This window comes from Pontibacter rufus, from assembly GCF_015694705.1.
In the GTDB taxonomy this organism is placed as follows: Bacteria; Bacteroidota; Bacteroidia; order Cytophagales; family Hymenobacteraceae; genus Pontibacter; species Pontibacter rufus.
Window position 1 is genome coordinate 230,347 of sequence record NZ_JADQDR010000002.1, and the last position, 222,816, is coordinate 453,162.

Below are 222,816 nucleotides of genomic sequence, written 5' to 3' on the forward strand. Positions count from 1 at the left end.
TGACTCAGGATACTCTTTTTTGCTCAAGCTGGATGCTTCGAACCGCAACCTGCCTGATTTGCATATCCGGGATTTCGGATACCGGATAAGGATAGGAGACTCATTACTGATTACGGGGCAGGTAGATACGGCTTTTCAGCTGCAGAAAGGAGGAGAATTGCTGGAGATACCTTTGCAGTTAAAGACCTCTGATGCCGTAGCCCTGATCCGTAAAGTGCTGTCAGGAGAGGACCAGTGGCATTATACTGCGCAGGTAACCGCACAAATCAGGAGCAGCCGCAAGTTATTTGATAAGTTTGAGTTAGTGGTTGAAAAGGAAGGTATGCTGAACATGAGCACGATGAGTTCCCGCACCAATTACCTGCCATCTGTCAGGCAGGTAAAGCAACTCAAAATTGACTCCAAAGAAGAACAGACGCTGCTGCAGGCAGAAGTGGTGGTGCATAACCCCGCTCCGATACCTATCTACATCGACAGCGCCTCCTACTTTATCAGGCACCAGGGTAAAATAATAGCAAGCGGTACAAAAGACTTTGAAAAAGTTCTGAAAAAATCAGGTGACCAGACTTTAAACCTGGCGTTGCTGGTTGATGAAAGCGCCTATAAACAGTTTATGAAAAACAGGCAAGGGCAGCAAGAGGCAACACTCGCCATCGAACTTAACCTGCTCTATAACCTGCCCGGCGCGGAAAGACAAAGTATACGGCTGCAGCGGCAGGTACAGGTGCCCCTGCAAGGGCACACAAGTATAAAAGTTGCAGGTCTTTCTGTACGCGAACTCAGCCCGCAGAAGGGAGCCTCCCTTACCCTGCGGTTGCAGGTGCAGCGTACAAACATGCCCGACCTGAGCATCCGCAACCTTGACTATACCTTACAACTGGGAGAAGGCCTGGTGATAACAGGACATACACAGGAGCCGATAGAAGTTAGCAGTGAAGATGCCACAGTAGAAGTACCCATTCATCTGTCCGCAGAAGATGTAAATCAACTAATAGACAAGGCGCTCAAGGGCAGTAAAAACTGGAATTATGAGCTTAAGGCTTCGGCTGAACTGATAAGTAGCCATGACATTATTGGCCCCACCAAACTTAACTTTTCATTCAGTGGTGAGTTGGAGACGAGCAAAAGTATGAGTGGCAAACAGTTTGTTCCGCATATAAGCCGCATCGACACATTAAGCGTTTTCATCCATTATGATACCGCCTGGATAAAACTCAACATCAATGTGGAGAACCCGCTGCCGGTAGATTTAAAAGTAGACAGCCTGCTGCTAACGCTGAGTCATGCAAACGATACTTTCGCTATAAGCCGGGAAAGTGTCGGCAAGGTGCTTCCCGCACATGGCGCACAATCGGCCTGGATTACCCTGGCAGTAAACTATGAACTATGGCAACAGTATCTGCACCAATACCGGAGCCAGGATAGTTTACGTCTGAAAGAAACTGTGACACTTGCCTACCAGCTGGGAAACCTGCCCCAGCAACGCACCACGTTCTACAACATGCTCCGGATGGCCACACCTGATACGCCTTCAGTAAGCCTCAGCAAAGTAAAGCTGCGGGGTTTTAGCTTTAGCAAGGGTATACTGGTCAGCGGGCAGGTACAGGTTAAAAACCGGAATGCGAAAAAGCTTGTTGTGAGCGGCTTAACATACAGCGCTTGTGTAGAAAACCTGCTGGATGTCTGCGGCACCGTTGACAGCACTTATCATGTTTTTCAGGGAAGCAATGTGGTTAGTATACCTATGAGCCTGGGCGTGGGAGAAGTAGCCAGGGCCTTGTTTGCGCGGCTAACGGGTAACACCAAACGCAGGAGCATTTTCCTGAACGCAACCGCTACAGTAGATACGAGCAACCCGAAATTGCAGAATACTTTTGTCCGGCTGGAACTATGGCGGCGGGCGGTACTTTTTCAGAAAAAAGAAAAGAACCAGATTTCGCAAAACCGGCAAACCGCCTGTAGATAACTATAAATTGCATACAGCCTGACAGTTTAGCAAAGTATAGCAGGTACTATTTGAGCAGCTTTTTTAGCTAAAAGGGAAAAGTACCTTGCCGGTACGTTTCCCCTGAATTCCTTCTCTGGCTTTATCATTCAACAAGCGCCGGCACTACAAACACGCTTCTGATTGGATAAACTATTTTTCAGCATCATAGCTTAACTCTACCATTATCGGGAAGTGATCTGACGGGAATTTGCCGTGGTAGGTATCCGTGAGAATCCCCCACTTATCAACCTTAAAACCATCTGTAACGAAAATATGATCGATGATTTCGTTGCTGTCCGGCTGTTGTTTAAATCCATTAAAGGAGCCGTTGGGGGTATAGGGATGCGCCACGGCTTTATAGGTATCTTTTAACAGGCCGGAGTTTGCAAGTGCCTTGTACCAGTCACTTGTATGGCCGCCATTAAAATCGCCGGTTAATATTACAGGCTCCTTCCCTGCTATTTCCCTGATCTTGCGCAGCATTAGCTTGCTGCTTTCGTTGCGCGCCTGCACGCCTTGATGATCATAATGAACATTAAAGAAATAAAACTTCTTGTTGGTGTCCAGATCCTGTAAGTATACCCATGAAGCAATGCGGTTGCAGCAGGTAGCATCCCAACCAAGTGAGGGTTTATCGGGTGTTTCCGAGAGCCAGAAGTCTCCTTTATCCAGAAGCTTAAATTTGTCTTTCTTAAAGAAAATGGCAGCGTGTTCGCCTTTCTCTTTTCCGTCGTCTCTGCCCCTGCCATATCGTTCATACTCCGGCAGCGCTTTGCTGATGTCGTCTAACTGGTTTTTTAAAGCTTCCTGTGTGCCGAAAACATCAAAATCATGGAAACGCAGCAATGCGGCAATTACGGGTGCCCGGTCTGCCCACAGGTTACCGGTATCGCCGGGGTTGTCGTAGCGGATATTGTAGGTGCCAACTGTTAATTGCTGCGCATGGCTTAAAGTTGTAAGACCGCAAATCAGTACGAGCGAAAGAAAAAAGTGCTTAAATTCCATAAGTAGTTTGTTAATGTTATTGTAGATTCATTTACATCGGATATTCCTGTAAACAAGTTTGAGCAGCCCCGGCTGAATAGGCCTTCCCAACTAAGCTATTGGTAAGCCGGATAAATCGGTAAACAGCTTTACCCGGCTTATCTGCACCATAAACGGAAGTTGTTTTCACCTTCTCTTCTATGCCTTTTTACTTCCTTTCAGATTATCTGTATACCTGCTATAGTATATAATCTAGCTAATATAGAAATAAAATCATCGATTGTCAAGGTTACTGGCTTATGGTAACGCTCGGAACTTTGCAAAATCTCTGCAAAAGCAGCACGGAGAGCAGCAGGATTAAGGCCGGACATAGCATCTAAGCTCTTTAAGCAGTACCACCCGGATATAGTATAAACTGCTGCATAACGATACACCCGGAAAATCTCGCTACAAGCTCAATTTATAAGTATCTCCTTGTTCTATATAGATTTTCCATCTATATGTTTTGCTATATGCTTTTTATTTTTTAAAGTTGTAATATTCTTACCCGAACACAATAAGCTCTTATGCAAACCTGATAATCAGGGAGTAATAATACAGCAGTATAAGGCGCTTGCTTATACTTTCCCTTCACCGGGGCTGCAGTTCGAGCCCCTTAAGCTTTCCCTCTGAAGATATTTTTTAGAGCACACATGTGAAGAGCGTTTCGATGGATGATCTGTCTCAGCCGGCAAAAAGTAAACTCAGGTTTTTGTACCGCTTATATGCGGCACTCCTGCTGCTTCAGCTAATATGCCTCCCCGTAGCACAGGCACAGCTACTGCCGGAAGCAGGAACTTCTGCAGACGCCGTAAACGAAGATACTTTGCAGCGCTACCTTCAGCTTTCTTTTGACCTTTCCTTTAACCAACCAGACCAGGCGCTGCTTTATGGCCGGAAGGCACTGGCAATCTCCAGGTTGTTGCAGTTACCGGATGAGGAAGCGCAGGCACTGGAAAATGTAGGTTATGTATACTTTGATCGCTCTGCCCTTGATACTGCTGAGATTTATTTTAGCAAGGCTTTACGCATTAGTAAAAGTACCGGCAATGCAAAAGGGCAATCTGACGGGCTTAATGCGCTGGGGCAGGTATACTTCCGGTGGCAGGCGTATGCAAAAGCACTTAATCATTATATGCAGGCCCTCCGGATACTGCAGCAGGAGGGCATAATACCTGGCAGGGCCGGTGTGTACAACAATATAGCGCTTGTTTACAAAAATTTAGGTGATTACCCGAAAGCAACAGAAAACCTGCTTAAAGCGCTGGAGCTTAACGAAGAATCCGGAGACAAAAGAAAAGTATCGCTTAACCTGTCTAACCTGGGGCTTTTTTACAAAGAGATGAACAGCCTGCCTCAGGCGCTGGAAGCTCTTCAGAAAGCATTGGCCATAGCCAGAGAGATTGACAACAATCAAATGGCTGCCCTGGCCTTGCTTAACCTGGGCCTGGTGCATAAGATGATGGGAGATCAGCAGGATACGCTTTATTATACACAGGCATGGAGTGAACTGACGGAAGCAGCTAAGCTCAGCGAAAAAACAGGCAATAGCAGGTATAAAGCAACCGCATACAATAACTTATCGAACATTGCGCTGGCCCGGAAAAAGGTACTACTGAGCCGGGAGCTGATCAACCGCTCCATATCGCTGAAGAAAGAAGCAGAAGACAACCAAAGCCTCACGTATGGTTACATTCAGAAAGCAGCCATAGCCCAGGAAAGCGGAATGCTCCCGGAAGCATTGCTTTATGCACGTAAAGCGGTGCAGTACGCCAACAGGTATGGCCATCTGGTATCCCGTAAAGACGCCCTGGCACGATATGCCGCTATACTGGCAGAGAGCAAACAATATGCAAAGGCCTACCAGGTGCTGTTGCAGTTTAAGGCAGTTTCCGACAGTCTGCTTAATGAGCAGAAGGCCAGATCGGTAGCGCAGGCCGAAGTAGCTTATGAAACGGACAAGAAGCAGCATGAAATAGAACGTCTGGAACAGGAAAAGCAAGGCCAGCAACAACGGGCTATGTATTTTATGCTTGCCTGCTTGCTTATTGGTGCCGGAGGTGCCTTTTTTATACTGTTGCAACGTAAAAGGCTGCTCCTGAAACGCCAGGAAAATGCCCTGCAGCAACTTACACTGCAGAAAAATATTCTGGAACAGGTGCACCTGAAAGAAAAGCTGGAAAGCTATACCCGCCAACTGATAAAGAGCAATGAGGCTGTACTGCAGCTACAGGAGCAGCTTGCGCTAACAAACCATCCCGCAGCAGCGGATAACAATGCCTCAATTAACGAGCTTATCAGCCTGAAGGTGCTTCGGGAAGATGATTGGGAACATTTTAAGCACCTGTTCAATACCGTTTATCCATCGTTCTTCCTTTCCCTCAAAATAAAGCATCCCACTTTTTCTGCTAACGATATACGGCTGGCAGCCATGTTCCGGCTCGGACTAAACACCCGCGAAATGGCCGGGGCATTGGGTGTGGAAACAGAGAGCGTAAAAAAAGCCCGCTACCGTTTACGCAAAAAGCTGGTGCTGCACCCCGAACAGGACATGCACGCCTATTTCTCAGCACTTTAGTTTAGGTCAAAGCACCGGCGCAAAGTAGCTTAAGACCATTAAACGACCAACCCTTGCCTTTTACCCATAAGCTACATTTTATAAAATTCTGAATAACAGCAACTTATAAAATGTCTACCTAATTGTCCCCCCTTCATTATTTTAATTTGTCTTAGAAATTACCTGCTTCGCATTAGTATTTGTAACACCTCACAGACAGATTATGAAAAACCTTATACTGCTTCTATTTTTATGTTCCTTCTGTTCTCTTCCTTCCATAGCCCAGTCGCAGGAAGCGTCTGTGATTAGTGCGGCCGGCTCAAGTATGAAAGCCGCTGACATTCAGATAGACTGGAGTATCGGCGAAGTTGCCATCGAAGCCTATGAGAATCCCAAAGCAAGGCAGGCGCTGCTGGAAGGCTTTCACCGGAGCTACCTGAGTACAGTTAAATCAGATAAAATCGCTACTCCCCTGGATGGGATTCAGGTTTACCCTAACCCATTTCAGAAGGCAATTACAATAGCGCTTCCGGCTCCGAACGCCAACATTCAGCTGGAGGTTTTTGCCATGGATGGCAGAAATCTGGTGTCCAGAAAGATGTCTTTGGATGACAAGCTCCTGAAAATAAATCTCTCCAACCTGTCAGTGGGGAGCTACCTCCTGAGTTTTCTTAATCTTTCTACAGGCGAAAGAACATCACAGATCATCCAGAAATCAGAATAAAATATATCCTATACATCAAACCCATCCCACATGAAAAAATTACTACTCTTAGGATGTGCTTTCCTGCTAACTATTGCAGTTACAATGGCACAGGCTCCGCAGGCCATGAATTACCAGGGTATAGCCCGCGACCAGGCAGGAAACCTTATTGCCAACAAAGCAATTTCTTTGCGCATCAGTATAGTGGAAGGTGGCGCAGAAGGCCAAACCGTTTATACAGAAGTACACAGAACCACCACCAGCGCTTTTGGCTCCTTTTCCCTGCAAATCGGCAGAGGAACGGTGGAAAAAGGCAAATTTGAAAGTATAGCCTGGGGCAGCAGCAACCAATATTTAAGAATTGAGCTGGATGCCGGCGGAGGAACGAACTATAAGCTGATGGGCTCTTCTGAGTTGCTTTCTGTGCCTTACGCGTATCATGCCGGCACAGCATCCAAACTGCTTAACGGACTAAGCGCCTCAGATAGCAAGCACATATCTGCAAAGCCAGGAATACCCGCACAGGTGTGGTCATTATTCGGCAATTCCGAGACCGACCCCGCTGAAGACCGCCTGGGAACGACAGATTACGTGGATCTGATCCTGATAACGAACAACGAGGAGCGGTTGAAGATTACCAAAGACGGCGACATCAACATCAAAACCAACCTTAATGTAGGAAACAATGCAGATATAGGCAATGATTTGACCGTAAGAAAAAACGTTTACCTGAACACAGTAGGAGGAGAAACCACCAACAACGGACCGTTTACCGTTGCCAGGGCCAGTGCAACATACCTTACCGGAACATTGACAGTTGATAAGGCCACAGACCTGAACAGTACCCTGAATGCAGATGGCGCAACGACCTTAGGCAATACCCTGAACGTGGCTGGTGCTACTGCTCTGGCAAATACCTTAACAGTAGATAATGCAACAAATCTGAAAAGCACGCTGGGCGTTACCGGTTCAACAAGCCTGGGTAGCACATTGGGCGTTACAGGCGCCACCACTCTGGGCAGTACCCTGGGCGTAAATGGAGCCACCACGCTGAGAAGCAGCCTTGGTGTTTCGGGTGTTACCAACCTGGGCAGCTCACTGGGAGTAACGGGAGCAACATCACTCAATAACACACTAAGCGTGGGCGGTGCCACAACACTCAATAATACTTTGTCAGCCAATGGCATGGTTACGGTGAATGCTTCGTTGAGCGGAGGAGATATGAGCCCCGGCGCCTACCCGCTGCGGGTAATGGGAAGCGACCAGGGAATATTTATTAAAGTGAATGGCGAAAGCAACAACGACAAGAACTATATATCTTTTGTGAATGGCAATAATGTATTGGTAGGCAAAATAGAAGGGCAAACACTGAGTGAACTGAAGAACGGCGTAGATTACGGCTGGCAAATAGCGATGAATGCCGCCAATATAGCTTTTATTGCTGCAGAGGGAATTGCTACGGCTGCACAGCTGGATGCGGCTGAAGCCGTTGTAATGGCGGTAGATGGCATTGTAGCCACCGGTGAAATGGCGAAACATATTATAGAGATGGAGAATCAGGCCGGGGTCACTTACGAGTCGGGCAGTGGGGACTATGCCGAATGGCTCAGACGGGCAGACCAAAACGAGAAACTCACATTTGGTGATATCATTGGCGTAACAGGCGGAAAAATAACCAGGAACACATCTGCCGCCGACCATTTTATGGTGGTCTCTATGAGCCCGATTGTGTTGGGTAACTCGCCAAAGGCAGGTGAAGAAGAATCCTATGAAAAGGTGGCTTTTATGGGCCAGGTACCTGTAAAGGTAGTAGGCAATGTATCTGTTGGCGATTACATTGTGCCGTCTGGCAACAATGACGGATTTGGCGTAGCCATCCACCCGGCCGACATGATTTTAGAAAACTATAAGAAAATTGTAGGTGTGGCCTGGTCAGCAGCAAAAAGTAACGAGAGTTTCTCTCTGGTGAATGTTGCAGTAGGAATTAATGCAAATGATATGGCCCAGAAACTGGTGCAGCAACAGGCGGAACTGGAGCACATGCGCGGCAAAGTCAACAGCATTCTTACTTACCTCAACACCAAGGATGAGAATTTTAAGGAAACGCTGTTACCTGCCCCGGCAGAAAGCGGGTCAAGCCACAACAGCGCTGCTTTGGCCGCTGCTCCTGCAGATGCAGCCAGTCAAACCAACACCATGCTGACTGCTCCTACCCCATCAACTGCAAAAAACTACAAGGCTGCAGCCGAGATGTTTGAAGGCGAGGCTGGCGTGCTGACAGCAAGTATGGCCAAAATGAGAGCACAGTACGAGGAACGGGGCATAGACATTACGCAGTATCCGGAACTTAACAAGCTGCTCACGGATGAAAAATACTTTTTGGAAACCCTGAAGAAGCTGGAAGGCAAGAAGTAGATTTTCGTTAAAAGTTGACAACAGAAAAGGCCATCTGCAAAGGTGGCCTTTTTACATTTATACTTCAGGTAACCGGAGATACATTTGCCTGCGCCAGCTTCCGGGCTCCTGCTTATAATAACAGGCACTTGGCAGGGTGCTATTCAGGCTCGGCTTGTCAACCATGAGCCTTGAGACTAATGCTATACAAGCTCATATAAAAGAAAGAAGCAGCCCTACCATAAGTGCAATTGCTGTAGTGGCTCGTTGTCTCCAGAAGTCCTTTTATGTAGCCTGACAAGATGCTTTATGTTGCAGTTAAAGCCTGCCGATGGACAAATCATTTCGGCTCAAATCAGCAGTAATTCGTATACTAGTTGAAAATACCTACCTGATGATAAAATATTTATACTTTAGAATGCTATCATTACATTTATTCCACTATAAATGGCCACTTGCCTGTTTGATTGGGCTGCTGGTTAATTTTCAGTCCCTTGCAGGTCAAACAAGTTGGACAGGCACGATAAAGAGCGTAGCCGGCACAGTTATACAACCGGCTTTTGCCAAAGTGTTTGCAAAAAAAGTCCTACAATCTTCTTTTGAAAGCATCCGTTCAGCCGGATCTGATTTGGCTGATTTCAGCGTAATAAAATGGGGTACCGCAGCCAGTCAGCAATACAGTGTCAGCGAGGCCCAGGGCGAAGTGGTAAACGGCAAACTTTACAGCTTCGGCGGCTTTGATAGTCAGAAATCTGTTTTTACTCCAACAAGCCGGGCTTATGTGTATGATCCGGCTGCCAATACCTGGAAAGCCATTGCGCCTATGCCACCTATGAACGGCACCAGCTTTGGCGGTGTTACGCACGCTGGATTCGCTACCGACGGAACAGACATATATTTTGCTGGCGGCTATACTTCCAACGCTAAGGGATTGGGGCAGATTTTTGGGACCAAAGAGGTTTGGAAGTATAGTGTGGCAGAAAACAAGTATGAACGCCTGCCTGATTTGCCCATCGTTGTTGCAGCCGGGCAGCTGGAATATCTTAACGGCAAGCTCCACCACATAAGCGGCACCAACGCAGCACGCACCCGCGATCTGGGCAACCATTATGTATTGGACCTCCGGAATCCGGAGGCCGGCTGGAAAACCCTGGCGCCTCTACCTACGCCGCGCCAACACGCCGGCTCAGCTGTTTTTGGGGGTAAAATATACTACATTGGCGGCCAGACCGGGCATGATACCGAGCTAATCACCCGGAAAGATGTGCACAGGTATGATCCGGCTACCGACACCTGGGCAAAGATGGCCGATTTGCCGGCGCCCGGGGGCACAAACGGACGCGGACATATCTCTTCTTCCGTGGTTGTGGCAGATAATCGTCTGCTGGTATTAGGCGGAGAAACCAGCCATGGGCACACTACAAGTATGGTTTCTGCCTATACACCGGCTACAAACACCTGGGAAAACCTTACTCCCCTGCCGGCAGCGCGTTTTTCAGGTGTGGCCGGATTTTTAGCCGGGAACATCTATTACACGGGAGGGGCTAGTGCTACCACTTATAAAGGTGTGCCACAGACAGCCGCTACAGGCAATCCTTATCTGGTGGTAGAAAATCAGGATAAATTTCCTGCGCCGGATCATCTCGCTTTTTCAAACATACAGATACCCTGGCACCGTGACGGCACACCTTATAACGCTAACCACAACAGGGTAAAACTCAAAGTGAGCAACAAGGGCAATGATGCGCTTGTTATCAAGGATCTCTCATTATCTAATACCAGTGCCTGGAAGATCGACCAGTTGGGAAGTTCGGACTACAGCGCGGCGGCATTGCCAATTACGGTTAAAGCCGGTGGTGCCGTTACTCTGACAATAGAATTTATTGCCCGCGATCAGGCCGACCGTGTAAAAGTGCTGCACGATACTCTTTATATTTCATCCAACGACGTGGTAAGCCCTACTAAAAAGGTATACCTGCATGGCCTGTGGCAACGGCAGGGAGAAGATGTACGGGAGCCATGGGCGCAGGAGATTATCCATGCGTTTGGCTTTCAAACCAATACTGGCTATAACCACGACGACGGCTCCATTGACGGGAAAAGTATTGTACCAAATTCTGATGAAGTATTGTCCTCCCATTTCGTCAGGGTTGACGAGAGCAGGCCGGTTGAAGTGATACAGATGGCTGCCTATCATGGCTGTTGTAATGATATAGAAAACTTTGAGTGGTATTATCCGGATGGAACGCTTAAATCTCTGTTTACGCACGACAATTTAGACGGGCAATCGCTGCTGCCCAGAAAGAGCAATGATCTCACCAAATCTGCGCGGGGCACTTTTAATCCTACGGGCCCTTTCGGCTTCAGAGTAGGTAGAACCTATTCTGATAGAACAAAAAACTCGGAAGAGCGGATTGGCATGCGTATCTGGAAGGCGATTGACGCCAGTGGCAACATTATCCCGAACGCCTATATTATTGGGAGCGATTATTTAGGTAACCCTTATACAAATTATGATTATCAGGACAATACATACTTTATACGCAATATAAGGCCCAAAACGGGCACCGCATATTATTCTGAGCTCACAGCAAGTCCTTCAGCACTTTATTTCGACTCTGTAATGGTAAGCAGCAGCGAAAGACTGGAGGTAACGCTAAGCAGCCAGGGCAAGACCTACGAAGACGGCAGCAGCGATCCGGAGATTCAGATCAAAAGCGTTGAGATTGTTGGCCCTGACAAGAACGAGTTTAAAACGGCTATGCCGGCAACTGCCACGCTGGCGGTGCAGGCCTCTACCAATATTATGGTAGAATTTGCTCCCGATAACCGTGGCATCAAGAATGCCGCCTTGCTGGTACACTATAGTAGTTCGGATTCGCCGCTCCGGATACCGCTTTATGGCAAGGCCAGAGATGCTGATTCTACGGTAGTGCTTGTAAAACGCATCAAGGGGGCAGCTGATCAAAGTATAACGATTGGCGGCAAAGTATGGGAAGCCGACAAAAATTATCGCAAAGGCTCTGTAAAGCTGGACAAACAGGTTGTTACGACACCTGTTGCTGCTACAGACTACGATGTGCTGTACCAGTCATACTTATCTGCTGCCACAGACCTGGCCGAAACCAGATATGAAATTCCGGTTGCTGATGGCAAGTACATGTTGCGCATGCATTTTATAGAGAACTACTGGTCTGAAGAGGCAGCCAGGCTATTCGACATTACCATAGAGAACGAACTGCGGCTGGCAAACCTTGATATTTATAAGGAAGTCGGCTACAGAACAGCTTTGGTCAAGGATTTTGAGGTACGCGTAACAGACGGAGTGCTGAATATCAGGTTTAGCCCTGCCGCCAACCGGGTAGCCATAGCTGGCCTGGAGATATTTACAGATAGTGCCAGCGAAAACGTTACCGGCATTCCGCCCGGCGTTGAACCAAAAGCAAGGTTAGTGGAGGTATATCCAAACCCTACCACTGGCGATGAGGCTCGGGTAGTGGTGGAGCACTTCGCCAGCAAGGAAGAAGTAACCATCATCATGTATGATGTACTGGGAAGAAAAGTTTACACCAAAACTCTCGTAACCGATAACGATGGAGAAGCCTCTGCCAAGCTGACTGTTGCAGCTTACAAGAAGGGCCTGTATATTATTAAAGCAAGCGCTGCTTCCGGCGAAGCATTTTACAAGCTGCTGATTCAGTAAGAAGCTTGCTTGTAAAGTGTCATCAAAAAACTGTTTTAGCCATCTGCTTACAGCTCAAATCTGACCAGTAAATGATAAGTCCGGCTTTTGTTACAGGAGTTGCTGCTTCTGTAACAAAAGCCGGACTTATCATTTACTGTCTATAAAGTTTCTGCGTGCTGCGTCGGGTTTGCCTGTATATAGCGGCTCATCTCTTCTCCGATTTTCATCAAATCATCTGTTTCCTCTTCTGTAAAATCATAAGGAACAGGCTTTGCTATTCCGAGCGTGCCATATAGTTCGCCTTTGAGCAGCATTGGAACAGCAATAGAACCTTCTACCTTGGTTTCCTTAGCGGCAGGCCGCGCCACTCCCGATTCGTCTGTCTGCAGGTTACACATTTCCACAGGCTGCCTGCGTTCGGCTGCAATACCAGCCATCCCCTTGCCTATAGGTATAGCCGACATTTTAGGCAGCAGAAATGGTGGAATGCCCTGCTGCGCCTGTAGTTTAAGCAATTGTGTGTCCCTATCAAGGATATGAATGGTTCCGGTAGAACAATCAAAGGCTTCGATAATACGGGTAAGGAGTTGCTGCCAGTTTACAGCAGTTTGCCTGTTCCGGAGAGTAGTAAGAATAGAGGAGGTTGCAGAAAGTGTCATGTTACTTTAAAATGGATTTTAGTAGATAAAATTTGCTTCGTTTAACGATTTATACTTGCTACAAGTATAAACCAAGTCTAAAACAGTACATGCCGACAGCCGTGATCATCAGATACCAAAGTATAAAATGAAGTATAGCCGGACTTAGACAGCTATGAGTTTTTACATAATCTTATTGATCCTGTTACCAGGGGGGTATAAAGCGAAGATAGTATAAATAGCTGAATTCTGCCTTCAGGCAAGCTCGGAAGTTATACGAAGTATAGTATGTATACCCGGGTATAGCTGCTGCTATGCTCGCCTGTGCTCGTAGCCCATTACGGCACTACAGGTAAAAAACGCCAATGCAAAACGCGCATACTTCAGCAATTTATTCAGGCCTGCAGATTTCTAACCATTAGCATTAAACAATAAAAGCTCCCGTTTTACAGGAGCTTTTATCAGGTATAAATTTTTTGTGCTTACTGCTTTAACAGCTTACCAACCCGTAAACCATCACCTGTTTTCAGTTGATAGATATAAAGCCCTTTTTTAAGCGAATTTGCCTTAAATGTTATATTATGCTCACCGGCTTCCTGCATTTCATTTACCAAAACGCCTACTTTCTGGCCCTGCATGTTATATACAGTTAAATAAACCGGCATTTTAGCATTCAGCGCATAAGAAATAGTGGTGCTTTCTACAAAAGGATTCGGATAGGCCACGGAGCCCTCGTCAGCGATACTGTGCTGTCTGCCTTCGGCTTCAGTGGCCTCCAAACCGGCTACTGCCAGGTTTACCTCCACAGGAGCAGCAGCGTAGCTCAGGGTGAGGTAATCAAGGTTCGGGCCGCTTGCACCTGCGGCAGTGGCCTTAATTTTATGCATGCCTCTGGACAAGTATACACTCGGCCCGCTGTAAAAAGCCCAGCTTTTCCAGTTATAAGTGGCTGAAAAAGGGTAGGTTATAACCTGGTTTTTATCAACAGTTATACAGATAGGCCGGATGTCTCCGCGTCCGTTAGAAAAACTAATGCCCAGGCTGTAGTATCCCGGAACATCGGTTTTCACAGACCACTCAATGTAATCACCTGTTGGATTAATATAATCTACGAAACCGGAGCCGCTATATCCCTGATGGTCAGTTGCTACTACGGCGCCATGTAGGGTAGCATCCTCAGCCTCCAGCCTGCTATTTACAGGTTTTTCTACCACGGCCACGAGGTAGTTCATCTCCGATCCGGTAGCCGGGCTTTGTAGGTTTCCGCCCAGTATGTATGGGTGCGGATATGTCTCTCCGTATTCTACTACTTTGCTATATACTTCCAGGTAATTAGAGCTTGTGTCAGAAACGCCGATCACATCTTTTGTTTTTTTCCAGCCTTTTTTAAGCCATGCAGGTTTTCTATTTCCTCTCGGATCGTAAGCTACATACACTATGGCGTCTTTCTTGATGAACATTGTCAGCAAAGCACTAGAGGTATCGGCTTTGTCGTTCATGGCGGTTTGTACCAGGGAAGCACCCTGCAGGTAGTCAGGTACTGAAGTAATGGTGTAGGTTCTGTCAGTAAAGCCTGTTACACCAACATTTAGCTTTGTTACATGGTAAGCTGCTCCGCTGGCTGCAGATACTTGGGTAACTAAATCATCTTCTGCAGGCTTTTCTTCTGTAGCGGGTTTCTCAACTTCCGGATTCCATACCGTAATTCCTTCCACATAAAAGTGTTTTGCCCCTGTCTGGGTATCTTCCTGCCAACCGAAGTGCCCCAACTGCTGGTATGCTGAATCTATCGCTTCTAAAACCGGCACAGTACTGTAGCCCTCTCCTTTATCTATAAACACCTGGATTAAGCCGCTTTTATACTTTGCTATTTTAAATTTATACAGCTGAAGCGAATCCAAGTCAGGATAAATAATGCTTTCATCCAGCAGTTGCGGATAGTATAAATTGTCGGTAGCGCGTGCCAAGGCAAACTGCCCCCCCGCATCAGGGGTATAGCTTATTACATAAGCGCTGTCGCTTGTCAGGCTCGTCTGCCCAAAGACAATGCGGAACTGCCGCCAGTAGTCGTTTGAAAAGCCTTTGGCAGCGGTTTCAATCACATACGAATCTGCAGTAAAATAGCGCGAGGTTCTCAAAGTCCCGCCGATCCCGTCTATATAGTTAGCGGCCATGCCATCCGCTATGGACCACGTGGCATTTGCCACCCAGTCAGTACCTAAAGAATCCCGGTTAAAATCATCACTGAAAATAAGTGAATCAGACTGCGCAAAGAGCTTAGACGGTGCGAGCAGAACGAACAAGAGCAGCAGGGTAACACCTACCTTATTACTCATTGTTAAAGAGAGGAATAAACGTATTTTCATAATTCTATATATAAGTGTTAAGATGAAATCAACAGTAAAATTTTATAATAATCCAAGGTAAGCTTCTGACTTAACCTTACACGCGTCGGGCTTTTACCGGCCCTCAGGTTAAGCACTGATACTGTATCCTCCTCTCACACTCAGAACACGTACCCCCCGGCTGATATAAACTGCCTGACGAAGATAAGGGTGCTGCTTTTATGGCTTCCTCGCGCCTCAGTAAAATTGCAGCTGCCCGGATATCGTTTTCCCTAAAGTATGGCTACTGGTAATCTGCTGATAAAAACATCTCCTACCACACTAACTTGCTGATATTTAACAGCATCAGAACACATAACAGACATAACTTACAACTTCTCTCTTTCATCCGGAAACATGGCACCCGGTGATAAGTTTTGCGCCCTGATGCAATTCTTAGTTGTAGTAGCCTGCACCGCTGCCTGCTGCAGCCGTTGTTCCGGTAAAAATAGCTAAACTTTTCCTTCTAATATCAAACGTATCAGAGCATCTACTAAAATTAAAGGTAGTCCGCCGTATGTTTTTATTTAGTATACCAATTTCTACAATTATTTAAAGAATATCAATATAACTTTTGCAAATAATTTTTATATTTTAAATACGATTTTTATGAATAAAAGTAATCGAATTATCGTAGAAGAGGAGACAAATAAAGCTAAAACTTTACTGAATGTATAAAGGCAAAATTTTTAATGCAATAAGCCTCCCGTGAGGCAACACTTCATGCCTCTTGTAAACTGTTTAATACTAACTCTAAACTTCGGGAAATTGTGATGTAATAGTTTTCTACTGCTATTCTGATTTCATAAGGAAAATCCGATACTTCTGTTCCGCTGTACTTCAAGTCTGGTATGCCGGAGTTTCCTTATGCCTTAACTTGCCGGATTGCTTCTGCAAGTATACGCCCCATCAAAGAAAGACCTAAAGTCCCATGCTTTGATTTTCCATATCTAAGTCATCCGGCTGGCGCTGGTCAGGGATGATATACCCAAATACTCTGTAAATTCAACCAAGCTATTTATTCAAATGAAAAAAAATTACGCACGTTATCTTCAGTTACTAACTCCGATTGATAGCAAGCATTTTGTTCTGCTGTTTTTTGGTTTAATAACTGTTCTGCAGGCTTATGCCTTAAATAATACCTCCACATCTGTCCGATTACACCGGACAGCCAGTATGTTAAATACCAAAGTCAACGTGGCTGCCCTTGCGCAGCAGGTAACGAGTTTTACTTTGGTGAATGCTGATACAGACAAGGACATACAAACAATAGCGAGCGGCGCAACGCTCAACCTTGCTACCCTGCCCACAAAAAACCTGAGCATCCGGGTAAATACTAATCCGGCTATCGTAGGTAGTGTAAAGTTGGTTTTAAGCGGTACCCTAGCCAAGAGTGTAACCGAAAACGGAGCTCCTTACGCCTTATTCGGTGATAACACCGGCGACTACAATGGATGGGTGCCGGAAGTGGGCAGCTATACTTTAAAAGCTACACCTTACACTCTGCGGGCCGGCGGCGGCACAGCCGGTACTGCTCAGACCATCTCTTTTACAGTAGTAAATCAGAGCACAACTGTTAGCCAGCAGGTAACGAGTCTTACCTTATACAATGCTGATACAAAAAAGAGCATCCAGACGCTCACCAACGGCAGCACACTGGATCTGAATGCCTTGCCTACCCGGAATCTGAACATCAGGGCTACAACCAACCCTTCCATTGTTGGCAGCGTGACATTTACCCTGAGCGGCACCGAGAGCAAAAGTGCAACTGAGTCGCTGGCGCCATATGATATGATGGGCGATGCTGGTGCCTGGACGCCCGCTCCCGGCAGTTATACGCTGAAAGTTACTCCCTTTTCAGCTGCTAAAGGTACCGGCACAGCTGGTACAACCCTAAGTATCTCCTTTACAGTAGTGGATCAGCAGGAGATCCTGGTAAACTTTCAGGATCCGGCCACTGTGCCGCCCGCAGGCTGGGTGCGCGATTATGGCCAGCCCTTTGGGCTTCGTACCGGCTCTTATCAGGGCCGCAACCTGACGTACGGCTGGAAGAAACGCTCAGACGGCAGCTTGTTAAACTTATCAGTGGGAGGTACCACGCCCGGCAATGGCCGCGACCGCGGAATGCCCACCGATGTACTGCTGGCTACTTTGATGCACATGCAGGCTGATGTAATTACCGGCACTTTTAACGGAACCAAAGCAGAAGGATATTGGGAGGCAAAAGTGCCCAATGGCCTTTATGATGTAACAGTTACCGCCGGCGACGCGGGCATATATCCCTTTCCGGAAAGCCACAGCATCAACGTAGAAGGTGTAAAGGCAATTTCTAACTTCAACCCCAGCGGCTCCGCAGGCGCCTTAACCAGATTTAAGACCGCTACCGTGCGGGTTAATGTTGCCGATGGCTTGCTTACCATAAATGCAGATGGCGGCACCAATACCAAGATCAACTCAGCGAAAATTATACCTGTTACAGACGGGCCTTTTACGTACTGGTCGGCTAACTCGCAGGACCTTGCTTTTGAAGAAGGAAGCACGAGCACAGTGAATACTTTCTCTCTGGATCTGAGCAATTCCCTAAGCCGGACTGATGTACAGTATACTTTGTCGGCTGTTTACAGCAGTGGCGGCACAGGCTGGCTGAGTTTTGATGCTACCCATACCGGAACAGAACCGAATGTTACCTTTAACTATGCTGCTGCCCGAAACCTGCCGGCAGGAACCTATACTGCCACGGTTAGTGCTGCTGCACCAGGGTATACCAGCGGAAAAACAACTGTTAAAGTTACTGTCGCTGCTCCCCGGCCATACGTAATTTCCTCCACACCTGCCAATGGTGCCATAAATATCAGCATCAATACGTCCAGTATAGCTGCCAACAGCTTATATGTGCCTGAAGTTGCGGGTTACAAAGGTGGTGTAGATAATAGTACCATCACCAGCGCTACTGTTAAACTTCTCAAACTGGGCACCATCACCACAGAGGTACTGGGAGTAGTGCAGGGCACCGGCGGCGGCGATGCTATTTCTTTTTCTCCCACCTTTGCTTTGGAGGCAAACACTACCTACAAGTTTGTCGTAACAGATGGCGTAAAGTCTTTCAGTGGTGCTGCTTTTAAACCTTATGCAGCAACCTTTACCACCGGCGATATCATCGCTACAGCGGAACCACTTGCTGTAGAATTCACGAAAGTATCGATACCGGGTACTCAGAATAAAAAATATAGTTCGCTTTCCATCGGGCCAGACGGTAAACTGTATGCCCTGCGCCTCGATGGCGTGCTGGAGCGCTTTACCATTAATCATACCGATGGCACCCTTAGCGAACAGCAGTTTATAAACACTGTCGTCAGCAAGTATGGCAACCGCTCTGCTGTAGGCCTGGTTTTCGATCCGGCATCTACGGCCACCAACCTAATCGCCTATGTCTCTCACTGTTCTTCAGGCTTGCAGTCTGCACCGGAGTTTGACGGCAACATCTCGCGGCTGAGTGGCGCTAATCTGGAGAAGGAGCAACTGCTGGTAACCAAACTGCCGCGGTCGGCTAAAGACCACCTGGTCAACAGCATGGCCTTTGGCCCGGATGGGGCCTTATACTTCTGCCAGGGCAGTAACAGTTCTATGGGAGCATACGATGGATCATGGCAACGTAATGAGAGCCTGCTGTCAGGTGCAGTGCTGCGATTGGATATGAAGAAGCTCGGCACTGTAACACTCCCGCTAAACGTGCTTACCACGGCTGATCAGCAAATAATTAATAGTGCTTCGGGCAGCTCTATGCTAATGGCGGATGGTACCTACAACCCGTATAGCTCCAGTTCGCCACTCACTATTTATGCCTCGGGCGTACGTAATGCCTATGACCTGGTATGGCACAGCAACGGGCAGTTGTACGTGCCTGCCAATGGCTCAGCGGCAGGCGGTAATACACCCGCCTCGGTAGCAGGTACCCGCCGGCCCAATGGCACATTCTATAATGGTCCCGCTGTGGTAGCTACCTCAAGTGTACAGGTTCAGAACGACTGGCTGTTCCGCATCAACCCGCTTAAGCCGGTGGGCTACTATGGCCATCCAAATCCGACGCGGGGTGAGTTTGTGGTGAACCACGGATACGCGGATAACGCTAAATACCCATCTACGTTAGGCCCTGATCAGAACTACCGCGGAGATGCTTATAATTTTGAAACCAATAAATCGCCGAACGGCGCACTGGAATACAAGAGCAATGCCTTTAACGGCGCCCTGAAGGGTAAACTATTGGTATGCCGCTTTAGCGGCGGCGGCGATATCATTGTGCTGGAGCCAGGTTCGATAGTAAAAGACCCTGCTGTAACCTCTGCCAGCAGCAATGATGAAGTATACAACATTGTGCAGGCACAGACGGGCGCAGGTACCAGCGGGCTGGTAGGTATGTCGGGCTTTATTAATCCGCTGGATATTGTAGAGGATCAGCAAACAGGCAACCTGTACGTGATCGAGTTTAACTGGAATAACAATGCCACCAGGGAGGCGCAGATTACCCTGCTGCGGGTAAGCGAGCTCTCAGACGTAGAAGGCTTTGCGTCTGCTTATCCGGCTATGATTTCGGCGACCGAGGTAGTAGGCGCTACCGAAACTGAGACAACGTATCATGCCGTTACGATAGCAAACACTGGCAGAGGCACCCTGAATGTTAAAGGAATCGATATTGAAGGAGCAGATGCGGGCGATTTTAAAATGATAGGAGCGCCCGACGCGAAACCGAATAAGAAAATCAAAATACGTAAAAACAGTTCTATTACCTTTAACGTAGCTTTTACCCCTTCGTCTAAAGGAAGGAAAAAGGCCAAATTAAAGGTAGTCAGTCAGAAAAAGAAAAAGGATCAGCAGATAGAAGTCCAACTAGATGGTTTGGGTATTGTTTACGAGGAGGCAGTTGAAGCAGCAGCCAGTGACTCTGCGGCAATTACCGCATCAGCAAAGAATGCTTTGACTACAAAGGCAACCGAAGAAACAATACAAAATAATTCCCGCCTTAAGGTTTATCCCAACCCTAACGTACAGGGTAGTAAAGTATACATAGAGTTGGAACACTTCGGCGAAAAAGAGCCGGTGACCATTACCATGTACGATGCCTTGGGCCAGGTGGTGCAGGCTAAAACCATTACAACCGATGCGCACGGAATCGCAAACACCGAAATGCCGATAACGGAGCAAATGAGTGCGGGTATTTACATTATAAAAGCCCAGGCTGCATCCGGAGAAGAGCAAGCCAAACTGGTGATAGAATAGAACACCTGTTTAATATTTTGATGGTAAGTATAAACGCCCTGCAGATATAATATTTGCAGGGCGTTTATACTTTATGTTGTATCGGAACAAAGGGCCGGCCATTTGCTGCATAGCTGATAAGCAGGTGTATTCTCGCTTGCCTGTTATACATCTGCCAAACAAAAATAATAGCAAAGTAGTACGTGTAAATGCTTATATTGCTTTCTAAAACCTAAACCAAATTGTTATGGGCAAATCACAAGACGCAAAAAAAGAGGTGAAGAAAAAACCTGCTAAAACAGTAAAAGAGAAAAGGGCCGAAAAGCAGGAGAAAAAGAAGGGCAAAGAGTAGCCCGCCTGCACCTGGAGTAATTTAAACACAGATATATGGAATACAGAAGATTTGGGCGTACAGACTGGCAGGTGAGTGAAATCGGATATGGCATGTGGGGTATGGCAGGCTGGACAGGCTCTGACGAAACACAATCGGATCATTCATTGGATGTAGCAGTAGCTGGTGGCTGCAATTTTTTTGACACAGCCTGGGGTTACGGCGCCGGCCTGAGCGAACAGATTCTGGGCCGCCTGCTGAAGCGCCACCCGGACAAGCGACTGTATGCGGCTACTAAAATTCCGCCCAAAAATATGAAATGGCCCTCCAGGCCCGATTATAAATTAGAGGACTGCTTTCCGGCCGATCATATTATTGCCTACACGGAGAAAAGCCTGAAAAACCTGGGCGTTGAAACTATTGACCTGCAGCAGTTTCATGTATGGGAAGATAGCTGGGCAGATAACGAGGAGTGGCAGCAGGCCGTGGAAAAGCTGAAAGCTGATGGTAAAATCCAGCACATGGGCGTTAGCGTGAACCGTTGGGAACCCGAAAATGTTCTGAACACGCTTTGTACCGGCCACATCAGCGCCGTGCAGGTCATCTACAATATTTTTGATCAGGCGCCGGAAGACGAGCTGTTTCCGCTCTGTGAAAAGCTGGATGTTGGCATTATTGCCCGCGTTCCGTTTGATGAAGGCACACTGACGGGTAATTTCACCAAGTCAACTACTTTCCCGGATGATGATTGGCGCAGTACCTACTTTGTACCCGAAAACCTGAATGCCAGCGTGGATCATGCCGATCAGCTAAAGCCCCTGGTGCCGCCAGGTATGACGATGGCTGAAATGGCGCTGCGCTTTATCCTGAGCAACCCAGCTGTCAGCACCACTATACCAGGTATGCGCAAGGAGCACCATGTAGCATCTAACCTGGGCGCCAGCGATGGCAAGGGTTTACCGGCAGATCTGCTTACAAAACTGCAGCAGCACCGCTGGGACCGGGAGCCAACCGAATGGTCGCAGTAAGAAGCTCTGCGCTCGGAAATTACAAAAGCCTCCGGTTGCTGTACCGGAGGCTTTTTAGTGACCTAAACATACTTCCTGTACTTTACTCATAACCAGGATATTCCCAGAATTCTATACGGATTATACATGGCCCTGACAAACATATGCAAGGCGTTTGATGCCCTCACCCCCTATCAGGTATACGACATGCTGCGCCTCCGGAGTGAGGTGTTTGTAGTAGAGCAAACCTGCATTTTTCTGGACCAGGACAACAAAGATCAGCAATGCATACATGTGCTGCTTTACGACGAGCAAGAGCTTGTTGCTACTGCCCGGCTGGTACCCCGGGGCCTCTCTTACCCGGATGCCGTATCCATCGGGCGCATTGTAACCAGCCCTCGTGTGCGCGGCACTGGTGTAGGCAAAATATTGGTAAACATGGCCATAGCTGCGTGTTACCGCCTTTATGGTGCAGGCCCTATCAGGATTGGCGCTCAGGTTTATGCAAAAGGGTTCTATGAATCTTTTGGATTTGAGCAGTCCGGTGAGGTATACGACGAGGATGGCATCGACCACATAGAAATGACCAAAGTATAGATAGTCCGTTCATACCTGCTGCCACATATACCACCTGTTTACTAAGCTGACCTGCGCATTATAACTTTTATAAAAGCTGGTATTCGGCTTATTAGGTGCAAGACTTATACCAGATTAACGCTATCAATGAGCCTGGTAGCAACACTTTTCTTTAATTCACAAATATTCATCAAGTATGGCAGACCTGTCTCAACCAGACCCCGCAATCTTAACTGAGCTTGTAACGGTAAAAATGCCTTTTGGCAAGTATAAAGGCACCACTCTCTGCGATTTGCCTGTATCTTATCTGGAGTGGTTTCAGCGTGAAGGATTTCCGCAGGGCAAGCTGGGCATGCAGTTGGCTACTATTTATGAGATTAAAACCAACGGCCTGGCTTATCTGCTGGAGCCGTTAAAAAGGCGGCGTATCTGAAGTATAGACATGTTGCATAATACTTTGGCAGCAGTTACAAAAGCTCATGCTTGTTATATCATTCCTTTGCAGAACTGGTCCCAATAGTTTATCAGCAATTTGTCGCCAAAAGGCGTAAAGGCAGCTCCCAGGCCCGGAGTAGGCGTAAATTCTCCAAAAACAGCACCTTTATCTGTGGCATAAAAGTCTATCCTAACAAAAATTTCATACGTTTTGCTCAGGCTTACAGCATACGCATACATCTCATCAAAGCATCGGGGCTTTACCTGCAGGTCTGCCGCTTGCTTGTAAATAGAATTTACGTTTTCCAGCAGATTCCACGCTTTGTCATAAAAGCTCGTAAAGCCTTTTTTTCTGTTAAACCTGTTAATCACCTGCACAAAAGCGAGCTCTCCGTTAAACATGTAAAACTTATAATCGTTCGGAATTTTATACTCCGCCTCCTCAGTTCTTACAAACTCCTCTATCAAAAACTCTTGGTAGTGATCGTCTGCCAGCGCTTTATTCAGTGCTTTAATAATTTCTGCATCCGGGTAAGACCGTCCGTCCATCAGATTTCTGCCGTTCTTCATCAGAAAAACTGATTTGCAGGAGTGCCCGATAGTTGGCCGGATAACATAATGTGCAGGCAAGCTGCTAAAATCTATCTGGTTGCAGTCTCTTCCGCGCCAGTATAATTCCGGCACCCTGCAGCCGTGCATGCTGGCAAACTGCCTTGAGTTATACTTGTTGCTAAGCTTGCGTTGCCAGTTTTCTACATTTTTCCATTTTTCCGGTGCGTAAGAGGCGTCCATTATAGTATTCCTGATGATTTCAGCATCTGCGGGGCTCCAGAATTTATTATGCCTGTATTTAATGCGGCCGGAGAACACTGTATTATCCACCTTGCTTCTGCCTTTAAAGACTTTCCGAAGACTTAGGAGCTTACTCTTAATGAACTGCTTTATTGTATCTGACATCAGGGCATTGTAGGTTATGAGGGCTTCAGCACTTAAAAGTAAGAGGCTTTATAAACAGCAAAGCCCCGACGTAACCAAGGCTTTGCTGTTTATACATATAAATTAGTGCTTGTTATGGATGTACTAACTCTACCCGCACATCAAGTGGGCCGTCTTCATACGTAAAAGTAGTATTACCTATAAAGGAACTGTCATTTAACTCCACCAATTCCCAATCGTGCAGTTCCGCAGGGTTAGGACCAAACAATAAATGCGTTTCGTTGTCAGTAAATTTCCAGGTGCCGGTTTCGGTACCGCTGGTTCTTGTTTGCGTATAGGTGCCGTCTTTGTTAAAATCTATCCGGGTACTTTTTACATCGGCAACATCAGGATATTTGTTTTCGTCAGAAACATCAACGCCATTAAAGTCAAGTTTGGATATCTTCCATTCTCCAGTTGTCAGAAACTCTGTTTTGGCTGATATTGGTGTTGGTTCATCTTCGTCGTTATTACAGGACGAAAGGTTAAAAATAAGTGCTAATAATAGCAGGGTAAGCAGCTTCGCGTTCTTCATATTTATGAATTTTAAGTTAATCACACTATATACTATAAATAAAATATTTTGTTGCAGATTTTCAAGCTTTACGCTGGATTTAGTTATCCTCATACGGTTAACTTCCCTGTCCGGATGTGTGAGCCTGAACTTTCTTGTTTGGCTTCTGTGCCATAACCGTTCCGGGCTCTGGCAAATCTTTAACGCGCAGCAAGGTAATCTGGGCTGCTTTTTCGGGATCGTCCTGCCTGTTAAACTCACTTACATACAGGTTGCCGGTTTTTACATCCTCCACAATATCCAGCGGATTGGCAAAGCCTGACATGCCTGTCACCCCACTCGCTCCCATACCCGTAGTAGCCCGCACAATATCATACACACTGTCGTCGCTGCCGGCTGAAGTTACTTTCGGATTTTTCACCATTGATCCGGGTTCAAGTATAATAATATCACTGCCACCACTAAAGCGGGTTACCAGTAGTTTGCCCTTCAGTGCTCCGTTAAAGGCATTGCTCTTATACTCCAGCACGCCATCCGGCGACTTGTTTAAGCCAAAGTTATAGGCGCTGCCCCGATAGTTGGCATCCGGCATTACGGAGGCAGGATAATTTAGATTGTCGGTGTATCCTCTGTTCACCACATATTCGCCCCTGAGAGGATTCGGATGCCCGAAATAACCTACCGGCTTGAGCGGGTTTACACGAAACAGCCAATCGTTCTGCACTGTGGCACTTACAGACGGAAACAGGGCATTGACCAGATCATAACGAAACAACTTCCGAAGTATCCAGCGGCTCATTACTACCACGCTTGAGGTAGCCGGTATCTTTGGGCCATTATAAAATGTGCCGTTAGGCCGGCGGGTACCTGCTACCGAGGCGGGAGTATTACCGCCTGCCGCTGAGCCATTGGCTGGTATGTACAGTTGCCCGTTGCTGTGCCACACCAGGTCGTAGGCGTTACGTACGCCCGAGGCATAAATAGTGAGCGGCGAACTGGCGCTATACGGGTTGTAGGTACCATCTGCCATTAGCATCTTATCTTCCGGAGCATTGTTTATAATTTGCTGATCAGGTGAAGTCATCACGTTCAGTGGCAACGCTATTTTGCTCAGCTTTTTCATATCCAGGCGCAGCACTGCACCCGACAGCAGACTTTCCTCGCGCTGCCAGAAGCTGTCATAAGCTCCCATAGAAGTATTGCTGCCCTGCGAGAAGTATAAAGCGCTGTCGGGACCAAACACCAGGCTGTTTATCATGTGATCTTTGTTGGAGCGCGGCAGTTTGGTTACCAGCAGTTGTTCCTTCTCCAGTTCAGGGCCACTCAGGCGGGAGATTTTGCTGTCAAATTCAGGTGATTTCTCTAATCCTGCTGAGCTGTGAGAGACGTAAGCAACCAGGCTGTCAGCGGTAGATGCCGGATCGAAAGTAAGGCCAATGGCCGAGCGTTCACCATACTTATTTACCAGGGTTGCGATTTCTGCCTGCCTGCTTAGCATGCCATTGGCGTGGTTTACCTTAAACCGCTCTATTGTTCCGTCCAGCCGCAGGGCATACAGTTTCCCGTCCGGTCCGAAGGTGAGGGTGGTATATCTCCTGTTTTGTGTTCCGGGTATGGGTACTTTGGTAAACGCTACATGCAGATTTCCGGTATGTTCGGTTTTAGCAGCACCTGTCTCAAAAACGGCTTCATATGGCGCAAAAGAAGCACCACTGTATGATTTCACCCCGCTCGTTATCGTAAATTTATACTTGGTGCTTGGTTCCAGCGGGTATGTTGGTGAAAAGCTGATGGCGTCTCCTCCGCCGGTTCCCTGTACCACCCCCAGCACATCGATCTTTGCCCCCTTTACTATCTTTTGCAGCTTAACGGTTTTATGGTTTATCGTAGCATTATTTACCCCGCCCAAATAGTCCGACTCTTCCGGCACGTACAGGTTATTAGCCGCAATGCTGGTTACATTAACGCTAACGTGTGTGGCGCCATCCGGCGGGGTAGATGAAATAACGTAAGGCCCCGAACCTATGGCAGCAATTACAGTAACGACAAGCCCTGTAAATATGAGAAGCAGGACAACGGCCTTCTTTTTATAGAAGGTAAGTAAAAAACGAGGGCTAAAAGTTGATCTTTTTTTCAATGTATTCATTCACTTCTGCAATTGATAAACAATATCCTGATTAGCTTCCTGCAACAGGATCAACCTTGTTCATCTTTTCGGGCTTTGCTAACAGATCTGACGGAGAGGTAAAACCCCGGCGGCAAATATCCAATATTTTCCAGCAAAAACCCATGTTCATTATCCAATTAACTTATTTTTGATTACCTGTATATGACTTAGCGGATAAAAAGTTACAATTTTTTAAATAAATTAGTTCAGGCTACAGACCGGCTGGGGTAAGTTACCTTTAACGCAGATAATGCAAATCTCACATTTTTTATCCGAAATGTATCGTGTGCCGTTCTATAAGACACCTCTTCATAAATCATGAAATCACTTTTACATAGCTCCCGGGCATATAGATAAGTGCACTGTGTTGCCGTGTTTTTTTGTAGTTGTTGCATCAGCAGCTACACAGCGGCTTTTGGGTATCCTGAAAAACAGGGCATCGCAAATAGCCTGTGCTACAAAACAGAACGCTCAGATCAATACAGAAGTATCATCTTCCACAGCTTGTTTATCGGCTTTGTAGCGGATAGTTGTATTGCCAATATACAGTATAGCCAGGCCCGTTATCGCACAAAGCGCCATTACACCCACCATCGGCAAAATAGTATTGTTATGCAGCACGCTTACCGCAGCCGAAACCAGTCCGCCTATTGCCATCCGGAAACTACCCATCAGGGCAGAGGCGCTGCCAGCATGCCTGGTAAAAGGCGCCAGCGAAAGCGCCGAGGCATTGGGGTTGGTCAGTCCCTGCCCCGTCAGGAAAATAAAGAGCAGCGCAATAAGACTATACTTGCCGTACCAGCCATACCAGGCACCTACCACCAGCAGAATGCCCACCACCGTTTGGTAATACATGGTTACCTGTATGATTTGCTGGCTCCTGAATCTTTTCAGCAGTATATGGTTCAGCTGTGTGGAACCAATCATGGCGAAAGCCAGAAAAGCGAAAATCCAGCCATACTCCTGCTCGCTTACTTTGTAGATGTTCATGAATACATCGGGCGAACCTGCAATATAAGCGAACGGCGCAGCCGTGGCAATGCCGCCGGCCAAAGTATAAATCAGGAACTGGGGCTGCTTTATGACCGTGTAAAAATTACTCAGCACCGGTTTAGGCCGCAGCGATATACTTGCGTCGGCGCTTTTGCCTTCCGGCAACACAAAGAAAACGCCCAGCAAAATCAGGCCCGTAATAGCTGCCAGAATGATAAAGATGGAATGCCACCCAAAAGCCGCCGTTACGTAGCCGCCCACAGTAGGCGCCACCATCGGAGACACCGCTATCACTAGGGTCAGCAGCGAGAATGCCTGTGCTGTTTTGTTAACCGGAAACAGATCGCGCACCAACGCCTGCGCTGCCACCATACCCGCACAACCGCCGATAGCCTGTAAAAAGCGCATCATAATCAGGGCATCTGCCGATTGCGTGAGCGCACAGCCCAGAGAGGTAATGATATAAATAACCAGCCCTGCGTACAGCGGCGTTTTGCGGCCAAATCTGTCCAGCAGGGGCCCGTAAAAGAGCTGCCCCGCCGAGATACCAATCAGGTAGCTGGTAAGTGAGAGTTGTACCCGGGCAATGGTCGTATGCAAATCTCTGGCAATAGCCGGAAAGCCCGGCAGGTACATGTCAATAGAAAAGGGGCTAATGGTGGCGAGCGCCCCTAAAATCAGGATGATGGTAATATATTCTTTACGCGACATAATTTCTAAAAAGCTACAAAGGTAAGGCTTTCGCCGGTAACAAGTAGCGGACACAGAAACGATGTTGTTTCGTGAAGACCACCAATTAAGCCGAAGCGGTAAAAGACAGTATCTTATGCTTTACCCTATATAGGTCTGCTATCTTTATACCAATGCCCGGCTACACTTATACGTACTGCTTCCTGTTGTGCGGCGCTTTACCCGGAATTATAGTTGCGGCCAGATTATATCCTTAAACCAGAAAAATTATTATACCTGTATGCGGCCTGCAGGGGTGGTTTGCGTTAGATAAAAAGGGCTGCACAGCTGCATGGTAAGTGATGGCATAAAAGCAGCTCTGATAGAGAACAAAAGACTTTCGGGGCGTCAATCGTGTTGAGTGAAAAGATTATATCTTCCCCATATTTTGTATGTACTTTAAATTGAAACCGCCTTATACTTATACCCGAATTTTTCTCATCACCAATACCCTATAAACAAGTATGGAAACAGAAATCATACACGAGAAGAAATACCAGCAGTTTACAGCTGTATTGGGCGACGAAGAAGCCGAGTTGGCCTATGCCCTTCCGGCAGCGGGCGTATTGGATTTCACGCATACGTATGTACCCGAATCTGCCCGGGGAAAAGGGATAGCCACTAAGCTGATAGAAGCAGGCCTGCATTATGCCCGCCAGAACGGGTATAAAGTGCAGGCCTCTTGCCCGGTCGTAAAAAAGTACCTGCAGGCGCATCCTGAGCAGCAATAAGATTTATACTTCTGCCGGCGCAACACATTTGCCAGCTTTTTAAATGATCTGCTCCAGCAGCAGCACGCCCAGTAGCCCCATCACCGATATAATGGTTTCCATCACAGACCAGGTGGCGATTGTCTGCGGGAGCGTGAGGCCGAAGTATTCCTTAAACATCCAGAAACCGGGATCGTTTACATGCGAGAACATCAGGCTGCCTGCCCCCACCGACAGCACCATCAGTTCCGGGCTTACGCCCGTTCCTGCCAGCAGAGGCACCACGATTCCTGCACCAGTAATAGACGCTACCGTAGCAGAGCCCAGGCATACCCGAAGCAGGGCCGTTATCAGCCAGGCCAGAAACAACGGCGACAAGTTGGTGCCGCTTACGAGCGCCGTAATATCGGAGCCGACACCGGAATCTACCAGCACCTGCTTCAGCGCCCCGCCTGCTCCTATGATTAGTAAAATCATGGCGATACTAGCCACGGCATCCGTCATTACTTTCATGATATCAGCCATACTTCTGCCGCGCCTCAGTCCCAAAGTATAAATAGCCACCAGCACCGAAAGAAGCAGCGCCATCACCGGATCACCGATAAAATTAAAAAACTCTCTTAAGCCGGAGCCAACGGGCAAAAGCAGGCCAAGCACCGCCGCAATCGTCATCAGGGCAATGGGCACCAGGGCCGTAAACATACTTACGCCGTAACCGGGCATTTCGGCTTCGGTAAGTTCGCGCACTTTAAACAGGTTCTCGGGCGGAGCAGTTTTATACCTGCCAAGTGTGCGGCTGAACAACGGACCGGCCACCACAATGGCGGGCACTGCCAGCACAAGGCCATACAGCAGCGTAAGTGTAATATCTGCCCCAAATATCACCGCAATAGCCGTAGGCCCGGGATGAGGCGGCAGAAAACCATGCGTTACCGACAAGGCCGCCGCCATGGGTATGCCCACGTATAGCAGTGACAACCGGGCAGAGGCCGCCACGGCAAACACCAGCGGAACCAGGATAACGAAGCCGGCATTGTAAAACATGGGCAGGCCCACCACAAATCCCGTCAGCACCATGGCCCATTGCAAATTGCCGATGCCGAAGCGCCGGATCAGGCCATAAGTTATGCGTTGCGCCGCGCCGCTCTCTGATACCAGGTTACCCAGCATTGCCCCGAAACCAAGTATAAGCGCCAGCGAACCCAGTGTATCGCCCATGCCCTTCTGCACCGAAGCCAGCGCCTCGCTCACCGTCATTCCCTCTGCTACACCTATTCCGAGCGCCACCAGCACCAGCGCCATAAGAGCATTCAGCTTAAAAACCAGGATAAGCAGCAGCAGGGCAAGTACTCCCAGAATAACGATCAAGAGCGACATAGTGACGGCTTTTTGAGTGTTGCGTCCTCAATGTAAAAAACCTATGGGTTTATTCCTATATATGTAAATCAACAAAGAAAGGTATAGCCATGTTGAGTAGCTAAATTGTTGAAGGTTATTTGAAGTAAGTAGCTCTACAAAAATAGTTTGAAGTATAAACAGATCTGTTATTCCGGATGAATCTCGTTGGCGGGCGGTAGTTGCGCTTACTTAAAGGTTCTATAATATGCTAACAAGCTCCCCGCGATAAGTGCGGTATTTATACTTGCAGGAGGACAAAACAGCTTAACTTAATCCTGTTCAGATACTTAGTGGTCGTATAGCTGTGTATACTTTATCAGTTTCTGCTGATACCTAGAAGCATGCTATCCGGATCACTTCCAAATGAATCTTAATAGCCATAGATTTGGCTGAAGCTGTCTTTCAGTTTGGGGTAAAGGGTTTCGAAAACGGCGTAGCTTTGCATATAGTGCTGATGCTTAGCCGGATCGGGCACGAACGTTTTGCTGATGGTAGTCATCTTCTCCACATCTTCCAGCTTTTCTATTATCCCGGTAGCATACATGCCCATAATGGCCGCGCCCAGCGCAGAGCCTTCGGCGGTTTCGGTGAGATGCACCTGCTTGTTAAAAATATCGGCCAGCATCTGCACCCACGTACCGCAGCGCGAAAACCCGCCGTTGGCATAAATGGTAGTAACAGGCCCGGTGGTTTGCTCCAGCGCCCGGCCCACGCTATACACGCCAAAAATAACGCCTTCCATCAGGGCCCTGAGAAAATGCTCGCGTGTATGGGTGTAATGCACCCCGATAAAGCAGGCGCGGGCCGCGGCATCCCAGATGGGCGCACGTTCGCCCAGCAGGTAAGGCAGAAACAGCAGCCCGTCTGCGCCGGCAGGTATGGCCGCCGCTTTGGCACACAACGAGGCATAGGTATCAGTGCCGGAAGTTGTGTCTGCTGCATCCGGCTCATAAAAGTTATCGCGGAACCAGCGCAGCACTACGCCGCCATTGTTCACGGCACCGCCCAATACAAAATGATCAGGTGTAAGTATATAGCTGAAGATGCGCTCCTGCAGGTCGGTAGCGGGCTTGTGTGCCATTACGCGCACAGCGCCGCTGGTACCAATTGTAACCACTGCATCGCCGGGATGCACAGCATTGGCGCCCAGGTTAGCCAGGCAGCCGTCGCTTGCTCCAATCACGAAAGGCATGGTGGCAGGCATGTTCAGCAGTTTGGCATACGCATCCCGTAAATCCGTGAAAATACAGGTAGGCGGCACAGGATCCGGCAACTGGTCTGGCGTAATGCCGGCAATTTCCAGCGCTTCGATATGCCACTGCAAGGTAAAAATATCGAACAGGCCGGTGGCTGATGCTATAGAATAATCTACTTTGTACACCCCGAACAGCCGGAAGAACACATATTCTTTGATGCCGATAAATTTACAGGCCTGCCGGAAGATCTCCGGTTTATGCGTCCGCAGCCAGCATAGTTTGGGCAGCGGCGACATAGGGTGCAGCGGGGTGCCTGTCTGCAGGTAAATGGTATGGCCGGGGGCGCTTTGCTTTAGCCTGGTTGCTTCTTCCTGGCTCCGGGTATCAGCCCAGATAATGCTGTTGGTGAGCGGTTCGCCCGCAGCATTTACAGCCAGCAGGCTGTGCATGGCGCTGCTGAAGCTGACGCCTGCCAAAGTATAACTACTCACAGAAAGCTGCCCTGCAACAGACTGCAACGCAGTAAGCACCGCCTGAAAAACTTCGTCCGGATCCTGCTCGGCATATGCAGGCTGTGGGCTGAGGATGGGGTATTCTACGGCATCATAAAACAGGGTTTTGCCCCTGCCGTCAAAAGCCACCGCTTTAGTGCTGGTCGTTCCGATATCGATGCCTATAAAAGCCTGCTGTGCCATGTATTTTCTTTTTTTATGTATACCTACGCAAAACAGGCTTTTATTTGTTGTAGACGGGCTGCATCACAACAGCGGTTTTAAAGCCGGAAGAACGCCATCCATAATGCTTGATGCAGCTTTGCTCCGCTAAAATGCCTGTGTCGCACGCCATCTCCAACTTTAGTGCTGCATTTGCAGTATAATTTTTAGCTGCAGCAGCAGCCGCTCTGTGCCAGCCATATAGCTGTTGCCCCGCGTTTCGCCTGCATACAGCTTATCTTTTGCTCACCCCTAATGCATCTATATGGCGGATAATGTACAATACAACAGCTCTCCGGGCTCCGATACCAAAGAACCTTTTTACCGCAAAGTACTAAAAGCTGCCGGTATAACCCTGGCATTACTGCTGTTCGTTCTTTTCATTTATTATACTTTTAACAGTGTGCTGCTGCTGGTGTTTGCCAGTGTGCTGATTGCTATTTTTTTCAGGGGTACGGCCGATGCTTTAAGCAGCCGCACCGGCATCCCCACGGGCTGGTCACTTGCCCTGGTGATGGTGGTGTTTCTGGCATTGACGGGGCTTGCCTGGTGGCTGCTGGCGCCCCAGGTTACAGCGCAGATAAGCACCCTCAGCAAGGAGTTGCCCAGGTCCATTGCCGGTCTTGAGCAACAGGTACAGCAGTATGAATGGGGCCGTAAGCTGGTGGGCGAGATACCTACACTTGACAGCCTGATGGAAAGCAAAAACGGGTGGCTCCAGAAAAGTGTGGGTATACTATCAAGCACTTTAGGTATACTGGCCAACATCTATATCGTACTTTTTATCGCCATTTTTATAACCATCAACCCTAAAACATACCGGCAGGGTATTATCATGCTCTTCCCTTTACCAAAGCGCAACCGGGCCAGAGAGGTGCTCGACCACATCGGCTCCACGCTCTACAAATGGATACTGGGCAAGCTTTTCTCGATGACGGTGGTGGGGGTGATGACCTCCATCGGTCTGTCGTTGCTGGGCATACCAATGGCACTGGCACTTGGCTTTATTGCCGGCCTCGTGTCGTTTATACCTAACTTTGGCCCCATTATAGCCTTGGTGCCCGCTGTGCTGATTGCGCTGCTCCAGGGGCCTAACGATGCGCTGTATGTGGTACTGCTGTACACCGGCATCCAACTGGTGGAAAGCAACCTGCTCACGCCGATGGTGCAGAAAAGAATGATAGAAATGCCTCCTGCTCTTATTATTTCAGGACAGCTGCTGCTGGGCGTTTTCTCAGGCATACTCGGCCTCATCCTGGCCACTCCCCTTATTGCCATGCTGATTGTGATCGTGAAAATGCTCTATGTGCGCGATGTACTGGGCGATGATGATGTGCACGTAGGCTAACTAAACAGCTATACCTGGCTTACAACTCTTACGCGCCTGGTTTAGTAGCTTCGCATTTGTGCTATACTTTGTCTGTTTTGTCCCGTAAGCGGGGTATGATTATATGCTAACTTTGCCGTATAAACCTGTTAAAGATTAAAGCAAATGAGTTGGAAAGAGAGCAGACTGTACAGCGTTGTAAACATGAAGTGCCCGCGGTGCCACGAAGGCGATTTATTTCCGAAAGGCACGCTGTACAATGTGAGCAAATTTGCGGATATGAACGATGCCTGCCCTTGCTGCGGGCAGGTATTCGAGCCTGAGCCCGGCTACTATTATGGGGCTATGTTTGTCAGCTACGGCATTACCACGGCCCTGGTGCTGGCTATCTGGTTAGGACTTAGTTTGGTGATGGAGGAAGTTACCATGCTGGCACTGATTCTGTCGCTTACGGTAATGCTGATTGTTTTGCTGCCTGTCATATTCCGGTTGTCCAGGGCTATCTGGATAAACTTTTTTATCGGCTACAAAGGCCCGCCTCAAGTATAAACGCCTGTTCCCCGAAGATGTAAATAAAGAAGCATTCCTGTTCCGGCTTGAAGTTAGGCCGCTGTATTGTATATTGGCTGCCAAACAGCATATCAGGCATGCCGGACAAACATCTGCCCATTTTCAGGATACAGGATTTTGATGCGCAAACCCGGCGGGAGCAGTATTTTTATCTTAATAGTTTCGCAAATCATCTCCGCGAGCACCAGTTTATACAGAAGCCGCACAAGCATAATTTCTATATCGTGCTGCTGCTTACCAGCGGCTCAGGCACCCATACCATCGATTTTAATACCTACCCCGTACAACCCCGGACAGTATACTTCCTGCGTCCGGGGCAGGTGCACAGCTGGCAATTCACTGCGGACGCTGCTGGTTATATTATTTTCTTCACTTCAGAATTTTACCTGTGGGGACATCCGCAAAATAAGCTTTATGATTTTCCGTTTTTTAATGCGCTGCTCTCCCGGCCGCTGCTGCAGGTAACCGAGGCAGAAGAGGCACAGCTGTTAACGGTTATCAAAAGTATAGAGGGAGAGCATGCGGGCCGGCAATCCAAAAAGGAAGACATCATCCGGGATTACCTGGATATTCTGCTCATCCTGCTCTCGCGTATATACGAGGCGCAGCATCCCCGGGAGCAGGTATCTTCCGGGGAGTTCCTTCAGTTGCAAAACCTCGAAAACCTGATTGACCAGCACTACAAGGCACACCAGCCGGTTTCGTTTTATGCCGAACAACTGCACATGACAGCAAAGCAATTGAATGAAAGCAGCAAGCGCACCACTGGCAAAACAATTACGGAGCTGATACAGAACCGGGTGGTGCTGGAGGCGCAAAGGCTGCTGGTGCATTCTCCTCTCACGATTACGCAGGTGGCAGCCGAACTTGGCTACTTCGATAATTCTTATTTCTCCCGCTTTTTCAAAAAACATGCGGGGCAAACACCCGAACAGTTCCGGCTGCTCCACCAGTAAGCTACGAGTTCTAAACGGCTTTAGCCGCATCCTCAATCCCTGACATCCTCAGTTTATACTTTTACTTACCCGGCGGCTGCAGCACCAATTGCACATATATCGGGAAGTGGTCGGAGCCATACTTGGGTAATCTTTTCAACTCCAGCACACGAAAATGACCGGAAGCATAGATCTGATCCAGGGGCCAGCGCCGGATGAGGGAAGTGGCATCGAAAGAATTATAGAAACCCCTGCCCACCCGCACATCGTTTAGCTTGCTTTTTTGCCCAAACAACCGGGAAGTGTTCGACCAGGCTACATCATTAAAGTCGCCGGCAACGATGGTTGGCGCCGTATGTGCAGCCACCATCTCTCCTACTTTTAACAGCACCACTTCCTTCCGGCCCTCTTTTCCAACATTGTCAGGGTATGGGCTGGGTACGGGCGGCACCGGATGTACGGTATGCAGTATAAACCAGGAGCCACCGGGCAGCCTGGCCTCCACCTGAAAAGAGGGTACGCTGTCGTGCTGCAGAAACCGGATATGCGCATCGCGCAGCGGCAGCCTGGAGTATAGCAACATGCCGTAGGTGTTATCCAGCGGGTACAGAATAGTATAAGGGTAGCGCTCCTTCAGAGGCTGCAGCTGGTTGGCCCACCATTGGTTTGTTTCCATAGCCAGCACCAGATCGGGGTTGGCCTTGTGCACAATCTCCAGGAAACCGGCAGCGTTCCTGTTCTTCATCAGCACATTGGCTATCAGCAGGCCAACGGTATTTGCCCGGTTAGCTACTGCCGGACTAGCATCCGGCGCTGCTTTAGGCCAGATGGGCGTGTACGGCAGTATAATTATGGCCTGCAGCGCCGCTGCAGTCACCAGGCCGATCACCAGAAGCACCGCCGAAGTAGCCCAGCGGCGATTTACTGCAACAAACCCGGCCAAGCAGATCAAACAGGCAATCAATGTCTGCTCCCGTAGGAAATCGAGCACCTTCAGGAACCAGAATCGGGTATTATACGGCAGCGAGGCCATTGTTAGCAGCACGCACAGGGTGCCCGCCGCAATAATCAGATAAAATAAGATCCGCCTGCCCATACCTATTACTCACGAAAAAAAAGGCCAGTTGTTTTATCAACTGGCCTGCTTCTTATTTCAGATAAAAACTATGCTTGCTTGACGAGCTGGATTTCAGCATGAAGCTTTATCTCGTCACTCACCACTACACTGCCTGCCTCGGTTACAGCATTCCAGGTAAGGCCGAATTCCTTTCTGCTGATTTTACCATCAACAGTAAAACCCGCTTTCGTCTGACCGTAAGGGTCCACCACCATACCACCGAACTCTACATTTACCGTTACTGGTTTTGTAATGCCTCTGATCGTCAGATCGCCCTGCACCTTCGCCTCATCGTCGCTCACTTTCTTGTAGCTCTTGCCATCAAAGCGCAGCTCTGTATGGTTTTCAGCATCAAAGAAGTCAGCTGAGCGCAGGTGTGTGTCGCGCTGCTCGTTGTTTGTGTTAATAGAGTTTATATCGGCTGTAAAAGTGAGATTCGAGAATTTCTCAAAATCCTCGTCCTCTGTCTCAACCTCCAGGTTAAACTTCTGAAAATATCCTGTAACTGTTGTGATCATCAGGTGCTTCACTTTAAACTGAATCTCGCTGTGGGCAGGGTCAACTGTCCATTTTGTTGTAGCCATATCGTTTTATTTTATTGATGTATGATAAAAAATTAAAAACAGCCCGCTACCGTTTGCTCCTCCTGATTTACTAATCACTGGCGGAGCCGGTAAAAAAATCAATGTAAGTACATATATACGGCTCCACGCGCCAAAGTTACATATGCGCCTGCAGGCATGGCCGGCAGCAGCCCGAAAATTGTCCGGTTCAGGCACACAACTTTAATGTTTGCGTGTATATTTGGGACACAAGTATGAAGCGGAACATTCCGGACATCTTGGAAACATGAGACACAAGACTTTGAAAGTATACATCCTGATTCCGCAATTAATCCTGAATTAAGCATCAGCACATAAATAAACCAGCACCTTTACTTTCTCTGCATGAAAACTGTAAACCTCCTGCTTTGCCTGTGTTTTATACTTGTGGCGCAGCACGCCCTGCCCCAAACCCTGCAGGTAAATAAAAAAGTAGCCAAAGCCATTCGTAAAATAGCGCCGCAGGATATAGAAGCACACATCCGTTACCTGGCCGACGACAAGTTGCTGGGCCGCAAACCCGGTACCGCAGGCTACCAGACGGCCGTAGATTATGTGGTAAGCCAACTTCAGCAACTGGGCGTGCAGCCTGCCGGCGAAAACAACACGTACCTGCAAGACGTGAAGCTGCGCAAAGCCGTAACTGGTGCCAGTGCTACGATGCAGATCAAAGACAGCCTGGGCAGCAGCGCCAACCTGAGTTACGGGCAGGACTACGTTATCTACCCCAACCCACAGCAACCGGAAGTAGCCGTACAGGCGCCGCTTGTATTTGCCGGCTACGGCATCAGCGCTCCCGAACTGGGCTACGACGATTATGCAGGTATAAATACCAATGGTAAGATAGTAGTGATTTTGCGGGGCGCACCGGCAAAGTTCGAGTCTACAGTAGCGGCTTATAGTATGGATTTGCGCACTATTCTGAAAAATGCCGCTGCACATGGCGCGGTGGGCGTCATCATCGGCCAGCCTGATCCGAAAAGGGAACTGCCTAATCTGTCGCGTGGCGTGTACAGCGTGCTGTCGCCGGAGGGTGAGGTGGCAGTATCGCGGAATTATGTGTCGGAGCAGATAAAGCTACTGGCGCTTGTCAGTAACGAGGTGCTGCTCCGCTTTTTCGGCAATGCCGGATTGGATTATCAACAGGCAGAAGCCGCTATCAGTAAAGGTATACCCGCCTCTGCGCCGCTCCATACTTCGGTTAGCGCCGCCTATACTTCCGCTTACCAGGATGTGGACAGCTATAACGTAATCGGCAAAATTGAAGGCACAGATCCGGCGCTGAAAAATGAATATGTGGTGCACAGCGCCCATCTCGACCATGTGGGCATCGGCACACCCGTGCAAGGCGACTCTATCTACAACGGCGCCCACGACAATGCCTCGGGCGTGGCCAGCCTGCTGGAGATTGCCAAAGTATACGCGCGGTTAAAAGACAAGCCAAAACGTTCGGTGCTGCTGGTGATGGTAACAGGCGAAGAAATGGGTTTACTGGGCTCCGCCTATTTTGCCAGACACCCTACCGTGCCCGCTCAAAGCATTGTAGCCGATATCAACACCGACATGCCGACCATTATCGCGCCGCTGCTGTCGGTGGTGGCGCTAGGAGCGGAACATTCTTCGCTGGCAAAGCAGGTGGCGCAGGCCAGCCGCTACCTCGGCCTGGAAGTGGAAACGGACCCGGAGCCAGAACAAAACCGCTTTATCCGCAGCGATCAGTACAGCTTTGTAACGCAGGGCATCCCGGCACTCCACATCAAGTATGGCAACAAAACCCCAGACGGCCGCAACAACCTGGATGTGCAGGTAAAAGCCTGGCGCGAAAAATATTACCACAAACCGCAGGACGATATCAACGGCATCTTTGATTTTGATGCAGGCCGGAAATACGCGCAACTTAACTTCCTGATCGGCTACCTAGTAGCGCAAAATCCTGAAAAACCAACCTGGAACAAAGGCGACTTCTTTGGCAGGCGCTTCGATTAACAGAAGTATAAACCGCTGCAGCTCCGATTGCAGCTTTTATACTTATCTGTATAAATTTTACACGATGTACACACATTGTACATCACAATTACTTATTTTTGTAAAGTCAACCCTATTTTATCAGGCTTAATTACCGTGCGGAAGACAAAATGAAAGCACCTGTACACAGAGGAGAAGTGATCCGGGACGCCATTAAAACAAGTGGTGTAGCCGTGGGCGTAGTAGCCGACAAGCTCGGCGTCAGCAGAAAAACGCTTTACAACAAGTTTAAGGAAACCGGCATTCCGTACAGCTTTATACTCCGGCTGGGAGAGGTGATTCACCATGATTTTTCACAGGAGTTTCCGCACCTGGGCAAAAACGTAAAAAAAGACACCACGCCGCAACAGCCACAAAATGCCAACCTGCTCCTGCCCTTCGATGTGGAGCCACAGGAAATCTCCAGGCCCGGCAACTTAGAAGCCTGCGAAGCAGAACTGCTTAGCCTGCAGCGCAAATACATTGCCCTGCTTGAAAAATTTAATGAACTGCTGCTTAAAACATCGCAAGGCAAGTAAGCGGCTTTTGCCCGAATGAGGGTTTAGTGCAGTCCATCCTCCACTTCGTTGTCGATGCTGCGCTCTGTGCCCGCCATAAAGGTGGCTACAGCCTCGCCGCCGGCATATAGCGTGAGCACATCATCCGAAATACGATAGGAGTCTACATTTTCCAGCACGCGCATCAGCTTATTTTCCAGTTCAATGTTGGGGCACATCATTTTGGTAGCACCCAACTGGCTTAACTTCAGCGTCTGCTGTTCTTCATTTCCTTCATACTTCCCGAAAAACTTGTTGCAGCCTGTAAAGCCGTGCACATCGTTTTCGTTTTCCTCGAAGCGGATATAAGCGGTGTGGGTGTTATTCGGCGCCTGCGGGCTTTGTCCCTCAATGGACATCAACATCCAGTAAGCATCTTTAAAAGTATAAACTTCCGAAGACTTGTCCTTTGGCTTGATGGTGCAGGCACTCACGAAAAGGGCTAACAGCAGGCAGGCGCCAGCTATAAATTTTGAGATAGACATATCGGCTTTATTTTAATTTATTGTTTTGCAGCTATCAGCAACTGCGGCCTTATCCTGTACGGATGGTGCGGCTCTGAGTATAAAAACTGCCAACAGCAGGAAAATCATCATATAAAAAGCCCACAGTTTTTGGCTGTGGGCTTTCTGGAATGGATTTACTATCCGCGTAAACTTCCGCCTTTGCTATAACTGCTGGCGGCAGAATCGGCATTATAGTCCGGCCCTGACCGGTGGCGGCGATCGCTGCTGTTCCTGCTGTAACGGTTTTCGTGTTTCGAATAGTCCTGATCGCTTACGTACGAGCGGTTAGAGGCGTAAAGCCCCGTAGCATAGTTGTCGTCGCGGTTCCTGTGAGAGTCCCTGATTTCACCCTGCTGGTACTCGTCGCGGTTAGATACATCGTCGTAGAACTTGTTGCTACGGCCGCTGCCACGGAAGTCGTTGTCGGAACTGCTGTGGTTAAAATCGGAACGGTCGTTGTAAAAATCTGCTCCGCCCGGGTTGTAACTACGCTGCTCGTCACGGCCATAACTGCTGTACCTTCTGCCACTGCCGCCGCTCTGGTAGCTGTTATCCTGGCGGGCGTAGCGGCTGTTTTCGTCGCTGCTGAAGTTCCCCCGGTAAGCGCCTGAGCTGTCGCGCTCCCAGCCGGTTCCGCGGGTTTGTTCATAGCCGCCCATGTATGGGTTGGGGTCGCCGTAGCGGTAGTGATTGTCGCGGTTCTGGTAGTTTCCGGAGTTTTGCCGGTCATAAGAAGAGCCGGAGTTGTAGCTGCGGTTTCCGTCGTTCCGGTTGTTGTTCCTGTCGTACTTATCATAGTTGCTGCTGCTGCGCTGCATAGGTCCGGGACTGGTGTTGCCAAATGTAGCGCCACGTGTAGTTCTTACATCCTCATACTCGTGGTTGGTGTCCGGCATACCATAATAATTACCATGGTTTTCGTACCGGCTCTGGTAGTTAGATAATTTACGGCCGGCATTTCCGTCGCTGTTCCGGCTGTAGCTGTCGCTTCTATAATTTCCGCTGTTGTAATAATGATCGTCTCTTTCCATAGGTATAAAGTTTAAAGTTTGGTATCAGTTTATACTTATAAACGGACATCCGGCAACAGTGTTGGCTCATGCGCCCGGAAGGCATGCATTACACCCGCTGTAAAAGCCACCTGTTTGCCCGGCTGGGCCGGTAAACCTGCATTTTTCAGGCTAGCGGAAAAGGCAATACTTCGGGTAGCTGCGGCAATATGTCGGTGTGTTCGGGGAGTTCATCTAATTTGCAGGCAAAAGGTATTCTTATTTTATACTTTGTCTGAGCAATAGTATAATAGCCCGCGCCCGGGCGCGGGAGAGAAGAAACAGATAATGCCAGCCTTGCGCCACTGCGCATTGCAGCACCTGTAATAAAGAAATTGTTGTTTGTTGTTTGTTAATACCCTTACTGATTCCCCCGGCTTCTGGTCGGGGTTTTCTTTTTACGACAATTCCTTTTGTTTTTATAAAAATGCGGAAGGCCGGCCTGTTATACTTGCGTTCAGGATGGTAGCATTGAAAAAGCTATTACCTGGCTAAGCCCTCATAGGCACCGGTTTTATCCATCCACACGCAGCCATTACGAAAGACACCGGATGAGAAAGATACTATAAAACAAAGCAGGCTGCCAGTTTTCCGGCAGCCTGCTTTGTTTTATAGTAAGTATAAGTTTACTCGCCTGCTGATGTGGCAGGAGCATCTATAGCGGCAGCTTTCTGCTGTGCTTTATACTTGTTCTCAAACTTATGGTACAGGTATTTCTGCTTATTGTCGAGGCTGATTTTGCGGCCCTGGATGTACGCCAGCGTTACGTTGTTGGTACGCATGTCCAGCAAATCGCCTGAAGACACGACCAGGTTAGCATCTTTACCGGCCTCCACAGAACCTGTCTGTTTGTCGATACCCAGAATTTTAGCGGTGTTCAGGGTTACGCTGGACAACGCCTGCTCTTTATCCAAACCATAGGCAGCCGAGGTGCCTGCAATAAAAGGCAAATTGCGGATGCCGTGGATGCTCAGGTCATAGTCGAGGGCCACCAGCAGACCTGCCTGTTGCAACAGATAAGGCATTTTGTAGGGCATGTCCACATCTTCCCCGGGTCTGGAGGGCAGCGCATGTACCCCTGAGTAAATAACGGGAATGTTGTTGTCTTTCAGAAAATCGGCTACCACCAGCGCATCACCGCCACCTACCAGCACGATATCTTTTACGCCATACTTCTTTGCAAAATTGATGGCCTCCACTATCTCCTTGCCATAATCTGCATGAATGTACAGCTTTTTGGAGCCGTCGAACAAACCCGCCATCGCAGCCAGCTTCAGGTTTCTGTTGTCATGTGTGCCGGCCTTGTATACAGCCGCATCACGCATCAAAGCAGCCAGCTCTGTCAGCATCTCCTCCCGCTGTTCTTTCATGCGGGCCAGGCGCTTGGCGGCTTCCGGATCATTGTTGCCGGTTTCTATCAGCATGTTGGGCCAGTTCAGGTGTATGCCACCATCCGCTTTCACAATGGCATCTTCCCAGTTCCATGCGTCCAGCTGCACCACCGAAGACGTGCCAGAAATGGTACCTCCGATGGGCGTTACCTGCGACAGCAAAACGCCATTGGTGCGGATGGTCGGAATAATATCAGAATCCGTGTTATAGGCCACGACAGAACGGACGTTGGGATTGAACTGCCCTACCTCATCCCAGTCGATGGTAGCACGCACGCTTTCTATTTCGTTCAGGCCAAGGCCGGAGTTGGGCTGGATGAGGCCGGGATAAATATGCTGCCCTGTTACGTCCACCACTTCGTAGCCATTCAGGTTTGCCCCGCTCTGCGGCCCGGCATACGTAATTTTGCCATCGGCAAATCCTACCACAGCATTTTCCACTACTGTGCCGTTGCCTACGTGCAGTGTCGCGCCTTTCAGCAAAATCGGTTTGCTTTGTTTGGGCGCCGGCGCGGGCACCTGCGCAAAAGCAGGCACACTGAACAGCAAGGCAACCAGCGCTGAAATATATCTTTTAGTAATTTTCATTTTCTAATTTAACTATCCAACGATTAAAATTAATAAGCGAGAGACTGCTCCTCCTGACTGTACTCCACTTCGTCGCAGTCCAGTACGCGGACGCGCTTGCTGGCGGGTGCCTGTGTTTTGGCGCCGCCGGTTTTGGCGTTCAGCATCTCCTGCACCAGGCGCATGCGTTCTTTTTCCATATCCTGGCGCAGCTGCGCATCACGCTCCACGTCGTAGTAGGCAATGCCGTCCACAAAGGTCTTCAACGGTTTGGCATATACAGAAAGCGGGTGGTTGTTCCAGAGCACGATGTCGGCGTCTTTGCCTGCTTTTATACTTCCCATGCGGTCGTCCAGGTGCAGTAATTTGGCCGGGTTGAGCGTTACCATTTTCAGGGCATCTTCTTCGCTCATGCCGGCATACTTCACGCTTTTGGCTGCTTCCTGGTTCAGGCGGCGGGCCATTTCGGCATCATCCGAGTTGATGGCTGTTACCACGCCTACTTCGCTCATAATGCCGGCGTTCTGCGGAATCGCATCTTTTACCTCCATTTTATAAGCCCACCAGTCAGAAAAAGTACCAGCGCCTATACCGCGTGCCGCCATTTTATCAGCCACTTTGTAGCCTTCCAGAATGTGCGTGAAGGTGTTTACCTTGAACCCCATTTCATCGCCTACCTTCATCATCATGTTGATTTCGGACTGCACATAAGAGTGGCAGGTAATAAAGCGCTTGTCGTTGAGGATTTCTACCAGTGCGTCCAGTTCCAGGTCGCGGCGCGGCGCGGCGGTTTTAGCCTTCTGGCGCTTCGACAGGTTGTTGTAGTCCTTCCAGGCCTGCTCATACTCCTTAGCTCGCTGGAAAGCATCTACGTATACCTGCTCCACGCCCATGCGGGTCTGCGGAAAACGGATGCTGTGTACGCGGTCGCGGTTGGATTGCTTCACGTTTTCGCCCAGGGCAAACTTAATGAACGGATCTGCATTTTCTACCAGCAATTCCTGCGGGCTCTTGCCCCAGCGCATCTTAATAATGGCCGACTGCCCGCCGATGGGGTTGGCAGAACCGTGCAGCAGTTGTGTGGTGGTAACGCCGCCTGCCAGCTGGCGGTAAATATTCACATCCTCCGAGTTCAGCACATCCGACATACGCACTTCCGAGGTTACAGCCTGTGTGCCTTCGTTAATATCATCCAGGGCAATGTGCGAGTGCTCGTCTATAATACCGGCTGTTACGTGTTTGCCCGTGCCGTCTATCACTTTGGCGCCGGGCTCGCTCAGGTTTTTGCCTACCTGGGCAATTTTGCCATTTTTCAGCAGCACATCGGTGTTCTCCAGCTTGCCCTCTTTTTCACCTGTCCAGATGGTGGCATTCTTGATCAGTACTGTTTCCTGTTTTGGCAATTCGCTTTGGCCGAAGGCGGCAAAAGGATAAATCAGCTTGCCGAGCTGCACCGGCGCTGCTGTTTTCGTGCTGTCTTTTTTGGCTTTTGCGCTCATGGCCTCCGAAAACGTGGCTACCCATTTCACAGTGCTGGCATCCGGCAGTTTGCCCTCGCCCTGCATGTTTTTATCAGCCAGCCAGCCACTCAGCCTAATGGCTTCCTTGTTTGTTTTGCTCTTATCGAAGGACAGCGTTACCAGGTTGTTATCAAAGCTGATTTTACCTTTCACGGTGTCCTGCGCAATTACTTTAAGCTCCGGCTTTTCGGCTGTGCCCGCAATCAGCAGCCTGCGGACGGGCTCGTTGCCTACTTTTAAAGTATAAACCCCACGGTAATCGGTCGGCACTTCGGTTACTTTATACTGATGCCCCTGCACCCAGTTTTCCAGGATAAGGTTGTCTTCATCAAACAGGTTGCCGGAAGTGATAAGGAAGTTGGCCAGCTTGCCTTTGTCCAGGCTGCCGATTTTGTTTTCGGCGTGCAGCAGTGCCGCTGGTGTAGCAGTCAGCGCTTTTAAAGCTTCCTCCGCGGGCAGGCCATACTTGATTGCCTTGCGCACGTTGGGCAGAAAGTCTTTCTTATCTTTTAAATCTGATGCGGTGAAGGCAAACGTTATACCTGCCTTTTGCAGCATGGCAGCATTGGCAGGCGCCATCTCCCAGTGCTTCATATCGGCCAGCGACACACGGCGGGCATCAAACGGATCTTCCACGTTGTAGGCGTCCGGGTAATTTACCGTAAGTATAAGCGGCGCATTGGTGGCTTTCACCTCGTGCAGCATCTGGTATTCGTCGCCTGCTCCTTTGATGATGTACTGCTTTCCGAACTCATCGCCCACTTTGTCGGCACGAATCAGGTTTAGCTTGTTTTCCACTTCAAATACCTGCGGATACTTATTGGCTTCGGCAAAAGCTTTCAGGGATATGTTCTGCTCCTTGGCCGGGTTCTGCGTGTTCCATTGTGCATCCAGGTAGGTCTGGCGCAGCAGCGCCACGGCGCCCATCAGCGAATTAGGGTAATCCTGCTGCGAAGAGCCACGGTCCAGCGACAGCGCACCGGCCGCTTTATCCAGCACAATTACTTCATTTTCCCTGTCATCGGCCAGTGTTACAAGTGCCGCGGTGCCGCGGGCAATGCCATCCTGGTACACGGACAGCACCGCGCCAAAACCCAGTTTGCGCAATGCCTCTGCTTCTTCTTTGTCTGCTTTAAAGAGCTCCACCGCATTGGTTTCGGGTCGTATGGCCTGGTTCCAGGCGTAAGCGCCCTGCTTGTCGGATTCGGGATGCGGCGGCGAACCATAACCGACACGCGCCTCTTTCACTTCCGGCAGGCCGTAGTTGCTGAACATATCCACCAGGCCCGGATAGATGTGCTTGTCTTTCGCATCTATCACCACGGCACCGGCAGGCACTTTTACGCCGGCGCCTACGGCCTCTACCTTACCGTTGCGGATAAGGAGCGTTGCGTTCGGAATCGTGGTTTTGTAATCGGTGTGAATGGTGGCGTTGGTGAAAGCGACAAGGCCGGAGCGCTCGTCATACACGCCGTTGCGCGGAAAAGTATCCTGCGCCATTACGCTTCCTGCCCCTAAAGCCAGGAAAGCTGCAATGGTAAAGACTTTCTTCATTGATTAGTAAATTAGGGTAATATGTGGAATGGTTTATAAGTACAAGGCTCAGGTAAAAAACACAAGTATCAGGACATTTTATACCAGACTGCTTTATTTATACAGATCTAATAATCAGGGTATTATGCTTCATAATACAGTGCCCGGAAGGATATTTCAGGTTGTTCTGTTACTTGGTTATCCAAATATAGCCAGCGCTGATAAGAATATCTAGCAGGCAAACCGTTATTTTATCTGCTAAGGCCCGGCCATAGTGGTTCCGGACCGTACTGCTCGGTTTAAAAGACTCAGATTTCAATCCATACGGCAGGACAATACCACATACAAAAAGTTGAATTTCAGGTGTTTAAACATCATAAAGAAATAGCCGGAATGTATGGTTTATGTTGGCCTATTTCATATCTTTCGTCTGTATAGCGCCTGCTGTTCAGCCCCGGCACTGCCTTGGTTAGCTATAAGTTTTCAGCATGTATACTTCTTAGCCTTGCTTCTATGAAAAAGTCTCTGCTTCTTTCTGCGCTGTGCTGGCTGACAGTATGCTGCACCGCCCCTTTGCTCAGCAATGCCCAGACCGCTTCCCCGGATTCGGCAGCTGCGCCAGCCACAAGTATAAAAGGCCTTATTCCGATTCCGGTGATTTATTATACCCCCGATACCCGCCTGGGTGTTGGCGCTGCCGTCATCGGCTTTCTGCGCCTCAAGAGCAGGCACAACGACACCTATACCCGCCTGTCCACGGCACGCATTCTGGTAGATTATACCCTGAACAAACAGACGGACCAGCAAATGGAGTGGAACGTGTTTACGCGTGAGGAAAGATATTTGCTGCGCGGCGAGCTGCGTCACCGCGTATACACCGACCGGTTTTACGGCATTGGCAACAACACCCCCGAAACGGATGAGGGCAAGTATAAATACGCGCTTGTCGGCGCCAAGCTGGCCGCTTTAAAGAACATGGGCAGCCATACTTTCCTGGGGGTGGATTATCAACTGACAAACTATTATGATCTGCGGTTGGACTCGATAAGCGGCGACCGAGAAAGCCTGCTGCAAACGCATCATATTGCTGGCTACCAGGGCGGCCTGAACAGCGGTGTGGGCCTGGTGTTTCTGTTTGACACGCGCGACAATACCGCCTACGCCAGCAGCGGCATGTTGCTCGAAGCCTCTGCTTACCAGTTCGGAAAACTCTTTGGCGGCGATTTCAATTACAAAAATTTCAACTTGATTTTCAGTAAGTTCTTTGAACTACGGCCAGCCCATGTTCTTGCCACAAACACTGTAATCAACCTGAACAACGGTGCAGTGCCCGTTATGCGCCTGTCTGCCGCCGGCGGCGACAAGATTCTGCGCGGCTACGCCCGCAACCGTTTTGTGGACAACAACTTTGCCGGTACGCAGCTGGAGTATCGCTTCCCGCTGTACCGTAAACTGGGTATGGCTGTTTTTACAGGAATAGGTGATGTATTTAATAAACCTGCTGATGTAAACTTTTCAACTCTTAAATACTCGCTCGGCACCGGCCTGCGCTATGCTCTTAACCCCGAACAAAAACTGAACCTGCGCTTTGATCTGGGCTATGGCAGCGAAGGTGCTAATTTCTATATTGTAATTGGAGAAGCATTTTAATAAAGCACCCGGATAAATGCTGACAAGCAGCATAATTCATTAAAAACAGTTACTTTTGTTCATCCTTCCATCAGAAAACATACTTTATGAAATACTTTGCTATACTGTTGCTACTTGCCACCATGAGCTGCGCCACCACACAGCCGCAAACCACCGCAACAGCAGATGTACAGGTACTAACGCCAACCGAGTACAAAGCGCAGCAGCCCACCCGCAAAGACGTGTTGCTGGACGTACGCACGCCCGAAGAGTATGCGACCGGCCACTTGGAGAATGCCCGAAACGTGGATTACCGCGGCGGCGCCTTTGCCGAAGAGATGAAGAACTGGGACAAGAACAAAGTATACTACCTGTATTGTGCCTCCGGCAATCGCAGCGGCAAAGCGGCTGAATTACTCAAAGAGGCCGGCTTTAAGCACATTTACAACATAGGCGGATTTCCGGCGCTGCAGGAAGCGAATTTACCGGTAGAGAAAGAAACGCAGCAGTAAAAACCTGACCGCAGTTTATTTTCTACTCTTTTCCCGGCGCTGCTTGCAATATCGCCTGCGCCTGCTGTATCTTGAAGCGGAATAAGGGAAAGAAAGGACATGCGCGTATTACATACCTCCGACTGGCACCTGGGCCAGCGCCTCGTTAACCTCGAACGCACCGAAGAACACCAGCATTTCCTCGACTGGCTGCTGCAAACCATTGCGCAGGAGCAGGTAGAAGTGCTGCTGATGTCGGGAGATGTGTTCGACAACGGCGCGCCCTCTAATACCGCGCTCAAGCTATACTATGATTTCCTGCGTCGCATCTGCGCTACCTGCTGCCGCCACATCATCATCACAGGCGGCAACCACGATTCTGTTTCTACCCTCAACGCGCCTAAAGAGCTGCTGGAGTGCTTCAACATTTACGTAATAGGCGGCGCCTCGCAAAACCCGCTGGACGAGTTGCTGGAACTGCGCTGCGAACAGGGCAAATTACAACTGGTAGTCTGTGCCGTGCCGTTTCTCCGCGACCGCGATGTGCGTCTGTCGGTGCCCGGCGAAACGTTTGAGGAGCGCGAACAGCGCATCAAACAAGGTATAGCCGCGCATTACGAAGCTTTTGTACCGCACATCCAGCCGTATAAAACGCAACGTATACCCGTCATCGCCATGGGCCACCTGTTTGCTGCCGGCGGCACTGCCTCCGAGAGCGAGAAGGAAATACACGTGGGCAACCTCGGCCAGATTGGCGCCGACCAGTTCCCGAAGGAGTTTGATTACGTAGCCCTGGGCCACCTGCACCGTCCGCAGCAGGTCAACCAGACGCATCACATCCGCTACTCCGGCTCTCCTATTCCGCTTAGCTTCAGCGAAGTAACCGACAGGAAAGTAATATTTATACTTGATTTTGAAGCCGGCAAGCTGGCAAACCTGCGCGAGTTGGAAATACCCTGCCGCCGCAAACTGCTGCGCTTTAAAGGACCGCTCGACAAGGTGAAGCAACAACTGGCCGTGTACGACAACAGTGCCTATGCGTTAACTGCCTGGGCCGAGCTGCAACTGGAACTCGATGCGCCCCTCCCCGACCTGAACGAGCAACTGGAGGAAGTGCTGCGGCTAAAAAGCACAGAACTGCAACTGCTCATTCATCGCCCGCCCATCATTAAAGCAGCCGCGCAAACGCTGGCACAGCAGGTACAGCCCGAAGCCGACCTCCATACCTTACGCGAGCAGGACGTGTTCCTGAAACGCTGCCAAAGCGCCTTCCCCGACAACGACCATACTGAACTGGTGTCCACCTTTTCGGAGCTGCTGGAGTTGATGGAGCAGGGAGAGTTAGAGAGCTGAGAATTAAAAGGGAAGATTTAGTATGACCTCGCAGCGTGCGCAGCTCCTGCGAGCGTCTTGCCAGCCACGAAGTATAAATGTCTGAATCAGGATTTACAGGATGAAAGGATTTGCAGGATATAGAAGTATAAATTTAAAGATAACACAGATAAGCAATCCCTAATCCGGAGTATAGAAATTCTGTTCATCCTGGCGGTGGAGCCCTCGACAAATCCTGCTGATTCTGATTCTGACAAAAAGGAGCTGCGCACGCTGCGAGGTATGACTTTAAAATAAACACATTACCAACATGAAAATCCTTGCTGTCCGTTTCCAGAACCTGAACTCCCTGAAAGGAGAGCACGAAATCCGCTTCGACCAGAGCCCCCTGGCAGAGGCCGGGCTGTTTGCTATTACGGGCCAGACGGGAGCAGGCAAAACCACCATTCTGGATGCGATAACAGTTGGATTGTACGGCCTGGTGCACCGCCACAGCAACGACAAGCCGCTGGAACTGATGACGCGCCACACGGCCGAGAGCTTTGCAGAGGTTACATTTGAAGCCAATGGTAAGCGCTACCGTTCCAAGTGGCACATCCGCCGTAGCCGCGGCAAAGCAGGCGGCAACATGCAGCCGGTACACATGGAGTTGTACGACTTTGAGGAAGACGCGCTGTTTGACCTGAAACCCAGCCAGGTACCGGAAAAAGTGGCCGAACTATGCGGCCTGGACTACAACCAGTTTCTGCGCTCCGTCATGCTCTCGCAGGGCGATTTTGCACGCTTCCTGAAGGCCAACCCCAACGAGCGCAGCAGCCTGTTGGAAAAGATCACAGATACACACATCTATTCCGAAATATCAAAATCTGCTTTTAAGAAGGCCAAGGAAGAGCAACAGAAAAAGGAAGATTTAGAACGTCGTCTGCAGGACACGTCCCTGCTGCCTGAAGAGCAGCGCCAGGCTTATGAACAAAGTATAAACGAACTGGCAGCACAAGAGGCCATACTCCAACAGGACATCTCCGTACTACAGGCACAGGTACAATGGCTGCAGCAGGTAGCTGTCCTGCAGGCGAAAAAGCAGCAGCAACAAGCGGCTCTGCAGGTGCAGGAGCAGAAGCTGGAGAGCCTGAAGCCGGACTTCCGGAAGCTGCAGCAGCATGAACAGGCGCATCAGTTTGCAGGCGAACTAGCAGAAATCCGCAGCGCCAACGGCAGGCTGACGGAAGTACAGGAACAACTCCTGACACTGGAGCAACGGCTGCCGGTGCTGGAAACGGAACTGGAACTAGCCGGAAACATTGCTGCCGAAGCTGGTAAAGCCCATCAGCAGCAGGAAGAAGCGCTGCAAAAACTGGAGCCGCTGCTCGCGCAGGTCGTTAAACTGGATCACCAGTTGCACACCATCCGCGACAATTATAAGCAAGATAAAGAGGCCTATGTTGCTTTTGAGGAGCAACTGAAGCAGGAACAGATGCTGCTGCAAACCCGCCAACAGGAGCTGGACGAGCTGACACAGCAGGCGGCAAGTATAAAAAGCTGGCTGGAGCAGCATGCACGCCTGCAGGATTTACACGAGCATCTGCCGGAATTCAGGAGCACCCTGCGCGATATACAGGAAGTGGAGCAACGCATCAAACGCAACCAACAGGAGCAGCAGGAGTTGCAACAGCAGCTCCGCCAGGAAGCACAGCAGGCAGCACAACTGGAACTGGTACAGGCGCAGCAACAGGTACAGCAGCAACAGCTGAACATACAAAAACAGGAAAAGCTGGCCCGGCTGCAAAGCATGCTTTCTGATAAAAGTATGGAGGAGCTGGAACAGGCGGCGCAGGCACAGCCGGCAATGCTGGCCAGGTATGAGCGCCTGCAGGAACTCGCCCGGCAACATGCCATACTTCAGCAAAAGTTGCAAAGTATTGACAACCAATGGCAGGAGCACAGGCAGGAAGAAGCAACCAAAAAAACACAACTGCAGGCGGCACAGCAGCAGTATGAAGATGCCACAGCGCACCTGGCCACGCTCCAGAAACTGGTGCTTTTGCAACAGCAGATGCAGCAATACGAGGAGGCGCGCCATACCTTAAAACCGGACGAGCCCTGTCCACTTTGCGGCTCTGTGCACCATCCTTTTGCGGAAGACGGTTATACTTTCGATTTGCCGGAAGAAGTACAGAAACGCGACAAGCAGCAGGCATTGGCAAAAGAGCTGGAACAACAGGTAAATGCACTGCAACTGCAGTTGAGTGCGCTGGCGCAAAAGCAAAGTATGGCCGCCGCATCCAAAGCCGAAACAGAAACGGAGTTAAGCCGCCTGCACCATACATTCACGCAGCTGGCCGGGGGCATTTCTGAAAGTATAAGTATAAGCGATGGGGCCGGATTGGCGGAACTGATGCTGGCGCAGCAGGAATCGGCAGATGCGTTGCAGCAAAAACTAACACAGGCGCGCACGCTGAGCCGGGAACTGGAAAGTATAAACCAGGCGCTGCAACTGCTGCGCGAAGCACAGGTGCAGGCAACGGGCAAGTATAACCAGCTGCAGCAGTCGGACAGAATGCTGCAAACCCAGCTGCAGAAGCTCCAAACCATACTTGCCGATGAGCAGGAACAGCAGCAGGACCACACGCAAACTGCCGAATCATTTGCTGCCTCTTTCGGATTGGTTTATAAACCGGAAGAGCGGCAGCAACTGTTACAAACGTTGGAACAGCAGTCTGCCGCTTTTGCACAAAAGCAGCAGGCGCTGGAACAAAGGCGGGAGAAGTATGTAGAGTTGAAGGCAGAAGTTAACAACCGGAAAGCCAACGCGCAGCAGAAGGAAAAAGAATTGCAGGAGCGGCAGCAGGCTCTGAAGGAAGCACACGAGCACCTCACACAAATAAAAGCAGCGCGTCAGGAATTATTCGGGGAAAAAGACCCGGAGCAGGAGCGCCAGCAGGCCCGGCAGGCATTGCGCCTCCATGCCCTGCAAGCCGAAGAGGCGCGTACCAGGCAGCTGCAAAAGCAGCAGGAACTTCGCGAATCCCGCGCGCGCCAGGCAGAATGCCACGCCAAACAACAGCAAAATAAATCGGTGCTGAACGAGCTGAAAGAAGGATTGCTGCGCGTGCTCCGGCAAAAAGGCATCGAAACGATAGAGGCGCTCAGCCAGATGCTCCTTGACCGCGACGAAGCCGAACGCCTTGCCAACCTCAAAGCCCAGACCGAAAAACACCTGACGGAGCTGCGGAAGTCGCTGCGTGATGTGCAGCAGGAACTGGCGCAAACCCAGGCCCTGGAATTGACAACGGAAAATACAGACCTCTTACAAAACCAGTATCAGGAGAAAATAGCGCAGCAGCGCGACCTGATTGGGCAGCGCGCCCGCTGTCAGCAACTACTGGAGCAGGATGCACAGCAGCGCGAAAAAAACAGGGAACTGGCCGGGCAACTGCAAACGCAGCAGCAGGTATATCACCGCTGGGCACAGCTCTCAGATTTAATCGGATCGGCAGATGGCAACAAATTCAGCCGCTTTGCGCAGGGGCTTACGCTGGCACGGCTGGTGGAACTGGCCAACCGGCACCTGCAAAAGCTCAACGACCGCTACCGCATCCTTAAAAGCCAGGAGGAAGACCTCGAACTGCTGATTGTGGATACCTACCAGGCCGAGGCCGTGCGCCCGATGAACACGTTATCCGGGGGAGAGAGTTTTCTGGTGAGCCTCTCGCTGGCATTGGGCCTCTCTGACTTGGCCGGACGCCGTACGCAGATCAACTCTCTGTTCATAGATGAAGGCTTCGGCACACTGGACGCAGAAACGCTGGATGCCGCTATCTCGACACTGGAAAACCTGCAGGCCAGCGGCAAAATGATTGGTATTATTTCGCATGTGGAGGCGCTGAAGGAACGCATCGGCACCCAGATAAAAGTACAACGGCAGGCCGGTGGCATAAGTATAATAGAAGTGGTGGGTGGATAATTATCGTATTAGCACATTTACTGATGATGCTGCTGTGCGGCTGCCAAAATTCCAGTGACCTTATGTACGGCTTTCACCTGATGCTTATGCAATGAAGCTACCACTTTATCACTTATTCCTGATTTATACCCTGCTGGCCACCTCCTGCCAGCACGATCGGAGGGATGCACAGGAGCAGTTCCGCGAACGGCAACAGGCGATACTGGAGCGGGCACAGGAGCAACAACCTGCCACCTCGCCTACCACAGCTCCGACTGCTAACACCGCACCCGTCGACACAGAAAAATCCGCAGAAGTTTTGCCGGAGAAGGAGAAACCTTCGGCCATGGCCGGCGACCGGGTGGTCGCCATAAAAGACGGCGACACCATCGTGCTGCTTCGGAACGGAGAACAAATTACGGTGCGCCTGTATGGTGTGGACACACCCGAAAAAACGCAGGATTTCGGGCAAAAGGCCAAACAGTTTACTTCTGATCTGGTGTTTAACAAGTATGTGCGCCTCATCCCTAAAAACAAGGATCGCTATGGCCGCACGGTGGGCACTATTCTACTGGCAGACGGGCGCAGTCTGAACGAGGAGCTGGTGCGCAACGGCTTTGCCTGGCATTACAAAGCCTACTCCACCGATAAAAACCTGGCCAACCTGGAAGCAGACGCCCGCCGCTACAAGCGCGGCCTGTGGCAAAGCCCCAACCCCACTCCGCCTTGGGATTACCGCAAAGACAAGCGTTCGGGAGGAAGCAAAGCAAAGCAAAGCAGGCAACTACAACAAATTCACCTGTTCCGGCAGGCGCCACCCGGCGCACCGTTTACCTGTGCAGCAGCGCCGGCTCCAAAGTATACCATTACGATAGAAGCTGCGCCGCGCTCCGGCGTTGCAAACAGGACGTTATAACCCTGACTGAAGCAACTGCTATCCGGCAGTATGGCCGCCGCGCCGACAAATCCTGCAGCAAATAATTTAGATTATGCTATATTTACGTTTCGCCATTGATACATTCCATGAAACCCACCCTTAAAGCCAGACAAACCCGGTACTTTATTTTACAGATGGCCTTAGCTGTGATGTTGTTGGCCTCCTGTAACCAGGCTACCGAGCAGGAAGTGGCCACAACAGAACAGGCCACAGAAGCAGCTGCCGCTGATACCGTACAAAGAAGGCCTGCCCCTGCATTTTATCTTATTCCGCCCAACCTGGTGCGGGAGCGCGTATGGATCTGTGATGCCGCCACAGCAGACATTTTCCATACAAAAGCTGATTGCCCGGTGCTGCTGGAATGCAGGGGCAAAGGTAATTTCCGGAACGTAAGCCTGCAGCGCGCCATTGAAGAGTATGGCCGCTACAACTGCCAGACCTGCAGCAAAGACCTCGATCATATTTTTGACGAGGACATGGTGCGCTGACATCATACGTAAACCGGGCAAGGGCCGTATTGCCGGAACAATGACCGGCCTGCCTGGTTTAAGTATAGCTTTTGCTTACAGGTTGTTTTTACTGTGCAGCACCAGCAGAGGCATTTCGGCTTGGTAAGTCAGCTGCTCGGCCAGGCTTTGGGAAAACAGCTCCTGCAAAAACCCTTTTTCTTTCCGGAGAATGGCGAGCAAACTTCCATCTATACTTTCATAGTACCTTTTCAGCCCTTCATCGCGGTGTTTGCTGGTTATTTCCTGAAAGTACAGGGGTACATCGGCATAAGTGCTTTGCAGCTCGTTCCAGAACTGCTGCGGTTTAGCTTTCCCTTCGCTTGCCTCATCTTTCACCACGTGCACCACATGAATATCTGCTCCAAAAAGGCTGCCTACACCTACCACTTCCTCCAGCGCCCTGCTATCTTCCTCGCTGTAATCTGTGGCGTACACGATGCGCTCTATGTTTGGTTCAGAGGCAGTAGCAGGCACAGATAGCACCGGACAATGTACTTCTTCAATTACAGCCTCGGTGTTGCTCCCGATTAATAATTCTTCCAGGGCACTGCTGCGGCCGGTGGTGCCCATTACTATAAGATCGTAGCCCTCGGTTTTGGTCAGGTGCGCCGCCGTGTCGGTCAGCAACGCCTCCTTCAGAATATAATCGCAGGTAAAGTGGCCGGCCTGGTTGGCTCCGAATTGCTGCTCCAGAAACAGGCATTTGGCTCTCAGCTTTTCGCCGGCATCGCGCGTTTGTTCGCTCAGCAGCTCACCCGCTACGAGCGCTGTGTCAGAGGTGTCCGCAATAGGCAGGTGCAGTACGTGCACCAGCGAGAGATGCGCATTGGCATGCTGCGCAATGTAAACCGCGTATGCCAGCGCCTTATCAGAACTCGCGGAGAAGTCCGTCGGACATAGTATCTTTTTCATGGTTGTTGGTTGTGTGTTTGGTTGTGTATTAGTGAAATGAGAGCTCCCACTATATGCCAGTTTCACTATGTATAGCCTGTATACGTGATGCGGCAAAAGAGATAAGCAATAAAGCTTAAAACTTATAGCAACGTGTACCCTGCTATCCGTAAACACCTAATTTACAAGTACTAAACACACATAAAACATACTCTGCTGCCACCGGTTTTTTGCTTCCAGCCCTGTTAGGTGTTCAGTTCCTTTATTGCTTTCCAGCTCCAGTTATACTTCGGTTGCAGATGGGCGTAAGCCTGCCGGTAGTAATTCACCACCACCTGTTTCAGCTTGTCTACAGGTATAGCGGAAGAGAAGATTTCCCGCTCTGTCGGGTTGTCATAGGCTTCTTCGCGCTTTAGCTGGTCTCCGTCGAGGCGCAGCAGCGGCCCGGTTTCCGTTACGGCATCATAAGTCCAGCGGTGGCCGGAGGTTTCCATCTGATTCAGCTGTGCTGCCAGGGGCGCCATACTGATTCTTGGCAGCGTGGGCCGCGAGGCAATATCTACCCAGGTGGTATACTTGTACTCCAGCTCGTAGCGGTTCCGGTCGTAGCAGGTCAGCACCATGTCAAAGCCGGTGGTGCGGCTAAACAGCGCGTAATAATGCAGTGGGTGCGGTATCTCGATGATCACCAGGCCGATTTCGGGGTGGCGGGTGAGCTTTGTTTCCGGTTTATACATATCGCGGTAGCCCAGCAGCACGCTTCCTACCTCATCCTCCCAGGCAGCACGCTCCCAGTCCGGGTCCTGCAGCACACGCCCGAATGCCTGCAGGAAGTATGTAAATTTGCCGGCGCACTGCATCACTTCCTTCTCTTCCATCTCGTCGGCGGCGAAAGGCTTGTAAAACAGCTCCCGTTCTCTGGCATTTATCCAGCACACCAGCTTTAGCGCCTCGCCGGCCAGCGGGTGGTTCAGGTCCAGCTCCCGGAAATCGCCGATGAGCGCCATCTGCCGTAGCAGTTCCTCGTGTTCCAGTGCCTGTTCCGGATTCAGCAGAGCCCACACGCCTACAAAACCATCAATATCAAAATGGTTGGCTGTTACATAAGGCAGGTCCAGTTCCGGTAATTGCAGGCGCAGTGCACCCAGCACAATGCCGGCGCTGGTATCGTCCCGGATGGCGTCCGGCGTTGGCGCGCCCCGCCAGTGCGACAGCATAAACCCGTTGGCATGTGTGCTGTCTACCACAATGGCCTTATGATTTCTGAGTTCTGAAAAAGGAATAAATTGTCGTTGCATTATCATGGGCTAAAGGTAAAAAGAAGCCGGTACAGAAGCTATCCTATCTGTTATACTTATACGTGGCCAATGTTGGCGCCTGTTCCTCGTGCTGATGCTGTAGCCAGAGCGCATCTGTTGCTCTATTTACAAAGCGCTGCCTTATACATTAAATCATCATCCATAAAACACGGCAAAACCCGGGCACTTACTTTTCCGGATTTTATGCGTACTTCGCAGGGTATTATACTATGCCTTATGAAACTGAACGACATTTATGCTTCTTCTCTCGCCCTGCTCACGGATTTATACCAACTAACGATGGCTTATGGCTATTGGAAGCAGGGGATGGCAGAGCGGGAAGCCGTGTTCAATTTATACTTCCGGAAAAACCCTTTTGGCGGCGGTTATACGGTGGCGGCAGGTCTGGAGTACGTTGTAAACTATCTGCAGGAGCTACAATTCCGGGAGGATGATCTGGCTTATCTGGCTTCGCTGGAAGGAAATGCGGGCCGGCCGCTGTTTGAAACCGCTTTCCTGGATTACCTGCGCAACATGCGCTTTAGCTGCACCGTAGATGCCATACCCGAAGGCACAGCCGTTTTTCCGGGAGAGCCGCTGGTACGGGTACGCGGACCTTTGCTCCAGGCGCAACTAATCGAAACGCCCCTGCTCACCATTATCAACTTCCAGACGCTTATCGCTACCAAAGCAGCCCGCATAACCGATGCTGCCAAAGGCGATCAGGTAATGGAATTTGGCATGCGCCGGGCACAGGGCATCGACGGCGCGCTGGCTGCAACGCGTGCCGCTTACGTGGGCGGCGCCGACGCGACTTCTAACCTACTGGCCGGCAAGCTTTTCGATATTCCGGTACGCGGCACCCATGCGCACAGTTGGGTACAGGCCTTCGACTCAGAGCAGGAAGCCTTTGAAGCGTATGGAAAGGCTTTTCCTAAAGATTCTGTTTTTCTGGTAGATACCTATGATACACTGGAGGGCGTACGCCATGCCATCAAAACAGCCCAAAAACTACAGCCGCTGGGATTCGTATTCGGCGGCATCCGTCTCGACTCCGGCGATTTGACTTACCTGAGCGTGGAAGCGCGCAAACTGCTGGATGCAGCAGGTTTTACAGATGCCAGCATTGTGGCCAGCAACGATCTGGACGAGCACATCATCACCAGCCTGAAAAGCGAAGGAGCCAGAATAAACGCATGGGGCGTGGGCACCAGGATGGTAACGGCCTACGATCAGCCCGCGCTGGGCGGCGTGTACAAACTGGCCGCCATCCGGCAGGACAATGGCGACTGGGACTATAAAATTAAATTATCGGAGCAGCGGGCCAAAACGTCTACGCCCGGCATCCTGCAGGTGCGTCGCTTTTATGACGGCGACGGTTACCAGGCCGATATGATTTATAACCTGGCGGAGCCGCTCCCGCAAAAGCAAATAATTGTAGACCCGCTCGACAGCACCCGCCGAAAATCCGTTGCGCCCGGCACCAGGTATAAAGATCTGCTGGAACCCATTTTTGAACAGGGAAAACTCGTTTATACTTTGCCTGACCTAAAAGCTATCAAGGCGAAAACCAAAACGGAGCTGAACCTCCTGCACGAAAGTATACGCCGCTACCTGAATCCGCATAGCTACCCGGCCGGACTGGAAGAAAGCCTGCACCAGTATAAAATTAATCTTATCCTGAAACTGAGGGGCGAAAACACAAATGCCTGAGAGGAAAGTATGGCTGCTGCGCTGGCAGGCTTCAGCAGGCGCTTCCAGCAAACCTGATGTATGTTTTCAGGATCACAAAATGACTCCTGTGGATTGAAGTATAGATTGGGCTATTGCCGGAAGCCGCTACTTTCTTCCGTTTCGCCCGCGGCGGTTAGAGAGACGCTCCAGGCGCTTGTTGCTTACCCATTTCAGGTAGCGCTGCAGCGGTTCGGCCTGCCGCAGCGCCTCCACAGAATTATAAAGCACCGCCAGTTCGCGGTTGCTGAGGTGCAGGTGAATGGTGCTGTGGCAGGGCTGGCACAACTCAGCGGTGGCGCCGTAGCGGCCGCCCTCCTCGCGTGGCACCAGGTGGTGCCTGCTGAGGCTTTGCACTTCACGCCCGCATAGTTCACATACCAGCAACTGCTGCTTTTTGGCCATACTTCCCGCTAGCTTTATTCCTACTTTTATAACAACAAAGTAATTGGCAGAGTTTAAGATTTTCCCGTACCCGGTGCCGGCCTGGTAATTAAGCTAGCAAGACATAAACATTCTGTAACACCCGCCGCTGTTCCAGCCGTATCTATAGACAGAATTCAGCATTACAGATAAACTATGGCAAAGAAATCATTTCAGGAACTTATCAGCAGCCCGGGCATGCCGGTGCTGGTTGATTTTTACGCCGACTGGTGCGGGCCCTGCAAAAGTATGAGCCCGATTGTGCAGCAGGTAGCCGCCGAATACAACGGCAAACTTAAAGTTATAAAGGTAAATGTAGACAGCAACCAGGCTGCCGCCGCACAATACCGTGTGCAGGGCGTCCCCACGTTTATACTTTTCCGCGACGGTCAACAGGTATGGCGGCAATCGGGAGCCATGCCGGCGAATGTACTCTCGCAGGCAGTGCAGCAGGTTGTTTCCAGATGAGTTACGAGTTAAGAATTCCAGGTTCCGAGTGATGGTTTTATCTCGGAACCCGGAATTCTTAACTCGTAACTACTTTCAGCTGCAGGCTGAAAGTAGTAGGGCCGCCGGGTTTGCTGCGCACACGGATGCTGCCGCCATGCTGCTGCATAATTTGTTTGGATAAGCTCAACCCGATGCCGGAACCCTGCTTTTTGGTAGTATAAAAAGGGATGAAAATCTTGTCCAGTACGTCTTCAGATATGCCGGGCCCGTTGTCGGTTACGTCGATGCGCAGCTTTTCTTTGTCCTGTTCATCGATATAAGCTACTACTTCCACGCAGGGTGCTGTGGTTTGCTGGCAGGCTTCCATGCCATTTTTTACCAGGTTGATAAGTACCTGCTCCAGTTGTTCCGCATCAGCCAGCAGCGTTACGTTTTCATCGGGCAGGTACATACTCAGGTTTATTTTATGTGTCTGCAGTTCAGAGGCGAGCAGCGTGCGTACATTCTGCAGCAACTCGTTTACTTTTAAAAGGCGCAGTTCCGGGGCAGGCAGGCGCATCAGGCGGCGGTAGTTTTTTACGAAATGCAGCATACCCGTGCTCCGCTTCTCGATGGTGCGCAGGCCTGCCTGTATGTCTTCCAGTGTTTCATCCTCCAGGGGCTCCCCTGCCCTGTGCTTCTCTATGATTTCTGAATTCAGAAGCCCTGCGACCGTAGATGTAAGCGAGATAACGGGCGTGATGGAGTTCATAATTTCGTGCGTCAGCACCCGGATTACTTTTTGCCAGGTCTGCAGTTCCTGTTCCTCCAGCTCCGATTGAATGTTTTGCAACGAAACGATTTTCAGCCGCCGCCCCTGTACCACCAGTTCTGTGGCGTGGAGTGTCAGCAGCAGTTGCTCATGGCGGGGCTGTATGGTTATAAGCGTCTTTTCGTTGTTGCCGATGCGCATCAGCACCTGCACCAGTTCTTCGCTCACCCGCTCCAGTGCATAAATGCTGCGCAGGTGCGGCACATGCAATAGTTCTTTTGTAACCTGATTTATGAGGTTTATTTCGCCGGTTTCATCAAAAGAAAGCAGGCCGATGCCCACATGCTCTACAATGGCCTGCAAGTATAAATGATGTGCCTGCTTTTCTGTTTTTACGCGCTGAAAAGCCTCCGTAATCGCATTAAAGGACTTATAGAGTTCCTGATAAGACCGGTTAGACTTACCAGTTGCAAAGCGTTGCGTAAAATCGGAATGCCGGATGGCTTCCAGAAAACTGCTGATGTCGCGGTTGGTGCGTTCTACAAAATGCATCAGTTCGTACACCTGAAACACCACCAGCAGCAGCAGGCAAAATACAGTCATGTACCAGTCGGTGCGGTAGAGCAACAGCAGCATAAGCACTATAACTGCTATCAGCAGGCTCAGCCGTAGCAGCAGGCTTAACCTGAATCCGTTATAAACCATGTTTCTCGATTCTGCGGTAGAGGGCAGTACGCGTAATGCCCAGTTCTTTGGCAGCATGCGTAATGTTGCCGGCATGCTTCACCAGCACCTTCTGCACCATCATTTTTTCAAGCGCCTCAAGGGTATAATCGCTGTCTGGCATTGTTCCTGACGGCTGCTGCCGGGCATGCGCACCGGGCGCAAAGTAAAAATCGTCGGCCTGTAGTTCGTTGCCATCACAAAGTATAACAGCGCGTTCCATGGCGTGGTCCAGTTCACGGATGTTACCAGGCCAGTGGTATTCGCCCAAGCGTCGCAAAGTTTCTTTGCTGATACGCAGTTCCGGACGGTTGTACTTCTGGCTGTATACACTCAGAAAATGTTCTACCAGCAACTTAATATCTTCGCGGCGCTCCCGCAATGGTGGCAGGTTAATCTCTACCGTGTTGATGCGATACAGCAGGTCCTGGCGGAAAGTGCCCTGGTGTACCATCTCGTAAAGCGGCATGTTGGTGGCGCATACCAGCCGGACATCGATAGGTCGCGGCTTGTTGGTGCCCAGCCGGATAACCTGGCGGCTTTGCAAGGCGGTCAGCAGTTTTGCCTGCAGGCTAAGCGACAGGTTGCCGAGTTCATCCAGAAACAAAGTGCCGCCGGAAGCTGCCTCAAAGCGCCCGGCGCGATCTTCTTTGGCATCCGTAAACGCTCCTTTGGCATGGCCGAAAAGCTCGCTTTCGAACAGTGTTTCGCTTACAGCACCCAGGTCTACTTTCTCAAACACGTGATCTGCCCGCTTTGACTTACGGTGCAGCGCCCGTGCGGCTACTTCTTTACCGGTACCGTTTTCGCCCAGTATAAGCACATTGGCATCGGTACTTGCCACTTTATCTATGGTTTGGTACACGCGCTGCATGGCCGGCGACACCCCGATAAAGCCATCGTAATGATAGGCCGTGTTGTTTTGCTCGGCTGTTTCGGCGTTGCGGTGGCCGTGCATGCTTTTGCTCTGGCAAGCGGTTTTAAGTATAGCTACCAGTTTGTCGTTCTGCCAGGGTTTCAGCACAAAGTCGGAAGCGCCTTCTTTTAAGGCACGCACCGCCAGTTCAATGTCGCCGTAGGCTGTCATCAGGATAACGGTAACCGACGGATTTTGCTGCAACAGCTGTTTAAGCCAGTGAAAGCCCTCTTTGCTGGAAGTGGCCCCGGTGCTGTAATTCATATCCAGCAATACCACGTCAAACTGGTGCTCCTGCAGCAGCGCAGGCAGGCGGTAGGGGTCTGAAGTGGTCATCACGGTGGCAAAATGCTGCTTCAGGAGCAGGCGGCCGGCCGTCAGAATATCCTCTTCATCATCTACAATCAAAATTTTGCATGGCATCTTGCTCATGGTACAACAACATAGGTATGGTGCTAAAATTAGGTATTTGGAATTAAAAACTAAAGATGGTTGCCTTGTAAAATAGTTGCACGGCCGAAGTACTTGTTTTCAGAAACATTTACCGGTACTTCATACGCTTATTTTCCGCCCAAACAGCCTGTATAGTCCTGTAATACCTTATTTCTGCAGGCGCTGTAGCTAGTCCGGACGACTGTCCGCTGGCAGACACTCCACTGTACGGAAACGGACAATCTATACATAGCCACATATTCATATTTCATCATTATACTTTGAAAATCAGTAGGTTATCAACAATGGCATACTTATTGGCAAATGCATTTCCAATACGATGCGAAAAGCCATCTAATCACAAAGCAACCAAGCCATAAAATGGATCGAGTATTAGAAAAAAAGAAAAACACCCCTCAGAAAATTGCGCTAATTGCCGCTGGTGCCGTTGTGCTGGCAATAGTTATTTACAACCTGTTGTTTGCCGAACATACTTCTAAGCTGAATGTAGACAGCGAGCGCATCACGGTTGGAAAGGTGCAGGAAGGCGTTTTTCAGGAATTCATTGCCATTGATGGTTCTGTAGAGCCGCTTAAATCTTTTTATCTCGATATTATAGAGGGCGGCCGTGTAGATAAAATTTTTACCGATGACGGCCGCATGGTGCAGAAAGGCGACACCATCCTGAAATTATCGAACACCACGCTGCAGATTGACTTTATGACGCGCGAAACGCAGCTCTATGACCTGATGAACGAGCGCCAGAACTCAGAAATCCAGATGAAGCAGGACCTGATAAAGAAGCAGAACGAACTGGCTGAGATTGAATATAACCTGGCCCTGATTGACCGCAAGTATAAGCGCAACCAGATGCTGATTAAAGAGAAGGTGATTTCGCGGGAAGAGTATGAAGCTTCGAAAGATGAATACGAATACCAGACCAAGCGCAAAGAGCTGGCCGACCGCTCTGTAAAGCAGGATACCCGCCTGATGCAAGAGCGCCTGCGCCAACTGGATGAGTCCATTAACCGCATGAAAGCGAATATCAACATGGCACGCGGCACGCTCAACAACCTGTACGTCATCGCTCCTTTTACGGGGCAGCTGTCTACGCTGAAAGCCGAAGTGGGCGAGTCGAAAGCGCCGGGCGAAAACATTGGCCAGATAGACGACCTGAATGGCTATAAAATAAAAGCGAACATCGACGAGCATTATATTTCCCGAGTGTATCCGGGCCTGACCGGCTCCTTTGATTTCAACGGGAAAACTTACCAGGTAAAAGTTGCCAAAGTGATTCCAGAAGTGCAGAACAATACCTTTGAAGTAGATATGGAGTTTGCAAATGGCACTACACCCGAAGGTATCCGCCGTGGCCAGACGCTACAAATAAAATTGAACCTGAACGGCGGCGGCGAAGCGGTACTGGTGCCACGCGGCGGTTTCTACCAAAGTACCGGCGGCAACTGGATATTTGTAGTAGACGAATCGGGTGACTTTGCCACCAAACGCAACATCAAACTGGGCCGCCAGAACCCGAACTACTACGAAGTACTGGATGGCCTCCGACCAGGTGAAAAAGTGGTACTCTCCTCCTACGACAGTTACGGCGACATCGACCGGTTGGAGCTACAGTAATGTGCTGATTTCTTAATGTGCTGATGTGCTACTTGCGCCAGTAAAGGGGGAGACAACAATCAACCATTTAGCAATTTAACAATTCGGCCATTAAGCACATTAACCACGCATTTAGTACAAAATAAAACTAGAACAATATCACAAAACCACTACAATGAATAAGGAAGAATTAATCATCGAAACGGAGAACCTCCAGAAGAAGTACATCACCGACACGGTAGAAACCACCGCGCTGGCAGGTGTAGATCTTAAAATCAAAAAAGGCGAATTTGTGGCCATCATGGGTCCGTCGGGTTGTGGCAAATCTACGCTGCTCAACATCCTGGGCATGCTCGACAGCCCTTCTTCCGGCGCTTTCCGTTTCCTGGGCCAGGACATCAGCAAGGCTACCGAGCGCCAGCGGGCCAAGCTGCGCAAAGAAAACCTGGGCTTTGTATTCCAGAGTTTTAACCTGATTGACGAGCTGACCGTGGAAGAAAACATTGCACTGCCCCTGGCTTACCTGGGCGTATCGAAGGCAGACACCGAGAAGAAAGCCAGAGAAGCCATGGAGCGCATGGGCATCGCGCACCGCCGCAACCACTTCCCGCAGCAGCTATCCGGTGGCCAGCAGCAGCGCGCCGCCATTGCCCGCGCTACCGTGTCGAACCCCAGCCTGATACTGGCAGACGAACCGACCGGTAACCTGGATTCGGTGCACGGCCGTGAGGTGATGTCGCTGCTATCAGAGCTGAATGAGGCCGGTACCACTGTGGTAATGGTAACGCACTCCCCGTCAGATGCCGAGTATGCGCACCGCATTGTAAACCTGTTCGATGGCCAGATTGTAACGGAAAACCTGAACGTAAGAAGACACGCAACCGAGTTGCTTTAAGCTCCTTGCTGACCTCGCGGTGTGCGCAGCTCCCGCGAGTGTCTGATAACCGGAAACCAGACACTTACAGCTTTAGAAACACTGTGAGTGTCTGTGGCTACCGCAATAAGAGATGCAAGATACCGCGACGCTTCCATTTACCACCTTGCCCGTTTCGCCTGATCATAAAACCTTAAATCTATGCTGCAGAACTACTTCAAAATCGCCATCCGAAACATTGTTCGCAACAAGGTATACTCGGCTATTAACATTGTTGGCTTGGCTATTGGTATTTCTGCGTGTATCCTTATTTTTTTGTATGTGCAGGACGAACTCAGCTACGAAAGCCACTTCGATAAGGCTGACCGCATAGTGCGCATTGCCAGCGAGATTAAGAATGAAGGCCAAATAGACAGGTTTGCTTTGTCCCCGCCAGTACTTGCGCCTAATCTCATACAGGATTTCCCGGAACTGGAGCATGTCACTCAGTTATTAGAAGCCCAAAAACAAACTATCTGGTACAAAGAAAAAAGCTTTAATGAAGACAACTTGCTGTATGCTGACAGTTCGTTTTTTGACATATTCAACTATGAATTTATAGCTGGCGATCCTGGCACAGCACTCCATGAACCAAACACGATAGTGATAAGTGAGACAATGGCACAGAAGTATTTTGGCTCAGTTGATAAAGCCCTGGGCGAAGTACTCACTTTTAACCCGGACCTATACCATGTTACAGGTGTATTCCGGGATAAAGGCCATTCTCATATTAAAGCAAATGCTTTCTTAGCACGCAGCACCTTCGATAGGCAACGTCAAGACGTGTTAACGGGCACGAACCATTGGTTTAACATGAATCGATACACGTATGTGCTACTAAAAGATACCTCCCAGATTCAACCATTCCAAGACAAGCTCAAGGCATTCGTTGCGACACACGTTACCCCTTGGATAAAAGAAAACAATCTAAATGCCTCCATGACTTTTATTCTGCAGCCGTTGAGCAGCATTCATTTCGACACGGTTTACAGGGACGACATTACACCGGCAGGTAACATCAACTACGTTTATATTTTTGCGGCGGTCGCCGTTTTCCTGCTGCTCATTGCTAGCATCAATTACATGAATTTAACCACGGCACGCTCTGCCAAACGTGCCAAAGAAGTAGGTCTTCGAAAGGTTGTAGGAGCTTATCGCTCTCAGATTATCAGCCAGTTTATGGGCGAATCTCTGCTGATAACACTGGTGTCTGTGCTGTTGGCACTGGCACTGGTACAAATCATGATTCCTATGTTTAATACGTTTACAGGCAAGCAGTTTGAGTCAGGTTTCTTTTTGCAGAAAGAAGTTTTGCTGGCTCTGCTTGCCATAGTCGTGTTTATAGGAGTAGTAGCCAGTAGCTATCCGGCCATCTTCCTATCTGGCTTTAAGCCAGTTGATGTTCTGAAGACCGATAAGGCTCCGAAAGGCGGTAACGCGATACTGCGAAAGACACTGGTTGTGGTACAGTTCGCTATTTCTTTGATTATGATAATCGGAACCATTGTAGTATTTAATCAGATGCACTTCCTGAAAAACCGTGATTTAGGCTTCAACAAGGAGCAGGTGCTTGTAATTGAAATTCCGTTTGGCGACTCCACTCTAATTCAGCAAATACCTGGCATAAAACACGAGCTACTGAGTAACCCTAACATTGAACAGGTTTCAAACGCGCAAGACATTCCTGCAGAGTCGCTCAATAACTTGCTTGTGTTTGCTGAAAAAGACGGCAAGACTTTACAAAACAGCATGAATGTTATGTTTGTGGATTATGATTTTATAGATGCTATGGGTATAGAATTGAAAGAAGGCCGCAATTACTCCAAAGATTATCAAACTGACCTAAAAGGGGCCCTGGTTATAAATGAAGCGGCCGCCAGAAAGATGGAGTGGCAAGAGCCTATCGGAAAACGCCTGGAATTGCTTGACAGGGATGCAAAGGTAATTGGGGTGGTAAAAGATTTCAACGTAAAATCCCTGCACACTAACATAGAACCTATTATACTGGCACTTGTACTTGAGTCTCCTGGCTACCTCCTGATGCGCATTAAGCCACAGAATATGGCTTCTACCATCAGTTTTATAGAGAACAAGTGGAGATCCCACTACCCGAAACACCCAATGGAATACTTCTTTATGGATGAATTCTTTGATAAACAATACCGCGCCGAAGAAAAGATGCTGACCATTTTCGGGTACTTCGCGGGCCTCACCATTTTCATCGCCTGCCTCGGTTTGTTTGGCCTTGCCTCCTTTACAGCCGAGCAGCGCACCAAGGAAATTGGTATTCGCAAAGTGTTGGGCAGTTCTGTTTCGGGCATCGTTATACTTCTATCCATGAATTTCGCGCTGCTGGTTTTAATTTCGATTGTGCTGGCTATACCCATCGCCTGGTATGGTATGAATAAGTGGCTACAGGACTTCGCCTATAGAGTCGAACTTAGTTGGTGGATATTCGCTGTGGCAGGCTTGGGGGCTATGGTTATTGCGCTGTTAACCATTAGTTACCAAGCTTTAAAAGCGGCGATAGCAGACCCAGTAAGAGCATTACGTTCTGAATAGTAAAACTACACTAATGACATACAAGCTATACTTATAAGTATAACCTATATATTAAATCTATGCTGCAGAACTATTTTAAAATAGCTTTACGGAACCTTATCCGTAATAAAGTATACTCGGCTATTAACATCGCCGGCTTAGCTATCGGGGTAGCCTCCTGTATACTTATCTTTCTGTATATAAAAGACGAGCTGAGCTATGAGAGCCATTTCGACAAGGCAGACCGCATCGTGCGGCTGGTGGGCGAGATAGATTCTGATGCCGGCCATGAGCAGTTTGCGCTTTCTGCGCCCGCCCTTGCTCCAGCTCTGGTAAAAGATTTCCCGGATGTGGAGCACGTTACGCAGCTGGCAAGAGCCGGTAAGCAAACCGTCTGGTACAAGGATAAGCGCTTTAACGAGGATGACCTGATTTTTGCCGACAGCTCCTTTTTCCAGGTTTTTAACTACGAAATGCTTGCTGGCAACCCGGCCGAAGTATTGGACGAACCCAATACGGTGGTGCTCAGCGAGAAAATGGCTCAGAAATACTTCAACTCCCCGGCTGAGGCGGTTGGTGAAATCTTTACTTTCAGCAACGAGCCTTATCAGGTAACGGGTGTGTTCCGTGATGCCGGCCACTCGCATATCAAAGCCAATGCGTTTATCTCCAGGAGCACGCTGGATGCCAGGCTAGATGATGAAACACGCAACAACCAGTGGTTTGCCATGAGCCGCTATACGTATGTGCTGCTGCACGGCCCCGAGGAGTTTGATGCTTTTCAGGCTAAAATGGATGCTTTTGCCGCGCGGCACGTAAATCCCTGGATAAAGGAAAACGACCTGTCAGGCACCATGCGCTTTGTGGTGCAGCCGCTCAGAACCATCCACTTCGATACCAACTATGCCGCCGACTTAAGCCCGGCAGGCAACATCTCTTATGTCTACATTTTTGCCGCTGTTGCTGTTTTCCTGCTGCTGATTGCCTGCATCAACTACATGAACCTGGCTACTGCGCGCTCAGCCAAACGTGCCAAGGAAGTAGGCCTGCGCAAAGTGGTAGGCGCTGACCGCAGCCAGATTATCCGCCAGTTTATGGGCGAATCCGTGTTTATTACACTCATCGCCGTCATGCTGGCGCTGGCGCTGGTACAGATATTGATTCCGACTTTCAACGCGCTCACCGACAAGAATTTTACATCTGGCTTCTTTTTGCAATGGGAGTTCTTAGCTATTCTGCTGGCCATCGTGGTGTTTGTAGGCATCGTGGCGGGCAGTTACCCGGCCTTCTTCCTTTCGGGCTTTAAGCCAGCCGATGTACTCAAATCAGACAAAGCACCGCGCGGCGGCAGCGCCATCCTGCGCAGGGCACTGGTGGTGCTGCAGTTTACTATTTCGCTCATCATGATTATCGGCACCATTGTGGTGTTCAGCCAGATGAATTTCCTCAAAAACCGCGACCTCGGCTTTAACAAAAACCAGGTCATGGTGATTGACATTCCGCGCGGTGATTCTACACTGGTAAAAGGCCTGCCACGCATCAAGCAGGAACTGCTTAGCAATCCAAATGTGGAGGTTGTGTCTAATACAAATAATATTCCGGCAGAAGGCATGTCGAAGCTGCTGATGCTGATGGAGAAAGATGGCCAGCAGGTAGAGAAAACCATGAACACCATGTTTGTAGACTATGACTTTCTGGATGCCATGGGCATTAAACTGAGCCGCGGCCGCAATTACTCCCGTGACTTTAAAACGGATGAAAAAAGTGCCCTGATTATAAACGAGGCAGCCGCCAAACTCATGGGCTGGACAAACCCGATTGGCAAGCGCATTCAGGTAATGGACCTGGATGCCAAAGTAATTGGCGTAACCAAAGATTTTCACACGAAATCGCTGCATACAGAAGTAGAACCCCTGCTGATGGTGCTTGCCCCCGAATCTGATGGCTACCTGCTGGCCCGTGTGAAGCCGCAGGATATGGCTGCCACTGTAAACTTTATCGAAAACAAGTGGCAGGCTTACGACCCGAAGCACCCCATGGACTACTTTTTTATGGATGAGCATTTTGATGAGCAATACCGCGCTGAGGAGAAAATGCTGACAGTGTTCGGCTACTTTGCAGGGCTCACCATCCTGATTGCCTGCCTTGGTTTGTTCGGCCTGGCCTCTTTCACTGCCGAACAGCGCACCAAAGAAATCGGCATCCGCAAAGTTCTGGGCTCCTCAACCGGCAGCATCGTGCTGTTGCTTTCCAAAGACTTCGCCCTGCTGGTTATGCTATCCATTATACTTGCCAGCCCGGTCGCCTGGTATGGCATGAACAAATGGCTGCAGGACTTTGCTTTTCGGGTGCCGCTTAGCTGGTGGATATTTGCGGCAGCAGGCTGCTCGGCCATGCTGATTGCCCTGCTAACGGTAAGCTTGCAGGCCATGAAAGCGGCCATGCTGGACCCCGTAAATGCCATCCGCACACAGTAATAACTAGCTTGGCTCCGCTAACAGGAGGTCTTTAAAACACCCACATAATCAAACCAAATAGAATTATGAAAAACACCTTGTTGATTGCTCTTTTCCTGTTACCGGCGCACCTGCTGTTCGCGCAGCAAAAGTATACCAAAACAGTATCGGGGGCGGGCGTAAAAAAAGGCAGCATACACTTAGAAATTCCTGCTGGCGAACTGACCCTGAACAGCGACGGCAGTAGCCTGGTCGAAACAGAGGTGCAGTATACTGATGCAGACTGGAAACCCAGCTTAAGCCAGAGCACCAGCAACGGCGTGGTGACGCTCACCTTTAAGCAAAAAGACATTAACAATGGCGATAACGGGGACACTGAAAACAAGTGGCGCGTAAACCTGAGCAAAACTATCCCTACTGATTTATACCTGAAAATGGGCGCCGGTGAAACAAAGCTGGACCTGAGCAACAGCCCTGTGACCAAACTGGATGTGGAAGCCGGTGCGGTATCGCTGAGTGTGAATCTAAAAGGCAGCAAAGCCAGGGAAGTTGACATCAACGCAGGTGTTGGCGAAGTAAACCTGGATCTGACCGGCAACTGGGATCATGATGCAATCATCGACATAGCCGGCGGCATTGGGGAGGTGAACCTCAAGCTGCCAAAAAATACAGGTATCAGGTTAAAAACGGCCGGCTTGGGTGGCAGAGATCTGGGCAACCTGCAGAAAAACGGTAGCTACTATACCAACGCCGCCTACGGCAGAAGCAAGCATACGCTTACCATTTCCGTAGCTGGCGGCCTAGGAAGTATAAATGTGGTGCAGGAGTAGCGAAGTATAATCATCCGGCTTTCCCGGGAGGAAGGAAAAGTTTCGCTCTGCGGAAGTGGATTTGAGGAAGAGCTGTCAACTCAGGAAAAACACAGTATTTAAATGTCATTCCGACGGCAGGAGAAATCTATTACAGATACATTCTAAAGCAACCAGGAGAGCTTTACCTGATTTGGAGAGCACAGGCATCAACTACAGGAAAAGGGTTTTATAAACTATAAACAGGAAAAGATGGTGCAGCATTATTTAAAATCCACCTGGCGCAATTTAACGCGCAACAAAGTGTATACCGCTATCAATGTGGTAGGCCTGGCGATTGGCGTGGCCTCGTGCCTGCTTATTTTCCTGTATGTGCAGCACGAACTGAGTTACGACAAGGCTTTCACCAAACACGACCGGATCTATCGCGTGGTGAATAACCTGATCGTGGGCGACGACGTGGAGAAAGCCTCTATTACGCATGCCGCACTTGCCCCTGGTCTGGCGGGAGACTATCCTGAGATAGAAGCCGCAACCAGAATGATAGACTGGAATAAAAAGGTACTGCGGCTGGAGGAGAAAGCCCTCTCGATTGATCATGTCTTTTTTGTAGACAGTAACTACTTCGACCTGTTCGACTACAAACTGCTGGAAGGCAACCCCAAAACTGCACTGACGGAGCCAAATACCATGGTTATCTCCGAGGAGGTAGCAGGTAAGTTCTTTGCCAATCCGCTGGATGCCATGTTCAGTACCCTGCAGATCGGTGGCGACTCGTATAAGATTACGGGTATTTTAAGGGCAGTTGATGCAGCGCACATGAAGCCTAATGTGCTTATCTCCTTAAACTCTTTGCCTGCCGAGCTACGCGAGCGCTTTAAATCAAACTGGTTCAGCACCAACAGTTATACGTACATACTACTCCGCCAACCCGACCTGGCCAACGCCCTACAGGCCAAGCTGCCGGACTTTGTAGAGCGCCGTGTGGCCCCGGCGCGTGGCGATACCAAAGAACGCGTCGAGCTATACCTGCAGCCGCTCACGTATATTCACTTAAATTCTGATTACCTGTGGGAGGCGTTTCCTGTAGGAAATAAATCATACATCTATATCTTTTCGTTTGTTGGGATTTTTATCCTGCTGATTGCCTCTATCAACTACATGAACCTGGCCACGGCCCGTTCGGTAAAACGTGCCAGAGAAGTAGGGCTGCGCAAAGTGGTAGGCGCCAGCCGCCCGCAACTCATCGCACAGTTCCTGAGCGAGTCGGTTTTGCTCACATTGCTGTCCCTGCTCATTGCGCTTGTTTTTGTGGAACTGCTGTTGCCGAGCTTCAACAGCCTCACCGAAAAGCAGATTCCTTCCACCTACTTCACCAATCCGACATTGTTGCTGCTTATCATAGGCATCGGCATTTTCATTGGGCTGGTGGCTGGCAGCTATCCGGCACTGGTACTGTCGCATTTCCGGCCTGTGGACATTCTCAAATCTGATAAAACGCCACAAGGAGGCGGCGCTATGCTGCGGAAAGCGCTGGTGGTACTGCAGTTCACCATTTCGCTGGTGCTGATAATCGGCACAGTCGTCGTGTACAGCCAGATGCATTACCTCAAAAAACAGGATCTGGGCTTTACGAAAGAGCAGGTGCTGGTCATCGATATCCCAAGCGGCGACTCGGCCATCGTCAGTAAAATGCCCGTGATAAAAGCGGAGCTGCTGCGCAACCCGGCCATTACCAAAGTAGCCACTGCCGGCATGATACCTGGTGAAGAAACAGGCGTCATCATCTTTAATGTGGAGCGTGACGGAAAAATGACCGAAAAAACCATGAACACCATTTGGGTAGATTATGACTATTTCGACCTGATGGGCATCCCCGTGAAGAAAGGCAGAAACTTCTCGAAAGACATGCCGACTGATCTCGACAACGGCTTTATCATCAACGAAGCGGCCGCCAAAGCGCTGGGCTGGACCGACAACCCAATAGGCAAACGCATTGGCGGTTCTGATACTACGTCCGGCCGGGTGATTGGCATGACAGAAGATTTCAACTACAAATCGCTTCACAGCCAGATAGAGCCGCTGGTGATAATGCTGGCTCCCGAAAACAGTGGTTCCTTGTTAGCCCGCATATCGCCCGGGCATTTCAGTGAAACCATGACTTATGTAGAAAGCACATGGCAACGGCTGGCGCCGACGCATCCACTGGATTATACTTTCCTGGACGATAGCTTTAACCAGCAGTACCGCGCCGAGGAGAAAATGCTGACCATTTTCGGGTATTTCGCCGGACTCACCATCCTTATCGCCTGTATGGGCCTTTTCGGGCTGGCCTCCTTTATGGCCGAGCAGCGCACCAAAGAAATCGGCATCCGCAAGGTACTGGGAAGTTCGGTTTCGGATATTGTGTTGCTTTTAACCAAGGATTTTGCCCTGCTGGTGCTGGTGGCCATTGTGCTGGCCTGCCCTATTGCCTGGTATGGCATGGACAAGTGGCTGCAGGACTTCGCCTATCGCACCCAGATCAGCGCCTGGATATTTATACTTTCAGGTTTGGCTGCACTGGCGCTGGCTATACTTACCGTTAGCTACAAAGCCACCCGCGCCGCTTTAACAGATCCGGTGCTGGCGCTGCGCTCCGAATAGAGAATTTGATTAATTGTTTTGTGTTAGTGTTAGTTGTTTAGTGTCAAGGTGAGTCTCCGGTAGGTGTAGTTGCAGCTGCCCTGCCGGAGCATCCTTCACGTATGGGCATCTTGTAGTAACATAAGGTAAAGAGCCACGAAGCAGGTTTATCTATAAAAAAGGGCTGCTGGTCGAAAAGAAGATTAACACAGGAGTCAGTATAGTATCTTTAAGTACAGAAGACCCGGGTATAAAGTGTAGCTTGCTGATACTTATTCCTGGCATAAGGTATGCGTATCAGGAGAAATTTTATCTCCGTTTTACATAAATAAGTCGCTATTTTAAGTATAACTCATGACATTTAAAAAAACATTCCTGCTACTCGGGCTGGGCCTGAGCCTGAACTTACCCGGCTTTGCAGGCCCGCAGGAAGCCCGCACCAATAAGTATAGCTTCACCATCGACCTGACGAAAGTAAAGGACGACAGGATACAGGTAACGTTGCTGGCACCGGATGTAAAGCAGCAGGAAATTGTATACAACATGCCCAAAATTGTGCCGGGCACTTATTCTGTGTCGGATTTTGGCAAGTATGTAACGGACTTTAAGGCGCTGGACAAAAAAGGAAAGCCGCTGGAAGTAGAACAGCTTGACACCAACCGCTGGAAAATAAAGAATGCCTCAAAGCTGGAGAAAATCACCTACTGGACAAACGACACTTTCGACGCCCAGAAGCGGGAAGATGTGCTGTTTGAGCCCGGTGGTACCAACATCGAGGAGAATGAGAACTTCCTGTTGAATACGTTTGGCTTCGTGGGCTACTTTGATGGCATGAAGCAGGTACCTTTTGAGCTGAACATCACCAAGCCAAGTGGCTTTTATGGCTCTACGCCCCTTATAGCTGTTGCTAGCACCGCCACGTCCGATATGTACCAGGTGCCCTCCTACATGGAACTGGCCGATTCGCCGCTGATGTATAACAAGCCAGATACCACGGTGCTGAACGTGGGCGATACCAAAGTGCTGGTGTCGGTTTACTCGCCTACAGGCAAAGTTACATCGAAACCTGTTGCCGCCAACGTGAAGGATATCCTGGAGGCGCAGCGCCAGTACTTAGGCGGCACGCTGCCTGTCGACAAGTATGCTTTTATTATTTATGTATCGGAGAAAGGTGGCAAGTCGGGCGCCTTCGGGGCGCTGGAGCATCCCAACTCTTCGGTATACTTTCTGCCCGAGATGCCGGAAGAAATGTTCAGCAGCACCCTGCGCGACATGGCCGCCCACGAGTTTTTCCACATTGTAACGCCGCTGGGCATCCACTCCGAAGAGATTGGCAATTTCGATTACATCAACCCTAAAATGTCGAAACACCTGTGGCTCTATGAGGGTGTTACAGAATATTTTGCCTCTCATGTGCAGGCGTATGAAGGCCTCTACGATCTGGAAAACTACCTCGACAAGCTGCGCGAGTACATCATCACTTCCAAAACCACCTTTAACGATACCCTGCCCTTTACCCTGATGAGTGCCAACGTGCTGGACAAGCCGTATGCAGATGAGTATGGCAACGTGTATCAGAAAGGGGCTTTGATCGGGTTGATGCTGGACATACAATTGCGCGATTTATCCGGCGGCAAGTATGGCCTGCGCAACCTGATGGCAGACTTGGCCAGGACGTATGGCAAAGAAAAATCCTTTAAGGATGAGGAGCTTTTCGACAAAATTGCAGAGCTGACTTACCCCGAACTCCGGCAGTTTTTTACCCGGTATGTAGAAGGTTCGGAGCCGCTGCCACTTACCGAAATTTTCCGGAAAGTAGGAATTATCTATGAACCTGAAGCTACCATAACGGCCAACTCTTACGGCGGCTTTACGCCAGGCTATGACCAGGAGAGCGGTCATATCATTGTAGCTGAAACCGCCGATATGGATGACTTTGGCCAGGCCATGGGCTTTCAGGAAGGCGACCAGTTGCTGGCCATGAACGGCACCCCCATGACGCCGGTGAACGTCCGCGAATTAATCGGCGAAAAGCTGCAGGAGATGAAGCCGGGCGAGCCAATCACCATCACTGTAGGCCGCAAAGATAAAAAGGGAAAGCTGAAAGAAGTGCAGCTGCAAGGCAAGGTAACACCCACCGAACGGAAAGGGTTGCACCTGCTGAAGCCCGACCCAAATGCTACCCCACAGCAGTTGGAACTGCGGGCTGCCTGGCTAAACAAGCAAGTATAAATCGAATCACGAGCCATTAGTATAAAGTAAACCTATGAAAAATGTTACCCCAAAAGCCCTGCTGCGAAAGCTGGGAGGGCTTGCTGTTTGCCTAGGTGTAGCAGCATCTGTGCAGGCGCAGGAGCTGCTCACACTGGAACAAAGCCTGGAACTGGCGCGCCTGAACAACGTGGCGCTGCGCCAGGCAAAGTATAACAGCTCCAAAGCTACGGTAAAGCTGCGCCAGAACCAGTTTGCCTACCTACCCGCCATTACGGCACGTGGCGATATAAGCCGCGTAAACGGCCTGACCTTCGATAACGTGCAGGGGGAAGTAAAGCGTGGCAATACAACCACCTCCAACCCTTACCTTGTAGGCGAGCTGGTGCTGTTTGAGGGGTTTGCCAGGTTGTTCGAAATGAAGCAGGCACGCGAGCAGGCAACCGCCGGCAAGTATACCGCGTCGCAGGCAGAGATTGACCTGGAAGCCACCATTACAGGTAAATTTATGCAGGCGATTCTGGACCGGGAGAACATCCGGATTGCCACGGAGCGCATTGCCCTGCTCGAGCAGCAAACCAAACGCATGGAAATACTGGAGCGTGCCGGCACCCATACTGAGAGCGACGTTTACCAGCTCAAGTCGCAGCTGGCCACCGAAAAACTGAACCTCATCACCAACCAGAATAATTACCGGCAATCGATGCTGGCGCTGGTACAGGAGATGAACGCGGGTAGTAACCTGGACTATGAGTTGCAGGCCCCAACTGATCCGCTGGACATTACGGCTCCGCTGCCTCCGCTGGATTCGGTGCTGGCCCGTGCGGTAGCTTATTCGCCGCTACTGAAAGCATCGAAGGCCACAGTGGGCGCCACGCAGTATGGTCTCAGCATGGCGCGCAGCAATCTGTCTCCTACCCTGTCGCTCAACGGCATTGTCGGCTCCAACTTCTCCAGCAACATCATGCAAACGAATCCTGAAACCCAGCTGCAGGAGCAGACACCGTATTTCGATCAGCTGAACCAGAACCAGCAGAACATTGTACAGTTGAGCCTGAGTATTCCTGTGTTCAACGGCCTTCGCAATCATTTTCAGGCTCAAATGGCACGCATCGACCTGCGCAATGCCGAACTGGATTATGTTGCAACCGAAAACACGCTGCGGCAAACCGTGCAGCAGGCTTACCAGGATGTGCTGGCCGCACGGGAGAAGTATAATACCGTTATCGCGAACCTGGCCTATACCGAAAAAGCCTACGAAATGGCCCAGCGCCGCTACGAAGCCGGCGTCATGGACTTTTATGCTTACCTCGAATCACTTAACAATAAAAACAAGGCTGAAGCAGAACTCATACAAAGCAAGTGTGAGTTCTATTTTAAGCAACGCATCCTGCAGCTTTACCAGGGCTAAGGTCAAACGTCTGCTACCCGATTTAAAGCCGGCATCCGCAGGGAACCGGCTTCTTTTTTTATTTAGTTATAAACATATATAGATAAATAACGTTATTCTGCAGAACATCTTTGTTCTTGTATTGATATTTTGTTATTTTACGTAACATAATATAGCAAGCTTTACTTCCTTTATGCGTTTCCCGCTGTTCCTGCTGCCTTTATTGCTCGTATTGCTGTGTGTTATACCTGGCTTTGCGCAAACATATGCAGTAAACGGCATCATCAGCTCTACTGATAATGGAGAACCGCTCGCAGGCGCTACTGTCTCGGTGCCGGCGCTGCAGGCAGGCAGCCTCACCAACGAAAAAGGCGCTTATACCTTACAACTGCCCGCCGGCACGCATACGCTGCAGGTAAGTTACCTGGGCTATCAGCCTATTAGCCGCAGCATTCGGGTGAGTAACTCCGGCACAACCATCAACCTGGCCCTGCAGCCCGTGAGCAGCCAGCTGCAGGAGGTAGAAGTGGAAACCAACACGCTGCGCCAGAAACTGAATGATACCCGCATGAGCGTGGAGAAGCTGAGTTCGCGCGAGGCAAAGCTGCTGCCCGCCTTGTTTGGTGAGATAGACCTGATTAAAACGCTGCAGCTAAAGCCCGGCGTTCAGTCCGGTGGCGAGGGCTCTTCGGGCCTGTATGTGCGGGGCGGCGGGCCGGATCAGAATCTGGTGCTGCTGGATGGCGCTGTTATCTACAATCCCTCCCACCTGTTCGGCTTCTTCAGTGTGTTTAACCCGGATGCAGTAAAAAGTGTGGAGCTGTATAAGGGTGGTTTTCCGGCACAATTTGGGGGCAGGCTCTCCTCGGTGCTGGACGTAGACATGAACGAAGGTAACAACGAAAGCATCCATACTTCGGGCGGCCTGGGCCTGATTTCCTCCCGCCTTACGGTAGAGGGGCCTGTCATAAAAGACAAAGCAACCTTTACCATATCCGGCCGCCGCACTTATGTAGATGTATTTACGCGCCAGATAAACAAGTGGAGCGAGGGCAAGGAGGACTACAACCCCATTCCTGATTACTATTTCTACGACCTTAACGGCAAGTTTACCTACAAGCTAGGCGCTAACGACCAGTTGTACCTGAGCGGCTACTATGGCCGCGACTTTTTCAACTTCGACAACAACGGTTTTAAGTTTGGCTTTAACTGGGGCAATACGATGGCGGCGCTACGCTGGCGGCACAAGTATAACCCGCGCCTGTATGCCAACACCACCCTGAGCGCCACCAGCTATCAGTATACCATTAAAAACGAGTTTGATGTTTTCTCATTGGATCTCACCTCCGCCATTCGGGATTATAGTTTAAAAACCGACTATGATTTGTTTGTGGATGGCGGCCACAGCATCAGGTTCGGGGCCATGGCTACGTATCATGGTTTTACGGTGGGCAAACTCAACACCTACAACGGCGACAGCCTTACCATCGGGGCAGGCAGCAATTACAAAGCCGCTGAATTTGGCGTTTATGCCGCCGACGATTACCAGGTAAACGCCAGGCTCTCGCTCAACTACGGGCTGCGCCTGTCGGGATTCGGCAACAGCGGCAAGGTATACATGGGCCTGGAGCCGCGCGCTTCAGCCAAGTATAACCTCTCCGAAACGGTCTCGCTCAAGGGCAGCTTTGCCAGTATGATGCAGTACATCCACCTGGTATCTAACTCCGGCGCTTCGCTGCCTACCGATATCTGGTACCCGTCTACGCGCTACGTAAAGCCGCAACGCTCGCAGCAGGTAGCGCTGGGCGTAAGCAAGCTGTTCGGCAACGGCAGGTTTCTGCTCACCAACGAAGTATACTATAAATGGATGCACCGCCAGATCGATTTTCGCAATGGCGCCAACCTGTTCTTAAACGACAGCCTGGAGAGCGAATTCCTGTTTGGCAAAGGACGCAGCTATGGGAACGAAGTGTACCTCGAAAAAACAAAAGGCAAAACTACCGGCTGGATTGGCTATACTTTGTCGTGGACGGAGCGGAAGTTTGACATGGAGGATAATACCGAAGACATAAACGGCGGCAACTGGTTTCCGGCACGATACGATCGCCGCCACGACCTGAACGTGGTGGTGCTGCACAAACTAAGTAAACGCCTCAGCCTGACAGGTGTATTCGTTTTCAGCACCGGCGATGCTTATTCGATGCCGGTGGCCCGTTTTGCTTTTCAGGATGTGGAAGGGGAAGATGCTGCGGTGGTGCCCATCTATCTCAGGCGCAACGGCTTCAGGCAGGTATCCTATCACCGTCTCGACCTGGGAGCGGTGCTAAAACTGCGGCCAAAGCACGGCGAGGCCGATTTAACATTTAGCGTATACAATGCCTATAACCGTCGTAACCCTTACTTTGTATACATCGAGCAGCGCAAAGACGAAGGTGACGGACGGATTCTGGGCTTCCAGGCGAAACAGGTATCCCTTTTCCCGGTTGTTCCTTCAGTTACCTACAACTTCAAATTCTGATGACGCGCATATTTTTATACTTGCTGTTGCCCCTGCTGCTACTGCTCTGCAGTTGTGATCTTCAAAAAGATATTGAAGTTGAACTGCCACCCTATGCACCCCAACTGGTAGTAGAGTGCTATCTGGAGCCCGGCCAGCCATTCCGGTTGACGGTGCTGGAAAGCAGCAGTTATTTTGAAACGCCCCAGCCGGTGGTGGTTGACGATGCACAGGTATACATTACCTACAACGGCAAAAGAACAGAGGTGCCCTACAAGCCAACTTACAATGAGAGCTCCGGCCGCCTGTATACACATGTTTCTGATGAGGTAATGAACGGCAAGCCAGGTGATGTATATGACCTGGAGGTAAGGGACGAAAAGGGCAGGAAGGTAACCGGCACTACCACCATCCTGCCAAAGGTGCCCATCGATACCATAGAATGGAAGTTTAACGAAAAAGATAAAGCCTACCTGCTCACCAGCTTCCAGGACAACCCCAACTCAGCAGATTATTACCGCTACTTTGTGCACCAGGACAGCCTTAAAACAGACCCAGACCAAAATTTTACCAGTTCCGATAATTTATCAAACAACAAGCGCATATCCTATGGTTCTGGCTTCGACTATGAGCAGGGCGATGTAGTTATTGTTACGCTATTCCACATCGAGAAGCAGTACTACGATTTTCTGAACTCCACCGCCGATGCCCGTAACGCCAACGGCAACCCCTTTGCACAGCCCGCACAAATTGAATCTTCCGTACAGGGCGGCATCGGCATTTTTACCAACCTGGCTTTCGACCGCAAAGTGGTGGTAATAAAGTAGCCGCGTCCAGTAACCGGCAGGCTTTCAGCCAAAGTATAGCAGGCGGAATTAAAGCATGTAGCTTAAGTATGGCTATATCAGGTACAAGGCTCTTTTCTTTATTTTGATAAGCAGCATTCTATACTTCACGGTAAAACATTTAAAATGTACTCTTTATTTTATCCGCTTCCTTATTCGATACAGTGCTTCAAATCCTTTTGCTTTTATGAACGTTTTCTACTATTAACTAGCACAGGATTTACAAGAACTAAAATAAAGGAGGTGAAAACAATGGCAAAAACAACCTGGAAAGCGGATACGACGCATGGCGATTTAAGCACCAAAGAAAAAAACGATTTACCGGACAGTGTTTTCGCTTTTCCGAAACAGCGCAAAGAGCCTTTAACGGACGCTTCGCACGTTAAAAATGCCCTGGCACGATTTGACCAGGTAAAAGGTGTGACAGATGAAGATCGCGATTTAGCTTTCGCCAATATCAGGAAAGCCGCCGAACATTACGGCGTGGAAGTCAGCGAGACCAACTGGCACGAACTCGGCAAAACACCGCATACTAAAAACCCGTCTCATTAACCGCAAATTAAGATTTGCAGCAGAAGTATAAAGTATAGCAGGAAAAATTAAAGCCTGGAAGTATAACGGTTAAATATAAATAAATATATTTGAGTAAACCTATACTTCCTCCTATGAAAGCAAAACTTTTACTCACACTGCTATTCGCCTTGTTGCTGGCACAGAAAGGTTTCTGCCAGTTAAACGTTTCCTACCACCAGTCCAGCCTGCCATTTATTGCCGTGGGCTACGAGTCCGTGCACTGGACACCCGAGCTACGGCTAAACACGGACATTTATACTTCTGACCTGAGTGCCGAGGTGGTGGTGCCTTACAAAATCGTGCGCAAAGAAAGTTATTACCTGGATGCCGGCTTGGGTTTCCGCGCTGGCCTTAATCAGGGGCTGTTAGTGCCCGTGGGCCTCTCGGTTTTCCCGTTTGAGCGGAAGCAGTTTGGCTTTCATACAGAACTTGCCTGGCTGACCGGCATCGGCGGCTCCAGTTCTGTGCTGCGCGGCAGCTGGGGCATCACGTTCCGGTTCAAGGAAAAATCTTAGCTGTAAGGCAGCAGCACCTACACACTGCCGCTGCCTTCAATTTCTTTTAAAGTTAACTGTTCCGGATCAGCTCCCGGATCAGCATGGTCATATGTGGCTCTGCTTTGGCAGCGGCGGCCAGTATATCGGCCAGCACCACCTGCTTCAGTTGCCCGGGCGTGCACATATCCGTTATCACCGAAACAGCAAACACCGGCAGCCCCATGTGGCGTGCGGCAATTATTTCCGGCACTGTAGACATGCCCACGGCATCGGCCCCGATAATACGCATGAATTTATACTCGGCTTTGGTTTCCAGCATCGGGCCGGGCGCGCTCACGTATACGCCCTCGCGCAAATCGAAACCAGCGTCTTCGGCAATCACCATCGCCTGCCGTATCATCTCTTCGTCGTACACGTCGCTCATGTCGGGGAAGCGCGGCCCAAGTTCGTCCAGGTTTTTACCTATCAGCGGGTTGCCGGGCAGCAGGTTGATGTGATCCGTAATCACCATCAGGTCGCTCATGTTAAAAGCGGGGTCCAGTCCGCCTGCCGCATTCGACACAAACAGCTTCCGGATGCCCAGCAGCTTCATTACGCGCACCGGAAACACCACCTGGTTCATGGTATAGCCTTCGTAGTAATGAAAACGGCCCTGCATCACCACCACACGGCGGCCTGCCAGCAGCCCGAATATGAGCTTGCCCGAGTGGCTCTCTACCGTAGAAACCGGAAAGTGCGGAATATCGGCATAAGATAAGCTATATGCCACCTGCACCTCGTTTACCAAAGCTCCAAGGCCGGTGCCCAGTATAATACCAAATTCCGGCGCATAGTTATCTGTCGCATTTTGCAGGTAAGTGGCGGCTTCCTGTATAGATTGTATCATAAGTTAGTGTGCTGATTTGCTAATGTGCTGATGTACTAATTTGATAATGTGTTGATACCTTGATGTGCTGATGAATGTAGATGTATAATAAAAGAGTTGATGTTGTCCAAAGCAGGTGCCATATTTCATGATTCTCTCATCGGCACATCAACACGTTAAATAATCAGCACATTAATTTCTCCGGCAAGTTGCAAAAAACAACTCACCTGTAAAACAAAACCGCCCTTAGATATCTAAGAGCGGTTTTGACTATAAATTTTACACAGTTCTTGCTACTTCTTTGTCTCAGAAGATCAAATCATCCTATGCAGTTATTCAAAATTCAGTTATTCTGAATTACCTTACTGCACCTCCAGTTCGTACGGCAGGCGTGCCTGCATACCTTGTAGTACTTCTACCTTTTTGTAGAGTTTGTAATACAGGTACAGCTCGCCCATTTCCGCTTTGATAGACTGCTCTTTTACCTGCGATCCCATATCGCCAAACAGTTCTTCGAAGAAAGACTTGCGGCGCGGCAGGTCCAGCAGGCGGTAATCGTCTTTAATGCCTGCTTTGGCCGCTGCAATGGCAATAGCTTTTTCGAGCCCGCCATAGGTATCCACCAGGTTGCGCTGTTTGGCCTCGAGGCCGGACCATACACGGCCTGATGCCAGCGTTTTCAGGTGCTCCTGCGTCATGCCGCGGCCTTTGGCAGCTTTGCTGGTAAAAGTTTCATAAATCTGATTGACTTCGTTCTGCACAATCTCCTTTTCCTGCTCCGTCATAGGGCGGGTAATGGTGGGCATGTCGGAGAATTTGCCTGTACTGACGTGATCGACCGTAACGCCCAGTTTGTTGTTAAGGAAGCCCTGTATGTTCGGGATAATGCCGAACACGCCGATGCTGCCCGTAATAGTATTGGGGTGCGCCACAATGGTATCGCAGCCCATGGCTATATAGTAACCCCCAGAGGCAGCCACATCCGACATAGAAGCGATAACGGGCTTCACTTTTTTGGTCAGCTGAATCTCGCGCCAGATAACATCGGAGGCCAGCGCACTGCCACCCGGTGAACTGATGCGCAGCACCACGGCTTTCACTTTATCGTTCATGCGAGCCTCGCGTAATGCTTCTGTAAAGCGCGTGCTGCCAATGTTGCCTTCCTCGCCTTCGCCATCCACAATATCGCCTTCGGCATAAATTACGGCAATGCGGTTTTTAGAAGTGTTCGTTTCGCCGCTGTCTTTCACCTTTTTATACTTCGATAACTGCACCAGTTCCAGCTTGTCGTCCTCGTTTACGCCTGCTTTGGATTTCATGTAATCAATGGCTTCGTCGTAATAGCCGACATCCGTTATCAGGCCATACTTTTTGGCATCCTCGGCGTTGCGCACCAGCATGTTGTCCGAGATGTTCTTTACCTCCTCAAAGGTTTTGCCGCGCGATTTCGCAATATTCTGCAGCTGAAAGTTATTGATGGAGTTGAGGAAAGAACTTAACTGCTCGTGGTTCGGAGCGCTTATCTTGTCCAGGAAGAATGGTTCCACCGCGCTTTTGTAGGTGCCCACTTTAAAAATCTGTACGTCGATATCGAGCTTGTCCAGCAGGTTTTTATAGAAGTATACTTCCGAGCTCATGCCGTTGAACTCCAGCGCGCCGAGCGGGTTGAGGTATATTTTATCGGCCACAGAGGTAAGATAATATCCTTTCTCGGTCGCCACATCGCCGTAAGCCACAATAAATTTGCCTGACTTTTTGAAGCTGATCAGTTCATTGCGGATTTCCTCCATTTTGCCCATACCCGCATCCACAAAGCCCAGGTTCAGGAAAATCCCTTCTACGTTGTCGTCTTTTTTGGCGCGGCGAATGGCGGCTTTAATCTGATCCAGTCCATCGGTGCTCGACAGCGCACCAAACGAAAAGCCTAATTCGGACAGCGGGTTTTCGGGGTCGCGCTCTGCAATAGGTCTGTCCAGTTTCAGTTCCAGAACCGAGCCTTTCGTTATCTGCACCTCGTCTTCGGAAGCTGAACTTGCTGCAATACCAACCAGCAGCAATACACTGATAAAAAAGAATACGAGCAGGCCGATCACCGTCGCCAGCACATATTTCAGGAAGTTTAACATATAGATTTAAGTGTTTGAGATGTGGGCATTAACAGGGAACATCTGTTCCCAAAAGGTAAGTAAAAGTTACCGGAATATCAGTTATAAACATTAATTTGTGAAGCTTACAGGACAAAATCAAAGTAATCCGCATACTTCATAAGCAAATTTACAACCTATTTTTCACCCGCTCCCCGCTTCTCGACCAACTTCCCCTTTTCCTAGACGAACCTTGGGAGAGTTCCGAATTGCGAGTTCCAAGTTCCGAGTCTCAAGAAATTAATTTAATAAGAAGAGCGGATAAGGTAAAAACTAGAATGAATAATTATGTAATGTTTCCCTCTGCTTCAGTAGTGTTGCCTTACACCACACTTTACTTATTACATCAACTCGGAACTCGGAACTCACAACTCGGAATTAATACCCATACTTCTTTCCCCACTGTGCCTGCAGTTGTTTGCGCATATCGTTTTCGCGTCCGTTCTGGCCGGGCTGGTAAAAAGCAGTGCTGCTGAGCTCCTGCGGCATAAACTCCTGTTGCACAAAGTTGCCTTCATAGTCGTGCGCATACTTGTAGTTGTTGCCGTAGCCGATTTCCTTCATCAGCTTGGTAGGTGCGTTGCGGATATGGAGCGGCACCGGCAGGTTGCCCGTTTGCTGCACCATGGCCCGCGCCTGTTTGATGGCCTTGTACGAGGCATTGCTCTTGGGAGAGGTAGCCAGGTATACGGTGCATTGCGAAAGTATAATTTCCGCCTCCGGGTAACCAATCATCTGCACTGCCTGGAAGCAGGACGTAGCCATGAGCAGCGCATTGGAGTTGGCCAAACCAATGTCTTCCGAGGAAGCAATGAGTAAACGGCGGGCGATAAACTTCGGATCTTCGCCGCCTTCTATCATGCGGGCCAGCCAGTATACGGCCGCATTGGGGTCAGAGCCGCGGATAGACTTGATATAGGCCGACACCAGGTCATAGTGCATCTCGCCTGATTTATCATACAGCACAATGTTCTGCTGCGCTACCTGCTGCACCAGTTCGTTGGTCACTACTATTTCCTCCCCTTTCCCGCTTTCAGCCACAATTTCCAGCAGGTTCAGCAGCTTGCGCGCATCGCCGCCCGAAATGGTCAGCAGCGCTTCATACTCCTGCACTTTTACCTTGCGGTGGCGCATCCATTCATCCTGCTCCAGCGCCTTATCTACCAGTTCTATCAGCTCGTCTTTGGTCAGGTGCTTGAGGATGTATACCTGGCAGCGCGACAGCAAAGCCGAAATCACCTCAAACGACGGATTTTCGGTAGTGGCGCCTACCAGCGTCACCACACCTTTCTCCACGGCGCCCAAAAGCGCGTCCTGCTGAGATTTGTTGAAACGGTGGATCTCGTCGATGAACAGCACAGTGCCCTGCCGTTTTTTAGCCTGATCTATCACCTCGCGGATATCTTTTACACCAGAGTTGATGGCGCTGAGGGCTACAAAAGGTACTTTCATCTGGTTGGCAATGATGTTGGCCAGCGTGGTTTTGCCCACGCCGGGTGGCCCCCACAAAATCATACTTGGAATGACGCCGCCCTCGATGTAGCGGCGCAAAATGCCGTTGGGGCCAACCAGGTGCTTCTGGCCGTAGTATTGGTCAAGGGTATGGGGGCGCATGCGCTCGGCAAGCGGTATGTTCGGGTGGTTCATCGGCGCTATACTTTTCCGGAATCAGTTAAAGACAAAGCTACGCATTTACGGGGAAAGAGGTAAAGTATAAACGTTCACTTCCATTACTTCTCCTCACCCGCTTTGAGCAGTTGTGGTCAAAACATCATCAACAGAGATGAAGCGACAACAAGTATAAATCACCAAAGCTGTTAACCTGTCTCCGTCAGTAGAAAAAGAACAGAATCTTCGATGTTTAAACATATAGAATCGTAAACTGTTAGCTATACTTACGGCAGGAGAGCAACTACAATTAATCTTGCATAGTACATAATAACTTGATTCTAGCTTTCGCTATACCTGCTAACCACCTATAAAAATTATACTATGAAATACAGACAATTAGGAAATACAGGCGAGCAGCTTTCTGCCATCGGTTTGGGCTGCATGGGCATGAGCCAGTCGTATGGCACCCGCAACGACGAGGAATCTATTGCCACGCTGCACCTGGCGCTGGACCTGGGCATCAACTTCTGGGACACCGCCGACGTGTATGGCCCGCATCACAACGAAGAATTGATCTCGAAGGTGCTGGCGCCTAACCGCGACAAAATTTTTGTCGCCACCAAGTTCGGCTTTCAGCAACAGGATGACGGCAGCATGGCTTTTAACGGATCGCCGGCCTACATGCGCCAGGCGGTGGAAGGCAGCCTGAAGCGGCTGAAGGTGGACGTGATTGACCTGTACTACGCGCACCGCATCGACCCGAACGTGCCGGTAGAAGAAATGGTAGGCGCGATGGCTGACTTAGTGAAACAAGGCAAAGTGCGCTACATTGGGCTGTCGGAGGCTTCGCCGGCTTCTATTCGCAAAGCACATGCTGTGCATCCTATTGCTGCCGTGCAGTCAGAATATTCCCTGCTTACCCGCGGGGTGGAGAAAGAAGTATTGCCGCTCACCAAAGAACTGGGCATTGCTTTCGTGCCGTTCAGCCCACTGGTACGCGGCCTGGTAACCAACACGGTAGATGTGGCCAGCCTGCCGGAGAATGACATGCGCAAGTCGCTGCCACGCTTTAAAGAAAACGAGCACCTGGACAACAACCAGCAACTGGCGAAGGCTTTCGCAGATGTTGCGGCGCAGAAAAACTGCACACCTGCACAGCTGGCCCTTGCCTGGGTGCTGGCGCAGGGCGAGAACATCATTCCCATACCTGGTACCAAAAGAAGAAAATACCTGCAGGAAAATGCCGGTGCCGTGAACATAAACCTGACTGCTTCAGATTTGCAGGCCATAGAAGGCTTGCTGGCAAAGTATCCCAACGTGGGCAGCCGCTACAACGAAGCACAACTGAAGATGGTAGATAAATAAGATGGAAAACAGGAAAATCAAACTAAGCATACTCGACCAATCTATTGTGAGCAAAGGACTAAGCGCCCGCGAAGCCTTGCAGCAAACGATAGCTATTGCCAGGCTGGGAGATAAGCTGGGCTTTACGCGTTTCTGGGTGTCCGAGCATCACAACATGGCGACAATTGCCGGCTCCGCGCCTGAAGTGCTGATGGTAAAGCTGGCCGACGCGACCGAACAAATCCGCATTGGCTCCGGCGGCATTATGCTGCCCAACCACAGCGCCCTGAAAGTAGCCGAAAATTTCCGGATGCTGGAAGCGCTTTTCCCCGGCCGCATCGACCTGGGCATGGGCCGCGCCCCCGGCGGCGACCGCCTGACCTCTTATCTGCTGAACCCATCCAACGAATTCAGCGACGAAGGCTACGTGCAGCAGTTGGATTACCTGCAGCTCTTTTTTACCGACACAGCCTCTTCGGAGCGCGGGCGTATACTGGCCGTACCGCAGGCCGCTACCGCACCGATGCAATGGATGCTTAGTTCTTCCAGCGGCGGCAGCAGCAAGCTGGCATCCAAGTATGGCATGGGCCTGGCTGTCGCCAAATTCATCAACGGGCACGCGCAGCCCGACATGGTGGCGGATTATAAAAATGCGTTTGTACCTTCCGAACAATTTCCTGAGCCGGCCGCCCTGGTAGCCATCATGGTGGTTTGCGCCGATTCCGAGGAGAAAGCCGGCCAGATGCGCAAGGTGCTGGATTACCGGTTTGTGCAGATGGAAAAAGGAAATTTTGACCCGATAGGTTCTTACGAGGAAATAAAGGATTACGTGTTCTCGCCGCTGGAGCAGGAGCGCATCAAAGCCAATGCCAACCGGGTAATTTCGGGCACACCGGACAAGGTAAAGGAAGAAATTACCAAACTGGCAGATGACTTTGGAGTAGATGAAATCATGGCAACCACGATGACGACGACCTTTGAAGACAGGAAGCATTCTTTTGAGCTGCTGGCCGAAGCCTTTGCACTTCGTAACACAGCACAGCAGGAGAACAGATAAGCGCCGGCATGCCGGCGACGCCAACCATAAAGCTCTTCAGAATATTGTTATAGCTACTTAAATTATACCAGGAGTAGTATTCTTTTTCTTATAAAGTATTATTGCTTACCTTGCTCTCTGGCTGAGAAACTAACTTTATTACCAGGGTTAGCTATCGGCTAAGTGTGCTACTTTGTGCCGGTGGAGGGCAGTACATGAAGCATTACCGGAAATCGTTTTAAAGGCTTTATCCATTTCCGTTAAGAAAAACAGATATACTATGCTACGTTATTCTTCTATGTTCCTTTTGTGCCTGATCCTTTTCCATGTAAAGGCATCAGCTCAGGAAAAAGAACTGCCTTCTACCCGTATTTCCCTGCAAAACCTTAATGACTTTAAACCGGCTGGCAGCAACTGGAAAATTGCCGGTGATGTTTTCTATGATTTAAAGAAGAGCCAGGAAGGTAAAATCCAGCCTGGTGCAGGCGTATTGGTAAATGATCTGTCCGGCAAAACCGCTGACAACCTGTTTACCAAAATGGAACACGGCGACATTGAACTGGATCTGGACTTTATGATGAACAAGGGTTCAAACTCCGGCATTTACCTGCAAGGGCGTTATGAAGTGCAGCTACTCGACAGCTGGGGTGTTCAGAACCCTACGTCGGCGGACTGTGGCGCCATCTATGAACGCTGGGACGAAACACAGCCGGAAGGGCAAAAAGGCTATGAAGGCCATGCACCGGCACAAAATGTAAGCAAAGCGCCGGGCTTGTGGCAGCACCTTAAAATTGTGTTCCGGGCACCGCGCTTTAACGAGAAAGGCGAAAAGATTGCTGATGCCCGCTTTGTAAAAGTAGTTCAGAATGGCGTTACGCTGCATGAAAACATCGAAGTAACCGGGCCGACCCGCGCTGCGGCCTTTCAGGACGAAAAACCTCTGGGCCCGCTTATGCTGCAAGGCGATCACGGACCTGTAGCTTTCCGGAATATCAGCTACAAAGCTTACGGAACAGAGCCGGTTACATTAACAAACATGACCTTAAAATCTTATGAGGGAAAGTTTAATGCTGTGTCTGATTTCGAAGCCCTTGCGCCAGCCACCGAAATGAAAATTGATGTACTGGAGCACCTGGCGCCAGGAGACAAAAACAACTTCGCCGGAAAAATAGCAGGCACCCTGCATGTGCCGCACACAGGAGATTACCTGTTTAACCTGAACCTGAAATGGATTCCGCTCGATACCAATCCGGCCAATCCGAATGGCGGCGGAGCGCTTACTATCGGAAATAAGCAGGTATTCAGCTTCGACGGAAAAACAGTGGGAAGCGGCGCAGCCATGGTTCACCTAGAAGAAGGCGACTACCCTGTTGTGCTTTCCTACTATAAGAAATACGGACACTGGTATGCGCCAAGCAACGATATCACGCTTTCTGTTGAGGGGCCTGGCGTGCCATTCACGCTTTTGAATACCCCTTTGCGTGCCGCCGATCCGGTTGGCGCGATTACGGTGCTGGCCGAAAACGAACCCGTGATGCAGCGAAGTTTTATGCAGCATCAGGGCAGCAAGAAAACACACGTCATTTCTGTCGGGGAGCCCGGTAACGCTAATTATACTGTTGATCTGCGCACAGGTGATTTTCTGCAGCTATGGCGTGGCAAATTTCTAGAGACAACCCCTATGTGGCACGAACGCGGCGAAAGCCAGCTGGCTGTTCCGTTAGGCAGTGTGATTGCGTTTGCTGAAAAGCCTTCGCTTACTTTTCTGGAAGATAAAAATGCAGCCTGGCCTGACTCAAACACAACCTACAATTACCTAGGGTATGATATAGATAAAGCCGGCAGGCCTACCTTTAAGTATACTTTGGGTGCAGCGAGTATAAAAGAAGCCTTTAAGCCGGAAGAAGGCGGGAAAAAGCTGGTGCACTCCTTTACCATCGTGCCTGGCCAGGAAACAAAAGAAATGTGGTGCAGGGTAGCTGAAGGAAATAACATTACCGCCCTGCCCAACGGCCTGTATGCCATCAACGACAAACAATACCTGATTGAGCTGCCCCGCAAGGCAAAACCTCTCATCCGAACTACTGCACAAAATACGCAGGAGCTGCTTCTGCCGGTAAGCGCAAAAGACAAGGAGGCAGTGGTAACATATTCTATCGTTTGGTAGGCATCAAAACAGACCAGGAACATCATCATGAAAATCAATCATTTAGCAAAGGCTGTACTTCTTGTTTCCGGCCTTCTGATAGCAAATACTTCGCCTGCCTGGGCGCAGACTAAAATGGGAGCTAAAAACCCTAATACTGGCAGTAAGCAACCCGCACCGGCGCCAAAAGGGCTGGAAAAGGTAGAAGCAGAACCCGAAAAGGAAGACGATTATTACAAGCTTATTTCGCTGCCCATACCTGAAGGGGTGGTGCTGGAAGTAGGCGGCATGACTACCCTGCCCGATGGCAGCCTGGCTATTTGTACCCGCCGGGGCGAAGTATGGATGGTGTCTAACCCGAATATTTCCGGTAACGAGCAGCCGAAATACAAGCGCTTTGCTTACGGGCTGCACGAACCCCTGGGACTTGCTTACAAAGACGGGGATATTTATGTAACACAGCGCAGTGAGATAACGCGCCTGCGCGATAATGACGGCGACGGGCAGGCTGATTCTTACGACAAAGTATATTCCTGGCCCCTATCCGGCAATTACCACGAGTATTCTTATGGCCCGCTGTTTCTGCCAAACGGGAACATGCTGGTAACCCTGAACCTGGGCTGGAGCAACAGTTTAGGGCATGGGGTAAGCCTGGCGCCCTGGCGTGGCTGGATGCTGGAAATTACGCCAGACGGAAAGATGACGCCTGTGGCTGCGGGCATGCGCTCGCCCTCCGGCTTTGGAATGAATGCCGCCGGTGATGTTTTCTATACCGAAAACCAGGGCGACTGGGTAGGTTCAGGCCGTATTACGCACGTCGAAAAAGGCGATTTTGTGGGAAACGCCGAAAGCTTACGCTGGTCTGGCTTACCTGGTTCCCCTCTAAAGCTAAAGCCGGAAGATGTACCCAACACAGGAGAACCTTTGTATGATGTAGCCAAGCGGGTGCCTGCCTTAAAAGCACCGGCTGTCTGGCTGCCACATGGTATACTCGGAATATCGACAACTGCTATACTTCTGAACGATACCAAAGGCAAGTTCGGTCCCTTTGATGACCAGATGTTCGTAGGCGATCAGGGGCAAAGTAAAATTATGCGCGTTGATTTTGAGAAAGTGAAAGACGAATACCAGGGCGTTGTGTTTCCGTTTCGTGAAGGTTTTTCTTCCGGCATTCTGCGCCTGATCTGGGGCAGCGATGGCTCTATGTTCAGCGGTATGACGAGCCGCGGGTGGTCATCTACCGGAAAAGACATGTATGGCTTGCAGCGCCTTGTCTGGACAGGCAGAATGCCCTTCGAAATGAAAACGGTGCGCGCTATGCCCGATGGGTTCGAGATTGAGTTTACCAAACCTGTTAACCGCAAACTTGCCGCCGATCCAGCCTCCTATAAGATAACGGGCTTCAACTATAAATATCATTCTACTTACGGCAGCCCCGTCATCAACAACAAGGAATGCCCAATACGTGGCATTGTTGTGTCGGAAGATGGTTTGAAAGCCCGCCTGGTGGCAGATGGCCTGCGGGAAGGGTATATACATGAAATTACGACTGATGGCGTGCGCGGCGAAGACGGCAGGCTTTTGCTGCATAATGTAGCCTATTATACCCTGAACAACATCCCGGAAGGAGAAAAGCTGGCGATTGCCAAAGCAGCACCTGCCCATGATCATGCAGCCATGGCGATGGCTACAGCATCTGCTGCCAAACCGGCGGCTACATCAGCCAAAACCAAAGCAGCACCTGCTGCTAAAGCTTCGGGAAAGAGTTTGCCCAAGCGCTTAACCGTAAAGCCTACTTCCTGGGCAAAAGGAACAGATTACACCATTAATCTGGGCACGAAGCCTGGGCTTAAATTTGATCCCGCGCGTTTTCAGGTGAAAGCTGGCAGCACTGTAAAAGTGGTGTTTCATAACAACGACGATATGCTGCACAACTTTGTAGTGGTATTGCCTGGTACAGCTATAGAAGTTGGCGAAATGGCGATGAAGCTTGGACTGGAAGGCCAGGAGAAGAACTATATTCCAAACACAAATAAACTGCTGTACCATACCAACCTGCTTCAGCCAAACACAACTGAGACCATCTACTTTATTGCTCCCGAGAAGCCAGGCGATTATACCTACGAATGCTCTGTTCCCGGTCATTTTTATACTATGCAGGGCACCATGAAAGTGGTAAAGTAAAAGCAGGATGGCTGAAGCAAACGGATGCAGAAGCCGCTTTGTTCTTTTGTGCTCCAGCGCTTACCTAATATTGCATTTAATTATACTATCAAGTATAAACCGTTGGTAATAGCCCACAATAGCTGGTTTTTGCTGCATTTCACATAAACGCGAAGCAGCATCGTGGCTAAAATTATAGATGATTGGAAAACTATTTCATCCCTGAACTGTCTTAGTATCACTTCTCAGAAAAGAAGGCATCAGTTCTGTTTGCGCGCCCGTCTGTTGAGGCCTGCGCATAACTGATGATACCCCTGTATAAAACTCCTGCTGCAGTTGCTTTACCTTTAATGCCTGCCTTAGATCAAACTTACGTACCGATGCAAAACCACACTTTTATTACCCTGCCCGTAACGGACGGCTCTGAAATGGACGCCTACGTCGCTATGCCCGAAGGAGCAGGCCCTTTTCCGGGCATCATTTTGCTGCAGGAAGCCTTCGGGGTGAATAATCACATCCGGGAGGTGGCAGCGCGAATTGCCCGCGAAGGTTATGTGGTTGTTGCGCCGGAGTTATTTCACCGCACTGCCCAAAGGTTCGAAAGCGCTTATGATAACATGGCTGCTGCCATGCCGCACTACCACGCGATAACGCAGGAGGGCGTAACGGCTGATTTAAAAACTGCCTATAGTTGGCTGCAGCAACAACCGAATGTGGCCGGCGAAAAGATTGGGAGCATTGGTTTTTGCCTGGGCGGGCGCATTTCGTTTCTGGCCAATGCGGTGCTGCCCCTTTCCGCGGCTGTTTCCTACTACGGCAGCGGCATTCCGACTATACTTGGCGAGGCCGGTAACCTGCACGCGCCGCACCTGTTTTTCTGGGGCGGCCAGGATACCCACATTCCGCAGGAACAGGTACAAAATATAATAGAAGTGGTACAGGCAGCGGGCAAAGACTATATCAACGTGGTGCTGTCGTATGCCGGGCACGGGTTTAACTGCGATGCGCGAAGCAGCTACAACCCGGATGCTGCCAAAGAAGCCTGGGCCATGACCCTGGCATACTTTGAGAACAAGCTGAAGTGAAATTTAAGTGAGGGAAGTATAGGCAATAAAATCCATTTAGGTGCTGATGCTGAATTAATACATCCACACCTACAAACTTACAAAAACTTCTCTCCCACCAATTTCTCCGACACTTCCCAAAGTCTGGCGGCATTTTCCGGTGTGGCAAAGGCGTGCTTTACAGGTTTCAGTTTCTTTTTGGCGAAATATTGCCCGTTATACTTATCGGCGGCAGGTTCAGAGGCGAGGTAAATGCTTGTCTGGGCGCCTTTTTCCGAAGAAATGGAGAATGGCGACAGCAGCTTAAAAACAAAATGCAGCCAGCCGCCGGCACTTACCGAAAAATTGCTGGCGACCACACCCGGATGCACTGCATTGGTAACCAAATGCGTATGCCCCTGCTCCTGTGCCCGGCGTGCCAGTTCGCGCGTAAATAGTATATTGTACAATTTTGAATTGCTATAAGCCCGGACAGCACTATAGCGCTGGTCCATGTTGATATCATTAAAATCCGGTTTAGCTGCCCGGTAAGCTTCGGAAGCAACGTTTACAATACGTGGTTCCCGGCTCTGCAGCAGTTTAGGAAACAGCAGCGATGTCAGCAGAAAAGGTGCCAGGTGGTTCACGGCCAGCGTCTGCTCATACCCATCTGCCGACACCTGCCGCTCACTGCCCAGCAGCAGCCCCGCATTGTTTACCAGCACGTCCAGGCGCGGGTAACTGCTGTTAAAAGTTGCGGCTACCTGCCGCACCTGCTCCAGCGACGATAAATCTGCGAGCAACACGTCTACTTTATCATTTCCGCTAATGCGTTTAATTTCTTGCTGCACCTGTGCGGCCTTGGCCTCATTGCGAGCCAGTAGCACCACATGTGCCCCTTGCCGGGCCAGTTCGCGGGCCGTTACCTCGCCTATACCTGAAGTGGCACCCGTTACGAGGCATATTTTATTTTCTATCATACCTTATAAATGTGCTGATTTTTAATGTGCTAATGTGCTGTCGACTGACAAACACTTATACCCTGATTCTGACGGTTTGATTTTACCCCAAGCTTATTTTAAAGCCGGATGCCCTGTTGCCCGGTGTCTGGTATACTGCCAGGCCCACCAGATAAGCAGGAACTGCAGCGGTATCCGGGCTATGGTTAACCACAAACCGGGCGTATTGTTCTGCCAGTAATCCAGCGTCATCGGAATATGGATGAGCAGCAGAAACACCACCAGCATGATAATAATCAGCCAGGCGGCCAGGGGCCTTGTTTGGCGCGGCAGCAACAGCAGCCCAAGTATGATTTCGGCAATGCCACTTAAATTCAGCAGCAGCTGGTGCGTCGGAAGCCAGTCCGGCATAATGTTCAGGTAAAATCCGGGGGTTGTAAAATGTATGACGCCGGCAGCCACGTAAAGCAACACCATCAGGTATAAAGCTATTCTTTTCATGGTATGTCCGGTTGTATGGCAGCTTTGGCGTTGCCTTACAGCTTCTGCTCTTTACGGAATAATCATCCAAAGCTTTATCTCAGTTGTACGGCACCTCCTGTTTCAGTTAAAAACCTAGTACCTTTGCACCCATGAGTAAACAAGTACAGGTGCATGGGGCGCTGTTTCTGGTGGCGCTGATTTACGGAGCCAACTATAGCATCGCCAAAGAGGTAATGCCGTTTTATGTGGGGCCCTATGGGCTGATTGTGATGCGGGTGGTATCGGCAGCTATCTTTTTCGGCATTCTTTCGCGACTGGTGGTAAAGGAGAAAATTGTAGGTCGTGCCGATAATGTGCGATCCATACTTTGCGGCATCACAGGCATCGCTATTAACCAGCTTTGTTTTTTTGGTGGCCTCAATCTCACAGCGCCGATTAATGCCGCCCTGCTGATGGTGATAACGCCCGTTATTGTACTCATTTTCTCGGCTATACTGCTGAAAGAGCGGGTGGGCAAGCGCAAAGTAACCGGCATTATACTTGCCTGTGCCGGCGCTTTCCTGCTGATTTATACTTCGCATGGCGAAAGCACGCCCGGTAACCTCTGGGGCGATTTACTGATCATCCTGAATGCAACTGCCTATGGCATATACCTGGTGCTGGTGAAACCGCTTATGCAAAAGTATAATGCTATTACAGTGGTGAGCCGTGCTTTTGCCGTAGGTGCGGTTATTGTTATTCCGTTTGGCTGGTCGCAGTTGATGGCACCAGATTACAACAGCTTTCCGGTGTCTATCTGGCTGGCCATCGTGTTTATGGTAGTTGCCGTTACCATCATTGCTTACCTGTTTAACACCTGGGCGCTGCGGTATGCCAACGCCTCGGTAGTAGGCGCTTACATTTACCTGCAGCCTGTGCTGGCCATACTTATTGCCGTGGCCTTCGGCAAAGATGTATTTACGCTGCAAAAGGGACTGTATGCTTTGGTGATATTTGCAGGCGTATACCTGGTGAGCCGCACGCGCCAATCCATCCCTGCGGAAGCATGAAAGCCGTACGATTCTTTCAGGAGTAGCTTTGTAGCCAATCAGGCACGCACAGACACTCGCAGGAGCTGCGCACACTGCGAGGTCATGCTGGCTGACACATTAATCCTTTTATCCTGCAATCCTGATTCAAACAATAAAAAAAGTCCTGCCGATGTACGTCGGCAGGACTTTGTATTTATACTTTCAGCAGATTACGATCCGCTTTTCTATACTAGCTTAAACTGTTCTGGGGCTGCTGGTTCTGCTGCCGAAGCTACGGCGGCTGTCTCCGCTGCGCTGGCCACCATTACCGTTACGGCTGCCTGCCGGCCGGTTTCCACCAGATGGGCGGCCGCCTCCACCGCCTCGTCGCTGCTGCTTTTGCTCCTTGATGGTGCTGGCCGCTTCAGCAAAATCTTTGGCTGTCAGCGGGTACGGATGGTTATCCACTACTGGCACCGACTTGGAAATTAGTTTCTGGATGCTGGCTAAGTATGGCGTTTCCTCTGCATCGCAGAATGACAGCGCTACGCCGCTTGCACCGGCACGGCCTGTACGGCCAATGCGGTGTACGTATGTTTCCGGTTCGTTCGGCAGCTCGAAGTTAATTACATGGCTCAGGTCGTCCACGTCAATGCCGCGTGCGGCAATGTCTGTGGCTACCAGTACGCGTGTCTGGCTCTTCTTGAAGTTATCGAGGGCGCGCACACGGGCATTCTGCGATTTGTTGCCATGTATGGCCTCCGACTGCACGCCTGCTTTGCTCATGTCTCTGGCCACGCGGTCGGCGCCGTGCTTGGTGCGCGTAAATACCAGTGCCCGGTCGATTGAGCCGTCTTTCAGCAGGTGCAAAAGCAGGTTTTTTTTGTCGTTCTTCTTCACATAATATACTGCCTGCGTAATTGTATTTACAGTAGACGATATCGGTGTTACCTCCACCTGCGACGGGTTCACCAGAATGGTGTTGGCCAGCTTCAGGATTTCGGGGGCCATGGTAGCCGAGAAAAACAGCGATTGCTTTTTCTCCGGCAGCACTTTCAGCACTTTGCGCACGTCGTTCAAAAAACCCATGTCCAGCATGCGGTCAGCTTCGTCCAGCACAAACATTTCTACGCTGTTCAGGTGCACATATTTCTGCGCCATCAGGTCCAGCAAACGGCCGGGCGTGGCTACCAGAATATCAATTCCTGCACGCAAGGCATCGGTTTGTGCCCGCTGGGGTACGCCCCCGAATATAACGGTGTTCTTCAGACCGGTGTGCCTGCCATAAGCAGTCAGGCTTTCGCCAATCTGCAGCGCCAGTTCACGCGTTGGTGTCAGGATCAGGGCTTTTATTCTGCGCGGTGCTCTGTCGTGCTGCTGCACTTTGTTTTCAGAAAGCAACTGCAGGATCGGAATAGAGAAAGCAGCCGTTTTACCGGTGCCCGTCTGCGCGCATCCTAATAAGTCTTTTTTCTGAAGTATAAGCGGAATTGATTTTTCCTGGATGGGTGTGGGGGTAGTGTATCCTTCTGTTTTAAGAGCTTTTAGGATTGGCTCTATCAAATTAAGATTCTCGAATGTCATCAAATGGTTTTTAGAAAAACCGCACAGCACCTTGTGTGCTGCTTTCGCGGGAATTGGCCGGAATCTGAAATATTGCCTGAGCAAGAGGGCCATTCCCGACCTGTTATTGTTTCATCAACCTCAGAAATCTTATTATAGTTCTAAAAGATGATAAAGAATAACGGATGCAAAGGTACAAGTATAAAACCTTACATCCTAATACTGCTATTTTATGCGGTTTTAGCAGTTTACCCAATCTTCAGGGAAGCCATGGAAATAGATCCCAATTGCAGTGCCAAAGGAACTGCCGCGGATGAGCGGCTGGTGAGCGTTTGCTGTATGTGCTGCTTTGGCTGCCCGGTCAGCTCCAGGATTCCTTTCACATGCCTGTGCCGGCATGTGAAAGGAATCCTGCGGCAACTGCAATGCTTTTAATGGATTTATACTTCCTGCGCTTTCGCCTCCTTTACAATGTGCTGCACAATTTTAACGGCGTGCTCCCGGGAGTTCTCAATAAACCATACATGCGTGTTCATGCCGCCGCAGATTACGCCGGCCAGGTATACGTTGGGCAAGTTGGTTTCCATGGTGTCAGGGTCGTACTGTGGGTGGCGGTTCGCATCCGGCGTCAGTGCAATGCCCAGTTGTTCCAGAAAACTAAAGTCCGGCTGGTAGCCCGTCATAGCCAGTACAAAATCGTTCTCAAGCGTTATATTGCCGTCCGGCGTCTGTATATCCACCTCCTGCTCCCTGATTCCGGTAAGGCTGGAAGAAAAATAACATTTAATCTCGCCCGCTTTGATGCGGTTTTCCAGGTCAGGCTTGGTCCAGTATTTTATACTTCCAAGTTCCGGCTGGCGCACTACCATCGTAACGTCGGCACCCCTGCGCCAGGTTTCGAGGGCAGCATCGGCGGCAGAGTTGTTGGCGCCCACCACCAGCACTTTCTGACGGTAGTAATAATGCGGATCGAAGTAATAATGGCGCACCTTTGCCAGATCTTCGCCGGGCACATGCAGCAGGTTTGGCTTGCCATAAAACCCAACGGCTACCACGACGTTACGGGCCAGGTAGCGGCCTTTGCTGGTAGTAACGCGGTATACATCATCTTCGGGTTCCATCCCCCACACTTCTTCAAACAACCTAATGTTTAATTTCCGGGTGTCGGCCACGCGGCGGTAATATTCCATGGCTTCGGAGCGGTTAGGCTTCGGGTGAATGCAGGCAAACGGAATGCCGCCAATCTCCAGCCTGTCGGCGGTGGAGAAGAAAGTCATATTGAGCGGGTAGTTGTAGAGCGAGTTTACCAGGCAGCCTTTGTCCACTATAAGGTAGCTCATGCCTGCCTGCTGCGCCTCCAGGCCGCAGGCAAGCCCGATAGGGCCGGCGCCAATAATCAGTATATCGTAGGTGGTATTCAATTGCAAGTTTTTATAACCGTTGTACAGGTTCTGTTTATAACAGCCGGTATGGCAGCAAAGTTTAATGTACGTACATTAAGCTTTGCTGTCTCTTCCCAAAGTTACAGTTCCAGTTGTAGTACGTACATGCCGCGGTATTCGGGTTTCATCTGTTCGAAATCCAGCGTATATGTACCCGTTTTACGGAATCCGTTTTGCTCATAAAAGTCTACAGAACGGCTGCTGTCCATTGCTTTCAGCCAGATGATGCGCTTGTTGCGCTGTGCCGCATAGGCTTTTGTAAATTTAATTACCTCCCGCCCTACCCCTTTGCCGGAAGCAGCTTTGGTCAGGTAAATGCGTTCCAACTCCAGTGCTTCTCCGGCTGTATACTTGTCAATCGGCTTGTTGATGTTGAGTTTCAGGAAGCCAACCAGTTCTTCGTTGCTGTAAATCAGGAAAAAAGCTGCGTTAGGGTCAGCGAGTTCCTGCTTTAGTACGGATTCGCTGAAGCTTTTCTCCAGGTACCAGGCACCGCCATCGTACCACAAGTATAAATAATGGCCGCCGTATGCATTGATGGCGATATCCTGTAAGGTATATAAGTCTTGGGTGGTGCAGGGGATAAGCTGAATGTCGTTCATGTAATTGTTTTACCGTCGTGCTGCAAAAACAAAGAGACGCAAATAAGGCGTCTCTACAAGTATGAAAGGATCTATGAGCATTTAATTTTACACTGGCGCAGCGTCGTCCTGTAGTATCTCTTTCAGTAGATCCTCTTCCACCGGCTTAACCAGAAATTGCGCAACATTGGCAAACGTTTTGGAACGCTGTCTGTCGAGCTCGCTGGTGGACGAAGTAAGAATGTATACCTTGTACTGCAGGCGCTGCGCCTGCATTTGCTCCAGGAAATCCCAGCCGTCCATTTCAGGCATGTTCAGGTCCAGGAATATAATATCCGGGGCAATTTCTTTCAGTGATGCAAATGCCTGTAGCGAGTTCGTGAAGTCGTGCACGGCATAGGCGGGATTCACGTTTTTGATAGAGGTAACCATGATGAAGTTGAATATCTCCATATCATCTACTAATACAATCCTTTTCATCTGGCTGTTTTTATGCTTTTAGTTTTATTAAATCGGCCGTCGACATTTCTATCACTTCTTGCAGGGCACCATCTAGGTCCTGCGCCGACAGCCTGAGCCGGGGCAGGATTTGCTCTTTTATCTCCTCCAGGGACCATTGGCGCATTTCCAGCAGGTTCACCAACCCCAGTATCCGGCTCAGCGGCTCCCGCACCGTATGCGCATTCAGCACCGATACTTCCAGCAGCCGCGCGTTTTTAGCCGCTATCTCCCTGGTGCGGTCGGTTATCACTTCCTGCTGATAGGCCATGATGGACGAGATTTCGGTGTTTTTCTCATGGATAGTATCAAAGGCCCGCTGCAGTTGCTTGTTGTTCTCGTCCAACTCTTGCAACAGGCATAGTTCAAACAGCTTCGCCTCCAGGCTCTCAGCCACCAGTTTCAGAAAGGTAATGTCTTTGCGGGTAAATATCCGGCTTCTGCCCGCCAGAACCGATACCACAATATGCCGCTCCGCATCATTCTGAATCAGCCAGCCCCATAGTTCGCCCTGTTCCTCCGGCGGCAAGGTATAATGCCGGGGCAAATTCAATTCCTGCAAATCGCTCCAGTGCATGGGAATTTGCCGCTCCAGCAACAGCTTCTCAAAAGCCATGTAACCGGGGGTGCGCTGTTCCGTTATTTCAGCGCCGGTGGCCGTTATCTGCAAGTGCAGGTATGTATCGCCGCGGTTGTAGCTGGCCCTGAATGTATGAAAGTTGAACAGGTACTTCAGGTTTACCCGAAAACAGGCAGCCACGGCCTCCAGTGTGAGGCAACGGGTGAGGCTGTTCGAGAACCTGGAAAAAGCCTCATAAGTTATCCTGAGCACCTGGTTCTCTGCTGCCATCACTTCCTGTCAGCTTAAAATTCGGCTTCCGCCAGTTCATTGTCCAGCTTTATGCCGGATATGGTAGCGATGGTGTTGAGCATATTTACCAGGTCTGCCTGCGCCATAAGTTCCTGCACCTCGGCATCGGTAAAACCCTCCTGCTGCAACTCCAGAAAGTCCTCATCTGAGAGCTGCTGTGTATGCAGCGCCGCTTTTGTTACCAGGCGAATGGCTGCTTTGTAGCTGTTGGGCAGCAAGGGCGAACTGAGGTCGGTAGCCCGGTAGTCTTCCTCCTCGCTTATCATCCTGCTCATACTATCGGCAAAAATACCGTGTGCGTGGGCGCAGTAGTCGCAGCCGCGCAGGTTGGATACGTTATAGATAATCAGCTGCTTGAGCACGTTCGGCACTTCGCCCGCTATCAGCGTTGATTTAAGTTTCGCCCAGTTGCCGCGCAACAGAGTGGCATTATTTCCCTGGCACTTAAACCAGTTGAGCACAAAAGGCAGCTGCAGCGACTGCATGGTATCATCATAAATGGCCTTCACATTGGTATCAGCCTCCGTGTACTCCACCAGGCGGTAACGGCTTTGAGCAGGTGTGGTATTATGCATATCTTGTGCTTTGCTTTAATATATAAAATTATATAAATTTTCAATATAGTGTGCCTGTGTGCAAAAATATTTACACAAGCGCCACTCAAATATAGAAATCCAGCGCGCCAGGGGCATTTTTATCTGCTCCATCAAAATATATTTAAAAAATGGAATGCAATATATCTTTCTAACCATAGCGCCAGCTAAAAGTTTAAAGTTCCGTTTTGCTTACGCCCATCATCAGCAAGGCAATAAAATAAACAATTCCTGCGCCAGCACAGGAATTGTATAAATATGATAAGTTAAACGGATGCTAGCCCCTACAGGGATTTATACAAAAGAGAAATTTTCAGTAAAAGAAGAGATGCTACGGGGACGGGTTTGTATAAGCTTATACTTACACCGATGGCTGCGGAAGTATAAAATGTGCCGCAGCCATCGGTATAAGTATGAATTTAGTCTATTCTGAAAACTTTACCTGTGTTGCCCTGAGGTCCTGACTGGTCGGTTGTTAATACATAAACTTCTCCTTTGTTGTCCTGGCCGAAACCGAGCAGGAAATGGCCGACTTCTTTGTCTGGCTGGTTGGTGATACTTAGTTTTTTGAAATTCCAGTTAGCAGCTCCCGGTGTGGCGTCTGCCGCATAAATAGCGCCGCCATTCTCTCCCTGCGACCACACGCCAAACAAGTATTTGCCGCCTAAGTTAAACAACTGCTCTTTGCCTCTGTATACATAACCGCCTACCACTACAACTCCCAGGCCGTCAGCAAAGTTGCTCTTGTTTTTGAACTCTATCACCGGATCAATCAGCAGGTTTCCGTCCGGGTCCACATCGGGGCATTCAGCAAGCGGGTTCTTGTTATCGGCTGCATTAAAGCAGTGGCGGCCTTCCTTCACGTTCCAGCCATAGTTACCGCCTTTGGTAACCACATCAATTTCTTCATAAAGCGCCTGTCCGGCATCGCCTGCCAGCAGCATGCCTGTATGTTTGTCAAAGCTAAAGCGGTAAGGATTACGAAAGCCATAGGCGTATATTTCATCCATACCGTCTTTGCCTACAAAGGGATTATCGCCGGGTATGGCATAAGGCGCCCCGCTGTTCACGTCAATTCTTAAAATGCTTCCCAACAGATTCTTCGTGATGTCTTGCCCGTTGCCTCCTTCGTTTGGCCTGTACCAATCTTCTACGTGGCCCAGATCCTTGTCGTTTGATCCGCCTCCGTCGCCTAGCGAAATATAAAGGTATTTGTCGGGGCCGAACATAAGCGTGCCGGCATTGTGGTTACTTTGCGGCTGGTCTACTGCCAGTATAAGCTTTTGTGAGGAAGGGTCTGCCATATCAGGATTATCCTGCGAAACCCTGAACTCTGCTACATAGCTTGTATGGTTAAAGCCATTCGGAGCCGGGCTTCTTAGCGGGGCGCTGTAATAAACGAAGAAGCGGCCGTTATAGGCATAATCAGGATGAAAAGCCAGTCCTAATAATCCACGCTCGTCGTATCCGGGGTTAAGCTGCACAATCTTATCTTTCAAATCTAAAAAAGGAGTTTCAACAAGATGACCATCCTTAATGAGGCGTATCTGCCCGATTTGGTCTATCACAAAAAGCCTGTCCTTATCAGCGGGCGCCTGTGTAAGAAATAAAGGAGAAGTTAAATCTTCTGCCACTAAATCAAGTTCTACAGAACTGCTGTTTCCTATCGGAAAATCGTCATCATCATGGCAGGCAGCAACCAACAGCCCCATGCTTACAAGCAGAAGCGTAGATAATTTTGTAAATGCTTTCATAAGTTCTCTCGTTAAGATTGTACATGACTATTATAAGAATTGATAGTATTAATCATAACGTATTTTTAAATATCAGGTAACCTAAATGCGCATATTTATTTTATATTAACCTTTTAAGTACCAGATCCTTACATGCCTTACTTCTATAACATTCATCTCAACGGTGGAAAACGTTGTATTTATACTGTATTCAGGCTTATGGCTTACCTTTAGCGCTTTGCCTGTCATCAACAAAAAACGGCAGGAAGTTTCCTCCCTGCCGTTTTCTTAACTTACCGTTATACTTACTTATACTTAACCAATGGCATCGTTCAGGCCGGGCAGCCTGCCGAAGCGGTGCAGCGTGGCAATGTGCGAGCGGATTGCCTGGCCAAAGGTGTCGTTTTCCATGTAGGGGATGTTGAATTCAGCAGCAGTTTCACGCACAATCTCAGAGATAGCCGGATAGTGCACGTGGCATACACGCGGAAACAGGTGGTGCTCGATCTGGTAGTTGAGGCCGCCCACATACCAGGAAATAAACTTGTTGTTGCGTGAAAAGTTAACGGTGGTGTTAAGCTGGTGTATGGCCCAGTCGTTTTCGATAATGCCGTTGTCGCCGGGGCGCGGGTGGCTGGTTCCTTCAACGGTATGCGCCAGCTGAAATACCACTGTCAGGACAATGCCTGCTACAAAGTGCATCAGCAGGAAACCGAGCAGCACCTGCAGAAATGGAATGCCGAAAAATAATGTCGGTACCACCAGCATCACAAAGAAGTAAACTATTTTCATCAGCACCAGCTTAAACAACCAACTGCGGTTCTGTGCTTCGGAGTTAGCATTTACGCCGTTGTTTTTAAACATAAAGAACTGCACAAAGTCCTTGGCCAGCACCCAGTACAGCGTCAGCAACCCGTAAAATATAAAAGCATACAGCCACTGCAGCTTGTGAAAGAATTTGACTTTAGTGTGTGGCGAGAAGCGCAGTACCAGGCGATCCTGTATGTCTTCGTCCATTTCTACCACGTTGGTATAAGTATGATGCAGGATGTTGTGCTGCAGCTTCCAGTTAAAGGCCGAGCCGCCTACCAGGTTCAGGGTATGGCCCATCAGCAGGTTCACGTTTCTGTTGCTGGAATAAGCTCCATGGTTGGCGTCGTGCATCACGCTCATCCCGATGCCGGCTACGCCCAGGCCCATCACAAACCACAGCAGCAGGCTCACGCCCATGGCCGGCTGAAATGCCAGCAGCAGTATAAAAGGCGCGATGTAGCAAAGCAGCAGCACTACGCTCTTCACGACCATAGCCGCATTGGCAGTTCTGGGAATATTATTTTCTTCGAAGTAGCGGTCTACTCTTTTGCGCAGGGTGGGGAAAAACAGGCATTTATCTTTATTAACGAACTTTATTTTGCTTTTGCGCTTCATAGGTGTGCTTGATTTTGTGAAAAGATATTGAACCACACGTAGAGTTAATATCTCAGGAGTGAATTTCAAGTACGCTACTTATTTATATACAAGGAAAAGAACCGGCTTTAAGTTCAGCTGCCCGGTGCCGGCTTTAAGTATTTATACTTATTTTATTGTTTGTAAAAATACTTAGTGCCTGCAGGCTCATTCTTTGGCCCAGTTAGCAGCATTGCCCACAATATAGCTAAAAAAGCAGAATTATGGTGCAATACATACAAACTACTGCCTTTTAAAAGTGCATACTAGGCATTAGCAATATCCGGAACATGGGGATTTGTGGCAGATGCGCCGCCACGTAAATATAAAACAGCAACGGCGGGAAGGTTGCCCCCCGCCGTTGCTGTTTTAAAGGATATATTACAAGTGGATTACTTCATCATAAGCGGCAGCGGTCGCTTCCATAATCGCTTCGCTCATGGTCGGATGCGGGTGCACTGACTTGATGATCTCGTGGCCCGTGGTCTCCAGTTTGCGGGCTACCACCACTTCAGCAATCATCTCGGTTACGTTGTACCCGATCATGTGCGCACCCAGCAACTCGCCATACTTGGCATCGTAGATAACTTTTACAAAGCCTTCTTTGGCTCCGGCGGCACTTGCCTTGCCGGATGCGGAGAACGGAAACTTGCCTACTTTGATGTCCAGGCCCTGCTCGCGCGCGGCCTTCTCAGTCAGTCCCACAGAGGCAATCTCCGGTGAGCAGTACGTACAGCCCGGGATGTTGCCATAGTTGAGCGGTTCGGGGTTAAGCCCCGCAATGTTTTCCACACAGATAATGCCTTCTGCCGAGGCTACGTGCGCCAGTGCAGGTCCGGGCACAATGTCGCCGATGGCATAAATGCCGTCTACACTTGTTTTGTAAAATTCGTCTATCACCACACGGCCTCTGTCTACTTTAACTCCCAGTTCTTCGAGGCCAATATTTTCAAGGTTCGTCTGGATGCCTACAGCCGAGAGCACCACTTCCACCTCGAGCGTTTCCTCGCCTTTGGCTGTTTTCACTTTCACCTTGCAAATATCACCACTGGTATCCACAGCCTCCACCGAAGAATCCGTCATGATGTCGATGCCGGCTTTTTTAAATGATTTTGCCAGCTGCCGCGATACTTCCTCGTCCTCTACCGGTACCACATTGGGCATATATTCCACGATGGTTACCTTCGTGCCCATGGCGTTGTAGAAGTAAGCAAACTCCACCCCAATCGCGCCGGAGCCTACCACCACCATGCTTGCGGGCTTTTTATCCAGCGCCATGGCCTGGCGGTAGCCGATAATCTTTTTACCGTCGATGGGCAGGTTTGGCAACTCGCGCGAACGGGCGCCTGTAGCCACAATAATGTTGGTTGCCTCTACCGTATCCTTCTTGCCATCAGCATCGGTTACTTCAATTTTGCCTTTTGCCACCAGCTTGCCGGTGCCAAAAATAGCATCGATTTTATTCTTGCGGAACAGGAACTGAATGCCTTTGCTCATACCATCGGCCACGCCGCGGCTGCGCTTGATCACGGCGCCGAAGTCTGCCGACGCATCGCCTACGTTGATGCCATAGTCTGCCGCATGGTTAATGTATTCGAAGACGTTTGCGCTCTTTAGCAGTGCTTTGGTCGGGATACAACCCCAATTCAGGCAAATGCCACCCAGCGACTCGCGCTCGATTACGCCTACTTTCATGCCCAGCTGCGCTGCACGAATGGCTGCTACATAGCCCCCCGGACCGCTACCAAGCACTACTAAATCATATTTTGATGCCATAGTCTCTTATTTATAGTTGATGCACGAAATTAATCTATTCTGCTAACATCGCCAAACGGTGCGCACGTCTCTTCATTAAAGCTATACTTTTCGCAGCGCGTTCTGTATCGTTGTACTTTTCAGAGAGCATTACAGCAATTAAAGCAGATACGCTCCGGTCATGATTACTCTGGCGCCCCAAACACTTACCCTGGCGCCAGGTATGCCTGTATACTTCCCTGAGATCAAAAAAGACGCTGTGGTAGCGCCTTTTTTGTTTAAACCTGCAGCCTGCAAGTATAAAAAACTTATCCTTCGGTTGGTTGCTTTTCTTTTTTGGTTGCCAGCAGTTGCTGTTCGCTTTTCAGGTTAATGGATTGCATCTTCTGGGCTATCTCATTTTTTACGGCATTAAAGGCAGCCATACTTGTTTTGCTGACAGGGGTGCCGGAGGGCAGCTTTACTTTTAGCGCATCTACCTGTTTGCCGTTTTTCCAGAAGCGGTAGCACAGGTGCGGGCCGGTAGCCAGACCGGTACTGCCCACGTAGCCGATGGTCTGTCCCTGCTTTACGTGCACGCCGCGGCGGATGCCTTTGGCAAATTTAGACATGTGCAGGTATTGGGTTGTATACGTTTTGTTGTGTTTTATTTTTACGAAATAACCGTTGCCTCTGGTGTAGCGGGCATCCAGCACCACGCCATCGCCTACAGTACGGATAGGCGTGCCGCGCGGGGCGGCAAAATCGGTGCCTAAATGTGCCTTGTAGCGCTTTTGCACCGGATGAAAGCGGCTTTTAGAGTATCGGGAGCTGATACGGGTATACTCCAGCGGCTCGCGCAGAAAGGCTTTCTTCAGACTTTTGCCGTTCTGGTCGTAGTAACCGCTGCTGTTGCCTTCCTTAAAGGCGATGGCATAAATAGAGTCGCCTTCGTGCTCAAAATAAGCTGCCTTTAGTTCACCGTAGCCAATGGTGCTGCCGTTCACAATCTTCTCATCATAAATGAGCTTGAATTTATCGCCGGGCTGAATGCGGTTCAGATCGAGGCGCCAGGCATAAATGTCAGCAAACCTGTTAACCAGCTGCGGTGAGCCGCCCGCTTCCACCACCGACTCAAACAGGGAACCTTTTATCTCGCCGCCCAACACACGTTCCAGTACTTCAACTTTACGCTTCTCTTTGGTTACTGCCAGATCGCCACGCAGATCATACACGACATACTCTACTTCGTTCGGCTCATAAATAAAATACTGCGCCGTTTGGGCCGAGTCGCGCGCATGTAAGATAGTATAGTGCCGGTTAGCGGCAATGCGGCGCACGTTAAACACCTCTTTTGATTTTTGAGCCAATGCATGTACCGTAGCAGGAGAGATATTGTAAGCAGCAAGCAGTTCAGACAGACTCTCGCCGGGCGCTACAGCGCCTTCCACAATCTCCAGGGAATCAGTGTGGATGCCGTAGACAATGGGCGCGGGCTGCGGCCTGGCGGGTATAACAGCCACCTCGTCTTTATCAGCGAAAGCAGCCTCTTCCTGCGATGCTACAATCCTGTTGATGTCAAGGTTTAACGTTTTGGCGGCTGTGATAAAAATAAACAGCGAGAGCGTAACGAGAATGGCAAGTCCGGTAATACGTATTAACATGTGGCAATGGTGCTTCTGGTTAAAAATCAGCACGAAAATATAACGAAACATATAGAAATAAAAATCGTAGGGCACACAATATTCAGATTGTAAATAGGTTATAACCGTTTTCACGAGCCTGCCAGTAGCATTGGAGTGGTTTAATCAGGGTAGTATAGCTTACATTCTGCACTTACTATACTCATATTAACACCTTATAAATCAGCCGCTTTTATACTTTTCAAAGCCTCACTTTCCTGGTGCCTTCGCTTTCAGAAAATCTTTTTTAACTTTGGCCTCTATGAAAGCATTAGAAGGAAAAGTAGCCCTGGTAACCGGGGCATCCAAAGGAATAGGCCGCGCCATCGCACAAAAATTTGTGGAGATGGGCGCACAGGTAGCCTTCACGTACCTGTCGAGTGTAGAAAAAGGCCAGCAACTGGAGCAGGAGCTATCGGCCAACGGCGGCAGGGCCAAAGGCTACCGCTCCGACGCGTCTGACTTTGCGCAGGCAGAGCAATTGGTAGAAGACGTAGTAAAAGAGTTTGGCAAGCTGGACATCGTGGTAAACAACGCCGGCATTACGCGCGACGGGCTGCTGATGCGCATGAACGAGGAGCAGTGGGATGCGGTAATCAACACCAACCTGAAATCTGTGTTTAACGTGACCAAAGCAGCCAGCAAGCACATGATGCGCGCCAAAAGCGGATCGTTCATCAACATCACCTCAGTAGTAGGTATCAAAGGCAACGCTGGCCAGGCCAACTATGCGGCTTCCAAGGCGGGCATTATTGGCTTTACCAAATCTGTTGCGCTGGAGCTGGGTTCCCGCAACATCCGCAGCAACGCCATTGCGCCCGGCTTCATCGAAACCGAAATGACCGGCGAGCTGGACCAGAAAGTAGTGGACGAATGGCGCAAGGCCATTCCGCTGCGCCGTGGCGGATCGCCGGAGGACGTAGCCAATGCTGCCGTGTTCCTGGCCTCCGACCAGTCGGCTTATATTTCGGGCCAGGTGCTGCAGGTAGATGGCGGCATGTTAACGTAAAAAGTTCCGAATTATGAGTTCCGAGTTCCGGGTTAACTCATAATTCGGAACTCAGAAAAGGCCAATGCTGCAGCTTTTACGTTAGTAGCATTGGCCTTTTTAGTTTACCTTTAAGACTAAGTATGCCCTTGCGGTGAAAGCCTGCGCTCACCTCCACAGGTAAAAAGGCTTTTTCATCCGTAATTCTTAATTCATAATTTGTAATTAATTGAATTCCTTCCGACTGATAACAACTTCTTCGCCGTGGCTGATACTGGCCTGCCTGGCGGCCGGTGCGCTGTATGCGTGGCTGCTGTACAGCAAGCGTGCGCCGTGGCCGGCAAGTATAAACTACCTGCTGGCGGCGCTGCGGTTTGTGGTGGTAAGCATACTTTCTTTTCTGCTGCTGGGGCCGCTGGTGCGCTATATGCAATACACCACTGTAAAGCCAACCATTGTTTTTGCGGTGGATAATTCGCAGTCAGTACAGCTTTTTTCTGACTCGGTGCAGCTGCAACAGGCGGCGCAGGGGCTGCAGCAAATGCGGGAGCAACTGGAGCAGGAAGGCTACACAACAGCTGTCAGAACGCTGGATACGGAGCAGTCGCCTGCAAGTATAGACCAGGTAAATTATACTTCGGAAACCACCAACCTGAGCGAGCTGCTGCAGGACGTGCAGAATACTTATACCGAACAGAACCTGGCGGGTGTGGTGCTATTGTCGGATGGTATCGTGAACCAGGGTATGTCACCGGCTTACGCCAACTATAACTACCCCATTTATCCGGTAGCTGTGGGCGATACCGTGCCGAAGCAGGACGTGCTGGTGGCTTCGCTGCGCTACAACAAAGTAAACTACAGCGGCAGCCGCTTTCCGTTGGAAGTGGAGTTACAACACGAAGGTTTTGGCGGCCGGCAGGCCACTGTACTGCTAAAAGAAAATGGCAAGACCATCGCCAGCAAAAATGTAAGGCTACAGGCAAACCAGCCTATACAGCAGGTATCCTTCCAGGTGATGGCCAGTGGTTTGGGCAAGCGCCATTACGAGGTGCAGGTACAGCCGCTCTCCGGCGAATTCACCACCCTCAACAACACCAAACACGCGTATATTGATGTGGTAAAAGGCAAGATAAAAGTGCTCGTGGCTGCCGCTGCGCCACACCCCGATATTGCTGCTATCCGAACCGCCATTGCCTCAAACGAAAACTACGAAACCACGCTTTTTATACCCGGCCTTGCGCCGCTGCAGCAGCAGGACTACGATGTGGCGGTGCTGCACCAACTGCCAGGCCGCGTAGGCGGCGCCGAGGCAGTGCTTAACCTGGTGCGCCAGCAAAACCTGCCTGGGCTCTACATCCTTGGCCCGCAAAGTGATCTGAATGAGTATAACAACCTCAAAGCAGGCATCAATATAAACAGCAACGGCCAGACGGACCAGGTGCTGCCCGCCATCAACAATAATTTTACTGCTTTTAACTGGCCTGAAGAAGCTGCCGAACGCATGGCCGGATATCCGCCGGCACAGGTGCCGTTTGGAGATGTGCGGCTGGCGCCGAATACTGACGTTATACTTTACCAGCAGGTGGGCCGCGTAAAAACAAACAAGCCGCTGCTCACCATCCAGACTTCCGGCGACAAGCGGAGCGCCACGCTGCTGGCTTCGGGCACCTGGCAGTGGCGCCTGCAGGAAGATGCCAACCACCAGAATGCCGAAGTATACGACAAGCTCTTCACCAACCTGGTACAGCTCCTGAGTGCGCCACGCAACAAAAAGCGCCTGAACGTGTATCCGGTACAAAACGAGTATACCAGCTCCGACGAAATCCGTTTTAATGCCGAAGCCTACAACGAGGCGCTGGAGCCAGTCTACGGCCAGAACATCACCCTTAAAGTAAGCGGGGAAAGCGGCAACACAAAGACCTTTACCTTTGCCAATGGCGAAGGGCAGACAGGCGTTAACATCGGTACGCTGCCCGGCGGACATTATACTTACACGGCTTCGGCTAGTATAAACGGGCAGCCGCAGCAGGACAAAGGCGAATTTGTGGTGGAAGAACTGCAACTGGAAGCACTTAATGCCGTGGCCGATCACAACCTCCTTTACCAGCTGGCCGGCAACACGGGTTCCAGCCTATACTTCCCCGGCCAATTAAAGCAACTACAGCAGGACATACTTAACAGCAAGCATAAAGCTGTTATATACAGTCAGGAAGAACTGACCGACCTGGTAGACATGAAATGGCTGTTCTTCCTTATTTTAGGGCTGATAAGTATAGAGTGGTTTGTGCGCAAGTATAACGGCAGCTATTAAGGCTGCACTGCCAGTAGCTGGTTGTTGTTTTTGGTGGTTAAAAATGGTTTAATGATTGATTTGCTAAACTGAACGACAGCATACCTTGTTATCAGACTATCCTGGAGCGGGTATTGATTCGTATCTTTTCGGGAGAGCAATTCTCCCCAAAATGCTTCGGGACAGGCTGAGTTAACGCGCCTGCAGGGCACAACGGCAACAGGGGGAAGGTTGCTGCACTTATAAAGCGACAAAAAAACCGGCTATACCTGGTATATGTTGCGTAGGAAAACCCGGTAGGTTTTAGCTTTACGAGCTGTCAGACTGGCGCCGCTTAACTAAACTTACCGGGTTTGGCTTGATTTATACTTCAAGTCTTTTATCCTTCTTTACGTCCAAATTCATACTTATACTTTGAAATACTTTATCCTGAACAAACCTTACGAGGTGCTCACACAATTTACTGACGAGGCAGGGCGCGCCACGCTGAAAGATTATGTGCCGGTGTCGGGCATCTACCCTGTCGGCCGCCTCGACTACGACAGTGAAGGCCTGGTGCTGCTCACCGACGACAAAACACTGCAACACCGCCTCTCCGATCCGCAGTTTAAAGTGGAGAAAACATATTGGGTGCAGGTGGAGGGTGTGCCTGTGGATGAAGCTCTCACAAAGCTGCGCCTGGGCGTAAGTATAAAAGGCGTAAAAACAGCGCCTGCCAAAGTACGGCTGCTGGAAGAAGCACCGCAGGTATGGGAACGGTCCACCCCCATCCGCTTCCGTAAAAACATTCCGGCTTCGTGGCTGGAAATCAGAATTTCGCAGGGTATGAACCGCCAGGTGCGCCGCATGACGGCCGCTGTCGGCTACCCAACGCTACGCCTCATCCGGACAGGTATAGGCTCGCTTACGCCAGGCAATTTGCAGCCCGGCGACTACCGCGAACTGACACCAGAGGAAGTAAACGAACTGAAAGCATTGGCAGCCAGGGGCAACGGAACTATCAAAACTTCACGAGGCAAAGGCAGAAACAATAACCGTGGCGGTGGTTTCCGGAAGCAGATCAACTGATATCAGATGTATAAAGTTAAACGTGCTTCTTCCATAAGCTAAAGTTTAAACTTTAGCTTATAATACTAGGTAAATTCCCACAAATAGTATAAATTAGAACAGAAACTGTACTTTTCAGTTTGAAGCTCCAAACAGTCTGCCGCTATGAAAGCCATCTCTACGCCTGCTATTATCCCTGTTGCTGAAAGTTTATACCTGCGCCCCGTTGCTGTAAGCGATGCCCCCGTTCTTTTCTCACTTATAGATAAGCAGCGCCCATACCTGCGCCAGTGGCTCCCGTTTGTAGATGCCAGCCGCGAGGTAGGCGATACAGAGATGTTTCTGCAATACGTTACAGCCAAAGGCAACATCCACGACAAAGTGTTTGTGATCATGTACCAGCACGAAGTAAGCGGGCTTATTAGTTTTAAAGCTATCGATTATCAGCACCGCAAACTCGAGATTGGATATTACCTGAGTGAGCAGCAGCAGGGCAAAGGCATTATGCTCCGCAGTTGCCAGGCGCTGGTGAACTATGCTTTCGAAATGATGGACATGAACCGCATCCAGATAAAAGTAGGCGTGGGCAACCTCCGGAGCAGCAATATTCCGCAAAAACTTGGCTTTACCCTGGAGGGCGTGCAGCGCGAAGCCGAATTTCTGAACGGCCGGTTTCATGATTTGGAACTATACAGCCTGTTGCAGCGTGAATGGCAGCAGCGGCCATAGGTATACTTTGTAGTTGCAGCTTTTGGGGTCGTTATAGTAAAAGAAGCCTGGGGTGCTTTATACTTGCTCATCGTAGCGCGCTGCTTTATACTTAATCCTGATGGGCTTACATATAAAACAGGAACTAAATTGCGTACCTTGTCACCTGCAAGTATAACCGCCTCATCAAAAACAACACGATTGTCCTATGATAAAAAACATAATCCTGCTTGCTGCGCTTGCCTTAAGCTTCGGCACGGTTGCTTCGGCGCAAGATTTAAAAACGATTACCCAGCAGGAAACAACCCGCCTCGTTAAAACCCTTAGCGCCGACAATATGCAGGGCCGCGCCTCTTTTTCGCCGGGCAACGACAAGGCCGCTTCTTTTATAGCCGGCGAGTTTAAGCGCATCGGCCTGGCACCGCTTCCGGGTGATGATGATTTCCTGCAGACTTTTAAGGTATACCGCCTTACGCCCGATACAAAGAAAGCCAGCCTGAACGGTACAGAACTGCCATCCGATGCTTTTTTTGCCAGCACAACCCAGCAGCAGCTTACCTGGAGCGCTGATCAGGATCGTACCGTGATCGTAATTGGCGAAACCGAAGATTTTGGCGCGACGGCCAGAAAGCTGATGAAGGAAGACCAGGACGCGCTGGTGCTGGTAAATCCAAAGCACCGGCAGCCTTTCAATGGATTTAAAAATTATATGGCGCGCGGCAGTATGGCCACCGCTTTAGACAAAGGCGCCGACCTAGTTTTTATACTTACAGACCAGACCACTGCTGATAACTATAAAATTGAGATAGAAAACAACATTGTAGAGCAACAGCTAACGAATGTGGCCGGCCGGATAAAAGGCAAACGCCAGGATGAAATCGTAGTCTTCTCGGGCCATTACGACCATATCGGTATCGGCAAACCTGTAGCAAACGATAGCATTGCCAACGGAGCAGATGACGATGCCTCCGGTACCACTGCCGTGATAATGCTGGCGGCTTATTACAAAAAACAACCCAAACCGGAGCGTACGCTGGTATTTGTAGCGTTTACCGCAGAAGAGATAGGCGGCTATGGCTCTAGGTACTTTTCTGAGCAACTCGACCCGGACAATATTGTGGCGATGTTTAACATCGAGATGGTGGGCAAGCCTTCTAAGTTCGGGCCAAACAGCGCTTTCCTGACCGGCTACGAAAAATCAGACATGGGCCAGCTGCTGCAAAAGCGCCTTGAAGGCACCGCCTACAGCATCCACCCGGATCCGTACCCTGAGCAGAACCTCTTCTATCGTTCCGACAACGCCACCCTGGCCCGCCTGGGTGTGCCGGCGCATACTATCTCTTCAGATGAAATCGACAAAGATGCCTTTTACCATACCGTTAACGACGAGTTTGAAACACTGGATATGGCGCACCTCACCAACATGATCAAAGCCATCGCACTGGCCTCGCAGGGCATTGTGCGCGGCGAAGATACGCCTACGCGCGTGGATAAGACGCAGGTAAAATAAATCCTGCCCATCCATAAAGTATAAACGCCCGGTCAGCTCGGCGTTTATACTTTATGAGCGTTCCCTTATCTCATCTGCTGCACCACTCGTATGATGAAAGTAGCGCTTATGCTTACAAAGATGCTACAGTTCAAACAAATTATTCTATTCTTTTTCCTGGCGCTGCCCGCCGCCGCGCAGCAGCCCGCTTTTACCTGGGGCCCTGCCATCAATTACGAATCCGGTAAACTGGATCACATGCAGGTGGCCGGCGTAAACGGCACGGGCTTTTATACCACCTATGAAGAAGATTACCAGGTAACGCTGGAACGGTACAACAACCAAAACCAGCGCCTCTGGGCTGTGGCGTTGCTACCCAAAACACCTGAGGGGCAAACTTCACGCTTCCTGGGCGCTGTATTGCTCCATAAAAAGCTTTATATACTCTCCACTTTCTACGGCGGCGGCCACACCAGTGTGTATGCGCAGCGCATTCATGAGAGCGGCAATTACGATCCCGAGATCATTCCTCTGGTTAGCAGCACGTATGGCAACAGCGTAACCCTTGGCGTGGCGCCGGATAAAAATGCCCTGCTGCTGGTACAGACTGATGTAACGGGAGGGCCTGCCACCGTTACGCTTTTTTCGCACGATCTGCATTCCCGCTGGTCGCGCGACTTTACGCCTGACGGAACAGTGCAGGAGGTGGCTGTACAGAGCGACGGAACAGCTTTTATACTTACCAGGGCAGGCGCTACAGCTGCTTCTACAGCAGCCTTTCATCTCTATCGCTTCGGCAGAGAAAACGGTGAGTTAGCAACTATCGCATTGGGCCAGGGACAGTACCGGCCACTGCAGGCCCGGCTACACCTCACGCCGGGGCAGGATGTGATGGTAGCCGGCTATTTTGTGCGTGCTTTGTCGGTCGTCACGCAAAACCCGGAACCCCTGGGCACCTTTTATTACCACCTGGACAGTACCACAATGCAGAACCCGGCCGGTGTTTATACACTGTTTGATCCGGCCTTTCTGCGCAACTATAAACGCTACAGAGCTGACAGAAATCATAACCAGCGCCTGCGCAGCCTGCAACTTGGTCCCCTGGTGCCTACCGGCGAAAATGGCCTGGCGCTGCTTGGTGAAGTTACGTTTGCAGAAGCCGTAAGCGGCAGTGTTTCTTTTAACTTTGAGGACATTATCATTACCAGCCTGCAACCGGACGGCACTCCCCGTTATGTTACCAGCATCAACAAAGAGCAACACACCACCAGAGATAACAGCAGCCTTGGTTCTTATTTTGCCACCGCTATCGGCGATACGCTGCAGATCGTTTACCTTAGTTTTGATAACAACGATACTCCCGCCGTGGCAGCTAAACAGAAGATGCCGGTGTTGGTTTCTATCACACCCGATGGCCGCCAGCAGGTAAGCCTGCTACGCTACGCCGGGGCAACAGGCACTCAGTTTTATCTGCGCCCGGCCACCACCTTCCCTGTTTCGGAACGTGAGTTTATCGTGCTTGGCATCGGCGATGGTTATTACAAGTATGGCCGCATGCGGTTTTAATTTCGCAGTTATACTTCCTGAAGCGCAAATAATCTCTTTACCGGCAGTTATGGCTGGCCATAAATCAGGACATTGAGAAATGCATATCGCTTTGTTGAAGGCATGCTGTGTTATATGATCCAGCACAAACAGCAATTTTATCAGGGCAGTCATTTAACCAGCAGGGCGACAGCAAAAACAATCATCATTTTTTACGACCTTTGCAGAAGCTAACAAAGTATCACCCTTGTCTGAACTGCTGAATTTCAATTTTCCGCCGGAGCCGGCTGTAGACCGCGTTACGTTATTTGCCGACGTGATCCTGCCCCTGCCCCTGCCCAAGCTGTATACCTACCGCATTCCTTTCGAGATGAACGACGAGGTGCTGGTGGGCGTGCGCGTGATTGTGCAGTTTGGGGCCAAAAGGGTGCTGAGTTGCATTGTAGCTGACATTCACGAAAATGCCCCCGCCGACTACCAGGCCAAGTATATCCTGGATGTGCTGGATGATACGCCCATCGTTACGGCGCCGCAGCTCAAGCTGTTTAAATGGATTGCCGATTACTATATGTGTACGCTGGGCGAGGTGATAAACGCGGCCCTGCCTTCCGCCCTGAAGCTGAGCAGTGAGTCGCGCATACAGCTGCACCCGCACTATAACCCCGAAGAGGACGATTTTATACTTGCACCGCAGGAGGAAAAAATTCTGTTGGCACTGCAGGACAACCAGGCGCTTACTTTTACCGAAGCAGGCAACCTCCTGCAGCTTAAAAACTATCATAAGTTCATTAAGTCGCTGATACAGAAGGAGGCCATCATCATTTATGAGCAGGTCAGCGACAAGTATGCGCCCAAGGTGGTAAAGAAAGTGCGCCTTTCAGAGCATTTCGTGCAGGAAGAAGGGCTGTTGGAGGAGCTTTTTAACCAGCTGACACCGCAGCCCAAACAGCTGGACGTGCTGCTGAACTACCTGCAGAAAGTGCCGGTGCACCAGGACATCCACCTGAACTACAAAGGTATCGAGAAAAGCGCCCTTACGACCAATACGCACCTGTCAGCCTCATCCATCAATACGCTCATTAAAAAAGGGGTGCTGGAGCAGTTTGATCAGATTGTGTCGCGCTTCCCGATGGACAGCGAACCGCAGCAACTGCCCATGGCCCTGTCGGAGTACCAGTTGCAGGCCAAAGACGAGATTCTGGGCTTGTTTAAAGAGAAAGATACGGTGCTGTTGCATGGCATAACGGGCAGCGGCAAAACCGAAGTATACATCGACCTGATAAAACATGCGCTGGAAGGCGGCGGGCAGGTGCTGTACCTGCTACCCGAAATTGCCCTCACTGCCCAAATCGTAACCCGCCTGATGAAGGTGTTTGGCGATAAACTGGGCGTATATCACTCCAAATTTTCTGATAACGAGCGGGCCGAAGTATGGCAGGGCGTGTTATCAGGCAAGTTTCAGGTAGTGGTTGGCGTCCGGTCGGCTGTTTTCCTGCCTTTCCATAACCTGTCGCTGATAATTGTGGACGAAGAGCACGAAGCCAGCTACAAGCAGTATGATCCGGCGCCACGCTACAACGCCCGCGAAACGGCCTTGGTAATGGCCAGCCTGCAAGGCGCCAAAACACTGCTGGGCTCGGCTACGCCTTCTATTGAGAGCTACTATAACTGCCAGACCGGCCGCTGGGGTTTGGTAAGTATGACCAGGCGGTTTGGAGAAGCGCAGCTGCCTGCTATGGAACTGGTGAATGTGCGCGAAGAGCAGCAGCGCAAAAACATGCACAGCCACTTTTCCGGCAAGCTATTAACAGCCATTGAGGAGCGCCTGCAGCGGCAGGAGCAGGTCATATTGTTTCAGAACCGCCGCGGCTACGCCCCTTTCATCAGTTGCGAAGAATGCTCCTGGATACCCAAGTGCAAGTATTGCGCCGTGAGCCTGTCGTACCACAAGTATAACGGTGAGTTGCGCTGCCACTACTGCGGCTATCACGAACGTATGCCCCACGATTGCCCCGCCTGCGGCGCCACGACGCTCAAAAGCATGGGCTTCGGCACAGAGAAGGTGGAAGACGACCTGAAACTGCTGCTGCCTAATGCGGAAATACAGCGCATGGACCTGGATACAACCAAAAAGAAAAACAGTTATCAGCAGATTATTGCGGATTTTGAGAGCGGCCGCACCAATGTGCTGGTGGGTACGCAAATGGTAACCAAAGGACTCGATTTCGAGAACGTAAGCCTGGTAGGCATTCTCAACGCCGACACGATTATCAACTTCCCCGACTTCCGGGCACATGAGCGGGCGTTTCAGCTTTTTGTGCAGGTAAGTGGCCGTGCCGGCCGGAAGGGCAAGCCCGGCACTGTGATCATCCAGACACGCGACCCGCTGCAACCTATTTTCCGGAAGGTGCATAGCAACGATTACCAGGGCTTGTACGAGCACGAGATAGAGGAGCGCCTGCGCTTTGGTTACCCGCCGTTTGTACGCATGATCCGCATCACAGTGAAGCATACCGAGGAGCATACCGCAGAAAATGCGGCTATTGTGCTGGCCAAAGATTTAGCTGATCAGCTGGGCAAGCAACAGGTGCTGGGGCCTGAGGTGCCTTATATCTTTAAGATTAGAAATCAGTTCCTGCAGGAGATCCATATTAAGCTGCCCCGCGAAAGCACCAACCTGAAAGCCGCGAAAGCACAGATAGCACAAGCTATTGCCAATCTCAGGCTGCTCCCCGACTTCAAAGGCATCCGGGTAGTGGCCGATGTGGACCCGGTGTAAATAAATAGATTTGAAAAAGCGTAATTTTAATTTACTTCTCTGCTTACTAGTATAGTCAGGACAGAATGCCAGCATTTTCAAGTATACTTCCCTTATCAAACCTGAGAGCGTCAAAATAAAGGAGATAAACCCGGCTTTATTCCCTTTATTTTAAATCATACCTTTGCAATACTTATCCCAGTAATCAATAAGCATCTGCTCTCCGGCAGGAGTAAAATTAGTTCCCATAAATGGGGTAGGTGTAAACTCTCCGAAAACAGCTCCCTTGTCGGTAGCATAAAAGTCTATCCTGACAAAGATACCATAGAGCCTGCTTAGTTTTTTGGCTTGTTCAATCATCTCTGCCAGGCAGACTGGTGGTTGCTGGTAAGTTCCTTTAGGATAGTAAGTATTAGGATTATCTATCTGCTTCCAGTTCTCATCGTAAAAAGTGCTGTACCCTTTTGTAGGACTTAATCTGTCTATAATGAAAATGTACGCAACCTCTCCGTTGAACATAAAGAATTTATAATCAATAGGTAGTTTGTATTCGCTCCTTTCTGTCTTCAAAAATTCTTCGACGAGAAATTCCAGATAAGGGTTTTGTTGTAAGGCTATACCTAATTTTTCGATAATATCCTGCTTTGTGTATGTTTGTTGGTCCATCAGATTGAACGAACCATCTATCACGAATACCAAATTAGACGAATAACCTATCGTCGGCCTTATCACAAACTGCTTGGGCAACTTCTCCACATCCAGTGTGCTTAAGTCTCTGCCTTTCCAATAAAGTTCTGCTACCCGGCAACCATTCATCTTAGCGAACTCACGGGAATTATACTTATTGCTAAGCTTGCGCTGCCAATTCTCTACATCCTGCCATTTAGCTAATGGGTCACTGGCACTCATAGGTGTATTTCGGACAGCCTCTGCATTGGGCGCATCCCAAAACGTACTGTGCCGGTGCTGAATGCGTGCAAAGAACTCCCCCCTTCGCCGATACAACTTGCCTTTCATGGCACGGACAATTAATTTAAATACTTTCTTTAACATAGCACTTCTATATGTAGATGTAATTTATTTGAACTTTAAATAACACGAATATATAATTTATATTTAAATCTATTAAAACTTTATATTAAGCATAACTACAACCACTTATTTACCGGCACCGTATACCTGTGACTTTGGCTAAAAGTTGAAGACCTGAGAGTTTGATTTATCTCCTGAGATAAGGAAGACTTTCGGGTTTTTATTTTGCTCTATACTATACATCTCTTTTCTTCCTGAGCAGCGCCATCAGGTAAATTGTTCCGAAAATCAGGAAAACAACAAGTAAAAACACATCAAAGGCGCTATAGTTTCCTGTGAAGACTCTATATCCGTTTAGGCCCGCAAATACAAAGCAGACAACTGTGAGGACAATACGATAGTACCTGCGATTTTGCATAGGCTAATATTTGTTTGCAGCTAAATATAATATAATCCTGATTGCTTAAATAACGCCTTTTGAAGCAACCAGGCACATGCTTCCATAATCCCGGGGCATAAGGGCGGCCACTTTATACCTGCTTGCTTACCGGCCTTATCACCATATACTTTAAGCGCTACGACGTGGATAGCACGTTTTTACTGGCCAACCAGGAACACAGCATTGCCGAACAGCAGCTTGCCGCCCTGCCAGAACGCCCGGAACAGCGGATTATCAGCCATGTATACTACCTGGCCGCGGCCCATCTCCTGCGTTCCCAGCAGCAACGCATCCTGCAGTTTTTGCCTGGCGCCGGCCCCTACAAAGCCGGTAATATAATTATCTTTTTTCAGAACGCCCACATTCCAGCCATCTTCCATAAATTCAAAAACATCGGTGGAGCGTATTAAGGCATAGTAGTCCCCGTCGTAGCCGAACGCCAGCGGATGTGTTTTATCTAAATCCACCCGAAATATACTTCCCTGCACCATGCCGGCCAATTCTGCCCGCTCGCGACTGCCGTAAGCTTTCAAATCAGCATAAGGGTCCTGGTTTTCTTTTGATTTCTCTTTATCTTCTATTTCCTTCAGCTTCAGGTCAAAATCCTTTTTACCTGCCAGAAAACTCGCGGCGCCTTCCATGGCAATAAGTTTGCCGCCCGCTCTTATCCAGTCCTTCACGTTTTCCAGCGTTTTCTCGTCCAGCACACGGCTGTAGGAGCCATCCGGCAGTATAAGCACATCAAAATCCTGAAGCGGCACCCGGCTGAAGTAAGAAGTATTTACGGCGGTAACAGGATAGCCAATTTGCTGCTCAAAATAGTGCCATACTTCGCCAAAGCCATAGGCTGATACACCCTCGCCGGTCATCACGGCCACTTTAGGCATTTTCAGAGAATGTACATTGCCGGAGCCAAAGTCGCTGCCGCTGGTGGCAAAGCCGGTTTCGGTGGCTGCAAGCGACACGTTATACTTTGTGGCCAGCTCGCGCACCATAGTGTCCAGCTCATCCCCTATCTGCTCGTTGCCGTTGCGCGTGATGATAAGGGTACCCGGCGCATATTGCTGGTTGTTTATCTCAAAGGCCTTCTCCGCCATACGTACTTTTATACCATGCTGCATCACATCCGCCAGGAAACGCAGATCATCAACACTGTTCCAGGGTACCAGGTAGGCATAAGGCTTTGCCATAGAGAGGGCAGACGTAGCTAACGTAATCGGTTTAGCCGCACCGGGCTCCAGGCGGTTTTTCAGCGCATAAGCCTGCAGGCCATAGGCATAAGGTATAGCCCAGGTGGTGATGTCGTATGTCAGGGAATCTTCCAGTTTTGCCTGTGGCTCGAACAGCACTTTTACAAGTGTCGATTTTGGCTGATACATACTTATCACCAAATCATTCTGCCCGATTTTGAAGTTTTCGTTTTTGCCGGTGGCATAGTTAAACCCTTTGGCGGAACTGCTTTTACCGGCATAGCCATACTTAATCTGCTGGCCATCGAGGTAGCTGGTGAGTTGCTGCAGTTTGGCGGTGTTCGCCCCATCTGCTTTCAGCACGAAAGTTTTATAGTTGCCGGCCGGGTTGTGCAGGTTGTTGTCGTAATATTTGCGGAACTCCTGCTTTAGCTGGTCAGCTTTTTCGGAAGTGGCCTGAATAGTGGCCTTGCTGGCTGCTACGTGGTGTGCAATGCGCTGCGCCAGCGTCAGCGTATCGCCATCTTCTTTCTGATACGCCAGCCCCGCACGGCCGGAACCGCCCTGCTCATACGTCATGCCGATGGCGCCGTTGTAAGTGGGCCAGGTATCGCCGTAGCTGGGGTAAAACAGGTCGTACTGCTCGCGGGTAAAGTATAGCCAGTTGTTTTTGTCGAAATATTGCCGGTTATAGTCGCCGATGGTGTTCTGAAACTGGCGCTGCCAAGGCGTAATACTCTCGTGGAAAGGCCTGGCTGCCGGCGAAAAATAGTAAGATGCTTCCGGCCCCATCTCATGAAAATCGGCATGTACCTGCGGCAGCCAGTTGTTGTATACCGCTATGCGCTGCTTCGATTCAATTTGCGTTTGCCAGGCCCAGTCGCGGTTCAGGTCGAAGTAGTAGTGGTTCGGCCTGCCGCCCGGCCAGGGCTCCCAATGCTCCCAGGCATAGGGCGCCGCATTGCCTCCCTGGTTGGCTGCCTGCTTGTACCACTGCACATAGCGCTCGTGTCCGTCGGGATTCACCATCGGGTCTATCAGCACCACCGTATTTTGCAGCCATTGTTTGCTCTGCTCATTGGCCGGGTTCACGAGGTCGTAAAGTACCTGCATCACGGCTTCCGAACTGACTGCCTCGTTACCATGCACATTATAGCTCAGCCAGGCAATGGCCGGTTGATTGCCCTGTACCTGCCCGCTTTCCACGCCCGCCATGCGCAGGCTGTTTTCCCGGATTTGCTCCAGGCGCGGCAGATTTTCATCCGAGGCCACGTAAGCCAGCACCAGCGGACGGCCCTCGTACGTATGGCCATACTCCTGCACTTTCAACCGGTTGGGCGCCTGCTGCGCCAGGTAGTTTACATAGTCCAGCACGCGTGACTGCGGTGTAAATTGCTGGCCCAGTTCATAACCCAGAAAAGCTGCCGGCGATTTCAGGGGGTTTTGCTGCGCTATTGCCGACGATACACTCAGCAGTATCATTATAAAAGCGACAAGCCGCTTTAAGGAGTATAGCATATTTTTAATTCGAGATGATGGTTTTGGCAGAAGTATAATGAAGGCACAATCTGGAGAAAAATGATGAGTTTGGCAAATAGCAAAAACAATTGGTTGCTGTACAAAATATATGTTGCCGGTATAGAAAATACCCTTTTATACTGATAGCCTTTCTCAAAAATAAAGCGTAAACTTATTTATGATTATTTCTCCATATAATATTATGGAAAAACTATTTCTGTTTTCGGCAATGATGTGCCTGCTGCTGGTCAGCTGCCAGTACCCTGATGATGACGTGGACATGCCGGAACCTGAACCGGAGAAACCTGTAAGCGAGCGAATACTAGGCACCTGGATAAATACCAGAACCACCTTTATAGAACTTAATTCGACCGGTAAGCCTCTCAACAAGTTTATACATGATCATCCTTATTCCTATCCCAGAGGTTATTTTTATAGCATTGACAGTAATTATGTTACTACCTTTTACTCTCTCGATAATCAGGATGAGATGCAAGAATCGGTGGGATATACACTTACTGAAAGCAAAGGTAAAACATACATTGGAGAAGAAACATTTATTGGCACTACAGTATACGAGATAACAATCCTTACAGACAGCACAATGAAATGGGTAATGAATGACAGCCTCGCAGCACTATCAGATGCATATGATAAAGGTTCATATCCTGATGGAGTTAATTTGATAGAAGATTTTATAAAGTATAAAAGATAAACAGTTTGCTATGCTATAGAAATAAGTGGCAGCAAAATATATAGTTGTTAATCTGAGCGTATGAAGCTTTTGTACACATCAAATCAGCATTACTTACCAAATATAAATATATGTTACTATGAAAAAGCTATTTCTACTTCCAATGATGGTTTGCCTGCTGCTGGCCGGCTGCCAGGATCCCGATGATGATGTAGATATGCCGGAGCCCCAGAAGCCTGTAAGTGAATTGATACAAGGAGAGTGGGACGGCGTACCCAGCTATGGCAGCGATAGTGGCCATGAACAATGGAATTACAGCTTTGATAACGGAGAGTTTCGCGCTGCCGATGCTAATGATCCGGAAGAGTACTCTTTTGGAGAATATACACTTTCTGAAAGTGGGGGCAAGAACTTTATAGAACTGGTAGATAACTTTGAAAGTAGCGCTAAGTATGAGATAACAGCTATTTCGGATAGCGCCATGACGTGGAAACTGACCGATGGCGGAGGCCCGGATACATGGCAGTTCACCAGGAAGTAACTACTACATAAATCAGAACAGCAAAGGGAGGCACTAACCTCCCTTTGCTGTTTATAATACCTTAATACTTCGAAAGAAAGAAGTTCTGTTGCCTTTCCTGTCAAACCATTTAGATAAGCAAAGAAAAATCCAATATTTTTGGCTAATTTAAAAATTATATGTATAATGCAGTATAACTTTAATCCAATAAAATACAATACTTATGAAAAAGCAACTTTTACTACCATTCCTGTTCATCGCCTTATACTTTTCTGCCTGCACACCAGATGATAATGTGGATATGCCTCAGCCTGAACCGCAGAAGCCCATTTCTGAACTGATTGAAGGAGACTGGGACCTCTACATGCAAATAGACATAGATTCTTCTGGCAACGAAACCCCTTCTACTAAAAATCAAACTTTAGTATATTCCATCTCTAACAACAGTTACTATGTTATTGATTATCCTTACGAAGGGGGCGCTGGAGGCAGGTATGGAGACTATACAATTTTTGAAAGTGATGGCAAAAATTATATAGAAACGGACGAGGACGTTTCTGGCCATGCCGTTTTCCAGATTACCTCCATCACAGACAGTACCATGACCTGGGAAATGACCGACAGCCTTGCTCAACTATCAGATGCGTATCAAGGGGAACATTTTAAGATGAAGTTCAAGACGCTTCAGTCCTCACCAAGGATAAAGGTATTGGGCAACTGGAATGCAACCAAATCTACAAAGGTCACTTATGATGCCCTCGGCAATGTCATCAGCACAGAAGAAGTTACACCAGACATCAAACTACTTCAGTTTACGGAAGATGAGAACGTATTTGTTTACTGGAACCAGGACAATAGTGATGCCGCTTATCGGTATGTACTGGAACAAGGCGCAGATACGACCTCCCTCATTTTAAAAAGCCCAGCCGCTAGATATGCAACCATTTTGCATGCAACCATAACAGCTATTTCGGACAGCGAGATGATATGGGAGCAGGAAGAAAGTCCTACAGTATCTTATATCACGGAGTTCACTAAAGTGGTCAAACCCACTGTGTCTGATAATTCTGTGGCATCAAAAATTATTGGAGAGTGGACAGAACAGGACACAACTAATCCCTATACCTATGTGCTAGATGGAAGTGAAATGCAGATCTACACAAATCCAGACGAGGTATTCGCAACTGTCAAATATTCAGTCATTGAGCGGAATGATAAAACCTATCTGTCGTATCAGGAGGCCGAAGATTACAGATACAACTATGAAATAACTCAACTGTCGGATAGCAGCATGACGTGGGTACCAGTACACAAGCTGCCCTTTTTACCTGGTTATAATGAGAATACTTACGGCAGTACCACGGTATTAACACGGAGCAAGTAATCAATAAATAAATTTTTATCCAATGGAGGCGCTAACCTTCATTGGATATATGATACTTAGCTACAAGCATTAAGACACTTAGGCATAACATGCCTGAAATGTTAAAAAGAAAGCCCAATCTATGTTGGGCTTTCTTTTTTGATAACTAATAATTTTTTGGATATTTTCTGCTTTTGGAACTGTGCACGCAGCGAGGTATGGCTATTATACTTATACCCTCTACTTACTGCATCGGCACTTCCATCAGCAGAACTTCCGCGTCGGAACTGGCTTTTATACTTACCGTGTCGGTTTCGGAGATGCCGATTCCGTCGCGTTTGCTTAGTTTTTCGCCATCAATCTCTAAATCACCTTCCAGCACAAAGGCATACACACCGTTGCCGGCTTTATGAATTTTATACTCCTCCGAGAAGCCGCTCTTTAAACTTCCCAGCGAGAACCAGGCATCCTGGTTTATCCAGATAGCCTTGCCATCCTGCTCCGGCGAAACGACTGTTTGCAGCTGGTTCTGGCGATCTTCCGGGTTAAAGGTTTTTTGATCGTAACGCGGCGCAATGTTCTCCTCTTTCGGCAGCACCCAGATTTGCAGGAAGTTTACTTTCTCGGATTTGGAATGATTATACTCCGAGTGCGTCAGTCCACTGCCAGCAGACATAATCTGCACATCGTTTGTGTAGATAACTTTCTTGTTGCCGGTGCTGTCCTGGTGCTCCAATGCGCCGGACAAGGGTATGGAAATGATTTCCATGTTGTCGTGGGCGTGCGCGCCAAAGCCCATGCCGGGCGCTACCACATCATCGTTTATCACCCGCAGCAGGCCAAAGCCCATGCGCTGCGGATTATAGTAGCGCGCAAAACTGAAAGTATGATGCGAATCGAGCCAGCCGTGGTTGGCATGGCCGCGCGTATTAGCTTTATCTATTACTTTTTTGCTCATTTTATTTGTCCTCCTCTGTAAATGCACTGTTGCCCCAGGCGCCATTATATACCAGCTCATTTAGTGGTTTGCGAGTACGTGGCGCCAGTTCGCGGGCCTTTAAATTATCCGGCAACTGTTCTATATCACCCAGGTAGCCAATCGAAGCCATCAACACAGGCTCATAACCAGCCGGCAGTTGCAGCAGTTCTGTTGCCTTTTCAGTTGAAAAACCACCCATCAGATGCACGTATAGTTCCAATTGGGTAGCCTGCGCCAGCAGGTTGCCCGTGGCCAGTCCTACATCGTGCCAGGCATGGGCATAGTCGCTTCCGGTGGCTGTGAAGGCTGTTTTAGCGATGGTCAGCAACAGCACCGGCGCATACTGCGCCCAAATGCGGTTTCCTTCTGCAAGACATTCCAGAAGTTTGTGGTAACCTTCAGGGTTCTCGTTTTTGTCGGCATAAATAAAGCGCCAGGGTTGTTCATTTATGGCCGAAGGCGCCCAGCGCGCGGCCTCAAACAAGGCCTGTAAATCTTCAACGGGCACCGGCCTGCTACTGTAGGCCCTGGTGCTTCGCCTGTTTCTGATAAGTTCGTGCACGTTTGTGTTCTCTGCCATTTATATATTGCTGTTATAGTATAAAACCGCCCGATGTAAGGCCGGGCGGCTTTTATACTTACTCTAAATCTATTACTGTTGTTTAATCAGTTCCACATGGGCTTTCAGCTTAACCTGTTTGCCCAGTACGGCACCGCCCGCTTCCAGCAAACCATTCCACTGCAGGCCGAAATCGAAGCGATCGATTTTGCCTTCTACCTGAAAACCGGCTCTGGTATAGCCGTACGGATCTTTAATTACGCCACCTTTGGTTACGTTCAGTGTAATCTCTTTGGTAATATCCCGGATGGTCAGGTCGCCGGTCAATTTAAATTCTTCTTCGTCCAGTTGCGTTACCTTTGTGCTCTTAAAGGTAATAACCGGATACTGCGCCGCATCAAAAAAGTCGGCGGCAAGCAGGTGGTTGTCGCGATCAGTGTTGCCGGTGTTAATACTGGCAACTTTTATACTTACCTCGGCAGAAGCATCGGAGAAATCATCGCCCGATGCGATTACGTCTAAAGTATAATCACCGAAGCTGCCTTCTGCTTCTGAAATAAGCATGTGGCGGATGGCAAACTGAATTTTAGAGTGGCTTTGGTCTACAGCCCAGGTGGTTTTGGTTTCTGTTGTTGTATTCATTTTTTGTTTTTATTAAGAATGGTGTTGTTCTCTTTATCAGGAGTAGCTGCAAGGGTAATGGACAGCCATAAACGTCCTGCAGGCACTGCCATAGTCAAACTATTTGTATGTATATACATCAAATGTATGTACATATTTTCAAATCTACAAATTTTTCCCGATTTTTTTTCTTCATACGCCCGCGCCTGCAGCAAAACCAGGCTACCAGTTATGTTGGCCAGAAAAAAAGAAGCAGATAAGCTATCAATTATTATTTATATTTGCGATTTGCGGAGAACCTACAAACGTATTTTATTATTAATTTTGTACTATAAGTATAATTATGATAACAGAAGATAGAGCAGTATACAGGGCTGCTTCCAACGAAAATCTTTTTGGCGTATCAGCCCAGGTAACTACCTCTCTGCAGCGTGCTTTAGCAAACATCTATCGTTACCCTGACCCCGGCGCCACTTTGCTGCGGGAGGCTATTGCCGCAAAACTGCACATAACACCGGATGAAGTAATGGTTGGGAGCGGCTCCGCAGAACTCATTTCGCTGCTTATCCGTGTTTTTTGCCGCCCTTTCCTGGAATCTGCCGTACTGTCGGTAGCTCCTACGTACCCGCTGTACCAGGCCGAAGCTGAGGCACTGGGCGTACAATACACAGTAGCGCCACTCAACAGCAGCTTCCACTTCGACATCGACAGTCTCCTGGCCAAAGTAACGCCCCAAACACGCCTTTGCTTTATCTCAAATCCCAACAACCCAACAGGTACCTGCCTGACGCAGGCACAACTGGTGCGGCTGCTGCATGAATTGCCCCCGCAGGTAATATTGGTACTGGACGAAGCTTATATCGAATTTGCTGCTGCGCCCGACATAGCAGATGCGCTGCCCTTGCTGGAGCAGCGGCCCAACCTGGTGGTGCTCCGTACTTTCTCCAAAGCCTATGGCCTGGCCTCGCTACGCGTGGGTTATATGCTGGCCTCCCGGGAACTGCTGCGCCAGGTAGCGCTGGTCAAGCAACCGTATACCGTAAACCAATTAGCCCAGGTAGCAGCACAAACAGCCCTGCAGGACGAAGATTTTCTGCACCAGACGCTGCAGGCTACCGCAGCCGGCAAAGCCCACCTGCAGGAGTTGCTCGATTTTGTGGGGGTGCAGTGGTGGCCGTCGGAGGGAAACTTTGTGCTGGCAGATGCCGGAACACCGGCCCAACCCATTGTGGCGCAGCTGCTGCAGCAAGGTGTACTGGTGCGCGAAACCAGCGATGCGCACGCTTTCCGAATCACCATCGGGCCAAAAGATCACCAGGATTATTTATACCGGCAATTACAAACTATACTTGCACCGGAAGCTGTTTGGGAGCACCCGGCGCTGGCACAAATTCTGCGTACAGGCTATACGCTGGCGCAAGGCAATGCAGCAGCTTCTGAGGAGGCACTTCACCAACTGGCAAGTGTTGCTTCTAGCACCGGCAGCCCGGAAGAGCGCATTGCGCTGGCCTTTGCCCGGGCGTTCCATGCAAAACTCGCTGCAGACGAAAATGTATATGCCGGCAACCTGTACAGCAGCACTTTCGGGGCCATGGATATGATTTCGGCTTTTGGGGTGCTTATCCGGCAAACACCGCTGGTAACATTCGGCCACCTGTTCTCTAACCTGGCTATATTGGAGGCCACAGCAAATTCACCGGAAATCCATATTCTGGATTTGGGTATAGGCGCAGGCTTACAGTGGCTGCACCTGCTGGAGATGCTGGCCAGCCGTGCCGGTGGCGCACCCAAAGTACGGATTACGGGCGTTGATATCCCGGCTGCCGAAGGAGCGCCCGAAAGCAGATTAATTGAAACAGGCGAGCGGCTGCAGCAACATGCAGCACAGCTGGGCATCAATTTCAGCTATACTTACCTGGCCGGCAGGCTGGAAGACGTATACCTGCAGGATTTATACTTTGCTCCGTCAGAAACCCTGGTGGCCAATGCTGCTTTTACACTCCACCACCTCCCCGACCAGTTACTGGGCCAGCCGGATCAGCGCGACCGTGTGCTGCAGCAGCTAAAGCAACTTCAGCCGAAAATATTTACACTCACAGAGCCTGACTCAGAACACAACAACCTGCATCTTGTACCGCGCCTGCGCGAATCGTTGCGGCACTATTATACAGTATTTGATGTGCTGGATACCGTGCTGCCGCCACAGCTGCCGGAGCGCCAGGTAATAGAACAGGAATTCTTCGGGCGCGAGATCATCAATGTAATTTCGTGTGAGGGAACAGCACGCGTGGAGCGCCACGAGCGCAACGCAGCCTGGCAGCGCCGCTTAACCAGAACCGGCTTCAGCCCCTTTGCGCTAACAATGCTGCCGCTACAGCTGGTTGACTACCTGCAACTACATGAGAACTTTACTTTAGTGGAAAATGGCGCAGGCTACTCGCTGTGCTGGAAAGGTACGCCTGTAGTAGCAGCCACAGCCTGGGTAAGCGCTACGTCCTTATAGTGTCTTTAAGGCCTGTGAGCGTCTGAAGTATGATGTTGGGTTCCCTCCGCTATGCAAGCTTGTAGCGCCACTTTTTAAAACTTCGAAATATGAAAGTATGAGCTACAAGCCCGCATCAGCAAAGCGGTAAAAATAAGCTCCTGTATTCCACGAATCACGCTCCGGAAAACCAGATTCTGACAAGGGCTGTTCTTCTTATAACCCTAACTTTCGCAGCACCAGCAGGCAGAGCGCCACAGAACCCGACACATTTACTTCACCTTTCAGCACCAGTTGTTCCACTTCCTGCAGCGGCACTTTCAGCACTTCAATGTCTTCACTTTCATCCAGGTTCTGTTCGGCTACTTTACGCACATTCCGGGCCAGGAAGAAGTATATCTTGTTGGTGTCTTTGGTCGGGTTGTCGATGGCTTCCAGCAGTTGCTCCACGTTATCGGAAGTATAGCCGGTTTCTTCCAGCACTTCGCGCATGGCAGCCGCTTTCGGATCTGTTTCGCCCTCGTTGATAACGCCGCCGGGTAATTCCAGGAAAATCCTGCCGGCCGCATGCTTGTACTGCCTTACAAAAATAACCTGGTTATCGCCGGTGAGCGGAAAAGTAAGCACCACGTCAGGGCGCACACTCACAAAATAATCGTCCATCTCGCGTCCGTTTGGCAGGGCCACGTGGTCACGGCGCAGCTTGTACCATTTATGCTCGAATACCAGTTCCGATTTCAGGGTTTTCCAGGGTTGCAGGGTATGCTTTTTATCTTCCATTTCCGATTTTAAGAAAAAGTTCTCTTTATTAACACAGCAGGCTTCTGGCCGTTATACCTGCTAAACATATCTTTCAGAGAGTCTTCGTTATCCGTTAATGTACAACTTCTGTGGTTTGTATACCTATATATTTGCTGCAATTATACACAATCATATAAATGCGCAGCGCCTGCTGTATTAGCAGGCGCTGCTGTAGATGTTTATTTATACCCGGCATATGTGCGATCAGAATTTCGGGCTGTACGACAGGTTATTTCCGGCCATCGCGGCCTTCCATGTATACATTTTTATCTTTTACTTTTTCCTGCACGGCTTCCTGCCAGTCCTGGCCGGTGGCTGACAGGTATTCTGACTGGTTCCATTGCTGTTTCTTGCGAAGTGCCTCGTCGACTTCCAGAATATACATCTCGTGGCCGGGATGCTCTACTACGCGAAAGCCGCAGGAACGCATCATGGCTTCGATGGCTGCATGATTGGGCGCCCACCAGTTAGTAGGGTCGCCGGCCATGCGCTTCTCGATAAAGGCCATTTTTGGCCAGGTTTCGGCGAGCATGCGTTTGCGGTCGTTAATGTCAAAATCTTCGGGTGCTTCCGCCGTTTTTTCGCCGGGCATTGTCAGCGTCTGAAACACCATCTGCTTGCGGCATTTCTGTGAGAGAATATCGAGCGAAAGCAACGGATAGCGCAGGTGATAAAGTACGCCCATGTACCAGATAAGGTCGAACTGGCGGTCAAGGCGCGCGATGTCGTACACCTGCATCTGCTTCAGCTCTATTTTATCTTCCAGGTCAAATTGTTTTGCCGCCCATGCTGCCTGCCGCAGGTAATGCGGATCCACATCGATGCCCAGCACTGTTGCGCCGCGTTTAGCTAGCTCTATACTATAAAAGCCGGCGTTGCAGCCAATGTCCAGCACTTCCCAACCCGATAAATCTGCGGGAATGTATGGCGCCAGTTCTGCCCATTTAAAAGCAGGGAAATCGCCCAAAGTATGGTTAGGCGCCGTTTGCCTGCCGTTTGGCAGGTGTAAATTGTGGAACCATGGGCCAAGCTGATCTATTTCCTGCTGCATTTTAATTTTGAATATGTGAAGTAATTTGTTTTATCTGATTTTAAGCTAGATAGTACCGCTTTCTCCTGCTGGTGCGAGCTTGCAGCTCGTACTTCCCCGTTACAGGAACATTAAAAGAAGTACGAGCTGCAAGCTCGCACCAGCACGTCTAGTCATATTAGAAAATAAGACAGTGCAGATTAACTGCCCACTGCTATCCCCTCGCCGTCTGTTGATTCCAGTGACATCAGTTCTTCGGCATAGCTGACGAGTTCTTTGGCACGGTGCGCGGCGGTATGGTTCGTCAGCACTTTTTTGCGGGCCAGTTCACCTATCATTTTGCGTTCCGACTTGCACATTTCGCACAGAAAGCGGAGCGTGTCTTTGGCAGAGTAGGCTACTAATATCTCTGTCCCGATTTCAAAAATAGAGTCCAGCCCATCCCAATAATCCGAAATAATGGGCGTGCCGCAAGCTGCTGCTTCGAACAGGCGCACGCTGGGCGAGTAGCCTGCCTTTATCATGTCGGCACGCGTAATATTCTGGGTAAAGCGCTGGCTGTTGTAAAACTTGCGGTGCTCGGCAGGCGGCAGGTGGTGGATGTATTCGGTATTGGCCGGCCATTTTATACTTGCCGGATACTGCGGGCCGGCCACCACAAAGCTGCCGCCCGGCCACTGACGTGCGGCATCCAGCATCAGTTTTTCCAGCGGCGGCTGCCGGTCATCAGAATACGTACCGAGATAGCCTAAATCCCACTGCACCATCTCTAATTCCGGATAGTATAAAGTCGGATCGAAGGAGCAGTATAGCGCGCGCGCCATGGGTGAGCCATACTTGCGTTCCAGCACATCCAGCGTAGGACCACCCGTAAACGAGAGGTATAAATCATACTTGGGTATGAGGTCCGGGTGCAGGTATTCGTAATCTCCGCGCTCCAGTTTGGCCAGGGTTACGGGCGTATCGATATCGTAAAAAGCTTTGATGCCCCGCGCCATTTTGCATACCCATTCGCCAACTGGCACGCCCTCCGGCACATAGGAGCCCACTATCACCATATCGGCTTCGCGCACCTGCTCCGTAAACCGGGTTTTCAGATCACTTAGCGAACTATAAAGCTCTGTTTCGCAATATTCCGGGTTGGGCAAATCGCGGCTGTTGGCGTACCAGGGCACATCGCGCTCCAGGAAAAGGATGTGATGGCCCTGATTGTTCAGCTCCCGTACCAGCCCACGGAACGTGGTGGCGTGGCCGTTGCCCCAACTGGAAGTGATAGATAAACCGAGTATTACGATGTTCATGCCAGTGCCTTATTTTCTTGTTTTACTTTTGCGTACAATAATTGTTCGAGCTGCCCGGCCCGGTGGCTGTAAGTATGTGCCGACAGCACCTTTGTATAAGCCGCTTCTCCGATGGCTTTGGCCTTTTCTCCGGATAAATCAGCAAGTATAGCCGCCACTTCGGCGCCATCTCTGGCTACCAGAATTTCCTTATCCGGCTCAAAGAAGAAGTCGATGCCTTCCCAGTAATCCGTAATAATGCAGGCGCCTGCACCGGCTGCCTCAAACACGCGCGTAGCCGGCGAAAAACCATAACGGGCCATACTTTCGCGGCTGATGTTGAGCACCGCTTTCGGCGTGCAGTTAAAAGCATTGTGATCTTTCGTATACACGTGGCCGATATACGTTATGTTGCCGCTCATGGGCTTGTCGCCCCAGCCGCTGCCGCCAATGATAAACTGCTTATCCGGCATAGTGGCCGCCGGGTTCAGGAAAAACTCTTCTACCCTGGCCTCACGATCAGGCAGGCGGTTTCCCAGAAAAGCCAGATCGCAGGCAAATTTCGGCTCCGGCGCTACGGGGTAGTGTGTGGTGGTATCGAGGGCGTTGTAAATCGGCACGCATTTCTTTGCGCCAAGTGCCTCATAAGCATTTACCACCGGATCGCCGCCGCCGTAGGTCAGTATCATGTCGTATTGCGGAATCAGCTGCAGAAACTGGTCCTCAGGGTTGTGATGTACACGATCTAAAGTAGCAGGGGCATCCACATCCCAGAAAACTACAAGCCGATCATCCGTATGCAGTTTCAGCACTTCGCGCTCCAGCAGTTCATCAAACACGCCTACGCCACTTGCTTTTACCACCACATCAGCGGCGGCAGCAGCATCCAGGCACTTGAATACAGCTTCTTCGGTAGCTTCGTACACGACTACTTTGGCCCATTCCGGATCTTCCATGTCGCGGTTCTGCTGGCGGTCGTAGGCATCGGGTTCATAGAAAGTTACGTGGTGACCACGCTCGTTCAGCGCCCTAATGATACCTCTGTAATAAGTTGCCGCACCGTTCCAGTAGGCGGATACCAGGCTGGAGCCGAAAAAGGCGATGTTGAGTTTTTTAGTCTTCATGCAGGGCTTGTTCTTTTGGGGTGATATAGATTTTTGAAGTTTGGATGCCCAGTTCCTCACATATTTTCTCCAGCTCATTTACACGGTGGGCACAGGTGTGGCGGCTGCGGATAGTTTGAAGGCCATGATCTGCCACTTCTTTAGCTTTCTCGGGGTTGTTCAGAATGGTTTGCAGTTGCTGCTTCATTTCCTCGCCGGTGCGGGCCACCAGAAAATCTTTGCCCGGCGTAAAGAGATGTTCGGCATCATCCCAGGGAGATGAAATCAGCGGAATGCCGCAGGCCAGCGCCTCAAACGGCCGGATAGTCGGGATGCCCGGCAGCGCCTCCACATAAGGCCGGCGCGGCACATGCACAGTTACTTTATACCTGGCAAATTCCTCCGGCGCTTTGTAATTAGGCAGCCAGCCGCCGTATTCGACACCGGCATCGGCCAGGGCTTTGCGGGCGTGTTCGGGGTAACGGACACCGTAAATTTTAGCTTTCAGTCCCAGTTCCTTTACTGGCCTGATCAGAAACTCGTGTAGTTCAGCGGTGCGTTCTTCGTCGCCCCAGTTGCCTATCCAGATTAAATCCCCGTCATACCCGGTGCGCTCATGTGGGTAAAACACGGACGTATCAGCGGCTTCGTGCCAGGTCCAGGCCTTATCGGCCCAACCCTCCTGCAAGTATAAATCGCGGATTTTCCGACCGAAAGCCAGCACACCATCATAATGCGTCAGGTCATACTTGGCCATACTCTCCCGCTCGGTTACGGCGCGGTGGTGTGTGTCGTGGAAGAGCAATTTATACTTGCCACCATTGGCGCGGTGTTCGCCGATGCGTTTTACCAGTTCGTGATCGTTCCATTCGTGCACCAGCACCAGGTCTGCGTTTTTCAGAACAGCATCCAAATCTATACTTTCTAAAGTATAAAAGTTGGTGCTGATACCGGGATAATATTGCTGCAGTTCATCGAGCTTCTCTTTCCCGTAGCCGTCTACCAGGTTTTGCAGGCTCCAGCCATCCTCCGGCTCGTATACTTTCACGTTGTGTCCCCGCTTCTCCAGCTCCCGCACAATGCCCCGCAGAAAATGCGCGTTGCCATGGTTCCAGTCAGAAAGTATAGAGTGGTAGAAAAGCGTAATGTTCATGTGGTTGTTGCTTGTTTATTGCTGATTGTTTGTCTGGCGCAAGTCTTAAACGAAGTGTGACTTGTGCCTTTAAATAAAAGCAAGTCTTTAGACTTGCATAAACCACCTTCGCCGCTGGTGCGAGCTTGCAGGCTCGTACTTTTAACGGAATAGCTTTGAGGCTCTAACTGTTATAGTGAGGAACGAACTGCAAGCTCACACCAGCAGTGTTCAGTTATAGCTCAGTCATTTAAATCGTTTGCGCTGATACTGCCTGCCTGAGCACCTGCCGGTATACGTGGTCATAGTCCTGGCCCATGGGGTCTGAAGTATAGCCGTGAGAGCGTTTGATGGCGCGCATGGCCATGATGTTGCGGGCAAACTCATCTTCAATCAGATTGTTGATGGTGTCACGCAGTTCATCGGCATTGGCAGGATCTACGTACCGGGCAGCATTGCCCCACACTTCAGCCAGGCTATCGGTTTTGCCTACCACCAATGCGCAACCCGACATGGCAGCTTCCAGAATAGTTAAGCCAAATGGCTCATACTTGGCCGGCAAGGCATAAACAGAGGCTCTGGACAACCAGTCCGACACTTCCTTCTCAGTTAATTGTCCCAGAAAATGAACATTTTCCAGTTCTACTTCTTTGCCGGTAGCCGGGTGCTTTGCATCGCCGGCGATGTATACGGGCCATTGTAGATCAGAAGCGATGTGTGCCAGCAGGGAGATATTTTTAGCCTCATCCCAAACGCGGCCCATGCTGAACACGAAAGGCTCTTTTTTGCCAAACTGAAAGCTGTGCTGGCGACGGCCATTGTAAATAACTGTGCGCGCTTTAAACGGGCCATATAGGTTTTCAGCCTGGTGCATCATGGCCTGTGTAGGCGCCACTACCATATCTGCTGCCTGCAGGCTGCGTGTCACCATTTCCCTGTACTTGTTCCATTCCTGCGGCGCTTCCTCATCTTTTACCGCCCGCCACCACGACATTACACAGGAATGCACCACCACGATTACCGGCACGCCCCAGTTCAGGTGACCATGTACCAGCCCGTTAAGGTGCACCAGACCGGGCTGCACCTGGTCGCGCAGTTCCAGCAGCCACTCACCCGCTTTCTCCACATCTTCCCAAGGGTTGTCCATCCATTCCAGCTTGTAGCTGCTTTCGTAGATAGTCAGGTTAGCGATTTCATCAGCTTCACGGTGCTGCTCTTCCGTTAAAGGCGCACCCATGGTGGCCAGTGCTACCTGCGTTCCGAAGGGCGCGAGTGCGCGTATCAGTTCCAGGGTATAATTCCAGACACCGCCCATGGTATCCGTTGTCATCAATATCTTTGCAGGATGCTGTGCGTCCATTCTTTATCTTCCGTAAATTTTATCCAATACTTCTGCTACTTTCACAAACTCTTCTGCCTCCTCACTAAAGCCTTCGCCCTTCGCCAGCCGTTCAGCCCAAGCCACCCCTGCCCTACCCGACCATTCATCAGGCGGAGAAGTCAGGCGTTCAGTTTTAGTGCCGTAGTAGCGCTCAGCTACGAAATCGTAAAAAGAACCGTTAATGTTTTTCAGAGCCACTCCGCCGTTGGTACCATAAAATGTGGCACCGATGATGGCCTCCTGTCCGGCGGGCAGGTTCCAGGAACAGCTGAGCTGGATATGTGTGTTTCCCTTGAGTTCTATACTTGCCGTAGCGTAATCTTCCACTTTGCCCTCGCCCATATCAATCGGCTTTCCTTTGGCAAACAGCTGGCTATGCACTTCTTTTACCTGCGGGAAATTCATGGCCCACAGCGCCAGATCCACTAAGTGTACACCCAAATCGATTACGCAGCCGCCGCCGGATAATTTTGGCTCATAAAACCAGGCCTTATCAGGTCCATAAGCGTTATGGAATACCAGTTCGATGGCGTATACTTGCCCCAACTCACCGCTTTGCACCACCTGGTATACCTGCTGCATCGCCTCTGTAAAACGATAAGATAAATCTACACCCAGCAGTTTGTTGTTGCGGCGGGCGGCCTCTACTACCCGTCTCGTTTCCTCGGCATTGCGGCCCAGCGGCTTCTGGCAAAAAACGGATTTACCTGCTTCCAGCGCCAGTTCACTTTGTTCAGCATGAAAGGCGCTTGGTGTGGCAATCACCACCCCGTCTACTTCCGGTTCGCTGATGATGGCTTCGAGGGAATTTACCTGCCTTGCTTCGGGTGCACTTTTCAGGGCTTCTTCGGCATTCTGCGGGGTAGTATCGGCTACGTACAAAATATCGCCGGCGTTATGCTTTGCAATCACCTCCATGCGGTTCCGGCCAATCCAGCCGACGCCCAGGAAGCCGAGCTTTGGTTTAGAAGTTGAGGAAGTATTTGAAGTTTTGTGCTTGTTATCAAGTATAGTTTCCGACATGGTTAGTACGTTATAAGGGCTTTCACAAATCCATCGGGACGTCTTGCCAGGGCACCAAATGCTTCCGCGATGTTATCCATCGCATAAGTATGGGTATAGAGCTTCTCCGGTTTGATAATGCCACTTTCTACGGCTGTTATGGCTGCTTTTATACCTTTGATATATTCCTGCGGGTCGCGCTCGTGGGCGTTGATGACGTCCAGTCCGCGCCAGTTCCAGAGCTGTACGTTTACCTGGCGCATACCATCCTGGTGGAAACCGGCGATGATGAGTTTGCCACGCTCGGCACATAACTCGCCAGCCAGGTTTAGCGGCCACTCTTTTCCGGTGCACTCTACTACGCGTTCGCAGAAGCTTCCGTTGGTGAGTTCCTTTACTTTTTCGATAATTTTATAGTGATCATCCATTGGAATGACTTCATCTGCACCGCAGGCTTTTGCTGTTTCCAGGGAGAACTCCCGCTGCGATATGGCAATAACTCTGGCACCGGCATGTTTGGCCAGTTGCACCAGCAGCGCCCCCAGAAAGCCTATACCAAGTATAGCTACTGTCTGACCTTCGGCAATATCGCTGCGCTTAAAAATATTCATGGCGCAGCCCAGCGGCTCACCAGGGAAAGGCTTTCCTGCCAGCGTGTCCGGCAACTTCACTACCTTATCGGCATCAGCCATATCGTAGGCAGCATAGGCGTTGTAAGAAAGCGCCGCCACCCGATCGCCGGGCTGCACGTTGTTCACACCTTCGCCCACTGCATCCACCACGCCCCAGCCTTCGTGGCCTGGGTTGCCGGCATCTGCCGGGTAGCTGAACCACTCGCGGCCTTCCCACACTGGTATGTTGGAGGCACAAAGCCCGCAGCCTTCCAGTCGGATTCGCACCTGCCCGGCTCCCGGCTGCGGCATGTTTATTTTCTGTATTTCAACAGCTTTTGGCGCTGTAATCACAGCGGCTTTCATCGTGGTAGCCTCAATATCGGCTCCTGTCTTGTGTTCTGTTGTAAGCGTATCTTGCATTAGTTAAGCTAGTGCTACTTTTTTAGCAGGTTCTGTTCTTTGGTTTTCAGTTGATAAGATTTCCGGCACTTCCAGCCCGCGGTTTTCGCAGAGCCACTGGTACAGTTTGGCTACGCCCTCCTGCACGTTATGTTTCGGATACCAACCAGTAGCTTCCTGAAATTTACGCGTATCGGATACGTAATAATGCTGGTCACCGGGTCGCCAGTCGCCGAACTTAAGCGGAATTTCGTTCCCTCTGTACTTGCCAATAGTCTTAAGAAGCTCCAGCAAGCTTACTGTATTTTCAGGGCCTCCGCCAATATTAAAGGCTTGTGCTTTTGTTTGATGGATGTTTTCTTTTGCCAGCAGGAAAGCATCTACCAAATCTTCTACAAAGAGAATATCGCGCACCTGCTTGCCGTCGCCGTAAATGTTTATCGGTTCATCCTCAATGGCTTTGATGGCAAAGTGTGCCACCCAGCCCTGATCTTCGTTACCATACTGGTGCGGACCATAGATACAGCTCATCCGGAACACTGCCAGGGGCAGGTTGTAGGTGCGGGCGTAGTCTATCACATACTGATCGGCAGCGCCTTTGGAGCAACCGTAAGGGCTATGAAAATCCAGTGGCCGCGCCTCGCTGATACCATGGTTTTTGATGTTTGTTTCTGCCGGATAGTAACGCGAACCGTTGGATATAAATTTGAGATCTTCGAGGCCGCCGTATACTTTGTTGGTAGAGGTAAACACCAGCGGCGGCGGGTTATCTTGTGCGCGGATCGCTTCCAGCACATTGATGATGCCGCGTGCGTTGTTCTCAAAATCATTGATAGGGAAATCCAGAGAAGTGGTTACAGCTACCTGTGCAGCAAAATGAAATACTGCCTCAGCCTTTTTCATCACATGGCGTACTGTTTGCAAATCGCGGATATCGCCTACGTATACTTCGAGCTTGTCGGGGTAGGTATCGTGTAGCCATTTGAGGTTTTGCTCCACCCCGTCGCGGGAGAGGCTGTCGAATACCAGCACACGTTTGCCCTGCTCCAGCAGGCGCTTGGCCATGTTGGTGCCCACAAATCCTGCTCCGCCGGTTATCAACGTATAAGGCTCCGAGTTTTCATCTATAGTACGTTTGATGTAATCGAGGCTTTCGAGTTTTTCAATGCCATGTTTCGCCCACAGCCTGTAAAGCAGCTTAGAGGAGCCATCCGATTTCTTCAGACCGAAATGATACTCGCGTTCATCTACATGAAAGCCACCAACGGTTGGCAAACTGGCATCCAGGTCCTGGAGGCCGTACCAGTAGACGCGCGTTACATCTGCCTGCAGGGCAGCTTTAAACTCCTGCAGTTGCTTATACTCATCGTGCTGCCAGGTAGAGAAACCGGCTTCGGTAATCCATAATTCGGCAGTGCCGTTGTGCTGTGCCATCACCTCACGTACCGCTTTGATGTTCTCTTCCCAACCGTCCCACATCTGATCAAACACATCCGGAAACCCGTGTATACCCACTGCATCAATGTACTGCATCACGCCGCGCTCGTACATGGTATGCAGGAAATTGGGATCAATGGGACTCATGCCACCTAGCAGCACTTTCTTGCCGCGTTGCTTACACCAGTAAGCTGCGCCACCTACCATTTCGGCAAACTTAAACCAGCCATAGTCCAAGGTAAAGTCATACTCTACTTTGTTATTAGGCTCATTCCAGAGTTCCACCCATTCAAAATGCTCGCCCATGTCAGTAATGAACACGTCGAGGAAATCGGCATAGGCTTTTTTATCTTTTGGCGGAGCCGAGGTGCGGGGCCGCTCGGCTATAGACGGGGGCGTGTAGAGAAAGCAGGGCAGCACGTTCACTTCGCTGGCCAGTGTCGGAATAAGCCAGTTGTACCATGCTTTGCCTTCCTGGGTATAATAATCCGCCCACGATACGCCGGTTCTGAGTTCTGTGACGCCCAGTTCTTTTAAATCCGCAAGTGTTTGCGCTACGCGTTCGTGCTCCCCAATCCGGAACCACTCTACCAGTCCGACGATGGGGAGCGACTCTTTACTATTTGCCTTTTCTATCTTCATTGTTCTGATAATTCATTCATTAAAAATGGGTGCGGGTGCTGTTTTCGCCTCTTATACCGTCAGGCCGCGTGCCGCCAGCTCTGCGCTTGCTTCGCTTACGCGATCGTAGGCAATCTGTCCTTCCAGCCAGTTAGCGAGTTCTTCCAGACCATCATTAAAATCTACCTGCGGATGAAAGCCCAGCACTTCGCTGGCCAGGGAAATATCGGCGTAGCAATGGCGGATATCGCCCACCCTGTACTTGCCTGTAATTTCGGGCAGCAGGTTTGTTTTATCCATCACGGTTGCCAGTCGTTGCCCGATTTCCTGTATCGTATAGTTGTTGCCGCTGCCTACGTTAAATACCTGGCCGTTTGCCTCGTCATTCTCCATTGCCAGCCGGCAGGCCAAAGCTACATCGCGCACGTGCACAAAATCACGCTGCTGGTGGCCATCTTCAAAAATCATCGGCGCATTGTTGTTGAGCAGCCTCGAAGCGAAAATAGCCAGTACGCCGGTGTAAGGATTTGAAAGTGCCTGCCGTGTGCCGTATACATTAAAGAAACGCATGGCCACGGTCGGGATGTTGTAAGCGCGGCCCACCATCAGGCAAAGGCGCTCCTGGTCATACTTGGAAAGCGCATACACCGACGAAAGCGTTGGTGTTTTGGATTCGGGTGTAGGAACAGGCTGCAGCACATTGCCCTCGGCATCATGCAGCTCCCAGTCACCGGCTTTCAGTTGCTCCAGTGGCCGCTCCTGTACTGTTTCTACTTTCCCCTGCGGATTCTTATACAGCCCTTCGCCATAAATGCTCATGCTGCTGGCTACCACTAATTTTTTTACCGGATTTTTAATGAGTGCCTCCAGCAAAACGGCCGTGCCGATGTTGTTGACATCCGTATACTCTCTGATTTCATACATGCTCTGGCCCACACCCACCATGGAGGCAAAGTGGAAAACATAGCTTACACCTTCCAACGCACGCGCCACGTCTTCGGGGTTGCGCACATCTCCTATCAGCAGTTCTACTTCGTCGTGCAGGTATTCCGGGCGTTCGCAATCTTTGCCATGCACCTGCTCGCTCAGGTTATCCAGCGCTCTTACTTTATAACCGTGCTTAATCAACTCATCAGCCAGGTGCGATCCAATGAACCCGGCGCCGCCCGTTATTAAAACTTTTTCTTCCATAGTCTGTTATCGTTCAAGTATAAATACTGTAAAAATTAAAATGGTTGCGCTGTCGGCCTCATCGTCAGATGGTTAACAGAAACACTTTCCGGCTGCTTTAGCGCATAAAGCACCGCATCTGCCACCGCCTCCGGCGCCATAGCGCCATAGCCAATGTCAGCTGCTGTGCGAAAACCTGATATTGTATTTTCAAAAAAAGAGGTATCGGTTACGCCGGGCGCAACAACGGTTACCCGAAGGGTGGGCAGCACTTCCAGGCGCAGTGTTTCGGCCACAACTTCCAGCGCTGCTTTGGTAGCGGCATATACACCGCCATAAGTATAAGCATGGCCAGCCGACACAGAAGAAATGAGTACCACATCGCCGGAACCGGCCTGCAGCATGCCTGGCACAAAGGCCCGGATCATCCGCAGTGCACCCAGCAGGTTTGTTTCTATAACGGCTTTCCATTTTTCAGGATCGCCTTCGGTTAGTTTCTCGTGGATGCCGCGGCCTGCGCTGCAGATAAGAATGTCGGGTGTGCCCATGCTGGCTTGTACATTGGCAAAGAGTGCATCAACGTCAGCAGCGGCAGCCACATCGCATTGAAAAGCCTGTATAGAAGGGGGCAATTCTCCTGTCAGGTTCAGATCGGCTACGGCGGTAGCTACTTCTTCCTGTACGAGTTTAGCAGCTATGGCCCTTCCGATGCCGGAGGCCCCGCCGCTGATTAACGCCTTTCTTCCCTTCAAATGATGCACGTGACGCAATAAATTGTTCCTTCTATATATAAATTGTTACATTACCAGACATTGTTAGCTAGAACGTAGGAGAAGCAGGTAGGGTTGTAGATGCTGAAATAAAGCTATATAAAAATGAGCCGATCGGCGTGTAAACATGCTTCTGGTTTTACCTGCTCTTGTATAAACCTGAAATTATAATAAATATTTGCTTTGCACCAAAGTATGCTGTGTTTTAGCTTACGCTAGATAGTTAATTATTTTGTACTTACCCATTTTATACCTTACAAACAATGAATTTTGCACAGGATATTATAATGCAGGATGCCCGCGTTCTGCTGCGTCCCTTCAGCTTAACTGATCTGGAAAACCTCCGCACAGTAGTATACGACGCTGATATCTGGCGCTTTACCGTAACACGCATTACAGACGAAAAAGAACTGGGCGCCTGGGTGCAGGCCGTGCAGCAGGGCCGCGTCCAAAACAGCCGCTATACTTTTATGATTGTAGATAAGGCCACCGGCAGGCTGGCCGGCAGCACCAGTTACGGCAACATTTCAGCAGCCGATAAACGCCTGGAAATTGGCTGGACGTGGCTAAGCAAAGACTACAGGGGAACAGGACTAAACCGCCACTGCAAATTCCTGCTGCTGCATTATGCTTTTGACGTGCTGCATTTTGAACGGGTAGAGCTGAAAACAGATGTGCTGAACATACGCTCACGCAGGGCGATGCTGAAACTAGGGGCCACCGAAGAAGGCACGCTGCGAAGCCATACCCATATGCACGACGGCCGCCGCCGCGACACCATTTATTACAGTATACTCCGGCCGGAATGGGAGCACATCCGGCAGACAATATTCAGCGATTTGCGCGTGCAATAGCCGCTGTAGTATAAACCTGTGCTGGGCTAACGTTTGCCATCCCGGTAATTTAAGTTGACTTAATACTTGCTGAAGCAAGCATGACCATTGGTGCCGCTCCCTCGCAGCATACCAGCAAGGCAAGAACAAGAGCAGGGCTTGAACCGGCTATATCTGTAAGCCTGGAAGCTGTTTTACTACAAGCATCGAGTAGGAACTTGCCTCTGAATGCAGTACCTTCCTATCCGACGCAAAACGCACAGGTATAAGTGTCAGGCCTGTGCCATATACTTTCCCAATTCTGCAACGGGAGTTGTATGCCAACTCAAGCGTGAAGCAGAACTCCGGCTACTAAAGCCGGCTTCACTTCAGAAAAAGGCTTCCGGTGGGGAGCTTTTTTCTGAAGCAGAATAAAAAACTAAACTTTTAGTTTGAAAACTAAGTATCTAGTTATATATTAGCTACACGTTACCAGCAATTTATACTTACTTATGAAAGAACTGACTAAAGCCGAAGAAGAAATAATGCAGGTACTGTGGCAGTTGGAGCGCGCTTTTGTTCGCGATATACTTGACCAACTGCCCGAACCAAAACCCGCCTACAATACCGTTTCTACCATCGTGCGCATTCTGGAGAGCAAAGGCTTTGTGGGCCATGAGGCTTTCGGCAAATCTCACCAATATTACCCGCTGGTGGCGCAGGACAAGTATAAAAGCTTCTTTCTGCAGAACTTTATGAGCGGCTACTTCGGTGGCTCTTTTGAGCGGCTGGTGTCGTTTTTTGCCAAAGATAACAACCTGAACGTGCAGGAATTGGACAAGCTGCTGCGCCATGTAAAACAAAATTTAGACGAGGAGGACCAAGCCGATGGAAACAATGCTTAGCTTTATACTTACCTCTGGCGTACTGCTGCTGGCGCTGTACTTGTTTTACTTTGCGCTGCTGCGCACCCAAACCAGCTTTGCCTTTAACCGGCTATACCTGTTGCTGGCGCCCGTCGCGGCGCTTACCATACCATTGGTAGAATGGCCCGCCATACTTGCGCCCGACACTGTTGTGGCTCAAACGTTGCAGGCTATACAACTCTCTGAGGTGGTGGTTACCGCTTATGCACCTGAAACAGGTCTGACCGGCCTTCCTGCCATACTTTCGTTTGCCCGTTTGCTGCTGCTGGTATACCTGGCCGGAATGATATTTATTCTTTACCGGCTGGCCACGCAGTTGTATACCATCCGGCGGCTTAAAACGGCCGCAACGCCCGTAAACTCCCCCGACAGCAACGCAGAGGTATACCTGTTGCAAACTTCCCTGCCTGCTTTCGCATTTGGCAAGGCTGTGTTTCTGAATAGCCAGGATCAACTAAGCAAAGCAGAACAACAACAGGTGCTGGCACACGAACTGGCGCATGTGCAGTTCGGCCATAGTTACGACATCATATATTACGAATTGCTGACGGCGCTGCTGTGGTTTAACCCGGTGGTGTGGCTGCTCAAGCAGGAGCTGCGCGATGTGCACGAGTTTCAGGCTGATGCTGATGTATTGCGCAGCTGCCAGCTGCAAAGTTATACTTCGTTGCTCTCCAAAGAAGTGCTGCTGAACATGGGCCTGCCCATCGGCAGCTATTTCCAAAAACCACAGGTGTTCCGGCGCCTGCACATGCTGCAGCAGCACGGCCATAAAGCAGGCTTTCTGAGGCCGTTGCTTATCCTGCCGCTACTGACGTGCATCATACTATTCTTTGGCTCCAGGCAGGTTACGGGCCATGTTGCTGCTACCCTTTCTACCGACGCCTCCACAGGTTCAGCCATAAAAGATGTACAGGCAAGTATAACACCCCCTCCTGCCACAACCATACCCAACAAGCAACCAACGCCCGAACTCAGGCAGCAGACACCAACTCCGGAAAAAAGCAACTTAGCCAACATGCCGGTTTCAAAAGAAAAGGCAGAAGATGCTATGCCCATCGTATCCGACGAGCCCCTGCCCGACGGCAAACCTTATACTTATGTAGAGATGATGCCGCAGTTTAAAGGTGGCGAAGCAGAAATGCTGAAGTTCCTGGGTAAGAATATCCGCTATCCGCAGGAGGCGCAGGAGGCCAGCCTGGAAGGCTTGGTGGTACTCAGCTTTGTGGTGGAAGAAGATGGCAGCCTGCACGATATAGAAATTTTGAAGAAGCTCGGTGAGGGCACCGACGAAGAAGCCATACGCGTGGTGAAACTCATGAGCGGACAATGGTTGCCGGGCATGCAAAATGGTACTGCGGTGCCGGTCAGGTATACCCTGCCTGTCCGGTTTACAATCAAGTAAATACAACACTGCTTACACTTTTTCAGGTGTGCTTTGAAGTTGAGTGCCGAAAGTTTTAGCAGTTTAAAAGATCTCCAACATCTAAAAACAAAAATCATGAAAAAGCTCATGCAAACAAAAACAGCGCTTATTTTCTCATGCTTCACATGCCTGTTGTTTACGGCCGCCTGCTCCACCGACGAAGAACCGGCTATAACGGCGCAAGAGCAGAAACAGGAGCGAGAAGAGATAACCGCCGAAAAAGCTGATACCTCAGAGATTTACGCTTTTGTAGAGCAAATGCCTGAGTTTAAGGGCGGCGAAGCAGCTATGCTGGAGTTTCTGGGAAGCAACATAAAATACCCTAAGGCCGCTCAGGAAGCTGGCGTGGAAGGGTTAACTGTCCTTTCGTTTGTGGTGGAAAAAGATGGCTCCATTACAGACATCCGCACCTTAAAAAGCCTCAGTCCCGAAACCGACAAGGAGGCCATACGCGTGGTGAAGCTGATGAGCGGCGACTGGAAGCCGGGTAGCCAGAATGGCGTGCCGGTACGCACAAAATATACCCTGCCCATCAGGTATACAATCAAGTAAAATACCAGCCTTTTCTTAATTAAACACTATTTCAGTCTGTCTTTCGGCTGAAGCAGCTTCTCTATGCCCTTCCCTAATTACAACTAAAGATATTATTATGAAAAAGAACATCACAGTTAACCGATTTTTAACCCTTGTGCTGGTCAGTTTCGCCATACTTGCCAGCCCAATGGCACAGGCGCAATCCGCTGCCAAAGTGCTGCAGGCAAACGACACCAAGCCTTATACTTATGTGGAGCAGATGCCACAATTTAAAGGAGGCGACACAGAAATGATGAAGTTCCTGGGCAGCAACATCCGCTATCCGCAGGAGGCGCAGGATGCCGGCTTAGAAGGCCTGGTAGTGCTCAGTTTTGTAGTTGAGAAAGATGGCACCCTGCAAGACATAGAGATTTTGAAGAAGCTAGGCGGCGGCACCGACAAGGAAGCTGCGCGCGTAGTAAAACTCATGGACGGTCTCTGGACACCGGGCGAACAAGATGGCAAGTTAGTAGCCGTCCGCTACACGCTGCCCATCCGCTTTGCATTAAGCGAAGCCGAAAGAGCCGCCACAGCGGCCAAGGCCAATCAGATGGCACAGTTTAAAGGCGGCCCCGAAGCCTTGGTACAAACGATGCAGCGACATTTACAGCTACCTGCTGAGGCCGCGCAGGAAAACCTGGATGCACGCGTCGTGGTAAAATTTACAGTAGAGAAAGATGGTAGTGTATCGAATATAAAGCTGGAACAAACAAAGCTGAAGAAAACCGTTGGCCCCGGCTCGGAACTGGATTACATGGATGCTGCTACTTTCGGCCTCGGGAACAGAGCTATACTTGCCAAACTTAGTGAAGCAGCAATAACGGCTCTAAAAGCTACATCTGGGCAATGGCGACCTTCTTTAAAAGACGGACAACCTGTAGCAGCCAAATTATTGTTGCCTGTACAGTTTCTGGGCTCAAACGCGGCAGAAGCACCACGACAGCTGGATGTATCCGGACTGAAAGAAGTGCAGAAACTAAAGGACGTTTACAAGTATGATGAAGTTAATATAAAGCCGACGCTGAAGGATATGCCGCTGGAAAAATTCTTAGCCAAAAACCTGCGCTTTCCGGCCGCATCCTCCTTTGAAGGCAACGTAAAGGTGCACTTGCTTATCAACAAAAACGGCAAACAGATGGGCCCCCTTTTCAGCACGGCCGTGAACGACGAGAGAATAACAGACGAAATTACCCGAGTATTTAAGCTAACAAAGAGGAACTGGATTCCGGCCCAAGTAGACGGCGATCCCGTTTCATCAGCCCTGGACCTGACCATTCGCTTTATAATTGATGATGGCAAGAAAAAGAAAGATTCTGAATCTGATTCGGAGCCTGATGTGGTCGTCACAGAGATGGGAGCTCATGCGTCAGCATCGAAAGGCCATACTATAGATAACTTTCTGGCAGAAAACCTACGTTATCCTGCTACGCAAGCAGAGGGCATAGCTATTGTAAAGTTTGGAATAACAAAAAGTGGTTCACTCCACTACGAAATGAGCCCAGGTTTTGATGATAAAATGGCAGATGAAGTACTTCGTGTGCTGAAGTTGGCAAAAGATAAAGGCCTACTTGTTCATCAGCAAAATCAAACCGCATCAGCCATGCCGGCTCTTACCATTAGCTTTACGAAGAACGAAAATGAAGCGCATGAGAAAAATGGGGCATCTTCAGGAGCTGATGTTGTGATAACCAAGTATGCGCCAGTCCAAAACTGATGTAAAATACCTGGTTAATAGCAAAATAGCCTGACACCGAAGTATAACAAACATTTCCTCCAATGCTATTTTAGCACTGAAGATATCATGATTGCCACTTAAGTAGAAGCATTACCCTTTGTCATAGGGTTTGGAGTAGTGGTACTTCTAAGCAAGAGAAGCAAGAAATCAGCTTAAAGCATAGAAGTATAAACGGAGTTTGATGAAAGTGGTAACTCAACCCAAAGACCAAATACTCTGTTACAATACGTTCTTTAAAACTTTGTCCCTCATTTTAGTCGAATTTCTGTCAACTAAAATAAAGGACAAGGCAAAGTCTGCTACCCGTCACTTCCGATACTGTTCCGTTGAATACTTCCCTTACAGAATGCCTTATGTAGAAAAGTTGGAATGAAAGTCCTGATGTTTTTTATAAATTATACTATATAAGTAAACTTAAGTAGTTATTTTTGAGATATTGTTAAACGCTGAAATAATATTGCGCCATCTTCCCACCTGATTCTACTTTATGCTAAAATACTCCGGACAATCCAGAATGCTCGTCGCCGTTGACTGTATTATTTTCGGTTTTGATGGCGAGGCATACAAACTCTTACTTATTCAGCGGGGTTTCGCGCCTGAAAAGCAAAAGTGGAGCCTGATGGGCGGATTTGTACAGCCCCACGAGAGTGTGGACGAAGCTGCCAACCGGATTCTGGAGCAGCTGACTGGTTTGAAAAACGTTTACCTGGAGCAGCTACATACATTCGGCGCCCTGAACCGCGACCCTGTGGAACGAACCATAGCTGTAACCTACTTTGCCCTGATCGACATTCAGAAGTATGAAAAGCAGATCAACAATGAGTATAACGCCGAGTGGTTTTCGTTGAATGAGATGCCGGACCTTATTTTTGACCACAAGCAAATGGTGGATATGGCCAAAAACAGGCTTAGGTACAAAGCAGCCCTGCATCCTATTCTTTTCGAGCTGTTGCCCGAGAAGTTTACTTTCCCGCAACTGCAGGCCTTGTATGAGGGCCTTTACGACACCGTATTTGACAAACGTAATTTTACAAGAAAGTTTCTGTCGACAGGATTATTCATAAAGCAAAGAGACAAAGAGAAAGAGAGTTCTAAAAAAGGGGCTTTCTTCTACAAGCTCGATCAGGACAAGTATAGCAGCGACTTCCAGGCTTTTCTTAAATTTATACCTAACCCGGAGAAATTTCTGGTTTAAGCTGGCAACAGAAAATCTATAAAGGACACTTTTTTATTTCAAAAATTAAGTGTTAATTTAACACGGAAAACTATACTATACATGCTCGTGAGTGAAGACCAATATGTAATCGGTGTGGATTATGGCACAGACTCTGTTCGTTCTGTGCTCGTTAATGCCCGTAATGGCGAAGAAGTGGCTGCTTCGGTATATTATTATCCACGGTGGCAACAGGGGCTATACTGCAATCCGGCGCAAAATCAATTCAGGCAACACCCGCTGGATTATGTGGAGGGGCTGGAATATACCTTAAAAGAGTGCCTTCAGAAAGCCGGCTCAACCATTGCTGCAGTTGTAAAGGGAATCTCCATAGATACCACAGGCTCCACACCAATTGCCGTAAACCGGGCCGGTACGCCGCTGGCCCTGCTACCCGCCTTCAGCGAAAATCCTAATGCCATGTTTGTGCTTTGGAAAGATCATACGGCTGTAACAGAAGCGGCAGAAATCAACGCTCATGCTACCAGGTTCGATACAAATTACCTGCAGTATGTCGGGGGTATTTACTCCTCAGAGTGGTTCTGGGCCAAGCTGCTGCACGTGCTGCGTGCCGATGAACAGGTGCGGAACGCCTGCTACTCCTGGGTAGAGCACTGCGACTGGATACCTTTTCTGCTGACAGGCGGCACCGATGTGGCACAGATGAAACGGAGCGTTTGCGCTGCCGGGCATAAGGCGTTGTGGGCGGCAGCCTATGGAGGCTTGCCGCCGGATCAGTTCTTTTCATCTCTCGATCCTTTGCTGCAGGGATATACGCAAAGACTATTTAAAGACACCTATACTTCTGATCAGGCTGCTGGCACCCTGAGCCCGGAATGGGCGGAGCGCCTGGGGCTTTCTACAGAAGTAGTGATAGGCGTAGGCGCGTTTGACGCACACATGGGCGCCGTAGGTGGCCAGATTGAGCCCTATCACTTAAGTAAAGTAATGGGTACCTCTACCTGCGATATGCTGGTAGCCCCCGTAGCAGAAGTGGAAGATAAACTGGTTCGGGGCATCTGCGGCCAGGTACCAGGGTCTGTCATACCAGGTATGATGGGGCTGGAAGCGGGTCAGTCGGCTTTTGGCGATACCTATGCCTGGTTCCGGAAGCTGCTGCTCTGGCCACTGCAAAACCTGCTTTCGCAATCGGAGGTGCTATCCGGCGATACGGCAGCGGCGCTTTTCAACGAACTATCCGACAACATCATTCCGGCGCTAAGCAACCAGGCTGAGCAAATCCCCTTGTCAGAAAACGACCCTTTTGCCATCGACTGGTTTAATGGCCGCCGCACCCCCGATGCCAACCAACTGCTGAAAGGCGCTATACTTGGCCTGAGCCTGGGCAGCGATGCCCCCCGCGTGTTCAAGGCCCTGGTAGAAGCCACCTGCTTCGGTGCAAAAAAAATAGTGGATCGCTTTAACGAGCAGGGCGTTCCGGTGAAAGGCCTGATAGGTATGGGAGGCGTAGCCCGGAAGTCGCCTTTTATTATGCAGATGATGGCTGATGTGATGGATATGCCCATCCGCATCCATAGATCAGAGCAGACCTGCGCCATCGGCGCAGCCATGTTTGCTGCCACAGCAGCCGGCATCTACCCCAAAGTAGACGAGGCCATGGCCGCCATGGGGCAGGGTTTTGATGCCGAATACAAGCCGGACCCTGCACGCACCGGCATCTATGCCAGCCGCTATCTGAAGTATAAAGCACATGGCGAGGTTATCGAAGCTTTGTCCTCTACGCCGCAGGTCCAGGTAACCGATATTCAGGAAAAAGTGGTCAGATAAGTAGATTTAGAAATTCGAAGATGTATAAATTTGAAAATGAAGCTGTGTTATGCGGCGCATTATTATACAGGAAAACATCGCTTTAATTTATATCCCTACTCAACACGCTATACATGAGCCAATATCAGCACATCAAGCAAACCGCCTACGATGCCAACATGCAGCTGCCCAAACTCGGGCTGGTGCTGTTTACGTTCGGCAACGTGAGCGCCGCCGACCGCAGTTTGGGCGTTTTTGCCATCAAGCCCAGCGGTGTTCCTTATGAAGATCTGTCGCCGGACAGCATGGTGATCGTTGACTTTGACGGCAAAACCGTGGAAGGAAGCCTCCGGCCATCCTCCGACACCAAAACACACGCCGTGCTCTACAAGCATTGGGAAAACATAGGCGGTATTGTACACACCCACTCCACCTACGCTACTTCCTGGGCGCAGGCGCAGCGCGACATTCCCATTTATGGCACCACCCATGCCGATCATAATACCGTGAACATACCCTGCGCCCCGCCGATGAGCGATGAGATGATACAGGGCGACTATGAATACCAGACCGGCTTCCAGATTATGGATTACCTGCAGGAGAAAGGCATGAGCTATGAGGAAGTGGAGATGGTGCTGGTAGGCAACCATGCCCCTTTTACCTGGGGCAAAACGGCTGCTAAAGCGGTGTACAACAGTGCAGTGCTGGAGGAAGTAGCCCGCATGGCCTGCCTGACGGAACAGATACGGCACGATGCCCCACGCCTGCAGGATTCGCTTATCAAAAAACATTACGAAAGAAAACATGGCCCTGACTCCTACTACGGGCAATAATATTTTAATTTTTATTTAAGAAAAGTAGCGTATCCGGAATAAAACAGCTATAATGAAGCGATTATGGTTTAAACATTAAGCCCGTTACAAGAGAAAGCCTGCAGATAGAAAATCAGAGCTGGCGTAAGTACACGCAAGCTCTCCTGTCCCTATCCCGCCGGGAAAATCAGCTGCTAAAGCGGAAGCTGTTCCTGCATAAACAGGAATGATTAATTTATTTAACGATTTCTTACACTCTTAATAAATCAAACTGAACTGTAACACTAAACCTCTTCTTACATGACCGCCGGATTCTCTACACTTGATTACGCCATCTTTATCCTTTATGCCATTATCATCCTCTTTATGGGGCTATGGGTATCCAGGACGAAAGAGGGAACTGAAAAAACTGCCCAGGAATACTTTCTTGCAGATAAGTCCCTCCCCTGGTGGGCAGTTGGCTCGTCGCTGCTAGCAGCCAACATCTCTGCCGAACACTTTATCGGCACCTCCGGCTCGGGTTTTGCCATTGGCCTGGCCATCTCAGCGTATGAGTGGATGGCGGCCATTGCCCTGATTATCGTGGCCAAATACTTTCTGCCGGTATTTATAGAGAAAAACATTTATACCATGCCGCAGTTCCTCAACGAACGCTTTAACAGGGGCGTGAGCACGGCGTTTGCCGTCTTCTGGCTGCTGGTTTATGTGTTTGTGAACCTGACTTCGGTAAGTTATCTGGGCGCGCTGGCCATGGAACAGATCATGGGCGTACCGCTTGTTTATGGTATCATCGGCATTTTGATTTTCTCCGGAATCTACTCCATTTATGGCGGACTGGAAGCTGTAGCCTGGACAGATGTAGTGCAGGTGATAGTGCTGGTAAGCGGCGGCCTCATTACTACCTTTCTCGCCCTGGATGCTGTTGGGGCCGGCGATGGCATTCTGGCCGGTTTAGGCAATTTATATGAACTTGCCCGGCCGCACTTTACCATGATTATACCGCAGGACTATCTTTCGGTGCCGGACAGCTCAGGCGGAACAAGGGACGCTTTCCTGGACCTGCCCGGCGTGGCAGTTATTGTAGGTGCCATGTGGGCTACCAACTTGGGTTACTGGGGTTTTAACCAATACATTATTCAAAAGGGCCTTGCGGCCAAAAGCATCAACGAAGCCAAGCGTGGCCTCCTCTTCGCTGCTTACCTGAAGATACTGATGCCCCTGATTGTAGTTATACCTGGTATTGCGGCCTTTGTGCTCATTAACGAGTATACGCCACAGGAACTATCTGTTCTGCTGGGCAAACCTATTGAAGCTATCGGCACCATCAGTAAATCAGATGAGGCTTACCCCTGGCTGCTGAAGAACTTCGTACCGTCAGGCATAAGAGGACTAGCCTTTGCCGCACTGGCCGCAGCCGTTGTGTCTTCAGTGGCTTCGATAATAAACAGTACCTCCACTATTTTCACGATGGATATTTACAGGCCATACTTTAAACCTGAAGCATCAGGCCTGCAACTGGTGCGTGTGGGACGGATTGTAGCCATTGTCGCGTTGATTATTGCCGCCATAGTGGCCCCGCAACTCAATTCGCTGGACCAGGTATTCCAGTATATCCAGGAGTATACCGGGTTTATTTATCCGGGTGTGCTGGTTGTATTTGGTATGGGACTGTTCTGGAAAGAAATTACGCCCAATGCAGCCCTGTGGACTGCTATCGCCACCATACCTGCAGGTATACTATTCAAGATTGTAACCCCCGATATGCCTTTCTTAATGCGCATGGGCTATGTGTTTATCATACTTTGCGTAATTGCCTCTGTGATTAGTTTCGTAGAAAAAGGCCATAAGGTAACAATACCACTGCCAGCGCCTGGCAGACAAAGAAAGCTCGTGAATTTCTCGTACTTCTTTTTTGCGCTCAGTATAGTTTCACTGGTGGCCGTACTGGTTTTATCCGGAGAATACAGTTATCTGGGCATCGAATCCGCTTATATGCTGGTTGTACTTTTTCTGATGCTGGGTATCATTTTATATACTAACGCTAAAATGGCTATAGCAGACAAAAAAGCTATTATCTCGGATCCGGTGCTCTTCGATACAGGAACACCGTTCAACATCGGGGCTGCAGGCGTTATCCTGATAATCGGCCTGCTATACTACTTCTTCTGGTATTAAGTTTATCATAAGGCATTGCAGTAAATCAGCTGCAATGCCTTATTTTCTGCTTTATGAAATTAATGTAAATAAAACACTTATAATGATGCTTGACTTAAAACAATTTGAGATATGGTTTGTAACCGGCAGCCAGCATTTATATGGTGAGGAAACACTACAGCAGGTAGCCGAGCATTCACAGCAGATTGCCGGTGGCCTGAACCAGGCTACACAAATTCCGGTACGGGTGGTGTTTAAACCCGTAGTAAAAACAACAGAAGAAATTTACCGCATCTGCCAGGAGGCCAATGTAGCTGATAACTGTGTGGGCGTGGTAGCGTGGATGCATACTTTCTCGCCTGCAAAGATGTGGATCGGCGGACTGAAAATACTCAGAAAGCCCCTGCTGCACCTGCACACGCAGTTTAACCGCGACATTCCGTGGAGTTCTATCGATATGGACTTCATGAACCTGAACCAGAGTGCCCATGGCGACCGCGAGTTTGGTTTTATGGTGTCCAGGATGCGCCTGAACCGCAAGGTAGTAGTAGGCCACTGGCAGGAGGAAGCGGTGCTGGAGCAGATAGGTTCCTGGAGCCGTGTCGCTTGCGGCTGGCACGATTGGCAAGGCGCTAAATTTGCACGCTTTGGCGATAACATGCGCTATGTGGCCGTAACCGAAGGTGATAAAGTAGAGGCTGAAATGCAGTTTGGCTTCTCGGTGAACACCTACGGCATTGGTGATCTGGTAAAGGTGATAAATGAAATCAGCGACGCTGCCGTGAACCAGCTGACGCAGGAATATGAGGAGCGCTATGCCGTGGTGGCTGCTCTGCGAAAGGGCGGCGACAAGTATAGCTCCCTTCAGGATGCTGCCAGAATTGAACTCGGGCTGCGCACCTTTCTGGAGGAAGGTAACTTTAAAGGATTCTCTGACACCTTTGAGGATCTGCATGGTATGGTTCAGCTGCCTGGTATTGCTGCGCAACGCCTGATGGGCCAAGGCTATGGCTTTGCCGGAGAGGGAGACTGGAAAACAGCAGCTTTGGTACGCGCCATGAAGGTGATGGGTAGCGGCCTGCAGGGCGGCAACGCTTTTATGGAAGATTATACATACCACTTCGATCCGAACAACCAGTTGGTGCTTGGTTCTCACATGCTCGAAATAGACGAATCCATCGCTAATGGTAAGCCATCCTGTGAGGTTCATCCGCTGGGTATAGGCGGCAAAGCTGACCCCGTACGCCTGGTATTTAATGTAGCAGGCGGGCCGGCCCTGAATGCTTCCATCATCGACATGGGCAACCGCTTCCGGCTGCTGGTAAACGAAGTAGAAGCCGTGGAGCCGCAGCATGACCTGCCTAACCTGCCGGTGGCGCGTGTGCTCTGGAAACCATACCCCGACATGAAAACGGGCTGCGCCGCCTGGATTTTGGCCGGCGGAGCGCATCATACCTGCTACAGCCAGAACCTGAGCGCTGAACAGCTACAGGATTTTGCTGACATGGCAGGCATCGAGTGTGTACTAATAGATAAAGAAACCCGTTTAAGACAGCTGCAGAATGAGCTGCGCTGGAGCGAAGTATACTATCAGGTAAACCGCACCTTCTGATCATCCCGGAAAGACAAATAGCTCTATAAAACAGAAGAAGCAGACTCAAAATCTGCTTCTTCTGTTTTATAGAGCTATCTGCTAAAATTTATGCGTGCTGCAAGAAGTAATTTGTTATAAATGGATCTTCATAATCATCTATAAATGCAAGCACATTATCATACTGCTTAAAATCCTCTTTGGGATGAGCCGTCGTGATGACGATACACTGCATGCCGGCATGCTGCGCCGCCTCTACTCCTTTGGGGGCATCCTCAAAAACGATGCAATCCGCCGGGTTTGTCTGCAGCTTTTCAGCTGCCTTCAGAAAAGTTTCGGGGTCTGGCTTGCTTGTCTCCACATCGTCGGCGCTCACAAAAGCATCGAAGTAGTGCCGTATATTCAGGTTATCCACTATAAAATCTATATTATCGGAAATAGCAGCGGAGGCAATGGCCATTTTCACGTGGTGCGCAGCAGCTTGTTTCAGAAAATCTTGCAAACCGTTTATGAGTTTCAGGTGCGGCTTGTAGGCTTGCTGGTAATACTTTTCCTTTTCCACAGACAACTTATGTGCTTCCTCATCTGAGAAATGGTCTTCCCCGAAAATCCGGGCAAGTACCTCCCGGTTCTTCCCGTACATCTCTTTTTTTACTTCCTCCCAGGTCAGGTCGGCGCCTAAATCATTTGTCAGTATCTGATGCCAGGCTTTGGCATGGTAATGCATGTCGTCAATCAGGGTTCCATTCAGATCGAATAGAAAAGCAGTTTTCATATTATCCATTCTTTTTAATCAATTTAATACCTAAACCTGCAAATTTACAGCAGGCATCTGAGTTCTTACGCTAAGAAGCGCTGATTCGCTGCAGTCACTTATAAACTTTCACAAGTATAACTCATGCATGGTACCGCAAATTAACAGGTATAAGTGAGTTAACACGACATACGTACTAAAACAAACGCTGGTGCAGGTAGGCAAAAAGCCTCTCTGCACCAGCGTTTGTTATGATTTCTGCTTTATTATAGTTCGATCTTCTGAACCGGAGAATATAGCATTTCTTCAACACCTGACGTCTTTACACCTATTCTGGCAAAGACATAATCTCTGCCAGACAAATTTGGAGGAAGCTCCAGGCTTAGATTGATTGGTGCATTCAGATCCGCTATAGCATCTTTGTTCAGACTCACATTTACAATGCTGTTATTTACATCCACAATAGCGGTTGTCCCGATGTAGAGCGTTACCCGTTCAAGCTCTCTGCTAGCGTTAACCTGATCTATGGTAAAAGATGCCGCTACAGTATTACCGCTTGCCTGGAATGTTTCGTTGCTGACAGTATAGTATGGCTCTACAGGAACATCTATAACAGTGTTGCCCCTCACTTGTACGTCAATGGTATCGGTATTGTCTACCCAGGGGCCATTGCCTCTTAAGCGAACCAGTTTATAATCGCCATCAAACAGCGCCGCGGAGAAGGAGCCGTCATACGCAACATACACTGGTATCTTCTGAAACAGCTCAAACCCCGGCTGCCATAACTCAAGCTGAACACCATTTGATCGTACACCTACCGGCTGATCCTGATAAACAACGTGTCCTTCTAAGATAGATTTTGGAGGCTCATAATTATCTACTTCGCAAGCGGTAAGCATTACGCCCAACGCTATTATTATATAGGATATTCCTCTTAGTTTCATAAACTTAAATTAATGGAATGGATTTCTAACTATTTTGGGATTATTATTTAAAACAACTTGATCAATGGAAGAATAATAATTACCCATCTGGAAGTTACGCGGCGCTCTGAACCTTGGCGCCACCAGCTTTACAAAAACATACTTATCATTACGCGGGTCGCCGGGGCGAACCACACGGTAAGGATACAGGGCATACATCATGGCATCAGGGTTACTTGTGCTTCCGTTCCATACTTCATGCGCTATTCTCCAGCGTTTGAGGTCCCACACGCGGTGGTCTTCAAAAGCAAGTTCCACCCGCCGTTCGTTCCGGATTCTGTCCATCGTTAAAGAAGTCAAGCTGTTAGGCCCGAAACCTGCCCTTTCTCTCACCTGGTTTACATAGTTTACCGCCTTATCCATTTGCCCGAGTTCAAAAGCAGCTTCAGCGGCATTCAGGTAAATCTCACCTAGTCTGAAGCGTACCCACCACATATCACTCCGTATACCACGTGTGCTGGCCATGGGGGCAGGATCAAGGAACTTCCTCAGATAGAACCCGGTATTGGTAACTTCAGTTTGTGAACGCTGTGGTCCGCCGGCTCCTGTTAGTAATTTACCGTCGCTATACATGGATCCCAGATCATTTGACTCTACTGTTTCATAACTGTTAGTAGCCGGATTCCAAACCTTTACGCCAGCCTGTATCTGCACATCCAGGCCTTTGAAGGTAGCGCCCGGGTAGATAAGGGTACCATATAACCTCGCATCTTTGTCAGCAAAAATGTCATCCAGGTTATCATAGTAAATAAAATCACTGCCATCAGCTGTGCGTGTCTTTAACTCACCGGAGCTTCCATCCAGGTATTCAAAATCTTCTACCAGATTCAGCGTTGGGGTAATAGCGGATGAGCCCAGGTTATCTTCGCGGATAGAGCGCGGAAAGTTATCATAGCTAAACCAATGCCGCTTGTCCTTGGCTGTTAAAAAGTCCTGCGCCAGAATCACCTCCGGATTATTCGCCTTTTTGGAAACAGCCTCATAGAAGTTTTCGCCCAGATCAGGATTACTTTCATACAAAGCGTATGCTCCGCTATTGATGATTTCCTCGGAAGCTTCTAGAGATTTCATATAATATCCTTCCGCTCTGGAAGCAGGGATTCCTACTTCCCCTCCCGGAGTAGTGATAGGAGCGTCCATCAGGTTGTTATACTTGGCTATTGATCCGGCATATAACATGGCACGGCTTTCCAGCGCAAGCGCTGTATACTTATTAGCACGGGTGTTACTGCCTGCATTTCCCAGGTTATCCTTTATGGCATCCAGCTCACTGGCTATAAAATCATACACCTCTGCTTCGGTAGCTCTTGGCTGCTGCAGCGGAGAAGGATCTCCGCTAAAATCATAGATAAGCTGAGTCGTTACCAGTGGTACGCCACCCATTCTTTTCACAAGCTCAAAATACTGATAAGCCCGCAAAAATCTTAGCTCAGCAGAAAATTGCGTCTTTTGTTCAGCAGAAAGGTTTGTTCCATACTTCTCTATGCTTTCAAGCGCCAGGTTAATATCCCTGATCAGGCTGTAGTCCCATAATCTCCACCTGTCAAAATTGTAGGAAACAATATTATTTCCACCTTCCCCATTACCAGACCATATGGCTTCATCATAGTCAGCAAAGCTTTGCCATCCGGTAGTAAGGGAAGTATGAGCAGGCAGGCGGTTATAATAATTAGCCAGCAAGCTCGTGATCATTTTCGGATCGTTCCATACCTGCTCTTCCAACACAATGTTGGGTGCATCCCTTTCCAGCCACTCCTCCTTCTCACAGGCAGAAAGAGAAAGCAGGGATACACTAAAAATTATATATTTAGCTATATTTCTCATATTGTTAATTTTATTACAGCGTTAAGTTAAAACCAAAGTTATATAGCCTTTGCTGCGGGTATACCAGGCCGTTTCCTGAAGAAATTTCAGGATCGATTTCCAACTCTTTCACATTATCAATTGAGAAAAGGTTAGAGGCATTTGCATAAACTCTCAGCCCCGTTATACCAGCCTTCTCTATCAGGCTTTGCGGAAAGGAATAGCCTAATTCAATATTTCTGAGGCGTATGTACCGCACATTGGTTACCCAGAAATCATTTTTGCGGAAGTTCGCATGGCTGGTATAATCTTTTCTAATAGCGGGATACGTTCCAGGCAACCATGGGCTGTCGGCATTGAACGGATCTTCGCGGTGCCAGCGGTCTTCAAGCATGAAGTGCGGAGAAGTACCGTTATTCTGGAAAGGAAACTTTAACTCCCAGTTGCGCTGAAAGCTCTGATAGTTAGCTCCTGCAAAATCGATGAAAAGACTAAATCCTTTCCAGGCAACGCTTCCGTTAATGCCGAAGCTCATGTAAGGATTCGCGCCTTCTGCATACCCGATGGGCCTTTCATCCAGGTTGTTTATAATCCCATCGCCATTTACATCCTTGTAAATAAAGTCGCCGGGAAGTTGCGTTCTGTTACCTTGTCCGTCATTATCTACGGTATAGTTATCTATGTCCTCCTGAGACTGAAATCTGCCTATGACCTGGTAGCCCCAGTTAATATTCGCCCAGCGATCTTCAATGGAGCTACGGTACTCATTCCACGAGTTTCCGAAGCGGGGCTTGTATGTTTCCAGATCTCTCAGTCTTGATAAGGTCGCATTCACTCCCAGCGAGTAATTAAAATCACCGGTTGTACCTCTGTATGCCAGCGCTCCCTCAACACCACGATGTGCATCAGAGTTAAGATTGGCATTCGGCAAGCCATACCCTACTTCGCTTGGCAATAACACGTCATACCTTGATGCAGGCAGTCCCGTACGTCTGCGCTCAAATACATCGAACTGGCCTGATATTTTACTATCGAATAAGGCAAAGTCAATGCCGACGTTTTTCGTAATATTAGTTACCCATGAAAGTGTTGTGATGGGCAGCCCCCGCGGCTGAAGGCCTGTAACCAGGTTACCATTGAAAACAGCACTGCCGCTGGCCCAGTTATACCCTGGCAGGTAACTAAACGGAGATACAATCCAGTTATCATTCAGACGGTCACTTCCGGTTTTACCATAGGAAGCTCTAAGCTTTAAATCACTCAGGAAGCTGCCAACATTATCCCTGACAAAAGATTCTTCTGAAATTCTCCATCCTACAGAAACGCCCGGAAACAATCCCCAACGGCTGTCCGGCGCGAAGAGGAAGGAACCGTCATAGCGGCCTAAAATTTCCAGAAGGTACTTCTCCTTGTAATTATAGTTCAACCTGCCAATATAGCCTGCCCTGGCCTGTACGTTCCACTCATCGATAAGAAGATCCTGGTTTTGGAAATACTGAATGGGAATGTAGTTGTTGGGTGGCACCGTATGCACTACCAGATATTTATTATCTGTATCGTAGCGCTCGTAAGCAGCCACTGCCGACACATTGTGGTCGCCAAACTGTTTGTTGTAATTTAATTGAAACTGAGCAAAACGATCTACAATGTTTCGTTTGCGCCGCTCTCTCCAGGGGTTCTGGTTACCCCAGGCCGGGTCCGTGGTATAGGTATCAGTGGCCTCATCATACTTATAAGCATCATAGGTATACTCAAAGCCATCAAAATCAAAGTTCGTAAACCCGTACGAGTAAGTTCCCCTGGCTGTTAAACCAAAATCGAAGTCATACTCAGCATAGAAATTCCCCCGTACGTTACGCCAAATCTCATCTACATAACCGGTAACATCTTCCTGATAGGTAGCAGGATTCACGTTCACATTATGTGTTTGATTTATGTAGTTAGGGTTATCGTTGGCATAGGGCCTTTCGGTGGGCCACATGGTAAAAATACTCAGGAACGGGTTGAAGTAATCATCCAGGCCCGGAACTCCCACCTGGTGCCGATCTTCAATACGGCCACTAAGTTGCGTGCCAACCGTTAATCCTTTTATTAAGCTGGCGTCTATGTTTGCCTGGAAATTGGTGCGGTTAAAGTTATAATCTCTGATAAGCGCCTCCTGGTCCAGATGCCCTACCGAGAAATAGTAGTTAACGCTCTCCGAGCCGCCTGAAGCGCTGGCATTAAGAGAATACTGCGGCACATTGGGCCGCATAACCATATCATAATAATCGAAGCTGCGGTAGTTCTTTTCAGTACCTGCCTGCCATTTGGCCAGTTCCTCAGGCGTTATGTTGGGCTGCCTGCCCTGGTTTTGTTCCGACTCCGCCAGGCCAAGCACATGCTGGTAAGCATTGGCAGGCTTAGGATAACGGGTAAAATTTTGCAAGCCATAGTAACCTGATAAAGTAATGGCTGTTTTTTCCCCTGCCTTGCCTCTTTTTGTAGTAACCAGTATTACGCCATTTGCTGCCCGTAAACCATAGATAGCAGCAGAAGCATCCTTCAATATAGAGATATTCTCAATGTCGTTGATGCCGAGGTTATTAAACTGGCCTGCATCTGAAGGAATCCCATCAATAATGTACAAAGGGTCGCCCATGTTGCGTATCTGAATGCTTGCAGCGCCTCCGGGCCTTGCATCAGCCTGCCGTGCCGTAATGCCCTGCACTTTACCAACCAATGCCTGCGATGTAGTTACGGCAGGTGTTCTGGTTATCTCCTTGGACTGAATAGTACCTACTGCACCCGTTACCGTTCCCCTGGTTTGCGTACCGTATCCCACTACCACGACTTCCTCCAGTGCCTTTGCATCAGTACTAAGGCTAACATTTATCACGGATTGGTTTCCTATCGGTACTTCCTGTGTTACGTAACCAATAAAAGAGAACACCAGGGTACCACTGCCATCCGGTACAGTAATCGTATAATTGCCATCAACGCCTGTGGGAGCAGCTATAGAAGTTCCTTTCAGCAGCACTGTTACACCGGGCAAGCCTGCCCCATTCTCGTCGGTAACCTTTCCGGTTACTGCCATTTCCTGCACGGCAGGCATTGCGCGGCCAGACAGAGCTTTGTCTAAAGGTGAAGTACCGGCTTCTCCTTTAAGATACATTGCAGACCTTAAGTCAGGGTTATCATAGCCGGTAGCTGCTCCGGAAAGAGAAATACAGCATGCCGCAAAAGCTAAACCATACTTTCCCCAATAATGCGTAGTTATTTTTCTCATAAATTGTCTGTTTTATTAATTCTTTTAATAAATACCCATCAGATGTGCTGCATGTAATATGCCCCCGGAATTCATAGAAAACGGTAAATACTGGTAAGTATGGAATGGCATCACGCCATCACCTTTATGCAGGAACTCCGGACCACGTAAACTCCGGCAGGTAAATAATCTCACCACCTTTCATGGCAGATTCGTGGGCCAGGATGCCCACGCACGTGATGTTGGCGGATTGCTGTGCATTCGGGTAAGGCTGGCGACCTTCTGTAAGGGCACTTATAAACGCATGAACCAGGTGTGGGTGCGAACCGCCATGGCCGGCACCCTGAATGAAGGACAAGTGCTGGTTGCTCTCTGAATCATAAACGCCCGCTTTGGTAAACATCTGAATTTCTTCCGGCAATAAGCGGGCATAATCAGGAATCTTCACCCGCTCAGGGGTTTCGCCAGTGTGAATTACGCTGTCCTCGTGCTCAATTTGTGTCCATTCAAAAGACTTTCTGGAACCGTATACATCAAAACTCTCACGGTACTGACGCGCTGTGTTAAACAGCGAACGTGTTACCTCAGCAGAGAGATCCGAATCTTTGAATTTAATATGACAGGTTTCGATGGCGAAAGGAGATCCATACTTGGTAATAAGGTTCTCGTCGATGCGGCCAGAGCCGAAGCAGGACACATATTCAGCCTCCGCCTTTGGCAAAGCCAATACCGGCCCCACACAATGCGTAGCATAGTGCATGGGCGGCAGCCCCTCCCAATAGCCCGGCCAGCCAGCCATTTCCTGCTGATGTGAGGCCCTGAGAAACTGAATTTTGCCCAACTCCCCTTTCTCGTACATCTCCTTCACAAACAAAAACTCACGGCTGTACACCACTGTTTCCATCATCATGTAAGTAAGTCCGGTTTCCTGTACTGCCTCTACAATCTGACGGCACTCTTCCACCGTAGTCGCCATTGGCACCGTACAGGCCACGTGCTTACCTGCCCTTAAAGCTGCAAGCGATTGCGCTGCATGGTTCTGAATAGGCGTATTGATATGTACCGCGTCTACATCAGGATCTTTCAGCAGTTCATTGTAGTCCGTGTATCTTTTTTCAATCCCGAAAGCATCTCCTATCTCATCCACTTTACTTTGCGTGCGCTGGCAAATGGCATACATGTTTGCATCAGGATGTTTCTGGTAAATGGGAATGAATTCAGCACCGAAGCCCAATCCAATAATGGCGATATTTATTTTCTTTCGACTCATAAGAAATTATGCAGTAAAGTTGAACACATCAGTTAACACAAGAGAGGGGGCTGCTCCTATTTAAGATTCTGCGCTTTCAGCCCAATTTTTCAAAAACTTCAATCCATCACTGGCAAACATATCCTGGCTGGGTACCAGCGGGCGCCAGATACACACTGCGCCGGCAAGTTCCTTAACTTCAGGCGTAAAACTCTCAATAGACACAGCCCCGCTGTAGTTGATAGCGGTCAACCCCCGTTTGTAGGCATCCCAACGCGTCTGGCCGGTGCCGGGAGTGCCTCTGTAATTTTCTGAAACCTGCACATGGCGCAGTTTATCACCTGCCAGTAAAATGGCCTTTTCTATGTCAGGCTCCTCGATGTTCATATGAAATCCATCGAGCAATACCATGGCAGCCGGATGATTGATATCCCGGATGAGGCGCATCACATCTTCAGCCGTGTTGATAAGATCGGACTCAAAACGATTAAGCGGTTCCAGGGCCAGTTGCAATCCCCTGGCTTCTGCCATCCGGCAGACCTTCTGCAGATTCGTCACAGCCCTGTCCCACTCCACCTGCTTTTGTTCAGCAGAAACCAGACGGGCTTTGCCTACAGCCGAATACATGGGCCCGGCAAAAAATCCGGCTCCTAACGCTGTACAAATATCCAGGCACGCCTGTATGTAGGCAAAGCTGGTCTGGTGGAAGGCAGGATCATCGTGGGTCAGATCGCGGCTGGTGCCGAAGGCCCCGCAAATGACGGGCTCCAACCCATTCTGCAGCAATGCTTCTTTTACTTTTTTAACATCTATCAACGCAGGGTCCTCCACCGGAATTTCCACCACGTCGTAGCCCATCTGCTTTATTTTAGGGAAGAGCGCAACAGTTTCAGTACTGAAGGGTGACGTCCACAGCCAGGTACTGACACCAAATTTTATATCTAAGCTCATGGTTTGAATTTGAGTTGAGTTTAGTTAGACATCTGTTATTTCCATAAAAGACTCAGGAAACATCGTCTGTCTATTTTACAACTTTCATCACACCGTTCATAATGCGCCAGTGGCCCGGAAACGTACATACATAAGGGTAGTCACCAACTTTATCCGGGGCTCTGAAGCGTATAATGGTACTTGATTCAGGGTTTACCAACTCAGTAGCGGCCAGCACTTCCGGAATACGCGGTACGTAGTTCTTTTCTGCACCTTTCGGGTCTCTTGCCAGTTTATCGGCTGCGGCTCCTACTTTTTCCATAGTTCCTATCTTACCCAGCACCCAGTTGTGCTGCATAAAATCAGGGTTCTCCAGCACAAGTTCTACCATTTGCCCAGCTTTTACAGTGAATGATTCCTTATTGAACTTCATCTGTTCTTTAATCACCTTTATATTCACTGTAACATCCGCTTCCGCGACGGCACTACCGGCTTGGTTGCTATTATCAGCACTTACCTCTATAAAGCTTTTAGAGAAACCTCCATTTAATCCCGAATCATCCTTATAAGGGCCCACCTTCATGTCTCCCTTCCTGTCTGTGCCCACCCTTATATCATATGGCACCTGCTCCTGAAACAAACCAGCTGCTTTTCCTTGCGCTACGGTCTGCCCATCTATTTGCAAGACCATTTTGCCGCCTTGTTTCAACTGCGCCACAACATTGAATGCTTCTGCCTGCGGCTGCGGAGCAGAAATTGTGGAAGCCTTACCATGCTGCTTTACCAGCATGTATAATTTGCCTTCTCCGGCATAAAGGGCATACCCGTTTTTGTTATCACCATGCGCCACCAGCACACCATCCACCACATTATCTCCCCGTTTGTTAACAGTACCCCGAATGGTGATTTCTTTGCCTGCCACATCTGGGGCGCTTAGGGCCGGGATGCCTACCCATCTTTCCAGCATTCGGATATCCTTCTCGAGGCTTTGGGAAATGCGCTGCGTTAGGCTGGCCGCCCCGGACTCAGACTGGAGAGGAACAGCACCGCTTTGCATGGCCTGTTTAAAACCATGCTGGTGTTTGGCCGCTGCAACAAACAAAGCTTGCGCAAGGGCAGGATCCTTTTCATTAGCTGTATCAAGGCTGGCCTGATATAATGCCTTACCGGCATCATCCGAAGCTGGCATTTCCGCTACAGCCAAGAGGGCTGCTAAGCGGGTAACCAGGTTTGCATCCTGTAGCAGTCCTAATTTCAGCATAGCACCCAAAGTCTGCTCATTTTTTGGCAGCACCTGGATAGCGGTTTTCCTTACGCCGGCAGCAGGATGCGAAAGCGCTTTGACAGCAACCTGCAAGGCTTCCGGATTAGCGCCTGACAGAGCGCCCAAGCCCTGCATGGTCCAGAGCGCATGCACTGCAGGCGCATTCAGGCCAATTTCATCCACTTGCTGGTTATTTACTATTTCGTAGAGTGCCGGAACAACAGCGGTATTGCCTGATTCTACCAGCAGACGCTGCGCTGTGGTGCGCCAGAACATATTATCATTTTTCAGGGCGTTTACGAGTGTTTCGGGTTTGTTTCTGTCCAGCTGAACAGGAGTGTATGGTTTCGCACCTTTATATATGATTCTGTAGATACGGCCACGCTGATGGTCGCGGAGAGGGTTGATGTAAGCATTTCCCTTTCCGGTTTCTGCCTGATAGCCGCCCCGGTCAGGCGTAGGTGTTGGATTGTGCTGGATAATAAAATCATACCAGTCGGCTACCCATACCGCTCCGTCAGGACCAACTTCTGCCTGCACAGGCCCCATCCACTCATCAGAACTGGCCATCAGGTTCCAATCATCTTGCTCTTTGTAGCCGGCGCCATCGGGCTCAAGTATAGCCTGGTGTACCACACGGCCGGTAGGCTCACATACAAAGGCAATACGGTTCCAGTACTCTTGCGGGAAGCTTCGGGCAGTATATAAATTATGACCGGCTGCTGCGGTAAAACCACCATGCACATCTACCTGGCGCAAATTAGGTGTCATGGTATGCATGGCATAATGCCCGTCTATCTTCTTTATACCTTGTGCATCTCCCCCTGCCAATACTCTTTTAATGTAACTATCCGGCATGTAATAGTAAGCGCTGTGGGTATTGTTAGCCGTGGAGAGGAAGATGTCGAAGTTTTCATTAAAGCCCAGGCCCCAGGTATTGTTACTCGTTCTGGCAAGGTATTCTAAATTTTTGCCATCCGGGCTGAAGCGGTAAAGCCCCTGGCCAAAAGACATTTCTTTACCACCTACTTTTCCTTCAAAAGAAGAGTAGCCTACCGTACCCCATATTTTATTGTCTAAACCATACTTCAGGTTAGAGGGGCCTGCATGCGTATCGCTAACGCCCCATCCTTCTATTATCGTTTGGCGCACGTCAGCTTTGTCGTCGCCATCTGTATCTTTCAGGAAAAGGAAAACCGGTGCCTGCGAAACAATTACGCCTCCGTTAGCAAATACCAGGCTTGTAGGAATATTCAGGCTGTCTGCAAAAACAGTAAATTTATCCGCTTTCCCGTCACCATTGGTATCTTCTAAAATCTTGATGCGGTCATCTCCAACACCTTCCTGGTCGCGCACGGAGTTCGGATAATCCACTGTTTCAATTACCCACAAACGGCCTTTTTCATCCCACGACATGGCAATGGGGTTTACAATATCCGGTTCAGAAGCAAACAGTTGCAGTTCGAAACCTGCCGGAACCTGAATTAATTTCTGAGATGCTGCAGCGTCTAAAGGATTCTGGAATTTCGGAGCAGGATCGCGTTTTTCATAATTCGGAACCTTAGCCTCTACATAGGTTAAAGTAGGTACGTTTAGTTTGGCTAACTGCTCTTTTGCCTCATCACTTACGGCCCAAAGAATGCCATTGCCAATCAGCTTCTGAAATTCAGGATTACCCCAACTACGCTCATCATGTCCGGAAGCCGTATAAAATACGCGGCCTTTACCTTGCGTGCGTACCCAGGTCCACGGCTCATGATGTTCGCCTTCCACCCGTTCCATCAGCACCGTCATATCGGGGTTTATCTTGCTATGCACATAGGTTTCATCCCAAGCTTCGAATTCAGAAACGCCCTGCATCACAGGATGATCCGGTTTCACAATCTGAGCAGTGAATGTCGCTGTATCATGCCTCAGGAACTGCCCTCCCACGGTGTTTACATACCAATCGGAGTTTCTGAAGCAAAAAGAGGCGCAATGAATAGGTATCAACCCTTTACCCCCTTCAACAAAAGCTTTGAGCGCTTGCTCCTGCCCGGGAGCTATTGTATCGTGGTTGGCATAGATAATTACCCCGTCATACTTGCTCAGATTCTCCTGGTTCAGATCCCCGGGATTTTCGGTGTAAGTCAGGTTTATTCCTCTTTGAAACAGGGGAATTGCCAGCATCGGGGCCAGCTTCTCTGAATCATGATGTTTGCTGTTATGCCCTAAAAAAAGAATCTCAATCCGCTTTGGCGGCAGCGAGGTCCCGGCACTTTGCTCTGAATGCGTTTTTTGGGCACACTGGCTTAGTATCGGGAAACTAAGAATTAAAGCGTATAGTAATCTCCTCATAGTATTAGCCTTTTATTTAACAAGAATCTTAACTTTAATTATGTATGGCACGAGATATTTGACTATAAAACAGCTTAATAGAAATAGTTAAGTTATAACTTAACTCAGGTTGCGACATAAAAACTGACTGATTCCTGCTAAGTAGAAATCATGGAATTACAGCGTTTTACCGGAGCGCTCCGGCAGCCACTCATCGCTTCTGAAAAAAACGACTTCCTGGTTACACAGCATCTGTTACTAAAATGCCGAATGCCTCTTTTTTCTGTTGTATCAGTATAGCTTGCCTGTTACTGCAAATTTCCGGTAGCATGCCGGTTCCAGCAGTTAGCATACAAACTATACATGATGAACTTCCAGGTTATTCCTGCTCTTCAGCTTTTGCTTATAAGCAGCCTCAATCCCTGTACATCACCTGTTATACTTTGAGGCACCCCGCTTTGCAACGGAAGGTGTGCCCCTGAATTCTAAGAAATCTTTATCCTGAATACATTAACAGAGTATGGCTGCAATGGCAATTTTACTTTTTCACCATTTACCTGAACCTGTTTCTGAACAGGGCTTACCGCCTTAGGATTCTCAAGTTAGGGATGCGGCACCAATCTTCTTGCCCTGCGGATTCACAAGCTCAACTGTTAAAGCAACATTGTCATCACCCTGCTGCCGCGCTAATACCGAGAAGTTGTATTTTTCTCCCTGCTTAATACCCATCCCCCGGAAGCCCTCATTAGACAACCCATAGTTGCCTTCATGGATTGCACTTCCACACGCACAAACCGTGGGTTGCTGAGTTTAGCTGCGCCGCGATTGTTTACCAGTATACTTCCGTTTGCGCCGCCGTTTTTCTGCTCTTTTCACCCCATTATAGGTGTATCGAACTCAAAGGATCGGCTTTTCACCAACTCAGCATAAATTCCGCCATCAGCGCCCAGGTTAATATCCTCAAAGAAAATCCCCCACATAGTAGGCTGCACCTCAGCTTTTACCTCATTTACTTTTACTGTAAAAACCCTGTCCTGCTGCGCAAAACCATCGCCTGTTCCGGCAAGTATTCTTGCTGCTATGGTGAGAGTTGTGAAAAGCTCTTTTCTCATATACTGTAATTAACCTGTACTCTTATTTGATCAGGCAATCTGCTTCGTTCACTATAGCTTCGCGCTGGGTAAGGGCCCGGGTTATATAGGTGAAAACATACTGCCCTATGCTGTAATAACAAGCCAGAAGCAGCAGTGCCCTTTCCTATACCTGCCTTGCTTTGTTTTGCCTTACATCAGAAAACATAGCATGCAAATTCAACTCATCAACTCACCCGATGAAGCTTGTAAGTGTTTAACCAAATATAAACGTATTATTGACAATTAAAAAATATTTCACAAAAAGACTTTTAATTTTATGGTATAATGTGGCATTTGGTTGTAAGCAACAGGAGTAGCTTAATTAGCAGTTAACAGGTACAGGCTGTGCAGTTTATACTTAACTATTTCTTGCTGCCTGCTGCGGTCTGCTTTGTGGTTACGATAGGCCAGCCATTTTTATCCCAACTCAGCTTTTCTATTCTGAGCTTCGGCTTGCCTTTGTCTGCTGCATCGTATGCATGAAAAATCAGGTAATCCTGGCCGTTAAAATTACAAACAGCGTTGTGCCCGACACCGTACCAATTCTTATCGCCCTCCAGCAACAAAGTGCCGCCGCCCCGCGTCATTTTCTTCCCTTCTTTATCTACATAGGGCCCCGTTACTTTATCAGACCGGCCAACAACCATTTTGTAAGTGCTTTCAGGCCCACGGCAGCAATAGTCGAATGAGGCAAACAGGTAATAGTAATTGCCCTTTTTATAAATGAAGGGAGCTTCTACAGCGCCATTTCCCGGATCTCTGGCATCCAGCGTATCAGAGCGATCGCGCTTCACCAGGGTATGCCACTCCTGCGGATCGTCTGCAATGGAGAGCATCTTCTGCTTCAGTTTAACAAGTTTGAGCCCTTCCCAGAAAGATCCGAAAGCAAGCCAAGGCTGGCCCTGCTCGTCCAAAACCAGGTTCGGATCAATGGCATTCCACATGTCGCGCCCAGGCACCGACTGCACCACAATACCATGATCAACCCATTTAAAATCAGGATCAGAAGGATGTAGTGTTTTGTTTGTAGCTACGCCAATGGCAGAAGTGTTTTTGCCAAATGCTGATACCGAATAGTAGAGGTAGTACTGCCCGTTGTGATAACTTATATCAGGGGCCCAGATATGGTTCTTAAAATCTGGTACCACCTCAGTTGCCCATGCTGGCGGGTTAGCAAAAACGGCATCTTCCCTTTCCCAGTTCACCATATCTTCCGACGACCATACGGCGATACCTCTTCCCGTGCAAAAAAGATAATACGTACTGTCCTGCCTGATCATAACCGGATCATGCACAGAAATCTGTTGTTTGTTCTGAGCAGAGGTAACAGGCGTTATAACCAGCCAAAGTATAAATGTTGCCAGCAGTTTTTGTATACTGATCTTTGCCAGGCTACTAATATCAAAGCCAGACACTGAAACCACCGGAAGCGTAGTGCCGCCTCTGTCAGGTGCTTCCAAACCCTTTCCCTTAACGCAGGAGAACTTCCCCATGCTTAAGAGGCAAAAAGCAGCCACATTGCTAAACCCGCTTTCTTTTTTCATACATATACATTTTGTGCCGCCATCCTGCTCCTGCCTGCTGCTTTCGCTTTGGCAATGATCTTTTCTACATCCTGCATCTGCCAAATACAAAAGACAGGCAGTTTGCTATACCTTGATGCAAGTTGCTACAGTAGTTATATACATGCGTTATTCTGCTTTTGCAGGCTTCACGCCTTCTGATGTCATCACGACCTGCTTCATAGTGCCATCCGGATTATAGAACAGTTCATCAACGGCAACGGATCGCCGGAAACTGCCACCATGAGGCTGCACCCCGCCACCGTTCTGGTATATGAAGTATGACTTCCCTTTAAAATCGATGATGGCCCACTTAAAATCTTTAGCCCTGAGCGGCACGGCATGCTCCGTCCAGGTTACCATATCCAGCGAGGAGAAAACCAGCCACTCGTTCATTACATACCCTGCACGCCCGGCAGGCACCTCGTCATGACCAGCGGAGAGGTATACCTTGCCATCGTGCACCAGCGCTGCCGGATCTGCTGTATACTTGTGGGTAATAATTGGATTACATACAAGTATACAGCGTATCCGAGGGAGAGGGAAATGGTTACCCTGGCCGGTGCGATAGCAAATAATGCGCCTACAACCATTGAACCCAGTATGCCGGTTTTCTGAAAGGCTTTCATCGGTACATCATCTTTTGGTTATCTTCTAAAGCTTTTCCTGCGGCCCGGCTCACTATTTTAACTCCAGCACTACTACCGAGAAAGGCGGCAGCTTTACAGTCAGGTTATCCCCCTTTAACTTCGCGCCCTTAAAAGTCTCCGGCTTGATGGCATCCGGATTATCAAAAGAGTTGTAGTCCTGCAGCTTGTCAGAGGTCAGCAGGCGTCCGGTTACATTCTTATATTTTGCACCGTCAATGCTGATCGTAATATCCTGCTCTTTTTTGGCATCTATGTTTACGAGCGATATGTGCGTCAGCCCGTTTTTGTCCTTAGAGGCTGAGCCGGATACGGCCGGCAGCTTTTCGCTACCCATCACATAAGCTTCGCTCTTGATCGTGAGCGGCAGCCAGGCGGCATCCTGGTGCACATTATACATCTCCATCACGTGGTACGTCGGGGTCAGAATCATTTTCTCCTCATCCGTTAAAATAACTGCCTGGAGCACGTTAATGGCCTGCGCCAGGTTTGCCATGCGCACGCGGTCGCTGTGGTTGTTGAAAATATTCAGGGTAGCACCGGCAATCATGGCATCGCGCATGGTGTTTTGCTGGTACAGAAATCCCGGATTGGTGCCCGGCTCTACCTCATACCAGCCTCCCCACTCATCCACCACCAAAGCAATTTTCTTCTTCGGATCGTACTTATCCATAATGGCTGTGTGCTTCTGTATCAGCTCCTCCATAAACAGTGCCCGCTGCATGGTCGTGAAATACTGCTGTTCCGTAAACGTGGTGGAGGGGCCCTTCTTTTGCCAGTCAATTACGGAGTAATGGTGCAGCGCTACGCCTTCGATCAGGTTCTGCGGGATGTTCTTCATCAGCACCTCCGTCCAATGGTAGTCGGCGGAGTTGGCGCCGGAGGCAATGCGGAAGAGGTTTCCGGTGTTGTTCCAGTCCGACACAAAAGTGGCGTACTTGCGGTACACGTTGGCATAATATTCGGCTGTCATGTTACCGCCACAGCCCCATGCCTCGTTCCCAATGCCCCAGAACTTAACATTCCAGGGTTCTTCTCTTCCATTCTCGCGGCGCAGCTTCGACATAGGACTAACACCGCCGAAGTTCACATACTGTACCCAGTCAGCCAGTTCCTGCACGGTGCCGCTACCCACGTTACCTGCCAGGTATGGCTCAGCGCCCAGCAATTCGCACATGTTCAGGAAGTCGTGGGTGCCAAAGCTGTTGTTTTCTGTAACACCACCCCACCAGGTATTTACTATCGTTGGCCGCTGATCTTTGGGGCCGATGCCATCTTTCCAGTGGTAAGTATCAGCAAAGCAACCGCCGGGCCAGCGCAGGTTCGGAATTTTCAGCTTCTTCAGCGCGGCCACCACATCATTCCGTACTCCCTTTGTGTTTGGTATTTTAGTATTATTCTCCCCCACATAAAAACCGCCATAAATCGACCGGCCCAAATGCTCGGCAAAGTGGCCGTAAATGTGGCGGCTGATTATCCTGTCCGGCTTGGCTGGCACAGTTAGCTCACCCGAGTTCTGCGCATAAACCGAGATACTGCAGACAAATGCCAGGCATACTGATAACACTCTTTTCATACTTGATATATTAAATTATACGGTATGGTTAGTTAAAATAAAATTCCTTATCAATTAACTTCAGCGCTTCAATATAAGTGTTTATTTCACATTTATAAACATTCCTGCGACTTTCTTTACAAAAACTTGTTGCTTAATTTGCCAGAAAAGAGCCGAAGGATAGTAATCAAAATACTTTAAAAGAGAAGACACCCTGATTCATCTTAGCACTAAAGAGAAAGTCCGTACGGGTAGCTATTCCCAACGGACTTTCTCTTTCATATGGAACAGGGCTGTCCTGCATCGGTTTGCAGCATTATACTGGTATTGCTTATTTATACTTTTAAACCTTCCTATCAGCGAAACAGCTCACAGGTTTATTGTGCCGCTTTGTCCATCGGAGGGCTGATCATAATGTGCGCCCCGTGCGTGCCCGGATGCATGATCCACGGCATCCCTGCCGTTTCAGGCTTCAGCGGCAGGCCGGTGCTTTCGGCCGTAGCGTACGGAATGTATACCACGTAGCGCAGATATCCGTTCTTCACCTCGCCGGTTGTGCGGTTATAATTCTCTTCAGGCGCTGAGAACACATACAGGGCAGAAGGCTGCTTCGGCATGGGCAGTTTGCCACTTTTAGCTTCTTTTTCACGTGTATCAAAAATCTCTTCCGACGTTTTGCCTGCTTTTTTCAACGCCCTGCCGCGCGCCATAAAAGGGTTCAGGTCACGGTGATAACAGGCAGCAGAAAATCCATCCTTGTTCGGATCATCAGCCAGGCAGATCATTTCGTTGGTACCTTTGCGCAACACAACCAGGTCGCCTTGCGGATTATAGCCCAGCACGGTGGCTTGCTCCTGTTTCTCGGCCGGGGCAGCCAGCACGGCCGCTTTTATCTGCACCTCTGACGAAGGAATATTTGTCTGGGCCTGCGTGCTAAACCCCGCCAGGATCAGGGCAACAGGGAATAAGATGTTTTTCATAACAGTGTTTGCTTTAACAGAAGTACAGGTTTTTAACCAATCGTTTAAATTTTTCTTAATTTAGATAAATAAGTGAAGCCATACAAGACATACATACCAGGAGCGCATTAATGGTGTTTCCAACTTTCTCAATGCTGTTCATTCAGGGATAGATTTTATGCATTGTATTCCAATTATACTCTATCAAACAACTTTGATCATATAGTTACAATGAAATAGAAATTATACCTGATGCCATACAGGTGAAGGTATAGAACCAGGAGGTGTACCTTACCAGGAAAGAATACAACCTGCTGCTCTATTTCATCATCAATAAAAAACAGGGCGGCGATACTAATTTTCATTTTCTCGCCTCTGGCTGCTGCAGGTTAAAACGGCGCAGAAACAATGCAGGCTTAAAAACTTTTAACTTATTGACAGGCTGTAATCAGAACTTAAATTATTCGCTGCGATGTTCGGTTTATACAGGGTATTTTATCCGTTTGCAAATGCCGTCAAACAGCATCTCACCCTATTAGGGCTAAGTATAATTTATACTTTCCCTGATTACGATACTTCTACAAGTTCTTTATCCATATTTATGCTGAAGCCATATTACCTGTTAATAAAAAATTTAAGACTGGCATTTTTATGCTTGTTGGCAATATTTTTCACAGGCACACATGCGGCTCAGGCCCAGTCGCCGGCACAGATAGCAGACAGCAGCACGGCACTATACTTTATACTTGCAGCTGATACAACTTACCAGGAACTCATTCCACAGGAAACCGGAAAAGAAATATCAGCACGCAGGCTCAAAACTGTTGCTTTGGTAATGGCCGGCGCTGCTACATGGGCGGCTGCCTATACTTTTGTAGATGAGCCGGTACAACAGTTTATGCAAAGCCACCGGTGTGTTGTAGCAAACGATATCGCCAGCGGAGCGCAGGTAATTGGGCGGCAAAAGTATCTGATGCCTGCAGTTGGCGTAGCGCTTGCGGGCGGCATAATAGCAAAAGATAAGAAGCTGCAGCAGGCAGCGCTTATTTCGTTGGGCAGTATGCTGGCCAACACCGCTGCAAGCACTGTTTTAAAAGGCACTTTCAACCGGTACCGGCCAAGTACAACCACTGAGAACCATATTTACGACGGTCTCTTTCAAAGCAAAGGCAATAGTTCTCTGCCTTCTTTCCATACCTCTACCGCATTCGCTGTGGCCACCTCTTTTGCTACGGTTTACAAGGACAGCAAGTATGTTTCGCCCATTGCTTATGGCCTGGCGACACTCGTAGGTTTATCACGTATAAATGACAATGCCCATTGGACAACAGATGTGCTGGCAGGCGCAGCAGTAGGCTACCTGAGCTCCAAAGGCGTAAGCTACCTGTATAACAGGGCAAACCGGAAGCTGGAAAACCGGCAGCAAAAGCTGCTGCTAACACCGCAAATTAACCTGGCATCGGCTCAATTGAATGCTACGCTTATCTTTTAACAGCTTAAACTTTCAAAGAATAACTACAGCAGCAAATTAACCGTTTCTGAAACAGGGCTATCTAAAAGAAAATCTTTATGCCGAAACGGTGTTTACTATTTCTCCTCCCGCTACTGCTCTGCTACCAGCTTGCCTGCGCGCAAACCCACGACTTAAATTATTACCTGGCTACCGGCCTTCAGAACAGCCCGCTCCTGCAGGATTATCAGTACCAGGTGCGGTCCAACCTCATTGACAGCCTGAAAGTATACGCCACCTATAAACCACAGGTAAGCGCCAGCGGCACTGCCATGGAAGCGCCCATATACCGCAACTTTGGCTACGATGAAGCGATCACGGATGGCGGCAATTATACCGGTGTGGTAAGTATAACGCAAAGCCTGTTTAACCGGAAAGCACGCAACGCGCAGCTGGAGAATATCCGGCTCCTGAACCAATCACTGGCAGCGCAGCGGAAAATCGAGGCGCAGGATCTAAAGCGGATTATCACGGCACAGTATATCACCGCATATTCCGATTTCAGGCAGATGCAGTTTAGCCAGGAGGTGCTCGGCATTCTCCAAAATGAGCAGCCTGCACTCCGGAAGCTGGTGCAAAACGGGATATACCTGCAAACAGATTACCTTAACCTTGTCATCAATATAAAGGCGCAGGCTATTGCTTTCCGACAGGCCCAAATACAGTACAAGTTCGACTTAAACGGCCTGCGTATACTTTGCGGCATCGTAGACACGGGCATGGTTATACTGGCAGAACCGGAGATCCAGGTGCAGCACTTACTTACTGCCAGCCTCACACCCACGCTACAGAAATTCAGAATCGACAGCCTGCAGCTTGTTGTGAACAGGAACCTGGTAGACCTGAACTACCGCTACAAGTGGTCTGCTTTTGCGGATGCGGGTGTGATGGCCACCACACCGCAGGGTATACCGCATCACCTCGGTTCCAGCATCGGCCTTAGCTTTTCGGTACCGATTTATGATGGCGGGCAGCGCCAGTTCGAATATCAGAAGTTAACGATAGCAGAGCAGAGCCGGCAAACGTATCGCGATTTTTACCTGCGCCAGTACCGGATGCAACAGCTGCAACTGCGTGAGCAACTGGCTACCACCGACGAGCTGATTCAGGACATACAGGAGCAACTGGCCAGCCAGCAAAAACTGCTGGACATGTATAAACTGGAAATTGCTGCCGGGCTGGTGCGTTTCACAGATTTTATACTTGTTATCACCAGTCTCGCCGAAACACAAAACAACCTCGTTCAGGCCGAAATCGGGCGTTTTCAGGTTGTAAACGAATTCAATAATCTGAAATGAGATACCTACGCTATACCTGTTATCTGCTGGCAAGCCTGCTGGCCAGTTGCTCTTCTTCCAGTGAGCCGGATGCGGCGGCTGATGAAACTGAAGTAAAAACGCCTGTTACCGTTACAACGGTTTCCAATGCGCCCCTCAAAGAAACAATTGATCTAAACGCCATTTCTACCTACCAGAAAAAGAATACAGTAAAAGCCGGCACCGACGGTTACATTCAAAAAGTATTTGTTACGCTGGGAGAACATGTGCAAGCGGGCGCCCCGTTGTTCACCATGAAAACGAAAGAAGCCCGGGTGCTAGGCGATTTGATGACGCAGGATCCGTCGCTGCATTTTAACGGTATAATCACGATAAAAGCGCCTGCTTCGGGTGTGCTGCTGGAAATAAACCACCAGGCCGGGGATTATGTAAACGATGGGGATCAACTGGCGCTAATCGCCGGCCTCAACAGCTTTGTGTTCCTGGTAAACGTGCCCTTTGTACTGAATCAGTATGTTACCATCGGCACCAAAGCTACGATTATACTTCCGGATTCGACGAAGATTCCCGGCACCGTTGCTTCTAAATTATCGACAATGAACACGGCGGCCCAAACGCAGCAATTCGTCATTAAACCGCAAACCAATGCCATACTTCCGGAGAACCTGCAAGCTATCGTACGCCTGGATAAAAAAACCAAAGCCCAAACGCAGGTACTCAGCAAAGCCGCCGTGCTTACCAACGAAACCATGGATGCGTATTGGGTAATGAAACTGATAAATGATACTACAGCGGTAAAAATACCTATAAAGACAGGCATAACCACAGAAGACGCTGTTGAAATCCTGAGCCCGAACTTCTCTCCTGCTGATCGCATTCTCACCTCCGGCAACTATGGACTGCCCGACACGGCTTATGTCCTCGTTCAAAAACAGCAGCCGGAATGAAAAACTTCTTTGTCAACTACAAAAGCCCCGTGGCGGTGGTGCTGGCTATCATTTTGCTGGCTGGTGCCTTCGCCTATACCCGGATGCAAACCTCCCTGTTCCCAGAGGTAACTTTTCCGAAGATAAAGGTGATTGCGGACACCGGATTGCAGCCGGTGGGCACCATGATGATAACAGTAACCAAGCCGCTGGAAAATGCCATCAAGCAAGTGCCGGGTCTGCAGTTACTGCGTAGCACGACCAGCCGTGGCAGCAGCGAGATTTCCGCCTTTATGGACTGGGGCGCCGATATAGATTTGCGCAAACAACAAGTGGAATCGGCCATCAACCAGGCAAAAGAAAATCTTCCGGCTGGCATATCCATCACTGTAGAGAAGATGAACCCGAGCATACTGCCGGTGCAGGGTTACGTGCTAGATGGCACCGGCCGGAGCCCGATTGAGCTGAACCAACTGGCACTGTATACGGTAAAGCCATACTTGTCGCAGGCGGCGGGCGTGGCCGATGTGCGGGTGTCGGGCGGCAAGACCAAGGAATACCGCGTGGTGCTGAAGCCCGAAGCAATGCAGGCCCTGCGCATTACGCCTGCCATGATTTCAGATGCGCTCAGCAGTTCCAACTTCATCCAGAGCAACGGCTATATTTCTGATTACAACCGGCTATACTTGTCGGTAACGGATGCCACCATCGAGAACAAAAACCAGCTGCAGGATTTCGTCATCAGCAACGACAGCCTGCGGGTGGTGCAGTTAAAAGATGTGGCCGACGTGCGCGTAGCCGAGCAGGTAGAATACGTGCGGGTGAATGCCAACGGTAAAAGCGCCGTGCTGGTGGCTGTGCTCAAGCAGCCAAACGCTAACTTGATGGATATTGCTGCTTCCGTAAAGGACAAAGTGGCGCGACTAAATGCCTCCATACTTCCCAAAGGAGTTACCCTGAAGCCATACTATGTGCAGGCTGATTTCGTGGCCGATTCCATTCGCAGCGTGAGCGACAGTTTGCTTGTCGGGTTGTTTCTGGCGATCGTCGTGGCCATTATTTTCCTGCGATCGCTCAAGTCCAGTACCGTTATCCTGATAACCATACCCATTACGCTCGCGCTGTCGCTGCTTGTGATGTTCGTGCTTGGCTATACATTAAATATCATGACGCTGGGTGCTATTGCGGCAGCTATCGGACTCATTATAGACGACGCCATTGTGGTGGTGGAACAGATTCACCGCACGCATGAAGAGCATCCCGAAACGCCTACGAAAGAATTGCTATCCAAAGCTGTGGGTTACTTGTTGCCGGCTATGGTAGGTTCTTCCATCAGCACCATCGTCATCTTTTTCCCGTTTGTACTGCTGAGTAGCGTGGCCGGGGCCTATTTTAAAATCCTGGCCAATACCATGATCATTACCCTGGTCTGCTCCTTTCTTGTTACCTGGATCGGGCTGCCTGTTATTTACCTGCTGCTCTCCCGCAAAACCAACAAAATAAAGCCTGCCACACCCGGACAACACAGCAAATCCCGCCGCTGGATTACGTACTTTATACATCGGCCGGTGCTAAGTATGATTTTTACTGTTTTGCTGATTGCCGCCAGTATTTTATCTTTTCCATACTTAGAAACAGGCTTTCTGCCGGAGATGGATGAAGGCTCCATTGTGCTGGATTATACCTCGCCGCCCGGCACCTCGCTCACCGAAACAGACCGCATGTTGCGCGAGGTGGAGAAGAAAATCACGCAGATACCGGAAGTAGAAAGTTACACGCGCCGGACAGGTACGCAAATGGGCTTTTTTATCACGGAGCCGAATAATGGCGATTACCTGATTCAGCTCAAAAGCGATCGTGCACGATCCTCAGACGAGGTGATTGATGAAATCCGGCAGTATGTAGAAACAACGCAGCCTGCTCTTTCCGTAGATTTCGGGCAGGTAATCGGCGATATGCTCGGCGATTTGATGAGCTCCACGCAGCCCATCGAAATAAAAATCTATGGCGATAACCAGCAGAAGCTACAACAGCTTGCCCGGCAGGTAGCCACCATCACCGAAAATGTGCCCGGCACCGCCGATGTGTTTGATGGCATTACGATTGCCGGACCATCCGTAAACGTGGTGCCACAGGCCCGGAAACTTGCGCAGTTCAACTTATCTCCCAGCGACTTGCAGAACCAGTTACAGGTACAGATGGAAGGAAGTATTGTTGGGTCTGTGTTCGAGAATGAGCAGCAAACTAACATACGGATGGTGTACCCACAGGCAGCAGAATCATCTATAGATGAGCTTAAAAATACATCCGTTTTTCTTCCAACGGGGCAGCTCAAACAGATGCAGACAATGGCAACAGTTACGGTGTTGCCGGGCCAGGCTGAGATAGAACGCGAGAACCTGCAAACGATGATACCAGTTACCGCCCGCCTCGAAGGCCGCGACCTGGGCAGCGTGATGCAGGACATCCAGCAGAAAATAAATAGCAACGTGCATCTGCCACAGGGTTACCACATCAGTTATGGCGGCGCATACCAGGAGCAGCAGCAATCGTTTAACGAACTGCTGCTTATACTTGTAACAGCGGCGCTGCTGGTGTTTGCTGTTATACTTTTCCTGTTCCGGGATATGCGTGTGGCGGTATTAATATTAGTGATTGCCATACTTGGTATTTCAGGCAGTCTGCTGGCCCTGCTCCTCACCCAAACCGCCCTGAACGTGGGCAGTTACACCGGCATCATCATGATTATCGGTATCATTGCCGAAAACGCTATTTTCACTTACCTCCAGTTTAAAGAGACGCTGCACGAAACCAACCCGGATGAAGCTGTTACCTACGCTATTTCCACGCGCCTGCGTCCTAAACTGATGACGGCGCTGGGCGCTATTATGGCGCTGCTGCCCATCGCTTTCGGCATTGGCACGGGCGCGCAGCTGCACCAGCCGCTGGCTATCGCCGTTATCGGAGGCTTCGTAATTGCGCTGCCGTTGCTGCTAATAGTATACCCTACTTTTTTGCTGTTCATTTTCAAGCGAAAACAAACCACTGCTTAGCTTCCCGGCTCCGGAATCCCAATTTTTCAGCAATCAAACCTACCTTTATCCTTGATATCTGCCTGTAGTTAGTGGGGCAGAACGCTAATTTTTAGGACGATGAGCAATTAATGCTTATTTTGTCGCTGCAAAAATAATCCTCTTATGCATCCGAAAATATTTATCACTGCCTGCGCTGTGCTGTTGTCACTGCCCGGATTTGCACAGATGAACCCTGCCTGGCCGGCGATTTTCAAGAACATCAACACAGAAGTACAAACCAATTCCAAAGCATACAGCACCCTGAAAGAAGCTTCCGAAACAATCGGCCACCGGCTGACCGGCTCGGAGAACGGCAAGAAAGCGGAAGAATATGCCTATAATCTGTTAAAATCGTATGGCTTCAGCGATGTACGCTACCAGCCTTTTGAGGTAGAAAGCTGGAGCCGCGGCGACTTGAAAGTGGAGGTTGGACCGGATGCAAAGCACCTGGCAAGTATAAAATCCGTCTCGCTGGCGCATTCTCCTGTTAAGGCCGATGTCATGGCACCTTTGGTTGATATGGGTAACGGCCTGGAAGCCGATTATACGGCCAGACCAAATGCCGTGAAAGGGAAAATTGCGCTCGTATACCTGGGTGTGTTGCCCGGCTCGCCGGAAGGCACCGGCACGCTGCACCGCTCCGAAAAAACAGCTATTGCCATCAAAAATGGCGCAAAAGGCATCATCATCATCAACACGGTAGCAGGCGGCACACTGCTGACAGGCACCGCCTCCGTTACGGGCAAGCTGATACCAATCCCGGCAGTTTGCATCGGCCTGGAAGACGGTCTGAAACTGAAAGAACAGTTAAAAGTGATCCCACTGAAGGCGCACATCGCCATGAGCAATTTTTCGGGTATGATAAAAGCCCGCAACGTAATTGCCACACTTCCCGGCAAATCGCTGCCAAAAGAGAAGATTGTAGTAGGCGGCCACCTCGATAGTTGGGATCTAGCAACAGGGGCCATCGATAACGGTATCGGATCTTTTTCGGTGCTGGATATGGCACGCACCTTTAAAGCACTAGATTTACAGCCGAAGCGCACCATTGAATTTGTGATGTTTATGGGCGAGGAAGAAGGCTTGCTGGGTTCCAAAGCGTACGTAGCAGAAGCTGCAAAAAACAAAACACTCGACAACGTGGCTTTTATGCTGAACTACGATATGACGAACGATCCCAAAGGCTACAATGCCAGCAACCCGGCCAGCAAAGAACTGTTCCAGTCCATTGGCGCCATTGCCGCTGAAATTGACACCACCTTTAAAAACAGCTTCAGCGCGCGCGCCGGTCTGCACTCCGACCACCAGCCTTTCATGCTGCACGGCGTACCAACTGGCGGCTCCTCAGGGGGTAAATTGCCCGAAAAAGGCGGAGACTGCTACCACGCCGACTGCGACTCTTTTAATTTAGTGGATGAAGCCGGTCTGAAGAACACTGTGCGCTTCAGCACAATGCTGCTGTATGGTTTAGCCGATGCTAACAAAATACCGGCCAAACACCTCAACGATGCAGAAACACGCGCTTTCCTGATCCAAAACAAGCTGCAGGAACCCCTTGAAATTGCCGGTGAATGGCGCTGGAAAGAGTAAGGATGAGTTAACCAAGGTATAAAAATCAATGATAACTCTAGTAACTATACTTAAGTAACAAAGCGTTTGCTGGTGCGAGCTTGCAGCTCGTACCTTAATATCTACAGAAAAGGGACGAGCTACAAGCTCGCACCAGCAGAGGCACCAGCAGCGATATTATAAAGTATAAACGAGAAATTTAAGTATAAATAAAAGGCACAGTTTTTTGCATGATTGACTTTGCCTGTTTACGTTTAGGTATGATTCCATCAAAATTTAGAATAATGAAGAAACTACTCCTTTTTTCCCTCGTTTCCGGTTTCGCATTTCAGGCATGTACGCAGGGCATCGTCGGGCAGGAAGACCAGGCAACTGTCACGGCGGGTAATCCGGTGATACAAGGCTGGTACGCTGATCCGGAAGGCGTTATATTCGGAAAAAAGTACTGGATATACCCTACATATTCGGCTCCTTATGAGGAACAGGTCTTTTTTGATGCCTTCTCTTCGCCTGATCTGGTTAACTGGACAAAGCACAGCCACATATTGGATACTACTAACGTAAAGTGGGCAAACCGGGCCGTTTGGGCACCGGCCATTGTGGAGAAGGACGGCAAATACTACCTCTTCTTCGGCGCCAACGACATCCAGAGCGACAATGAAAAGGGCGGCATCGGCGTAGCAGTAGCAGATAATCCGGCAGGCCCTTTTGTAGATTACCTGGGCAAACCATTGATAGATAAATTTCATAACGGCGCCCAACCCATCGACCAGTTTGTGTTCAAGGACAAGGATGGCCAATACTATATCATCTATGGCGGATGGCGGCACTGCAACATTGCCAAACTCAACGATGATTTTACAGGTTTCATACCTTTTGAAGATGGCACTACTTTCAAAGAAATAACACCGGAAGGTTATGTAGAAGGGCCTTTTATGTTTCTGAAGGACGGAAAATACTATTTTATGTGGTCTGAAGGCGGCTGGGGTGGCCCGAATTATTCGGTAGCCTATGCCATTGCCGATTCACCGCTTGGCCCTTTCAAGCGCATTGACAAAGTGCTGCAGCAGGATCCTGAGGTCGCGACTGGTGCCGGGCATCACTCTGTAATACATGTGCCCGGGGAAGATCTTTGGTACATGGTATACCACAGAAGACCGCTAGGCGAGACTGCAGCAAACCACCGGGTAACGTCTATCGACCGGATGTACTTTGATGAAAACGGGTACATCAAACCGGTAAAAATCACCAAAGAAGGCGTGGCAAAGCACCCGCTGAAATAACCGGAAGATCCAGGCAAATCATTTGTTCCCTATTTTAACAGCATACTGTTAAAATAGGGAAAGCTGGAGCGGAGCTGACGTTGCTACTACTGGTTTGTGGTTTATGCTTATACTTTCATACCTATAGCCTGTGTGGCTGATGGTATAAACGGGCGTTTCTTCAAATCGGGAGGCCACTACAACTTCGGTACCGCCTGCATGCGCATCGAATAATTCCTGAACCAGCTTGGGACAGTTATTATTTTTGGATAAGTGTGCGAGCAGCACATGGCTCATGAAAGACGGTTTACAGGCTGTAAACAGTTCCAGTGCCTGTTTGTTAGACAAATGGCCTTTGCCTCCCCTGATGCGGCGCTTCAGGTAAAAAGGGTAATTTCCCTGATCCAGCATATCGTCATCGTAATTAGCCTCCAGAAAAGCAGCGTGGCACTGCTGAAAATGATGGATAAGGTTTGCACAGGGAACACCAATATCTGTAAACACGCCTACTTTAACATCGCCGCAGGCAACTACAAAACTGTGCGGATCTGCGGCATCGTGCTGTTTGGCGAAAGCTGTAACAGTGAGTTTGCCAATGCTAATCACCTCCTCTGCCTGAAAGGAAATAACCTGAAGACCGGTAAAACCCAAACCGGCATTCCGCAGAGTGGCCGGTGTTATAAAAACCGGCAGCTGGTATTTTTTGGCCAGCACCGCTATTCCACGAATATGGTCGGAGTGCTCATGCGATATAAAAATGGCCTTCACCTTCCCCATAGACAAACCGAGACGCTTCATACGCTTTTCGGTTTCGCGGCAGGAAATACCGGCATCCACCAGTATAGCCTCGCGGTCGTTGCCGACATAGTAGCAATTACCATTGCTGCCTGAATTTAAGGATGTGATGAACAATTGCATATCTGTAAATAAACCGGTTTTTCAGGGATTAAGCAACCTGCTATATGAAGTATAAAATGCAGCAGCTAAGTATAGCGCCTAAGTCTGTGTCTGTTCCGCTGGTGCGAGCTTGCAGCTCGCACCTCATTCCTGTTGATGTAAAGGTACGAGCTACAAGCTCGCACCAGCAAATTGCCTCTTTCAGCAAACCCATTTCCTGCCAATCCCTTGCATGTCGTTCTGAAAAAGCCGCTGCTTCTGCTGCCTGAAATTTTGCAAGACTTCTGCTCCTTAAGTAAGGAGCGAACAAGCCATACCTCCCAAACAGTTCATCCTAAAGTATAAGCGACAGATAACCAGGTATAAAATATTCAGGGCAGCTATCTGAATCCTGATACTTGTGACTTTGTGCTTAGTACCCTTTCAAATCGAGGGTATCTGTCTCAATGATATCAACACGCTTGCCCATCTTTTTCTGGATGATTTTGAAATGATGGCTGTCCTCAGGGCAGATTAGCGATATAGCTTCGCCCTCCGATGCGGCGCGCCCGGTACGGCCAATCCTGTGGATATAATCTTTGGGAGAGCGCGGCAAATCATAGTTGATCACGTAAGGCAAGGACTGAATATCGATGCCGCGGGAGGCGAGATCAGTAGCGACCAGCACCCGAAGTTTGCCGGATTTAAACTTACTCAAGCCTTCTGTCCGGGCGCCCTGGCTTTTTTTGCTGTGCATGGCAGCCGCCTCAATGCCGTTTTTAATGAGCTTTTCCACCAGGTTATCGGCCGTACGGGTGGACGAGACAAAAATCAGTACCTGCTGCATGTTTTGCTGTTTGATGATATAGCGCAGCAAGGGACCTTTTCTTTCAGCAGCCACCTGGTAAGCCAGCTGCTTTATTAAGTTGGGCGTTTTGCTTTCTGCTTCAATCTCTATTTTTATCGGATCGTGCAGCAGTTTTTCGCGTATGGCATCTACCGCGTCGCCCAGCGTAGCAGAGAAAAGTATGTTCTGGCGCTTTTCCGGCAAAAGGGCAAATATCTTGTCCATCTCTTCTTTAAAGCCCAGGTTCAGCATTTTATCAGCTTCATCCAGCACGAGCACCTCCACCTCCGACAAATGCACCGCCTTAGAATCTACCAAATCCAGCAGGCGGCCGGGTGTGGCTACCAGGATTTCGGCACCTTGCAGCGCCATCATTTGCGGGTTGATGGATACACCGCCAAACACAGCTACTGTTTTTATTTTCTGGGGGAGGTTAGCGCCGAACAGCTTAAACACATCGCCAACCTGCATGGCCAGTTCCCGCGTCGGCACCAGCACCAGGGCTTTAACATACCTGTTTTTTGCAGCCTTGCGGCCCTGAAAAAGCTCCAGCAGCGGCAAAACAAAACCGGCTGTTTTGCCGGAACCCGTCTGGGCAATGCCAAACACGTCTTTCCCTTTAATTATGGCCGGTATGGCTTCGCGCTGGATGGGGTAGGCAGCTTCGTACTGCTGCGCTGCCACGGCTTTTAACAAAGGCGCTGATAAACCAAGGGATGAAAACGACATGTTATACTTCTGCTGTGATGAAAAACTGCTTTTACATCACAAAGATACAACTTAAAAGAAGAAGGTATGGCAGCGCAAAGAATACTGCTTTTCAGGCTGATGGGTATCAGGGTAAAAAGTATATGCACATACCAGGCATACTGTCAGGCCATAAACCTGACGGTATCATTTTATGGTACAATCGCGGATTGCTGCAATTTATCAAACTCCTGTTTTGTAACGGTAAACACCGTACCATGGCGCGTGCCTTCCGGGAAGCTGACTTTATCGGATATATCTGTCCAGTTTGCCAGGTCGGTTGAGGTTACGGCGCCCATCGTATGCTCGGTATACTTGTCGAAATACACGATCCACTTGTCTCCGATCTTTAGCACTGTTGGTCCTTCTGCCCAGTATTTCCCGGTTATCGGCTTACCGGGCTTCCCGTAAGGACCTGTAAGGCTATCGGAAAAAGCTACCCGGAGATTCTTCTGCACAGGCTTGCGCGTTTCGTCTTTCAGGAACATGATATACTTGTCTTTCTTTACCTTTTTGATAGTCGCATCGATCACGTTAAATCCCGGCTCGTAGAGCAGCTTGGTATCGCTGAAGTGCTTAAAGTCCCTTGTGCTCACATAGTATATCCGGTGATTATTGTCTCCCAGGGAGTCTGTTTCGGGGAAGCGGCCGGGAATGGTGGTGGCCCAGTAAATGATATACGCCTGCAGCTGATCGTCCCAATTGATTTCAGGCGCCCAGGCGTTCCGGGCGGCAGATTCCTGTGCCATAACAGGCACATACTGCTGCTCCGACCAATGTATCAGGTCAGGAGAAGAAGCATACCCAATCCCTTTCTCGCTCCAGCTCACCGTCCAGACCATGTGGAACCTGCCGTCCGCGCCGCGGATGATACAGGGATCGCGCATTAGCTTATCGTTGCCTACTGTGGGCTTTAAAATGATGCTGTCGTTTTTCAGGGCTTTCCAGTTGAAGCCATCGTAGCTGTAGGCCAGGTGCAGCCCATCGCCATTCCCTTTGAAATAGGAAAACAGGTAAACCTCATCTCCTGACTCTTTCTGTGCAAAAACCAGCACAGGAAGCATAAAAAAGACAAATAAGATCTTCCTCATAGTATAACTTGTACCCATTCAGGCATGTTGTTCACCTGTTTCCTTATAAACTTTCCTGCTTGCCAACCGGGCGGATGGTATAGGTGTAAGTATACTGCTTATCCAGCAGCCTGTAAGGCTCGTGCGGTAGCGCGCCCCAGCTGTTGTCGCCGCCCACACCGCGTTGCTTCAGGTCTACGTGCAGGTATACTTTGTCCTCGTGCCGGATGTCGGTGGGGTGCTGCTGCTTCTTGGTCAGGCCCGGGTCCAGCGCCTCGGTCGGAACATCGAGCGCACTGAAGCCCAGCGGCTGCGCGCCATCTATCTCCAGCCCCTGCCCGGCCTCGTTCGTCAGCTTCAGCCAGCGTACATCGGTATGGTAGCCGTTCTCCTGCGGACGGATATAGTTTTCTGTAAACTGGTTCTGTACGCTGTCCTGGTATAGGCCGACAAAAGAAGCTGTCTTGCGATCGCTGTAGTTTTCCCAGGGGCCGCGGCCATAATAGCTCAGGTGATCATACTCGCCTGGCAGTACCAGCCGCATACCGAACCTCGGCAGCTCCGGTAAATCCCGGCCTGTCATATCGATGGAAGCGGTTACGGCAATAGAGCCGTCGTTCTGAATCAGGTATTTCACCGTGTAAGGCACGTTGATGTTGGTCAGTTCATACTGCACTTCTATCGGCAATCCCTGCTCCGACTTCTGCCCCACATCCACCTTTTTCACCTGTTTGTTGACATGGGCTGTACGCCACACGCCCAGCCTGGCGGGCATGCCGTTGCCGAAGTCATTGTCAGTGGGCGCGCGCCAGAAGTATGGCTCCGGGAAGGAACTGATAATCCGCTCGCCGCCCTTGCTATACGACACCAGGCGCCCTTCTTTGGTGTTAAAAATGCCTGAAATGTCGCCGGACGTGAATTTGAGCATGTTGCCGTCCCTGCTGATGGTCAGTTCCCCTTTTTCCGGCGATGCAGCAAAGTACTTGCCATCGGCGAGAGAAAACTGCTCCCGCGCCACCTCATGACCTGCTGGCACCAACTCCGTGGCATTTTTCGTGTAAGCATACACGTTCAGGAAATACTCTTCCCCGTCTTCGGGTTTTACAGAAGGCAGCTTCAGCCTCACGTCTTTTTGCTGATGCGGGGCAAGTTTCACGCTAAAGTCATCCTGCTTCTGCAATGCTCCATTTTTATACAGTTCCCATCTGAAACCATACTGGTCCAGGTTAGTAAAGTCAAACTCGTTCTTCACCATGATGGTGCCTTTACGCAGATCTCTTGCATCGAAGAGGATGTTCTGGTAGTACTTCTTCACTTCGTACAGTCCCGGGTGCGGTGTACGGTTAGCGGCCACCAAACCATTGGAGTTGAAGTTCTCGTCGTTCTGTAAGTTGTAGCCACCCAGGTCCCCACCGTAAGCCCAGAAGGTTTGCCCCTTGTCATCTTTGGTTTTTATTCCCTGGTCTACCCAATCCCATATAAAGCCGCCCTGCATTTTAGGCGAGCTGCGGATAATGTCCCAGTACTCTTTAAAGTTGCCGCTGCTGTTGCCCATGGCATGAGAATACTCGCACATAATAAACGGCCGCCGCTTGTCGGAGGCTGCATAGGACTTCATGTAGCTGATGCCAGGATACATCGGGCATACGATGTCCGTGTTCCAGTCCTCGCCGGCCTGCTCAAACTGCACCGGGCGTGTTACGTCGCGCTCCTTCATCCACTTGTAAGCATCATGAAATACCGGTCCGTTGCCCGTCTCGTTGCCCATGCTCCAGATGATGACCGAAGGGTGATTTTTGTCCCGCTCCACCAGCTCGTGAATGCGCTCCATGTATGCCGGCGCCCATTGCGGCAGGTAGGCAGGGTGCTTTGCTTTATCGAACGGCCCCTGTAGCTCCGCGCCCATGCCGTGCGTCTCAATATTCGCCTCATCCACTAAGTATAAACCATACTCGTCGCAGAGCTTGTACCAGGTCGGATCGTTCGGGTAATGGCTGGTACGCACCGCGTTAATGTTAAACTGCTTCATCAGCTGAATGTCGCGCAACATAGATTCCCGGCTGAGGGTATGCCCCATTACATCGTCGTGCTCGTGGCGGTTCACCCCTTTCACCAGGATGGGCATTCCGTTCACCATCAGCTGCGCATTTTTGATTTCCACCTTCCGGAAGCCCACTTTGCTGCCTGTTACGGCCACCGTTTTGCCGTTATCATCCTTCAGGGTAATAACGCAGTCGTATAAGTTCGGGTGCTCAGCGCTCCACTGCCGCACGTTTTTCAGCACGCCGCTAAAAAGCGCTTCTCCTGTGCTGGCAGAGGCGCTTTTCTCCTGCGAGAATACTTTTTTGTTTTTATTATCGTACAGTTCCACGGCCACAGTCCCTTTATCAGGGGCGCTTTTGCCGAACTGTCGCAGGTTCACAGTTGCTTTAAAGAGGCCGTCTTTATACTTGCTGTCCAGGTCGCCTTTCAGGAAGAAGTCCCATATACTCAGTTCCGGCAGTACCTCCAGGTATACATCGCGCTCGATGCCGCTCAGGCGCCAGAAGTCCTGGTCTTCCAGGTAGCTGCCGTCGTGCCAGCGGTATACTTGTACTGTCAGCTGGTTATCGCCTTTCTTCAGCGCTTTGGTGATATTGAACTCCGCCGGCGTTTTGGCAGACTTGCTCATACCCACCCGCTGGCCATTGAGAAATACCTGTGCGTAGCCTGAGATAGAGCCGAAATGCAGTAAGATCTCCTTGCCATCCCAATTGGCGGGTACAGAGAAAGTGCGGCGGTAAGTACCTACCGGGTCATAGCTGTTATCCACGTAGGGCGGGTTAGCCGGAAAAGGATAAATGATGTTGGTGTAGATGGGAATACCGAAGCCCTGCAGTTCCCAGTTAGATGGCACCGCAATGGTGTCCCACTGGCTGTCGTTGAGGTTCGGGGCGGAGAAGTCCTGCGGGATATCGGCGGGTTTCTTCACGAAGGAGAACTTCCAGGTACCATTCAGGGACTGATAATAGGGCGAGGCACTGTAGTCGTCTGCCCGTGCGTCCTGCGCATTATCATAGAGCATAAAAGTGGCATGTGGCTTCTCTTTGTTAAAAGACAGCACTTCCGGGTTCTCCCACTCATTCTTAACCTGCTGTGCCATCAGCGCCTGCGACCATAACAGGCAGCATAACATCAAAATCTTTTGCATGTTGTTTATCTTGTTCACTAAATAATCTGCTTATAAATATAAGACTTTTGATTTGTAACCGCAGGATTGAATGTCAATTTCAAGCTACCGTTTCTTTGAATAATAGCTATCAGCGCTAATTCACAGGTATTTGGATCGTCTGAGGCTTTAGTTCCGGCGATTGAATAGTCACTTTAACCATGCCCGGCTTTTGCGCTGCCTGAATATAAGCCAGTAGTTTACCATGCAGCACTTTTCGCTTATTGGCCTTGTAATCTTCATGGCTTGTATGGCTTCCACTTTCCAGGCCCAGCAGTTTGGCAGGGCCTTCTACTGTTACTGTCAGTTCATTATCAGCATTATAAACCAAGTTGCCATTTTTATCCACAACATTTATTTCCACATGCGCCAGTCCTTTCTTTTCCGAGCTTAAAGCTTTACGGTCTATGGTGGCTTTAATGGCGTAAGGCTTATCCGCAGTTACCAGGGTATGGCTGCTTACTTCTTTCCCCGCATTATAAGCCTTTGCAGAGAGTTCTCCCGGTTGATATACGACATCCCAGTAAATTACCCGCTGGTTTGCCTGTGCTAAGGCCTTTTTCCCGAGTGATTTGTCGTTCAGGAATAGTTCAGCCTCACCGGCGTTTGTAAAGCAACTGACACGCACGCTATCGCCAGCCTGCCAGTTCCAAGCAGGATCTGCTTTTTTATGGCTCCAGATGCCCCTGCTCTCCTTCTTCGGGATTTCGGAAGTGCCTATGTAAATCATGGGTGCATCAGACCAAAGGCTTTGCCTGAAGAAGTATTCCGGCTTTTTAAATCCGGCCAGATCCAGCAGGCCGGCACCGTTGCTGCGAACAGGCCATTTACCCGCTTCGCCCATGTAGTCAATTCCCGTCCAGAGATATTGTGCCGAGATGTAATCATTAGTGTCCACAGCTGCCCAGGCATTGAGGCTCATACCATTTTCACTTCCATAGATAACCCTGCCGGGATATTTAGCATGGTCTTCCGGGTAACGGTATTCCTGGTAATTGTACCCAACAATATCCAGCACCTTGGGATAGTCCGTATAGTTCGACATCACCACGCCTGCCAATGCAGCAGTAACCGGGCGTGAAGTATCATACTTCCTGGCAACTTCTACCAAATGTGTTGATAACTCGCTTAAACGGCTGGCCGGCGGATTGTTCGGCTGATAACCTTTGCCATAGATCTGCGGGTTATTTCCTGTGCTGAGCACCTCGTGCGAATAAGGGTCGTTGGGATAATCTATTTCGTTGCCAATGCTCCACATGATAACGGAAGGGTGATTGCGGTTTCGGAGGATCATGTCGCCTAAATCCTTATCAGCCCATTCTTTGAAATATTCATGGTATCCATCCTTGCCGGGAGTGCCTACATTCCAGCCCTCAATCCACTTATTTTTTCCTGTTTCCCACTCGTCAAAGGCCTCATCCTGCACCAGAAAGCCCAGCTTATCACACAAATCATACAGGTAATCCGCATGCGGGTTGTGGCTCATGCGGATGGAGTTGACACCGGCTTCTTTCAAAGTAATGAGCCTTCGTTCCCATACTTCTTCCGGCACAGCTGTTCCCAGCGCCCCGGCATCGTCGTGTATACAGACGCCTTTCAGCTTCATATTTTTCCCGTTCAGAAAAAAGCCCTTATCGGCATCGAACGCAATGCTTCTGATGCCCACCTGCTCCTCTACATCGTCTGTCTTTTTGCCATTCACATACAACGATACTTGCAACTTATACAGCATGGGCTGATCCACCGACCATAGTTTTGGTTCTTTTACCTGGAACGACAAATCAGCTTTTGTTTCCTCCCCTTTCTTTACGTTAAGCTGCCGCTGCGCATTGGCTACAACATTGCCTTGCTGATCAGTTAGTGAAGTTTTAACCTGTACATCAGTATTTTTCTTAGAATCGTTAGCGACAGAAACCGTGACATTGGCCAGGGCATTGGCAGCAGAAACCTCCGGTGTTGTAAAAGCAATACCCCATAAACTAACATGCACCGGTTCTACGGCTACCAGATAGACATTCCGGTTGATGCCTGAACCCGTGTACCACCTGGAATCGGCAAACTGCGTGTGGTCTACTCTAACGGCCACGGTATTGCGCCCTTTCGGGTTAAGGTACGGAGTAACCTCATACTGGAAAGGAATAAAGCCGTTCGGTCTCTTTCCCAGCGAATGGCCATTTACCCATACTTCGCTGTTTTTATAAACGCCGTCAAAGTACAGGTACAACTGCCTGCCCTGCAGCTCCGGAGCTACTTCAAAACTTTTACGATACCATCCGATACCACCCGGCAGGTAAGCTGTGGCACTCGCCCATTCCTGGCTAAACGGGCCTTCGATGCTCCAGTCGTGTGGCAGGTCTACTTTGCGCCAACTCTTATCATCAAAGCTGACGGCTTCACCTTTGGAGACATCACCTTTGTGGAACTTCCAGTTGTCGTTGAATAACAGTTTTTGCCGCACTTGCTGCGCAAGCAAGTTATGAGGCATACTTACAAACAGCAAGGTCGCCAGGCTCAGTAGAAGTATGTTTTTCATGTATAGACTTGGTTTAAGTATGAGGACAAAAGAACGTATGACAAAAGAATTAAAATACAAACAATAATGAGAGCGGGTCATTTATAGCTCCCCTGCACCACCTTTTATACTTGTGCTTATTTGTATGATAATTTATTATTCATTCTAAAAGCAGCAGGTTTAAATCCGTTATAGACTGCGATATAACTTATCGAAAATCGAACTTAAAAAATTACCATCCCTAACCCCTCCTTGAAAAAGGAGGGGAATTAAGTCAGCTTTTTATGCTGGTGGTTGCGATGTCATCTATAACAACACCAACTGGCAGCTTATCTTCTAAATACTTTTAGCCTGTTGTTACTGCACATTGGCAACCAGCGTCGTTACAGAACGGGGCGCTAATGTTACTTCAGTGTCGCTGTTTAAGCTGTTGCCGGGCTGCAGGCTCTCATCTGCTGTGGTTACGTATGGCCGCACATGGGCAATATTAGCTCCCTTCACATTCAGCTTCATTTTGACAGGATGTATTCCGGCATTAACAGCTACCGTTATAAGTTGATGGTTCACAGCATCGAGGTAAGAAGAGGCCAGCAAGCTACTGTCATCTGCCTTGTCTCCTGTTAGCTGAAGGCCCACGCGTACGGCACCAGGACGGATAAAGCGGCTGTAGTTTCCAAGTGCCCAAAGCATCTTGCTTTCGTAGTAGTTACCGTCTGTTTTGTTTTGATCTACATAGATCAGACCATCCTTGTAATCATAAGGAGATATAGCCAGCCACCATTGCCAGGCCGTAGCATTAGCCACCGCCAGATCATTATGAATTACGCGTGCCAGGTAAATAGCAGGATCAATCCCCAGATCTCGTTTGTTGCCATCCATTTCTCCGGCATTATCACCCAGGATGCAGTACTCGGATTGCCAGAACGCCAGCCCTGGCACGGCAGCAACCTTTTCAGCCAGTTGCTTTCTTTTGGCAACAGCCTCCTCAAAAGGAGAAGAGGTAAAATAACTATGAGCCGAAATGACTTTGCCAACATGCGACAAATCGCCGACATAGTATGGAGAACTGTTGCTGAAAAAGGCCTCTATCTGATTACCTCTGCCTGGCTTGTCGTCGCTGGTATAGAGATAATCAATCTTTCCGGCTTCGGCTATGTCAATTTTAGTATCCAGGTTTCTTCTTTCGAGAGAGGTATTGAGTGCCCTGACAATACCGGCAATATCCTCATTCATAAAAGGAGTACCTTCCTGCCCTCCATCGCTCCAGTCCCACTGCGGTTCGTTTACCGGGCTTATGTAGCCGAAGCTGATGCCGTGCGTTCGCTCCACTCCCTGTATAACATCTGCCAGATAATCAGCAAATGCATTGTACTTCTCCGGCGCCAGATTAGGCGCTCCATTAGAGGCGAAGGCTTTGCCATTCTTTGTAAAGTTTACGGGGGGGCTGTTCGGGAAAGCCAGAAACTTGTTTACGCCGCGCGCTCGCGCAGCTTTTAAAAACCAGACCTGCCCTGCCTGCTGTTGCCAGTTATAGCTTCCGTCTTCCTCTAAGAAGGACTCCGCACGCCGCCACTCATCTTTGATGCCGCTTTGCGCTCCCTGTCGGGCACTTCCCGCACCAATATTAAAGCGCCATAGCGACAGGCCTATGCCTTTGGGCTGGCCGCTGGCGCTGGTGTCCGTGCTGAAAAGCAAATCGGCTATGGCGTTTCTTTTTTCATCCGGCCAGTTTCCTACAAACTGACAAGCCCACGCATCTGACGCAGCGAAATTATCAATCGTCTGGAATGTTTGCGCAATATCTATGGTTGCGGTTACTTCTCTTACAGGAAGCGGCGAAGAACCTGTTTTCCTATCATCCTGGGGGAGATCGGCAGAACAGCCTGCGAAGAAAAGAAGCATCATTAACAGCTGCGGCAGCGCAGTTGCACGACACCTGTTGGCCTGGGGAACAATTTTTATCATAGCAAGCTCAATATCACCTTCCCGTGCAAAGCAGGAAAGCACCTGGTACTACTTGTATAGCACCAGGTGTAAGTAAATAATAATATAAGTGCGATTCAGACAAAGAACAAAAAGCTTTCGGGTTTAAATTACCAAGAACAGACAGCTTATACTTACCTATACTTCGTTTATACTTTAAACTTAATAAGTATCCGGGCAGAATTATGTTACCCTATTTTGTCCTCCTGCAAGTATAAATCCCGTATTTGTTGCGGAGGAACTTGTCAGCGAACCTTATATCCGCCGACAAGCTCCTTCCTGAATAAAACAGCACGTGTTTATACTTCAAATCCCTTTTTACAGGTACTTATATTCTCGTACTTAAAAGCATTAGTATCCCGGGTTTTGCTCCAACTTATTTCCTGAGGCCTGTATTTCTGATCGTGGAATAGGAAGCCAATAATGCTTTTCTTCAAAATGACGGCCATCAAGGGCAACTTTCCGGGTATAAACCAGATTATCACCGTCTTTGGTTATCTCTATGCCATAGGCCGGAACATTCTCTGTTTCTTCGGCAATCAGCCAACGGCGCACGTCGTAAAAGCGATGCTCCTCAAAAGCCAGTTCTATCTGGCGCTCGTTTCTGATACGCTCCCGCATTTCAGCCTGAGAAAGCCCGGCAGGAAGATCCGGCATACCTACCCGCTCACGAATTTTATTTATTGCCTCGTACACCGATGCGTCGGGACCTACGGCTTCATTCTGGGCTTCAGCATAGTTTAGTAAAATCTCCGCATAGCGGAAGTAAATCCAGGGCTGCCGGCCGGCCACATTCCAGGGGTTCTGGATCGGGTTTTCATCGTCCATAAACTTGCGCAGGTAATACCCTGTCTGCGAGGTGTTCCAACTGGACGGGCCATCTTTGCTGTCTTTACCGCCTGGCACAAACGTCTCCACCGCTCTGCCCCGGTATTGCGCTCCATTGTACAGGATAGTCGCATAAAAACGAGGGTCTCTGTTCACATACGGGTCCTGCGGATCATAACCTGACGTCGGGTCGTCAATTGGCTTGCCATTAGCCATTTCGTAAGCATCCACCAGGTTCTGCAGAGGTGTGTTTCCGCCCCAGGCGTCATAGCCGTTTGGTCCGTTGGCTATCTCAAGCGCTGTATGCCGTGAGTTCAGGTTATAATAACGGGCAAAAATTATTTCGTTACTGTTTCCTTCTTCATCTATAAACATGCTGGCATAGTCCGGGTCCAGGCTATACTTGTTTAAATCCATAACTGCCTTGGCTGCATCGGCAGCTTGCTGCCACGTCACCGTAGTGCCGTTCTCCTTATAAAGAGGGCTGGCTGCATAAAGCAACAGTCTTGACTTCAGGGCCAGGGCGGCCCCCTTGGTTGCACGGCCCTTTTCCCAATCTGAACTATGATCTAAGGGTAATCCCGCTGCCGCTTCGTTCAGCTCATTAACCACATAGTCTATACTTTCCTGAAGGCTGGCGCGCTCAAAGAGAGCTGGATCAGTGAAATCTTCTCCCAGTTCCGCCACATTATCACCCACCAGCACTACTCTTCCGAAGTTACGGATAAGGTCGTGATATCGGAAGGCCCTGATAAACTTTAACTCTGCAATCAACCGGTTTTTGTGGGACTGGCTCATCTCCACCTTGTCGATATTCGCTAAGGCGTAATTCACTTCCCTGATGCTGCGGTAGCTCCTGCCCCACAAACCCTCGGCAATGCCCATGTTCTCCGGCGATAGTTGCCCGCGCTGGATCAGCCATGTGTTATCATCACTCCTGTATATGGATTCATCTGTAAGAGAACTCCACAGGGCATACTCCCAACCTCTTCCGAAACCAGGCACATTGCTGTCTCCTTCTTTGTTTACCAACCTTACTCCCAAATAACGGTTCACTACAAACGACTCGAAAAGCACGGAGTCTGCTATAATAGCTTCGTCAGACAGGCGATCAGTAGGTGTAATGTCAAGGAAATCATCTTTACAGGATGTAAACACAGTGGCCAAGCCAATGGCACATGCTAAAAATATTTTCGACTTCATGATATGCTGTTTATTAGAATTTAACATTTACCCCCAGGTTGATAATCCGTTGCTGCGGGTAGAACTGTGCATTGCCAGAGCTGGTTTCCGGGTCAAAATCCTTCACTTTGGTAAAGGTCAGCAGGTTGAAGGCATTGGCATACACTCTTACATTCTCAATTTTGATTTTAGACAGCAACTGAGAAGGCAGGTTATAGCCCAGTTCGATGTTCTTCAACCGCAGGAAGGCTGTGTTATAGAGCCAGAAATCGCTTGGGTAAAGCCCTCCGCTGACAGCGGACCCGGTTCTTGTGTCTACCCGTGGGTAAGATCCATCCGGATTGGATGGGCTCCATCTGTTATCGGCCCAGGTGCTGAAGAAATTACCGCTGATTCCTACATCGGGCAACACATACTGCCTCACCCTGCCCTGGCCCTGAAACAAGATTGACAGATCAAAGCTCTTATACTGAGCACCCAGGTTAACTCCGTACATAATCTCCGGGATGTTGCCCAAGTCCGTTCTTACCTGATCATCTGCCGTAATTTCACCATCCCCGTTGTAATCCTCATAAATCAGGTCTCCCAGCTGCGCTCCCGGCACATGGGGAAGCTGATCGAGCTCTTCCTGTGTCCGGAAAATACCAACAGATTTATATAATAAGTAGGTGTTCATTGGGCCGCCTGTTTGTCTTTGGTAGTCCAGCACTTCAGGCGCTTCATCGATGAAAACTATCTCATTTTTGGCATATGTTATATTACCCGAAATATTGTACCTGAAATCATCCGCAACCTTATCGTATCCCAGGGTTGCTTCGATACCGTTGTTGTTTACCTGCCCAATGTTTTCAGAGGGTACAAGCGGATCAGCCCCATAAGGGTTTACAATACCCGTAATGTTGGGTACGGATGCATTTCTGTTAGCCAGAATATCTCTCCGCTTCTGTTGGAAATATATAAACTCAAAAGAGAAGTCGTTGAACAGCGTGCCTTCCAGGCCAACATCTGTTTTTTGGGCAACCTCCCACGTAATGGTTGGGTTTGCCAGCTTTACTAAGTTTATACCTGGGTGTACTTCTCCTCCGATAACGTACCTGTTATCGAAAACATAGTTATTAATAAACTGGTTTGCCCCAACATTATCATTACCAAGTTCGCCATAAGAAGCGCGCAGCTTCAAATTATTCACAAAAGAAATACTGTTTCTGAACCAGGGCTCTTCGGATATGCGCCAGCCTACTGAAATACCCGGAAAATAGCCGTAGCGGCTGTCTGCCGGGAAGTTAGCGGAACCGTCAGCGCGCATCTGCAACTCAGCCAGGTACTTTTCTTTATAATTATAGGTTACCCGGCCTAAATAACTTCTCCTGGAAAAAACCCAGCTCCAACCTTCATTGCTCCTGTCATTCGGGCCGGTTCCTCCCTGCGAAAGCTCCGGCGTAAGCGGCGTAGGAAAGTTTCTTCTGCCGGCCTCAAAATGCTCCAGGCTGTTTTCACTTTGCTCATATCCTATAAAGGCACTGATACCATGGTCTCCGAACTGGCGTTCAAAGTTCAGCTTGATGTTAGAGGTGATCAGCGTGGTGTTTTCCTGCGCCTCAAACAACGACGCGTTGGGCTCTCCTACTGTAACCGGCCTGTAAACATCGCCGCCTTCGTAAGAATACACCACGTAAGGTTTTGTGAATGATTTTGAAAAGTTCTGTCCTTTGTCAACAGAGTAGAAGCCGTCTACAGAAAGCCCTTCTACAAACGCAAGATCATACCTCGCCTTTAGTATCCCGTTAAAAATCAGGCGTTGGTTTTTATTCAATCCCGCTGCATCCGTCACAATCATAACCGGGTTGATACCGCCCTCTACGCCCTGAGAAGGCAAGCCATTGGGATAGCGCGCCGGAATAAAAGGGTAAGCTCTGTAAGTTTGCCAGAAAATTCCACCGGCTCCGTACTGCGGATACTGCCGGTTTTCCTGTCTGCCCGAAAGAGACAGGCCAATATTAAAGCGCTCTGTTATGTCAGCATCCAGGTTTGTTCTGAAATTGTACTGCTTATACTTTGTTGCACCATTTTTATAAAGGCCGTCCTGGTATACTGTACCCAGCGAAGCATAATACCTGACATTTTCTGTGCCGCCGTTCACGGAAAGGTTTTGCCTGTTTTGCAGCGCTACAGGGTTCAATACCTCATCCAGCCAGTCTGTGTCGGGGTAATTCAAGGGGTCGGAGCCATTTCTGAAAAGCTCCATTTCCTCTGGTGTGTACCGCTGGTTCAGCCCTCCCGCAGGATTGTTATAGTAATCTATTTCATTAAGTATGGTGGCGTATGTTGCGGCATCGGCAAATTCAGGCAAACGGGTTGGAGACGAAAAGCCCTGGTTAAAGCTATAAGATACGGTAGGCTTCCCTGTTGTTCCCCGCTTTGTTGTAACCAGGATAACCCCGTTCGCCGCCCTGCTACCATAAACGGCGGCAGAGGCATCCTTCAACACCGTAATGCTTTCAATATCGTTAGGGTCCAACCGATCCAGGCCTCCTATCTGGCCGGGAACGCCATCTACCACCACCAACACATCATTACTCCCTGTTGTTGCCAAACCCCGGATTCGGATCTCGGCGCCGTCATAGCCGGGTTCACCGCCACGGTTGTTAACAATCACACCTGAAACGCGGCCTGCCAGCGAGTTTGCCAGGTTGGGCTGGGGGCTCTTGTTTATAGCTGCTCCTTCCACCTCGGATATGGAGCCGGTTACAGTAGCTTTCTTTTGCGTGCCGTAGCCTACCACCACCACTTCTTCCAGGGCTTTCGTATCCGTCTGCAGGCTTACGTCTATCGTTGATCTGTTGTTAATCGGAACTTCCTGGGTCTGGTAGCCTATAAAAGAAAAGACAAGTGTGCCATCTAAACCAGGAACAGTAAGCGAATAATTGCCTTGCATGTCTGTAGGGGCCGCAGTAGCGGTGCCTTTCAGCAGCACGGTTACACCGGGCAAGCCCATCCCTGTTTCATCAGTTACTCTACCCTTTACAGTAGCATTTTGCGCAAGCACACTGGTTACAGAAAAAAGTGTGAGAAGAAGCACTAGCAGTAACTTCATCTTTTTAAATAAAAGATGTTCCATATTTAAATGTTTAAGGTTAAAAAGCAGAATCCTTTTAGTTTGTATAAGCGATTAATAGCTACAACAAATGAACACTTAAATACACTGCCGGGGAGGGGGTAAACTGACTTTTATAGGGGGACAGATGTTGCGTTATTTTCAAAATAGCACTCAAATGGCCACTTCAACGCTTTTTATATAGTCAGAAGGTGAGTACCCGAACTCTTTTGAGAAGCACTGCCTGAAATACTTATCATCATGGAAACCTACGAGACAGGCAACCTCGAATACTTTATACTTGCCGGACTTTAACAGCTTTGCTGCCTCCTGCATTTTCAGAGAACGCAGGTACGCAACAGGGGCCGCTCCTGTCAGCACCTTTATTTTCTTAAAAACAAGTGAGCGGCTCATGTTCAGGGCTGCTGAAAGCTCGTTTACATTAAAATTGGGATTGTCGAGGTTCTCCTTGAGTATTTCATATATCCGCTGCAGGAACTTTTCGTCAAGCGTGGATTCCTGCTTTGCGGGCTGAAGGCTGTTTATACTAAAAAGATTGAGATAGAACCGCTTTAGTTTTTCCTGCGACTGCAGCAGGTTATGAAGCTTCAGCTGCAATATCTCCGGGCTGAAAGGTTTCGTCAGGTATGCATCAGCCCCTGTTTCCAAGCCCTCTTTGTGGTGGCTTAAGGCAGTCTTAGCCGTTAAAAGCACAACAGGAATATGGCTGGTACGAATATCTGCCTTTAATTCCCGGCACATCTCAACCCCATCCATCACAGGCATCATGACATCACTTATTATAATATCCGGATGCTGCGTACGTGCCTGCTCTATACCTTCTTTTCCATTAATAGCCTCGATAAGGTAAAAACTGTCTTCCAGGTAGTCTTTCAGAAACTTTCTGATCTCTTCCTCATCCTCTACTATCAGTATTTTCTTTAAGCCTTTTCTATGGTTAATGCTTTCAGTCGGCATGTCTTCTCCTGCCGCAGGTAAAACATGCAGCAGGTGTCCCGGCAGGGCAGCAGGAAGCGGTGTTTCACTGGTAAACACAGTATCAGAGTCAAAATGCTCCTTGCCTAAAGGTATTTTAAACCCAAAAACAGCGCCTTCTCCCTCTATACTTTTCACAAACACCTGCCCCTTGTGCAACTGCACGAGCTTCTTGGAAAGCGCCAGCCCCAAGCCCGAGCTCATAGGAGCCACAGGATTACCCTGGTAGAACCAGTCGAAAACGTGCTTTAACTGGCCAGCAGGAACTCCTATACCATTGTCTTTTACTTCTACAATAGCAAAGCTGCCTTGCCCTTCTTCAACAGGCATTTCCTCGGTCCTGATGGTTACGGCAATAACGCTGCCTTTACCGATATACTTGAAGGAATTGGAAAGAAGGTTATTGAGCACCATCTCCAGCTTCTCTCTGTCGAACCATGCAAAAACGGGAATATCCGGGGTAGACAGGCTATACTCGATCTGCTTTCTTTGCGCCAGTTCTTTAAAAGAAGTATAAACCTCCTCTACAAAGGCTACCATATTATCTTCTTTTACCTTCAGCGCCATGCTGCCGGCTTCAGCCCTGCGGTAATCCAGCAGTTTGTTAATGAGACTAAGCAGCTTGTGTGCGTTCCGGTAAACGAGCTGTAGTTTTCTGCCTGCAGGAGTAGTCTGGTTTTCTTTACTCAGCATCTCCTCCAGAGGGCCGAGCATGAGCGTGAGCGGCGTTCTGAACTCGTGCGATACTTCTGTAAAAAAGCGCAGCCTTTCCCGGGCAAGCCTGCGCTCTTTTCTGCTTTGGGCTTTTGCAAGCATTAGCTTACGCCGTAGCTTTTTCTGTTTGGTGCTGAAATGATAAACTGCATAGGCCAGCCCCGCTGACAGAAGCAGATAGAGAAAGTAAGCCAGAGGGGTTCGCCAGACAGGAGGAAGCACTTTTATCTGGACGGAAGTATATTTCGTTCCCCAGGCATCATTATGGTTCGAGGCTTTAACCATAAAGGTATAGTCGCCTGGTTCCAGGTAGCGGTAAGTGGCCGTACGCTGGCCGCCTACGTAGTTCCAGTCTTTGTCCAGCCCGTCTAATTTGTAAGCGTACCTGTTCTTTTCTGTATTGGCATAATCCAAAGCGCCAAATTCAATTATAAAAACCGGCTGGTCCGGTTTCAGTATAATCTTTTTGCTTTCCCCCACCATCTGCTCATAAGGGAGAAGCCCGTCTGTTAAACCATTTAATTTTACGGACTTGTTAAACAGCTGCAAACCTGTAATTACCACTTCAGGGGTGTTTAGCCTCTCTTTTACCTGGGACGGGTAAAACAAGTTCAATCCCTCTGTGCCGCCAAATCCCATATAGCCTTTGCTCTTGCGGTACAGGGCCGAACCAGGATTAAACTGCCCGCCCTGCAGGCCGTCTGCGGCGCTGTAATTGTAAAACTTTTGCGTCTTTACCTCTAATCTTGATAGACCTTTATTCGTGCTCATCCATACATTACCCAGCAAATCCGGAAGGATGGCGTACACCGTATTGTTTGCCAAACCATTTTTCTCACTGTAGCGCGTTGTCTTTTTTCTTAACGTGTCATATACTATCAAACCATCTTCTTCCGTGCCGATCCAGAGCTTCTGATTTTCATCCATGTAAAGAGAAAAGATAACGTCGCTTGGCAAATAGCCTTTATCCTGTGGCTTATAATAGTGCTTTGTAAATGTCTGTGTGGCCCGGGAAAAGCTGTACAGGCCGCCTCCATACGTTCCGATCCAGAGCCTGCCGCCTTTGTCTTCAGCAATCGCCCTTATGTCGTTTGAGGTGATACTGCTGTTAGCCGTGTTAAAATTTTTGAAGGACCCGGTATTCTGATTAAACAGGCTTAGACCGCCGCCATTTGTGCCAATCCAGATATTGTGCTTTGCATCTTCGAAAATAACCCGGACGTCATTTCCTCCCAGGCTTGAGGCATCGGCACGCGCATGCTTGAAATTCACAAAGGAGTCTGTCTCTTTGTTGTACAGAAATAACCCCTGTGCATAGGAGCCGAACCACAAATTATGTTCTGCATCCTGCAGCGCACAAAGAATAGCATCATCCGTCAACCCGCCGCCACCTTTACGGGCAGTATAATGCTTAAGCACCTCTCCGTCTGCACTACACTTATAAATGCCGCTTCCATCAGTACCCAGCCACAAGTTACCTTCACTGTCAGTACAAATACCATAGTAACGTATATCACCTTCTGCAGCAACAGCAGTTTGCCCGGAGCGAAGATGCATCTTGATAAACTTCTCTTTTTCGTTGCTTATCATGTTGATGCCGTCGCCGTAAGTGCCTACCCACATGTTATGGTCTTTGTCTTCGTATAGTGCCTGCACAGAGCGTTGGGTAAGCCTAGTTCCATCTTTGCCCTTCACCTCTGCAAAACTAAATTCACTCAGGGCCTGCACATCAAGCTGCCTGATATCCAGTTTATACACGCCCCCGTCCTGCACGCCTATCCATAGCATTTCCTTGCTGTCTTCCAGAACAGACAAAATAATGTTGCTGCCCAGTGCGTACTTTTTGGCATCGAAAACAAAGTACCTGCCTTTCTGTCGCTGGTATAAGACTAACCCACGCGTGGTACCTATCCAAATATTATCGAAGTGGTCCTCATAAATACATTTGATGTTAGGAGATGGCAGCGCGCTAGTTTGTGAGAGGTGTAAGACCTTTTCCGAAACAATGCCATCCTGCACCTTAAAGACATTTAGCCCCGCATCCTGCGTACCTACCCACAATAGCCCGTCACCATCCTGGTGCAGGCTGATAACCTTATTGCTCGACAAGGCCGGAAGGGTTTGCTGATTATAGGGGATAAACATGTTTTTACCCCTGTCATAATAGGAAAACCCGGCATTGTAAGAAGCTACCCATAAGTTTCCTGCCGCACTTTCAGTAATATCGCTGATGTCGTTGCCCACAATGGAGCTTTTATCACCAGGAATGTGCCGGTAATGCGTAAACCTTTCCGTTTTAGCATCAAACCGGTTCAACCCGTGTCTGGACGATACCCATAGAACACCTTCAGAGTCTTTGAAAACTTTCTGAATAAAATTACCCGTTAGAGTATAAGTATGGTCTGGATCATACTTAAAGCTTTTAAAGGCGTAGCCATCAAAACGGTTTAATCCGTCTTCGGTAGCAAACCACATCAGCCCCTTGTTGTCTTGTGTGATACTTGTTACAATCCCAAGAGACAAGCCATCCTTTACACCATATTTCTTTATGATATTCTCGGGTTGATTCGGGATAAAAGAAGTAAGTAAAAACAAGAAACCGGCCAGGGTACATTGTCTTACCAGATGCAAAGTATCTTTCATATATAACAGATTTACCGTCCCCGCTTTATTCCTCTTGTAAGTATTAAATCCGACAGAGATGTCGCTCCGCCTAAATCCCGGAGCCCACCAGATACTAACATTTAATAAAGAGTACCCTGAAAATTATGTAAGTATGATTGTTTTAGCAGTAATGTAAACTAAAATCATAACCTTTCCAATTCCCGCATTCTTCATCTTCCAGGCAAAATATTGAAAAGCATCGTCAAATCACGTATTTTTGCACCGTGAAAGCTTACTGCCTCTTACTGTCGCTTTTTGTATCGCTGTTATCGGTGTGGCCCTGCTGCACAGAAGATGTATGCAGCGATGCGGAAGGTATAAGCATAAGTGCAGAGGCTACTGCCGGTGCCCAGCCGGAACACCAGGACTGTACCAACTGCTCTCCCTTTCTGGCTTGTGGCGCCTGCACGGGTTTCACGGTATCAGGCAACAGCCTGTTATTGCAGCCGGCTCCGGTGGTTTCAGCAACTGCACACAGGAGCGCCACGCAGGGAAACCGCACCATCCAAATATCCGCTTCCGTCTGGCAGCCGCCAAAGCTTGGTTAATGATTGCTTCTCTTTTCAGCCTGCGGTGGATGCCATGCGCAGGTTTTTTAACGCATGAATCAGTAACCAGCATTATACATGAAGAATTCTATTTTCCTACTGCTCTTTCTGTTGAGCACAACGATAGCTTATAGCCAGCACACCCTCAGCGCCACCATCCTGGACGAAGAAACAAGGGAACCACTTATCGGGGCCACAGCGCTGCTGGCCGGCACAAACACAGGCGCCAGCAGTGACGCTGCGGGCAGGCTGCAATTAAACGGCATTCCGGACGGGGAACAGACAATAATCTTCCGCTACGTGGGCTACGAGGAGCAGGCGCTGCACCTCAGTTTTCCGTTTTCCGTTGCAGATACAGCCATCACTGTTTATTTACAACCAACCGGCGAAGACCTGGAGGAAGTTGTGGTTTCCGCCACCCGCAGCAGCCGAACCATTGATGATATTCCCACACGCGTAGAGGTTATTTCCGGCGAGGAGTTGTCGGAGAAGGGCAACATGAAACCCGGCGATATCCGGATGCTGCTCAACGAGAGTACAGGCATTCAGACGCAGCAGACGTCTGCAACCAGCGCCAACGCCAGTATCCGGATTCAGGGCCTGGACGGCAAGTATACACAAATTATCCGCGATGGCTTTCCGCTCTATTCCGGTTTTTCAGGTGGCCTGGGCCTGCTCCAAATCGCACCACTGGACCTGAAGCGCGTTGAGGTAATAAAGGGCTCTGCTTCTACTTTATATGGCGGCGGCGCTATTGCCGGCCTTGTAAACCTTGTGTCCAAAACACCTTCCGAAACACCCGAGCTCAGTTTCCTGCTCAATGGCACATCGGCCCTCGGGCTGGACGCGAGTGCTTTTTATGCGCAGAAGTATGGCAAAGCCGGCGCAACAGCCTTTGTTTCCTACAGCCACGGCACGCCTTACGATCCCGCCGGCATCGGCCTGACGGCTATTCCTGCCTACGACCGCCTCACCATTAACCCCAAATTGTTCCTGTATCTTAATGACAGAACCACTGCTTACGCGGGGTTTAATGGCACCATTGAGAAAAGAACAGGCGGCGATATCCAGTACATAGAAGGGAGTGGCGATGACGCTCATACTTATTTCGAGGAAAACAAGACCGGCAGGTTCAGCACACAACTGGAACTCGATCACAAGTTAAGCGACAAGGCGTACCTCGTTCTGAAAAACAGCATCAGCTACTATGACCGCCAGGTAAGGCTCCCGGATTACTTTTTTGGGGGCGAACAGCTTTCCAGTTATACCGAGGCCAGTTACCGGCATACAGGAGCGACATCGGAATGGGTGGCAGGTTTAAACTTTATCTCCGACAAGTTTGATGAGGCGCGTGTTGCCAACGGCCCCGACAGAGGGTATAACCAGACGACTACCGGCGCATTTGTTCAGAACACCTGGAAAGCGCTGGAACGGCTTACGCTGGAAACAGGCTTAAGGGGCGATAACCACAGCGCGTATGGCTTTTTCCTGCTGCCGCGCATTTCGGTCATGTATACTTTTTCGCCCAACCTGACAACCCGCATCGGTGGCGGGCTCGGGTATAAAGCGCCGAATGTGTTCACAGAAGATGCAGAGCGGATTCAGTTCCGGAATGTGCTGCCCATAAATGTAAACAGTACCGAAGCGGAGAAATCTTTCGGCGGCAACCTGGACGTAAACTATGCGACGAGCCTACTGGATGATGAGGTAACCTTTAACGTTAATGGCTTATTGTTTTATACCAGAATCCAGAACCCTATCGTGCTGGCGCCGGATGGCAACACAACCTTGCGGTACCTGCAGCCGGAAGGCTTTTTAGATACCAAAGGGCTGGAAACAAACATAAAACTGACCTATAGCGACTTCAAGTTATTTGTTGGTTATACTTTGGCTGATGTGAACGAGCACTACAACGGCCGGCAGGAAGCGTATCCGCTGGTAGCGCGGCACCGGCTAAACAACGTGCTGATGTATGAGGTGGAGGACAAGCTTCGGATTGGCCTGGAAGCTTATTACTATAGCCCGCAGCACCTTACAGATGGTGCGGTAGGTAAAAGTTACTGGCTGATGGGGCTGATGGCAGAGAAAATGTGGGAAAACTTCTCCCTGTTTATCAACTTCGAAAACCTGCTGGACACACGCCAGACCCGGTTCGACACCATTTATACCGGCACCATCACCAATCCCGTATTCCGCGACATCTATGCCCCGGTAGACGGCTTCGTGATAAACGGCGGCATCAAGTTCCGGCTGCTGTAACTGAAAGATATTGGTATTCAGACTTTAGATATTAGACTTTTCTGTCGGTTTATACCTAATGCTTCCCGCTTTATACTTCGTGATGAGCTATTTACTCTCTTTATACTTTAAAATGGCACAAGCAAGGGATGTCTTCAGCAATACGTCTTGTCATCCTGAAAGAATCTCGTGAATGAATAGTAGGTAATCCACAAGATCCTTCCAGGATGACAAAACAACAATGCCGTATCATTCTTTTAGGCAAAGGTTTAAACGCGGCAAATTATAAAATGATAGCCTCCGGGTTTAGCACAGCTTTCTACAGTGCTATACCCGGAGGCTATCATTTTAATTATCTTACTACTGCGCAGCGTCGTCTTTTACAGAAAACTTATACACTGTAGTAGACTCATACGTTTCGCCGGGCTCCAGTATAGTGGAGGGGAAACTCGGCTGGTTGGGTGAGTCCGGGAAATGCTGCGTCTCCAGGGCGATGCCGTAATGCTGGTTATACTTCTTATTACCGCTGCCGGTAAGCGTTCCGTCCAGGAAGTTGCCGGAGTAGAACTGGATACCGGGTTCTGTAGTAAACACTTCCATTACGCGCCCGCTGGTTGGCTCATATACAGTGGCGGCCTTCTTCAAAGTATTGCTGGTGTCGGTTAGTACGAAGTTATGATCGTAACCGCCTTCTACCTGATCAATGCGCTCGCCAATAGCATGCGGTGTGGTAAAGTCCATGGCTGTGCCGGATACCTTGCGCAGTTCGCCGGTAGGTATAAGCGTTTTATCTACCACCGTATACCTGTCAGCATTCAAGGTCAGCTGATGATCCATGGCATCGTCGGCAGTGCCGGCGGCCAGGTTAAAGTAGCTGTGGTTGGTCAGGTTTACGGGCGTGGCTTTGTCGGTAGTTGCCTTGTAGTCGATTCGCAGTTCGTTATCGTCCGTCAAAGTATAGGTTACCGTTGCAGTCAGCTCACCGGGATACCCCTCCTCTCCGTCCGGGCTAACGTAGGTAAACTGAATGGCATTTTGCTGCGGCATGGGCTCCGCCTGCCAGATTACTTTGTCAAAACCTTTGTTGCCGCCATGCAGGTGGTTTTCCCCGTTGTTAGTGGCTAAGGTATATTCTTTCCCATCCAGGGTAAACTTTCCTTTGGCGATGCGGTTGCCGTAGCGCCCTACAATGGCTCCAAAATAGGGGCCGCTCTTGAGGTATGCATCGCTCTGGTAGCCGGCCAGGCTGTCGAAGCCCAGCACCACATTGCCTAGTTTTCCGTTTTTGTCGGGTACGAGCAAAGAGGTAACGGTAGCTCCATAGTCACTTATCTTCGCGGTCATTCCGTTCTCGTTGGTAAGTGTGTAAAGAGTTGCCTCCTGTCCTTCTTTGGTCTTGCCAAATGGCTCTTTTTTAATATCCATAGTGGTTTGTTCTGCTGTTGCGGTAGATGTGGTTTCAGTGTCGGCTTCTTTGTTGCCATCGCCGGAGCAGCCCGCCAGACCAGCAGCGCCAAAGCTTCCGGCCAAAGCCAGCAGGAGGACACTTTTTCTTAATTCTCTTCTTTTCATAAAGTATAAGTAGTTATTAGTTGATTGTTAAATATAGGTATAGTTTCAGCTTAAATTATGCATGTCACCGCAAATTGTGACAACACGCTGTTAGCAGTTCGGGCTTCTGTCTGTCCGATATTTAGGCTTCTATATTCCATATGTATCTGTCAAGTGTAGCAAAGTCATCAAAATTAGTTTCAGTCATTACTTCTTTTAGAATTTCAACTGTTAACTCATATTTTTCACCAAATGAAAGTCCTTTAGGATATTCAAGTCCAAATGGTTTTTGCAAGCGTTCTACGAATAAGTCATTGTGCAGGTAATATTTCTTTGGATTATGAGCTACTAAAACTTTTGATATAAATCCTTTGCCAACATTTTCAATAGATAATTTCCCATCAAGAGCTTCGTCAATTCTTGTTTTTATTGGAATGCTGTCGTTACAGATAAACTTCATCAGTTCAGCAAATTGCTTCGGATTTTCTTGAATTCTACTTTTTACCTTAATGGCTACAATTGTTCCGAGGTCCTTAATTGAAAAGAAGGTCTTCAAATCAAGCTTGTTAAAATTGGGGTAGTCTAGGCACTCTCTTAATTCACGAACAATGTTTTGCCTGTGTCTTTTAATTTCTAAATATTCTTTTGTTTTTCTAAAGCGTTTTAATTGAGAAATGACTTTGTTTCTTAGCCTTAAATTAGCTTGAAGTTTTATTTGTTCCTTTTCTTTTAAATCTTCAATTTCATCTTTCTCTTTTTTCCTTCTTTTTAGTCTATTGTCGTATTTAGGTTTATAGTCTTTAATAAAATCAAATGTTAGAGGCTGTGCAGTTGGAAGTAGAGTTTTGTCGAACCAGTCAACTAACTGTTTGCAGATGTTGCTATCCTTAGTCCCTAAACTCATTTCTATATTATCAGTAAGTCCACCGTTGGTGCAATTGGCTGAACCAACATAAGCTATCATCTGTCCACTAGATTTGATGATATAAACTTTAGGGTGAAAAAAGTCTTCTGTTAATATTTTGGCGTTTACTGTCCGCTTACCTTTTAACGAAAGGAGTTTTGAAAGTGCTTTTGGGTCCGTCGGCAAATCAATACCTATAACAAAATTCAATTTGCAAGTCGTTGGTAAGGCTTGTAAAACAAATTCAAGTCCTGCAAAGTTTAGAAGTCCAACAGCCACCCAAATTTCGTCTGCGTTTTTTAGTGCCGATTTTAAGTCGCTTGAAAGTTTGTGTGAGATTGTTGTCATTTAGTTTAGTTGTCTGCTTGTTGTTTGTATGGTTTGTCATAGCCTGACTGCCAACAATTTCTTAAAAGCTTCAAGTCTCCCATCTTTTGTCTTGCTTTTCTTTTGCCCAAAACTCAATTCAGTGCTAAAGCATCGTCAAATTTAACCTTTACATCCTAATTGTCTATATGAAACCAGTCGAAAGTTGCAGTATTGTTTGAGGGACCCTTTGCTGTTAAACCTATGCGCACACTCCTGTCCCAAGGCGGAAGGTAAGCTGCATCCACGGCAGTACCATTGTTCAGCGGGTGCCATGCAGATCCGTCTGCACTCCAGGCAAACTGCATCTGGTCGCCCTTAGCGGTGGTAAGTTTCAACTGCATCATGTCGTCTTCCGGTGCTGCCGTTTTTGCAATAATTTGCATCTTACCTTCTTTCACAGTCCAAAGTATAACTTCATCATTTTGCACGGCTATTCCCACGGCATTATCGTTGTCGCCGATGGCGGCGAGCCCGGCCATGGTACCATCCTGCAAAGCCTCCTTGTCTATAGCAGTGGTGGCAGTATAGTCGCCATCTTTGGTGCGTTTAGCCAGCACGGTTCCGATATCTTCAGGAGAAGCCTTTAACACGAGCAAGCCATCTTCGCCGGTATTTAACGTATAATCAGGCTGCTGCCCTACCGGCCACTGCCAGGTACGGGCCAGTTCCCCGGAGGTAAACTCCTCCTCCACATCCGGCGATTTGGCCACTTCAGCTTTCTCCCCCGTTGGTACCTGGGCAGTTATACTTGGCGAGTTGTTTTCAAAATGAGGCCAGTTATCGTCTCCCCATTCAATTTTATCCAGCAAACCCTGGCGGCCCGGGTACACAGAGCCCTCGGTATTATAGGCGTGGTAAAGAAAATAATCCTCCCCGTTCCCGGTTGTTACCACCGTGCCATGGCCGGGGCACTTCCATTCTTCATTTTTGTGCATGATGGGGTTCTCTGCATATTTCTCCCAGGGGCCTTTTATACTTTTAGCCCGCGCCACGCCCACGCCGTACGTACATCCGCGTCCGCAACAGGCATCGCCCGCATAAAACAGGTAATAATAATCGCCACGCTGCACAATGGCCGGCCCTTCTACCAGGGCTCCCTCCCAGGTACCGGGATCATTGCGGAACAACTCGAACTTTTCGCCTGTCAGCGCGGTGCGTTCTTCGTTGAGGCGCTGCCCCCAGATAGGCGTGGGTTGCTGGCGGCTGTTGCCGTCTTCTTTCCATATTAAGTATAAATCACCTTTCTCGTCCCTTACCTGAAACCCGTCGATGGAACCCGCTTCCTGGCAAACCAGCGGGCCATGGTCGGTATAAGGGCCGGTGGGACTGGTAGCGCTGGCAATACCGACGCACAGGCTGCCGCCTTTCTTTTTGGCGGTATAGGTAATATAATATTTGCCGCCTTCGAAGCTTATTTCAGGCGCCCAGAAATGTGCCTCAGCCCAGTCAGGCGCTTTATCCGGAAACACATGGCCCACAATCTCCCAGTCGATCAGGTTTTTGGAATGAAGTATAGGGTACAGCGGCGCCCATTCGGAGGAAGTAGCCGTTGCCCAGTAATCGTCTCCTACCCGCACCACCGAGGGATCAGCAAAATCTCCTGCCAGCACAGGGTTGCTATAGCTTGCCGTTTGTGCCGCGGTAGTTTCTGCTGCTGGTTGCTGCTGATCGGTTGTGGCTGTTTTGTTGCCGCTACAGGACAGCATAATGCATCCGGCCAGGCAGCTTAACAGTATGTTTCTTTTCATGGTATAGAAGTTTAATGACGTAATTTAAACAGTATGGCGGATTTGTATGAGTGAATTGAGAGAATTAAGCGCATATACATCAGCCATGTGCACTTTATGAGCCTCCACTGTTTGAGCGTTCAGCGAGTTTGGAGGGTCTTGATTCTTTTGCTTACTTTTCTCATCAAGGAGAAAAGTAAGGCCCAGCCGGCGAGGCGAAAAGTGGGCTAAGTGCTTTTAAGTTCAAGTATCATAACACATATTTATCTATAGCTCTGCTTAGTTTAACTCAATTTATGTTTTAGTAGAAAAACTACTCTATGGCAGGCGCCTGCTGTGCTGTCACAGAGGGCGTTCCCGTCTCAATCTTTGGCCAGCCATTGGCATATGTAATTTTATCCAAAAGTATAATACGGCCTTTGTCGCGGCTCGCCGAAGCGATGGCGTGGTATACTATCCAGTCCTGCCCGGCATCGTCGGTGATAACGGAGTTATGGCCGGGCGCAATCCAGCGGCTGTTGCGCGCCAGAATCACGCTGTTCTTGCTGCCTGTTGCTTCCGCCATTGCTTCGAAAGGGCCGGTCGGGTTCTTCGACCGGGCGACCATCACGGCATAATGCGCTTTCTCGCCACAACAGTTATCACCGGAGTACAATACATAATAGTATCCGTTCCGGTATATCACCCAGGCACCTTCTACTAACTTCTGGTAATTGTCCGGATCGTCGCTGCTGATGGGCTGCACAACTGGAATGGGTTTGCTGCCCGCTTTAAAGCTCAGGCGGTCGTCGGCCAGTTCCTGCACTTTGATGGGCCCGAATCCGGAACCCCAGTACAACAAATGCCTGCCGGAGGCCGGATCATCGAATGCCATCGGATCAATGTTAATGAAGCCTTCGCCGCAGAGCAACGGTTCTCCCTTGTCCACAAAAGGGCCCGTCGGGCTTTTGGAGGTAGCCACGCCCAGGCATTTGCCTATTTGTTCACTATCGGACTCTCCGGAATAGTATAAATAATAGGTTTCATGGGTTTTGTCATACAGCACGTGCGGCGCCCAGAAGTCGCTGCCGGCCCAAGGGGGTTTGGTGGGAAGCGCATCTCCCATCGGTTCCCAGTCAACCAGGTTTTCTGACCTAGCCACCTGTATGTTTACCGTGCTGCCGTTTACGTCGGTGTTGGTGCCATACACATAATAATAACCATCCCCGGCTTTTACCACGGTTGGGTCAGCAAAGTCTTTGTTGTAAACCGGGTTGGTATAGGTATCGCTAACGTTGCCCGCCTCAGCCTGCCCCGAAACAGCACTGTTTGTAGCCGTCTGCCCTGTTGGCTGACAAGCCATCAGGCTTAAACTTAAAAGCAGGAAGTGGTAACGTATCCGTTTCATAGTTACTGTCATGTTTGCTGCTAAATAAAAGCATCCTTTAATCCATTCCCTCATCTCTATTCCTCCCCGGAAGGTACTTTTATCGGTACGCCTGCCGGCAACGGGATGCCAAAATTGGGTGAACCGTCTGCATTCCAGGTAAACTGCTGCAGCCGTATGTCGCGCTCCCAACCTGGTTTGGTCGTTTTTTTAGAGTGATAGATAATCCAGTTCTCCGTGCCGTCGGGCGAAGTGGTAAAGCTGGCGTGGCCCACACCGTATACTTCATCTGTGCCCTGAAACACGGGCCCTGACTTATTCCAGTTCTCCGGCTCTAAGGGGCTGAGGGTAGTATCTGTGAGCGCGAGTTGCCCCAATCGATAATCTTTCAGCCACGATTCGCGGGTAGAGTAAATGACAAATACTTTTCCTTGGTGTTTGAGCACTTCCGGCCCTTCGTTTAAATCGAGCGGGCCACCTGTTTCCCAGCTTTCGGTGGGCGATGATATTTTTACCCGGTTGCTGCTGATGATCCAGGGGTTGCTCATGGGGGCAATGTATAAATGCTGCTTCGTTTTGTCTGTTTCAGCATTCTGCTCCCAACCCGACCAGATGGCATAAAGCTGCCCGTTCAGCTTAAGCGTGGTTAAATCTATTGCCCATTTTGCGGAAGCCGGATTCTGAATGCTATCGCCGGTATACAGCATGCCTTTGTCCTCGTAAGGCCCGAAAACATCATCCGACACCGATTCGAGCACGCCAGACCGCTGGTAAACGAAAGGAGAGCCGGGCTTTTTTGCCGCCGCATAGTAAATGTACCACTTGCCGTTAAAGGGATGCAGCTCAGGCGCCCATACATTGCTTTGGTTCCAGCCTGTATCGGGCGTTTCCCATACTTTTACACGCTCGCCCAGCTCGGTCAGTTTGTCTGATTTTGTTACGTAAATACCGCCGTTGCCGGAACTGCACGAATAATAGTAGCCATCCTTTTTGATAACCCACGGGTCAGCCCCATCCGCAATGGGATTGGTAAAGTAGCTGGTAGCAGCCGTAGCCTGGCGCCCGGTACCTGTTTTATCCGGAGCAACGGCGCTGGTCGTGCATCCAACTAAAATTACCTGATAAAACAGGAGTGCTAATAATGCTTTCTTCATAGGTGCCTAGTTCGTAAAAGTGGTCGCTGTGCTAAGCCGGCAACTGAAAGTGTTTTACGTTTAAATTGGTTAATTATCAGATAGTTGGTTGCCGTAAGTTTGGTTGATTCTTCATGCAATGGCACTTATACTTTATACTTAAACTTCCATTTATACTTCATCCGCTTTGCCCTGGCATACTTCTACGCTGCTCCTGCTATTGTTTTGCAACCGTAACGCCCGGCCAGCTATCGGTGCGAAACGGAGAAGCGGGCAGCCCGGCACCATTGTAGAGGTTACCGACAGGATTATTTGCCCAATCATACCGCACCGCAACCGGCACAGGCACCTTTGGGCTCGACACGACCACATCATTTCCTTCGATTCTAGCATCTGCCCAGTAAAACTTTTTATCAGCTCCCGCGATGGCAAAACCTTTCAACGCCGTTCCGTCCTTCACCTTTAAACCGCCATCGGTATGCTGAAAAGATATCCGGATTTTATTGCCTTCTGTTTTGTAGGATTGAAAAATAGGGCCTGAAAACGAAATCTGCTCACCATACACTTTGGCCCGTGCTATCAGAGCCAGGCGGCGGCCTACTTCCTGTTTGTTCTTTGGATGAATATCCGCGGCTTCACCAATGTCGATAGCGACGGCCATACCAGTGTTGGGCGAGGTCAATGTTTTAAGTTGGGCTTCCCGCAACTCGGCCCAGTCTGATTCGCCGGGCTCGGCAGCTACATCCATAAAGTTTGCCAGCTGCACAAAGTAAAATGGGAAATCACCTTGCCCCCAGTTTTTGCGCCAGTCGGCAATCATCAGCGGAAACAGTTGCTGGTACTGGTAAGCCCTGTCCGCATTGCTTTCTCCCTGGTACCAGATAGCGCCGCGGATGGCATAAGGAATTAACGGGTGAATCATGGCATTGTACAGCACCGTCGGCCGGTTAGGCCCTTCCGGCGCCTGGGGCATGGCAGGCATTTCGCTGGCGGGCATAGCTACTTTATACTTCCAGTCGCCAGCCAAGGCTATTGTCTTGTTACCCGGCGCAGACAATTTCAGCTGTTCCGGCGCGCCATAAATGCCGCCTCCGCCTGCCGCATCCACCACCCGCACCGTAACAATATTTTCGCCTGCTTTCACCAAATTGGCCGGCACCGTATAAGTGCGTGGTTTGTCCCAGCCTTCGGTGCGGCCTATTTCTACGCCATTAAACCAGGTAATGTCATTGTCATCCACCGGGCCCAGCGTTAGCGTGAGCGTTTTGCCAGCCATACCTGCCGGGAGGTTTATACTTTTGCGAAACCAGACCACGCCATCAAAATCAGGCAGACCGGCTGCTTCCCAGTTAGCAGGAAGTTGCATGGTTTTCCAAGCAGCATCGTTTACAGCAGCCGTTGCCCAGGCAGCCTTGCCGTTTGCGTAGCCGGGGTCTTTGGCCAGCAGTTGCTGTTGCCAGTCCTTGTATTGCTGCTGGTATTGCGCCTTCAGCGCTGCCGGATCGGATGGACTTTTCTCCATCTGCTCCACCGCTGGCAAAAAGGCGGGCATCTGCTTTAAAGACGCGCCGCTAGTCCAGGCTTCGGCAATTGTTCCGCCCCACGAAGTATGGATAAGGCCTATCGGGATGTGCTGGTTCTGGTAGAGGTTCCGGCCGAAGAAATAAGCAACTGCCGAGAAATCAGCCACCGTTTCCGGGGAGCAGGGCTGCCATCCGCCATTCTCCACCTTCACATCCTGCAGCGGCACGGTGCTGGTGGCTTTTTCTACCTGCAGCAACCGGATGTTCGGGTAGTTGGCATTGGCGATTTCCTGCTTGTAGTTCTTAATCTTTCCCCAGCCTTCCAACGGCATTTCCATGTTAGACTGGCCCGAACAAACCCATACCTCGCCTATCAATACATTTTTAAGTGTAAGCGGCTCGCCATCGTCAAAGGTAATGGTGTATGACTTTTCTCCGGCTGCAGGCGTGGCTACTTTCAGTTTCCAGTTACCGTCTGCGTCTGCCTGGGTGATATAGGTTTTGTTGTTCCAGGAGGTGCTGATGCGGATGGTTTTATCTTTATCTGCCTTGCCCCACAAGGCCGCATCGGTTTTTTGCTGCAGCACCATGTTATCGCTGAAAATGGCAGGCAACTCCACCTTTGCAAAGGCCTTATGCCCTGTGCATAGAGCGATAAACAAGTATAAAGCTATTCTGATGTAGGTGGTTTTAGAAATCATGGCCTTGCGTAGTATGAATCAGTTATTGTACTTCTGCCTATTTTTATGAGAGTTTTAACTTCAAGGCTCTTATCAGGCTTTTCGCCTCGCCGGCTAGGCCTTACTTTTCTTCTTGATAAGAAAAGTAAGCAAAAGAATCAAGACCCTCCAAACTCGCTGAACGCTCAAACAGTGGAGGCTCATAAATGCACCTGGCAGAGTTTCTTATTTCGTAGAGACAAATTATTTATAACAATTAACGAGAATGCCTCAGCGTGTATGGCATTCTATTTCACAACCGGGAAAGCGACCACTCGCACCTTCGTGCAGCCGTATGGAACGAGTGTAATCGTCTCTACCTTATCATCTACCTGCCCCATAAACAAGCCGTCCCGGGCTGTAACCGGCTGTGGCGCTGTCCCGTTCTCGATGGTCTTCCAGCCGGGTATTTTCTTGGCCGGCGCCGTAATTTCTATGGGCGCATGTTGCAGGTTCCACACAAAGTCCTCTGTAACGGGCTTTACTTTCCTGACTTCCAGGTTTTCGGCAGGGGCCTGCACCACTTTCTGTAGCAAGCCATAGTTCCAGGCTCCTTTCGGGAACACGCTGTAGTAGTCGCCTTCTTTTTCGTCATGGCCTTTCTCCCACTTCTCTTCCAGTTTGAGGGCATACACCAGCGGCCCGCGCTCCACCGTTCTGGAATTGCGGCCCCAGTTAGACGTGCTCACTTCCATCGGCAACTGTAAAGCTAGCTTGTCGTTGTTCTGCCAGGTTCTGTTGATGGTGATGATTTGACCACCTTCCGCTGAGCGAAGCTGTTGCCCGTTCAAAGAAACAATGGCTTGCTGGCACCACGACGGAATGCGCAATTGCAACGGGAAAGCTACGTCCCCGCTGGTATTTAGATGAAAGGTGATAACGTCATCAAAAGGATAGCTGGTTTCTTCATCTATCACCACTTCGGTTTGTTTTTCGCCTACTTTGGCTGTGATTTGATTGGGGCTGTATTCTAAAGCCGCCAGTCCTTTATCCGGCGTGGCATACCACAGGTGAGAAGCAAACTTGGTCCAGCCCTGGTGCATGTTGGCCAGGCAGCAGGTATAGCCGCTGCGCATCCCGAATACGTTGTTCATCTCCCGTTCAAAAGGAAGCGAGAAATTGAACACGCCCCGCTTTACCTGCACCTGGTTGGCTATCTGGAAATACTGCTTGTTGTTGTAATCGTCGGTGGTTTGGGTGGGCAGCGCGTTAAAGGTCATCCGCTCCAGCGCATCCATGTAGCGCTGGTCACCGGTGATGCCGATAATCTCCTCCAGAGAGTACATAGATTCTACAATTGCGCAGAGTTCTGTACCCTGCGTGGGGTTGTTGCCATGCAGGTCTTCGTCGGCCGAGAACATGCCATAGGGCAGCCCGTGCAGCGTCATCAGGTCATTAAAGCCTGTATTGAGAGCCTTGAGATACTGCACGTCGCCGGTACGCTGGTAGTTTACAGCCGGGTCTTTGATGGCCATGGCTACGTTCACGCCGTGGCGGTGCATCCAGTTCTGGTCATTTTGCTGCGTCGCCGCGTTGATGGCCCAATCCCGGTTGCCCAGCCAGGTGCTCCACGGAAACGTCTGCGACTCTATGAGTGCGGCCAGTTCCAGGAGCGATTTGTCTTTGGTGATGCCGTAGAGCCACTGCGCCATCAGCACGTTGTCGTGCCCCCGCGACTCCGACCATTCCGTCCAGTTCCCGATAGGTGCCTTTTTTAAGGCCTCCTGCTGGTAATTGAAATAGCGGGTCATAAACGGAATCACCCGTTCGTCGCCGGTAGCCGTGTAATATTGCTTCAGCACTTTCAGCATAATCATTTTAGGCCACCAATCCTCGCCCAGTTCCGGGTTGTCGGCCGTTATTTTGGCGCCGCTCTCCCGCTCTGCTTTGGTGATGGGGCCGAAGTAACCGGATGGCCGCTGGTTATCGAGCGTCCAGTTGATGTACTGCAGCACTTTTTCCTGCAGCGCTTTATCATCCAGCAGGTAAGCCAAAGGCACCGCACCGTCGAGCCAGTAAGGTGTCTCTTCCCAGCCGTCGCCCTGGCCGCCGAGCCAGCCGTTGTCGTCCCGCACTTTGGCGTATACTTCGTCCAGGTGGCCGGTGGTGCCGTCACGCATAATTTGCAGCTGGTGCAAAAGCCAGCCCTGGGGCTTAATCGCTCCCAAAGGAAGTTCTATGTATACGGGTGCCACATAGGCGGCCGTGCCGGCAACCGGCGCAGGCGTTATTGTTTCCGGGTTAGAAACAACTTCCGCCGGCTGTCCCGGTTTGCAGGACGCACACAACAAGACTGATAAAGATGCTGCTACCAGGTTCTTTTTCATGTTATTAGATTTGCTGTAAGTGCAGCAACGTAAGTATAAACCGCCTGACCTGAAACATGACAGGCCATCTACGTATATTCCAGGTTTTATTTAACTGCCGACGCTTCAATCTCGACTAACGAAGGGTCATATAATTTGCTGTTCACTTCTCTCAGCTTCTCGGCAGGCACCTTCATTACCTTCCGATCGTACGTCATCAGGCCATTGGTTTCTACCTCCACATCTGTCGTCTGGGTATAAACGGCTGCCGATAATCCTTTTTTAATCAGCTCCTGCAGCTTTTCGGTAAAGGATTTATACTTGTCAAACAACTCATCGGCATTCTTGAACGTCTGGTAGCCCCAGTTGTCTTTCTGCTGCCAGGTATGGCCCGGTACCGGCAGGCCCAATCCGCCAAACTCACCCAGTACAATGGCCTGGTCGTCTCCGAACAGGTCGGGGCGCGGCATGGCCGGGCCCGGATAGCGGTGTAAATCTATAATGTGGCCCACCGGATGATAATTGCCGCCGCTGGCGCTGTTAACCAGCCGCGACGGGTCGCGCTCCATTGTCCAGTTCACAATTTCCACTGTTTTAAACTGTCCCCACGCTTCGTTAAAAGGCACCCATACTACAATGCTCGGGAAGTTGTAGAGGTCATCCATGATTTCAGCCCATTCGGTGCGGTATATCTTTTCCGATTCCGCTGTGCGGGTCATGTCTTCGCCCTCGCCCGTTATACCGGGATGGTTGCCCCAGCTTGCGCCTAAATCTCCGCTGGGCATATCCTGCCACACCAGCATACCTGCTTTGTCGCAATGATAGTACCAGCGGGCTGGCTCCACCTTCACGTGCTTGCGTATCATATTAAAGCCCATGTCCTTGGTTTTATCGATGTCAGAGACCAAAGCTTCCTCGGTAGGGGCCGTATAAAGGCCGTCCGGCCACCAGCCCTGGTCGAGCGGACCGTACTGAAATACAAATTTGTTGTTGAGCAGCAACCGCTGGATGCCATCTTCGTCGGGCCCTACACTGATTTTGCGCATGGCAAAATAACTGTCCGCTTCATCCACCACTTTCCCGTTCCGCACTATGGCGATGTGCAAATCATACAGGAACGGTTCTTTCGGCGACCACAGCTTCGGATTTTTTACCGGCAGCACAGCGGCCGCATTTGCTTTTACCAGCTGCTCCGCCACTTTATTTTTCCCGTCCCAGGCCGATACGCGCAACTGGTCGTTGGCCTGCAGGTTCTCTATTTCTGCCGTTACGGTTAGGGTCTGTTTGTCGATGTCGGGCGTTTGCCGGGTGTCGCTGATGTATGTTTTCGGAACCGGCTCCAGCCACACCGTTTGCCAGATGCCGGTTACCGGCGTGTACCAGATGCCTTCGGGCTTGTTTACCTGCTTGCCGCGCGGCTGCGGGCCTTCGTCTGTCGGGTCCCACACCCGCACGGCAATTTCCTGCTGTGCTCCTCTTTTCAGGGCTGAGGTGATGTCGAAAGTGAAGGGGTCGTAGCCGCCCTGGTGCGTTCCTACTTTCTGGCCGTTCACGTATACTTCCGCATCCCAGTCCACAGCGCCAAAGTGCAGCAGTACGTTTTGTCTGCGGATTTTGGCGGGCACTTTTATTGTCTTTTTATACCATAGCACCTTGTCTTTGCCAACCATTTTGCCTACACCCGACAAAGCCGACTCAACAGGATAAGGCACCAGAATATTACCATCAAACGAACCGGGTACACTTTCCTGCTGTGCTTTTGGCTGAATACTGTACTGCCAGAGGCCGTTCAGGTTCTGCCAGTTCTCGCGCACCAGTTGCGGCCGCGGGTATTCGGGCAGCGGGTTTTCCGGATTCACTTTCTCAGCCCAGGGCGTGGTAATTTTGCCCGGCACAATATGCCAGGCTGAGGTTTGGGCACTGACTATACCTGCCTGAAACAGCAAGGTTAAGAGGAGTAGATAGTATGTTTTCTTCATTGGATAAATGTTTAAGGTACTTCTTTTAATGTGATAAAACAGGTGCATGCGCTACAGCACGGGTTATAATTAAAGCGCATTGCCAGGTTAATTTAGTAAATATTTCATGGGGATAGCCCCTAACTCTAATCATTTGCCAAAACAGGATAATAAAAACTATTCTTTTCAATCACAAGCTTATCTGTACCTGAGGCTTTGTCTTTAGCGAAATGTGCTTTTACAATAGCCGTTACCCGGGGACCTACGGTAGTATTGGATTGATGCGTGTGGAAGACATAGTATAAATCACCGTTGCCGTCTCTTACAAAATCGCCATGACCAGTTCCGTTTACGCCAATGTCTTTCCTGCTTAACACCGGGTTGCCTTTATACTTTTGCCAGGGACCCATTGGGCTTTTGCTCACCGCATAGCCTACGGCATAATCCGGGTTGCGGAAATCGTTGGCGCTGTACACCAGGTAATAAAGGCCTTTGTGTTTCAGTATGGACGGGCCTTCCGAAACGGGCCATTCGGCATTAGCCGTGTTTTCCCAGGGTTCCTTTGCCGAAAGAACTTCCTTCAGTGTTTCAGACTTTATCGCCGAAAATTCATCTGTCATTTCTGCCACAAACACCCGGTTGCCGTCCGTTAACCGCACGTGGTACAGGTACTTTTTGCCGTCATCATCTATAAAAACGAAAGGGTCGATTTGCTTTACCGGCGCTGCCAAAGGCTCTTTGATATTTTGTGTAAACGGCCCGAGCGGACTGTCGCTTTGGGCAATGGCGATGTGCTCGTTGGCTGTATATGCCATGTAAAACTTATTTTTATATTTAAAAACCTGCGGCGCCCAGAAGCCTTTGTCGCCAAAAACATCTCCTTTCTTCAGTGCAAAGCCATCTTTAACACCTTTTGGGCCTTCCCAGGTTTTCATATCTCCGGACGTATACACCAGGAATCCTTCATCAGCGCCGCTGCCCACCGTGCCATACAGGTAATATGTACCTTTGTTGTAGAAAATGGTAGGGTCGGCCAAGGCAATCCGGCTGCCGGCATCTGTTGCTTGTGTTTGCGCGATTACGGGGCAGGCAGTTAGCCAAAGTATAAACAGCGTTAGTATAGAAACGCTGGCTGCACTGGATTTGCAGGTATAAATTTTTATCTTCATTATGTTCACACTTGATTCATACTTGCACTTCTGTTCTGTTTGCTTAAAGTCTTTTCCTGTGATTGCTAATTCACCTCCAAATCATTTTTAGAAGGCAGCTTGGGGAAAGGAGCATGTGGTTCTGCCTGGTACCAGTACACCACCGAGCTCATATCCGACTGCTGGGGCAGGTA

154 protein-coding genes (1 of these 154 only partly in view) are annotated in these 222,816 nt (G+C 49.5%); 70 read left to right on the forward strand and 84 right to left on the reverse strand.

From position 1 onward, the window contains the following. Positions 1–1,966: the 3' portion of a hypothetical protein gene (locus I2I11_RS05385; RefSeq protein WP_196266643.1), read on the forward strand. The gene continues 512 nt to the left of window position 1, outside the view; 1,966 of the gene's 2,478 nt are visible here — the last part of the coding sequence; its start codon lies off the left edge, out of view; its stop codon occupies positions 1,964–1,966. Positions 1,967–2,137: 171 nt separating this feature from the next. On the opposite strand, the gene I2I11_RS05390 is transcribed toward I2I11_RS05385, so the two are convergent. Beyond that, positions 2,138–2,992 (reverse strand): endonuclease/exonuclease/phosphatase family protein, encoded by an 855-nt coding sequence (locus I2I11_RS05390; RefSeq protein WP_196266644.1) that lies wholly within the window; start codon positions 2,990–2,992, stop codon positions 2,138–2,140. Positions 2,993–3,722: 730 nt separating this feature from the next. Here I2I11_RS05390 and I2I11_RS05395 point away from each other — a divergent pair. The 4 genes from I2I11_RS05395 to I2I11_RS05410 all read left to right on the forward strand — a co-directional run bounded on the left by I2I11_RS05395 (position 3,723) and on the right by I2I11_RS05410 (position 12,367). Beyond that, positions 3,723–5,588 (forward strand): tetratricopeptide repeat protein, encoded by a 1,866-nt coding sequence (locus tag I2I11_RS05395; RefSeq protein ID WP_196266645.1) that lies wholly within the window; start codon positions 3,723–3,725, stop codon positions 5,586–5,588. A 202-nt stretch (positions 5,589–5,790) separates the two neighbouring features. Then, complete coding sequence (locus I2I11_RS05400) at positions 5,791–6,291, forward strand: T9SS type A sorting domain-containing protein (RefSeq protein WP_196266646.1); 501 nt, start codon at positions 5,791–5,793, stop codon at positions 6,289–6,291. A 30-nt stretch (positions 6,292–6,321) separates the two neighbouring features. Continuing rightward, positions 6,322–8,685, forward strand: a complete 2,364-nt coding sequence (locus I2I11_RS05405; protein ID WP_196266647.1) for an autotransporter outer membrane beta-barrel domain-containing protein — start codon at positions 6,322–6,324, stop codon at positions 8,683–8,685. A 607-nt stretch (positions 8,686–9,292) separates the two neighbouring features. Next, positions 9,293–12,367 carry a malectin domain-containing carbohydrate-binding protein gene (locus tag I2I11_RS05410; RefSeq protein WP_230679912.1) on the forward strand — a complete coding sequence of 1,025 codons (3,075 nt, stop codon included), beginning with the start codon at positions 9,293–9,295 and terminating at the stop codon, positions 12,365–12,367. A 140-nt stretch (positions 12,368–12,507) separates the two neighbouring features. Here I2I11_RS05410 and I2I11_RS05415 read toward each other — a convergent pair whose 3' ends face one another. Further along, the gene (locus I2I11_RS05415; RefSeq protein ID WP_196266649.1) at positions 12,508–13,008 is read right to left on the reverse strand and encodes a GAF domain-containing protein; all 501 of its coding nucleotides are present in this window, start codon (positions 13,006–13,008) and stop codon (positions 12,508–12,510) included. A gap of 461 nt (positions 13,009–13,469) precedes the next feature. Further along, positions 13,470–15,323 carry a T9SS type A sorting domain-containing protein gene (locus I2I11_RS05420; RefSeq protein WP_196266650.1) on the reverse strand — a complete coding sequence of 618 codons (1,854 nt, stop codon included), beginning with the start codon at positions 15,321–15,323 and terminating at the stop codon, positions 13,470–13,472. Between the two features lie 1,224 nt (positions 15,324–16,547). Here I2I11_RS05420 and I2I11_RS05425 point away from each other — a divergent pair. The 4 genes from I2I11_RS05425 to I2I11_RS05440 all read left to right on the forward strand — a co-directional run bounded on the left by I2I11_RS05425 (position 16,548) and on the right by I2I11_RS05440 (position 22,971). Then, the gene (locus I2I11_RS05425) at positions 16,548–20,645 is read left to right on the forward strand and encodes a T9SS type A sorting domain-containing protein (RefSeq protein WP_196266651.1); all 4,098 of its coding nucleotides are present in this window, start codon (positions 16,548–16,550) and stop codon (positions 20,643–20,645) included. A gap of 366 nt (positions 20,646–21,011) precedes the next feature. Then, a complete protein-coding gene (locus I2I11_RS05430; protein WP_196266652.1) occupies positions 21,012–21,983 on the forward strand; it encodes an aldo/keto reductase in 972 nt (323 codons plus the stop codon). A 126-nt stretch (positions 21,984–22,109) separates the two neighbouring features. Then, on the forward strand, positions 22,110–22,559 hold the full coding sequence (locus I2I11_RS05435) for a GNAT family N-acetyltransferase (RefSeq protein ID WP_196266653.1): 450 nt from the start codon (positions 22,110–22,112) through the stop codon (positions 22,557–22,559). A 175-nt stretch (positions 22,560–22,734) separates the two neighbouring features. After that, positions 22,735–22,971 (forward strand): DUF3820 family protein, encoded by a 237-nt coding sequence (locus I2I11_RS05440; RefSeq protein ID WP_196266654.1) that lies wholly within the window; start codon positions 22,735–22,737, stop codon positions 22,969–22,971. Positions 22,972–23,024: 53 nt separating this feature from the next. Here I2I11_RS05440 and I2I11_RS05445 read toward each other — a convergent pair whose 3' ends face one another. The 4 genes from I2I11_RS05445 to I2I11_RS05460 form a co-directional block, all read right to left on the reverse strand. Further along, positions 23,025–23,930, reverse strand: a complete 906-nt coding sequence (locus I2I11_RS05445; protein WP_196266655.1) for an ATP-grasp fold amidoligase family protein — start codon at positions 23,928–23,930, stop codon at positions 23,025–23,027. A gap of 112 nt (positions 23,931–24,042) precedes the next feature. Next, a complete protein-coding gene (locus I2I11_RS05450; protein WP_196266656.1) occupies positions 24,043–24,483 on the reverse strand; it encodes a DUF5004 domain-containing protein in 441 nt (146 codons plus the stop codon). A 97-nt stretch (positions 24,484–24,580) separates the two neighbouring features. Next, complete coding sequence (locus I2I11_RS05455; protein WP_196266657.1) at positions 24,581–26,599, reverse strand: PQQ-dependent sugar dehydrogenase; 2,019 nt, start codon at positions 26,597–26,599, stop codon at positions 24,581–24,583. Positions 26,600–27,100: 501 nt separating this feature from the next. Next, positions 27,101–28,333: a Bcr/CflA family multidrug efflux MFS transporter gene (locus I2I11_RS05460; protein ID WP_196266658.1), complete on the reverse strand. Its 1,233-nt coding sequence runs from the start codon at positions 28,331–28,333 to the stop codon at positions 27,101–27,103. 482 nt (positions 28,334–28,815) lie between these two features. Between I2I11_RS05460 and I2I11_RS05465 the strand changes: the two genes are divergently transcribed. After that, positions 28,816–29,082, forward strand: coding sequence for a GNAT family N-acetyltransferase (locus tag I2I11_RS05465; RefSeq protein WP_196266659.1), 267 nt, complete (start codon positions 28,816–28,818; stop codon positions 29,080–29,082). Between the two features lie 39 nt (positions 29,083–29,121). On the opposite strand, the gene I2I11_RS05470 is transcribed toward I2I11_RS05465, so the two are convergent. Continuing rightward, positions 29,122–30,438, reverse strand: a complete 1,317-nt coding sequence (locus I2I11_RS05470; protein ID WP_196266660.1) for a gluconate:H+ symporter — start codon at positions 30,436–30,438, stop codon at positions 29,122–29,124. Positions 30,439–30,829: 391 nt separating this feature from the next. Continuing rightward, positions 30,830–32,350: a gluconokinase gene (locus I2I11_RS05475; protein ID WP_196266661.1), complete on the reverse strand. Its 1,521-nt coding sequence runs from the start codon at positions 32,348–32,350 to the stop codon at positions 30,830–30,832. Positions 32,351–32,633: 283 nt separating this feature from the next. On the opposite strand from I2I11_RS05475, the gene I2I11_RS05480 reads away from it, so the two are divergent. The 3 genes from I2I11_RS05480 to I2I11_RS05490 all read left to right on the forward strand — a co-directional run bounded on the left by I2I11_RS05480 (position 32,634) and on the right by I2I11_RS05490 (position 35,221). Then, positions 32,634–33,716 carry an AI-2E family transporter gene (locus tag I2I11_RS05480; protein ID WP_196266662.1) on the forward strand — a complete coding sequence of 361 codons (1,083 nt, stop codon included), beginning with the start codon at positions 32,634–32,636 and terminating at the stop codon, positions 33,714–33,716. 183 nt (positions 33,717–33,899) lie between these two features. After that, a complete protein-coding gene (locus I2I11_RS05485; protein ID WP_230679913.1) occupies positions 33,900–34,244 on the forward strand; it encodes a DUF983 domain-containing protein in 345 nt (114 codons plus the stop codon). A gap of 98 nt (positions 34,245–34,342) precedes the next feature. Continuing rightward, positions 34,343–35,221: a helix-turn-helix domain-containing protein gene (locus I2I11_RS05490; RefSeq protein ID WP_196266664.1), complete on the forward strand. Its 879-nt coding sequence runs from the start codon at positions 34,343–34,345 to the stop codon at positions 35,219–35,221. A 61-nt stretch (positions 35,222–35,282) separates the two neighbouring features. Here I2I11_RS05490 and I2I11_RS05495 read toward each other — a convergent pair whose 3' ends face one another. Next, on the reverse strand, positions 35,283–36,296 hold the full coding sequence (locus I2I11_RS05495) for an endonuclease/exonuclease/phosphatase family protein (protein ID WP_196266665.1): 1,014 nt from the start codon (positions 36,294–36,296) through the stop codon (positions 35,283–35,285). A 68-nt stretch (positions 36,297–36,364) separates the two neighbouring features. Further along, entirely contained in the window at positions 36,365–36,901 is a 537-nt protein-coding gene (locus tag I2I11_RS05500) for a YceI family protein (RefSeq protein ID WP_196266666.1), read from the reverse strand. Between the two features lie 363 nt (positions 36,902–37,264). Here I2I11_RS05500 and I2I11_RS05505 point away from each other — a divergent pair, with 363 nt between their 5' ends. Together I2I11_RS05505 and I2I11_RS05510 are read left to right on the forward strand one after the other, a co-directional pair. Beyond that, positions 37,265–38,905 (forward strand): M28 family peptidase, encoded by a 1,641-nt coding sequence (locus I2I11_RS05505; RefSeq protein WP_196266667.1) that lies wholly within the window; start codon positions 37,265–37,267, stop codon positions 38,903–38,905. A 149-nt stretch (positions 38,906–39,054) separates the two neighbouring features. Beyond that, positions 39,055–39,462, forward strand: coding sequence for a DNA-binding transcriptional response regulator (locus I2I11_RS05510; RefSeq protein WP_196266668.1), 408 nt, complete (start codon positions 39,055–39,057; stop codon positions 39,460–39,462). A gap of 23 nt (positions 39,463–39,485) precedes the next feature. On the opposite strand, the gene I2I11_RS05515 is transcribed toward I2I11_RS05510, so the two are convergent. From I2I11_RS05515 to I2I11_RS05530, 4 genes are all read right to left on the reverse strand, one after another. Continuing rightward, positions 39,486–39,965, reverse strand: coding sequence for an META domain-containing protein (locus I2I11_RS05515; protein ID WP_196266669.1), 480 nt, complete (start codon positions 39,963–39,965; stop codon positions 39,486–39,488). Between the two features lie 158 nt (positions 39,966–40,123). Next, on the reverse strand, positions 40,124–41,017 hold the full coding sequence (locus I2I11_RS05520; protein WP_196266670.1) for a hypothetical protein: 894 nt from the start codon (positions 41,015–41,017) through the stop codon (positions 40,124–40,126). Positions 41,018–41,661: 644 nt separating this feature from the next. After that, entirely contained in the window at positions 41,662–43,014 is a 1,353-nt protein-coding gene (locus I2I11_RS05525; protein WP_196266671.1) for an amidohydrolase family protein, read from the reverse strand. 29 nt (positions 43,015–43,043) lie between these two features. Beyond that, entirely contained in the window at positions 43,044–46,067 is a 3,024-nt protein-coding gene (locus tag I2I11_RS05530) for an amidohydrolase family protein (protein WP_196266672.1), read from the reverse strand. A gap of 492 nt (positions 46,068–46,559) precedes the next feature. Here I2I11_RS05530 and I2I11_RS05535 point away from each other — a divergent pair, with 492 nt between their 5' ends. The 6 genes from I2I11_RS05535 (at position 46,560) to I2I11_RS05560 (ending at position 54,866) form a co-directional block, all read left to right on the forward strand. Further along, a complete protein-coding gene (locus I2I11_RS05535) occupies positions 46,560–47,696 on the forward strand; it encodes a BamA/TamA family outer membrane protein (RefSeq protein WP_196266673.1) in 1,137 nt (378 codons plus the stop codon). A gap of 86 nt (positions 47,697–47,782) precedes the next feature. Further along, a complete protein-coding gene (locus tag I2I11_RS05540; RefSeq protein WP_230679914.1) occupies positions 47,783–48,187 on the forward strand; it encodes a rhodanese-like domain-containing protein in 405 nt (134 codons plus the stop codon). Between the two features lie 99 nt (positions 48,188–48,286). Then, positions 48,287–49,519, forward strand: a complete 1,233-nt coding sequence (locus I2I11_RS05545) for an exonuclease SbcCD subunit D C-terminal domain-containing protein (protein ID WP_196266674.1) — start codon at positions 48,287–48,289, stop codon at positions 49,517–49,519. A 289-nt stretch (positions 49,520–49,808) separates the two neighbouring features. After that, on the forward strand, positions 49,809–53,462 hold the full coding sequence (locus I2I11_RS05550) for an AAA family ATPase (RefSeq protein ID WP_196266675.1): 3,654 nt from the start codon (positions 49,809–49,811) through the stop codon (positions 53,460–53,462). A 91-nt stretch (positions 53,463–53,553) separates the two neighbouring features. After that, the gene (locus I2I11_RS05555; protein ID WP_230679915.1) at positions 53,554–54,357 is read left to right on the forward strand and encodes a thermonuclease family protein; all 804 of its coding nucleotides are present in this window, start codon (positions 53,554–53,556) and stop codon (positions 54,355–54,357) included. A 107-nt stretch (positions 54,358–54,464) separates the two neighbouring features. Then, on the forward strand, positions 54,465–54,866 hold the full coding sequence (locus I2I11_RS05560) for a hypothetical protein (RefSeq protein ID WP_196266676.1): 402 nt from the start codon (positions 54,465–54,467) through the stop codon (positions 54,864–54,866). Between the two features lie 75 nt (positions 54,867–54,941). On the opposite strand, the gene I2I11_RS05565 is transcribed toward I2I11_RS05560, so the two are convergent. After that, positions 54,942–55,799, reverse strand: coding sequence for a universal stress protein (locus I2I11_RS05565; RefSeq protein WP_196266677.1), 858 nt, complete (start codon positions 55,797–55,799; stop codon positions 54,942–54,944). 224 nt (positions 55,800–56,023) lie between these two features. Beyond that, positions 56,024–57,076: a DUF6687 family protein gene (locus I2I11_RS05570; protein ID WP_196266678.1), complete on the reverse strand. Its 1,053-nt coding sequence runs from the start codon at positions 57,074–57,076 to the stop codon at positions 56,024–56,026. A gap of 237 nt (positions 57,077–57,313) precedes the next feature. Here I2I11_RS05570 and I2I11_RS05575 point away from each other — a divergent pair, with 237 nt between their 5' ends. After that, the gene (locus tag I2I11_RS05575; protein WP_196266679.1) at positions 57,314–58,789 is read left to right on the forward strand and encodes a nicotinate phosphoribosyltransferase; all 1,476 of its coding nucleotides are present in this window, start codon (positions 57,314–57,316) and stop codon (positions 58,787–58,789) included. 126 nt (positions 58,790–58,915) lie between these two features. Here the strand turns inward: I2I11_RS05575 and I2I11_RS05580 are convergent, their stop codons facing one another. After that, on the reverse strand, positions 58,916–59,212 hold the full coding sequence (locus I2I11_RS05580) for an HNH endonuclease (protein WP_196266680.1): 297 nt from the start codon (positions 59,210–59,212) through the stop codon (positions 58,916–58,918). Between the two features lie 174 nt (positions 59,213–59,386). On the opposite strand from I2I11_RS05580, the gene trxA reads away from it, so the two are divergent. Further along, the gene (gene trxA, locus I2I11_RS05585; protein ID WP_196266681.1) at positions 59,387–59,698 is read left to right on the forward strand and encodes a thioredoxin; all 312 of its coding nucleotides are present in this window, start codon (positions 59,387–59,389) and stop codon (positions 59,696–59,698) included. Between the two features lie 58 nt (positions 59,699–59,756). Here the strand turns inward: trxA and I2I11_RS05590 are convergent, their stop codons facing one another. Both I2I11_RS05590 and I2I11_RS05595 read right to left on the reverse strand, forming a co-directional pair. Then, positions 59,757–61,136, reverse strand: a complete 1,380-nt coding sequence (locus I2I11_RS05590) for a sensor histidine kinase (protein ID WP_230679916.1) — start codon at positions 61,134–61,136, stop codon at positions 59,757–59,759. Then, a complete protein-coding gene (locus tag I2I11_RS05595; RefSeq protein ID WP_196266682.1) occupies positions 61,126–62,502 on the reverse strand; it encodes a sigma-54-dependent transcriptional regulator in 1,377 nt (458 codons plus the stop codon). The genes I2I11_RS05590 and I2I11_RS05595 overlap by 11 nt, the downstream gene beginning before the upstream one ends. A 381-nt stretch (positions 62,503–62,883) precedes the next feature. Here I2I11_RS05595 and I2I11_RS05600 point away from each other — a divergent pair, with 381 nt between their 5' ends. The 12 genes from I2I11_RS05600 (at position 62,884) to I2I11_RS05655 (ending at position 81,491) form a co-directional block, all read left to right on the forward strand. Further along, positions 62,884–64,137 (forward strand): efflux RND transporter periplasmic adaptor subunit, encoded by a 1,254-nt coding sequence (locus I2I11_RS05600; protein WP_196266683.1) that lies wholly within the window; start codon positions 62,884–62,886, stop codon positions 64,135–64,137. A gap of 154 nt (positions 64,138–64,291) precedes the next feature. Beyond that, positions 64,292–65,011 carry an ABC transporter ATP-binding protein gene (locus I2I11_RS05605; protein ID WP_196266684.1) on the forward strand — a complete coding sequence of 240 codons (720 nt, stop codon included), beginning with the start codon at positions 64,292–64,294 and terminating at the stop codon, positions 65,009–65,011. Positions 65,012–65,191: 180 nt separating this feature from the next. After that, positions 65,192–67,591, forward strand: a complete 2,400-nt coding sequence (locus tag I2I11_RS05610) for an ABC transporter permease (RefSeq protein WP_196266685.1) — start codon at positions 65,192–65,194, stop codon at positions 67,589–67,591. A gap of 59 nt (positions 67,592–67,650) precedes the next feature. Continuing rightward, positions 67,651–70,047: an ABC transporter permease gene (locus I2I11_RS05615; RefSeq protein ID WP_196266686.1), complete on the forward strand. Its 2,397-nt coding sequence runs from the start codon at positions 67,651–67,653 to the stop codon at positions 70,045–70,047. Between the two features lie 65 nt (positions 70,048–70,112). Continuing rightward, positions 70,113–70,856: a toast rack family protein gene (locus tag I2I11_RS05620; RefSeq protein WP_196266687.1), complete on the forward strand. Its 744-nt coding sequence runs from the start codon at positions 70,113–70,115 to the stop codon at positions 70,854–70,856. Positions 70,857–71,087: 231 nt separating this feature from the next. After that, positions 71,088–73,481, forward strand: coding sequence for an ABC transporter permease (locus I2I11_RS05625; RefSeq protein ID WP_196266688.1), 2,394 nt, complete (start codon positions 71,088–71,090; stop codon positions 73,479–73,481). Between the two features lie 333 nt (positions 73,482–73,814). Then, the gene (locus I2I11_RS05630) at positions 73,815–75,692 is read left to right on the forward strand and encodes a M61 family metallopeptidase (RefSeq protein WP_196266689.1); all 1,878 of its coding nucleotides are present in this window, start codon (positions 73,815–73,817) and stop codon (positions 75,690–75,692) included. Positions 75,693–75,726: 34 nt separating this feature from the next. Further along, positions 75,727–77,082: a TolC family protein gene (locus I2I11_RS05635; protein ID WP_196266690.1), complete on the forward strand. Its 1,356-nt coding sequence runs from the start codon at positions 75,727–75,729 to the stop codon at positions 77,080–77,082. 172 nt (positions 77,083–77,254) lie between these two features. Next, the gene (locus I2I11_RS05640; protein ID WP_196266691.1) at positions 77,255–79,579 is read left to right on the forward strand and encodes a TonB-dependent receptor; all 2,325 of its coding nucleotides are present in this window, start codon (positions 77,255–77,257) and stop codon (positions 79,577–79,579) included. Continuing rightward, on the forward strand, positions 79,579–80,385 hold the full coding sequence (locus tag I2I11_RS05645; RefSeq protein ID WP_196266692.1) for a DUF4249 domain-containing protein: 807 nt from the start codon (positions 79,579–79,581) through the stop codon (positions 80,383–80,385). The genes I2I11_RS05640 and I2I11_RS05645 overlap by 1 nt, the downstream gene beginning before the upstream one ends. Positions 80,386–80,655: 270 nt before the next feature. Then, positions 80,656–80,955, forward strand: a complete 300-nt coding sequence (locus I2I11_RS05650; protein WP_196266693.1) for a DUF6582 domain-containing protein — start codon at positions 80,656–80,658, stop codon at positions 80,953–80,955. A 113-nt stretch (positions 80,956–81,068) separates the two neighbouring features. Continuing rightward, positions 81,069–81,491: a hypothetical protein gene (locus tag I2I11_RS05655; RefSeq protein WP_196266694.1), complete on the forward strand. Its 423-nt coding sequence runs from the start codon at positions 81,069–81,071 to the stop codon at positions 81,489–81,491. A gap of 52 nt (positions 81,492–81,543) precedes the next feature. Here I2I11_RS05655 and I2I11_RS05660 read toward each other — a convergent pair whose 3' ends face one another. The 3 genes from I2I11_RS05660 to I2I11_RS05670 all read right to left on the reverse strand — a co-directional run bounded on the left by I2I11_RS05660 (position 81,544) and on the right by I2I11_RS05670 (position 86,129). Next, a complete protein-coding gene (locus tag I2I11_RS05660; protein WP_196266695.1) occupies positions 81,544–82,359 on the reverse strand; it encodes a purine-nucleoside phosphorylase in 816 nt (271 codons plus the stop codon). Positions 82,360–82,700: 341 nt separating this feature from the next. Continuing rightward, on the reverse strand, positions 82,701–84,464 hold the full coding sequence (gene sppA / locus I2I11_RS05665) for a signal peptide peptidase SppA (RefSeq protein ID WP_196266696.1): 1,764 nt from the start codon (positions 84,462–84,464) through the stop codon (positions 82,701–82,703). 396 nt (positions 84,465–84,860) lie between these two features. Beyond that, positions 84,861–86,129 (reverse strand): replication-associated recombination protein A, encoded by a 1,269-nt coding sequence (locus tag I2I11_RS05670; RefSeq protein WP_196266697.1) that lies wholly within the window; start codon positions 86,127–86,129, stop codon positions 84,861–84,863. A gap of 345 nt (positions 86,130–86,474) precedes the next feature. Between I2I11_RS05670 and I2I11_RS05675 the strand changes: the two genes are divergently transcribed. The 5 genes from I2I11_RS05675 to I2I11_RS05695 all read left to right on the forward strand — a co-directional run bounded on the left by I2I11_RS05675 (position 86,475) and on the right by I2I11_RS05695 (position 93,867). Next, positions 86,475–87,458 carry an aldo/keto reductase gene (locus I2I11_RS05675; RefSeq protein ID WP_196266698.1) on the forward strand — a complete coding sequence of 328 codons (984 nt, stop codon included), beginning with the start codon at positions 86,475–86,477 and terminating at the stop codon, positions 87,456–87,458. A gap of 1 nt (position 87,459) precedes the next feature. Then, positions 87,460–88,494 (forward strand): LLM class flavin-dependent oxidoreductase, encoded by a 1,035-nt coding sequence (locus tag I2I11_RS05680; RefSeq protein ID WP_196266699.1) that lies wholly within the window; start codon positions 87,460–87,462, stop codon positions 88,492–88,494. A gap of 259 nt (positions 88,495–88,753) precedes the next feature. Beyond that, a complete protein-coding gene (locus I2I11_RS05685) occupies positions 88,754–90,640 on the forward strand; it encodes a 3-keto-disaccharide hydrolase (protein ID WP_196266700.1) in 1,887 nt (628 codons plus the stop codon). Between the two features lie 27 nt (positions 90,641–90,667). Then, positions 90,668–92,803 (forward strand): plastocyanin/azurin family copper-binding protein, encoded by a 2,136-nt coding sequence (locus tag I2I11_RS05690; RefSeq protein WP_230679917.1) that lies wholly within the window; start codon positions 90,668–90,670, stop codon positions 92,801–92,803. A 359-nt stretch (positions 92,804–93,162) separates the two neighbouring features. Then, entirely contained in the window at positions 93,163–93,867 is a 705-nt protein-coding gene (locus I2I11_RS05695) for a dienelactone hydrolase family protein (RefSeq protein WP_196266701.1), read from the forward strand. Positions 93,868–93,944: 77 nt separating this feature from the next. Here I2I11_RS05695 and I2I11_RS05700 read toward each other — a convergent pair whose 3' ends face one another. Together I2I11_RS05700 and I2I11_RS05705 are read right to left on the reverse strand one after the other, a co-directional pair. Beyond that, entirely contained in the window at positions 93,945–94,805 is an 861-nt protein-coding gene (locus I2I11_RS05700) for an SDR family oxidoreductase (RefSeq protein WP_196266702.1), read from the reverse strand. A gap of 93 nt (positions 94,806–94,898) precedes the next feature. Further along, a complete protein-coding gene (locus I2I11_RS05705) occupies positions 94,899–95,285 on the reverse strand; it encodes a DoxX family protein (protein ID WP_196266703.1) in 387 nt (128 codons plus the stop codon). 131 nt (positions 95,286–95,416) lie between these two features. Here I2I11_RS05705 and I2I11_RS05710 point away from each other — a divergent pair, with 131 nt between their 5' ends. Next, the gene (locus I2I11_RS05710; protein ID WP_196266704.1) at positions 95,417–96,316 is read left to right on the forward strand and encodes a DMT family transporter; all 900 of its coding nucleotides are present in this window, start codon (positions 95,417–95,419) and stop codon (positions 96,314–96,316) included. Between the two features lie 216 nt (positions 96,317–96,532). Here I2I11_RS05710 and I2I11_RS05715 read toward each other — a convergent pair whose 3' ends face one another. The 11 genes from I2I11_RS05715 to I2I11_RS05760 all read right to left on the reverse strand — a co-directional run bounded on the left by I2I11_RS05715 (position 96,533) and on the right by I2I11_RS05760 (position 108,402). After that, positions 96,533–97,861 (reverse strand): DEAD/DEAH box helicase, encoded by a 1,329-nt coding sequence (locus I2I11_RS05715; RefSeq protein ID WP_196266705.1) that lies wholly within the window; start codon positions 97,859–97,861, stop codon positions 96,533–96,535. A 227-nt stretch (positions 97,862–98,088) separates the two neighbouring features. Beyond that, positions 98,089–98,223 carry a hypothetical protein gene (locus I2I11_RS21415; protein WP_255531352.1) on the reverse strand — a complete coding sequence of 45 codons (135 nt, stop codon included), beginning with the start codon at positions 98,221–98,223 and terminating at the stop codon, positions 98,089–98,091. A 57-nt stretch (positions 98,224–98,280) separates the two neighbouring features. Further along, positions 98,281–99,267 (reverse strand): YpdA family putative bacillithiol disulfide reductase, encoded by a 987-nt coding sequence (locus tag I2I11_RS05720; protein WP_196266706.1) that lies wholly within the window; start codon positions 99,265–99,267, stop codon positions 98,281–98,283. 95 nt (positions 99,268–99,362) lie between these two features. After that, positions 99,363–99,884 (reverse strand): GNAT family N-acetyltransferase, encoded by a 522-nt coding sequence (locus tag I2I11_RS05725; RefSeq protein ID WP_196266707.1) that lies wholly within the window; start codon positions 99,882–99,884, stop codon positions 99,363–99,365. Positions 99,885–99,971: 87 nt separating this feature from the next. Further along, a complete protein-coding gene (locus I2I11_RS05730) occupies positions 99,972–100,343 on the reverse strand; it encodes a response regulator (RefSeq protein ID WP_196266708.1) in 372 nt (123 codons plus the stop codon). A 10-nt stretch (positions 100,344–100,353) separates the two neighbouring features. Then, the gene (locus I2I11_RS05735; protein ID WP_196266709.1) at positions 100,354–101,211 is read right to left on the reverse strand and encodes a hypothetical protein; all 858 of its coding nucleotides are present in this window, start codon (positions 101,209–101,211) and stop codon (positions 100,354–100,356) included. A gap of 14 nt (positions 101,212–101,225) precedes the next feature. Further along, positions 101,226–101,807, reverse strand: coding sequence for a carboxymuconolactone decarboxylase family protein (locus tag I2I11_RS05740; protein ID WP_196266710.1), 582 nt, complete (start codon positions 101,805–101,807; stop codon positions 101,226–101,228). A gap of 437 nt (positions 101,808–102,244) precedes the next feature. Continuing rightward, positions 102,245–103,579: a PQQ-dependent sugar dehydrogenase gene (locus I2I11_RS05745; protein ID WP_230679918.1), complete on the reverse strand. Its 1,335-nt coding sequence runs from the start codon at positions 103,577–103,579 to the stop codon at positions 102,245–102,247. A gap of 294 nt (positions 103,580–103,873) precedes the next feature. Beyond that, complete coding sequence (locus I2I11_RS05750; protein ID WP_196266711.1) at positions 103,874–104,986, reverse strand: fatty acid desaturase family protein; 1,113 nt, start codon at positions 104,984–104,986, stop codon at positions 103,874–103,876. A 399-nt stretch (positions 104,987–105,385) separates the two neighbouring features. Next, positions 105,386–106,780, reverse strand: a complete 1,395-nt coding sequence (gene lpdA, locus I2I11_RS05755; RefSeq protein WP_196266712.1) for a dihydrolipoyl dehydrogenase — start codon at positions 106,778–106,780, stop codon at positions 105,386–105,388. 287 nt (positions 106,781–107,067) lie between these two features. Beyond that, positions 107,068–108,402, reverse strand: coding sequence for a peptidoglycan DD-metalloendopeptidase family protein (locus tag I2I11_RS05760; RefSeq protein WP_196266713.1), 1,335 nt, complete (start codon positions 108,400–108,402; stop codon positions 107,068–107,070). 280 nt (positions 108,403–108,682) lie between these two features. Between I2I11_RS05760 and fabG the strand changes: the two genes are divergently transcribed. The 7 genes from fabG to priA all read left to right on the forward strand — a co-directional run bounded on the left by fabG (position 108,683) and on the right by priA (position 119,266). Continuing rightward, positions 108,683–109,429, forward strand: coding sequence for a 3-oxoacyl-[acyl-carrier-protein] reductase (gene fabG / locus I2I11_RS05765; protein ID WP_196266714.1), 747 nt, complete (start codon positions 108,683–108,685; stop codon positions 109,427–109,429). A gap of 208 nt (positions 109,430–109,637) precedes the next feature. Then, positions 109,638–111,719 carry a VWA domain-containing protein gene (locus I2I11_RS05770; RefSeq protein ID WP_196266715.1) on the forward strand — a complete coding sequence of 694 codons (2,082 nt, stop codon included), beginning with the start codon at positions 109,638–109,640 and terminating at the stop codon, positions 111,717–111,719. Positions 111,720–112,112: 393 nt separating this feature from the next. Further along, complete coding sequence (locus tag I2I11_RS05775; protein ID WP_196266716.1) at positions 112,113–112,766, forward strand: pseudouridine synthase; 654 nt, start codon at positions 112,113–112,115, stop codon at positions 112,764–112,766. A gap of 144 nt (positions 112,767–112,910) precedes the next feature. Next, positions 112,911–113,474: a GNAT family N-acetyltransferase gene (locus tag I2I11_RS05780; RefSeq protein ID WP_196266717.1), complete on the forward strand. Its 564-nt coding sequence runs from the start codon at positions 112,911–112,913 to the stop codon at positions 113,472–113,474. A gap of 187 nt (positions 113,475–113,661) precedes the next feature. Continuing rightward, positions 113,662–114,963: a M20/M25/M40 family metallo-hydrolase gene (locus tag I2I11_RS05785; RefSeq protein ID WP_196266718.1), complete on the forward strand. Its 1,302-nt coding sequence runs from the start codon at positions 113,662–113,664 to the stop codon at positions 114,961–114,963. Positions 114,964–115,083: 120 nt separating this feature from the next. Further along, on the forward strand, positions 115,084–116,508 hold the full coding sequence (locus tag I2I11_RS05790) for a hypothetical protein (protein WP_196266719.1): 1,425 nt from the start codon (positions 115,084–115,086) through the stop codon (positions 116,506–116,508). Positions 116,509–116,734: 226 nt separating this feature from the next. Then, entirely contained in the window at positions 116,735–119,266 is a 2,532-nt protein-coding gene (gene priA / locus I2I11_RS05795) for a replication restart helicase PriA (RefSeq protein ID WP_196266720.1), read from the forward strand. Positions 119,267–119,416: 150 nt separating this feature from the next. Here the strand turns inward: priA and I2I11_RS05800 are convergent, their stop codons facing one another. The 3 genes from I2I11_RS05800 to I2I11_RS05810 form a co-directional block, all read right to left on the reverse strand. Continuing rightward, positions 119,417–120,298, reverse strand: coding sequence for an ATP-grasp fold amidoligase family protein (locus tag I2I11_RS05800; protein WP_196266721.1), 882 nt, complete (start codon positions 120,296–120,298; stop codon positions 119,417–119,419). Positions 120,299–120,512: 214 nt separating this feature from the next. Then, entirely contained in the window at positions 120,513–120,695 is a 183-nt protein-coding gene (locus I2I11_RS05805) for a hypothetical protein (RefSeq protein WP_196266722.1), read from the reverse strand. A 179-nt stretch (positions 120,696–120,874) separates the two neighbouring features. Further along, the gene (locus I2I11_RS05810; RefSeq protein ID WP_230679919.1) at positions 120,875–123,388 is read right to left on the reverse strand and encodes a M14 metallopeptidase family protein; all 2,514 of its coding nucleotides are present in this window, start codon (positions 123,386–123,388) and stop codon (positions 120,875–120,877) included. Positions 123,389–123,626: 238 nt separating this feature from the next. On the opposite strand from I2I11_RS05810, the gene I2I11_RS05815 reads away from it, so the two are divergent. The 3 genes from I2I11_RS05815 (at position 123,627) to I2I11_RS05825 (ending at position 126,022) form a co-directional block, all read left to right on the forward strand. After that, the gene (locus I2I11_RS05815) at positions 123,627–124,139 is read left to right on the forward strand and encodes a hypothetical protein (protein ID WP_196266724.1); all 513 of its coding nucleotides are present in this window, start codon (positions 123,627–123,629) and stop codon (positions 124,137–124,139) included. A gap of 118 nt (positions 124,140–124,257) precedes the next feature. Next, complete coding sequence (locus I2I11_RS05820) at positions 124,258–124,659, forward strand: hypothetical protein (protein WP_196266725.1); 402 nt, start codon at positions 124,258–124,260, stop codon at positions 124,657–124,659. 202 nt (positions 124,660–124,861) lie between these two features. After that, complete coding sequence (locus tag I2I11_RS05825) at positions 124,862–126,022, forward strand: hypothetical protein (protein ID WP_196266726.1); 1,161 nt, start codon at positions 124,862–124,864, stop codon at positions 126,020–126,022. 223 nt (positions 126,023–126,245) lie between these two features. On the opposite strand, the gene I2I11_RS05830 is transcribed toward I2I11_RS05825, so the two are convergent. From I2I11_RS05830 to I2I11_RS05840, 3 genes are all read right to left on the reverse strand, one after another. Next, positions 126,246–126,959, reverse strand: a complete 714-nt coding sequence (locus I2I11_RS05830) for a pirin family protein (protein WP_196266727.1) — start codon at positions 126,957–126,959, stop codon at positions 126,246–126,248. A 1-nt stretch (position 126,960) separates the two neighbouring features. Further along, positions 126,961–127,560, reverse strand: coding sequence for a nitroreductase family protein (locus I2I11_RS05835; protein WP_196266728.1), 600 nt, complete (start codon positions 127,558–127,560; stop codon positions 126,961–126,963). Positions 127,561–127,632: 72 nt separating this feature from the next. Continuing rightward, complete coding sequence (locus tag I2I11_RS05840; RefSeq protein ID WP_196266729.1) at positions 127,633–128,181, reverse strand: YceI family protein; 549 nt, start codon at positions 128,179–128,181, stop codon at positions 127,633–127,635. 322 nt (positions 128,182–128,503) lie between these two features. On the opposite strand from I2I11_RS05840, the gene hisC reads away from it, so the two are divergent. Beyond that, a complete protein-coding gene (gene hisC, locus I2I11_RS05845; RefSeq protein ID WP_196266730.1) occupies positions 128,504–130,663 on the forward strand; it encodes a histidinol-phosphate transaminase in 2,160 nt (719 codons plus the stop codon). 195 nt (positions 130,664–130,858) lie between these two features. On the opposite strand, the gene I2I11_RS05850 is transcribed toward hisC, so the two are convergent. From I2I11_RS05850 to I2I11_RS05900, 11 genes are all read right to left on the reverse strand, one after another. Beyond that, entirely contained in the window at positions 130,859–131,422 is a 564-nt protein-coding gene (locus I2I11_RS05850; protein ID WP_196266731.1) for an NUDIX hydrolase, read from the reverse strand. Between the two features lie 250 nt (positions 131,423–131,672). Further along, positions 131,673–132,494, reverse strand: coding sequence for a TIGR04290 family methyltransferase (locus I2I11_RS05855; protein WP_196266732.1), 822 nt, complete (start codon positions 132,492–132,494; stop codon positions 131,673–131,675). A gap of 179 nt (positions 132,495–132,673) precedes the next feature. Next, entirely contained in the window at positions 132,674–133,774 is a 1,101-nt protein-coding gene (locus I2I11_RS05860) for a CgeB family protein (protein ID WP_196266733.1), read from the reverse strand. Further along, positions 133,771–134,877 carry a CgeB family protein gene (locus I2I11_RS05865; protein WP_196266734.1) on the reverse strand — a complete coding sequence of 369 codons (1,107 nt, stop codon included), beginning with the start codon at positions 134,875–134,877 and terminating at the stop codon, positions 133,771–133,773. The genes I2I11_RS05860 and I2I11_RS05865 overlap by 4 nt, the downstream gene beginning before the upstream one ends. Then, positions 134,867–136,009, reverse strand: a complete 1,143-nt coding sequence (locus I2I11_RS05870; protein ID WP_196266735.1) for a CgeB family protein — start codon at positions 136,007–136,009, stop codon at positions 134,867–134,869. Before I2I11_RS05870 ends, I2I11_RS05865 begins: the two co-directional genes overlap by 11 nt. Positions 136,010–136,238: 229 nt before the next feature. Continuing rightward, complete coding sequence (locus I2I11_RS05875) at positions 136,239–137,348, reverse strand: glycosyltransferase (RefSeq protein WP_230679920.1); 1,110 nt, start codon at positions 137,346–137,348, stop codon at positions 136,239–136,241. 3 nt (positions 137,349–137,351) lie between these two features. Further along, positions 137,352–138,392, reverse strand: a complete 1,041-nt coding sequence (locus I2I11_RS05880) for a Gfo/Idh/MocA family protein (protein WP_196266736.1) — start codon at positions 138,390–138,392, stop codon at positions 137,352–137,354. A 2-nt stretch (positions 138,393–138,394) separates the two neighbouring features. Next, a complete protein-coding gene (locus I2I11_RS05885; protein ID WP_230679921.1) occupies positions 138,395–139,405 on the reverse strand; it encodes an MDR/zinc-dependent alcohol dehydrogenase-like family protein in 1,011 nt (336 codons plus the stop codon). A gap of 3 nt (positions 139,406–139,408) precedes the next feature. Then, on the reverse strand, positions 139,409–141,463 hold the full coding sequence (locus tag I2I11_RS05890) for an SDR family NAD(P)-dependent oxidoreductase (RefSeq protein WP_196266737.1): 2,055 nt from the start codon (positions 141,461–141,463) through the stop codon (positions 139,409–139,411). A 51-nt stretch (positions 141,464–141,514) separates the two neighbouring features. After that, on the reverse strand, positions 141,515–142,633 hold the full coding sequence (locus I2I11_RS05895; protein WP_196266738.1) for an NAD-dependent epimerase/dehydratase family protein: 1,119 nt from the start codon (positions 142,631–142,633) through the stop codon (positions 141,515–141,517). 35 nt (positions 142,634–142,668) lie between these two features. Further along, positions 142,669–143,373, reverse strand: coding sequence for an SDR family oxidoreductase (locus I2I11_RS05900; protein WP_196266739.1), 705 nt, complete (start codon positions 143,371–143,373; stop codon positions 142,669–142,671). Between the two features lie 272 nt (positions 143,374–143,645). Here I2I11_RS05900 and I2I11_RS05905 point away from each other — a divergent pair, with 272 nt between their 5' ends. The 10 genes from I2I11_RS05905 to araA all read left to right on the forward strand — a co-directional run bounded on the left by I2I11_RS05905 (position 143,646) and on the right by araA (position 156,412). Next, positions 143,646–144,236 (forward strand): GNAT family N-acetyltransferase, encoded by a 591-nt coding sequence (locus tag I2I11_RS05905; RefSeq protein WP_196266740.1) that lies wholly within the window; start codon positions 143,646–143,648, stop codon positions 144,234–144,236. A 470-nt stretch (positions 144,237–144,706) separates the two neighbouring features. Then, the gene (locus tag I2I11_RS05910; protein ID WP_196266741.1) at positions 144,707–145,099 is read left to right on the forward strand and encodes a BlaI/MecI/CopY family transcriptional regulator; all 393 of its coding nucleotides are present in this window, start codon (positions 144,707–144,709) and stop codon (positions 145,097–145,099) included. After that, positions 145,083–146,525 carry a M56 family metallopeptidase gene (locus tag I2I11_RS05915; protein ID WP_196266742.1) on the forward strand — a complete coding sequence of 481 codons (1,443 nt, stop codon included), beginning with the start codon at positions 145,083–145,085 and terminating at the stop codon, positions 146,523–146,525. The genes I2I11_RS05910 and I2I11_RS05915 overlap by 17 nt, the downstream gene beginning before the upstream one ends. 96 nt (positions 146,526–146,621) lie before the next feature. Then, positions 146,622–147,098, forward strand: coding sequence for an energy transducer TonB (locus I2I11_RS05920; protein ID WP_196266743.1), 477 nt, complete (start codon positions 146,622–146,624; stop codon positions 147,096–147,098). 97 nt (positions 147,099–147,195) lie between these two features. Beyond that, positions 147,196–148,833 carry a TonB family protein gene (locus I2I11_RS05925; protein ID WP_196266744.1) on the forward strand — a complete coding sequence of 546 codons (1,638 nt, stop codon included), beginning with the start codon at positions 147,196–147,198 and terminating at the stop codon, positions 148,831–148,833. A 508-nt stretch (positions 148,834–149,341) separates the two neighbouring features. Next, complete coding sequence (locus tag I2I11_RS05930; protein WP_196266745.1) at positions 149,342–150,049, forward strand: NUDIX hydrolase; 708 nt, start codon at positions 149,342–149,344, stop codon at positions 150,047–150,049. Between the two features lie 81 nt (positions 150,050–150,130). Next, entirely contained in the window at positions 150,131–151,855 is a 1,725-nt protein-coding gene (locus I2I11_RS05935) for a ribulokinase (RefSeq protein WP_196266746.1), read from the forward strand. Positions 151,856–151,968: 113 nt separating this feature from the next. Then, positions 151,969–152,667 (forward strand): L-ribulose-5-phosphate 4-epimerase, encoded by a 699-nt coding sequence (locus I2I11_RS05940; RefSeq protein ID WP_196266747.1) that lies wholly within the window; start codon positions 151,969–151,971, stop codon positions 152,665–152,667. 279 nt (positions 152,668–152,946) lie between these two features. After that, positions 152,947–154,821 (forward strand): sodium:solute symporter family transporter, encoded by a 1,875-nt coding sequence (locus tag I2I11_RS05945; RefSeq protein WP_196266748.1) that lies wholly within the window; start codon positions 152,947–152,949, stop codon positions 154,819–154,821. Positions 154,822–154,906: 85 nt separating this feature from the next. After that, positions 154,907–156,412, forward strand: coding sequence for an L-arabinose isomerase (gene araA, locus I2I11_RS05950; RefSeq protein WP_196266805.1), 1,506 nt, complete (start codon positions 154,907–154,909; stop codon positions 156,410–156,412). An 88-nt stretch (positions 156,413–156,500) separates the two neighbouring features. On the opposite strand, the gene I2I11_RS05955 is transcribed toward araA, so the two are convergent. From I2I11_RS05955 to I2I11_RS06010, 13 genes are all read right to left on the reverse strand, one after another. Further along, a complete protein-coding gene (locus I2I11_RS05955; RefSeq protein ID WP_255531353.1) occupies positions 156,501–157,175 on the reverse strand; it encodes an HAD family hydrolase in 675 nt (224 codons plus the stop codon). Positions 157,176–157,411: 236 nt separating this feature from the next. Continuing rightward, a complete protein-coding gene (locus tag I2I11_RS05960; protein WP_196266750.1) occupies positions 157,412–158,089 on the reverse strand; it encodes a DUF3823 domain-containing protein in 678 nt (225 codons plus the stop codon). A gap of 9 nt (positions 158,090–158,098) precedes the next feature. Continuing rightward, positions 158,099–159,952 carry a RagB/SusD family nutrient uptake outer membrane protein gene (locus tag I2I11_RS05965; protein ID WP_196266751.1) on the reverse strand — a complete coding sequence of 618 codons (1,854 nt, stop codon included), beginning with the start codon at positions 159,950–159,952 and terminating at the stop codon, positions 158,099–158,101. A gap of 13 nt (positions 159,953–159,965) precedes the next feature. Then, a complete protein-coding gene (locus tag I2I11_RS05970) occupies positions 159,966–163,199 on the reverse strand; it encodes a SusC/RagA family TonB-linked outer membrane protein (protein ID WP_230679922.1) in 3,234 nt (1,077 codons plus the stop codon). A gap of 124 nt (positions 163,200–163,323) precedes the next feature. Then, positions 163,324–164,448 (reverse strand): Gfo/Idh/MocA family protein, encoded by a 1,125-nt coding sequence (locus I2I11_RS05975; RefSeq protein ID WP_196266752.1) that lies wholly within the window; start codon positions 164,446–164,448, stop codon positions 163,324–163,326. A gap of 60 nt (positions 164,449–164,508) precedes the next feature. After that, positions 164,509–165,378 (reverse strand): sugar phosphate isomerase/epimerase family protein, encoded by an 870-nt coding sequence (locus I2I11_RS05980; protein ID WP_196266753.1) that lies wholly within the window; start codon positions 165,376–165,378, stop codon positions 164,509–164,511. 70 nt (positions 165,379–165,448) lie between these two features. Then, a complete protein-coding gene (locus I2I11_RS05985; protein ID WP_196266754.1) occupies positions 165,449–168,958 on the reverse strand; it encodes a PVC-type heme-binding CxxCH protein in 3,510 nt (1,169 codons plus the stop codon). An 851-nt stretch (positions 168,959–169,809) separates the two neighbouring features. Next, on the reverse strand, positions 169,810–170,049 hold the full coding sequence (locus I2I11_RS05990; RefSeq protein ID WP_196266755.1) for a hypothetical protein: 240 nt from the start codon (positions 170,047–170,049) through the stop codon (positions 169,810–169,812). A 383-nt stretch (positions 170,050–170,432) separates the two neighbouring features. Beyond that, a complete protein-coding gene (locus I2I11_RS05995) occupies positions 170,433–171,614 on the reverse strand; it encodes an arabinan endo-1,5-alpha-L-arabinosidase (RefSeq protein WP_230679923.1) in 1,182 nt (393 codons plus the stop codon). Positions 171,615–171,761: 147 nt separating this feature from the next. Continuing rightward, positions 171,762–172,028 (reverse strand): hypothetical protein, encoded by a 267-nt coding sequence (locus I2I11_RS06000; protein ID WP_230679924.1) that lies wholly within the window; start codon positions 172,026–172,028, stop codon positions 171,762–171,764. Beyond that, a complete protein-coding gene (locus tag I2I11_RS21230) occupies positions 172,028–172,261 on the reverse strand; it encodes a hypothetical protein (RefSeq protein ID WP_230679925.1) in 234 nt (77 codons plus the stop codon). Before I2I11_RS21230 ends, I2I11_RS06000 begins: the two co-directional genes overlap by 1 nt. A 52-nt stretch (positions 172,262–172,313) precedes the next feature. Then, the gene (locus I2I11_RS06005; RefSeq protein ID WP_196266756.1) at positions 172,314–173,855 is read right to left on the reverse strand and encodes an alpha-N-arabinofuranosidase; all 1,542 of its coding nucleotides are present in this window, start codon (positions 173,853–173,855) and stop codon (positions 172,314–172,316) included. Positions 173,856–174,211: 356 nt separating this feature from the next. Continuing rightward, positions 174,212–174,814: a hypothetical protein gene (locus tag I2I11_RS06010; RefSeq protein WP_196266757.1), complete on the reverse strand. Its 603-nt coding sequence runs from the start codon at positions 174,812–174,814 to the stop codon at positions 174,212–174,214. 637 nt (positions 174,815–175,451) lie between these two features. Here I2I11_RS06010 and I2I11_RS06015 point away from each other — a divergent pair. The 6 genes from I2I11_RS06015 (at position 175,452) to I2I11_RS06040 (ending at position 184,432) form a co-directional block, all read left to right on the forward strand. Next, entirely contained in the window at positions 175,452–176,285 is an 834-nt protein-coding gene (locus I2I11_RS06015; protein WP_196266758.1) for a phosphatase PAP2 family protein, read from the forward strand. Positions 176,286–176,362: 77 nt separating this feature from the next. Continuing rightward, positions 176,363–177,601 carry a TolC family protein gene (locus I2I11_RS06020; RefSeq protein WP_196266759.1) on the forward strand — a complete coding sequence of 413 codons (1,239 nt, stop codon included), beginning with the start codon at positions 176,363–176,365 and terminating at the stop codon, positions 177,599–177,601. Next, complete coding sequence (locus I2I11_RS06025) at positions 177,598–178,527, forward strand: efflux RND transporter periplasmic adaptor subunit (RefSeq protein WP_196266760.1); 930 nt, start codon at positions 177,598–177,600, stop codon at positions 178,525–178,527. The genes I2I11_RS06020 and I2I11_RS06025 overlap by 4 nt, the downstream gene beginning before the upstream one ends. Further along, a complete protein-coding gene (locus I2I11_RS06030) occupies positions 178,524–181,559 on the forward strand; it encodes an efflux RND transporter permease subunit (RefSeq protein WP_196266761.1) in 3,036 nt (1,011 codons plus the stop codon). The genes I2I11_RS06025 and I2I11_RS06030 overlap by 4 nt, the downstream gene beginning before the upstream one ends. Positions 181,560–181,703: 144 nt before the next feature. Next, positions 181,704–183,170: a M28 family peptidase gene (locus I2I11_RS06035; RefSeq protein WP_196266762.1), complete on the forward strand. Its 1,467-nt coding sequence runs from the start codon at positions 181,704–181,706 to the stop codon at positions 183,168–183,170. Between the two features lie 263 nt (positions 183,171–183,433). Then, positions 183,434–184,432, forward strand: a complete 999-nt coding sequence (locus I2I11_RS06040) for a glycoside hydrolase family 43 protein (protein WP_196266763.1) — start codon at positions 183,434–183,436, stop codon at positions 184,430–184,432. Positions 184,433–184,480: 48 nt separating this feature from the next. Here I2I11_RS06040 and I2I11_RS06045 read toward each other — a convergent pair whose 3' ends face one another. The 9 genes from I2I11_RS06045 to I2I11_RS06085 all read right to left on the reverse strand — a co-directional run bounded on the left by I2I11_RS06045 (position 184,481) and on the right by I2I11_RS06085 (position 205,111). Beyond that, positions 184,481–185,329 carry an MBL fold metallo-hydrolase gene (locus I2I11_RS06045; protein WP_196266764.1) on the reverse strand — a complete coding sequence of 283 codons (849 nt, stop codon included), beginning with the start codon at positions 185,327–185,329 and terminating at the stop codon, positions 184,481–184,483. A 391-nt stretch (positions 185,330–185,720) separates the two neighbouring features. Further along, positions 185,721–186,863 carry a DEAD/DEAH box helicase gene (locus tag I2I11_RS06050; RefSeq protein ID WP_196266765.1) on the reverse strand — a complete coding sequence of 381 codons (1,143 nt, stop codon included), beginning with the start codon at positions 186,861–186,863 and terminating at the stop codon, positions 185,721–185,723. A 170-nt stretch (positions 186,864–187,033) separates the two neighbouring features. Beyond that, positions 187,034–187,972, reverse strand: coding sequence for a glycoside hydrolase family 43 protein (locus I2I11_RS06055; protein WP_196266766.1), 939 nt, complete (start codon positions 187,970–187,972; stop codon positions 187,034–187,036). Positions 187,973–188,015: 43 nt separating this feature from the next. Continuing rightward, positions 188,016–191,141 carry a beta-galactosidase, LacZ type gene (gene lacZ / locus I2I11_RS06060; protein WP_196266767.1) on the reverse strand — a complete coding sequence of 1,042 codons (3,126 nt, stop codon included), beginning with the start codon at positions 191,139–191,141 and terminating at the stop codon, positions 188,016–188,018. Between the two features lie 115 nt (positions 191,142–191,256). Then, positions 191,257–193,692: a glycoside hydrolase family 2 TIM barrel-domain containing protein gene (locus tag I2I11_RS06065; protein ID WP_196266768.1), complete on the reverse strand. Its 2,436-nt coding sequence runs from the start codon at positions 193,690–193,692 to the stop codon at positions 191,257–191,259. A gap of 336 nt (positions 193,693–194,028) precedes the next feature. Beyond that, a complete protein-coding gene (locus I2I11_RS06070; RefSeq protein WP_230679926.1) occupies positions 194,029–195,636 on the reverse strand; it encodes a glycoside hydrolase in 1,608 nt (535 codons plus the stop codon). Between the two features lie 369 nt (positions 195,637–196,005). Next, positions 196,006–197,685 carry a RagB/SusD family nutrient uptake outer membrane protein gene (locus I2I11_RS06075; RefSeq protein WP_196266769.1) on the reverse strand — a complete coding sequence of 560 codons (1,680 nt, stop codon included), beginning with the start codon at positions 197,683–197,685 and terminating at the stop codon, positions 196,006–196,008. A 13-nt stretch (positions 197,686–197,698) separates the two neighbouring features. Then, entirely contained in the window at positions 197,699–200,758 is a 3,060-nt protein-coding gene (locus I2I11_RS06080; RefSeq protein ID WP_230679927.1) for a SusC/RagA family TonB-linked outer membrane protein, read from the reverse strand. Between the two features lie 174 nt (positions 200,759–200,932). Next, on the reverse strand, positions 200,933–205,111 hold the full coding sequence (locus I2I11_RS06085) for a two-component regulator propeller domain-containing protein (RefSeq protein WP_196266771.1): 4,179 nt from the start codon (positions 205,109–205,111) through the stop codon (positions 200,933–200,935). A gap of 245 nt (positions 205,112–205,356) precedes the next feature. Between I2I11_RS06085 and I2I11_RS06090 the strand changes: the two genes are divergently transcribed. Beyond that, positions 205,357–205,680, forward strand: coding sequence for a DUF6660 family protein (locus tag I2I11_RS06090; protein WP_196266772.1), 324 nt, complete (start codon positions 205,357–205,359; stop codon positions 205,678–205,680). A gap of 78 nt (positions 205,681–205,758) precedes the next feature. Further along, positions 205,759–207,939 (forward strand): TonB-dependent receptor, encoded by a 2,181-nt coding sequence (locus I2I11_RS06095; protein ID WP_196266773.1) that lies wholly within the window; start codon positions 205,759–205,761, stop codon positions 207,937–207,939. Between the two features lie 339 nt (positions 207,940–208,278). Here I2I11_RS06095 and I2I11_RS06100 read toward each other — a convergent pair whose 3' ends face one another. The 9 genes from I2I11_RS06100 to I2I11_RS06140 all read right to left on the reverse strand — a co-directional run bounded on the left by I2I11_RS06100 (position 208,279) and on the right by I2I11_RS06140 (position 222,643). Further along, positions 208,279–209,490: an aldose epimerase family protein gene (locus tag I2I11_RS06100; protein ID WP_196266774.1), complete on the reverse strand. Its 1,212-nt coding sequence runs from the start codon at positions 209,488–209,490 to the stop codon at positions 208,279–208,281. A gap of 121 nt (positions 209,491–209,611) precedes the next feature. Next, entirely contained in the window at positions 209,612–210,721 is a 1,110-nt protein-coding gene (locus tag I2I11_RS06105) for a phospholipase D-like domain-containing protein (protein WP_196266775.1), read from the reverse strand. Positions 210,722–210,876: 155 nt separating this feature from the next. After that, positions 210,877–212,490 carry a family 43 glycosylhydrolase gene (locus I2I11_RS06110; protein ID WP_230679928.1) on the reverse strand — a complete coding sequence of 538 codons (1,614 nt, stop codon included), beginning with the start codon at positions 212,488–212,490 and terminating at the stop codon, positions 210,877–210,879. Between the two features lie 292 nt (positions 212,491–212,782). Continuing rightward, positions 212,783–213,856 carry a glycoside hydrolase family 43 protein gene (locus tag I2I11_RS06115; protein ID WP_230679929.1) on the reverse strand — a complete coding sequence of 358 codons (1,074 nt, stop codon included), beginning with the start codon at positions 213,854–213,856 and terminating at the stop codon, positions 212,783–212,785. Positions 213,857–213,912: 56 nt separating this feature from the next. Next, on the reverse strand, positions 213,913–214,989 hold the full coding sequence (locus tag I2I11_RS06120) for a glycoside hydrolase family 43 protein (RefSeq protein WP_196266776.1): 1,077 nt from the start codon (positions 214,987–214,989) through the stop codon (positions 213,913–213,915). Positions 214,990–215,185: 196 nt separating this feature from the next. Beyond that, positions 215,186–217,192, reverse strand: coding sequence for a sialate O-acetylesterase (locus tag I2I11_RS06125; protein WP_196266777.1), 2,007 nt, complete (start codon positions 217,190–217,192; stop codon positions 215,186–215,188). A 266-nt stretch (positions 217,193–217,458) separates the two neighbouring features. Further along, on the reverse strand, positions 217,459–219,537 hold the full coding sequence (locus tag I2I11_RS06130) for a beta-L-arabinofuranosidase domain-containing protein (RefSeq protein WP_196266778.1): 2,079 nt from the start codon (positions 219,535–219,537) through the stop codon (positions 217,459–217,461). Between the two features lie 86 nt (positions 219,538–219,623). After that, positions 219,624–221,495, reverse strand: coding sequence for a glycoside hydrolase family 2 protein (locus I2I11_RS06135; RefSeq protein WP_196266779.1), 1,872 nt, complete (start codon positions 221,493–221,495; stop codon positions 219,624–219,626). Between the two features lie 125 nt (positions 221,496–221,620). After that, positions 221,621–222,643 carry a glycoside hydrolase family 43 protein gene (locus I2I11_RS06140; RefSeq protein ID WP_196266780.1) on the reverse strand — a complete coding sequence of 341 codons (1,023 nt, stop codon included), beginning with the start codon at positions 222,641–222,643 and terminating at the stop codon, positions 221,621–221,623. Positions 222,644–222,816 lie beyond the last annotated feature (173 nt).

Excerpts from the sequence above, each read along its gene's own strand:
- I2I11_RS05390 (WP_196266644.1), bottom strand. The coding sequence starts at position 2,992 with ATGGAATTTAAGCACTTTTTTCTTTCGCTCGTACTGATTTGCGGTCTT.
- I2I11_RS05400 (WP_196266646.1), top strand. The coding sequence starts at position 5,791 with ATGAAAAACCTTATACTGCTTCTATTTTTATGTTCCTTCTGTTCTCTT.
- I2I11_RS05405 (WP_196266647.1), top strand. The coding sequence starts at position 6,322 with ATGAAAAAATTACTACTCTTAGGATGTGCTTTCCTGCTAACTATTGCA.
- I2I11_RS05415 (WP_196266649.1), bottom strand. The coding sequence starts at position 13,008 with ATGACACTTTCTGCAACCTCCTCTATTCTTACTACTCTCCGGAACAGG.
- I2I11_RS05420 (WP_196266650.1), bottom strand. The coding sequence starts at position 15,323 with ATGAGTAATAAGGTAGGTGTTACCCTGCTGCTCTTGTTCGTTCTGCTC.
- I2I11_RS05425 (WP_196266651.1), top strand. The coding sequence starts at position 16,548 with ATGTTAAATACCAAAGTCAACGTGGCTGCCCTTGCGCAGCAGGTAACG.
- I2I11_RS05430 (WP_196266652.1), top strand. The coding sequence starts at position 21,012 with ATGGAATACAGAAGATTTGGGCGTACAGACTGGCAGGTGAGTGAAATC.
- I2I11_RS05435 (WP_196266653.1), top strand. The coding sequence starts at position 22,110 with ATGGCCCTGACAAACATATGCAAGGCGTTTGATGCCCTCACCCCCTAT.
- I2I11_RS05440 (WP_196266654.1), top strand. The coding sequence starts at position 22,735 with ATGGCAGACCTGTCTCAACCAGACCCCGCAATCTTAACTGAGCTTGTA.
- I2I11_RS05445 (WP_196266655.1), bottom strand. The coding sequence starts at position 23,930 with ATGTCAGATACAATAAAGCAGTTCATTAAGAGTAAGCTCCTAAGTCTT.
- I2I11_RS05450 (WP_196266656.1), bottom strand. The coding sequence starts at position 24,483 with ATGAAGAACGCGAAGCTGCTTACCCTGCTATTATTAGCACTTATTTTT.
- I2I11_RS05460 (WP_196266658.1), bottom strand. The coding sequence starts at position 28,333 with ATGTCGCGTAAAGAATATATTACCATCATCCTGATTTTAGGGGCGCTC.
- I2I11_RS05465 (WP_196266659.1), top strand. The coding sequence starts at position 28,816 with ATGGAAACAGAAATCATACACGAGAAGAAATACCAGCAGTTTACAGCT.
- I2I11_RS05470 (WP_196266660.1), bottom strand. The coding sequence starts at position 30,438 with ATGTCGCTCTTGATCGTTATTCTGGGAGTACTTGCCCTGCTGCTGCTT.
- I2I11_RS05475 (WP_196266661.1), bottom strand. The coding sequence starts at position 32,350 with ATGGCACAGCAGGCTTTTATAGGCATCGATATCGGAACGACCAGCACT.
- I2I11_RS05480 (WP_196266662.1), top strand. The coding sequence starts at position 32,634 with ATGGCGGATAATGTACAATACAACAGCTCTCCGGGCTCCGATACCAAA.
- I2I11_RS05485 (WP_230679913.1), top strand. The coding sequence starts at position 33,900 with ATGAAGTGCCCGCGGTGCCACGAAGGCGATTTATTTCCGAAAGGCACG.
- I2I11_RS05490 (WP_196266664.1), top strand. The coding sequence starts at position 34,343 with ATGCCGGACAAACATCTGCCCATTTTCAGGATACAGGATTTTGATGCG.
- I2I11_RS05495 (WP_196266665.1), bottom strand. The coding sequence starts at position 36,296 with ATGGGCAGGCGGATCTTATTTTATCTGATTATTGCGGCGGGCACCCTG.
- I2I11_RS05500 (WP_196266666.1), bottom strand. The coding sequence starts at position 36,901 with ATGGCTACAACAAAATGGACAGTTGACCCTGCCCACAGCGAGATTCAG.
- I2I11_RS05505 (WP_196266667.1), top strand. The coding sequence starts at position 37,265 with ATGAAAACTGTAAACCTCCTGCTTTGCCTGTGTTTTATACTTGTGGCG.
- I2I11_RS05510 (WP_196266668.1), top strand. The coding sequence starts at position 39,055 with ATGAAAGCACCTGTACACAGAGGAGAAGTGATCCGGGACGCCATTAAA.
- I2I11_RS05515 (WP_196266669.1), bottom strand. The coding sequence starts at position 39,965 with ATGTCTATCTCAAAATTTATAGCTGGCGCCTGCCTGCTGTTAGCCCTT.
- I2I11_RS05520 (WP_196266670.1), bottom strand. The coding sequence starts at position 41,017 with ATGGAAAGAGACGATCATTATTACAACAGCGGAAATTATAGAAGCGAC.
- I2I11_RS05525 (WP_196266671.1), bottom strand. The coding sequence starts at position 43,014 with ATGAAAATTACTAAAAGATATATTTCAGCGCTGGTTGCCTTGCTGTTC.
- I2I11_RS05530 (WP_196266672.1), bottom strand. The coding sequence starts at position 46,067 with ATGAAGAAAGTCTTTACCATTGCAGCTTTCCTGGCTTTAGGGGCAGGA.
- I2I11_RS05535 (WP_196266673.1), top strand. The coding sequence starts at position 46,560 with ATGAAAAAGTCTCTGCTTCTTTCTGCGCTGTGCTGGCTGACAGTATGC.
- I2I11_RS05540 (WP_230679914.1), top strand. The coding sequence starts at position 47,783 with ATGAAATACTTTGCTATACTGTTGCTACTTGCCACCATGAGCTGCGCC.
- I2I11_RS05545 (WP_196266674.1), top strand. The coding sequence starts at position 48,287 with ATGCGCGTATTACATACCTCCGACTGGCACCTGGGCCAGCGCCTCGTT.
- I2I11_RS05550 (WP_196266675.1), top strand. The coding sequence starts at position 49,809 with ATGAAAATCCTTGCTGTCCGTTTCCAGAACCTGAACTCCCTGAAAGGA.
- I2I11_RS05555 (WP_230679915.1), top strand. The coding sequence starts at position 53,554 with ATGAAGCTACCACTTTATCACTTATTCCTGATTTATACCCTGCTGGCC.
- I2I11_RS05560 (WP_196266676.1), top strand. The coding sequence starts at position 54,465 with ATGAAACCCACCCTTAAAGCCAGACAAACCCGGTACTTTATTTTACAG.
- I2I11_RS05565 (WP_196266677.1), bottom strand. The coding sequence starts at position 55,799 with ATGAAAAAGATACTATGTCCGACGGACTTCTCCGCGAGTTCTGATAAG.
- I2I11_RS05570 (WP_196266678.1), bottom strand. The coding sequence starts at position 57,076 with ATGCAACGACAATTTATTCCTTTTTCAGAACTCAGAAATCATAAGGCC.
- I2I11_RS05575 (WP_196266679.1), top strand. The coding sequence starts at position 57,314 with ATGAAACTGAACGACATTTATGCTTCTTCTCTCGCCCTGCTCACGGAT.
- I2I11_RS05580 (WP_196266680.1), bottom strand. The coding sequence starts at position 59,212 with ATGGCCAAAAAGCAGCAGTTGCTGGTATGTGAACTATGCGGGCGTGAA.
- trxA (WP_196266681.1), top strand. The coding sequence starts at position 59,387 with ATGGCAAAGAAATCATTTCAGGAACTTATCAGCAGCCCGGGCATGCCG.
- I2I11_RS05590 (WP_230679916.1), bottom strand. The coding sequence starts at position 61,136 with ATGGTTTATAACGGATTCAGGTTAAGCCTGCTGCTACGGCTGAGCCTG.
- I2I11_RS05595 (WP_196266682.1), bottom strand. The coding sequence starts at position 62,502 with ATGAGCAAGATGCCATGCAAAATTTTGATTGTAGATGATGAAGAGGAT.
- I2I11_RS05600 (WP_196266683.1), top strand. The coding sequence starts at position 62,884 with ATGGATCGAGTATTAGAAAAAAAGAAAAACACCCCTCAGAAAATTGCG.
- I2I11_RS05605 (WP_196266684.1), top strand. The coding sequence starts at position 64,292 with ATGAATAAGGAAGAATTAATCATCGAAACGGAGAACCTCCAGAAGAAG.
- I2I11_RS05610 (WP_196266685.1), top strand. The coding sequence starts at position 65,192 with ATGCTGCAGAACTACTTCAAAATCGCCATCCGAAACATTGTTCGCAAC.
- I2I11_RS05615 (WP_196266686.1), top strand. The coding sequence starts at position 67,651 with ATGCTGCAGAACTATTTTAAAATAGCTTTACGGAACCTTATCCGTAAT.
- I2I11_RS05620 (WP_196266687.1), top strand. The coding sequence starts at position 70,113 with ATGAAAAACACCTTGTTGATTGCTCTTTTCCTGTTACCGGCGCACCTG.
- I2I11_RS05625 (WP_196266688.1), top strand. The coding sequence starts at position 71,088 with ATGGTGCAGCATTATTTAAAATCCACCTGGCGCAATTTAACGCGCAAC.
- I2I11_RS05630 (WP_196266689.1), top strand. The coding sequence starts at position 73,815 with ATGACATTTAAAAAAACATTCCTGCTACTCGGGCTGGGCCTGAGCCTG.
- I2I11_RS05635 (WP_196266690.1), top strand. The coding sequence starts at position 75,727 with ATGAAAAATGTTACCCCAAAAGCCCTGCTGCGAAAGCTGGGAGGGCTT.
- I2I11_RS05640 (WP_196266691.1), top strand. The coding sequence starts at position 77,255 with ATGCGTTTCCCGCTGTTCCTGCTGCCTTTATTGCTCGTATTGCTGTGT.
- I2I11_RS05645 (WP_196266692.1), top strand. The coding sequence starts at position 79,579 with ATGACGCGCATATTTTTATACTTGCTGTTGCCCCTGCTGCTACTGCTC.
- I2I11_RS05650 (WP_196266693.1), top strand. The coding sequence starts at position 80,656 with ATGGCAAAAACAACCTGGAAAGCGGATACGACGCATGGCGATTTAAGC.
- I2I11_RS05655 (WP_196266694.1), top strand. The coding sequence starts at position 81,069 with ATGAAAGCAAAACTTTTACTCACACTGCTATTCGCCTTGTTGCTGGCA.
- I2I11_RS05660 (WP_196266695.1), bottom strand. The coding sequence starts at position 82,359 with ATGATACAATCTATACAGGAAGCCGCCACTTACCTGCAAAATGCGACA.
- sppA (WP_196266696.1), bottom strand. The coding sequence starts at position 84,464 with ATGTTAAACTTCCTGAAATATGTGCTGGCGACGGTGATCGGCCTGCTC.
- I2I11_RS05670 (WP_196266697.1), bottom strand. The coding sequence starts at position 86,129 with ATGAACCACCCGAACATACCGCTTGCCGAGCGCATGCGCCCCCATACC.
- I2I11_RS05675 (WP_196266698.1), top strand. The coding sequence starts at position 86,475 with ATGAAATACAGACAATTAGGAAATACAGGCGAGCAGCTTTCTGCCATC.
- I2I11_RS05680 (WP_196266699.1), top strand. The coding sequence starts at position 87,460 with ATGGAAAACAGGAAAATCAAACTAAGCATACTCGACCAATCTATTGTG.
- I2I11_RS05685 (WP_196266700.1), top strand. The coding sequence starts at position 88,754 with ATGCTACGTTATTCTTCTATGTTCCTTTTGTGCCTGATCCTTTTCCAT.
- I2I11_RS05690 (WP_230679917.1), top strand. The coding sequence starts at position 90,668 with ATGAAAATCAATCATTTAGCAAAGGCTGTACTTCTTGTTTCCGGCCTT.
- I2I11_RS05695 (WP_196266701.1), top strand. The coding sequence starts at position 93,163 with ATGCAAAACCACACTTTTATTACCCTGCCCGTAACGGACGGCTCTGAA.
- I2I11_RS05700 (WP_196266702.1), bottom strand. The coding sequence starts at position 94,805 with ATGATAGAAAATAAAATATGCCTCGTAACGGGTGCCACTTCAGGTATA.
- I2I11_RS05705 (WP_196266703.1), bottom strand. The coding sequence starts at position 95,285 with ATGAAAAGAATAGCTTTATACCTGATGGTGTTGCTTTACGTGGCTGCC.
- I2I11_RS05710 (WP_196266704.1), top strand. The coding sequence starts at position 95,417 with ATGAGTAAACAAGTACAGGTGCATGGGGCGCTGTTTCTGGTGGCGCTG.
- I2I11_RS05715 (WP_196266705.1), bottom strand. The coding sequence starts at position 97,861 with ATGACATTCGAGAATCTTAATTTGATAGAGCCAATCCTAAAAGCTCTT.
- I2I11_RS05725 (WP_196266707.1), bottom strand. The coding sequence starts at position 99,884 with ATGAACGACATTCAGCTTATCCCCTGCACCACCCAAGACTTATATACC.
- I2I11_RS05730 (WP_196266708.1), bottom strand. The coding sequence starts at position 100,343 with ATGAAAAGGATTGTATTAGTAGATGATATGGAGATATTCAACTTCATC.
- I2I11_RS05735 (WP_196266709.1), bottom strand. The coding sequence starts at position 101,211 with ATGGCAGCAGAGAACCAGGTGCTCAGGATAACTTATGAGGCTTTTTCC.
- I2I11_RS05740 (WP_196266710.1), bottom strand. The coding sequence starts at position 101,807 with ATGCATAATACCACACCTGCTCAAAGCCGTTACCGCCTGGTGGAGTAC.
- I2I11_RS05745 (WP_230679918.1), bottom strand. The coding sequence starts at position 103,579 with ATGAAAGCATTTACAAAATTATCTACGCTTCTGCTTGTAAGCATGGGG.
- I2I11_RS05750 (WP_196266711.1), bottom strand. The coding sequence starts at position 104,986 with ATGAAGCGCAAAAGCAAAATAAAGTTCGTTAATAAAGATAAATGCCTG.
- lpdA (WP_196266712.1), bottom strand. The coding sequence starts at position 106,780 with ATGGCATCAAAATATGATTTAGTAGTGCTTGGTAGCGGTCCGGGGGGC.
- I2I11_RS05760 (WP_196266713.1), bottom strand. The coding sequence starts at position 108,402 with ATGTTAATACGTATTACCGGACTTGCCATTCTCGTTACGCTCTCGCTG.
- fabG (WP_196266714.1), top strand. The coding sequence starts at position 108,683 with ATGAAAGCATTAGAAGGAAAAGTAGCCCTGGTAACCGGGGCATCCAAA.
- I2I11_RS05780 (WP_196266717.1), top strand. The coding sequence starts at position 112,911 with ATGAAAGCCATCTCTACGCCTGCTATTATCCCTGTTGCTGAAAGTTTA.
- I2I11_RS05785 (WP_196266718.1), top strand. The coding sequence starts at position 113,662 with ATGATAAAAAACATAATCCTGCTTGCTGCGCTTGCCTTAAGCTTCGGC.
- I2I11_RS05790 (WP_196266719.1), top strand. The coding sequence starts at position 115,084 with ATGCTACAGTTCAAACAAATTATTCTATTCTTTTTCCTGGCGCTGCCC.
- I2I11_RS05800 (WP_196266721.1), bottom strand. The coding sequence starts at position 120,298 with ATGTTAAAGAAAGTATTTAAATTAATTGTCCGTGCCATGAAAGGCAAG.
- I2I11_RS05805 (WP_196266722.1), bottom strand. The coding sequence starts at position 120,695 with ATGCAAAATCGCAGGTACTATCGTATTGTCCTCACAGTTGTCTGCTTT.
- I2I11_RS05810 (WP_230679919.1), bottom strand. The coding sequence starts at position 123,388 with ATGATACTGCTGAGTGTATCGTCGGCAATAGCGCAGCAAAACCCCCTG.
- I2I11_RS05815 (WP_196266724.1), top strand. The coding sequence starts at position 123,627 with ATGGAAAAACTATTTCTGTTTTCGGCAATGATGTGCCTGCTGCTGGTC.
- I2I11_RS05820 (WP_196266725.1), top strand. The coding sequence starts at position 124,258 with ATGAAAAAGCTATTTCTACTTCCAATGATGGTTTGCCTGCTGCTGGCC.
- I2I11_RS05825 (WP_196266726.1), top strand. The coding sequence starts at position 124,862 with ATGAAAAAGCAACTTTTACTACCATTCCTGTTCATCGCCTTATACTTT.
- I2I11_RS05830 (WP_196266727.1), bottom strand. The coding sequence starts at position 126,959 with ATGAGCAAAAAAGTAATAGATAAAGCTAATACGCGCGGCCATGCCAAC.
- I2I11_RS05835 (WP_196266728.1), bottom strand. The coding sequence starts at position 127,560 with ATGGCAGAGAACACAAACGTGCACGAACTTATCAGAAACAGGCGAAGC.
- I2I11_RS05840 (WP_196266729.1), bottom strand. The coding sequence starts at position 128,181 with ATGAATACAACAACAGAAACCAAAACCACCTGGGCTGTAGACCAAAGC.
- hisC (WP_196266730.1), top strand. The coding sequence starts at position 128,504 with ATGATAACAGAAGATAGAGCAGTATACAGGGCTGCTTCCAACGAAAAT.
- I2I11_RS05850 (WP_196266731.1), bottom strand. The coding sequence starts at position 131,422 with ATGGAAGATAAAAAGCATACCCTGCAACCCTGGAAAACCCTGAAATCG.
- I2I11_RS05855 (WP_196266732.1), bottom strand. The coding sequence starts at position 132,494 with ATGCAGCAGGAAATAGATCAGCTTGGCCCATGGTTCCACAATTTACAC.
- I2I11_RS05860 (WP_196266733.1), bottom strand. The coding sequence starts at position 133,774 with ATGAACATCGTAATACTCGGTTTATCTATCACTTCCAGTTGGGGCAAC.
- I2I11_RS05865 (WP_196266734.1), bottom strand. The coding sequence starts at position 134,877 with ATGAAGACTAAAAAACTCAACATCGCCTTTTTCGGCTCCAGCCTGGTA.
- I2I11_RS05870 (WP_196266735.1), bottom strand. The coding sequence starts at position 136,009 with ATGAACATTACGCTTTTCTACCACTCTATACTTTCTGACTGGAACCAT.
- I2I11_RS05875 (WP_230679920.1), bottom strand. The coding sequence starts at position 137,348 with ATGGACGCACAGCATCCTGCAAAGATATTGATGACAACGGATACCATG.
- I2I11_RS05880 (WP_196266736.1), bottom strand. The coding sequence starts at position 138,392 with ATGTCGGAAACTATACTTGATAACAAGCACAAAACTTCAAATACTTCC.
- I2I11_RS05885 (WP_230679921.1), bottom strand. The coding sequence starts at position 139,405 with ATGCAAGATACGCTTACAACAGAACACAAGACAGGAGCCGATATTGAG.
- I2I11_RS05890 (WP_196266737.1), bottom strand. The coding sequence starts at position 141,463 with ATGAAGATAGAAAAGGCAAATAGTAAAGAGTCGCTCCCCATCGTCGGA.
- I2I11_RS05895 (WP_196266738.1), bottom strand. The coding sequence starts at position 142,633 with ATGGAAGAAAAAGTTTTAATAACGGGCGGCGCCGGGTTCATTGGATCG.
- I2I11_RS05905 (WP_196266740.1), top strand. The coding sequence starts at position 143,646 with ATGAATTTTGCACAGGATATTATAATGCAGGATGCCCGCGTTCTGCTG.
- I2I11_RS05910 (WP_196266741.1), top strand. The coding sequence starts at position 144,707 with ATGAAAGAACTGACTAAAGCCGAAGAAGAAATAATGCAGGTACTGTGG.
- I2I11_RS05915 (WP_196266742.1), top strand. The coding sequence starts at position 145,083 with ATGGAAACAATGCTTAGCTTTATACTTACCTCTGGCGTACTGCTGCTG.
- I2I11_RS05920 (WP_196266743.1), top strand. The coding sequence starts at position 146,622 with ATGAAAAAGCTCATGCAAACAAAAACAGCGCTTATTTTCTCATGCTTC.
- I2I11_RS05925 (WP_196266744.1), top strand. The coding sequence starts at position 147,196 with ATGAAAAAGAACATCACAGTTAACCGATTTTTAACCCTTGTGCTGGTC.
- I2I11_RS05930 (WP_196266745.1), top strand. The coding sequence starts at position 149,342 with ATGCTAAAATACTCCGGACAATCCAGAATGCTCGTCGCCGTTGACTGT.
- I2I11_RS05935 (WP_196266746.1), top strand. The coding sequence starts at position 150,131 with ATGCTCGTGAGTGAAGACCAATATGTAATCGGTGTGGATTATGGCACA.
- I2I11_RS05940 (WP_196266747.1), top strand. The coding sequence starts at position 151,969 with ATGAGCCAATATCAGCACATCAAGCAAACCGCCTACGATGCCAACATG.
- I2I11_RS05945 (WP_196266748.1), top strand. The coding sequence starts at position 152,947 with ATGACCGCCGGATTCTCTACACTTGATTACGCCATCTTTATCCTTTAT.
- araA (WP_196266805.1), top strand. The coding sequence starts at position 154,907 with ATGCTTGACTTAAAACAATTTGAGATATGGTTTGTAACCGGCAGCCAG.
- I2I11_RS05955 (WP_255531353.1), bottom strand. The coding sequence starts at position 157,175 with ATGGATAATATGAAAACTGCTTTTCTATTCGATCTGAATGGAACCCTG.
- I2I11_RS05960 (WP_196266750.1), bottom strand. The coding sequence starts at position 158,089 with ATGAAACTAAGAGGAATATCCTATATAATAATAGCGTTGGGCGTAATG.
- I2I11_RS05965 (WP_196266751.1), bottom strand. The coding sequence starts at position 159,952 with ATGAGAAATATAGCTAAATATATAATTTTTAGTGTATCCCTGCTTTCT.
- I2I11_RS05970 (WP_230679922.1), bottom strand. The coding sequence starts at position 163,199 with ATGAGAAAAATAACTACGCATTATTGGGGAAAGTATGGTTTAGCTTTT.
- I2I11_RS05975 (WP_196266752.1), bottom strand. The coding sequence starts at position 164,448 with ATGAGTCGAAAGAAAATAAATATCGCCATTATTGGATTGGGCTTCGGT.
- I2I11_RS05980 (WP_196266753.1), bottom strand. The coding sequence starts at position 165,378 with ATGAGCTTAGATATAAAATTTGGTGTCAGTACCTGGCTGTGGACGTCA.
- I2I11_RS05985 (WP_196266754.1), bottom strand. The coding sequence starts at position 168,958 with ATGAGGAGATTACTATACGCTTTAATTCTTAGTTTCCCGATACTAAGC.
- I2I11_RS05990 (WP_196266755.1), bottom strand. The coding sequence starts at position 170,049 with ATGAGAAAAGAGCTTTTCACAACTCTCACCATAGCAGCAAGAATACTT.
- I2I11_RS05995 (WP_230679923.1), bottom strand. The coding sequence starts at position 171,614 with ATGAAAAAAGAAAGCGGGTTTAGCAATGTGGCTGCTTTTTGCCTCTTA.
- I2I11_RS06000 (WP_230679924.1), bottom strand. The coding sequence starts at position 172,028 with ATGAACGAGTGGCTGGTTTTCTCCTCGCTGGATATGGTAACCTGGACG.
- I2I11_RS21230 (WP_230679925.1), bottom strand. The coding sequence starts at position 172,261 with ATGAAAGCCTTTCAGAAAACCGGCATACTGGGTTCAATGGTTGTAGGC.
- I2I11_RS06005 (WP_196266756.1), bottom strand. The coding sequence starts at position 173,855 with ATGAAAAGAGTGTTATCAGTATGCCTGGCATTTGTCTGCAGTATCTCG.
- I2I11_RS06010 (WP_196266757.1), bottom strand. The coding sequence starts at position 174,814 with ATGAAAAACATCTTATTCCCTGTTGCCCTGATCCTGGCGGGGTTTAGC.
- I2I11_RS06020 (WP_196266759.1), top strand. The coding sequence starts at position 176,363 with ATGCCGAAACGGTGTTTACTATTTCTCCTCCCGCTACTGCTCTGCTAC.
- I2I11_RS06025 (WP_196266760.1), top strand. The coding sequence starts at position 177,598 with ATGAGATACCTACGCTATACCTGTTATCTGCTGGCAAGCCTGCTGGCC.
- I2I11_RS06030 (WP_196266761.1), top strand. The coding sequence starts at position 178,524 with ATGAAAAACTTCTTTGTCAACTACAAAAGCCCCGTGGCGGTGGTGCTG.
- I2I11_RS06035 (WP_196266762.1), top strand. The coding sequence starts at position 181,704 with ATGCATCCGAAAATATTTATCACTGCCTGCGCTGTGCTGTTGTCACTG.
- I2I11_RS06040 (WP_196266763.1), top strand. The coding sequence starts at position 183,434 with ATGAAGAAACTACTCCTTTTTTCCCTCGTTTCCGGTTTCGCATTTCAG.
- I2I11_RS06045 (WP_196266764.1), bottom strand. The coding sequence starts at position 185,329 with ATGCAATTGTTCATCACATCCTTAAATTCAGGCAGCAATGGTAATTGC.
- I2I11_RS06050 (WP_196266765.1), bottom strand. The coding sequence starts at position 186,863 with ATGTCGTTTTCATCCCTTGGTTTATCAGCGCCTTTGTTAAAAGCCGTG.
- I2I11_RS06055 (WP_196266766.1), bottom strand. The coding sequence starts at position 187,972 with ATGAGGAAGATCTTATTTGTCTTTTTTATGCTTCCTGTGCTGGTTTTT.
- lacZ (WP_196266767.1), bottom strand. The coding sequence starts at position 191,141 with ATGCAAAAGATTTTGATGTTATGCTGCCTGTTATGGTCGCAGGCGCTG.
- I2I11_RS06065 (WP_196266768.1), bottom strand. The coding sequence starts at position 193,692 with ATGAAAAACATACTTCTACTGAGCCTGGCGACCTTGCTGTTTGTAAGT.
- I2I11_RS06070 (WP_230679926.1), bottom strand. The coding sequence starts at position 195,636 with ATGATAAAAATTGTTCCCCAGGCCAACAGGTGTCGTGCAACTGCGCTG.
- I2I11_RS06075 (WP_196266769.1), bottom strand. The coding sequence starts at position 197,685 with ATGAAGTCGAAAATATTTTTAGCATGTGCCATTGGCTTGGCCACTGTG.
- I2I11_RS06080 (WP_230679927.1), bottom strand. The coding sequence starts at position 200,758 with ATGAAGTTACTGCTAGTGCTTCTTCTCACACTTTTTTCTGTAACCAGT.
- I2I11_RS06085 (WP_196266771.1), bottom strand. The coding sequence starts at position 205,111 with ATGAAAGATACTTTGCATCTGGTAAGACAATGTACCCTGGCCGGTTTC.
- I2I11_RS06095 (WP_196266773.1), top strand. The coding sequence starts at position 205,759 with ATGAAGAATTCTATTTTCCTACTGCTCTTTCTGTTGAGCACAACGATA.
- I2I11_RS06100 (WP_196266774.1), bottom strand. The coding sequence starts at position 209,490 with ATGAAAAGAAGAGAATTAAGAAAAAGTGTCCTCCTGCTGGCTTTGGCC.
- I2I11_RS06105 (WP_196266775.1), bottom strand. The coding sequence starts at position 210,721 with ATGACAACAATCTCACACAAACTTTCAAGCGACTTAAAATCGGCACTA.
- I2I11_RS06110 (WP_230679928.1), bottom strand. The coding sequence starts at position 212,490 with ATGAAAAGAAACATACTGTTAAGCTGCCTGGCCGGATGCATTATGCTG.
- I2I11_RS06115 (WP_230679929.1), bottom strand. The coding sequence starts at position 213,856 with ATGAAACGGATACGTTACCACTTCCTGCTTTTAAGTTTAAGCCTGATG.
- I2I11_RS06120 (WP_196266776.1), bottom strand. The coding sequence starts at position 214,989 with ATGAAGAAAGCATTATTAGCACTCCTGTTTTATCAGGTAATTTTAGTT.
- I2I11_RS06125 (WP_196266777.1), bottom strand. The coding sequence starts at position 217,192 with ATGATTTCTAAAACCACCTACATCAGAATAGCTTTATACTTGTTTATC.
- I2I11_RS06130 (WP_196266778.1), bottom strand. The coding sequence starts at position 219,537 with ATGAAAAAGAACCTGGTAGCAGCATCTTTATCAGTCTTGTTGTGTGCG.
- I2I11_RS06135 (WP_196266779.1), bottom strand. The coding sequence starts at position 221,495 with ATGAAGAAAACATACTATCTACTCCTCTTAACCTTGCTGTTTCAGGCA.
- I2I11_RS06140 (WP_196266780.1), bottom strand. The coding sequence starts at position 222,643 with ATGAAGATAAAAATTTATACCTGCAAATCCAGTGCAGCCAGCGTTTCT.